This is a genomic window from Streptomyces sp. NBC_01450 (assembly GCF_036227505.1).
Taxonomy (GTDB): domain Bacteria; phylum Actinomycetota; class Actinomycetes; order Streptomycetales; family Streptomycetaceae; genus Streptomyces.
Map to the genome: position 1 here is coordinate 1,207,785 of NZ_CP109480.1, position 225,885 is coordinate 1,433,669.

The following is a 225,885-nucleotide window of genomic DNA, read 5'->3' on the forward strand; positions in this document are numbered from 1 at the left end:
GGAGCCCTTTCGGCGGGCGGGGCGGGAGGTGCTTCATGCGGAGGCCGTGGATCGTGGGGGTGCTGTTGGCCGGGCTGCTGCTCGGCGCGTGCGGGGATCCCGCGTCGGGCCCGGAGCAGTCGCCGCCGGATCCCGCGGTGCCCACGGCCGCTCGGTCACCGGCCACGACCACCCGCCAGCGCCCCGCCACCTCTCCCACGGCTTCCACGTCGGCGAACACACCGGCGAAGGCGGCGCCCACCGTTCTCTACCTCGGGGACTCGCTCGCCATGGAGAGCCAGAAGGTGCTCGGGCAGTCGCTGCGGGAGAAGGTGAACGCCCGCTACACGAGCGCCCCGTACTCCGGCACCACCCTCTGCGACTACCTGGAGGGGACCGGGGAGCGATCCCTCGTACCGCCCGTGGACAAGGCGGCGGCGCTGGTGCGCTCGCTGCGGCCGGACTTCGTGGTGCTCCAGTTCTGGGGCAACTCCTGGGGCTACACGCCCTGCATGGACGGCATCACGTACGACGAGCAACCGGCCACGTACTTCAAGCGGTACGAGGCGGACATGAAGCGGCTGACCGAGCAGATCGCGGACGCGGGCGGCGCGCGACGGCCCCGGATCGTCTGGGTGACGCAGGGTCCGGACCCGATCACCCCCGACCGGGTCCGGACCGTGAACGCGCTCTACCAGGCACGGGCCGCGGCCTCCCACGACCTGCTCGCCGACGCCGGGAGGACGGTGAGTCCGGCGACGGCCCGCTACACGTGGGCGCGGTATCTGCCGTGCACCGCCTACGAGCGCGAGCATCCGTCGTACTGCACGGAGCCGGACCGCGACCGCACCGCCCTCCACCGCGACGACGACTATCTGCACTTCTGCCTGGCGCCGACCACGTCCACCCCGAAGCCCTGCCCGGTCCGCTCCCCCGGCATCGTGCGCATCACCCGAGAGATCACACGGGTGATAGCGGACCGCGTCGGCTGACGGGCCCCAGGACGGGGACGGCCGGGGAGAGTAGTTCCGGTCCTGGGAGCCCGTACGAGCGGACGCTCAGCCCATGTGGACCGGAGCGGCGCCCTCGGAGTGCTGCTGCTTGCCCGCGTCGATGGCGAACGCGGTGACCAGCAGACCGGCCAGGAACATGACCGCCGCGGCGACGAAGGCCATCGTGTAGCCGTGGGTCAGCGCGTCCCCCGCCTTCGCCACCAGGGCGAAGTCCTTGGTGGCCAGGCCCCGGTAGAGGGAACCGGCCGCCTCGGGCAGCTTGTCGTCGGCCGCGGAGGTCGAGATCGTCGACAGGACGGCGAGGCCGAGCGCGCCGCCGATCTGCTGGGCGGTGTTGAGCAGTGCGGAGGCGACACCGGTGTCCTGGTGGGAGACACCGCTGACCGCCCCGAGCGTCATCGGGACGAAGCTCATGCCCAGGCCCAGGGCGGTCACGAACATCGCCGGCATCAGATGCGCGGCATAGGAGGAGCCCGGCTCCAGGGTGGCGAACCAGAACATGCCCACGGCCGCGACCAGCAGGCCCGGTCCGGCGATCAGGCGCGGCGCGAGACGCGCGACCAGCTTGGAGCTGATGCCCGCGGCCGTCGCCATGCCGAAGCTGAACGGCAGGTAGGCGAAGCCGGTCCTGACGGGGCTGTAGCCGAGGATCAGCTGCATGTAGAGGGTCAGGAAGTAGAACGTGGCGAACATGCCCGCGCCGATGAACAGCATGGTGGCGTAACTGCCCGACCGGGTGCGGTCCTTGAAGAGGCGCAGCGGCATCATCGGGTCGGCGGTGCGGGCCTGCAGGAACAGGAAGGCGACCAGCAGTACGGCCGCGGCGACGAAGGAGACGAGGGTGAGGCCACCCGTCCAGCCGTGCTCACCGCCCCGGGTGATGCCGTAGACCAGGGCGATCAGACCGCCGGTGCCGGTGATCGCGCCGGGGACGTCCAGGCGGCCGGGGTGGCGCTCCGCCTCGACCAGGGTGCGGGTGCCCGCCAGGACGGCCAGGCCGATGGGGATGTTCACGAAGAACACCCAGCGCCAGTCCAGGACGTCGGTGAGCGCGCCGCCGAGCAGCAGGCCGACGGTGGCGCCGACGCCGCCCATCGCCGCGTACACGCCCATCGCCGTGTTGCGCGACCGGCCGGCCGGGAACGTCGTGGTGATCAGCGCCAGGGCGCTGGGCGCGGCGAGCGCGGCGCCGACGCCCTGCAGGATGCGCGCGCCGATCAACAGCCCCTCGTTCGGGGCCAGTCCGCCCAGCAGGGACGCGAGCGTGAAGACGGCGATGCCCACCTGGAACATCTTCCGCCGCCTGAACAGGTCACCCGCCTTCCCGCCGAGCAGGAGCAGGCCGCCGAAGGCCAGCGCGTAGGAGTTGACGACCCACGCGAGGTTCGCGTCGGACATGCCCAGGTCGGTCTGGATGGCGGGCAGGGCGATATTGGTGATCGTGGCGTCCAGGACGACCATCAGCTGGGCCGCGGCGATCACGAAAAGAGCCAGGCCCAGATGCCGGCCTCCGGACGAGGAGCCGGACGTATCCGGCCCCGCGGGGGCAACAGCGGTCACGCTCTCAGCAGACATGAATCAAGTACTCCAGGGAGTGGGCAGGAAACATTGCCCCCGACCACGGAACAGGCATGAAATACCGGTGCCGCAATCGGGGAAAAGAAAGAGTGAACGGAGTCTGATGAAACGGAACACTCGCTGTGCAATCCGAGGCCAGGGTGCCGAAACGGCACGCGATCCGAACTCGGGACGAGGTTCAACCGTAGCATTCTTTCGGCACCACTCCGGGCGCGTTCAATCCCTTTGAATGTTGTCGATCTCGCACTTGACGAACAACCCCGAAGTGTGGGCACGGAAAGGCCCACAAAGACCGTGCCCACACTTTTCTGGAATAAGCAAATGGGAATTCGATGTCGGGCGCACGATTCACCGTGCGCCGGGGGTCAGTCCGTGAGGTCGACCCGCACCGTCGTCAGACCGGCGCCCATCGCCCGCACCGCGGCGCTGTTGAACCACGGCAGGCTCTTCAGCCGCGCGCGGGCGTCGTCCTCGGGCATCACATGGGCGGTCCCGGTGTACCAGCGGCCCCGGACGCGGACCCGGACCCGCGGGTCCGCCTGGATGTTGCGCACGTACTGTGAGCGCTCGCCGTACTCGCTGACGAACCAGAACACCCGCCCTACGAGACGTCCGCCGACGGGGGTGCGCCGCGGCAGCCCCGATGTGCGTCCCGTGGTCTCCAGCAGAGTCTGGATCGGCAGCCGCTTCAGGAGCGGATTGCCGATCCGCCGCTGGAACGACGTGACGACGCGGTATTTCCGTTCGGGGTTGCGGGACATGCGAGGGTCCTCCAGTTCGATGCCGGGCTCCATTGTGCGGGGCCCGGCCACCGATTCAAGACTGCCCTCGGAGTTCCGTTTCGACCAGACGGTTGAGGTGGCGGTGGGCGTCCTCGGTGCTCAGCGGGGGTGCCTGCCGCAGCCGTCGCAGGGTGAGACGTCCGGATACGTCCGCGATCCCCCCTAGACGAGTCATTCCGAATGCTGACGGTGTGTCTGGGAACGCAGACAGGGCGTCCAAGATTCGTTGTGTGACGAACAACCTAGACGCCCTGCTGACCGCACTGTACGTGAAGATCGACGACGAGATCGGAGGTAGCCGATGGCTTGGCCGACCGCCGCAGCTGACGGATTCTGAGCTGGTCACCCTTGCCGTCGCCCAGGCGCTGCTGGGCTTCACCTCGGAGTCGCGCTGGCTGCGGTTCGTGGACTCCCGACTGGGAGCGATGTTCCCGTACGTGCCCAGGCAGCCGGGCTGGAACAAGCGGCTGCGGGCAGCGTTGCCACTGGTCAAGAGGGCAATACGACTGCTGGCCGTCGATACGGACTTCTGGTTCGACAACCACTGGATCATCGACTCCACACCGGTGGAGTGCGGCCGCTCGCGTCCGACGGTGAAGCGGTCGGACATGGCCGGCTGGGCCGGATACGGGTACTGCGCCTCGCACTCCCGGTTCTTCTGGGGCCTGCGCCTGTTCCTGGTATGCACCCCGACCGGGATGCCCATCCTGTGGGCACTGGCGAACCCGAAACTGGATGAGCGGGAGGTGCTGTCGGCGATGCTGGACCGCGAACCGCACCTGTCCACGGACCGGCCGAGCCTGCTGGTGATCGCAGACAAAGGCTTCGCCTCCAAGGAGTTCGAGGCCGATCTGGCCTTCCGGGGCGCGGAGTTGCTGCGTCCTTCTTTCAAGCGCGAGAAGAAGCGCAGGGGCGAGAGCCTCCTGAAGTCGGTGCGACAGCTGATCGAGTCGGTCAACGACACCCTCAAAGGCCAGCTCGACCTGGAACGGCACGGTGGACGGACCTTCGAAGGTGTCGCCGTCCGCGTCGCCCAACGCATCCTCGCGATGGCCGCCGCGATCTGGCACAACCACAAGACCGGCCAGCCCGTCATACGATCCTTGATCGCTTATGACCACTGACCACATCGGAATGACTCGTCTAGTTGGGGTCGACCTCCAGGGTCCACTCCCCCGTCGTCACGTCGTGCGTGACCAGCCGCTCGGGCCACGGTGCGGCGGGCAGGTCGTAGGTCACCAGGAGCGCGGGTGCCTGCTCGGGTTCCTCGAAGCCCTCCGGCCCTGGCGTTGCACCGGTATGTGTCAGGCACGGCGCGGGAACCGAAGGGCCGGGGTTCGAGTGGTGGAGATGGTCGAACCCCGGCCCGGCCACTCGGAAGTGAGCCGCGGGCGGGATCGCTCAGTAGCGGTCGAGAATCAGCTGGGTCTTGAGGATGTCGCCGTGGTAAAGCCAGCCGTGCCCGTCGGCGACGGCCACAGCGTCGGCGTGGAGTTGCGCGGCGTCGGCATAGTTGTCGGTCTTGAACGACAACTCGACGACGTACTCGGTGCCGGTCCCGGTGGAGTCCTTCACGGGCAGCACCTCCACGCTGGCGTCGTCCGACGACTCCCACGCCCCCGACCAGACCTGCGAGGTCACCGGGCCGTGGGCACGGGAGACCTTCAGGGTGTCCGAACCCCAGTTATTGGAGAGCCAGTCGTCGAGCTTGCCGGGGATCTCGTTGACCAGCCAGGTACGGCCGGTGCTGCTGGACGGCATCGAGGTGCCGGAGTAGCCACTGGCGCTGTGGCTCTTTTCATTGCTGAAGCTCAAGGTCTGCTTGGCGTAACCCCAGTCCACCTCGGCGTCGTAGTTGGTGTCGCTGCTGTCAAAACCCTCCGCGTTCGCCTCGTCCAGGGCGGCGTCGATGTCGCCGTCGACCACGGGGAAGCGCTTCTTGTAGGTCTCCTCGAAGTCCGAGCCGGACTTGTGACGGAGTCGGACGTCCCAGCCCTGGGCGTTGAGGTCCAGCGCGTTGGTGTCGTAGTACTCGTAGGAGCGTGCCTTGGCGGAGCCCGTGATCCCGAAGGCCGCTTTCACGGCCGAGGTTGGTGTGTGCGATGCGTCGAGCGCCGCACTCGTGAGATCGATCTTCACCTCGTACGTCGGTACGGCGTTGGCGTCGGCGAACGCCGGCGTCACGGGGGCGAGGACGGCGAGGGAGACGGTGAGTGACGCGACGAGGCCGACCGCGGGTGCGGTGAGCGAGCGACGAGCCGAAGATGTGATGGCCATGCCAGGAACGTCCCGCTGACCGGTGATCAGCACGTAGTCGCCGGGCGTGGTGCGCATGAAGCCGAGATGTCGGGCAGGCCGCAGGAGCGCGCGAGATCGGCGGCGGCAAGTTCTCCTGCCTGGCGACCCTGATCGAGCTCGCGTCCCGACGGCTGGGCGTCCCGACTGCTGGGCGGCTGGGCGGCTGGGCGGCTGGGCGGCTGGGCGATCACATGCGCGCCGAGCTCGTCATCAAAGGGCCGGCATCCGGCAAGTTTGACGCACAGTCCACCAGCGACGTCCGGCGTAGGACAACGACCGGGAGATCCGCGAGACGTTCCGGGCCGACGAGCGCGCCGAGACCGTACGCCCGTTACAGGGCGGGACCGTCGGCCACGGCACGGTCTATGGGGCTTCCACCGGGCCGGACGGGTCCCAGCCGGGGGTCAGCTCCTCCCGGTGGATGTCCTCGCCGTGGACCTGTTCGCCGCAGGTCTCGCAGACCGTGTGGGTGACGAGTTCGTGGTCCCGGTGACGGATCCGGCTGGGCGGCGTGGTGACGACCCAGCGGTCGCCCCAGCCGATGAGTTCGCGGGTGATGCCTCCCAGATCGCGCCCTGCCTCCGTCAGGTAGTAGCCGCTGTAGCGTGCGTCGTCCGGCAGCGGGCGCCGTTCGAGGATGCCGCTCTCCACCAGCGCCTTGAGGCGCGCCGCCAGGCGGTCCGTGGGGGCGCCGGTGTTCCTGGCGATCTGCCGGAACCGGTGGTTTCCGAGCATGACCTCGCGGATCGCCGGCAGGGCCCATCGGTCGCCGACGATCTGCAGGGCGGCGGCGAGCGAGCAGGGGCGTCCGGCCATGTCCTGGGGATCGATGCGCGTGGTCACAGCCCCCAGTATCACCTCGACAGGGTTTGATTTCCAAATCACCCTGTGCTTGGCTTGCGCCATGCCTACCATGCTTGGGTTTTCAAAGCACACTCGGACCACCACCGCGGTCATCCTGGTGGCCGTCTTCATGACCAACCTGGATCTGTTGATCGTCAACGTGGCGCTTCCGGCCATGGGAGAGGACTTCTCCGGGGGCGGCAGGGGCACGACCCTCGGTTCGCTGTCCTGGGTCCTCAACGCCTACACGATCACCTTCGCCGCGCTGCTGGTGGTGGCCGGGCGCGTCGGTGACCGCATAGGCCAGCGGCCGGTGTTCCTCACCGGGATCGCCGTCTTCACCCTCGCGTCGCTGGGGTGTGCCCTGGCCCCGAACCTGGGAACCCTCGTCGTGGCCCGGGTGGTGCAGGCCGTCGGGGCGTCCGCCCAGATTCCGACGTCCCTGGCACTGCTGCTGGCGACGGTGCCGGCCGAACGCCGTACCCAGGCCACCCGGAGCTGGGCTGCCGTCGGCGGACTCGCCGCGGCCGCCGGGCCCGTCGCCGGCGGCCTCCTGACCGAGGTGGACTGGAGGTGGGTCTTCGCCGTCAACCTGCCCATCGGCATCGCGGCGCTCGTCGCCGGCCGATCGGTCCTGCCGAAGCTGACCGCCCGGGAGGCCGGACCGCTGCCCGACCTCCTCGGCACCCTGCTGGTCGTCTTCTCGGTCGCGGCGCTGTCCGGGGCGCTGGTACAGGCACCCGACTGGGGCTGGACGAGCGGCGGGACCGTACTGCTCCTGGCCGTTACCGTGATCAGCGGCGCCGCGTTCGTCCTCAGGTCCCTGCGGCACCCCCGCCCGCTGTTCGAGCTGGACCTGCTGCGGCTGCCGCGCTTCGGAGCGGCGAACGCGGGCAGTCTCGTGTTCGGCGTCGCCTTCGCGATCATGCTGCTGTCGAACGTGCTGTGGTGCCAGGAGGTCTGGCACTGGAGCGCGCTGCGCACCGGTCTCGCCCTGGCTCCCGGTCCCGCCCTCGTGCCGGTCGTCACCCTGCTGACCGCCCGCGCCGCGCAGCGCTTCGGGCACGGACCGCTGGTCGCCGCGGGCGGGTTGCTCTTCACCGGTGGCATGGTCTGGTTCGCGTGCTTCGCGTCCGTCACGCCGGACTATCCGCGTGACCTGCTGCCCAACCAACTGTTGACCGGTGCGGGTGTCGGTCTGGCCCTGGGCACTCTGGTGGCCGCCGGAGTGCACGCCGTGCCGGGGCACCGCGCGGCGACCGGGTCGGCACTGGTCAACTCCGTCCGCCAGATCTCGACCACGGTCGGCGTCGCCGTCCTGGTCGCGGTGGTCGGCTCCCACGTCGGTGCCGCCTCACTGCACGACTTCCGGATCGTCTGGTGCGTGGCCGCCGTACTGAGCCTGGCGACGTCGGCGTTCGGTGTGCACCTCAGCCGTGGGGGCCGCTCGGGCCAGACGGCGTCCACCGCGTCGAAGGAGCCCGAGGCGGATGCGCAAGCTCTGGCGGACGCGTCCTGACCGACCACTTTCCCTATGTTCGGCGGCAGTTGGGGCCATGCTGGCGTTGGTCGTGACGGTCACGCGGACGTGGTCGTTGCTGCCGCCGGCGGACGTGGGGGTGAAGTCGGGCTTGCTCGTTGTCAGTCGACGGAGATCTCGGTGAGGTCGATGGAGATCAGGACCGGTTCCTTGAGAGCGCGTCCGTCTTCCTGGGTGGGCACGATGTACCGGTGGGTGGGGAAGACCAGTCCCGACGCCGTGATGTGCTGTTCGGCGAAGTGCGCGGCGCTGGGGCGGCCGAGTACGTCGGGTGCGTAGTCGTGGCGTCGCAGGAGGCCGTCGGCGTCGTAGGAGAAGACCTGTTCCGTGTTGTGCGTGGCGATGTCCTCGGGGAAGGTGGCGTGGAGCCGTCGCCAGGTCGTACCCCCCTCCTGCCAGGGCTCCACCTCCTCCAGTACGACGCCGGAGCGGGTGAGCAGGTAGGGGGCCGTGAGGTAGTTCCACATCGCGTAGCCCGCGAAGTAGAGCGCGTGCAACTCGTCCCAGGGAGTGTCCGGGCCGTGGTCGGCGAAGGACTCGCGCGGAGCGGTGCGTTCGGCGACGACCTCGCCGTCCCGCTTCTCGATCGCGACACGGTCGGGGGTGAACACCCCGCGCAACTCCGGGCCGGTGAAACCCTCGTAGACCAGATTCTGTCGCTGTACGTCGACGGTCATGTCGGCCTCGGCGAAGATTCCCTCCTGGCCGCGCATGGGCCACAGCAGCCCGCCCAGGGAGCCCTTGGCGCGGATGGTCCGAGCCTCTTGCCAGCGGGGGAGGCCGCCGTGGGCCTCGAGAACGAGATTCAGCAGGTCGCTCATGGGGCGCCGTCCATTCGTGGGGAGTTGTGTTACGGGAGTTCCGTTACGGGAGTTCTGTTACTGAGGGTCGGCCTGTCGGCTTGCTGCTGACAGGCCGACCAGGCCGACAGGCTTACTGGCGCCAGGCCGCGACGAGGTTCTGCACCGGGTCGCCGCCTTCGCGCGCGAGGTAGAGGGCGCGGGAACTGACCCAGAGAACGGTCGGGCCGACACGGTCCGGGTAGCGGTCGAGCAGCGCCTGGAAGAACGCCTCCGGGGTGTCGTGCGTGGCCAGCGCGGCCTCGGCGTCGTCGAGGTACCGGCGGGTCTCGGCGAAGAGGCGCGCGGCGTCGTCGTCGAGGCTCTTGTTCTGGTGGCTCGCCACGATGTGGCGCGGTGTCAGCGCGGCGACGGTGTCGATGGCCTTGCGCCAAGGGCCGAAGTCGCCGTCGGCGGACTCGGCGAGGTAGACGTGGACGCCGTTGTAAATGACGTCGCCGGCCACCACGAGGTCGAGGTCCGGCACATGCACTACCGCGCTGTCGTCGCTGTCCGCGTGCCCCACGTCCACGATGTTGAGGTCGTGTCCTTCGAGGGTGAGACGGTTGCCGGGCGCCGCGACGGCCGTGACGGGCGACGGGGGGATCTGGCCCGGCCACAGGACGTCCCAGAGGACCTCCCTGGCGTACACGTTGTTGTGCATCTGCGCGATGGAGCCCGCGGTGGCGACCACCTGGGCGCCGAAGCGTTCGGCGAGCACCCCGGCGGTGAACCAGTGGTCACCGTGCCCATGGGTGACCACGATGTGCGTCAGCCGCTTTCCGCTCACCTCGACCCAGTCACCGACCGCTTGTGCCTGGTCGAGGGTGAGCGGCGGGTCGACGAGCACGGCGTCCCGCGTGCCGTGGATCAGGGTGACCGCGATGGGCTGGAAGTTGCGGGGCTCTCCGTTGGGTAGCGGTCCGGGACCGGCCATGGGCAGCGGGTCCGCGACGAACACGTCGTAACCGAGGGCGGAGTTGGTGTTGGTGTTGGTGTTGGTGTTGGTGTTGGTGTTGGTGGACATGGTGTCTCCTGTCGAACAGTGCATGTGATCTGGTGGCTGGGGTAGTCGGCGGGCTGTTCACGCGCGGTCGAGGAACCTCTTGACGTCGCCGGCGAACTCTTCGTGGTGCTGGAAGAGGAAGCCGTGCGCCGCGTCCGGGTAGATCTTGATCTCCGCGTCGGGGATGAGGCCGGCCAGCAGGTGGGAGTAGCGGGGGAGGATCATCGGGTCGCTGTCGCCGTTGGCGATGAACACCGGGGCCTCGATCGCGGTCACCCGCTCCAGGAGCGAGAAGTTGGGGATGCCCCAGGTGGAGACCGCGTCGTACTGGGCCTGGCGCGTCTGCCAGGTGGTGGGTGCGTCGAACTCGGCGCGGGAGAACATCCGTCCGAAGGCCTTCTCGCCGGCCGACCGGCTCTCGGGCGACTGGGTGTAGAAGACGTCGAGCACCTTCGCCGGAACGACTTCCGGTTCGCCCACCGAGTCGATGACCCACTTCGCCCATCCGTGCATGCCGGGCGCGCCCTGGGGTGCTGCCGAGGCGAGCACAAGACGCCGTACCAGGGCGGGCCGGATCAGCGCGATCTCCTGGGCCACGAAGGAGCCGAGGGAGAAGCCGAGGATGTCGGCCTGCGCCAGGTCCAGGGCGTCGAGGAAGGCGATGGCGTCGAGAGCCATCTGCGCGACCGTGCTGGGCGTGATGCCGCTGGATCCGCCGACGCCGGTGTTGTCGAAGGCGATGACGCGCCGGCCCTCGGCCAGGGCGTCTATCAGCGCCGGATCCCAGTAGTCGAGGTTGCCCCGGAAGTGCATGAGCAGCACCAGCGGCACCCCACCCTCGCCGACCTCGCGATACGCGTACTCGATGCCATTGCCGGCGGACACCGTCTTGACGGGTGCGTGTGCGTAGAGCTGAGTCATCGGACTCTCCCTTCAGGGTCGGCCGCGCAGGGGCCGGGATGGATACTCCGGCGCACAGAAACCGCTGGTCGGCCGCTGAGCGTCATCGGTGTTCGGCGATCGATGTATAGCGATCGCTTTACTTCGACGGCGCTGAAGCTACTCCCTCCCTCGACAGATGTAAAGCGATCGCTATACTTGGGAGAATGGAGACTCAGACAACGACCACCGGGGCCGCCCGCGGCGGCGGACGCGGCGCGCGGGAGCGCATCCTGCGGGCGGCGGGAGAGCTCTTCTATGCGCGCGGCATCCACGCCACCGGCGTGGCGGCGCTGATCGAGGCCGCGCATGTGTCGCCGCGGACCTTCTATGTGCACTTCCCGACCAAGAACGCGTTGGTGGAGGAGTATCTGCGCCGGTTCGAGACGGAGACGCCGCTCCTCGCCGAAACGGAGCTGGAGCGCGGCGATCTGACGCCGGTTCAGCGGCTGTCGGCGATCTTCGCTCCGATCGACGGGGGCCCGGCCTCGGTCATCCGTGGCTGTCCGTTCCACAACGCCGTCGTCGAGGGGGCCGGGGAACTGCCCGAGATCGCCCACCTCGCGCAGCGGCACAAGCAGGACTTCCGCGACCGTCTGGTGGCCACCGCCGCCGAGGCAGGAGCAGCCGACCCGGAGACCTTGGGCCGGCAACTGGCCGTGCTCTTCGAGGGCGCCAACGCGCTCGCGGCCTCCAGCAACGACGCGCAGGCCTTCACGGACGCCCGGCAAGCGGCCGAGACGCTGCTGGACGTGGCGTTGAAGAGCACGCCCTGACCGGGACGTGCGGCCGGCGTCGCCGTGGCGGTGGGTTCGGTCACGAGTGATCGGCGCGGTCCAAACGTTCGCCCTGTTCACGACCCCGCGGAGACGGTCGTCGACGGCGTGCTTGTTCTGCCGGATGACGTAGCGGCGGATTGTGCCGCATCAGTGGGGGGTGTCGTTCGTCTCGGAGAAGAACTGTAGGTGGTCGTTGCGCACCGCTCGGCTTTGAGCCCCGGGGAGCCGTGACTTAATTCCCCACCTCTCTGGGACATCGGGGACATCAGACCGCGCCACGCCCCTGTGCGGCCTTCCGTGCTGCTGTGGCCCAAGTACTCCAGTTGCAGACCGGTGCCATCGATCACATGGGGAGAGAGAGCAGGCGGACCTCTCCAGCGGGCCAATTCGCGCCGTCGCGCAGTGGCGTCCACATGGTCCGCAGCGGCATGATCACGGGTCCCCCGGGTTGTTCGACATGGACGTCCTGCTCAAGCGTTCGCCACCCGAGTCGCTGGTACAGCGGAACGAGGGGCGGTCGGCAGAAGAGAAGCCCGTGCTGTGGCCCCATCGTTCGGGCGTGGTCCACGGCCGCCGATACAACCAACCGTGCCAGTCCGCGGCCCCGCAGGTCAGGCGCAACAGCCACCCCGCCGACGCCCACCACCTGTGTGCCGACCTCTCCGATCGATATGGGTAGCCGCAGCAGGCCCGCGTGCGCGACGAGGCGGCCCTTCCACCTGATACCGAAATGTTCTTCCTTGGGCAGCCAGGTCAATCCGGCGTCTGCGACGCCGAAGGGATCGGCGCTGTCGCCGATGATCTCGATCTGCTCGGTCTTCGTATACTCCGCGAGTCGCACCACGGGCGGTGCGGGAGGGAGACGGTCTGTCATCTCGCCATGATCCTGCGCGCGTCGGATCCTGGGCAACTGAAGCACTCGGGGTGGCACCGGGGCAGCGCCGACGACCGGCCCAGCCACCGCAAACGAACGCACCCACCACCCGGCCCCGGACTCGCTGACACCACCGACACCACCGACACCACCGACACCACCGACACCACTGACACCACTGACCTTCAACTCGCACGTCGACTTGCCGAAACGAGCGGTGGGCAGGGCGTGTGAGGAGCGGCTCAGCGCCGTTTCCGCCCACCACGGCGGCCGGTCCCTGACGGGTTGTGGGAGACAGTCGCGCCGCTGATGCCGCACGCCGAGGTCCTCGACCGGCTGGGAGCCGTCGGCGCGATCGCCTGGTCCGCCGCCCTGGTCGACTCCGCCTCGGTACGGGTGAAAGGAGGGTGAGCTCGTCGGACCTGATCCGGTCGACCGGGGCGAACCCTGCTCCAAGCTCCACGTAGAGGGCGTCGGCCGGATCGAGCATCTCGGCCTCGGAGGCGGGCGGCCGGGTGACCGGGCGACACGGAGAGTGCCGCGGTGCTCGTGGCTCCCGTGGCGAGGACCGGCCGCCGTCCTGGGTGGTGGATGTCGGACATGGACCGACCGTCCTGCCCGCTGTTCGTTCCGGTCCCCGGTGCTCGCCCACCACGTCCCCGACGTCCCTCACCCACCCCGTAACGAGTGGATTTCCGTCCGGAGGACAACGGACCGGCTCGCCTGATCCCCCGCCCGGGGCGAGGAGTGCGGGCCGGCCGTCGTGCCGCTGGTCCGCTACTCGCCCGAGTAGGCCTTCTCCAGGGCGCCGATGTCCAACTTGGTCATCTGGAGCATCGCCCGGGTCGTCCGAGCCGCCTTCTCGGGGTCCGGGTCGCTGATCAGGTCGATGAGCCTGCCCGGGACGACCTGCCAGGACAGGCCGTACTTGTCCTTGACCCAGCCACAGGCGCCCGCCTCGCCGCCGTCCGCGATGAACTTGTTCCAGTAGTGGTCCACCTCCTCCTGGTCGTCGCAGTGGATCTGGAACGAGATGGCCTCGTCGAACGTGAACTGCGGGCCGCCGTTCAGCGCGACGAACTTCTGTCCGTTGGCCACGAACTCGGCGGCCAGCACGGAACCGGCGGTGCCGGGGCCGGATTCGGTGTAGCGGCCGATCCTGCCGAGCCGGGAGTTCTTGAAGAACGAGACGTAGTAGTGCGCGGCCTCCTCGGCCTGACCGTCGAACCACAGACACGTGGTGAATCCGTCGGCGGGCATACGTACCTCCTGCAGTGGGAAAGTTCCGTCACCTCTGTCGACCGATCGTCGTCCGGAAACTCATCGCTCGCCCGCCGAATCCCTCCGCCGCGTGGCGGTAGCGGCTGATCGCGTCGTTCCCCGCATCCTCCGGACGGCGCTCCAGCATGCGCGTACATGACTTCCTCCGCCTCAGACGCCGCTCGCGTCGAGCCGTTCCGTATCGACTTCCCACAGAGCGACCTCGACGACCTGCACCAACGGCTCGATCGCACCCGCTGGCCCGACGAACTGCCGGGGGTCGGCTGGGCCTACGGCGTCCCGCGGGAGTACCTGCGCTCCAGGGCACCCGGCCGCAGACCCTCGCCTACGCGCTGACGGACTCGCCCGTCGGACAACTCGCCTGGATCGCCGAGAAGTTCCAGGCGTGGACGGATGCGAAGGACCGCCCCGAGGAAGCCGTCGACCGGGACCTGATGCTGACCAAGGGCGCTCCACCCGAGCCGTCGACCGCGCCAACCGCGCTGGCCGTCTTCCCGCACGAGCCCCTCGTCCCACTGCGGCACATCGCGGACCGTACGAACAACATCGTGCGGTGGACGGAATTCGACCGGGGCGGACACTTCGCCGCGGCGGAGGAACCTGAACTGCTGGTCGAGGATGTGCGGTCCTTCTTCCGGGACCTGCGCGCCGACGCGTGAGCACAACCCCGTATCCCCTCTGCCCGTAGCGAATCTGCCGCGGGCCGAGAAAGCTGATCCGGGAGGGCCTTCGGTCCGAGAGTGGGGATCGCGGCGACGACAGCCGCGCCACGACGAGGAGGACCGATGACTTCACTCATCACCGGCCGGTACCCGGCCCACGCACCGCGCGCCGAGGAGGGTGACACCCCCGCGACCCGCTTCGACGACCATCTGGCCGCACAACTGCTCGCACAGCGGATCGTCCTCCTCGGCACCCAGGTCGACGAGGTGTCCGCGAACCGGGTCTGCGCCCAATTGCTCGTACTGTCGGCGGAGGACCCGCGCACCGACATCAGCCTGTACATCAACAGTCCCGGCGGATCGGTGACCGCGGGCCTCGCGATCTACGACACGATGCGGCTGATCCCGAACGACGTCTCGACGCTCGCCATGGGATTCGCCGCGAGCATGGGGCAGTTCCTGCTCAGCGTCGGCGCGCACGGCAAGCGTTACGCACTGCCCAACGCGCGGATCATGATGCACCAGCCGTCGGCGGGCATCGGCGGCACCACCGCCGACATCGAGATCCAGGCGCAGAACCTGGAGTTCACGAAGAAGGCCATCGAGCGGATCACCGCGGAGCACACCGGCCAGAGCGAGGAGACGATCTCCCGGGACGGTGACCGCGACCGCTGGTTCACGGCCGAACAGGCCAAGGAGTACGGCATGGTGGACCGGGTCGTGGAGTCGCTCGACGACGTCCGCCCGGCCGCGTCACGGCGACGGATGGGGCTCTGACATGGGTACGTACACGATTCCGAACGTCGTCGAGCGGACCCCGCAGGGCGAGCGGTCGTACGACGTCTTCAGCCGGCTGCTGTCCGAGCGGATCATCTTTCTCGGCACCGAGATCGACGACGGGGTCGCCAACGTCGTCATCGCGCAACTCCTCCATCTGGAGTCGTCGAACCCGGAGAGCGAGATCGCGATCTACATCAACTCGCCCGGTGGGTCGTTCACTTCACTCATGGCGATCTACGACACGATGACGTTCGTGCAGGCACCGATCTCGACGTTCTGCGTCGGCCAGGCGGCCTCCACGGCGGCGGTGCTGCTGGCCGGCGGTGATCCCGGGCGCCGGTTCGTGCTGGAGCACGCGCGTGTACTGCTCGGCCAGCCCGCGAGCGGCGGCCGACAGGGGACGGTCTCCGACCTGGCCCTCCAGGCCAAGGAGATGCTCCGTATCCGCGCCCAGGTCGAGGACGTCCTCTCCCGACACACGCACCACGACCCGGCGAGCCTGCGCGCGGACATGGACCGCGACAAGGTGTTCACGGCGCAGGAGGCCGTGGCGTACGGGCTCGCGGACGAGGTCCTGAGCCGGCGGCTCGCGACGGTCTGAGACCGGACCACCGCGAGCCGGTCGTCCCGGTCAGGCGGCGAGGCACATGCCGTCGTGGTGCGAGGCCGACGGGGTGCGGCGGCGGGCGGGCCGCATCTGGGCGAGTCGGGTCAGTTCGTCCTGGGCCAGTGAGAGCAGATCGGTGAGCCCGAGGCCCAGGGCGCGCGCGGCGGCCGCGAGGACTTCGGACGAGGCCTCCTTGCGGCCGCGCTCAAGCTCCGAGAGATACGGCATCGAGATCCGTGCCGCGTCGGCCACGTCCTTGAGTGTCCGTTCCTGCGCGAGCCGCTCGCGCCGCAGGACGTCACCCATCAGGTCGCGCCACAGCGGCTCCCTGCTCCCGGGCTCCGGTGGCACCTGCCGGGGCGCGAGGGCCGGGCGGGGCCGCTGGGGCGCGTCGGCCGCGGGACGGGTCGCCGGTGCGGTGGCCGGAGCCGGTGCGGTCGCCGGGCGGAGGGGAATGACGCGGGCTGCGTTCGGCGCTTGGTTGCTCACCCCTTCAGCCTAGAAGCGCTGAGCTGCGAGGGAAGGGATCGGCTCGGCATTCCGCTCTGGGGGGAATCGAGCCGTGCCGACGAAGGCGGGTCCGCACCACGTCGGCCGGTGCCCCACGGCCCGGCCCGCCCGTTACTGCCCGACCCGCCCGTCGATCCGCTCGCGCAGGAAGTCCGCGTGGCCGTTGTGCCGGGCGTACTCCTCGATCATGTGGACCAGCACCTCCCGCAGCGCGATGGGCTCGTCGTCGTGGGTGCCGGTGATGTCGAGGTCGCGGGCCTCGTCCACGAACCGCTCGGCGAAGGCCACCTCGGAGCGCCAGGTGTCCCAGGCGTCCGCCACCACCTCCGGGTCGGGCACCGCACCGTTGAAGTCGCCGTTCGGGTCGCCTTCGCAGCGGTAGTGCCGGGACACGTCCTGTCCGTCAAGCACCTTGCGGAACCAGGCCTGTTCGACCCCCGCCAGGTGGCGCACCAGCCCGAGCAGCGACATGTTCGACGGCTCGACGGAACGCCGGGCCATCGCCTCGGCATCCAGACCCGCGCACTTCATCTCCAACGTCAGCCGCTGGTCGCGCAGATACCCGACAAGCGTGTCCCGCTCCCCCACGAACCCCCCGTCGGAGCGCGGATCGTCGTCCGGGTGCACGAACATGTCCCACCACCCGAAAGTCCGCTCGGACGGGCTGTTACCGGACTGGGGAAGCGTGGTGTCGGTCATGCCTCCGAGCATCGGCGCCCCGGTCGGGATCCGCCACCGGTTTTCCGGCGCGAGGAGGTGAGGGCGGTCCCACCCCATGGGTGCCAGAAGTCGTGAACACTTACTCGTGTAAGTGTTCACGACTTCCGAGCAGGGTGTCCCCGACGGCGGATTCGCCAACAGCACCCCGGTGTACAGGGCGGCCCCACCAGCCTTTCAGCGAGCGCCCGACGAGCCCTTCAGCGCAGCCACTGGTCCTTCTCCGCGGGCCGGTACAGCGTCACGGCCCGCGTCAGCTTGTCGAGCACGAGCCTCGGTGCCGCGACCCGGTTCACTTCGCCGTCGTACGAGAACCGCGGGTCCCCGCACAGCACTTCGAGCCGCAGACCGCGCACCTGCGCCGTGGTGAGGACCCGGCTGTTGTGCAGGGTGCCGGTCAGGACGGCGAGCAGCAGCCGGGTCCTGGCCAGTGGGGTGCCGGCGTCGACGGCACGGACGTCGAGCAGTCCGTCGTCGAGTTGGGTGCGGTAGGTGGGCGCGAACCCGGCGGGGTGGTAGATGCCGTTGCCCGCGAAGAGGAGCCACAGGTGCTTGGGGCGGCCGTTGACCGAGATGTGCACGGGGCTGCCCTTGGCGAGGACCCTGACCAGTCCGACCACCAGCGCGGGCCATTTCCCGATCCGTTGTTCCAGTTTTTCCCGGGCCCCGACCAGGTCCGAGTAGACGCCGAGGCTGAAGGTGTTGAGGAACACCTGCTCCGCTCCGCCGGGGGCCCGGGCCCGCCCGAGGTCCGCGACGACCGCGTCGCCCGCCTGCACGGCTCGTGCGACGTCCTCGAGGGTCTGGTTGCCGAGGTCCACGGCGAAGTGGTTGAAGGTGCCGCCGGGGAAGACCGCGAGCGGCAGACCGAGCCGGGCGGCGATCTCCGTCGCGGCGTTGATCGTGCCGTCGCCGCCGCAGGCGCCGAGGGCGCCGCCCTCGGCCTTGGCCCGCCGGGCGGCCTGTTCCAGGAGTTCCACCAGGTCCTGGCCCTCCTGTGGCACCGTGATCTCGGCCTTGGGCAGCGCGGCACGCAGATAGGCGCTCGCGTCGGGGGTGTCGGCGCTCCACGAGAGACCCGAGGACGGGTTGACCACGATGTGCAGTCCGGCGCCCCCGGGCAGAGCGGGAGCGGGCCGCCGTGGGGGTGCCGCCGCGGCCGCCGCCTCCGGTTTGACCGGCCACCAGCGGGCGGTCAGCGCGGCGGCGCCGACGCCGATCGCGACGCCCACGGCCACGTCACCCGGCCGGCGAGCCCCCGAGCGCGTGCGGGCCACGGTCAGGGCCGCGGCGCCGGGAACCGCGAACAGGCCGTACCGGGGCGCTTCGAGCAGGACTCCCGCGGCGAACGCGGCGGCCGACGCGACACGGCCGGCCGCGTCGAGCGGCTGCGCCTTGCGTGCCGCCGGGCGTGCCAGTACGCGGGTCACGGCCGAGGCGATACCGACGGTGCCGATGCCGCGCAGCGCCGCCCGGCGCGCGGTCCGGTTCCCGGACGCGCCGAGGGCCGCGGCCGCGCCGGCCCACAGGAGTCCGCCCGCCACGGTCCGTCGCCAACCGGAGGGCCCGGCCGGTCCCGAGGCCGCCCCGCCCGGCCGCCACGGCGTGCCGCCGCTTGTTCGTCGCCCCGTCCCGCGCCTTCTCATCAGAGGCCCACCCTCGCGTCTCGACAACAGAGCTCCTGGTCGGCAAGGTTGTGCCGCCTCTGTCCCTGTTCCCCGACTTCGCGCATTCATGGACGTCCGGCCGGGACGGGGCTCAGGTGGTCTTGGGCAGCTTCACCACGGTCACGAAGAAGTCGTCGATCTGGCGGACCGCCGCGATGAACTGGTCGAGATCGACGGGCTTGGTGACATAGGCGTTCGCGTGCAGTTTGTAGCTGCGCAGGATGTCCTCCTCGGCGGAGGAGGTGGTGAGGACGACGACGGGGATGTGCGCCAGTTCCTCGTCGGACTTGATCCGCTCCAGTACCTGGCGCCCGTCGTACTTGGGCAGGTTGAGGTCGAGCAGGATCAGGTCGGGGCGCGGAGCCCCGGGGTGAGCACCACGACAGCCGCGTCGGGCGCGGCGTCACGCACCAGCCGGACCGCGCTCAGTCCGTGGGTGTCGGGCAGATGCAGGTCCAGCAGAACGCACACGGCGTAGCGCGCGGCATCGAGGAACACCCGTGCCTCGGCGAGGGACTTGCACCAGGTGACCTCCATCGGCAGTCCGGTGTCGGCCAGCACCTCCCGCACCAGCAGTGCGTCTCCGGCGTCGTCCTCGACCAGCAGCAGTGCCGCGGTGGCGTCCAGGCCCCAGCGGGGATCCGAGGTCCCCTGCCGGGGCACCGCGCCGAGTTCACCTGTCCGCGGCAGGCGATCCGCCACGCTCGCCCCCCTTGGATGACCCACGCCGACCGTGGTCCGCTGTGAGCCTACTGGTACGTGACTCCGGGTCAACGGCGCAGGGTGAGCTGGGCCTTGACGCATTTTCCGACCGGTACCCGTCCGACGGTCACCTGCGTGGCGAGCGCGTGCACGATCTCCAGGCCGTGCCGCCCCACGCGTTCGGGATCCCGCGGGTAGCGCCGGGGGAGGGTGGCGCTGCTGTCGTACACGATGACGGTGACGGAGGTGTCGGTTCCCTCCAGTTCGAGGATGTACGGTCCGTGGCTGTGCCGGTCCGCGTTGGTGACCAGCTCGCTCACGACCACCAGGAGGTCGCCGGTGGCCCGTTCGCCGATCTCGGCACACCACTCCGAACGGAGCTGTTCGAGGAACAGCTCGGCGAAGTGGCGTGCTTCGGCGATGCACCCCGGCTCGCCGGTGTAGTGCGCCGCCCGCCGAAGCGGTTCCACGGGCACGTCGAAGCCAGTCGGTATCACCGCTCCGTCCAAGCGCTCGATCATGTGGTTCTCTCTCGGATGCCGGTACGTCGGGACCTTCCGCGTCCGGACGCTGCTGCACAAGTGCTCGTACCCCGTGAAGTGCTCCACAGTCACCCCGATGTTCCCTCGCCCCGGTGGCTTCCGCACATGATTCCCACACACGAGCGGTGTCATTCCGACGCGGCCGGGCAGGGCCACCACGCGAGACACGACCGGTCACCGAATTCCCGGTGCGAGCAAGGGGCGCGGACGGATGGATGGACAGGACCCCGAAGTACGGGACGACATATCGCCCCGGGGACGGGACAACGCCCTGCTCCAGGCGGCCGATCAGCTCACGGCCGCGGCCGAGATCCTGGTCGCCGTGTCGGCCCGTACGGCGGTCGCGGTCGACAGCAGACTCTCGCCGCCGCTGCTGCGCGCCCTGACCCTGGTGGGCACGGATCCCGGTCTGACGCTCGCGGCACTCGCCGAGCGGGCGCAGGTCAGCCGCTCCCGGGCGAGCCGGGTGTGCGACACGCTAGAAGAAGCCGGGCTGCTGGCCCGCTCGCCGCGCACCGAGGACCGCAGGGGCGTCGGCCTGAGTCTGACCGGCCGCGGCCGCTGTGCCCTCGACCGGGCGCGGGCACAGCGCACCGCGTGGATCAGGGATGCCTTGCTGCGCATGCCGGAGTCCGATCTGAGCGGACTGCTGGCCGCGCTGCGGTCGCTCGGCCCGTCGCTGGCCCACGGGCGTCCTGAGCACTCCCCGGAGACGCCTTGGCCGCCCGCACGGTTCACCTGACGTGCCCTCAGACCGCATCCGCCTCCAGCGCCTCCTCCACACCACGGAAGACCGGCAGCACGCCAGAGACGCCGGTGATGCCCAGCACCCGCTCCACGAACGGGGAGAGAGCGGCGAGCCGCAGCCGCGGGCCGAGCGTCCCATGGGCCCGCAGGACGACGTTGATCGTGGTCGAGTCGAGGAAGGTCACCCCGGCCAGATCGAGGACGACGGAGCCCTGGCAGGCCCGGCTCGCCGCGGCGAGGGCCTCGTCGAGCTCGGCCGCGTTGTCGAGATCCACCTCGCCGCGGACCGCGATCACGGTCGACCGACCTGTCTCGCTCGTGGACAGTGACATGGCCGCCTGACCTGAACTCCGGCCTGAATGCACAGCGATCCCTCGAAATGTCGTCGAATCCGCGGAGAGTGGGGTAGCCGCATGGGGACGGTGCGCCACAACGCCGCGATGGAGCGGTGTCAGGCCCTACCGTAGCCGACCGTTGTCATTTGACAACAATTGCTGTCAGGCAACAATCTGGTGTCCCTGCGATCCCAAGTTCGGCGACCCGTGGGCCGGTTGTCGCAGTGATGGGTCGCATCGAAGGGACGCAGATGGAGCTAATCGGTACCGGTCGCACGCCCGGGCGCCCGGCCGGACCGGCCGGAGCGCTCCTCGAGCTGGTCCAGCGCCGTCGCCCGGAACGCTTCGAGGCCTTCGGTGAGCCGGGCGACGTCCGCCGAGGACATCTGCTCCAGCACGGCCCGCACCTCGCGCGCGCGGTGGTCCCGGAGTTCGCCCAGCACCTGCTCCCCGAGCGGGCTGAGGCCGACCTCGACCTCGCGCCGGCTCGTCGAGCTCGGCACTCTGCGGATCAGGCCGACTGCCTCCATCCGGTCACACAGACGGCTGACCGAGGAGGGACGCGAGGCCAGGGCGTCGCCGAGCGAGCGAAGATTCATGGACCCGCCCTGCTCGATCACGATCAGGGCCCGTAGCTGAGAGGGCGGCACCGGTCCGGACGGCGCGGACTCCTGCCCTCGACCCCACAGGAGTTCGAGAAGCTCCGAGACGGCGTCGAGCGTTTGCGCGGCTTCGTCTCGGGAGACGGGTGGACGGATCGAGCGAGGCACCGATCCACCTTGTCATCTCCTGAAGGCCATGGCCAGCCGCGCCGGTCCACCGGAGCCCCGAGAACAGACCACCGCGACCACGCGGACCCACTCGCACGAGAACCGCACGAGAAAGCCATCACGACCGTGACCTCTGTGAACGACGTCGACAGAGCCCTGCGCGCGGCCCCGCCGCATGCGCTGCTCGACACCCTGCGCCCCCTCCTGACGGATGTCTGGGGGGCGATCGACGCCGACCTGCTGCTGGCGGACTACGGGCTGACCGTGCTCCAGCCGGTCGAGGAGCCCGGCGACCCCGCGCGCGCCGTCTCCCTGCACAACAGCCCCGAGGGCCGGGCCTTCGGCAGTCAGGAGCCGCACGAGGAACACCCCCGAAACGCCGGGCGGACCCGTCTCCATCTGCCGGTCACCGCCCGGGGCGAGCGCCTGGGCATCCTCACGGTCCTGCTGCCCCCGGAGCCCGTGGACCCCGCGGTGACCGACGAACTGGTGCAGGTCGCCGACCTGCTGGGCCACGCGATCGTCGTGGCCGAACGCGACACCGACGTCTACCGGCAGGCGCGGCGGATCGGCCGGCTGACGCTGGCCGCTGAAATGCAGTGGGAACTGCTCCCGGGCCGGGCCTGCGCCCGCGCGGAGTTCGCCGTGGGCGCCCAGCTGGAGCCCGCTTACGCGGTGCGCGGGGACAACTTCGACTGGTCCTCGGACGCGCACCGGCTCACCCTGTCGATCATCAACGGGATGGGGGACGGTATCCACGCGTCCTTGCTGACCCACCTGGCCGTCGGTGCCCTGCGCAACGCCCGCCGCGCCGGTCTCCCGGTCGCCGACCAGGCCAGACTCGCCGACCAGGCCCTCTACGCCCAGCACCACGGCGACCAGCACGTGTCGGCGCTGCTGCTCTCGTTCGACCTCGCCACCGGCAGCGCGCTCGCGGTGGACGCGGGCTCCCCCCGGATGTGGCGCCGACGGGGTACGGCCGTGGAGCGGATCGAGCTGGAGGCGCAGCTGCCGCTCGGCATGTTCGAGGAGTCCGACTACGTGCCGCAGGAGTTCGGCGTCCTGCCCGGCGACCGGCTGCTGGTGGTGAGCGACGGTGTGTACGACGCGCTCTCCCCGCTCGGAGAGGTCTTCGGGGAGCGGGCACTGGCCCGTGCCGTGTCGGCCACCGCCCTGCTGCCCGCGGCCGACGTACCGCGCGCCGTCCTCGACGAGCTGGCCCGCCACCGCGTCACCGAGCCGCTGGACGACGCGCTGATCGTCTGTCTGGACTGGTCCGGCAGACCGGCCGGCACGTCGTCCGACTGATCCCGCGCCCGAGCCCAGCCGCCGCGATGGCGGACACGGTGCATCCTCCGGCCCGCTCGGGGCACCCGGACCGGGCGGAATCCGGTCGACGGCGGCCGGGGCCCGAAGTCCCGGAGGTGGACGGTGGACTGGTGGATGTGGCTGGTCGTCGTGGTCGCGGCCCTGGTGCTGCTGGGCGTGGCGGCGGTCTGGGTGCAGACGAGCAGACGGTCGGGGACCGTCATCGCCGTGCGGCGCGGGGACCGGTTCGGGAAGCGGGAGGTGTGATGAGCGAGTTGATGTCCGCACGCGATCTCGGTGGACGACCGGTGGTCACCCTGGGCGGTGAGGCGGTGGCGCGGGTCAAGGACACCGTCTTCGACGGGCCCGCGGGACGGGTCACCGGCTTCACCCTCAACGGCCGGGGGCTGCTCGCGGGCCCGCTGAAGCAGAGCCTGCCGTGGAGCGCGGTGCACTCGCTCGGCCGCGACGCCGTCATGATCCTCGGCCGGGAGGTCCTCGCCGAACCGGTCGCGGTGGTCGCTCGGGACGAGGCTGCGCACGGCCGGGTACTGGGCGCCAGGGTCCTGACGGACATGGGCACGGAGGTCGGCACCGTCCTGGACCTCGTCGTCGAGGCCGGTATCAGCGGGCGCGTGGTGGGGTTCCGGATCGCCGCCCGTCAGACGCTGGAGTCCGGTTCCAAGCGCCGCCGCCGCAAGGTGTACGTGCCCCGGGGCGAGACGCTCGCCGTGTCGGGACAGGCTCTCGTCATCCCCGCGGTCGCGACCCGCTTCGTCGCCGACGACTTGGCCGGTTTCGCGGCACAGGCCGAGGCGTTCCGCCTCCGGGACACCGCGGACCGGACGGAACCCACACCGTGACGCAGGACACCGCCCTTCCCCCGGGGCCTGTGGAAGTCCTGGGGTCGCCTCAGTACCCAGGAGCCGTCGAGGCCGCCTCCGGGGTGCCGTAGGACGAGGAGGTGTCCGACGTCGTGGCATCGGTCGTCGTGCCGGGGGACGCGAGGCCGTCGTACGGCCCTGGCTCCGATGCCCTCGTGGGCGGTTCGGAGGAGGGGGAATCCGGATCCGACGACGAAGAGGCGGACGGATACGGCGCATCGGATGACGACGAGTAAGAAGAAGAGGACGACGAGGACCGGGGCTTCCGCGACGGCGACTTCGGTGACGCCGACGACATGCTCACCCCGGGGGACGGCTTCGCCGGAAGGTACGTCTTCTCGTCCCGGCCGCCGTCGGTGTCGCCCCGGTGGCGGCCGACCCATTCGTCGCGGTGGGGGTCGTAGATGACGAAGACGTCGACGGTGGTCTTGGGGGGCACGACGACCACCACGTTCTGCGACCGGTACGAGGGCCAGGTGTCACCCGTCCGCCTGGGCACGGTCCGCTGCGCGACCGCCGGCGTCAACGGGTTCCCGCAGGCACAGCGCACGCGCGGTACCCCGTGGCCGTCGACGAGGACCGCCGTGCCCGTCTGGAGCACCGCCTGGTAGCCGGTGGCCGCGCCGTCGCGGTAGCCGTGGTTGGTGACGCGGGTGTCCATCCGCAGCTGTACGGGGGTGAGCGAGCGCAGGTAGGCCGGGACCTCGGTGGGCTGGACGTCCGCCACGGAGGCGAACGCCTTGTTCTTCGCCGGCTCCGCCTGGAGCGCCTTGATCTGCTTCTCCACATCGCAGCTCGCGGTGTTGCGGGTGCCGCCGTAGAGGCCGGGCGCGGAACCCGACACACCGCGCGTGACATTGGCGGACTCCGGCATGTCCGCCGCGGGTGTCACCGGCGCGGTGGAATCGGACTTCGCCGTCGACTCCGTGAACGGGTCGGGACCCGACTTGTTCGCGGCCTGCAGGAACACCTCGCCGCCCGATCCCGTGCCGGACGTGCCGCCCGAGCGGCTGAGGACGACACCGATCACCACCCCCGCCACCACGACCCCCGTGATCAGCGCGATCCTCGGCGCCGACTTCCACCAGGGGTGGTCCGGACCGCTGCCGTGACCGGACGGGCCGCCGGGACCGCCGCCTCCCGAACCGCCGCCTCCCGGGCCGTCGCCGCTCGGCGGAGCGCCCGGCGGTGACGCGAGCGGGCGGCCGATCCCCTGGGTCGGAGCGTGGTCGGAGGCCCCCGGCCGGGGGGAGCCCGACAGCGGGCCCGAAGGGGGGCCGGTGGGCCGGTCGGAGGACGGCGGGTCGACGCTCACGAGCTCTTCTTCCGGGCGTAGGGATCTCGCGGCATTTCACGCGCTCTGTACCGTTTAATTTCGCAACGAGCCCATTGTGTGCTCCGGTCGGGTGCCCCCCGCAAGCTGACGCGGTCGATGACGCGGTCGGCCCTCCCGACGCGCGGTGGACCCCGGCGCTGCTTAGCGTGGCAGCGTGATCCCGCAGACACCGTCCGGCCAGGTCGTCGCCACTCCGGGCGAGCGGACGGCCGCCCGCCACGGATGGGGCCAGGCCCTGCTGGCGGTGGTGGCCGGGGTGCTCACCATGCTGGCGGCCGCGGCCCTCGGGCTGTGGGGGGCCGGTGCCACGGGTCTGCCCGACCACGCCTACCCACGGGTCGTCACGGCCTCCGTCGTGACCGCGGTCGGCGGCACCATCGAGCTCGCGGGTGACGTGGGCGTGATCGCCGACACCCGGGCGGGGCTGACGGTGATCCCCCTGTCGGTCACGCTCGCCGGGGCCCTGGTGATCGCCGCCGGCTTCCTGCGGCCGCTGCGGCACCGGGCCGTCGCCGGCGCACCCGAGTTGGCCGGCTGGGCCGTCAGGATCGCGGTGCTGTGGCTGCTGGCCCTCCTCGGACTCGCGCTCTGCTCCCGCCAGAAGTTCAAGATCTCCCTGGGTACCGGGACGATCAGCGACATCGGCGACCTCATCGGGGTCTCGCCCGAGGTGGGCTTCAAGACCGATGTGCCCGTGACGCTGCTCTACGGGGTGCTGTGGCTCGCGGGTGTCCTCGTCCTCGCCCTGCTCGTGTCGCGCGCGGCCCCGCTCCCGGCCCGGCTGCTGCGCTTCCAGGAGTCGGTGCGTCCGGCCGCGTACGCCATGGTGGCGCTGCTGCTCGCGTGTGTCGCCGTGGGGGTGGTCATCGCGCTGGTGACGGCCGCGACACGTGGGCATGTCCCCGAGACCTTCGCGGTGATCTTCCTCGGGCTGCCCAACCTCGCCTGGCTCGCCTTCACGATCGGGTTGGGCGCCACCTGGACGGGGCGGGTGGACGGACCCTTCGGGCTGCCCATGCCGCACGTCCTCGACCAGGTGCTGCGCACCCCGGACGTCTCCGCGGTCAATCTGCGCTCCCTCGGCCACTACGACGGCAGGGTGTGGTGGCTGCTGGTCGTCGACGCGCTGCTGCTCCTGGGCGCCGCGTTTCTGATGGCCGCCCGCTCACCGGCCCGGATGCGGGCCTGGCGGCACGCCGTGCGGATGGCGCTCGCGCTGGCGCTGACGGTGCTCATGATCTGTCTCGTCGGCAGGATCTCGGCGCACTACGGCCTGTCGCTCATCGGCATCGGTGATGCCGGCGGCGGCCTCGCGGGCGAACTCTTCCTCAAGCCGAAGTTCTGGAGCGCGCTCGGGCTCGCCGTCCTGTGGGGCCTGGTGGCCGGGTTCCTCGGCGCCCTGCTGGCGAAGAGAGTGCACCGAAAGGGCGAGGTCGTGCAGGACACCGTCGGCTAGGACCTGTCCCGCGCCGTCAGCGGTCACCCGGCTCGTCCGTCACCCCGGGGACGAGACGCGTCGGTTCATGGTCGTCGGGTGCCCGTACGACACCGGTGCGGGCCCGGCCCGGAACACCCCCGTTCCGTTTCGGGGCCACCGCCGGTTCGTCCGCGACCGCGTACGTGCTCAGCCGCCTCCCGTCGGTGTACGCCCAGCGCTCGTGTTCGGCGTCGTACAGCCACAGGGACTCGCCGTCGACGATCACCCCCATCCGCTGCCCGCGCGTGATGCCGCGGAAGGACGCTCCGTCCAGCCGCCCGGCCGCGAGGTCCTCGACCGCGCTCCGATAGCGGGTGAGCGCCTGTTCCACGAGGGCGAGGAGCGGGCGCGGGTCGGCGGTTCGGGTGAGGGAGCCGCCCTCCGCGGACGGCGGCTGCGGTACGGCGACCAGCAGCCGGCCGTCCACCCAGGCCGCCCAGCCGTTGGCGCAGACGACCCGGCCCCAGTCACCGAGCCGCTCGACGAGTTGCACCGGGAGCAGCGCGTCGAGCGGCACGGTGGGCCGGGAGGGGTCCGGTGTCTCCCAGGCGGGCAGGCCGTCCGGCGGAACGACGTGCGTCGGACGGAAGTCGTCGATCGTCGCCGGGTCGGGAGTCGTCATCGCACCTACTTCCGCATGACCTCGGGTTCGTGCCGCCGCAGCAGCCGGGCCACCACGCACCCGAACACGATCGACAGCACGACCAGCATGCCCACGTTGACCAGCCACACGCCGGCCTCGTGCCGGAACAGCGGGTCGGAGGTGAGCGTCCCCGGTTCGATCCGGCCCAGGCCGATGGTCCCCGACATCGCGCCCAGAGCCCAGCGGGCGGGGACGAGCCAGGCCAGTTGCTCCATGCCGGGCACCCCGTGCAGCTTCAACAGCGCACCGCTGAACACCACCTGGACGATGGCGAGCAGCACCAGAAGCGGCATGGTGACCTCCTCCTTGGCCACCGCGGCGGAGACGACGAGGCCGAGCATCATCGCGGAGAAGGCGAGCAGGGCCACCACGAGCGTGATCTCCAGCAGTGGCGGCATGAGGACCCCTTCGCCGCGGGGCGCGTTGAGGTCGACGCCCAACAGGGCGACGAGGCAGAGCACGACGGCCTGGAGCACGGTGATGGCGCCGAGGACCACGATCTTCGACATCAGGTACGCCGATCGGGACAGGCCCACCGCGCGCTCCCGCTGGTGGATGACTCGTTCCTTCACCAGTTCGCGCACGGCGTTGGCCGCGCCCGTCAGAACTCCGCCGATGCACAGGATGAGCAGTACGTTCATCGCCGTCTCCGCCGTCAGTTCACCGCCGGCCACCGCACGGGCCATCACCCCCATCACGCACGGCAGCCCGACCATGACGACGAGGAAGGTCCGGTCGGCGCTGAGCACGGCCGCGTACCGGCGCACCAGGGTGCCGAGTTGCGCGGCCCAGCTCTGGGCCTTGGGCGGCGGGCCGACGGCGGCGGCCGGACCGGCCCGTGGCAGCTGCGGCCGTGCGACGGAGCCGGCGCTGTCGATGTACCGGCCCTGGAGCGGCGAGCCGCGGTACTCCCCCGCCCAGTCCCGGTCCTGGTCCCGCTCGAAGGCTTCGAAGGCCTCGGGCCACTGCTGGTAGCCGAAGAAGGCGAGGGCGTCGTCAGGAGGTCCGAAGTAGGCGACCTTGCCGCCGGGCGCGAGCACCAGGAGCCGGTCGCAGATGTCGAGGCTGAGCACGCTGTGGGTGACCACGATGACCGTACGCCCGTCGTCCGCGAGGCCGCGCAGCATGTGCATCACCGAGCGGTCCATGCCGGGGTCGAGACCGGAGGTGGGTTCGTCCAGGAACAGCAGCGACGGCTTGGTCAGCAGTTCCAGGGCGACGCTGACCCGCTTGCGCTGACCGCCGGACAGACTGTGGATGGACTGGCCGACGCGCTGCTCCAGGCCCAGCTCCTGGATGACCTCGTCGACCCGCGCCTGGCGCTCCGCCTTGGCGGTGTCCTGCGGGAAGCGCAGTTCGGCGGCGTACGCGAGGGCCCGCCGCACCGTCAACTGGGCGTGCAGGATGTCGTCCTGCGGCACGAGGCCGATGCGCTGGCGCAGCTCGGCGTAGTCGCGGTAGAGGTCGCGGCCGTCGTACAGGACGGCTCCGCGGTCGGCGGGCCGCTGCCCGGTGAGGGCGTTGAGGAGCGTGGACTTTCCGGCGCCGCTGGGGCCCACGACGGCCAGCAGACACTTTTCGCCGACGGGAAATGACACCTGGTCGAGGAGGATCTTGCGGCCGCGGTCGACGGCGACGGTCAGTTCCTGGACGTCGAGGGAGACCTCGCCGGTGTCGACGTACTCCTGCAACTCGTCGCCGACGAGGCGGAACGCGGAGTGGCCGACACCGACGATGTCACCGGGGGTGACCGGGGCGCGGGTGACGGGCTGCCCGTTGAGGAACGTGCCGTTGTGGCTGCCGAGGTCGAGGATCTCGTACGTCCCGTCCGGCTGTGCCAGCAGTTCGGCGTGCCGCCGGGAGACGACCAGGTCGTCGATGACCAGGTCGTTGTCCCCGCCGCGGCCGATGCGGACGGTGCGGGCGGGCAGTGGCCGTACGGTGGTCGGCCGTGGAAAGGTGCCGCTGACCGATGGCCGAAAGGCGCCCGGCGGCCGCTGCGGGGTCTTGTCGGCGAAGACCGCCCGGGGACCGTCGGAGGGGCTGCCGAAGTGGATGACGCTGCCCGGTCCGACGCCCCATTCGCGGACCCGCCTGCCATCGGCGTACGTGCCGTTCGTGCTGTTCTCGTCCTGGATCGTCCAGTGGTCCGCCTCGGGCCGCAGCACCGCGTGGTGCCACGAGACCCGCACGTCGTCGATGACGATCTCGCTCGACGGGTCACGCCCGACGTGATAGTCGCGGCTCGGACTCAGCACCGTGGAGCCCGTCTCGGTTTCGAGGACGAGTTCGGGCGCCGTCGGCGCGACCGACCGCTCTCCCATGCCCAGAATTCTAGCTATTCGCCCACATATGCGCCTGGTCGGCGGCTCACGTCGGCCGGCCCGGCAACGAGTGGGGCCGCTCCCACCGGCCGACCTGGCCCCGCTGATCGGGGGGGGGGACCCCTGAACCTGTCGGGCGGCGGTCAGGCCGCGGAGCTGCCGAGCGCGGCGGCGGTCCGCTGCATGCGCAGCGCGTCCACGGATTCGGCGAGGAGTTCGTACTCGGTGGTGTCGTCGCTGGTGGCGATCCGGACGAGCTTTCCCGCGGCCAGTTCCTCGGCGACCAGCTCCTGCTGGAGGGCGTCACCGCACCAGGCGCGCAGGACGCTCGGCACGTCGGGGACGGTGTCCGCCACCGGCGCGATCGAGTTCGGCGGGAAGGTCGGATCTTCGGGCTGCGGATCGAGCCGCGAGGCCATCCAGGAGGCACGGTCCCGCATCCACCACAGAGCCAGCGCCAGGGTGGGCGCGCGATAGGTCCCCAGTGGGACACCGACGCGTCTGCCTCCGCATATTCCGTATGCGGTCACATGGCACAGGAATTCGTCGTGCACGATCGCTCCCCCATTGCAACGCTCTCCGCCGGCCCGGCCTCACTTTCCCTGCGGCTCGTTCACTGCGTGCGGCTCGTTCGTGGTGCATGGTGGTGCTGCGCGCGTCGTGCGTGGTCGTGCTGCGCGCGGGCTTGGCTGAATCGCCCTGTCACTCGAGTATCGCCACTCCTGACACTCTGTCACCACGCCATTCCAGCCAGTCTCCTGGCATATTCACGGCCGGGTTTGGCCGAAAGGCGACTCGCTGCCCTTACCTGGGAGGTAATCGACGCCCTCGAGCGTCGGCGGGCATGGTTGCGGTATCGGATCCCAGCGGGGCACCACGGCTGGGAATCCGCTCTCTGACCAGCGACTACCCTACTTTCCACGGAGGTTGATCCACCATGTCCGCAGCCGGCAGCCGTTACGAGAACGCCGTCGCCCGCTACTTCGAGGCCTGGAACGCCACTGCCCGGGATGCGCTCGACAAGGCGGTCGCCGCCGCCTGGAGCGAGGACGGCAGCTACACCGACCCGCTGGCCGAGGTCCGCGGGCACGACGGGATCACCGCGGTGATCGCGGCGGTGCACGAGCAGTTCCCGGGGTTCTCCTTCCGGCTCGCCGGGCCGGTCGACGGGCATCACGACATCGCCCGCTTCGGCTGGGAACTGGTCGACGAGGCCGACGGCACGGCGCCCGTCGCCGGATTCGACGTGATCACCCTGGACGGCGAGGACCGGATCCGCAGCGTCCACGGATTCCTGGACCGCGTGCCGGGCCAGTGAGGCTCCAGCCGTAGCCATCGAGGGCGGGGGCGCAGGGCGGGTCGGCCTCGGGGCGGGCCTTCGCCGACTCCTGGTCCGGCCCCTTGGGCGCGCCGGGCCGGACTCGGGTCGACCGCCTCTGGGAGCTCAGCGAGCGGCTCAACGCCTGACCGACCGGGCCGCACGGCCCGGTCGGCTTCTCCTACGGCCTGGTCGGCGGGACTCAGGCCTTGATGATCGCGTCGATCCGCGCCAGCTCCTCCGCGGTGAAGTCCAGGGCGCGGGTGGCCGCGACGCTGTCCTCCAGCTGCTGGGGGCTGCTCGCGCCGATGAGCGCGGAGGTCACCCGGCCGCCGCGCAGTACCCAGGCGAGCGCCAGCTGCGCCAGGGACTGGCCGCGGGACTTGGCGATCTCGTCGAGGGCGCGCAGCTGCCGTACCAGGTCCTCGGTGACCGTGTCGGCGCTCAGGAAGGGGCTGTCGCTCGCGGCGCGCGAGCCCTCCGGGATGCCGTCGAGGTAGCGGCTGGTGAGCAGGCCCTGCTCCAGCGGGGAGTAGGCGATGGAGCCGACCTGCAGCTCGTCCAGCGTGTCCAGGAGCCCCTCGTCCTCGGGGCGGCGGTCGAGCATCGAGTAGCGCGGCTGGTGGATCAGCAGCGGGGTGCCCAGCTCGGCCAGGATACGGGCGGCTTCGCGGGTCTGCTCCGCGGAGTAGTTGGAGACACCGACGTAGAGCGCCTTGCCCTGCTGGACCGCCGAGTGCAGGGCGCCCATCGTCTCCTCCAGGGGAGTCTCCGGGTCGGGGCGGTGCGAGTAGAAGATGTCCACGTAGTCCAGGCCCATCCGGGCCAGGCTCTGGTCGAGCGAGGACAGCAGGTACTTGCGGGAGCCCCATTCGCCGTACGGGCCCGGCCACATCAGGTAGCCAGCCTTGGTGGAGATGACCAGCTCGTCGCGGTAGGGCGCGAAGTCCGCCTTCAGGGCGTCACCGAGGGCCGACTCGGCGGCGCCGGGCGGCGGACCGTAGTTGTTGGCCAGGTCGAAGTGGGTGACACCGAGGTCGAAGGCGCGGCGCAGGATCGCGCGCTGGGTCTCCACCGGCCGGTCGGGGCCGAAGTTGTGCCACAGGCCGAGCGACAGCGCGGGCAGCTGCAGTCCGCTGCGTCCGGTGCGCCGGTAGGGCATGTCCGCGTAACGGTCGGTGTGTGCGGTGTACAACGCTTGCTCCTGAAAGGCCGGGAAAACAGGTCTCCACTCTCGCTCGGGCACGGCGCAGAGGTCCAACGGGAGAATCGGATGGGACTGAGCGACGGCGCTTCTCAATCGGCGACTACTGTTGTGCCCCATGGAACTGCGCCACCTTCAGCACTTCGTCGCGGTCGCCGAGGACCAGCATTTCACCCGGGCGGCGGAACGGCTCATGGTGTCGCAGTCGGGGCTGTCGTCCTCCATTCGCGCCCTGGAGCGGGAGCTTCAGGCACCACTGTTCGTGCGCACCACCCGTCGGGTCACGCTCACGGAGGCCGGTCGCGCCCTGCTCGGCGAGGCGGAGCGGATCCTCGCCCAGGTGCGCTCGGCGCAGGACGCCGTGGCCGCCGTACAGGGCGTGCTGCGCGGCACGCTCTCCCTGGGTACCGAGCAGTGCATCGCGGGCGTGGACGTGGCCAAGCTCCTCGCCGCGTTCCGGCGGCGCCATCCCGACGTCGAGATCCGGCTGCGGCAGGCGGGTTCCGAGGCGCTGGCCGAGGAGGTCGCCGCGGGCCGTCTCGACCTGGCCTTCGCCGTCAGGACGCGGGCGGACGGCGACCAGCTGCGGTCGGTCCCGCTGACCAGCGAACCGATGACCGTGCTCTGCCATCCGACGCACCACCTCGCGTCCGCCGCCGTGGTCACGCCCGAGGAGCTGGGCGGCGAGGCGTTCGTCGACTTCCATCCCGACTGGGGGCCGCGCCGCACGACGGACGCGGCCTTCGCGGCGGCCGACGTACGGCGCACCGTGGCCCTGGAGGTCAGCGACGTGCACAGCCTGCTGGAGCTGGTCCACGAGGGCCTCGGCATCGCCGTCGTCCCCCGCCATTTCGGCCACAAGCGCGAGGCCGGCGGTCTCACCGCCCTCCCCTTCAAGGGCGCCTGTGAAGCCTCGTACGAGACCGTCGCGATGCTGCCGCCGCCGGACGCCACCAGTCCGGCGGCGCGGGCGCTGATGGTGCTTCTCGACACCCCGCAAGAGGGGGCCTGACACCACCCCCGGACGGGTTCCAGCACTCCTGACCCGGCCCGCTCTCCGGCCGCAGACTCGTGGACGTCCACGACGGGCGACTGCGAGGCTGGAGTACGGAGATGGCGGATCACACACGGCGGACGGTCCTGCGCGGGGCGGCGGTCGCGGCGGCGGGAGGGCTCGTCGGCTCGATGGGGGGCCGCGCGGCGGCGGCAGCGGAACCGGTGTCGGCACAGGGCGGGCATCGGTTCCCGTTCCTGGAGGGGGCGTTCAAGCCCGTCACCGAGGAGCTGACGGCGTTCGACCTCCCGGTCACCGGACGCGTCCCGCGCGAGCTGAACGGTCGTTTTCTGCGCAACGGCCCCAACGTCCTGGGTCTGGAGGACCCGCGCGCCCACCACTGGATGCTCGGCGAAGGCATGGTGCACGGAGTGCGGCTCCGGGACGGCCGCGCCGAGTGGTACCGCAACCGCTGGGTCCGCTCGGCCTCCGTGGCCGGGAAGCTCGGCGAGCCGTACCCCGGGCCCGTCCCGCCGGACGACTTCCCGTGCAACACCCATGTGATCGGGTACAAGGGACGGATCCTGGCCCTCCAGGAGAGCGGCCCGCTGCCGTACGAACTCGACCACGAGCTGAACACGGTGGGCACGTACGACTTCCGAGGGACCCTCGAAGGAGCCTTCACGGCCCACACCAAGTTCGACGCGGCGGCCGGCGAGCTGCACGCGATCGCCTACTACCCCACCTGGGACCATGTCCGGCACCAGGTGATCGACCACACGGGCCGGGTCGTGCGGTCCACGCGGATCCCGGTGGCGGACGCGCCGATGATGCACGACTTCGCGCTCACCGAGAAGTACGTCGTGATCTTCGATCTGCCCATCACCTTCGACCCCGAGGGAGCCGAGCGGGGCGACATCGTGCCGTACGTCTGGAACGAGAGGCACCCGACGCGGGTCGGTCTGCTGCCGCGCGCGGGCGGCGAGGTCCGCTGGTTCGAGGTGGATCCGGTCTACTACTCGCACACCCTGAACGCGTACGACGAGGGCTCGTCGGTGGTCGTCGACATGACGACCTACCCCGCGCCCTTCCATGTCGCGGGCCGCGGCTCCGACGGACCGTACGGCGCCGGCACCGCCTCGCTCGAACGCTGGACGATCGACGTGGCGCACGGCCGCGTACGCACCAGGACCCTCGACGACCGCCCGCAGGAGTTTCCGCGCGTCCACGAGGCGTTGGTCTCCAGGCGGCACCGTTACGCCTACACGGCGGCCGCCGCCGACATGACCCTGGCGTACCTGACGCCCGACGGGAACCCGCCCGACCGGGCCTTCGCCAACGCGCTGATCAAGCACGACCTGCTCCGCGGCACCACGCAGGTCCACCGGCTGCCGCGGGACGCCGCCGCGGGGGAGGCCGTCTTCGTCCCCTGCGAGGGCGCACGGGCCGAGGACGACGGCTACGCGGTCGCCTATGTGCACAACCCCGACCGCGGGGCCGCCGATCTGGTGATCCTGGCGGCCCAGGACTTCACGGGCGAGCCGGTCGCCCGGGTCCATCTCCCGGGGCGGGTGCCGCTCGGCTTCCACGGGAGTTGGATTCCGGACGCGTGAGGGACCGCGATGCGCGATGGTGGACGCATGCTTGCAAAGGACATCCTCATCGACGCGTACAGCCGCATCCAGGAAGAGGTCCATGCCGCCGTCGAGGGCCTGCCGCCGGACGTTCTCAACGCCCTCCCCCACTCTCGGCTTCGCTCGAGCGGGGGGACCCCCATCTCGGACGACGCCAACTCCGTCTCATGGCTGGTCTGGCACCTCACCCGCGTCCAGGACGACCATGTCGCGGACGCCGCCGGGCTCGAGCAGGTCTGGCTCTCGCAGGACTGGGAGAAGCGCTTCGGGCTCGATCTGCCGCGCCAGGACACGGGGTACGGGCACAGCTCGGCGAAGGTCGCCAAGGTACGGGTCGACTCCGCCGACCTGCTGACCGGGTACTACGACGCCGTGCACGAACAGACGCTGGAGTTCGTGCGCGGACTGACCGCCAAGGACTTCGAGCGGGTCGTGGACGAGCGCTGGGATCCCCCGGTCACCCTCGGCGTACGGCTGGTCAGCGTCCTGTCCGACGATCTGCAGCACGTCGGACAGGCCGCCTATGTACGGGGGCTGGTTCAGAGGGCGTAGCCGGGCAGGACGACGTCCTCGATGAGGGCCTTCCGCTCGTCGAACGGGATGAACGCGCTCTTCACGGCGTTCACCGTGACCGTGCGCAGGTCCTCCACCGTCCAGCCCGCCTCCTCGACCAGCAGCGCCATCTCGCGCGTCATCGTCGTGCCCGACACCAGACGGTTGTCGGTGTTGAGGGTGACGCGGAAGCCGAGGTCGCGCAGGGCGGTGATGGGGTGCTCGGCGATGGAGGTCGCCGCGCCCGTCTGGAGGTTGGAGGTCGGGCACATCTCCAGGGCGATACGGCGGTCGCGCACCCAGCCCGCGAGGCGGCCGAGCTTGCCGTCGACGATGTCCTCGGTGATACGGACGCCGTGGCCGATGCGCTGGGCGCCACAGACCTGGAGGGCCTGGTGGATGCTGGGCAGGCCGTGGGCCTCACCGGCGTGGATGGTGAACGGGACGCTCTCGCCGCGCAGGTGCTCGAAGGCGGCGAGGTGGTCGGCGGGCGGGAAGCCGTCCTCGGCCCCAGCGATGTCGAAGCCGACGACGCCGGCGTCCCGGAACGCCACCGCGAGGTCGGCGATCTCCCGGGTGCGGTCGAACATGCGCATCCCGCACAGCAGGGTGCCGACACGGACCGGGGTGCCCGCGGCCGCCGCCTTGGCCATACCGGCCGCCAGACCCTCCTGCACGGTCTCGACGACCTCGGGCAGGGTCAGCCCGCCGTTCACCATCAGCTCGGGCGCGTACCGGACCTCGCCGTAGACGACGCCGTCCTCGGCCAGGTCGAGCACGTACTCCTCGGCCGTGCGCAGCAGGCCCTCGCGGCTCTGCATCACGGCGAGGGTGTGCTCGAAGGTGGCTATGTAGCGCACCAGGTCACCGGAGTTGGCGGCCTCGTAGTACCAGGCGGCCAGCGCGTCCGGGTCGGTGGTGGGCAGCGTGTGGCCGACCGTCTCGGCGAGCTCCACCAGGGTGGCGGGGCGCAGGCCGCCGTCGAGGTGGTCGTGCAGCACGGCCTTGGGGAGGCGGCGAATGGTGTCGATGTCGATGCGGGGCGCGGTCATGCGTGTCGTTCCTCGGCAGGTTCTGAGCGGCTTGGTGGATGAGTCAGGCGGTGGCGGGCTGGAGCAGGTCCCAGCGGTTCCCGTACAGGTCCTGGAAGACGACGACCGAGCCGTACGGTTCGTGGCGCGGCTCCTCCAGGAAGGTCACGCCCGCCTCGCGCATGCGGGCGTGGTCGCGGGCGAAGTCGTCGGTGTGCAGGAAGAAGCCCACGCGCCCGCCGGTCTGGTCGCCCACCCGCCCGCGCTGTGCCTCGTCCTTGGCCCGGGCCAGCAGCAGTCCGCTGCCGCCGCCCTCCGTGCCCGGCTCGACGACGACCCAGCGCGAGCCGTCGGGCCGCGGCTGGTCCTCGACGAGCCGGAACCCGAGGGCTTCGGTGTAGAAGCGGATCGCCTCGTCGTAGTCGTCGACGACGAGGGTGACCAGCGCGATGCGTCGCATCGGGACCCCTTAGGTAGTTATACGTAACACGTTAGGGTACGGCATCCCATCGGATGCTCCCGTCCTGACACCCGGACGCCGGGTCGCAGGGCGCGGCGAGGTGCGGGACGCTGGGCACGCCGGCCGGGACCCCACGGGCAGGGTCCGCGCCGGGATCGGACCGCACCCGGTCGGCGTTCGTCTTTCACGTCCACAGCTTTCACGTCCGCAGCGGGAACGATCTCCGCCCGGCAATCGTCTACATTTCTGTAGACCGTCTACAGAAATGTAGTCATCGCGGACGCGGTCTTCCGTCGCGCCCGCACGCCCATGAGGGAAGGGGCCTTCGTCGATGTCCGCAGCCCTGCGCACCGCGCTGACGTACGTGGCCGATGTCCCCCGGGACCTGTCGTGAAGCGCGCGGACGTGACCGACCTCGCGGGATCGACCGCGGTCGGCAGCCTGGTGGCCTTCGTGCTGCTGACGCTGATCGTGACCGGTCAGGACGGCGCCCCGCTCTTCGGTGACCAGGACCTCAACGCCTGGTCGGCGCACCACCGCCCGCCCGTCGCGCTCGCCCTGGCCCGCGGGCTGACCTACACGGGCACGGGCGTCCTGCCGTATGCGATGGCCGCGCTGGCGGGCGTCGTCCTCGGTCGCACCGCGCGGCAGCGGACGCTCTTCGCCCTGGGCTGCGTCGGCTGTCTCGCCGCCGCCCAGGCCGTTCGGTACGGCGTGATGTCCCTGGTCGCCCGCCCCCGCCCCGCGACGCTGGAGTGGGCCACGCGAGCTTCCGGCTGGTCCTTCCCGTCGGGCCACACCACCACGTCCGCCATCGCCGGCGGACTGCTCGTCCTCGCGGTGCTCGCGCGGGCGCCACGCGGCGGCCGGGCCCTCGCGGCGCTCCTCGCGTGCTGGGCCGTCCTGGTCGGACTCACCAGGGTCTACCTGGGCGTTCACTGGTTCTCCGACGTGCTCGGCGGCTGGCTGTTCGCCCTGTGCTGGCTGAGCCTCGGCGTCTACACCCTCGCCCGCATCGCCCCGCGGACGTTGTCCTCCCTACAGCCCGCCGCGGAAGGTGGCCGCAGGGCGCGTCGTGCGGACCGTGCTGAAGCGAGCCGCCCACGCATGACATCGTGAAGATCGACTCGGGTCGGCCCCCGCCGCCCCCCTACCAAGCGCTGCCCCCCCCTGGCGAGCGCTGCCCCACAGGAGTTGAGTGCGATGTCCGAGCTGCCGAAGCCGACCGGAGCCCCCGCCCATCAGAACGTGACCTTCCCCAGCGCCGGGACCACGGCCCACGGCTATCTGGCGCTGCCGCCGTCCGGCCAGGGACCCGGGGTGATCGTCATCCAGGAGTGGTGGGGTCTGACCGACCACATCGCGCAGGTGGCGGACCGACTGGCCGCCGAGGGCTTCGTGGCCCTCGCGCCCGACCTGTACGGCGGCAATGTCGCCCATGACAGCGGCGAGGCCTTCCGGATGATGAAGGAACTGCCGGTGTCGCGCGGCGTCGAGCTGCTCTCCGGTGCGGTCGACCATCTGCTCGGGCTGCCCGAGGTCACCTCGGACACGGTGGGCGCGGTCGGCTTCTGCATGGGCGGCGGCTTCGTCCTCTACCTGGCCGCGGCCGACCCCCGGGTCAGCGCGGCGGTGCCGTTCTACGGCGTGATCCAGGGTGAACTGCCCGACTTCTCCCACCTGAAGGCGCAGATCCAGGGTCACTACGGCGAACTCGACACGAGCATCCCGAAGGAGAACCTGGAGCAGCTGAGCAAGGCGATCCAGCAGCAGGCCGGCATCGCCGCGGACTTCCGTCTCTACCCTGCCGGCCACGCCTTCTTCAACGACGGCCGACCGGAGACGTACCACCCCGAGTCGGCCGCGCGGGCATGGGAGAGCACGGTGGGCTTCCTGCACGAGCGGCTGGGCTGAGCACGTCGCCCGGGGCGGCCCGACGAGGACCGCCCCGGGTGACGGACCCCTACGGTCACTCGCCCGGCTGATGGAGGGCGTCGAGGCGGGCCATCTCGTCGTCGGCGAGCCGCAGCGCGCCCGCGGCGACGTTCTCGACGAGATGGTCCGGGCTGCCGGTGCCGGGGATGGCCAGCACATGCGGACCCTGCCGCAGGGTCCACGCGAGCCGTACCTGCGCGGGCGTCACGCCGTGCGCACGCGCCACGGCGAGCACCTCGTCGCCGTCGGCGCCGCTCGGCCCCTGCGCGCCGCCCTTGCCCGCGATCGCGAAGAACGGCACGAACGCGACGCCCGTTTCCCCGCACCTGCGCAGCAGTTCGTCGGTCTCCGCGCTCGGGGAGTCGAGCCCGTACTGGTTCTGCACGCTCACCACCGGTGCGATGGCCTGCGCCTCCGCGAGGTGCCGGGGTGTGACGCTGGAGATGCCGAGGTGCCGCACCAGCCCCGCCTCGCGCAGCTCGGCCAGTGCGCCGAAGTGCTCGGCGATCGAGTCCTGCCCCGTCCGCCGCAGGTACACGAGGTCGAGGTGGTCGCGGCCCAACTGCCGCAGGTTCTCCTCGACATGGGCGCGGAGCTGGTCCGGCCGGGCCGGGGTGCCCCACTCCCCCCCGTAGTCGCGGAACGGCCCGACCTTGGAGGCGATGACCAGGTCGTCCGCGTACGGGGCCAGCGCGCTGTTGATCAGCTCGTTCGCGGAGCGCAGCGACGAGAAGTAGAACGCGGCGGTGTCGATGTGGTTGACACCCAGTTCGATCGCGCGGCGTAGCACGGCGATCGACCGGTCCCGGCCGCTCGGAGTGCCGAGGTGGAAGGCCGCGCTGCCCGTCAGCCGCATCGCGCCGAAGCCGATGCGGCGGACGGGGAGATCTCCGAGTGTCCAGGTGCCCGCGGCTGCCGCGGTGATCGTTTCCGAGGTCATCGCGGCAGTTTCGCACACCTTTTCCGGGCCCGGGCGGCTGCTGTCGGCAGCCGATCAGCAGTAGAGGTTGCCGCCGGCCGAGGTCCCGAGGATCTGCACGAACCGCTGATAGGCGTCCACCCTGCTCTGCACCTGCGCCGGGTTCTTGCCGTCGCATTCCAGGGAGCCGTTGATGCTGCGGATGGTCTGGCCGAATCCCGCACCGTTGACCATGGCGTTGTGGCCCGTCATGCTGCCGGGCCCCGTCTGGGTGTTCCAGTACCAGAGGCCGGTCTTCCAGGCCACGGCGGCGTCGTTCTGCACCAGGTAGGGGTTGTTGAGGAGGTCGATGCCGAGCGCGTCACCCGCGGCCTTGTAGTTGAAGTTCCAGCTGAGCTGGATCGGGCCGCGGCCGTAGTAGGCCGACTGTCCGGCCGGGCAGCCGTAGGGCTGGCTCCAGTCGCAGTAGTGGGGGTAGTTGGCGGTGTTCTGCTCCACCACGTAGACCAGGCCGCCGGTCTCGTGGCTGACGTTGGCGAGGAAGGCCGCGGCCTCCTGCTTCTTCACGGTGTCGCTGCCGGTGTTGGCGAAGGCCGGATAGGCGCTCATCGCCGCCCGCAGACCGCTGTAGGTGTAGAAGGAACTCCGGTTCGGGAACATCTGGTTGAACTGCGCCTCGCTCACCACGAAGCCGTCGGAGGGAGGCGTGGAACCTCCGTCGCAGGCGTAGGGGTCCCAGTACCAGGTGCTGATGGTGGGGTCGTAGCCCGGGTTGTCGTGCTCGGCGATGTAGGTCTTCCCGTCGGTGTAGCGGACGACGTCACCGGTGACGTACGACCTCCCGGCCACCCAGTTCGGATAGCTCGAACAGGCGGCGGCGGAGGCCCCGGAGGCCGGTAGCAGCACCGGGGTGGCGGACGCGAGGGCGAGGGCGGTGAGGACTGCGGAGATACGGCGCCTCGACACAGGTCAACTCCTTTGCGGGACACGGCCGCTCCCGGACAAGGGCAGCGCGGGGCGGAGCCTTGTGCGCACGTGCCGGCGGAGCCGGCCACGGCGTCGGGGGCGGCCGTGGTGGGGGGTGTGGAGCCACACTCAACCGCTTTGGTATGTACCAGTCAAGGGTGTAGACCAGTCAGATCTGACAACGTTGGCAGAGAGCGCCGCGGACGTGCCGAACGCCCGTCAGGCGTTGGACGAAGGCCACCAGGCCGGGCGGGCGAGCATGGCGGTGCCCTGGCAGATCCGCGACGAACCGCCAGGGCACCGTAGGGCAGGACACGCCCTAGCCGAGCGGCTTCTCCAGCACCGCCTTGCGGTGGCTGAACGTCTCGATGGAGTAGCGGCCGTGGTAGCTGCCCATGCCGCTCTCGCCGACCCCGCCGAACGGCAGGTCGGAGACGGTCAGATGGGCGAGCGGCAGGCCGAAGCCGAGGCCTCCGGAGGACGTCTCCCCGGCGAACCGCTCCCGGGTGGCGTCCGACTCGGTGAAGACGTACAGCGCCAGCGGCTTGTCGCGGTCGTTGATGAAGTCGACGGCCTCGTCCAGCCCCGCCACCGTGACGATCGGCAGGATCGGCCCGAAGATCTCCTCCTGCATCACGGGCGCCTTGGGGTCGACGTCGGCGAGGACGGTGGGCGCCAGGTACTTGGCGGCCCGGTCGCCGGTGCCGCCGATGACGGCGCGGCCGGAGTCGAGCAGCGAGCTGAGCCGGTCGAAGTGCCGCTCGTTGACGATCCGCCCGTACTCGCCCGACCGCTGCGGATCGGCACCGAACAGGGCCTCGACGGCGCGGGCGAGCTCGGGCTCCAGCGCGCGGGCGGTCTCCGGGTCGGTGAGGACGTAGTCCGGAGCGACGCAGGTCTGCCCGGCGTTGAGGAACTTGCCGCGGGCGAGCCGATCGGCGACGACGGACAGGTCGGCGTCACGGTCGACGAACGCCGGGGACTTGCCGCCCAGTTCGAGGGCGACGGGGGTGAGGTGCTCGGCGGCGGCCCGCATCACGATCCGGCCGACCGCGCCGTTGCCGGTGTAGAAGATGTGGTCGAAACGCTCCGCGAGCAGCGCGGTGGTCTCCGGGACGGCGCCCTCGACGACGGCGACCGCGTCGGTGTCGAGGTAGCGCGGCAGCAGCCGGGCGATGGCCGCGGAGGTGGCGGGGGCGAGCTCGCTGGGCTTGACGACCACGGTGTTGCCCGCGGCCAGCGCGCCGAGCATCGGCGTCAGCAGAAGCTGCACCGGATAGTTCCAGGGGGCGATGACCAGGACGACGCCCAGCGGGTCGAATCGCGTCCAGGCCGTGGCGTCGGCGCCGAGGTGCGCGGGGACCGGGGCGGACTCGGGGCGCAGCCACTCCTCGAGATGGTCGAGGGTGTGGTCGATCTCGCGCACGGTGAAGTCGATCTCGGTGCGGAAGGCCTCGGTGGAACTCTTGCCGAGGTCCGCGTGGAGGGCTTCCGCGAGCTCGGCGCCGTGCGTGATGAGCAGCTCGCGCAGTCGGCGCAGTTGGGTGGTGCGCCACGCGAGGGGCTTGGTGCGGCCGGAGCGGAAGGTGGTGCGCAGCCGGGCCACGAGGTCGGCGGGCTGCTCTGGGGTGCGGTCGTTCACGGTGCCTCGCTGATCGGTGCGGACCTGGCGGCCCGCGGGCGGTCGTCTTGAGCCGGCAGGCTCGGTGTAAACACCAACCTTTCATGTAGCCAAATAAATTCCCGATACACGGAGAACACGTACCGTGCTCACCTCGTCACGCGAAGGCGTCAGAGGGCGGGCTCCGCGGGAGCTGCGTCGAGCGTGTCCACCAGGCGCTCCAGCAGGCCCCGCAGCAGCTCGTCCTCGCCGTCGCTCAGGACCGGGCACCGCGCGCGGACCTCGCGGTCGAGGCGGCGCCAGTACGTCTGGCCGCGGGGGGTGAGATGGGCGAGGATGCGCCGCCGGTCCAGGGGGTCGACGCGGCGGTGGACGAGGTTCTGGTCGACGAGCTGGTCCACGAGCTTGGTGAGCGTCGCGGGCGGCAGGAAGGCGGCTTCGGCGACCGCGGTCATGTGATGACCCTCACCGTCGGAGAGCAGGACGAGCACCCGCCAGGCGTCGAGCGAGCAGCCGTCCTCGTCCAGGACGGCCTCGAGGCGGCGCGCGGCCAGCCGTTCGGCCCGCGTCAAGAGCCGCATCAGGTCTTGAGGCTGACGCGCGGATCGGCTGGCCATCCTGCTCCTTGGTCATGGCGTGCGTACATCGTATGAGACGGACTGGAGTTCACCGCGGGGACCCGAAATCATGACGCCATGTTCGGGAGCGCTCCCCCTCCGCTCGACTGGTTCACGGCCGACGACTCCGTGCTCGGTGTGGCGCTCGTCTTCCCGCTCCAGGGGTCGGCGGGCATCTTCGGGCCCACCTGCGAGCTGTGCGCGCGGCTGGCCACGGAGGAGGTCAATCGCGCGGGCGGCGTCCTGGGCAAGGAACTGCGGCTGCTGCCCGTCGACGGCGGCGCCCCGCCGGGCGTCGTCGCCGACCACGTCGAGGCCCTGGTGGACCTGGGAGTCGTGCAGGGTGTCACGGGCTGGCACATCTCCTCGGTGCGGCAGGCGCTGGCGCCGAGGATCGCGCACCGGGTGCCGTACGTCTACACCGCGCTGTACGAGGGCGGCGAGCACACCGCGGGAGTGTTCCTCACCAGCGAGACACCGCGCGATCAACTCCGGCCCGCGATGGGACTGCTGGCGCACGAGCGCGGGGTGCGGCGCTGGTTCGTCGTCGGCAACGACTACATATGGCCGCGCCGTACGGCCCGTGCGGCGCTCGGGTACGCCCGCGAGTCCGGGGCCTCCGTCTGCGGGCAGTCCTATCTGCCGCTCGGCACCCACGACTTCGACGGCGTGCTGCGGCGCATCGAGCGGTCGGAGGCGGACGGCGTCCTGATGCTGTTGGTGGGCAGTGACGCGGTGCGCTTCAACCGGGCGTTCGCCGCGGCCGGACTGGATGAACGGTGTCTGCGGCTGAGCACGCTCATGGACGAGAACATGCTGATGGCCAGCGGTCCGAGCACCACCTCGGACCTCTTCAGCACGGCGGGCTTCTTCGCCTCGCTCGCGAATCAGGACACCCTCGACTTCCACGGCCGGTACGCCGGGAGGTACGGCGTCGAGGCACCGGCGCTCGGAAGCCTCGGCGAATCCTGTTACGAGGGTGTCCTGTTGCTCGCCGCGCTCATCGCCCGGGCCGGTTCGCTCGACGTGTCGGCGATCGGAGCGGCGGCCGACACCGTGTCGTACGAGGGGCCGCGCGGACTGCTCCACCTGCGCGGCAGCCATGTACGACAGCGGATCTATCTGGCGCGGGCCGAGGGCGTCGACTTCGACGTGGTGGCCGAACTCGATCTTCACGGATCCCGCCCTTGACATGTCCGCACCCGCACCAAGATACTTCCTACAGGAAGTAATGAGAATGCTCGGGCGATCTGTGAATTCATACATCGAATTCAGCCCCGGGCATTTTTTGTTGCCCGGAGAGAGCGGGAAGATACAGCCGGGAAAGTCTGGTGAAACGCCTTGGAAACAGGGCGACTTGAGGCTGTGACCGCACTTCAGGAACCAGTCGGCACACCATCAGCGGAAAGCTGGAGACTCGCACGCCATCACCGCCCCTGAAGGGCTGTCTCTCTCTTTTCGGCTGTCCCCTCATGGGACTTAGGGGGTTCTTTTGTCCAGCGTTTCCAGGCTTCCCAGGGTTTCCCCGGTTTCCAGCGCTTCCCGGGTTTCCAGCACCTCCAGGCGTCGGTTCATGGCCGGCACCGCGGCGCTCGCCGCGGTCGTCGCGCTCTCCGCGTGCGGCGCGAAGACCGACGCCGGCGGTGCGTCCGACAAGGCGGCGCAGGCCGACACCAGCGGTGACACGGTCAAGGTCGGACTCCTCAACTCGCTCTCCGGCACCATGGCGATCAGCGAGGTGACCGTGCGCGATTCGCTGAAGCTGGCGATCGACGAGATCAACGCCTCCGGCGGAGTGCTCGGCAAGAAGATCAAGCCGATCAGCGAGGACGGCGCCTCCGACTGGCCGACCTTCGCCGAGAAGGCGAGCAAGCTCATCAAGGAGGACCGGGTCGCGGCCACGTTCGGCTGCTGGACATCGGCGAGCCGCAAGGCCGTCAAGCCGGTCTTCGAGAAGAACAAGTCGCTGCTGTTCTACCCCGTGCAGTACGAGGGCCTGGAGGAGTCCCCCTACATCTTCTACACCGGCGCGACCACCAACCAGCAGATCGTCCCCGCGCTCGACTACCTCAAGTCGCAGGGCAGGAAGAAGATCTACCTCGTCGGCAGCGACTACGTCTTCCCGCGCACCGCCAACAAGGAGATCAAGGCGTACGCGAAGGCCAACGGCATGACCGTGCTCGGCGAGGACTACGCGCCGCTGGGCTCGACGGAGTTCAGCACGATCGCCAACAAGGTGAAGGCGTCGAAGGCGGACGCGGTCTTCAACACCCTCAACGGCGACTCGAACGTGGCCTTCTTCAAGGAGTACAAGTCCGCGGGGCTGACCGCCGCCAGCATGCCGGTGGTCTCGGTGTCGATCGCCGAGGAGGAGGTCAAGTCGATCGGATCGCAGTACCTGGCGGGCCAGTTGACGGCCTGGAACTACTACCAGACGACCCCCGGCGCGGCGAACGGCAAGTTCGTGAAGGCGTACAAGGCCGAGTACGGCCAGGACAAGCCGACCAGTGACCCGATGGAGGCCGCGTACACCTCGGTCTACCTGTGGAAGGCGATGGTCGAGAAGGCGAAGTCCTTCGACCCGGAGAAGGTCAAGGCGGCCTCCGACGGCATCACCTTCGAGGCACCCGAGGGCAAGGTCACGGTCGACGGCGCCAGCCAGCACATCTACAAGACCGCCCGCATCGGCAAGGTCGGCACCGACGGGCTGATCCAGGAAGTGTGGAACTCGGGCAAGCCGATCAAGCCGGACCCGTTCCTCAAGGGCTACTCCTGGGCCTCCGGCCTCTCCTGACCGCCCGTCGCACGGGGGCCTCGGCCACCACGGACCTCGTCCATGACGAGAGGCCCCCGTGTGTCCCGTGTCCCGTCTCCCCGGAGCCGCCCCATGACCGTGATCCTCGGGCAGATGTTCACCGGTGTCAGCATCGGTGCCGTCCTGCTGCTCATCGCGCTCGGCCTGTCGCTCACCTTCGGCCAGATGAACGTCATCAACATGGCCCACGGCGAGTTCATCATGGCCGGCGCCTACACCACGTACGTCCTCCAGAAGTCCATCACCGGCGCGGGCCTCTCACTGATCGTCGCGCTGCCCGTCGCCTTCCTCGTCTCGGGCGCCCTGGGCGCACTGCTCGAATGGCTGCTCATCCGCCGGCTCTATCTGCGTCCCCTGGACACCCTGCTGGTCACCTGGGGTGTCTCGCTGATGCTCCAGCAGCTCGCCCGGGACATCTTCGGCGCGCCCAATGTGCAGACCCGCGCGCCGGACGTCCTGACCGGGAACATCACCGTCATCGGCGGTGATGATCCGCTCACCTTCGCGAGCAGCCGTCTGTTCATCCTGGGGCTGGCGATCGCGGCGGTGGTCGCACTGTCGCTCACGCTGCGGCTGACCCCGCTGGGGCGGCGTATCCGCGCCGTCGTGCAGAACCGGGACCTCGCCGAGGTGTCCGGCATCTCCACCGGCCGCGTCGACCGCACCGCGTTCTTCATCGGTTCGGGCCTCGCCGGGATCGCCGGGGTCGCGCTGACACTCGTCGGTCCGATCGGGCCCACGATGGGCACCAACGTCATCATCGACGCCTTCCTCGTGATCGTGGTGGGCGGCATCGGACAGCTCAAGGGCAGCGTCATCGTCGCCTTCGTGCTGGGAGTGCTGCAGTCCGTGCTGGAGTACTCGACCACGGTCAGCGTCGCGAAGGTGCTGGTCCTCGTGGCCATCGTCGCGTTCCTGCAGTGGCGGCCCCAGGGCCTGTACACGGTGCGGACGAGGAGTCTCGTATGACGACCACCACTCCTGCGGCTCCGCCGGTGCGGCAACTCCCGGCAACGAACGGCCGGTTGACCGCCCTACGCCCCGCGGCCGGTTTCGCCGCGGCCGCCGTCGTGCTGTTCGCCGTGGCCCCGCTCGCGCTCTCCGACTTCCGCCTCGGGCTGCTCGCCAAGTACCTGTGCACCGCGATCGTCGCGGTCGGCATCTGCCTGGCCTGGGGGCGCGGCGGACTGCTGACGCTCGGGCAGGGCGTGTTCTTCGGGCTCGGCGGCTACGCCATGGCGATGCATCTGAAGATCGCGGACGCCGGCCCCGGCCAGGTCCCCGACTTCATGCAGCTGTACGGCACCGCGACCGAACTCCCGTGGTGGTGGCGGCCGTTCGCCAACCCGGTCTTCGCGCTCGCCGCGACCGTCGTGCTGCCGATGGCCGTCGCGGCGATCCTCGGCTCGTTCATCTTCCGCCGCCGGGTCAAGGGCGCGTACTTCGCGATCCTCAGCCAGGCCCTCGCCGCGGCCTTCGCGATCTGGCTGGTCGGCCAGCAGGCCACCACCGGCGGCACCAACGGACTCACCGACATCCAGGGCTTCTTCGGCTACGACCTCGACGACCCGGTCAACCAGCGGATGGTGTACTTCGTCATCGCGGCCGTCCTGCTGCTCCTGATCGCCCTGGTCCGCCAGCTCATCCACAGCCGGTACGGCGAACTCCTGGTCGCCGTACGGGACTCGGAGGAGCGGGTGCGCTTCCTCGGGTACGACCCGGCGAACGTGAAGCTCGTCGCGTACGTCGTCGCGGCGGGCACGGCCGGACTCGCGGGCGCGCTGTTCGTGCCCGCGGTGGGCATCATCTCCCCCGCGCTGATCGGAATCGTGCCGTCCATCGAACTCGTCATCGGCGCCGCGGTCGGCGGCCGGGCGAGCCTGGTGGGCGCGGTGCTCGGCGCGATCGCGGTCGCCTGGGCCAGGACCGCGCTGTCCGAGGAGTTCCCCGCGGCCTGGACCTACTTCCAGGGACTGCTGTTCATCGTGGCCCTGGCCTTCCTGCCGGGCGGCCTCGCCTCACTGGTGGGGATCGTCCGGCGGCGCAGGGCGAGCGGGGCGTCGGAGGGAGAAGCGGCATGACGGATCCGACGACCACCGAGCCCGGGCCGGGGACCAGGCTCCGCAGCCTGGAGATACGGGGACTGCGCGTGTCCTTCGACGGTTTCACAGCCGTCGACGGAGTGGACCTCGACGTCGGCCCCGGCGATCTGCGCTTCCTCATCGGACCGAACGGCGCGGGCAAGACGACCCTGGTCGACGCCGTCACCGGCCTCGTGAAGGCGGAGGGGTCGGTGCGCTTCGCAGGCGAGGACCTCCTCGGCCGCAGTGTGCACCGGATCGCCCGCTCGGGAATCGGCCGCACCTTCCAGACGGCCACCGTCTTCGAGGAGTTGACGGTCCTGCAGAACCTGGACATCGCGGCGGGCGCGGGCCGCGGCATGCTCACCATGCTGCGGCGCCGCAAGGGTGTGCCGCAGGCCGTCGCGCGCGCCCTGGAGACGGTGGGCCTGACGGACGTCACCGACAGCCTCGCCGGGACCCTCGCGCACGGCCGGAAACAGTGGCTGGAGATCGGCATGCTGCTCGTCCAGGACGTCCGGCTGCTGCTGCTCGACGAGCCCGTGGCCGGCATGAGCCACGACGAACGGCAGGCCACCGGCGAGCTGTTGCGGCGCATCAGCCAGGAGCGGACGGTGGTCGTCATCGAGCACGACATGGACTTCATGCGCTCCTTCGCGCGCAGCGTCAGCGTGCTGCACGCGGGCAGGGTGCTCAGCGAGGGGACGGTGGCCGAGGTACAGGCGGATCCCAAGGTGCAGGAGGTCTACCTCGGGCACGCGGCCACCGGGGACGCCACGACGAGGATGCCCGAACCGACCGCCGTACAGGAGGCCTGACGTGATGCTGGAGATCGACGACGTACGCGTCGGCTACCACCGCGGTACCGTCCTGCACGGCGTCCGCGTCGAGGTCCCGCGCGACGGAGTGGCGGCCGTGCTCGGACACAACGGCGCGGGCAAGAGCACCCTGCTGCGCGCCGCCGTCGGACTGCTCACCCCGCAGAGCGGCCACGTCCGTCTCGACGGCGAGGACATCACCCGCCGCAAGCCGCACGAGCGGGTGGCGCGCGGCATGGCGTACGTCCCCCAGGGCCAGCAGGCCTTCCCGCACCTCACGACCGCCGAGAACCTCCAGCTGGTCGCGGACGGGCGCAGGCGCGGCAAGGCGGCGATCGCCGAGGCGCTGGACCTGTTCCCGGCGCTGCGGACCCTGTCGAACCGTCGGGCCGGGCTGCTCTCGGGCGGCCAGCGGCAGCAGCTTTCCCTCGCCCGCGCCCTGGTGACGGACCCCCGGATCCTCCTCCTCGACGAACCCACGGAGGGCATCCAGCCGTCCGTCGTCGCCGAGATCGAGGAGACGATCCTCGCCCTGGCCGCCCGTGGCGGGCTGTCGGTCCTGCTGGTCGAGCAGCACGTCGGCTTCGCAATGCGGGCGGCGCAGCGGTACTACGTCCTGGAGGCGGGCCGGGTCACCTCGTCCGGCGAGGGCGGGCAGGAGGCCGAGCGGTCGGTACGGGAGGCGCTCAGCGTGTGAGCGCGGGCGTCTCCCGGCTCGTACGGGCGCGCGGCTCAGCCGGGCCCGCGCGGTGCTCGGCTTCACAGGAGTGCCGCGCGGGCCCGTTCGAGGTAGGCGCGCTCCGGTGCGCTGTCGGTCAGCGCGATGGCCGCCTCGTACGCCCGTACGGCCTCGGCGCTCCTGCCGAGGCGGCGCAGCAGATCCGCTCGTACGGCGTGGAAGGCGTGGTAGCCGTCCAGGTCGACCGCGTCGACGAGGGCGAGCGCCTGCTCCGCGCCGTCGACCTCGGCGACGGCGACGGCCCGGTTGAGGGCGACCACCGGGCTCGGGGCGAGCGCGGCCAGCTGGTCGTAGAGCTGGAGGATCTGGCCCCAGTCCGTGGCGGCCGCGGTCGGGGCGTCGCTGTGCACGGCGTTGACCGCGGCCTGGATCTGGTAGGGGCCCGGCCGGTCGCGGCGCAGACAGCGGCGCACGAGGGTCTGTCCCTCGGTGATGAGATCGCGGTCCCACCGGGAGCGGTCCTGGTCGGGGAGGAGGACCAGGTCGCCGTCCGGTGTGGTGCGGGCCGGCCGGCGCGACTCGACGAGGAGCATCAGCGCGAGCAGGCCGAGCGCCTCGGGCTCGTCCGGCATCAGCTCGACGAGGAGTCGCCCGAGCCGGACGGCCTCCGCGCACAGGTCCGCCCGGCCGCCGTACCCCTCGTTGAAGATGAGGTAGACGACCGCGAGCACTCCCTTGACGCGGTCCGGGAGGTCCGCGTCGCGCGGGATGCGGTACGGGATGCGGGCGTCGCGGATCTTGGCCTTGGCCCGGACAAGCCGCTGGGCCATCGTGGGCTCGGGGACGAGGAAGGCGCGGGCGATCTGTGGGGTGGTGAGGCCGCCGAGCAGGCGCAGGGTGAGCGCGACCTGAGCCTGCGTGGCGAGCGCGGGATGACAGCAGGTGAAGATCAGGCGGAGCCGGTCGTCGCGCACGGGGCCCTCCTCGGCCGGTTCGTCCCGCGCGTAGAGCCGGTCGGCCTCGGCGTGCCGGGCCTCGCGCGTGGACTCGCGACGCAACCGGTCGACGGCGCGGTTGCGTGCGGTGGTGATGATCCACCCGGCCGGGCTCGGTGGGATGCCCGACTCCGGCCACTTCACCAGAGCGGTGGTGAAGGCGTCCTGGACCGCTTCCTCGGCGAGGTCGATGTCGCCGAGGAAGCGGACGAGGACGGCGACCGCGCGGCCGTATTCGGCGCGGAACACGGCCTCGATGTCGGCGTTCGGGGTCATCCGTCCTCGGCTTCGCCCATGAAGGGCCGCACCTCGATGGGGAGCGTGGTCGCCACCGTCGCCTTGCGGCCCCATTCCAGCGCCGCGTCGAGGTCGGGAGCCTTGATCAGGCAGATCCCGCCCAGGTACTCCTTGCTCTCGGTGTACGGGCCGTCGGTGACGAGCACGTCGCCGTCCTTGGCGCGTACCACGGTGGCCGTCTCCGGTCCGTGCAGTCCCCCGGCGAACACCCACGCCCCGGCCTCGCGCAGCTCCGCGTGGAAGACGTCGAGATTGTGCATGATCTCCTTCAGGATCTCGGGCGCGGGCGGCTCGCCGGACGGCTGCATGACGCTCAGCAGGTAGTACTTCATGATGTGTGCTCCTCGGCCGTGTCGTTCTCGGCTCGTTCTCGGGCGGTCTTGCACTGACTACACGAACGGGAGACGGCCGGATCGACACACGACACGACGACGGCGGGAGATTTCTTCGATGACCACCGCACCGCATCCCCTCGTCACCGCGGCCGGACGGCTGGCGGCCGAGGTGCTGGCCCCGCGGGCGGAGCGCGTGGACCAGGAGGGCGTGCCGACCGACAGCATCGAGGCGGTCAAACGGTCGGGGCTGCTCGGGGTGAACGCGCCGGCGTCCTACGGCGGGTCGGCCGCGCCCGCCGCGGTGGTCCGGGAGACCTCCGAGATCCTGGCCGGGGCGTGCTGTTCCACCTGGTTCGTGCAGACCCAGCACCACACTCCGGTCATGACTCTGACGAAGGGCGAACTCGCTGCGCGGGAACGGTTGTTGGGCCCACTGGCGCGGGGTGAGCTGCTGTCCGGGGTCGCGTACGCGCAGCTTCGGGCCTACCCGCGGATCCCCGTCCGGGTCACCCGCGCGCGTGGCGGCTGGCGCTTCGACGGGACGGTCCCCTGGTACACGGGCTGGGGACTGAACGACGTGATGCTGCTCGCCGGGGTGACGGACGCGGACGAGGCGCTGTTCGCGTTCACCGAGGCGCGTGAGCAGCCCGGACTGCGCCCTTCGCCGCCGATGCGGCTGGCGGCGCTCACCGCCTCGCGCACGGTGTCCCTGGAGCTGGACGGGCTGTGGCTCCCGGACGAGGCCGTGGCCCTGCGCACGCCGTACGAGTCCTGGGCGGTCACCGATCGCCCCAAGAACACCAACGCCTCACCGGCCGTCTTCGGGGTCACCGCGTCGGCGCTCGACCTGTTGGAGGGCGATCCCGCGGGGAAGGAGACCGGGCAGGTGCTCCGCGCCCGCCTCGACGAGGTCAGGCGACAGGCGTACGAGCTCGCCGACCACCCGGTGCCCACCGAGCGGATCGAGGAGCGGCTGGCGGTCAAGACGCGGGCGTACGACCTCATGCGCGCCGCGACGACCGCGGCGGTCGTGGCCGGTGGCGGGCGCGCGATGGCCCTGGGCAGCCCGGCGCAGCGGCTGGCACGCGAGGGGATGTTCCTGCTGGTGCAGGGGCAGACCGCCCAGGTGCGCGCCGCTCACCTCGGTGCGCTCGGATCGCTCAGCTCGTGAAGGGCACCTGCGCGGCGGGGGCGGGCGTCGGTGCGAACGGGTGCCGCCACAGTCCCCGCGCGGCCAGGCGCGGCAGGACGCCCTCGCCGAACCAGTACGCCTCCTCCAGGTGCGGGTAGCCGGAGAGGACGAACTCGTCGATGCCGAGGGCGTGGTACTCCTTGATCCGCTCGGCGACCTCGTCGTGGCTGCCGACCAGGGCGGTGCCCGCGCCGCCGCGGACGAGGCCGATACCGGCCCACAGGTTGGGGTGGATCTCCAGATCCTCGCGGTTGCCGCCGTGGAGGGCGAGCATGCGCTGCTGGCCCTCCGACTCGCTGCGGGCAAGGCCTGCCTGGACGGACTTCACGGTGTCCGGGTCGAAGCCGTCCAGGAGCTTGTGGGCCTCGGCCCAGGCCTGCTCGGCGGTGTCGCGCGTGATGACGTGCAGCCGGATGCCGAAGCGGACGGTGCGTCCTTCCTTCGCCGCCAGCCGGCGTACCCAGGCGATCTTCTCGGCGACCTGGGCGGGCGGTTCGCCCCAGGTGAGATAGACGTCGACGTGGCGGGCGGCGATCTCGCCCGCGATGGGTGAGGAGCCGCCGAAATAGACCTCGGGGACCGGGTCGGGGACCCGGGCCAGCCTGGCGTCCTCGACCTGGAGGTGCTCACCGGACAGGTCGACGGTCTTGCCGTCCCACAAGTCCCGCACGATCTGGAGGAATTCGCCCGTACGGCGGTAGCGCGCGTCCTTGTCGAGGAAGTCGCCGTAGGCACGCTGCTCGTGGCTCTCGCCCCCCGTGACCACGTTGAGGAGCAGCCGGCCACCGGTCTTCCGCTGGAAGGTGGCCGCCATCTGCGCGGCGAGCGTGGGTGAGACGAAGCCGGGACGGAAGGCGACCAGGAACTTCAGCCGTTCGGTGTGCTGGCTGACCATCGCGGTGGTCAGCCAGGCGTCCTCGCACCAGGCGCCGGTGGGCGTGAGCACGCCGACGAAGCCCAGGTCCTCGGCGGCGCGGGCGATCTGGCTCAGATAGGCGACCGTCGGCGGCCGGTCCCGGCCGGAGGCGGTGGCGGGGGTGCCGTGACCGCCGCCGACGACATGGCGGCTGTCGCCGTTGGTGGGCAGGAACCAGTGGAAGGTGAGGGACACGGCGGCGTTCTCCGATCGCGGGGGGGCGGATGAGCGAGTGGGGTTACAGCAGGCCGTGGCGGGGTGGCTTGATACCCCCCAGTACGTATCGGCCGATGTGCTGGATCTTCCAGCGGGCCGGGTCGTGCAGGGTGTGGGTGCGGGCGTCGCGCCAATGCCGGTGCAGATTGAGGGCGTTCAGGGCCGAACGGGTGCCGGACAGCTCGAAGAGGGCGCCCGCCACCTCCACGGCGGTGGCGGAGGTGTGCACCTTCGCGGCGGCCACCGCGATGGACGCCTCGGCCGCCGAGTCCTCGGTCAGCTCGTCGCGGGCCACGTCGACCGTGCGTGCCGCGACGCCCAGCAGCGCCTCGGACGCCCTTACCTGGACGGCGAGTTCACCGAAGCGCTGGATGAGGAGCGGGTCCTCGGCCGCCGTGTCGAAGCCGCTCTCGAACCAGGGCCTGCTCTTGGTGCGGACGAACTCGGCGGCCTCGGCCAGTGCGCCCGCGGCGACCCCGGCGTCGATGGCGGCGTGCAGCAACTGGGCCACCGCCCCATGGAGTTGAGGGCCTTGGAAGGTGAGGTGGTGCGGGACGACACGGTCGGCGGACACGCGTACGGCGTCGAGTCGGACGGTGCCGCCGGCCGTCGTACGCTGGCCCATACCGTCCCAGTCGTCGACGACCGTGACCCCGTGGGCGTCGCGGGGGACGTAGGCGACGTGCAGGTTGTCGTCGACGGCGCGGGCGAGGACGGGGATCCAGTCGGCGAAGAGGGCGCCGGTGGAGTAGTGCTTGACGCCGGTGAGGACGTACGAGCCGTCGGGCCCGGGGTCGAGGCGGGTGCGGATGTCCTGGATGTGTCGGGTGCCCGCCTCCGACTGGGCGTTGCCGAAGCGGCGCCCGGCCAGTACCTCGCCGAAGAAGAAGGCCTGCTGCTCCGGGGTGCCCTGGCGGCGCAGCACGTTCACGTACACGAAGTGGTTCTGCGGGATCTGGGCGATGCTGGCGTCGGCCGTGGCCAGCAGCCGGAAGATCTCCGCGAGGGTTTCCTGCCGTACGTCCGCCCCGCCGTGCTCGGCCGGCACGGTGACGGCGAGCAGCCCGGAGGCGGAGAGCCGATCCAACTCTGCCCGTGGGAGGCGCCGTTCGGAGTCCCGTGCCGAGGCGCCGACGCGGAACTCCTCGGCGAGCGCGGCGGCGACGGCCAGGGCCTCGACGTCGTCGGCGATCACTTTGGCGGACACGGTGTCAGCCCGCCGCGGCCAGCAGGGGCGTACGGCCGAGGGCCGCCGAGAACTGGTCGACCACCTGTGTAAGAGCCTCGGCCGTGGCCGGGGCGACGGTGATGCCGCCGTCCTCGCCCGTGGTGATGTCCTTGTCGAGGGTGAACCAGCCCTGGACGATGTGCGCGGCGCCCATGGAGTTGAGGACCGGGCGCAGGGCGTAGTCGAGGGCGAGGACATGCGCGGTGCTGCCGCCGGTGACGAGCGGCAGCACGGTCTTCCCGGTGAGGGCGTACTGCGGGAGCAGGTCGAGCAGGGCCTTGAGGACGCCGGAGTAGGCGGCCTTGTAGACGGGGGTGGCGATGACCACGCCCTCGGAGCGGGCGAAGAGTTCGGTCGCCTCGACGATGGCGGGGTGCTTGAAGTCGGCGCCGAGCAGGGCCTCGGCGGGGATCGTGCGGACGTCGAGCGGGATCACCTCGTGTCCCTGCGCGGCCAGCCGGGTGTCCAGATGACGCAGGAGCTTCGCGGTGCGGGAGGAGACGGACGGACTGCCGGAGACGGAAAGGACGGTGGCCATGGGGTCCTCTTTCGGGAGCGGGAGCGAGAGCGGAGGTCGGGAGGATTCAGGCGTGTACGGACTCGGGCTCGGACTCGGCCCCGGTGTCCGGCGCTCGTGCTTCCCGCTCACCCAGCCCCCCGTCGGTACGTCGCTCGATCTTGTTGGTGACCTGGCCACCACTGACATGAGGAACCCAGTAGGCGAATTTCACGTGTTCCACGGGATCCATGGGATCCACGGGTTTCACGGGCGCTGCGGACATGCGGAACTCCTGTTGCGAATTTCGGGTACGCCGAATTCACGTGGCGCGTTCAGGGCGGCGCGCGGGATCGCGGAATTCAGGCGGTGCTGTGAGAACGCCGCACACGGCTGTCCGACGACAGCGCTGGGGCCAAGGGGGTGCGGCGGATCCGGGGACTCAGGCCGCGGTGCAACAGGAGGCACTGGAGACGCGCGCGAGATCGACGTGGCGTCGCCGCGTGAGGTCCAGTCGCATCATCATGCCGTCGATCGTGGCAGCCGGCCGTGAGGGCAGTCAAGGAAAACCCGACCGGTCTCGTATCGCGGACCACCGAATTTCACGAACGTGTGACAGGGAAACCCTTGAACGGGCCGTGAAATAGGCCGCATTCTGCTGCCGTGCGGACAGAGCAACTGGAATACATCGCGGCGGTCACCCGGCTCGGCTCGCTGCGCCACGCCGCCGAGGAACTCCACGTCTCCCAACCGGCGTTGAGCGAGACCGTACGAAACCTGGAGCGCGAACTCGGTGTCGATCTGCTGGAGCGCAAGCGGTCCGGCGCACGGATGAGCGCCGAGGGACGGGAGCTGCTGCCCCACATCATCAATGTGCTGGACGCGGTGGACCGGCTGCGCGGCGCGGCCGGGGAGCAGCACCGCATCAGCCGGATGGTCCGCGTCGGCACGGTGAACGCGGCGACGGTGCCGCTGCTCATCCCGACGGTCCGGGAGTTCCGCGCGGCGCATCCGCTGACGCAGGTGGAGGTGGTCGGCGCCCAGCAGACGGAGATCCACCGGGCCCTGTCGGAAGGCGGCTTCGACCTGGGCCTGGTGAACCATCTCGACGGCGACGACCTGCCCGCCGACTTCGAGACCACCGAACTGCTGCGCGGCCGCCCCGTGTTGTGCCTGCGTCCGGACAGCCCGCTGGCCTCACTGGACGCGGTGTCGGCGACCGACCTGCTGGACGGACGCGAGCCGCTGATCGCCATGCGGTCCGGGTACGTCATGCACCGCTATCTCCACCGGCTCCTGGAGGGCCGCGGCCCGGTCCTCTCGTACACGACCGACGGCGCCGAGATGGGCAAGCTCATGGTCGCCGAGGGGCTGGGAGCGACGGTCCTGCCCGATTTCAGTGTCATCGGGGATCCCCTCGAGCGGTGCGGCGCGATCACCCACCGGCCGCTCACGGACGACACGACACGGGTCCTGCTGATGCTGCGGCGCCGCCGGGCGGACTCGGTGCCTCGTGCCGCTCACGACCTGCACGAGGCGTTCGTGCGCAGGGCGGCGGAGCTCGGCGGCCGCCTGTCGGATCGGCCCTGACCGGGATCGTTCAGTCCTCGTCGCCGACCGGCACCACCACGAGGAACGCGTCCGACTTCAGGTCCATCACCACCGTCGCGGGCTGACCCTCGGTGCGGCGCCGGGCCGCGTACTCCTCCGCCGTCCAGGATCCGCGCGGACCTCCCGCGGGAAACCGCTCCAACACCTTCGTGCCCATCACGGCAGACACCTCCAGCTGACCTCGGACTCTCCTGTTGTCCCGCCTGCCCGCGATTCACCCGGACATGTCCGTAAGGACTCCGCCAGGCGCATCCGACCGCCGTGTTCGCGTGGAAGAGACGAGGGAGGGAACTCGGCAAGGGGGTGGCCCGGCGAACGACGGAGGAACCCATGAGCGACGACGATCCCCGCCCCGGCCCGCGCTGTCTGGTCACCGGTGCCACCGGCTACATCGGCGGCCGGCTGGTCCCCGAGTTGCTGGGGGCGGGGCACCGGGTGCGGTGTCTCGCCCGCTCCCCCGCCAAACTGCGCGACTACCCGTGGGTGGGCGACGCGGAGGTGGTGCGCGGCGACGTCACGGACGCCGGTTCGGTCGCCGAAGCCCTGCGCGGTGTCGATGTCGCGTACTACCTCGTGCACGCCCTGGGCACGGGCCATGCCTTCGAGGAGACCGACCGGAAGGCGGCCGGGATCTTCGGCGAACAGGCCCGCGCGGCCGGGGTCCGCAGGATCGTCTACCTGGGCGGCCTGACCCCGGCGGGTGTCCCCCAAGAACGCCTGTCGCCGCACCTCAGGTCGCGCGCCGAGGTCGGCGACATCCTGCTGAAGTCGGGCGTGCCGACCACGGTCCTGCGTGCGGCCGTGATCATCGGCTCCGGCTCGGCCTCCTTCGAGATGCTCCGCTACCTCACCGAACGCCTCCCGGTCATGATCACGCCCAGCTGGGTGCGCACCCGGATCCAGCCGATCGGCGTACGGGACGTGCTGCGCACCCTGGTCGGCAGCGCGCGGATGCCCGCCGAGGTCAACCGCACCTTCGACATCGGCGGTCCCGAGATCCTGACCTATCTGGAGATGATGCAGCGGTACGCCGCCGTGGCCGAGCTGCCGCGCAGGCTGATCCTGCCCGTGCCGGTGCTGACCCCCGGGCTCTCCAGCCACTGGGTCGGACTGGTCACCCCGGTGCCCGCGTCCATCGCCCGCCCGCTCACCGAATCGCTGCGCCACGAGGTCGTCTGCCACGAACACGACATCGTCCGGTACGTCCCCGATCCCCCGGGACGTCCGTTCGGATTCGACGAGGCGGTGTCGCTGGCCCTGCAACGGGTACGGGACGCCCAGGTCACCACCCGGTGGTCGTCGGCCTCCGTGCCCGGCGCGCCCAGTGATCCCCTCCCCACCGACCCCGACTGGGCGGGCGGCAGCCTCTACACCGATCGACGCGAACTGGCCGTGGACGCGCCGCCCGGGGCGCTGTGGCGGGTGATCGAGGGCATCGGCGGTGAGAACGGCTGGTACTCCTTCCCGTCGGCCTGGGCCCTCCGCGGCCGGCTGGACCGGCTGGTGGGCGGTGTCGGACTGCGGCGCGGACGGCGCGACGCCGCCCGGCTGCGCGTGGGCGACTCGCTCGACTTCTGGCGCGTCGAGGACATCGAGCCAGGTCATCTGCTGCGGCTGCGCGCCGAAATGCGGCTACCGGGCCTCGCCTGGCTGGAGATGTACGCCGAGGCCGGCGCCGGGGGCCGGTCCCGCTACCGGCAACGGGCCCTGTTCCATCCGCACGGCCTGCTGGGACAGGCCTACTGGTGGAGCATCTCGCCCTTCCACGCCCTCGTGTTCGGCGGCATGGCCCGCAACATCGCCAAGGCGGCGGCCAAGGCCGACGTACCGGCGAAGGCACGGCAGCCCGCCGTGCCGTCCCGCTGAGTCCCGCGCCCCTCGCCGATGCCCGCATCCGCCGGGGACCTCCGGCCCGAAGCAGTCATGGCGGCACTCGTCGCCGCCCTGTCACAACACCGTGTCCCCCTGTCCCGGAGTCACACCATGAACGTCTCGGTCGTCCTGTTCACCTCGGACCTGCGCCTGCACGACCATCCAGCGCTGCGCGCGGCACTGGACGGCTCGGCCGCGCTCGTACCCCTGTTCGTACGCGACGACGCCGTCGCCGTCGCGGGCTTCACGGCACCCAACCGGATGGCGTTCCTCGCGGACTGTCTGGCGGACCTGGACTCCGGACTGCGGGCGCGCGGCGGCCGTCTCGTGGTGCGCTCCGGCGATGTCGTCGCACAGGTGTGCAAGGTGGTCGCCGAGGCGGAAGCCGACGAGGTACACATGGCCGCGGGGGTCAGTGGCTACGCCCGCCGCCGCGAGGAGCGGCTGCGCGCGGCCCTGGAGGGCGAGGGGTGCCGGCTGCACGTTCACGACACCGTGATCACCGCGCTCGCGCCCGGCGCCGTCACTCCGTCCACCTCGGACCACTTCGCCGTGTTCACACCGTACTTCCGGCACTGGTCGCGGGAGCCGCTGCGGGACCCCGTCGCCGCCCCCCGGGCGATCCGGGTGCCGGACGGCGTCGGCTCGGAGGGAACCCCCTCCCGCACGGGCCTGTCCGGGCTGTCGGAAGGGCTGGCGCGCGGCGGCGAGTCGGAAGGCAGGAAGCGGCTCACGGCCTGGTTGCGCTCGGACATCGCCTCGTACGAGGACGGTCACGACGACCTGTCGGGCGACGCCACCTCCCGGCTCTCACCCCATTTGCACTTCGGCACCCTCTCCCCGGTCGAACTCGTCCACCGGGCGCGCGCGGCGGGCGGCCCGGGCGCCGAGGCGTTCGTACGGCAACTGGCCTGGCGTGACTTCCACCACCAGGTGCTCGCCGCGCGGCCGGACGCGGCCGTCGCCGACTACCGCACCAAGCGCGACCGTTGGCGCTCGGGAAGGACGGCGCACGAGGACGTCAAGGCGTGGAAGAAGGGACGCACCGGCTATCCGGTCGTCGACGCGGCGATGCGCCAACTGCGGTACGAGGGCTGGATGCACAACCGGGCTCGGCTGCTGGCCGCGAGCTTCCTCACCAAGACGCTGTACGTGGACTGGCGGGTGGGGGCCCGGCACTTCCTGGACCTGCTGGTGGACGGCGATGTCGCGAACAACCAGCTCAACTGGCAGTGGATGGCCGGAACGGGCACGGACTCGCGGCCGGGCCGCGTCCTCAATCCGGTGAAGCAGGCCAAACGGTACGACCCGGACGGGGAGTACGTCCGTCGCTGGCTGCCGGAGCTGGCGGGGCTCGCGGGCGGCGCCGTGCACGAACCCTGGAAACTCCAGGGCCTGGAGCGCGCCGCATACGACTACCCGGACCCCATCGTCGAACTCTCCGATGGTCTCGCCCGGTTCAGGGCCGCTCGCGATCGCGGCTGAACGACATGACTACCTCGCGGCATCACCGCTGAGCAGCTTCACCGCTGAGAGGTTTCACGGCTGAGAGGTTTCACAGCTCAGCCGTTCACGGCTGCGCGGGCCGGAGGAATCTCCAGGCACAGGCTTTACTGTCCCTAAAGATTCCTCCGGCCCGCGCAGCCGTATAGGTGGTCGTCCGAAACACCCGTACCGGATCCACGCACCGGATCCACCGAGCGGCCCGCCGGAGCGCCAGACTCCGGGACGCCGCCCCGCCAGGAGGCTCAATGCGTATTGCACGAACCGCAGGAACCGTCTTCGTGGCAGGTGCGTTGGTCATGACTCTCGCCGCGCTCGCGTACCCCAGCATGCTCGGACTGCAGACCACGGCCGCTGATCAGGGCCGCGTCATCGAAAACACCTCGACGGGCCCGGTGACCGAGGCCGACCGCGACTTCGTCGTCAAGGTGCGGGCGGCCGGCCTGTGGGAGTACCCCGTGGGGATGCTGGGTCTGCAGAAGGGCACCACCCCGGCGGTCAGGACCGCCGGTGACCACCTGGTCAAGGGCCATGCCGCGCTGGACGACACCGACCGCAAGGTCGCCGCCACACTCGGCATCACCATCCCCAACAAGCCGTCTCCTCAGCAGCAGGGCTTCGTGTCGACGCTGAGCGGAGAAACCGGCAAGCAGTTCGACACCGACTTCGCCAACATCCTGCGGATGACCCACGGTTCGATCTTCAACACCGTCGCCAAGATCCGGTCCACCACCAAGAACTCGCTGGTCCGCCAGCTGGCCGACCAGGCCAACGTCACGGTGCTTGACCACATCACGGTGATGGAGAAGACCGGGCTGGTCAACTTCGACCAGACGCTGTTCCAGCAGACCAGCCCGCCGAAGCTGCCCGCCTCCGATCTCACGCCGCCCGCGCCCGCGCCGGGTGAGCCGACCGCCGTGCTCACCCCGCCCGCCGGCAGCTCCCCGTCGCCCACCGGGACGGTCGGCTGAGCCGCACCCCGGCCCACCGGCGCCCGGACGGTCAGCTCCGGGCGACCGGGCTGGGCGGGCCGTACAGGCTCGAGAGGGTTCCGAGGGCATCCCGTAGCCCGGGCGGGCGGAGCATCCCCCGCGCCGGGCGGCCCGCCCAGCCCGGTCCGCCGAGCAGCACGGCGGGATGACCACGGGCCCCCTTGACGCCCCACTGGGTGCCCGCGACATGCCGGGCCAGGGGCAGGTCCGCCGTCGAACGCGTCTGGGCCCACAGCAGGACGGCCGACGGGCCGAGCCGTCGTACGGCCGCGGTCAACGCCTCAGTGGGGACCGCGGCGCCGAACATCCGGGTCGGCACGCCGAGTTCGACAAGACCCGCGTGCAGCGCCTCCAGCGCCAGGCTGTGCTGTTCCCCCGGGACGCATGCCAGCACCACCGGTCCCGCTCCGGCGGCCGGAGCTCCCGCGGGGCCGACCGGCTCGGCGGCACGGTGCAGGGCGCGTGAGATGTGCCAGGACAGCAGGTGTTCCACCTCCACGTAACGGTCGCCGGAGGACTCCCACTTGCGTCCGACCGCGTGCAGAGTCGGCACCATCACCTCGTCCCAGGCGAGGACCACGCCGTGGCGCGCCACGAGCGAGGCCAGTTGGTCGCCCACGGCGGGCGCGTCGAGGCGCACCGCGGCGCGCGCGAGGCCCCTGCACTCATGACGGACGTCACCGAGCGGCAGCGCACCGGCCGCCTGCGAACGGTGCCCACCGGGCTGATCGCCTCCCCCGGCCCGCTCGGGCCCGGGCCGAATCCGCCCTTCACCCTCCCGGACGGTCCGGGCCGCCTCGGCGGGCGGCACCCCGGCCGAGGTCAGGCGGCACATCTCCTCGAGCATCGCCACGTCCCGCGGCGTCCAGCGGCGGTGCCGCCCGGCGGAACGGACCGCGGGCCCCAAGCCGTACCTCCGGTCCCAGGAACGCAGGGTCGTGGGCGACACCCCGAGGCGGCGGGCCAGCGAACCCGTCGTGACGCCCGCCTCGACGGACCGCGCGGCCGTCTCCCGCCGCTGTGCCGGTTGGTTCTCGCCCATACGGCGACCATACGACGCACAAACGATGCGAGTTGTCGCCATATGCCTCGGTTCACACGATGGGGATCACCGGGCGCGTCACGGGAGGCGCCCGGCGACCGGGAGCCCGCCCGAACCGAGGAGCCGTGGCCATGATCCTGGATTCCATCACCGAGCAGTGCGTCGACGGGCGGCTGAAGACGCTTTCCGACGCGGATCTGGCCCAGGGCCTCGTGGACGGCGACGAGGAGTGTCTGACCGCCGCCTACCGCCGCTGGGGAACGCTGGTGCACACACTGGCCGGACGTTCGCTGGGCGACTCCCGGGAGGCCGAGGACATCACCCAGCAGGTGTTCCTGGCCGCCTGGCAGGGCCGACAGGGTTATCGACCCGAGCGCGGCGCGTTCTGCGGCTGGCTCGTCGGCATCACCCGCCGCAAGATCGCCGACGCTCTCTCCGCCCGGACCCGCCGCACCGATCTGCTCGCCGCCGCCGGAGCCCTCCTCGGCCCGCTCGACGACACCTACGGCCGCCCCGAGACCGTACTCGACCGTGTCCTCCTGCGCGGCGAGCTCGCCAGACTCCCCGCGTCCCAGCGCCGGGTGCTGCACCTCGCCTTCTACGAGGGCCTGACCCAGACCCAGATCGCCCAGCGCACCGGCTGGCCGCTGGGCACCGTCAAGAGCCACTCCCGGCGGGGCCTGCACCAGTTGCGCCGCTGCCTGCGCACGGAGGCCGTCGGGTGAACGTCCGGTCCCGATACGGAGAAAGGCCACCCCTACACATAAAGAAGAAATAAGAGCACAATAAAAACAAGCGGCGCCAACCGTACACCGCACACCACACACCACACACCAGAAGCGGTCAGGCCTGCAGAGAACGAAGGAGACGACTCATGGCCAACGTCTCGCACCCCAGAGGTGACATCACGACCCACCCCGACGCATCCGAAATGCGGGAGCGGTACGACCGCATGCTCGGTGGCCGCGATGTGGCGCTCGTCGACGGACCGGTGTTCCTGCTCGGTCTGTACTGCGCCGTGTCCCCGTGGATACTCCACTACACGACGAACCAGCCCGCCCTGGCGACGCACAACCTCATCATGGGCATCGCCATCGGCCTGCTGGCCCTCGGATTCACCAGGGCCCCCGAGAGAATGTACGGCCTGAGCTGGGCCATCTGCGCGATGGGCGCGTGGATGATCATCTCGCCGTGGGTGGTCGGAACCAGCCCCGACACCGGCGTCGTGCTCAACAACATCATCATCGGCGCGCTGGCCGTGGTGCTGGGGGCGCTGTGCGCGGTCACGACGACGAGAGGCACTCCTCGGGCGTAGGCCCGGCGGACATCCTTCGGTGCTGTTCCCGGCGGACACTCCCGGGAACAGCGCCGGAGGCCCACACCCGGGCTCAGCACCGCACGTCGATGCCCGCGCTGAGCCCAGGCCCACGAAAGGAAACGAACACCCCCCCAGGCCGGCCCGCCCACGCGGACCGGCCTCACGACGCCCGCCGAGATGGTTCAGATACCCGCGCCGAGCGACCAGCGCGGGGTGCTGCCGGCGAGGCGGCACGCGAGGAAGTACAGCGGGATCGGCGGCGTGTACGGCGAGTCGCCCTCGGGCCGGTGGAGCAGACGGGGGCGGGCCGACCGTGAGCGCAGCAGGGCCCGCGTCCAGGACGGGTCGGCCAGCCGGGCGCCCACCGCGTAGCTGGTGGAGGTCGGCCAGGTGACGCCTATGTGGGATCCGGAGGGGACGATCCACCACCACCGCTCCTCGTCGGCGAAGACACAGCCGACGCGGGGCAGACAGTCCATGATCCGTTCCCCGTGTTCCGGGGAGGTGCCCACGGCGTCGTACCCCAGGCCTGCGGAGAACTCGGGGGGTATCGCCAGTCGTGCCGGGGACTCGTGCGGCGGCGCGGTGGGGAGGTATATGCGCAGGCCGAAGACGGCGGGGTACGGGCGCGGATCGACGGCGGCGGTGTGGTCGCGGCCGCCGAGAGCGGAGAGGTCGTCGCCGCCGAGGGCGGAGAGGTGTTCTCGGCCGTCGAAGGCGGCAAGGTGGTCGCTCGGGTCGTCCGCGGCGTGGTGGTCGCGCAGGTCAGGAATGTGCTGTCGTTCCATCAGATGAAGGTCCTTCGGCCGAGTGGGGGATGGGCCGGGCGATGGTCACGGTCGCCGGCGAGCCGGTCGACACGATGTCTCCTCCCTTCGACGGCAGTACGGCCCAGACGATGTGTCCGGAGCCGTCGGCGGTGTCTTTGACGCCCCAGTCGCTGCTCAGGGCACCGACCAGCAGGAGCCCACGTCCACCCGGGTCGTCGGGCCCCGGCCGGCGCTGGGCCGGAAGACTCCAGCCGCGGCTCTGGTCCTCGACCTCGATGTGGAGCCGCTCTTCGACGATGTGGACTCTGCACACGATCCACTCGCTCGCCGTGTGCGTCAGCGCGTTGGTGACGAGCTCGGAGGTCACCAGGATCGCGTTGTCGCAGGCCTCGGGGTCGACGCCCCACTCGGTGAGCGACTCACGCACGCGTCTTCGTGCCACACCCACCGAGGCGGGCGCCGCGGGCAGGGCGAACACACCTGCCCGACGGGGATACACGTCTCCTGCTAATCGGCCCAATGGTTGGGGGAGGGAGGGCGGGGTCATCGCCGTTCGCCTTTCGTCTGCCTTCGCACCACACGCGGTGCCAATGCCGTCCCCCGTGACCCTGCACCGTCGCGAGCTGTGTACAACTCGCCGCACACGGCGTCACGTCGCAGCCCCGTCTCCCCCAACTGGGCCGCACGATCACTCCCTTCACCGGGCCAGGGACGATAGGACCACTGTGGCAGCAGCCAACAACACCTCGCAACCGACAAGTTGAAAATTGCAATGTGCCAGGTGCATGCTTCCCCCGTCGACGGATGATCGTGACAGACTGCGACCTCGTAGCCCGCTGTGAGGGGGTAAGGCGTGTCCACGGAGACCGACTGGGGCGGCGCGCCTTCCGTCCTGCGGATGATTCTCGGCAAGCAGCTCGAGGAGCTGCGCACCCAGGCCGGGCTCACGTACGAGCAGGCGGGTGAGGCGATCGGCGTCAGCCACTCCACCATCCGCCGGATGGAGGCTGCCAAGGTGGCCCGGCTGCGGCTCGCCGACGCCGAGAAGCTCCTGCAGACGTACGGCGTGACGGACCAGCAGGAGATCGACACCTTCCTGAAGTCGGTCCGTGAGGCCAACAAGCGCGGCTGGTGGCACACGTACCGTGATGTCCTGCCGGACTGGTTCGCCGCGTATCTGAGCCTGGAGCAGGCGGCGCTGCAGATCCGCGCGTACGAGGCGGAGTTCGTGCACGGGCTGCTGCAGACGGAGGCGTACGCGCGCGCCCTGCTCGGCGCGGGCAATCCGCACGCCTCGGCCGAGGCGACCGAGCGGCGGGTCGCGCTGCGCATGCGCCGTCAGGAGCTGCTGTCCCGGCCCGCTCCGCCGCGCGTCTGGGTGGTGATGGACGAGACCGTGCTGAGGTGGCCGGTCGGCGGGCCCGAGGTGATGCGCGCACAGATCGACCATCTGATCGCGGTCAACTCGCTCCCCCATGTGACCCTGCAGATCATGCCGTTCAGGAACGGCCCGCATCCGGCCATGCGGGCCGGCGCGTTCCATCTCTTCCGGTTCAGGGCACCCGAGTTGCCGGACATCGTCTATCTGAACGGTCTGGTGGGAGCCGTCTACCTCGACAAGGACGACGACGTCGTGGTGTACCGCGAAGCTCTGGACCGGCTGGGCGCACAGTCGGCGCCCGCCAGGAAGACCGAGGATCTTCTCGGCGCGATTCGCAAGGAGCTGTGAGTGCACCACCACATACGTAACGGCATGCCGTCCCGGGAGCTGGGCACGCAGGGCTGGTCCAAGCCGTGGAGCGACGACGCGGGCGGCGCCTGTGTCGAGGCGAAGAAACTGAGCGACGGGCGGATCGCGCTGCGTCAGTCCACCGATCCCGAAGGGCCCGCCCTGGTTTTCACGCCCCGTGAAATGACGAGCTTTCTCGCGGGCGTCAAGGCGGGGGAGGCCGACTTCCTCCTCTGACAACCTTGTCCGAGTTCTGTGCCTGTTCTTGTGCCCTGACGAACACCAGCTGTGTACCGACGACTTGATGGGAGGGGCGGCGTTGCCCGACAACGGATGGCCTGCCGACCGTATCGACACCGAGAGCGCACATTCCGCGCGTATCTACGACTACATCCTGGGCGGTAAGGACTACTACCCCGCCGACAAGGAGGCGGGCGACGCGATGGCGCGGGAGTGGCCCGCCCTCCCGATCCACATGAAGGCCAACCGCGACTGGATGAACCGCGCGGTGGCCTATCTGGCCAAGGAGGCGGGGGTACGCCAGTTCCTGGACATCGGCACCGGCATCCCCACCTCCCCCAACCTCCACGAGATCGCCCAGTCGGTGGCCCCCGACTCCCGGGTCGTCTACGTGGACAACGACCCCATCGTGCTCACCCTCTCGCAGGGCTTACTGTCGAGCACCCCTGAGGGCAAGACCGCGTACGTCGAGGCGGACATGCTCGACCCGGCGACGATCCTGGGCGCGCCGGAACTGCGCGACACCCTCGACCTCACCCAGCCGGTCGCCCTCACGGTGATCGCGATCGTCCACTTCGTCCTGGACGAGGCCGACGCGGTCGGCATCGTCCGGCGCCTGCTGGAACCCCTTCCCTCGGGCAGCTACCTGGCGATGTCCATCGGCACCGCCGAGTTCGCTCCTCAGGAGGTGGCCCGCGTCGCCCGTGAGTACGCGGCCCGCAACATGCCCATGCGGCTGCGCACCCACACGGAGGCCGAGGAGTTCTTCGAGGGTCTCGAACTCGTCGAGCCCGGCATCGTCCAGGTCCACAAGTGGCACCCGGACGGCACGGAGACGGGGATCCGCGACGAGGACATCGCGATGTACGGGGCGGTGGCCCGCAAGCCGTAGCCCGTCCGCTCCACGCCACCCGTGCCGCCGGCCCCGCTCGAAAGGGGCCCGGCGGCACGGGTGTCCCTGCGGGACGGGGCCCGGCGGACGGACGTTCTCGCCGGCCGAACGCTAGGCCCTGTCGTCCGCCGTGGAGTCCAGCAGGGCCGCGCACTCGACCGCGAGGCCTGCCATGCCGTACGTCCGGGCCACACGCAGCGCCTCCCGCAGCAGCCCGGAGGCGTGGGCGGCGGCGCCGGGGCGGCCGGACCTGCGCAGCGCGCGGGCCTGGGCGAGCCGGAGGCGGGCCAGCTGGGGTTGGGAGGAGCGGACCGGTTCGGTCGCGGTGCGGAAGTGGGCGAGGGCGGTGTCCGGCTCTCCCGCGGCCAGGGCCAGCAGTCCGCGGGCCCGGGCGGTCGGTCCGATCAGCACGGTGGGCCAGCCCGCGAGGGCGATCTGCTCCCCGTCATGGGCTTCCAGCCGCTCACGCAGTACCGGCAGTACTTGGCGCAGCTCGGACTCGAATCCGCCCCGGGCGTCGAGCGCGGCACTCACCTCGGCGAGCAGCACCAGTGTGGGCACCGCCCATCCGGACGGCGGGAACCGGCTGAAGTCGGCGGTGTCGTGCGCGAACCCGACGAGCCGGTCCGCCCCTTCGGCGTACTGGCCCGTCTCGCACAGCGCGAGCGCGAGCCCGGCCCGCCAGACGGGGAAGTAGCCGTGCTGTTCGACGGTGTCGGCCAGCCCGGAGGCGAACAGGTCCGCCATCCGGCCCTGTTCGCGCAGCAGCCAGTAGGCCTGGCCGAGGCGGGTCTGGTGCAGGTTGTCGGCGGGGACGGCCAGATCGGCGGGTAATCGCTCGACGAACGTCAGCGCGTCACCGAAGATCCAGCCCGCGGCCTTGTCGAACCGGCCGTGCCACAGATCGAGCAGGGCGTCCAGGGTGTGCTGCTGCCAGGTGGTCAGCACGCCGCGGGTGTCAGCGGCGTGCTTGCGGTACTGGTTCGCCGTGGCCAGCGCGCTGTACACCTTGCCGGTCCGCAGCTGGTCGATGGCGACGGCCATGAGCGCCTCGCCGCGGAAGTAGGCCGAGCCGTGCCGGGCCGCGGCGTCCCGCAGGCGTTCGGCGAGCGTCAGGGACTCGGCGGTGGACATGAAGTCGTACAGTCCCCACCGGCATTCGGTGAGCACCTCGCAGGCCACCTCGTCGTCCTTGCCGTCCGCGGCCAGCCTGCGCAGTGTGCTGCGGGCCAGCCGTGCGCCCTGCTCCGGGCCCGCCTGGCCGGCGGCGGTGTCCTGGCTGACCGCCATGGACAGCTTCTTCGCCAGGTGCGCGTTGAGCCTGAGGCGCAGTCCGGCGGCCTCGGCGCTCCCGTCGTCGCCCAGCGCGGCCAGGCTCTCCCTGATCAGCTGGAGCAGTTCGTGGTCGACCTGCCCGGGGTCCGACCAGCGGCGGGCCATCCTGACGACGGCCTCCGCCTGGGCCGTGGGATCCCCCTCGGCGCTCGCGTGCGCCGCCCGGTAGAGCCGGTCCGCCTCGCGCATGTCCCCGGTGGTGTGGTTGAGGTCGCCTCGCCGCAGCAGCCGGTCGAACTCGTCCCGTTGCCGGGCGGCGGCCGAACCTCCCCTGCCCGCACCGGACTTCACCAGTTTGGCCGCCCGCTCCCCCGGGCCCGGGCCGATCGTCTTCGAGATCCGCTCGGTGGACGGATCGGGAACCAGCGCGAGCAGCGCGCCCTTCGCTTCGAGCCGTTCGTCACACAACTGCGCGAGCTCATGCGTGACACGGCGCTGGCCGGTCTCGATCCTGCTCAGAAAGCTGCGGCTGCAGTGCACCTCTTCGGCCAGCTCGCTCAGTGACTTCCCGGCCGCCGTCCGACGTCGGCGCAACTCCGCGCCGAACGCGTTGTCTTCGATCGCCATCCTCCCAACGGTCCGCTCCCCGCCCCTTGTTGCCAGAAAGCGTTGGCAACAGCCGACCGCTCCACGTTCCCGCGGAAACCCACCACTCTGTCTGTGAGCGAGCTTACAGCGAGCAAGGGCGCGGGCACCGGCAGACAGGAGCACTGGTCATGGGTTCGGACGAGGCCAAGGTGGTGGCGGCCGTCGACTTCGGCACGCACGGCACCGGCTTCGCCTGGACGGTGAGGACCCCGCTCAACGACGATCCGCGGACCAGACGGGTCCAGTTCTTCACGCGGTTCCCCGGCCGGCAGCTGGAGCGTCCGAAGAACCTCACGGCGATCCTGGTGACGGACGGCGGGGACACGGTCGCCTGGGGCCACGAGGCGCGCGCTCGGTGGGCCGAGGCCCTGGCGAAGGGGGAGTCCGAAGGGCTCGGCTACGCCTATGCCTTCAAGGCGGCGCTGAAGAGCGGCGGTTCGATGGCGGACCTGCCGGTCACGGGCGGCTTCGTCGACCGCGCCGACCGAGGTCTGATCCGGCGACTGGTCACCGCCTACCTCAAGGAGATCCGCGAACTGGCGACGGCGGAGATCAAGAGGATGACGTACACGGAACGAGAGGTCCGTTGGTGCATCACCGTTCCCGCGATCTGGGACGACGAGGACAAGGCGGTGCTGCGACGACTGGCCGTGGACGCGGGGTTCCCCGCCGATCCGGAGCGGCTGTTGCTGGCCATCGAGCCGGAGGCGGCGGCCCTGTACTGCCATCTGCGGATGCCCGACGCCGCCTCTGGTCCGCTTGAGCGGGCCCGACTGCCCCTGCACCTCGACGGTTTCCGTTCCGTGGTGGTCGACTGCGGCGGCGGCACGGTCGACATCACGGCGTACGAGTCGCACGGCGACGCCGGTCCGTCGATCGCGCTGCGTGAGATCGGCCTCGCCACCGGTGGGTGGCTGGGATCGGAATACGTCAACCGGGCCTTCCTCGACAAGACGCTCGCCGACCGCTTCGGCCCGGGGGTCCTGAAGCGCATCGAGCGGGATCACCCCGGCGAGCTGCTCAAGCTGTCCGGGCAGTGGGAGCAGGCCAAGGCGACGGTGGAACTGGACCGGGACGCGGATTCGGTCACCCATGTGCTGGACCCGGTGCGGATCGAGGTTCCGGCCTCCCTGTGGGATCTCCTCGACGAGCCGGTGCGGGCGCGGCTGACACGGGACGCCGGCCTGCCGCGGCAGATCGTCCTGTCTCCCGACGAGGTGGAGGGGCTGTTCGACGAGAGGGTGGACGGCATCCTGGACAAGGTCGAGGAGCAGCTCGCGACCATCGGCCGGACCTGCGGCACGGACGCGGATCCGGAGACCCTGGTGCTGGTCGGGGGATTCGCCCGTTCCCCGTGGCTGCGCGAGCGGATGCGGGCCCGCTTCGGCGAGCGGCATCGCATCCTCGTCCCGCCGGACCCGGCCCTCGCGGTCCTGGAGGGCGCCGTCCACTTCGCCTACCGCCCGGACGTGTTCGTCTCCCGGCAGGCCAAGTACACGTACGGCTTCGAGACGGCCAAGCCGTTCGAGGAGGGGGTGGACTCCACGATGCGCATGTACCGCGACGACGAGGGTGACCTTCTGTGCGTCGGCCGTTTCGGTGTCGCGGTCCGGCGCATGGACAGCGTGCGGGTGAACGACGCCCATCCTTTCCAGATCGTGCCGGTCCGCGAGGACCAGGACGAGCTCGACGTCCGCCTGTACCGCTCCGCGAAGGCCGATCCCCGGTATGTCGACGAGGACGGGTGCGAGGAGATCGGCCGGCTGACCGTCGACCTGTCCGGCACCGTCGGCAGGCCACTGCGGGAGCGTCCGATCATGCTGCTGTTCTACTTCGGCGCCGCCGAACTGCGGGTCGAGGTGTTCGATCCCGCCACCGAGGAGACCAGCCGGGTCTCCGTCGACTTCGACCGCGTATAGCCATGGCCCGCCCCGAAGGAGGAGACATGTTGTTCAACCGCGACAAGGGCAAGCGGCCACACGAAGTGCGCATCAGGCTGGACGGCTTGGACACCCTGGAGTCGCGGATCCGGAAGCTGGAGGCCGCCGCGGACGACCAGCGGGCCGCGCTCGCCTCGCTCGGCCCGCTCAGTGACCGGCTGGTCGAGTTGAGGATGCGCCAAGAACGTGCGGAGGAACGGGTTCAGATGCTGGAGACGGCCGTCGCGGACACCCGCCGTGTGCTCGACGAGCAGAGCGAGGTACTGGACCTGGTGCGGGTCACCCAGGTGGCGGAACGGGCCGATCTCACCCGTGAGGACTTTCTCGTCCACTACGAACTCGCCCAGCGGCTGCGGGCGTTGTACACCCAGCGGATACCCGACCTGATCCAGCCGCGGCTGACGGCGGAGCGGCCCCGTGACGTCGTACGGCGCCAGGCGCAGCTGATCAGCGGGCTGTGTCTGGTGCTGTTCGGCCCCGACGAAGAGGGCGGGCTCGGGGAACCCGACCTCGCCGGACTGGCCCGCATCGCCACCGACGCCGGGGTGGTGGGCCTCGACGCGCGCCACCAGCGGTTGCTGGAGCGGGTCGGCACGGAGGCCGCCCATCTGTTCCGGGCCATGACCGGTAGCGGCTATGTCAGCCACTTCGACTTCGCGGTGGAGCCCGGCACCCCGGCGGATCCGAAGGAGCACGCTCTCTGGCCTTCGTGCGCGGCCGGGCGACCCGTCGCCTTCGTGGTGTGTCCGGGATACCGCGCGGCGGACCGCCGGCTGCTGGAGACCTTCGTCTACACCGAGGCCGAGGCCTGACACCGGGGGCGTTGGTTCGATGTGCTGTCCGGCCCTCGGGTCGGGGTCGGACAGAAGGATTTCGGTCCGGGGCGCGCGGGGGGCGCTCCGGCCCGGAAAGCCACAGGGCCCGAGGGGGGACCGGGTTGGGGGACCCGGGGGAAGGGGAGCGGAGCCGACGCCATCGGCTCCGCTCCCCCTCCGATGCGTGCGTTGCGGCCGCCGAAAATCGCTGGCCGGGGCGTTCTGGGTCGTTCAGACTCTCGCCGTGACGAGAACTGTGAGTGCGTGGGTGACCTCGGGTGATGAGTTCCTCGGGAGCGCTGGGCCGTACGGCGTGGACGTTCCCTGGTGGTCCGAAGTGGGGCCCGTCGTGGGGTGGTTGGAGGAGCTGCTCGGGGTACCCGTGCTGGTGCTGCGCCTGCTGGACGTGGAAGGAGGTTCCGGCGGGCGGGACGGCCATGTGACGTATCACGTCGAGGCGTTGGAACGTCCGGCGAACGGTCTGCTGGATCAACACCCTGCCAAACCACGGGTGTTGGACGGTGTCGAGACGCTCAGGTCGCCTTGGGCCCGGGCGGACGGGCTGCGCGAGCTGCTCGACTGGGCGGCCGGGGAGCTGGCGTCGGCGGGGCGGCCGGTGAGCGGTCCGGTCGAACAGCGGCGTACCTGGAATCTGGCCGGGCTCTTTCGTCTGCCCACCGCGCGCGGCCCGGTCTGGCTCAAGGCGACACCGCGCTTCGCGGCGGACGAGGCCGCCGTCATCACCGCGTTCGCGGAGATCGACCCGGGGCTCGTTCCCACGCTCCTCGGCGTGGGTGAGCGGCGCGTCCTGATGGAGCACATACCCGGTGAGGACTGCTGGGAGGCTTCACCGGAGACGGTCGGTGCGGCGGTGGAGCGGTTCGTCGGCGCGCAGGCCGTGGTGGCTTCCGGGGGTTCCGGCGGGTTCGGGGACGGTGTGGTGGCGGGGGTACGGGATGGGCGCGCGCCGGTTCTTGAGGCGGCGGTTCGTGATCTGCTTGACGGGCCCCTCGCCGAGGAGTTGACCGAGCGGGAGGTGCGGGGAGCTCGGGAGTTGGCCGGGCGGTGGGAGCTTCTCTCGGAGTGCGGGCTGCCCGACACGCTGGTGCACGGTGACTTCCACCCCGGGAACTGGCGCAGCGACGGCGGGGCGCCTGTCGTGGTGGACTTCGCCGACGCCCATTGGGGCAATCCGGTGCTCGACGGGCTGCGTGTCCAGGGCTTCCTTCCCGAGTCGGGCCGTGCGGCGGCCGCCCGGGACTGGGTGGAGGCCTGGAAGTCGCGGGTGCCCGGCAGTGACCCGGCTCGGGCGCTCGATGTCGCCGGGCCACTGGCCCATCTCACGTATGCCGTCCGGTATCAGGAGTTCCTGGACGGGATCGAGCCGTCGGAGCGGGTCTACCACCGGGGGGATCCGGCGGACGAGGTGCGGGCGGCGTTGCGTTGCGCGGGGATCGGGGGGTGACGGGCGCCGACGCGGTCGTGGGTGGGTCGGGGCCGTGTCGGTACGTCGAGCCCGTCGCCGCCGGATCAGGCGTTGCCCTGTAGGGAGCCGCTGCCAGATCCGAACCTAAGCGACGGGCTTGCGACGTACCGCCACGGCCCCTTCCGTGCGTCGTCGGGTGCGGCAAGTGGGGCGTTCACCTTCCGGCGGGCTCCGGGTCCGGGGTCGCGGGGGTCAGGTACTCCTCCCTGATCTCCTTCGGGCCGAAGGGCCATACCTTTTCCAGCTTCGCCCAGACGACGAAGGCGACGCAGCCCAGGGCCACCCAGGCCAGGGACCATTCGATGGGGTGGCGGCCCGGGGAGTTCTTGTCGGCGTAGCCGTAGATGGTGAGCCAGCCGATGAGGGCGAGGAGGCTGGGAATCGGGTAGAGCCACATCTTGTAGGGGCGGTTGAGGGTCGGCTGGCGCTTGCGCAGGACGGAGAGGGCGACGATCTGCGCGAGCGCCTGGACGATCACCATGACGGTGGTGAGGAGTTGGATCAGGGTGGCCAGGTCGGTGTGGCGCCCGATGAGGAAGCCGATGGCCGTGATGACGCCCATGGTCGCCAGGCCCAGCATCGGGAAGCGGTGCTTGGGGTGCAGCTTGGCGTACGGGCGGAAGAAGACGCGGTCGCGGGCGGCGTCGTAGGGAACGCGTGAGCCTCCGAGGAGTCCGGTGAAGACCGAGGCGAACGCGGTGATGAGGATGAGGACCGTGACTGTGTCGGCCGCACCCTTGCCCCAGGTTTTTTCGAGGACGGCCGAGGCCACGGAGGTCGAGGCGATGTCGGTCGGGTCGGTCATGCGGTGCCAGTCGATGACGCCGAGGGTGCCGATCTGGAGGAGGAGGTAGATCGCCATGATGCCGAGGATGGAGAAGATGATGGAGCGGGGCAGGGTGCGGCCCGGATCCTTGATCTCGGCGCCCATGTACGCGGTGGTGTTGTAGCCCAGGTAGTCGTAGATGCCGATGGTCAGGCCCGCGGCGAAACCGACCCAGAAGTGGCCGCTGCTCAGCTCGAAGGCGTGTGCCGGATAGGTGAAGGCCAGGTGGGAGCTGAAGTCGGTGGCCGCGGCGACGATCACCAGAAGGACCGAGGTGATCATGACCGCCCACATGACCGCCGTGATGCGGGCAATGTGTTCGATTCCGCGCCACAGGAGCAGCACCACGAGGGCGACGACGGCCAGGCCGATGAGGTCGCCCGTCGTCTTGCCCATGTCGGGAGCCAGGTAGCCGAGGTACTGGACGAAGCCGACCACGCCGGTGGACATGATCAGGGGGATGAAGAGCATGGCCGTCCAGACGAACAGGAACGGCATGAGGCGTCCGCTGCGGTACTGGAAGGCCTGGCGGAGGTAGACGTAACTGCCGCCGGAGCCGGGCATCGACGCACCCAGTTCGGCCCAGATCAGGCCGTCCGCGAGGGCCAGGATCGCGCCCGCGACGAAGCCGATGATCGCCTGCGGGCCGCCGAACGCGGCGACCATCAGCGGGATCGTCACGAACGGGCCGATGCCGCACATCTGGCTCATGTTGATGGCGGTGGCCTGGAACAGGCCGACGCGACGGACGAAACCGCCGGTGGGTGGCGGACTACCGGACATGGGGTCTCCTGATCTCGGGACGCGGGGAGGTGGGCTCCCCTCGGCTCGCCCGGCGAGGCTGACTGGGCGATAAAGTTAAGGAGACTTACTAGATGCGTCAAGAGGGTGTCACGCATGCGTGAGAATGGTGCGATGTCCGCCAGCGACGCCATAGCGCAGCCTGAACAGCCCTGGAACCGGCAGCGGCTGCGCAGCACCAACGAGCGGCTGCTGCTCGACCGGCTGCGCACGGGCGGTGCCGCCTCACGGGCTCAGCTCGCGCGGGAGACGGGGCTGTCGAAGCCGACGGTCTCCAGCGCGCTCGCGGCGCTGGAGCAGGCGGGACTGGTGCGTGAGGCGGGCACCCACGCGCCCGAGCGCGGCCGGGTGGCCGTGCTCTACGCCCCGGACCCCGCGGCCGGGTACGCGCTCGGGATCGACATCGGACGCGGCTGGCTGCGGGTGGCGGTCGCCGATCTGGACGGTGGCGTGGTCGCGCGCGCCGATGTGCGCAATCGGGCGCGCAGCTCCGGCGCCATGGCCGACCTCGTCGTCTCCACGGCCCGTCAGGTCGTCGCCAACTCCGGCCTGGGAGCGCACGAGGTGGCGCATGCGGTGGTGGGCACACCGGGTGTGTACGACGAGGAGCGGCGCAGGGTGCGGTACGCGATGCATCTGCCCGGGTGGGGCCGCGCGGGGCTGTTCGACCGGATGCGTGAGGAGCTGGGCATCCCGCTGGAGGTCCACAACGACGCCAACCTCGCGGCGCTCGGGGAGTACACGTACGGCGTCGGCGCGGGCAGCCGGCTGTTCACGTACATCCTGATCGGCACCGGTCTCGGCATGGGCGTGGTCAGCGAGGGACGGCTGTTCACGGGGGCGCGCGGCGGGGCCGGGGAGATCGGGTTCCTGCCGTGGCCGGGGCGGCAGAAGCCGGAGACACTGGAGGACGCGGTGTCGGGTGTGGCCGTCGTGGAGGCCGCGCGGCAGTTCGGCATGACCGGCCAGCTCACGGCCAAGGCCGTGTTCGACGCGGCGCGCGCGGGGGACTCCGCCGCGGTGCGGGCGGTACGGCTGGAGGGTGAGCGGATCGCCTACACCGTGGCCGCGGCCGCCGCGGTGCTCGATCCCGATCTGGTGGTGCTCGGTGGCGGCGTGGGCCACAGCATCGACCTGCTGCTGCGGCCCGTGCGCGAGACCCTGCGTACGCTCACTCCGCTGCGTCCGAGGATCGTGCCCAGCCGGCTGGGTGAGGACGCGGTGCTGCTGGGCGCCGTGGCGACGGCCCTCGGGACCGCCAGGGACGTGGTGTTCGAGCGACGTTCGGCGTCCTGAGCGGGGCGCTCGCCTTCGGTGATTGACACGGATTGCTCGGGCACCTAGCTTGTGCGCCAGTTAGTAAAGTTTCCTAACTTGTAGCTTCGTGCTCCTACTCGCCTCGCTCCCGCCTGGCAGTGCCGGCACGCGATCCCGTAGCGCGGATGTTCCCCACCCCCAAGGAGACCACCGTGTTCCACCGTCCTGCCCCAAGACGGCGTTCCGCCACGGCCGCCGTCGCCCTGTGCCTCCTGTGCACCCTCTCCACCAGCGCGTGGGCCGGGTCTCGGAGCGCCGGATCAGACACGGCCGCACACACGCCGGTCACTCCGGTGCCCTCCACCGCAGGCAGCGCCACCGCGCTGTCCGGGTACGCGATCCAGTCGACGGACAAGGTCACGGACGCGGCGGCCGACGTGTCGAGTCCGGGCTATCCGGCGAGCGGCTGGTACTCGGCGGGCTCCCGCTCCACCGTCCTCGCGGCGCTGCTCGCGGACGGCAAGTACGCCGACCCGTTCTACTCGACCAACCAGCAGAAGATCCCGAAGGCCGACTTCCAGGTCCCCTGGTGGTACCGCTCGGACTTCACGGTCACGGACACCGCCCAGCGCAGCTACCTGGACTTCAGCGGGGTGATCTCGGCCGCCGACGTCTACGTCAACGGCAAGCGGGTCGCCACCGCCGCCGATGTCACGGGCGCCTACACACGGCACGAACTCGACATCACCTCGCTGGTGCGGTCGGGCACGAACACGGTGGCCTTCCGCATCCGGCCCAACGTGCCCACCAAGAACCTGACCATGGGCTGGCTGGACTGGCTCCAGCCTCCGCCCGACCAGAACATGGGCATCGTGCGTGACGTTCTCGTCCGCCGGGGCGGTCCGGTCGCGCTGCGCGACGCGCACGTCGTCACCCAGCTCGCCGTTCCCTCGCTCGCCTCCGCGGACCTGATGGTCAAGGCTGAGGCTCGCAACGAGACGGGCGCTCCCGTCACGGCGACGGTGTCGGGCAGCATCGGCCCGGACGCCTCCTTCAGCAAGACCGTTTCCCTCTCCGCGCACGAGACGAAGACCGTCACCTTCTCCCCCACCGACACCCCTCGCCTGCATCTGAGCGCGCCGAAGGTGTGGTGGCCCGCGGGCATGGGCGGGCAGCCGCTCTACGGCCTCGACCTGACCGCCTCCGTCGCCGGCGCCGCCTCGGACACCGCGCACGAGCACTTCGGCATCCGCGAGGTGAAGGCGCCCCTCAACTCCGACGGCGCCCGGCAGTACAGCGTCAACGGCCGCAAGCTGCTCATCAAGGGCGGCGGCTGGTCCCCCGACGAGTTCCTGCGCTGGGACCGGACGTATGTCGAGGACCGGCTGAAGTACGCGCTCGACCTCGGCCTCAACACCATCCGCCTCGAAGGGCACATCGAGCCGGACGAGTTCTTCGACCTCGCCGACCGGTACGGCATCCTCACGCTGCCCGGCTGGGAGTGCTGCGACAAGTGGGAGGGGAACGTCAACGGCAGCGAGGCCGGGGAGAAGTGGACCGCGGCCGACTATCCCGTCGCCAAGGCGTCGATGGCCGCCGAGGCGGCCCGGCTGCGCGACCACCCCAGCGTCATCTCCTTCCTCATCGGCAGCGACTTCGCGCCGGACGCGAAGATCGAGAAGAACTACCTCGACGCGCTGCGGGCCGCCGACTGGCCCAACCCCGTGGTCGCCGCCGCCTCCGACAAGTCCTCGCCGGTCAGCGGCAGTTCGGGCATGAAGATGACCGGCCCCTACGACTGGATCCCGCCGAACTACTGGTACGCCAAGCGCGAGGGCGGCGCCACCGGCTTCAACTCCGAGACCAGCGCGGGCCCCGACATCCCCACCCTCGACACCCTGCGCCGCATGATGTCCCCCGCCGAGCTGGACACCCTGTGGAAGAGCCCGGCCACCAAGCAGTACCACCGCTCACCGTCGTCGACCTTCGGCACGCTCAAGCTGTACGACAACGCGCTCGCTGGACGCTACGGAGCGCCGAGCGGCCTCACCGACTACGTGCGCAAGGCACAGCTCGCCCAGTACGAGAACGTGCGCGCGCAGTACGAGGCGTACGGGCGCAACGCCACCGACGCCGACAAGCCCGCGACCGGGGTCGTCTACTGGATGTTCAACAGCGGATGGACGTCGCTGCACTGGCAGTTGATGGACCGTTACCTGGATCAGGGGGGCGCCTACTTCGGTGCCAGGAAGGCGAACGAGCCGCTGCACATCCAGTACTCCTACGACACCCGCTCGGTCGTCGTCGTGAACAACCGGCACGCCTCCGCGTCCGGACTCACGGCCCGGGTCACGCTCTTCAACACCGACGGCACCCAGAAGTACGACAGGACGGCGACCGGGGTGGGCGTGGACGGGGACGGCGCCCACAGCACTCCCCTCACCGTGCCGTCCTCCGTGACCGGCCTGTCGACGACATACCTGGCACGCCTCGTCCTCACCGACGCCGAGGGAAAGGAGGTCAGCCGCAACGTCTACTGGCTGTCCACCGAGCCCGACACCCTCGACTGGGCCAAGACCGACTGGTACTACACGCCGACGACGAGTTACGCGGACCTCAAGGGGCTCAACTCCATGGCACAGGTGCCGGTTTCGGCGACGGCTTCGACCTCGGTCGGCGTGCACGGCGCGTCCACGACGACGGTCACGGTGCGGAACACCGGGACCGGGAAGACTCCGTCGCTGCTGACCGACGTGCACCTCGTGGACTCGGCCGGCAGGCCCGTCCTGCCCGTTCAGTGGTCCGACAACCAGGTCAGCCTGTGGCCCGGCGAGTCCACGACGCTCACCGCCACCTACCGGACGGCCGACCTGCACGGTTCCGCGCCCAGGGTGCGCGTCTCGGGATGGAACACACCGGAGACGACCGTCCCCGCGGCCGGCACCCGATCCACCCGACACGGAGGGTGACAGCGACTCGCGCAATTAATGCCTTATGACCCGAATAGTCATATCCAAAGGGTATGTCGCTGCCGTTTCCGTCACGGAGAGTCGAATAGCGTGACGGGCGTCGCGTCGGCCGAACACCGGCGCACGTCCGACCCTTCGACTACCTGCAAGGAGTGAGCGTGAAAGCTCGTTTTGGCGTGAGCCGAGGAAAGGCGCTTGCGGTCACCGCGCTGGCCGCGTTCCTCGCCTCGACCGTCCCGGGATCGGTGCCCGCTCTCGCTGATGGAGACCGAGTGCACTCGGAGCACTGGGGCGTGATCACCCGCACCACGGTCGGCTCCCCCGTCGCCGCTCTCAGGGCCGGCCCCTACGGCTCCGCCGGCGTGCTGGACTCCTCCGGCAGGCCGCCCTATGGAAAGGGCAGCCTCGGTATCGAGGTCGCGGACAGGTCCACCTCACTGACCACTGCCAGCGAGAGGGTGGACTTCGGCAACGAGGTCGACTTCCTCGGCGATCCGGTGCTGGGCCTGAACAAGGTCGGGTTCCACGTCTTCCAGACCAACGCGAACATCGGCTACGGCGGCACGAAGAACATGCCGAACGTCAGGTTCGAGATCAATCCGAACCTGAGCACGCACCCCGGCGACAACTACTCCGCGCTGGTGTGGGTACCGGACGCCGCTCCGGTGACGAACCGCTGGAGCGGCTACATCGATGCCGCCACGAGCGGCTACTGGTACCTCACGGGCGGCGAGACCTCCTGCAACGGCCCTGTCGCCCACTGCTCCCTCGCGCAGGTGAAGGCCTCGCTCAACGACGGCGGCGCGGTGCCGACCATCTACTCCGCCGCCGTGGGCAAGGGCCGCGACCACATGTGGATCGGCGCCGTGGACGGTCTGCGGATCAATCAGTACATCTACGACTTCGAGCCCGGCGGCGTCAAGACGCGTCACGCCGCCTGACTCGGCCTGCGCTCCGAACTCCGCCGCACGACGGGCGGGCCCGCTTCCGGGCCCGCCCTCTCGCGTGTTCGGGCTCAGCTCACGTCGAGCGCCGTGTCGTCCAGGACGAACGACGTCTGCAGGGTGGAGCCCTCGGTACCGGTGAACTTGACGGTGACCGTCTGCCCGGCGTAGCTGGACAGGTCGAAGCTGCGCAGCGTGTAGCCCGACGCGGCGTTCAGGTTCGAGTACGTGGCGAGCGTCGACAACACCGTGCCGCTGCTGTTCAGCACCTGGGCCTTGAGGGTGTCGTACGCCGTGCTGGTGGTCGTCTCGGCCGTGTCCACGTGAAGGTAGAAGTTCAGGGTGGCCGCGCAGCCGGACGGGATGGTGACCGCCTGGGAGAGCGTGTCCGTGTTGGCCGAACCGTAGCCGTTCAGCCAGGCCTTGTAGGAGCCGGTACGGGCCGCCTCGCTGGAGCTGTTGGTGATGACACCGCTGGTCGCGGTCCAGGACGTGTTGCCGGACTCGAAGCCCGGGTTGGCGAGCAGCTGGGCGGCCGTGCAGGTGCCGCCGCCGCCTCCACCGCCGCCGCCGCTGCTGCTGCCGCCCGCGAGCCACTCGGTGGCGTTCAGGGCGAGGGCGGCGTTCGTGGCGCCGGTGTCGTTCCAGCCGTCGTACAGCGTGTTGCCGGACTGGCCGGTGCCGTCGTCGATCGGGGAGCTGTCACCCCAGAACGCCACCCGGCCGCTGCCGAAGGTGCTGGTGGCGAAGAAGGCGCCGGTGTTGCCCGAGTAACCGGAGCGGTAGACCAGGCCCTTGACGGCGGAGTTGTCGGCCGGCTTGAGGGTGGCCGTCGTGCCGTCGGCGATCAGGCTCTTGGTGACGGTGCCGAACGAGCCGTGCAGGACCGCGTCGGTGCTGTCACTGATGGCCGCCGGGTAGCCGGAGCTGACGTCGAGCGTGTCGATGGAGAAGCCGAACGGGTCGGTGGAGTCGACGCTGTTGTTGGTCATCAGGTCGTTGAGGATCTCGACGGCGTCCTCACCGTCGCTGTTGCGGTCGGCGCCGGTGTGGTCCGAGACCATGAACAGCCCGCCGCCGTTCTTCACGAACGTCATGATCGCGGTCTTCTCCGCGGTCGTGAAGAGCGTGTTGGGCTCGGGCAGCACCAGCGTGTCGAAGTTCGACAGGTCGGTGGCCGTCGAGCCGCCGTAGGCCAGGCTGGAGCCCGAAGGCAGCGTCTTGAGGCTGTAGTCGCCCGTCTTCTGCAGGGCCACGCCCCAGGAGGACAGGGCGCCCGTCCAGTCGGTCTCCGCCGACGGGGAGGAGTCCTGGCCCAGCGGGTCGGGCTGACTGGTGGAGATGATCCAGTCGGCGTTGCCCGCGGTCTCCGCGTGGGCGTTGTCGAACAGGATGCGGTGCGGGGTCGCCGCGGCGGCCGGCGCGGCCGCGGACGCCTGGACCGCCACCCCCGCGACGAGCAGCCCGAACACAGCCGTGGCCGTGGTGAATCTGTGGCGGGATCTTCCGAATCCGAGCATCCGACGAACCTCCATGAGGGGTGGGGAGAGGCGGTGCGGGCGCCAAGTCTGCGCGCGTAGAACGGTGGTTGGCCGTCTACCACGCGACAGATTCTTGAACGGTACATGGCAGGAACCCGACTGAACAGGAGCCCGCCGGGTCGGACGGAGGACGGCCGGAAAGCAGAGCGGACTGTCTTGGCCCACAGGGGGAACACACCTAACTGCGGGGGTTCAGACAAAAAGGGGCGGAGATGGAGATCTCAGGCATCATCAGTGCCATTCTCATCGGCACCATCATCGGCGTACTGGGTCGGCTCGTGATCCCGGGGCGCCAGCGCATCGGCATCCTGTGGACGATCCTCGTCGGCATCGCGGCCGCGTTCATCGGCTCGGGGATCGCCGCCGCGTTCGGCGTGGCCGACACGAAGGGGGTCGACTGGATCGAGTGGATCATTCAGATCGGACTCGCGGCGGTGGGCGTCGCGGCGCTCGACCGGGCGAAGGTGCGCCGCTGACGGGGCCGACCGCCGGTCCCTGTCACCACCTCTGCCCGGATGGCGTGCGGTGTCACCCGTACACGTACGGCGTTGTCGTGGTCAGGGGTTCGAAGCCGAGGCGGGCGAGGACCGGGCGGCTCTGGCTGGTGGCGTCGACCTGGACGTAGCGGTAGCCGCGCTCGGCGGCGACGCGGGCGCGATGGGCGACCAGCGCGCGATAGATGCCCCGGCGGCGCCAGGAGTCGATGGTGCCGCCGCCCCAGAGGCCGGCGAAGCGGGTGCCCGGCACCATCTCCATGCGGGCGGCGCTGACCGGGACGTCGCCGGCGAGGGCCACCACCGCGACCACGTTGTCCTCGTCGCCGGTGAGCTGGGCGAGGAGTTGGTGGCGCATCCGGGTGCTGTCCGTGCCGAAGGCCTGTTCGTGGACGTCCGCGACGAGGTCGACGCCCGCGCGGTCGGTGACGGGCAGCAGCCGTACGCCCTCGGGCGGCTGGGCGTCGAGCGCGAGGTCGCCCAGCTCGGCGATCATCAGGGTCTCCTCGGGCTGGGCGACGAACCCGGCGGCGCGCAGCCGCTTTCCCAGTCCCTCGGGCTTGTCGTGCCCGTACAGCTTCCACTCGAACTCGCGGCCGAGTTCGCCGAAGTAGCGCATCTGCTCGGCGATCGCGGCGTCGGCTGTCGATTCGTCAAGGTCCGACCAGATCACCCCGTTCCAGCCGTGTTCGGTGCCGACCTGGCGTACCACCTTGCCGAAGCGCTCGACCCGGGCTCCTGGGCTGTCGGGGCGCGCGTCCTCCCGCATGTCCCGGTCGAACAGGGCCAGTACCGCAACGTGATCCATGGGGTCACTCCAGCACCCCGACGCGCATAGGGCAACAACATCGCACCGGGGCAGAGTCGGTCAGGCCGCTCCACCCCGGTGCTTCGTCCCAGGTCAGGTGCGGTTCAGTTGCGGGTCCACTGCTGGTTGGATCCGCCGTTGCACGACCAGAGGTCGATCAGGGTTCCGTTGGCCGTCGCGGCGCCCGACGCGTCCAGGCACAGGCCCGAGACGTTGTTGGTGACGGTTCCGTTGGAGTTGAAGGTCCACTTCTGGTTGGTGCCGCCGTTGCAGTCCCACAGAACGACCTTGGTGCCGTTGGCGGTACCGCTGTTGTAGGCGTCGAGGCACTTGTTGCCGTAGACGACGAGTTCACTGCGCGAGGTGTAGGTGAACGTCTGGTTCTGGCCACCGCCGCAGTCCCACAGTTCGGCCTGGCTGTTGTTGGTGATGGTGTTCTTGAAGAAGTCCAGGCACCGCCCGGATCCGGTGCCGACGACCGCCGTCCCGTTGGTGCCCGGGACGGCGCGCACGGCCACGGCGTCGATGTCGGGTGCGGTGCCCAAGGCTCCGAAGGTCAGCGTGTTGGAGCCCTTCGCCAGGGACGCGAGGACGGACACGGTCCGGTAGGTGGTCGCCGAGCCGGTGGGCGGGAAGGCCAGCGTCTGCGCGTACTGGCCGCCCACCTGGAGGGTCGCCTTACGGTCCGCCGTACCGCCGTTGGCATACGTGATGTCGATCAGCTTGGTGCCCGCGGCGGACGCCGTGACCGCGGTGAAGGTCGGGGTCGTCGCGGAGGTGGTGTCCTCGTACGTCGTCCCGGACGCCTCGGTGCCGGAGACGGTGAGCAGCACGCCCTCACCCGCGGGGACGCTGGTGGTGTAACTCGTCGCGAACGAACCGGCGTTGGACGCCGACCAGACGTTGCGCACGGCGGCGGACGCCGTGGTCAGACCCATGTCCTGCCAACGGGCGGTGATGTTCGCCGCGGCGGACGTACGGTTCAGCAGCAGGACCGCTCGCTTCCCGGTACCGGCCAGGACCTTGCTGTAGACCTGCAGACCGGTGCTGTCCTCGGCGACCTTGACGCCCTGGAGGCCGCGCGGATCCTGGTCGATCGCGATGACCTCGGAGTTGGTGAGGATCGAGGCGGTCGTCGAGCTCATGGTGGCCAGGTTGTTGCCCGCGAGCAGGGGGGCGCCGGAGATCGCCCACAGGCCCATGTGGGTGCGGTTCTGGGCGGCGCTCAGACCGTTCATGCCGACCGTCATCATGTCCGGGTCGTTGTAGTAACCGGTGTGCTGGGCGGCGGGGTGCAGCGACTTGTCGAAGTTGGCCAGGATGTTGGACATCGTCGGGTTGTCCGGGTAGTAGACGATGTCGGTGCTGGTGCGCCACATCGCGCCCGTGCCGGCGGCCCAGTTCCAGGGGTTGCCCGTGCCCCACTCGCACAGCGACAGGACGAGCGGGCGGCCGGTGACGGCGGTCGCGGCGGTGTTGGCGTCCCGGATCGCCTTGTACGTCGTCTCCTGGTCGAGTCCCTCGGCGTCACCACCGCACCAGTCGATCTTCAGGAAGTCGAAGCCCCAGTTCTGGAAGGTCTCCAGGTCCTGCTGATTGTGCCCTTCCATGCCGGTGTTGGGGGCGGCAGGTGTACCCGAGGGGGTCGGGTAGTAGTAGCCGCAGCCGTTCTTGCCCGCGTCGGTGTAGATACCGGCCTTGAGGCCCTTGCTGTGGATGTAGTCGACGATGGCCTTCATCCCGCCGGGCCACTTGGCGGTGTCGACGGTGATGTTGCCGCTGCTGTCGCGGGTGCCCAGCCACCAGCCCTCGTCGATGTTGACGTACTTGTAGCCCGCGGCGGCCATGCCGGACGAGACGAGGGCGTCGGCCTGGGCCTTGATGGTGTCGTAGTCGATGACGCTGGCGAAGGTGTTCCAGGACGCCCAGCCCATCGGGGCCGGGGCGACCCCGATCTGGTTGGTGCTGACGGCGGCCGGCTCGGCGGTGAGCGGAGTGGCGGAGCGTCCGACTCCGACTAATCCGGCGACGGCCAGGCCCAGGACGGCGCCATGAACGGCTGCGCGCTTCAGGAGGCCCCTGAGGCGCGCGGTGTGCGAATGGGGGGACATACGGCTCTCCCTTGAGCGGTTTGTTCGCAGACTCGAACAAAAGTCAACGAGACTCGCCATATGGGAGCCGCCCTTTCGCGGACACGTCAAGTACCCCGGCAGCAGGATCCGTTCACGTTCGGCCACGCCGTCGGTGAACGCGTCCCGTACCCGAGAGGCCGCCGGTCGCATCGCCGCACGCACGCGATACCTTCGGTGTGAACCGGCTCAACCCCGCCGGGAAAGATCTCAAGCATCGGGATGGACATGCGCGAGGACGCGATCGTCGAGGTAGCGGCCGGAATTCATCTGGTGCACGGCAGCAACACCAACTGGGTGATCCTGGCCGAGGGGGACGCCGTCACCCTGATCGACACCGGATACCCGGGCGACCGCCCGGACGTCCTCGCCTCCCTCGACGCGCTCGGCCACTCCCCCGAGGCCATCAGCGCCGTACTCATCACCCACGCGCACAACGACCATCTCGGGTCGGCCGAGTACCTCAGCAGCACCTACGGCGTCCCGGTCCATCTGCACGAGGAGGAGGTGCCGCACGCGCGCCGCGAGTTCCTCCAGCAGGTGAGCGTGGGCGAGGTGATGCGTCAGGTGTGGCGTCCCGGCGTACTGCCCTGGGCGGTGCACGCGATCCGGTCCGGCGGCACGGCGGACGTCCGGATGATCCGGCCCGAGCCGTTCCCCGGCAAGGGAGCGCTCGATCTTCCCGGTGGTCCGGTGCCGGTGCACACCCCCGGGCACACCGACGGGCACTGCGTCTACCACCTGCCGGACGCCGGCATCGTGATCTCCGGCGACGCCCTGGTCAGCGGTCACCCCACCTCGCGGATACGGGGACCGCAGCTGCTGCCCGACATGTTCCACGCCGAGCGCGCGAACGCCATCGCGTCGCTGAAGCTCATCGAGACGCTCTCGGCGGACGTCCTGCTGCCGGGGCACGGCCCGATGCACCGCGGATCCGTGAGCGAGGCGGCCCAGCGCGCCCAGGCGCTCGCCGGCTGACGACGGCGGGAGCCGGCCGGCGCACGACAGTCAGCTGTCGGCCGGCCGGAGGAGCCCCGGCTGAACGGTGTCTGGACAAGTCCGCAGCGCGCCCCGGTTGCGGGCCAGGGTTGGCGGCCCGTTCGGGGCCCAGCAGGCCCTGCTCCTCGTAGTAACGCAACAGGCGGGTGGGGACACCGGTGCGGCGCGACAGCTCACCGATCCTCATGACTGCGCTCTCCGGGGCTTGGTCGCATGTCGCTCGCATCGCCTGCCAAGGGCACCGCCCCGCCCGCCTCCGGGCTGCCGCTCTCGGGGCTGCCTTTCAGCGGGTTTCCCGGGTGTGGGCGCCGTAGCGGAGTCCGTCGACGAGCAGGGCGATCATGCGCCGGGTGTGGCCGTCGCCGTCTTCCTGGGCGGGCAGGGTCAGGTTGCGTGTGGCGACCAGCAGGTCTTCGGGGTCGACGTCGGAGCGGATCTCGCCGGCTTTCGCCGCGGTGTCGAGGAGCGTGCCGAGGACAGGCATGAAGCGCTGCTCGAAGTAGGAGGGCAGGCTGTCGTAGGCCGGGTCCCCCGAGTGCAGGGCGGCGCTGAGACCGCGTTTCGTGGCGATGAAGCCCGCGAAGCGCTGGAGCCACTCGGCGAGTGCCTCGGCCGGCTCGTGCCGCGCCGCCAGGGTGGGTGCGGCGTCGGCGCAGGCGTCGACCTCGTGGCGGAAGACCGCGGCGATGAGGTCCGAGCGTTGCGGGAAGTGACGGTAGAGGGTGCCCGCGCCCACGCCCGCCTTGGCGGTGATCTGACGCACGGGCGCGTCCACCCCGGAGTCGGCGAAGACTTCCGCGGCCGCCGTGAGCAGGGCGTCGGTACTGCGTTGCGCGTCGGCGCGCAGGCGCTTGCGGGGCTGCCCTTCAGCCGCTCCGGCGTCGGCTTCCCGAGTCGTTTCCTCGCTCACGATGCTTCCCCTTGCCAACCGGAACACTGGTCCGCATCGTTCAGGTTGAACGCCGTTCCGTTTGCGCCAGAGTAGCGCGCCACGGCAGGCCCCGGCCAACCCGCGGGCGCCACCACCTGCACCTAGCCGAGTTCGAGCGTGGTGACCCCGTAGACGCGCTCGCCGCTGAACGGCCTCACCGGGCCGGTGTACATCCGGGCCGTTTCGAAGGAGGGGGTGAGGCCGAACTCCTCGGCGAGGGCGATGCCCGGCGCGTTCGTCTCGGGGATGTCGATGGCGACCTCACCCCTCGGAGTGTCGGCGGCCAGTGCGAGCAGGAGGGCGCGGGCGTCCTCGACGGTGTCGGCGAACAGCGGGCCGACGCGAGGGCGGTCGAGGGCGGGTCGGATCACCGCGTAGCCGGTGAGGTGGCCGTCGACGACGCGGACGAAGGTGCGGTGTCCTGGACCGGTGAGCCACCTCTCCAGGAAGCGGGGGCGGTCGGCCGGGCAGCAGGCGCTGTCGTACGCCGCGATGGACGCGAAGTCGGCCGCTTCGGCGGGCCGCACTCCCGGTGGCGTCCGCTCCGTCGGCACGGTTCCGGTGAACCGGACGGTGCGGTGGGCGAGTTCGAAGCCGGACCTGCGGTAGTTGTCCTGCTGCGCGACCACGCCGTCCAGTCCGACGGTCCGGCCGCCGGCGTGGGCGAGGGCCGTCCTCCAGGTGGCGAGGCCGTGACCGTGGCCGCGCAGATCCGGTCGTACGAGATAGAAACCGAGGAAGGCGTAGTCGGCGCCGTACGTCACGACCGAGACGGCCGAGACCGGCTGCCCGTCGATCCTGCCGATGAAGAAGCCCTCGGGATCCTGGGCGAAGAAGCTCGGGGCATCGGACAGCCCCGGATTCCATCCCTCGTCCCCCGCCCAGCCGCTGACCACCGACCAGTCGTCGAGCGAGGCCCGGGCGACGACGAGGTCCGCGGGACCTGGAGAAGTCATGTGTGCGCTCCATTCGCTTGCGGCGGGGTGCGCGGCGGTCGCCCGCGCCCGCAGCATCCTTCCCGATCTCCACGGGGATTTCAGCGTCCGTCACTCGTCCGGGGCGCCGGGGCGGCCAAAGCGAGCCGCCTCAGGCGGACGTCAAACGGCCTTCCTCACACAGCAGTTGGTGGCACCCGGCATAGGCTCGTCGTCCATGAGTGTCGATCACGTGACCCTGCGCCCGGTGGCCGAGGGCGACCTGCCCGTCCTGGAGCGGTTCCTGACGGAACCCGAGACGGCCACACCCTTCCAGTGGTTCGGCTGGCGGGACCCGGACCGCTGGCAACGCAAGTGGGCCGAGAACCGCATGCTCGGCGACGACGCGGGCTATCTGATGGTCGTGCGTGGTGAGGAGCGGCTCGGCTTCGTCGGGTGGCGGAAGATCCGGCCCACCCCGAGCACGTACTACTGGAACATGGGCATCGGCCTGCTGCCGGAGGCGCGCGGGAAGGGCTGGGGCACGCAGGCCCACCGGGAGCTGGTCCGGTACCTGTTCGCGCACACGACCGTGGTGCGGATCGAGGCGGACACCGAGGCGGAGAACATCGCCGAGCAACGCGCCCTGGAGAAGACCGGGTTCACCCGCGAGGGCGTGCTGCGCAGCGTGGGGTTCCGGGACGGCCGCTGGCGCGACGGCGTGCGCTACAGCATTCTGCGCGACGATCTCCCCGACATGCGCTGACGCGCCCGCCCGGAAGCCGCTCGGCGAAGCCACTCGAACGGTGCCCCACCGGCCGTGAGCCCGGTGGGGCCTTCCGCGTCAGCGGACCGCCGTGGGCCGGAACCGCCGGTACAGCACGGCCCCGCCCAGAAGCAGGGCGGCGCTCGCGGCGATCGCCGGCATCGTCTGGTCGGCGCCCGTGTGGGCGAGGGAGGCCACGGCCCGCGGCGGGGCGTGGTAAGGCGTCCCCTGCGGCGCGTGCGCCTTCGGCGGGGTGTTGGGCCTCGGGGCGGGCCGCACCGGCCCGGGGTACTCGCCGGAGGTGTTCGTGGACGTGTTCCCCACGGACGCGTTGCCGAGGCCGACCCCGGTCACGGAGTTGCCGCTGACGTTCACCGGGAGGTGCACCGGGAGCTGCAGGCCGTTGCCCGAGAGCACGCCCGGAGAATCCTTTCCGCTCCCGACCGCGACAGCTCCGCCGTGCGTGACGGCACCGCCGTGGGCCGCCCCACCGGCACCTTCGCCACCCCTGCCGCGGACGCTCCCGCCGGCGCCGGGGCGCCCGGCCTCGCTCACGTTGGCGCAGCCGTTGCCCGCGGCGGGGTTCAGGAGCCCGGCCACGTTCACGGTGTTCCCGCACACGTTCACGGGGACATGCACCGGGAGCTGGAGGGTGTTGCCCGAGATCAGCCCGGGCGAACCCGCCGTGCCACCGTCCGCCGTGGCGTCGGCGTGCGCCGGCATCGTCACGGCCAGCGCGCCCGAGGCGGCGGCCGCGGCGATCAAACCATTTCGGGTAACCCGTTTCATAGGTTCCCTGCCTTCCAGACATAGACGCGGGCACTCACCCGCACCGCGTAAAACGCGGGAGAACCATCAGACGTTATGGCTGATCGGGCTTTCACCCCATCGAGGGTCACGTTTATCGAACTGCCGGATGGTCCCACCGCGTACCGGACGGACCCGCCGTCGAACCACCGAGCGCTCCTCGCGCGATGCGCAGCGTAAGGGGTGTCGCCCTGGACCGCTCGTCCAGAGGCGCGCTCCCGGGCACCCGCTTATCGTGATCGAGGAGCTATCCCCTGGCGCCCGGTACGACGCCGGGCGTCCCTGGAGGCACCCATGCTGTCCGCGCACCAACGCTGGGCGTACGCCGGAGCCGGCGTCCTGACACTGGCCATGCTGGCGGCGAGCCTGCCCTCGGCGGTGGCAACGGCCGCCGAGGGCCCCGACCTGTCCCGGTTCTACCACCAGCAGGTCAAGTGGGGTGCCTGCAAGGGCGAGGGAATGCCCGCGGATCTGCAGTGCGGGCAGGTGACCGTCCCGCTGGACTACGCGCACCCGAAGGCCGGGACGCTCGACCTCGCGCTGGCCCGCTATCGCGCCACCGGCGCGTCGAGGGGATCCGTGCTGCTGAACTTCGGCGGCCCCGGCGTCCCGGGGGTCCCGCAACTCGCCTCCACGAGCGGCAAGGACTTCATGCCGCTCACCAACGGCTACGACGTGGTGACCTTCGACCCGCGCGGTGTCGGCCGGTCCTCGCCGGTCAGCTGCGGCGGCGGTGCGGCCCAGGCTTCCGAGACGACGGGCCCCGCCACCGGCGACCGCAGCCCGGAGGCACTCCTCAAGCAGGTGCGCAAGGACGCCGACGAGTGCGCCAAGCACTCCAGCCCCGTACTGGCCCACATCGGCACGGTCAACGCCTCTCGGGACCTGGACGTGATGCGCCAGGCGCTCGGCGACAAGAAGCTCAACTACCTGGGATTCTCGTACGGAACGCGCCTGGGCGCGGTGTACGCGAGCCAGTTCCCCGACAAGACGGGCCGCATGGTGCTCGACGGCGTGGACACCCTCACCGAGCCGCTGTCCGAGGCGGGCATAGTGAGCGCCGAGGGGCAGCAGACCGCTCTGGAGGACTTCCTCACCTGGTGCACCAAGGACGAGGCGTGCCCGTTCGGGCGTGATCCGCGCGATGCCCGGCAGCAGGTCGCCCGGCTCGTCGCTTCGCTGGACAAGAACCCGGTGCCGACGAGCTTCGGACAGACGTTCTCCGGCCAGGACCTGGTGGCGACCATGGGGCTGGAGCTCTTCGACCGCCAGGGGTGGCCGAAGCTCGAACGGTCCCTCGCCTCGCTCGTCCAGGACGGCGACCCGAGCGGGCTGTTGCAGGCCATCGGGGGCGTCGCCCTGCCCCACTCCACGTACAGCGGGCTGGTCGACCCCGCGAACGTCCCCCCGGACAACCTCGAGACCGCACTGGTGGCGATCAACTGCGCGGACGACCCCGACCGGCCCAGCGCCGAACAGCTCACCAAGGAGATCGACGAACTGAAGGCCGCCTACCAGGAGGCGTCGCCGATCTTCGGTCCGCTCCGTCTCAACCAGCTGCTCATGTGCTACGGCCGCCCCAAGGGCACCGACTACATCCGCGAGAAGGTACGCGATGTCCACACGCCGAAGATGCTCCTCGTCGGCACCCGCGGGGACCCCGCGACCCCGTACCGCTGGACCGAGGAGACCGCCGAGCGGCTCGGCCCCTCGGCCGTCGTGCTCGACAACAGGGGCGAGGGCCACACCGGGTACGCCTCCTCCAAGTGCGTGCGCGAGAAGGTCACCGACTTCCTGCTGTACGGCTCACTGCCGGACAACGGCAGCTCCTGCGGCCCGGAGGACCCGACGGCCCCGTGAGCGAACCCTCGCGACCGCGTGTCACAGAACGGACGCGGGCGGGCTCCTCCGACAAGTCGGATACAACCCGAAGCGCACCTGGGCCGTCACACTGAGCAGGCGTCGCTCCGAGGGCGCCGCACCTCTCGCGACCAGCGTGGGTGACCACCACGCGTGAGCACCGTTCGTGACACCGTTCGTGACCGAAACAGGGGGAACCCGCCGATGCGCATCCGACCCGTCCTCGCCCTCCCGGCCGTCGCCGTGGCACTCCTGCTCGCCGTGCCGCAGAGCGGCTCGGCCGCCGCGCGGCCCGCCAGGTGCACCGAGAAGGCCGTCACCATCCACGCCCACCGCTCCGCCGACCCCACCCTGCTGCACCTCGGCGTCACCAACCACTCCGGCCGGGCGTGCACCGTCGATCGCATCCCGACCGTCGTCTTCGGGGACCTCGACGGCGCCGCCCTGCCGGTTCCCGCCGGGCAGAGCGGGCTGTACCGGCTCGAGGCGGGCCGGACCGCGTACGCGGCCCTGCGGACGATCGCCGACCCGGCGGACCCGGAGGCCCGTCGGGTGGAGTCGATCGGCGTCTCGGCGGACCCCTCGCGCTTCGGCCGTACGTTCACCGCGCGCGAGCTGGGCGTCGGCCGCGTCGTCCTGGTGTGGGAGCCGGTGACCTCGTGGTGGAAGTCCTCGCAGGCGGCCGCCGACCGGGCGCTCAGGTAAGGAGCACCTCCGGGGCGTACAGGTCCAGCCACAGCGCCAGGTCCAGGGTGCGTTCCAGGCCCCGCCGCGACGCCTGCGTGATCTGCGGGGTGTCGCGGTGGGCGGCGCGCTGGACCCGCTCCCGGTCGACGAGGTGGAAGACCGGGTGCGCGGGCCGGGCCAGCAGGTCCTTGGCGTGTTCCTGGAGGGCGATCGCGTACTTGGGGTCCTGGGTGGACGGATAAGGGCTCTTGACCCTGTCGTACACGGACTTCGGGATCAGGTCGGCGGTCGCCTCCCGCAGCAGGCTCTTCTCCCGACCGTCGAAGGACTTGAGGGACCAGGGCGCGTTGTAGACGTACTCGACGAGCCGGTGGTCGCAGAACGGCACCCGCACCTCCAGGCCGACGGCCATGCTCGTACGGTCCTTGCGGTCGAGCAGGACGCGGACGAAGCGGGTCAGGTGGAGGTGGCAGATGCGCCGCATCCGGTACTCGAAGTCGCTCTCGCCGTCGAGCCGCCGGATGCCGGCGCCGGCCGTACGGTAGCCGTCGGCGACGTACGACTCCAGGTCCAGTGCCTCGGTGAGGTCCGGGCGCAGCACGTCGGCGTCGTCGCCGAAGTCCCGGCTGAACCTGACGAGCCAGGGGAAGGTCTCGGCGCTGCGGGCCTCCTCGTCGAAGAACTGCTGGTAGCCGCCGAAGACCTCGTCCGCCGACTCCCCGGAGAGCGCGACCGTGGAGTGCTCGCGGATGGCCTGGAAGAGCAGGTAGAGGGAGGAGTCCATGTCCCCGAAGCCCATGGGGAGGTCGCGGGCCCTGATCACCTTCGCGCGGACGTCGAGGTCGGCCAGGGCGAGCGCGTCGAGGACGATGTCCTGGTGGTCGGTGGCCGAGGCGCGGGCCACGTCGTGCACGAAGGGGGTGTCGGGGGTGCCTCGCAGCTCGTCGGCGACGAAGTGGTCGGTCTGGCCGACGAAGTCGACGGCGAAGCTGCGGACCTTCTCGCCGTGCTCGCCGAGCTGCCGGGCGGCCAGCGCGGTCATGGCGGAGGAGTCGAGGCCGCCGGAGAGCAGGGTGCAGCGCGGCACGTCGGCGACGAGCTGGCGGCGCACGATGTCCTCGAGGAGCGAGCGGACGGTGGCGATGGTGGTGTCGCGGTCGTCGGCGTGCGGCCGGGTCTCCAGCTGCCAGTAGACGTGGCGGCGCAGACCGGAGCGGTCGACGGTGACGACGGTGCCGGGCTCCACCTCACGCATGCCGTCCCAGATCGCGTGTCCGGGTGTCTTGACGAAGGTGAACAGCTCGCGCAGTCCGTCGAGGCGGACCCGGGCCGGGGCCAGCGGGTTGGCGAGGATCGCCTTGGGCTCGGAGCCGAAGAGGACGCCGTCGGGGGTCGGGTAGTAGTAGAAGGGCTTGATGCCCATGCGGTCGCGGATCATCACGAGCCTGTCGTGGCGACCGTCCCAGACGGCGAAGGCGTACATGCCGTTGAGCCGCTCGGCGAGGTCCTCGCCCCATTCGAGGTAGCCGCGCAGGACCACCTCGGTGTCGGAGTCGGTCGAGAAGCGGTGACCGCGGTCGGTCAGCTCACGGCGCAGCTCGGTGAAGTTGTAGGCCTCCCCCGAATAGACGAGCGCGACCGTGCCGTCGGGGGTCTCGGCGGTCATGGGCTGGCGCCCGCCGGGCAGGTCGATGATCGCGAGCCGACGGTGCCCGAGGGCCGCGGGGCCCTCGGTCCAGGTGCCGCGGTCGTCGGGGCCCCGGCAGGACATCGTCTCCGTCATCGCATCCAATGTCTCCGCCTCGGCGCGCAGATCGCGGTCGAAGGAGACCCAGCCGGTGATGCCGCACATGTGTTACCTCCCGCGTCCGGTTCGCCGGGAACACCGTGCCGACCTGCTGTTTCATCGGCGTGCGAGTGCTTCCGCAAAACCCGTTGTATTCAGCAGCTATATGACGAGGCTGTGTCGAGCGCGTGGGTGCCGTCAACACGTACGTAACCTGACCGGCCCGGTCACCCCCACGGTTTCGGCCGCGCTTTACGCCTCGCGGACCGACGGATCGGCCCGCCGCCGGGAGGTTGCGAACGGGAATCGGCCACGGGCAAAGTCTTCCTCAACATCCGCCGGGCCGCCTGGTCGGGCGTCCTCGGGGACCCGAGCGGCATGCCTGCTTTCGCCCCTTTCCCGTCCATGGGTTTGACTCGTGGTGTGCGCCGGATGCTCTTGCCGCTGTTCGTCGCCCTGGGTGCGGCCGGGGCACTGGTCCTGGCGTGGGCCGTCTCGCCATGGTGGTGGTGCGCGGCCGCCGCGCTGCTCGCCCTGACCTCGCTCGGCGTGCGGGACCTGACCCAGCGCCGCCGCGCGGTCCTGCGGAACCATCCCCTGCTCGGCCGCCTCCGTCTCCTCCCGCGGCCGGACGGCCGTGATGTGCGCGGCATCGTGTACGAGCGCGCCGAGGGCGTCGAGGCCGAGGAGCCCTTCGGCACCGGGCTGGACGTGTACGGCGACGGGTACGAGTACCTGGAGCCTTCGATGCGCCCGGTCGACGTGCCGGACGAGCCGCCCGTGGTGCGCGTCGGCGGCCCGGACTGCACGCAGCCGTACGACATGGCCCTGCTGAACGTCTCCGCGATGAGCTTCGGGGCACTGTCCCCGCACGCGATCCTGGCGCTCAACAGGGGCGCGGCGCTCGGCGGTTTCGCGCACGACACCGGCGAGGGCGGTCTGTCGGAGTACCACCTGCGGGGCGGCGGCGATCTGATCTGGGAGATCGGTACCGGGTACTTCGGCTGCCGCACCCCCGAAGGGGGCTTCGAGGAACGGGTGTTCGCGGACAAGGCCGCGCTGCCCGAGGTCAAGTGCGTCTCGCTGAAGCTCTCTCAGGGGGCGCAGCCGGGTAGCGGAGGGGTGCTGCCCGGCGCCAAGGTGAGCGCCGAGATCGCTCGGGCCCGCGGCGTCCCGGAGGGCGAGACGGTGGTCTCACCGCCGTACCACCGGGTGTTCTCGACCCCGCGCGAGATGGTGTGCTTCCTCGCCCGGATGCGGGAGCTGGCGGGCGGCAAGCCGACCGGCTTCAAGCTCTGCGTCGGCTCGCGTCGCCAGTTCCTCGCCGTCTGCAAGGCGATGCTCGCCGAGGGTGTCACGCCCGACTTCATCGTGGTCGACGGCGCGGAGGGCGGTACGGGGGCCGCGCCCGCGGAGTTCGCCGCCACCCTCGGTACGCCCCTGACCGAAGGGCTGATCACGGTGCACAACGCGCTGGTCGGCACCGGATTGCGCGACCGTGTGCGGATCGGCGCGAGCGGCAAGGTCGCCACCGGCGCGGACATCGTCAAACGGCTGGCGCAGGGCGCGGACTACACGAACGCGGCCCGCTCGATGATGTTCGCGCTCGGCTGCCTCCAGTCCCTGCGCTGCCACACCAACACCTGCCCGGTCGGGGTCACGACCCAGGACCCGCGCCGGGTACGCGCCCTGGACGTGGCCGACAAGTCCGCGCGCGTGTACCGCTATCAGCGGGCCACGGTCCGCAGCGCGACCCGGATCATGGCCGCCATGGGGGTGCGCGAGCCGGCCGACCTCGGACCCCATCAACTGCTGCGCCGTACGGACCCGACGACCGTACGGTCGTACGCGCGGCTCCATGAGTGGCTGGAGCCCGGGGAACTGCTCACGGAGCCGCCCGCGTCCTGGGAGGCGGACTGGAAGGCGGCGGATCCGGACGCGTTCTGAGGGAGCGGAAGTCCACCGGGTCCTCGATGACGGGGCAGGTCGGCCGGCGGCCCGAGCGACGCCGACAGCCAATTGCTCCAAATGCCTGATAAGCGAATCGGCTCTATCGTGCTGTTATGGAGCACGCACTCAGCCCAGCGACCCTCACCAAGCTGCGCAGGCCGCGGCCCTATCCGGCGGTGTCGGTGCTGACGCCCACGCACCGCCGCGAACCCGACAACGCCCAGGATCCGGTCCGGCTGCGCAATGTCGTGGCCGAGGCCAAGAAACAGATCGAGTCCGATCCGGCGGTCACCCGCGAACGGCGCACCGACCTCGTCCAGCAGCTCGACCAGGCCCTCGCGGAGGTCGACCTGGCGCACGCCGAGGAGGGTCTCGCGATCTTCGCGGCACCCGGTGAACACCAGGTGTGGTCGCTGGCCCGCACGGTGCCCGAGCGCGTGGTGCTCTCGGACACCTTCCTGACCCGCAACCTCGTGGCCGCGCAGGTCTCGGAGCGGCCGTTCTGGGTGCTCGCGGTGTCGGCCGACCGCGTGACGCTGTGGGACGGCGGCGCCGACCGGGTCACCGAGGAGCGCATCGGCGGCTTCCCGCGCACCCGCAGCCTCGAGGACCCGAACGCCGAACGCAAGGAGCGCATCGGAGACCTGCCCAGCACCTTCCGTGACGAGCGGACCAAGCACTTCCTGCGGGATGCCGACACCGCGATGAGCGCCGTCCTGCGCGAGGATCCGCGTCCGCTGTACATCACGGGCGAGACCGCCGCGCTCTCCCTCCTCGACGAGGCAGGCACGGTCACCAAGGACGCCACGCACATCCCGCACGGCGGACTCGCGCACGGGACCCCCGAAGCCGTGTGGCAGGCAATCCGGCCCCTGATCAGCGCGGAGGAGCGCAGGGACACCGACGCGGTGGCCCGAGAGCTCGAATCGGCCCGTGGCCGCAAGGAGTTCGCGGCGGGAGTCGACGAGGTGTGGCAGAACGCCTCCCAGGCCCGGATCCGACTGCTGGCCGTCGAGGAGAACTACCGCGTGACGGTACGCGACGACGGCGGCGACCATCTGATCCCGGCGGAGAGCGGTGACCTGGACGCCCGCGAGGACATCGTCGACGAGATCGTCGAACAGTGCCTGGAGACCGGAGCGGAGGTCCGTTTCGTCCCCGACGGCAGTCTCGGTGACGCGAAAGGCATCGCCGGGGTGCTGCGCTACTGATCTTTCCGGCAGACAATCGCCTCGAGAGCTGTCTGCCGGAGAGGTGAGCGCGTGAGTGAGCTGTTGGGTGTCGCGGTCCTGGGTACGGGCCACATGGGGGCCGACCATGTGCGTCGGATCGACCGGGTGGTGAACGGCGCCCGCATCGCGGCGGTGGCCGATCCCGACACCGGACGCGCCAAGGACGCCGTGGCCGGGATCGACGGCGTCTCGGTGCACACCGAGGTCGCGGCGGCCCTCGACGCGCCCGGCGTACAGGCGGTGTTGATCGCCTCCCCCGGGCCCGCGCACGAGGAGGCGCTGCTCGCGGCCTTCGAGCGCGGCCTTCCGGTGCTGTGCGAGAAGCCGATGGTGCCGGATTCTGCCGGGGCGCTGCGGGTGGTGGACGCGGAGGCACGGCTCGGCCGGCGGCTCGTGCAGGTCGGGTTCATGCGCCGGTACGACGCCGAGTACCAGCGTCTGAAGTCCCTGCTGGACAGCCGGCGGCTGGGCCGTCCGCTGATGCTGCACTGCACGCACCGCAATGTGTCCTCCCCGCCCGGCTTCACCTCGGCGATGCTCGTCAACAGCTCGGTCTCGCACGAGATCGACGTGGCGCGCTGGCTGCTCGACCAGGAACTGACCGCCGTGACCGTGGTGCGCCCTCGGCCGTCCTCGGGCGCCCCCGAAGGTCTTCTCGACCCCCAGTTCGTGCTGTTCGAGACCGCCGACGGCACTCTGGTCGACGTCGAGGTCTTCGTGAACTCCGGCTTCGGCTACCAGGTGCGCTGCGAGGCGGTCTGCGAGTCCGGGAGCGCGCGGATCGGGGACGAGCACACCATGGTGGTGACGACGGCGGGCGGGGCCCGCGAGGAGGTGGCGCAGGACTACCTCGTACGGTTCGCCGACGCCTACGACCGCGAGGTGCAGGCCTGGGTGGACGCCACCCGCGCCGGACGGGTGACCGGACCGAGCGCCTGGGACGGGTACGCGGCCTCGGCCGTCGCCGAGGCCGGGGTCCGGGCCCTGGAGAGCGGCGAGCGGGTGGGCGTCGAACTCGCCCCGCGCCCGGACCTCTACGCGTGATCAGCCGCTGACGCTCGCCCTGCCCGTCTCGATGTGCCCGGTGAACCGGCGCGACCAGCTCGCGTCGCAGTCCACGGTGATCGTGAAGTCGTACCAGCCGTTCTGGTACGCGACGGCGTTGAAGCAGTCCTCGGTCGCACCGTCCGCGGCGACGGTGTACGTCCACGGCCCGTCGCCGCGGTACTGGTTCGAGGTGATCGTGAAATTCACCTGGCCGGCCGCGGAGTTGGTCATCCTGAGGTAGAGGGCGGTCTCGCCGGTGCCGGGGTCGGTGGCGTAACGGGCGCTCACCTCGGCCGACTTGCCCGCCTGGGTCGCGTCGCCCGCGAAGCGGCGCAGGAAGCGGTTGGGGCCGGCCATGGTGAAGTCGTACTTGCCGTCGCCGTACCCCGAGCCGATGTCGAAGTGGTCGCGGGCCGTGCCACCCGCGTCGACGGTGTACTGCCAGGGGGTGGTGTCGCGGTAGGCGTTCGGGTGGATCGAGAAGTGCGCGGCGCTGCCGGCCGGGGCGCCCTTGTTGGCCATCGTGAACCAGGCGAGGATCTTGCCGCCGGCCTCGAACTCCAGGTGGTCCAGGTAGCCGTTCGGCTGGTAGGGCAGGGCGCGGGCGGGCCGGGTGCCGGGCTCCTGGGCGGGCAGGGCGTTGGTGGTGGGCACCGGGTTGGGCAGGGGACGGCAGGTGGCCATGCCGATGACGCTCGTGGCGGGCAGCGGGACCGTCCCGTGGACCGGGGCGGTGAAGTCGAAGACTCCGGTGAGGTCGCCGGTGACCTTGCGGCGCCAGGCGCTGATGTTGGGGCAGGCGGCGGGCTTGCCGAGCGCCGTCGTCCACGTCTCGAGGAAGCGCAGGACCGAGGTGTGGTCGAAGACCTCCGAGGAGACCCAACCACCGTGCGTCCAGGGCGAGATGACGAGCATCGGGACACGGAAGCCGAGACCGTACGGGGTGCCGTCGAGGAACTCGCCCGCCGTGTTCGCGGGCGGGACCGGGGGCGGCACGTGGTCGAAGAAACCGTCGTTCTCGTCGTAGTCGAGGAACAGGACGGTGGAGTCGAAGACGTCCGGGTCGGCGGCGAGCGCCCTGTACACCAGGTCGACGAAGTGGGCGCCGTCGCCGGGCGGGGCATAGGGGTGCTCGGAGAACGCCTGGTTGGCGACCACCCAGGAGACCTGGGGCAGGTTGCCGGCGAGGACGTCCGCCCTGATGGCGGCGGCGATGTCGTCGGGGGTGGAGCCGGTGACCTTCGGCACGGAGGCCATGCCGCGGTCGTGCAGCGGGTCGCCCGCCTTGGCGGAGGCGAACTTCTTGAAGTAGGCGCAGCCGTTGTCGCCGTAGTTGTCCCGCGCGTTCTGGTAGACCTTCCAGGTCACTCCTGCCGTCTGGAGCGCCTCGGCGTAGTTCTGCCAGGTCAGTCCGGACTCGTCGCCGCCGTCGTAGCTGGAGCCGTCGACCTTGCCGCTCCACAGGTAGGAGCGGTTGGGGCCGGTCGCGCTGAGGGTGGAGCAGAAGTAGGCGTCGCAGATCGTGTAGTGGTCGGCGAGCGCGTAGTGGAAGGGGATGTCGGAGCGGTCGAGGTAGCCGAGCGAGCGGACGTTGCCGACGCCCGCGACCCAGTTGTCGAGGCGGCCCTTGTTCCAGGCGGAGTGCTGCGAGGACCAGGAGTGCGGGAGTTCGCCGTTGCACTGCGCGAGGGTCTCGCCGTCCTTGCCGCCCGCGGCGGGCGTGGAGCTGAGCTTCCACGGATACTGCCGTCCGCCGCCGTTCGGCTGGTCGAAGACGGAGTACCCGCCGGACAGGGTGATGCCGCTGCGGTCGTCGAAGCCGCGGACGCCCTTGAGACGGCCGAAGTAGTGGTCGAAGCTGCGGTTCTCCTGCATGAGGACGACGACGTGTCGTACGTCCGAGATGGTGCCGGTCCTCGCGCCGGCGGCCGGAGCCGGACGCGAGCCGACGCCCGGCGTGGCGCTCGCCGCCACGGATGCGCCGAGCCCGACGAGACCTCTTCGCCTGATCGGTGTCATTCGCCCGCCCCCTCGTCACCGGAGCACCCCGGCGGCGGGTTCCGGCGCGGGGCGCGTGCGGATCTCGTGCGGATCTCGTTAGCGGTTCATGATTACGTTATAGACTGTAACAAAAGCATGCTCCTCTATGCTGCATACGTCAAGGAGCAGTCCCCACGGACAGACGAAGAGGGCGATCACATGGCCACGGAGAGCCGGACAGGACCCGGACCGCGCGACCGGTTCCGCGCGCAGGTGCGGGAGGAGGTCAAGGCCGCGGCACTGCGGCAGCTGGCCGACGGCGGTCCGGAGGCACTGTCCCTCAACGCCATCGCCAAGCAGTTGGGCATGACCGGGCCCGCCCTCTACCGCTACTTCGCCAACCGGGACAGTCTGCTGACCGAGCTGGTCATCGACGCCTACGCCGACCTGGCGGCCACCTTGGCCCGCGCGGCCGGCGCCGCCGCGAGCGACGCGACCGCACGCCTGGCCGCGGTCGTACGGGCCTACCGCGACTGGGCGCGGAGCGAACCACACCGTTACCGACTGCTGTTCCGGGCACCCCTGCCGGGATACGACGCCCAGTCCACGCGGCTGGTCGAGGCCTCCCAGCCGGCCATGAACGTCGTACTGAACGTGACGAGCGCCCTGGCGGCCCCGGGCACGGCGGCTCCGGAGGGCTCGGAGGGCCAGTTCGGGGAGTGGCTGAAGCTCCGCGAAGTCGAGGACGTCCCGGTGGCGGTCGCCGCGCGGACCACGATGCTCTGGGCCCATCTGCACGGTCTGGTGAGCCTGGAGATCGAGCAGAACTTCGCCTCGATGGGCGTCGATCCCACGCCTCTCTACGAGGAGGAAGTGCGAGACTTCGCCCGCTCGCTGTGAACCGGGGGGAGCCTGTTCCCGAGCATGAGCAGGTCCCGCACATATGATCGTCGAACACAAGAATGAAGAGGGGTCCCGGCTACCCCTGACCTCCCTCAAGTCACGTACGCTTTCTACGACTTGGGCGCGCGACCCGCGTACCGAATCCGTGCCGGTCAGCCCGTCCGTCTGGACTGCGGCATATGCCAGAAGCACCACCGGATCGTGTGTTGCCAAATCCCTTACAGGGCGTCGCGGGCTGTGCAACAGTCGTAACGGTCCTTCCGCCCAGCCTTGGTCGTACCGTCCCCCCATCGGAGTGCGTCATGCCGTCCCATCTCTCTGCGGACCGCCCAGCCGCCCAGCCGCCCCAACGCGGCACGGTCGACGCGCTCATTTCGCAGACGCGACGGCTGCGCGGCGAGATGGACGCCGTACGGCGGGACGCTCCCCTCGACGGCGCGGACCCCCAGGGACGCTGGCAGCGTGCACTGTGCGATCTGGCGATGCACCAACTCAACGACCTCGACGAGCACTTGGCACAGTTGCGGGACGGACCTCCGCCCGTGCCCCCGGAGCCGGTCACCACGCCCGCCGCACCGGCCGCACCGGCGGTGACCCCGCGCGGCTCGCTGCTCAGCCGGGTGGGCAGCGCCGAGTGGAACCTGCTCACGGACGAGGCCAGTTGGTCCGGAGAGTTGTACGACATCCTGGGCCGCGACCCCGCTGCTCCCCCGCTCACCCTTGACGAACTGCCGTCGCTGGTGCTCGACGAGGACCGGCCGATGCTGACGGCCATGGTCACGGACTGCCTCGTCGACGCGAAGCCCATCGACGGCGAGTTCCGCATCGTGCGCCCCGACGGCGGGGTGCGGACCGTGCACATGATGGGCGAGCCGATACTCGACGCCGACGGCAGCACCGCCGCGATGTGGGCCGTCCTGCGCGACGTCAGCGAACTGCGCCGCAGCCAGCGGACGGTGAGTGAGACCCGTGAGTCGCTGCAGCTGTACCGGCACCACGCGCAGAGCGAGCACCGGCTCGCGGTCCAGTTGCAGGAGGCCGTGCTGCCTCCCTGGCGCGGCTCCCTGCGCTTCCCGCAACGGGGTCCCGAGGCCCTGGACCTCGCCGCCCGCTATCTGCCCTGCTCGACCAGCGCGCTGATCGGCGGCGACTGGTACGACGCGCTGGAACTCTCCGACGGGGCAACGCTGTTGAGCGTCGGTGACCTCACCGGGCAGGGGGTCACCGTCGCCTCGGGCATGGCGATGCTGCTCGGCGCCCTGCGCGGCATGGCCGTCACGGGCGCCCAGCCCGGGCAGCTCATGTCCTGGCTCAACCAGTTGCTCGACGCCTCGGTGCAGCCGGCCCTCGGCAGCGCCGTCTGCTGCCGCTACCGGCCCGAGACCCGCACCCTCACCTGGGCGCAGGCAGGACACCCCGCCCCGCTGCTGTTCCGCGGCGGGACGGGGCGCATGCTGGCAGCCCCCAACGGCGTGCTGCTCGGGGCGACCTCAGGGGCCGTCTACGGGCAGGCCGAAGAGACCCTCGAAGACGGCGACCTGCTGCTCCTGTACACCGATGGACTGGTCACCGGGCAGTACGGAGCACAAGCCGTCCAGCGGCTGATCGACCTGGCCCCGCGCTTGCGCGGAGCCCGCACGGCCCAGGACTGCGTACGGACCGTTGTGGAGGAATTCGGCGAGAGTGAGCGCGAGGACGACGCCTGCGTGCTCATCGCCAGGATCGGCTCGTAGAACCCGACCTGGAACCCCTTCTGTGCACACGGGCAGAAGTTCTGCGCACACGGGCGGGAGTGCTCATGCCTGTGTGGTGGTGCCCCCGCGCTTCGGCCTGAGCGAGCTCTTGGGGAGGGCGAGTTGGATCTCCTCACGCAGTTCGTGGATCTTCGGGTAGCCGGAGTACTCGGCGGTGAGCCGGTACATCTCACGCAGTCGGTCCCAGGTGCGGTGGGAGGAGTTCGCCCCCATCGACACCAGGGCCAGCCGGGCATAGCGGTCCGCCTGCTCGGGATCGTCCGCGATGAAGCACGCCGAGGCCAGCGACAGCCAGTCGAAGATCTGTGACCGCTGCCGTCCGTTCTCCCTCAGGTGCAGCGCCTCCTTGGCGTGGCGCTGTGCCATGGTCGCGGCGGCCGGGTCGTGCTCCGCGAGCGTCCGGTAGGCCAGGGCCTGCATGCCGTGCAGGTCCGCCTCGTCGAACATCTGCATCCAACTCGGCGGTGGCACATCACCCTTGTCGGAGACGAAGAGGTCCTCCGCCTCCCCCAGGGTGCGCCGCATGGCCTGGCCCTTGCCCATCGACGCCTGAGCCCAGGCCTCGATGGTGTAGAGCATGGCCCGGGTGCGCGGCAGCGTCTCGGAACCCGAGCCCGACTTGGCGAGCTTCATCAGGTCCAGGGCGTCATCGGGCCGGCCCAGGTGCACCATCTGACGGGCGGCACGGGAGAGCGCCTCCCCGGCGCGCGGCCGGTCGCCGCCTTCTCTGGCCGCGTGCGCGGCGATGACGAAGTACTTCTGGGCCGTGGGCTCCAGGCCGACGTCGTGCGACATCCAGCCCGCGAGGACGGCGAGATTGGCGGCGACGCCCCACAGGCGCCGCTGCAGATGGTCGGGGTGTCGGTAGGAGAGCATGCCTCCCACTTCGTTGAGCTGGCCCACCACGGCCTTGCGTTGCAACCCGCCGCCGCGGGCCGCGTCCCAGGCCCGGAACACCTCGACCGAGCGCTCCAGTTCCTCGATCTCCTGCGACCCGATGGGGGCGGCCTCGTAGCGGTCGAACCCAGCGGGGTCGGCGTGCAGGGGATTGTCGATGACAGGGGCGTCGGCCGCGAGGGCCGGATCGGTGTGGAGCCAGTCGTGCATAGCACTGCTGAGTGCGGATCCCGCGGCGAGCGCGGCGCCCGCGCCCACCAAGCCGCGTCGGTTGAGCATGAGGTCCATTCCCGTGAATTCGGTGAGGACCGCAGCGGTTCGCTCGGGCGCCCACGGCACTCCGTCGGGATGTTCCACATTCCCGCCGCCCGGCCGTTTCCCCACACGCCCGTGCCGCACCAGACCGAGGTCCTCGATGGTCACGACACGGCCGAGACGCTCGGTGAAAAGGACCGCCAGCACTCGCGGAACCGGATCGCGCGGGATCTCTCCCATGTCGATCCAACGCCGCACCCGTGAGGTGTCGGTCGCCAGCTGAGGGTGACCCATGGCCGCCGCCTGCTTGTTGACCAGCCTCGCGAGTTCGCCCTTGGACCAGCCGGCCAGGCCGAACAGATCCGACAGACGAGTGTTGGGTTGTCCGTTCACGTCAAGCCCCCAGGTTCTCGGCTGAGTTGACAGTAACCCTCTGTCAGTTGCTGAGCGACTATTCGCCAGGGTTCGCCAGGGTGCGCCAGATGGTCTGCCACTGGGCATCCGGTGTCAGGTAGGAATGCGCCACCCCGACCCGGTTGCCGAGGAACATTCCCCCAGGGTGCACCAGGGCCGCCGGGGCGGGTAGCGCAGCAACTTGCAGGCACACGAAGGGATCTGTTTCGCCCATGTACACAGCATCGTCCTCCGTGTCCGCTCCGCCCCGGTCGCTTCACCCCCGCCCGGCGGCGGCGGGCAGTGGCCCCTACCTCGACCCCGCTCGACCGGCGGCCCCCGTGCTCGGCGCCGGCAGGACGCGGCGCGTTCCGGGGCTCGGCACCCAACCGCTCAGCGGGAGACTCGACTTGTCCGGCCCCCAGGGCGCGCAGCTGCGCACGGCGATCGCGTCGGTGCACCGGATCTGTCCGGAGTTCACTCCGGTCCAGGTACTGCGCCGCAGCGGGCGCTCCGTGCTCCTCGTCGGCACGACGGGGCGCAGCACGGCAGTCGCCAAGTGTTTACTGGACCACTCCCCGATCTGGTCGGAGCGGATCAGGCACGAAATAGCGGCATACCGGTCGTTCGTGCGGCATCGGCCGCCGGTCCGGGTGCCCCGGCTGATCGCGGCGGACCCGGACAACTGCACCCTCGTGATCGAGCGGATGCCGGGGCGGGTGGCCGCGCTGCAGCGGCACCCGGCGGAGGCGCCGCCCCGCGCGGACATCCGTGCGGCACTGGGTGCGATCTGCCGGCTGAACGCGTGGCGGCCGCCGGCGGGGACGTTCGACGCCCCGCTGGACTACGCGGAGCGGATCTCCCGTTTCCATGAGCTGGGTCTGCTCACGGACCGGGACATGGGCGACCTGCAGAAGCTGGTGCACGGCATCGCGCACTCGGCGGGCCGACAGGGCATGGGCCAGTTCTGTCACGGGGACGCGTTGCTGTCGAACATCCTGCTCTCACCGGCCGGTCCCGTACTGGTGGACTGGGAGCACGCGGGCTGGTACCTGCCGGGCTACGACCTGGCGACGCTGTGGGCGGTCCTCGGTGACGCTCCCGTGGCGCGCCGTCAGATCAGTCAGCTCGCGCAGTCCGCCGGTCCCGCGGCGCGTGACGCCTTCCTGGTGAACCTGATGCTCGTACTGACCCGGGAGATCCGTACGTACGAGACCGCCGTGCAGCGTTCGATGCACGACTCGACCCCGGCGGCACCGGGACCGGCCCACCCGGGTGCTGCGCCGTCCGACGAGGAACAGCGGCTGCTGCTGCGGCGGCTGCACGACGACTGCCAGATGGCCCGTCGGGCCGTTCGAGCGGCGGTCGGCACTCGTTGACGGGGAGGAAGGCCCGCGGTGCGCCTGAACGGCGGCGCGCTGCGGGCCTTCGTCGTGCGAGGACTTCCGTGCGGCACCGATGTACGGCGAGCGGCTCTTCCCCCGTCGGCATCACTCTCGCGGGCATCTTCACCCGTTCGCGCCAGGGGTCCACTCCACTGACGCCTTGCAGGCCGTCCCGATGCCGCCACGAAATCCCGTTCGTCCCGTCTTGACAAGGGAAATCGCCTGCTCCTGGGCAAGATTGACGGATCGTCGGAGAGCCGATACCACTGACCCACGATCGGCCCCGCACGCTCCACCGCGCTCGACCGTCCCAGGAGGCTGCATTGCGAGGATCTCTCATCGACCCCGAGGCCACTGCCGGGCACAGACGCGCGCGCCGCACCGCGGGCGCCGTCGCCTCGGCGGCTTTGTTGTTGCCGCTGCTCGGCGCGGCCCCCTCGAGCAGCACCGCGCAGGCGTCCTCCGCGGAGCTCCAGCAGGCCTTCGCCGGCGCTGCCGCCGAGTACCACGTGCCGCTGAGCGTCCTGCTCGGCGTCTCCTACCTCCAGTCCCGCTGGGACGCGCACGCGGGCGCGCCGAGTGTCAGCGGCGGCTACGGCCCCATGCATCTCACCGACGCGCGGACGGCCATCGCGAAGGCCCCGCACCACAGCGAGGGCACGGAGGACGCCCGTGGCGACAGCTCGCGCCCGTCCCTGCTGCCCACCACCCAGGTGCCGCAGAACTCCCAACTCCCGGACCGGCTGAAGACGTTGCCGAAGGCGGCCCGGCTCACCGGCCTGCCCGAAGAGCGGCTGCGTACCGAGGCCGCCGCGAACGTGGCGGGCGGGGCCGCGCTCCTCGCCGCCGAGCAGAAGGACCTCGGCGAGCCGCTGAGTGACGACGCGGCCGACTGGTACGGCGCGGTGGCACGCTTCTCCGGCGCGGACGACACCGCGACCGCGGCGACCTACGCCAATGACGTCTACGAGGTGATCCGCCAGGGCGAGGAGCGCACCACGGACGCCGGTCAGCGGGTCGCGCTCACCGCCCGGCCCGGACTGAGCCCCGACACCGCGCAGCTGCGGCGGGCGGGGCTGCGTACCGTCTCCGCCGCGAACACCGAGTGCCCCACGTCCGTGTCCTGCGAGTGGATCCCGGCTCCGTACACCGAGTTCGGCGGCAGTGACTACGGGAACCACGACCTCGGTGACCGGCCCGCGTCGCAGAGCATCAAGTACATCGTCATCCATGACACGGAGGGCACCTGGGACGGCTCTCTGAAGCTGGTCCAGGACCCGGCCTACGTGTCGTGGAACTACACCCTGCGCTCGACCGACGGTCACATCGCCCAGCATGTGAAGGCGAAGGACGTGGCCTGGCACGCGGGGAACTGGTACATCAACGCCAAGTCGATCGGCCTGGAACACGAGGGGTTCCTCGCCTCGCCGGACGCCTGGTACACGGAGGCGATGTACCGCGCCTCGGCGCGGCTCGTGAACTACCTCGCCGACAAGTACCGCGTTCCGCTGGACCGCCAGCACATCCTGGGCCACGAGAACGTGCCCGGTCCGACCACGTCGACCATCCCCGGCATGCACACGGACCCGGGCCCGTACTGGGACTGGCAGCACTACTTCACCCTGCTCGGCCACCCCTTCAAGCCTGCGACGAAGACGAGTGGCGGCCTGGTCACCGTGCTGCCGGACTTCGCGGCGAACCAGCCCCGGTACACGGGCTGTGTCACCAGCGGCGAGGCATGCGCGGCGCACGGCTCCAGCGAGGTGCGGCTCTACTCCCGGCCGGACGAGACCTCGGCCCTGATCAAGGACATCGGGCTGCGTCCCAACGGCAACGACTCGACGATCGACGTGAACGACGTGGGTTCCCGGGTCTCCACCGGACAGCAGTACGCGGTCGCGGACCGTGACGGCGACTGGACGGCGATCTGGTACCTGGGCCAGAAGGCCTGGTTCAAGAACCCGCAGAGCCGGCCGACAGCGGTGAACGCCTCGGGCCAGGTCGTGACCCCCAAGGCGGGCCTCACGCAGATCCCCGTGTACGGGCGCGCCTATCCGGAGTCTGCGGCATACCCGGCGGGCGTCCCCGTCCAGGCCGTCTCACCGCTCCCGTACAAGATCCCGGCGGGCCAGAAGTACGCCGCCGGTGACAAGGTGCCGGGCGAGTACTTCTACGCGCCGACCTTCGACACGGCACCGCACAAGGTCGTGATCGGCAAGGACATGTACTACGAGATCCAGTTCGGCCACCGGGTGGCGTTCGTCCGGGCGGCGGACGTGAACGTGACGCGCTCGCGCACATAGGGGCCGGGAGCTGGAGGCCGGGCCGCTGACAGCGCCCCGGCCTCCCGGCTCGCGTACCCTCGCTACTCCGACCAGTCGAGCTGGTGTTCCGGGACCCCGAAGGTCCAGCCCACCGCCCGGGCCTCGGCCCGTGCCGCGCGGTCGCCCCGCGCGTACCGCAGGACCCGCCCCGGGAACACCACGAACGTCTCGTCGGCGGACCGCAGATCGGCGTACCAACCCGGCTGGTCCAATGCCTCCGAGATCGCCTCGGCGACCTCCGCCGCGCGCGCCGCCGCCACACTGAACTCGATGACCGTCCAGACGTCCGGCTGCCCGGCCCCGACGTTCTGCGGACGGAACCGATAGATCTCCCGGGTTTCTATCCTCAGATCCTTCAGGTGGGTACCGACCTTCAGGCTTTCCACGATGAGTGAACCGTCGGTCATGGGGACTCCTCTTGCTGGCGGGCACGTACGGCCGGGAGACGGGCGCCGGGCCCGTCCGCGCTACACCCAGTCCCGGCGAGCGGCCTGCCAGGCCAGTTGCATACGGGTGGCCGCCCCGGCGAACGTCATCAGTTGCTGGATGTGACGTTGGACCGTACGCCTGCTCAGGCCCATTTGCGAGGCGATCGCCTTGTCCGTGACGCCCGCGACGAGCAGGGAGAGCAGCCGTCGGTCCGTGCTGGAGAGAGAGTCGGCGCCGGACGTCCCGTCGGTGCCGCTGACCGTTCCGGAGTCGTCGACGCGCAGAGGGACGGCGTCGTCCCAGTAGCGTTCGAAGAGTGCGATGAGCGCGGCGAGGAGACTGCTGTCGCGCACGAGGGCCGCGGTGGGTTCCTCGGGGCTGCCGTAAGGACCACCGGGCACGAGGGGGCAGATGGCGATGGCGCGGTCGGACACGGCGAGCCGCAGGGGCAGATGGGGTACCGCGCGGGCGACTTCACCGGCCCGTACGCCCTCGATAACGTTGTCCACGGCTCCCTCGTCGTCGAAGAACGCCTTCTCGTAGAGGGCTCGATAACGCACGCCGCGGGCCAGGGCTTCGAACTCCGCCTGGTTGCTGCCCGACGGCATGGCCACGTACTGGGCCTTGCAGAACCACAGCATCTCGTCGCGGGTGTCCGCCTGGATGCGGAAGAGGTGCTGGCGCAGCGCGTCCGCCCCGGTGATCACCTCGATGAGCTCACCGGCGTCGCGTCGGCGCATGGTGTCCCGGTAGGTCGCCAGCAGGGCGGTGGTCGTGGCGCGAGCCTGGTCGAGGGCGTCGGCGTTGCGTTTGAGCCGGGGCATGAGGGCCACGTCGGGTGGTGTGGCCCGGTAGAGCCGTGGTGACCCGTCGGTGTGGCTGGCCAGTCCCTTGGCCGTGAGCGCCTCGAGGGTCTGTGCGGCCTCCGCGACGGTGGCATCGGATCGGATCGCGAAGTCGCCCGCCGAGGCGTTGCTCATCGTCACCAGGATCCGGTAGGCGGACTCCTCGGCATCGGTGACCCCGGCGGCTTCCAGTGTCACGGTGTTCTCCTTGGTCCCGCCCCGTCCAACAGTTGAACACCGTACTGCATCCGGGTGGACGGGCGGCGGGTGCACGGCCACGTCGCTCTGCCGTGCACCCGCCGTGTGCGCTGTCCGCCGTCGCGGCTACCCCCGTTGCAGGTAGGCGCGTTCCACTGTCTGTCGGACGCTGTTGCCGAGCCGGTCGCGCGCCGTGACACGCAGGGTCACATACGCGTCGCCGTGGCCGGAGGGCCGGGTGACGGTGGCGCGGAACGCGTCGTGCCCGCGGTCCTTCACGGCCGCTCCGCTCCAGTGCCTGCCGCCGTCGTAGGACACCTCCACCCGCAGGGACACTCCGCGCGGGGCGGACTGCCCGTCCTGGGCGCGGACGGCCAGGCCGATGGTGTGTGTGCGCCCGGCTCCCACCGCGTTGTGCGCGTCGACCGGTACGTCGTAGTCGAGTTGCAGCAGGGACAGCGGTGTCGCCGTGGCCGTGGTCGCGGACCGGAAGCCCCAGGAGGTGTCGGTACGCGTCCCGAACGCCCACTCGTCGTCCACGCGCGAGGTCGTCAGGTCCAGCCGGTAGTCGGCCGCGCCCGGGGTCACCTCGAAATCGGTCCAGGCGCTGTCGGCGTCGGCGACCTTCACCCCGTCGCGGTAGAGCGCCGCGGCGGCCGTGTCACCGCCCGACGCGTCGGAGGCCGTGGCGAATCCGCCCACCCCACCGCCACCACCGGCGAGCAGCCGTGACCAGTGGCCCGCCGTGGAGTCGGTGAACTCCGGGATGCGCAGGGCCAGTACGTCTCCGGTCCGTACGGAGGGCGTCGCGATGCCCTTGGGGATCGAGGGACGCACCACGGCCCCCTGCCAGCGCTCTGCCGGCTGTTGGCCTGCCCGGTAGGTGCGGGGCCTGTCCTTCATGCCCACGGCCAGCGGCATGTCGACGTCGAACGTGGTCGTGTGATGCACCAGGTGCTGCCAGGTCGTGTCGTTCGCGCTGACGTACTCGGTGCGGGCGAAGCCCGTCGGCACGTAGCGGGTGTACTGCAGCCAGGCGGTGTCCTGGTAGGGGCGCCAGGCGAACCGCTGCTCACTGGCCCAGGGTGCTCCTCCGTTGTCGGCGTAGGTGGTCCGCAGCACCGCGCTGTTGCGCTCTGAGACCGTGTACACCACGTGCCGAGGTATCTGTTGGGAGGACGTCTGCATGACGTCGTAGAGGTACGGGCTCTTCGCCGTTCCGGTGAATCGGACGGTGGTGGCCGGGTGCTTCTTCAGCCGGTCGAGCAGGGCGGCGCCCACCGCCTTGCCGATGCGGACGGTCGGCACGGCGTTGCGTTCGCCGTCGGGGCTCCAGCGCGTCCAGGCGATGTCGGCGAAGTGGGTCATCACCAGTCCGCGTGCGCCCGCGGCGGCCGCCTGCTGGGCCAACTGCCTTTCGTTCGTGCCCTGTTCGTTGCGGACGATCGCGAGTTTGCCGCGGGCCCCGCTGAAGTCGGGCTTGTCGAACGTGCCCGCGTCCACGGCGGTCAAGGTGGTGCCGGCGTCGAACAGTGGTGAACTCGGCATGTAGTACGGGTTGAGGGCGAGGTCACCGCCCGAGACTTTCGCCTCGATCAGCGGGGCGACCAGCTGCCAGCGCGAGGCGAACTCGAAGGTGCCGTCGGTGACGGCCGCGGTGGGGCTGACGTAGAGCCGCTTGGCGAGGTCGAAGTACATCGTGCCCTGGAGGAGGCTGTGTCCGTCGATCTGCCGGTAGGTCTGGTAGTTGAGGATGCCGCGCTGTTCGGCGGGCCGGGGTGTGCGGATGTCGACCCGGGTGGTCTTGCGGGCGTCCAGGGTGACCGCCATGTCCTTGGTGACCTTCACCTCCGGCAGGACGACCTGGCGCAGCTCCTGGCCGTCGTCGACCGTGTCCAGGCTGGAATAGTCGAGTTGGTAGGTCCCTTCCTCGACTTCGGCGACGGCCGGCTCGGTGCTGACGTAGCCGACGAATCCGTCCGGGCCCCAGATGGTGGGCAGCGCCTGGACGCGCTTGCCGGTGTGGTCGTAGGTGGTGACGGTGAGCTTGTGGACGGGGCCGTGCACCACGATGCTGACCGTGGTGTGGACCTTGACCGCGCCGTCGCTCGTGGCGGCGGTGACATAGCCGTAGTAGTCGCCCCGGCCGGCCAGGGAGGGGTCCACCGTCAGCGGCACGTCCACCGTGGCGCCGGCGGTGATCCGCACCGTGTCGGAGCCGAGTCGCAGCGCACCGGCCGCGAGGTCCCGGCCGCCGCTGGTCGCCAGGTGCGCGGCGAGGGCGAGGGTGACTTCCTTGTCCGAGGTGTTGGTGTAGCGGGCGGTGGTCGTGCGCGGGGCGCTGTCGTCGCCGCCGGTCCCGTAGGGCCCGAGGGCCACACTCCCGGTGGCGGTGACCGGTCCGAGAGCCGCCGCGGCCACGTCGACGCGGCCGCCGCCCTCCTCGGTCACCTGCTGTCCCTCGACGGTGTGCGCCGTGCTGACGAGCGCGTCCTTGAGCTGCTGTCCGCTCCAGGTGGGATGCGCCTGGGCGAGCAGCGCGGCGGCGCCCGTCACATGCGGGGTGGCCATCGACGTACCGGAGGCCGCCACGTAGTACTGGTCCACCGGGTCGCCCATGGTGGTGCCCGCGGCGCGTGCCGCCACGATGCCCACGCCCGGCGCGGTGACGTCGGGCTTGACCGCGCGGTCGCCGTGGCGCGGACCGCGGCTGGAGAACGCTGCGAGTGAGTCGTCCCGGTCCACCGCGCCCACGGTCAGTGCGGCGTCCGCGGCGCCGGGCGATCCGATGGTTTCCTGGCCCTGCTCTCCGCTGTTGCCGGCCGCCACCACGAACAGGGCGCCGCTGGAGCTGCTGAGTTCGTCGACGGCGAGGCTCATGGGGTCGGTGCCGTCGCTCACCTCGTCCGAGCCCAGGCTCATGTTGACGACCTTGGCGCCCTCGGAGGCGGCCCACTCCATGCCGTCGATGACCTGCGACTCGGTTCCGAAGCCGTCGTCACCCAGGACCTTGCCGATCAGCAGGTCGGCGCCCGGGGCCACCCCCTTGCGGAGGCCGCCTGACGCGGCGCCGGTCCCGCCGACCGTGGAGGCGACGTGGGTGCCGTGGCCGAAGACGTCACCGGTGCCGGAGCTGCCGGAGAAGTCCTTCGCCTCGCTGATGCGTCCGGCCAGGTCCGGGTGGGTCTGGTCGACACCGGTGTCGAGGACCGCCACCTTGACGGACCTGCCGTCGTACCCGGCCTTCCAGACCGCCGGGGCGTTGATCTGTGCGGTGCTGCGGTCGAGGGCGGCGTCCACCCGGCCGTCCAGCCAGATCCTGGGCGTGGCGGCCACACGCGCGGCGCTCACCGTGTTCGGGGTGGGGGCGAGTTGTTTCCAGAACCGGCCCAGGTCGCCGTCGGAGATCCGGACCGCCTGCGCGTCGATGCTGTCCAGGCCCCGGGCGGGCGCGTCGTCCTCGGTCAGTGTGGTGAGCCTGCGTACCGCGGAGGCCGGGACGCCGTCCGGTCGGCCGATGATCAGGGGGAGGGCGTCGGTGTGCGCCGTGTCGTACTTCTGCTTGATGAGCGCGCTGACGTTGAACAGCTGCCGGTCCAGGCGCCCGGCGGAGACCAGGTCCTGGGCGTCGGAGGGCATGACCGTGAGGTCGCCGTCCTGCTCCACGGTCCGGAACAGGATGCCGCTTCTGCCGCTGCCGGGCTCGACGGCGGCGATCCGCTTGCCGTCGCTGTCCGTCGTGACGGTGACACGGTCGCCCGTGATCAGCCGTACGGTGGCGCCGGCGCCGGGCGAGGTTCCCGCCGAGGCAGCCGTGGCCGCTGTTGCCGTCGTGGTCGTCCCGGCCGTACTGGGCACACCAGCGGCACCGGCCGCCGTCGGCATGCCGCCGGCGGTCAGCGCCAGGCCGGCCGATATCACCGCCGCGAGGCGGATCCGTCTCATCAGGTCAGCACCTTTCCATGCATGGTTGTGCGCGCGAGGAGATCTTCATGCGGGTGCTGCACAGAATCCGCCGCCGCCGGATGTGATGTCACCGCTTCCCGATGGCGCGGATGGGACATGTCGCAACCGCGCCACCCCGCGGACTCCGCGAACATGGGGCGGGAGCGCGGAAACCGCCTGCCACCATGGGCATAGTCGGCGTGGCGCTGACGTTCGACTGTTCAACAGAGATCATCGCGAACGTTGGAGGAGCCCCGTGCCACTGCCCTCACACCCCTTGCGGAAGCTGGGCTTCCTGACCATCGGGTTGTTCGACGAGGCCGACCCGCGGCGTGGCCACGAGTCGACGCTGGAGATCATCGAGCTCGGTGAGCGGCTGGGATTCGACAGCGCGTGGGTGCGACACCGCCATCTGCAGTACGGGATCTCCTCCCCCGTCGCGGTCCTGGCCGCCGCCTCGCAGCGCACCAGCCGGATCGAGCTGGGGACGGCGGTCATCCCGGTGGGCTGGGAGAACCCGCTGCGGCTGGCCGAGGACCTGGCGACGGTCGACATCCTGTCCGGGGGCCGCCTCAACCCGGGCGTCAGCGTCGGCCCGCCGATGCACTACGACCAGGTCAAGGAGGCTCTGTACCCGGACACCGGCGGCGTCGAGGACTTCAGCTACGCGCGGGTCGAACGGCTGCTGGATTTCGTGCGCGGCGAGCCGGCGACCGACTTCAGCGGCGTCGAGGGCTTCGAGGTGTTCTCCGACCGAGTCCAGCCGCACGCCGCGGGTCTGGGGCGACGCATGTGGTACGGCGGCGGCAGCCTGCGCTCCGCGCAGTGGGCGGGCGAACACGGGATGAACCTGCTGACCAGCAGTGTCGTCAAGGCGGAGGAGTCCGAGGACTTCGCCGAGATCCAGCGGTCGCACATCCGGACCTTCCGCGCCCACCACCCCGACGGCGACCGCGCCCGTGTGTCACAGGGACTCGTCGTCATCCCCACCGACAGCGCCTCACCCGAACAGCGCAAGAAGTACGAGGAGTACGCCCTCAAGCGCACTCCTCGTACCGCGACTCCGCAGGGCCCGGCCCGGATGATGTTCGCGCCCGATCTCGTCGGCACCTCCGACGAGATCGCCGAACGGCTGTACGCGCACGCCGCGTTCCAGGAGGTCGACGAGGTCGCGTTCGCGCTGCCGTTCACCTTCGGGCACGAGGACTACGTGCAGATCCTCACCGACATCGCCACCGGGCTCGGTCCGGCGCTCGGGTGGCAGCCGGCCGTCTGAACGCGGCGCCGGGGCCTCAGCCCTGCTGGAACAGCTCCGGGGGCAGGGGCTTGAGCAGGGCGTACAGATCGTCGGTGATGGGGCGGTCCCAGGCGGCGATGGTCACCAGGACGTTGTCGTCGCGGTCGAACTGCACGCAGGAGATGCGGGTCTCGGAGAGCTTGAGACGGCGCACGATGAGGAGACCGTCACCCTGCATCACCGGGATGTCCTCGGTCCCGGTGACGGTGACCTCCTCGTCGTTCTCCAGCGCCAGCAGCAGCTGGGCCACCTCGAAGGGGATCTCGTCCTCGGCCACCTCGCGGGCCGGGGACCCCTCGGGCAGATTGCCGATGATCATCGCGGGGCCGCGGCCGCCGAACAGGTCATAGCGCAGGAAGACACCCTGGCAGCTGCCGTCGGGGGCGGGCAGCAGACCCGCGCCGAGATTGCCCGGCCAGTCACCCGGGTCCATGGCCAGAACGTCGAAGTCGGGCCCGGCGGGCGTGGCGCTGCGGCGGCGGAGGAAGGACATGCCGCAATGGTACGTGCCCGGACGTGAACCGGGCCCTGGGGGCGTCCCCCGTACGTGGCCACCGGGCCGGTCGTACGGGGGCTGCCGGATCGGTCGTACGGGGCTACCGGGCCGGTTGTTGGCCGAGTGCCGCCGCCAGTCCCGTACGGTCCGTGCCCACCTTCCGGTAGACCGCCGAGAGCAGACGGACGACGGTCGGCTCGTCGGTCCCCAGCTCCTCGGAGACCTCGGTCGTGGTGCGGCCCCGGGCGGTGAGCGCGGCGGCCGCGCGTTCGCGGGCGGTGAGCGTGTCCGTCTCGGTGCTGTGCAGGCGGCGCGGGCGCAGTCCGGCGGCGGCCAGCTCGGCGCGGGCCTCGTCGCCGAGCCCGTCGGCGCCGCACTGCATGGCCGCGTCCAGTCCTCGGTAGAGGTGTTCGGCGGCTTCCCTGGGAGAGCCCGAGCGGCGCAGTTCAGTGCCGAGGGCGACCAGCGCGCAGGCCAGTTCGTAGGCGGCCGGGGAGCGCTCCAGGTGGCTGACGGACTCTTCGAGGAGCTTGACGCGGGTCGAGCCGGAGGAGACGTCGGCCGCGGCCCGCAGGGCCTGTCCGACGGCCGAGGGGGCGCCGAACTGGCGGGCGCGGTGTACCGCTTCGAGTGCCGTGGCGACGGCGCGTTCCGGCGCGTCGTGGCTCTCGGCTCGGGCGAGGTGGAGCTGCCAGGGACACCAGGAGGGGTTGCGGATGCCGCGTGGGTCCAGGCGGCGTCCGGCCGCTTCGAGCTCGGCGGCGGCTTCCTTGGTGAGGCCGCGGGCGAGCAGCAGTTCGCCGTGCACGGTCTGGACGTCGGGGAAGGTGACGGCGGCCGGGAAGGGCGCGCCGAACGCGTGGTCCTCGCCGATCTGGGCGGCCTCGGTGACGCGGCCGCGGGCGAGCAGGATCTCGATGATGACACCGACGGCGTACCAGTGGACGGGGGTGCCGGCGCCGACACGTTCGGCGAGCCTGAGGCCCGCGCGGGCGAAGTCCTCGGCCTCGGCGAGTCGGCCGCGGCGGTAGCGGACGTAGGCGAGGAGGGTGTAGCCGAAGGAGAGGTGGGCGCCGTGCCAGCCCTGGGACTCGAAGTCGGCGATCCCGGCGGCGAACAGTTCCTCGGTGCGGCCCGGGCGGTCGGCGTACATGAAGGTGAGGGCGACCAGGACGGGTACCTCGAAGCCGCGGTCGGCCTCGGCCCAGCGGATCCCTCCGGCGAGGGCGCGTTCCGCGTGGTGGAGCGCGACGTGGGCGGGCTCGCCGCGCAGGGTGGCGTCCCAGGCGCGCAGGCCGATGACATAGCGCTCGGTGAGGTCGCGTCCGGTGAGCCGGTCGGCGAGGCGGGTCAGGCGGCGGGAGCGGGCCGGGGAGTCGGGTTCGTCGGCGCGGAAGGCGTCCCACATGAACTGTTCGGACTGCATGCGCAGCCGCACCCGGGCGTCGCCGGTCACGCGGATCTCACGGGCGAGCGTCTCGGAGGCCTCGGCGAGCCGGTCGCTGTGGGCGAGGACCTGCGAGAGCCGGTAGACGATGTTGTGGCGCAGCTCCGGGTCGGTGATGGGTTCTTCGAGAGCGGCCCGGAGGTGGTTGACGGTGGTCGCCGGTTCGGTGAGCAGGGAGGCGCAGCCCAGTTCGTGGAGGACCGCGGCCCGCTCCTTGAGGGGCGGCGGTTCACGCAGGGCCCGGGCTAGGTAGCGGCGGGCGGCGTCGGGGGCTCCGGCGCGCTGGGTCTCGCGGGCGGCGGCGCGCAGCTGCTGGACGACCCAGTTGTCGCCCTCGGGGTGGGTCTCCATGAGGTGGCGGGCGGCGGCGGAGGGGCCGAGTCCTTCGTCGATGACGCACCAGGCGGCCTGCCCGTGCAGGGCCACGCGGACGCCGCTGGGGATGGCGCGGTAGACGGCGGTGGCGATGAGCGGGTGGACGAACTCCAGGGTGTCGGCGCCGGCGAGGATACGGGCGCCGCGCAGGGCGTCCGCGGCGTCGGCGGCCTCCTCGGAGCCGAGCCCGGCGACGGCGGCGGCCAGGGGCGGCGGGATCTCGGTGCCGAGGACGGCGCAGGCCCAGGCGAAGCGGACGGTGGAGGTGCCGAGGCGTTCGAGGCGGGCGATCAGGCCGCTGCCCTTGACCGCGGCGGCGAGGTCGCGCAGCAGGTGCGCCCCTTCCCCGGTCGGGACCAGTCCACGGTCGCGGACCTTCGCGGTCAGTTCCACCGCTTCGAAGGGGTTGCCCGCGGTGACCGCCCAGCACTCGCGGCAGAACACGTCGTCGGCCCCGGTGCCGAGGTCCTCGCGAACGAGTCCGGCGACGGCGGCGGCGCTGAGCGGTTCGAGGTCGAGGGGGCGCTGGCCCGCACGTCCGGGAAGGCTCCTGAACGCCTCCGCGTGGTCGGGGAGTTCGTCCGGCCGGTAGGCGACGACCAGGAGCAGCGGCAGTTCCTCGGCGCGCGGCGCGAAGGCGGCGAGCCAGCTCAGTGACTCGGGGTCGGCCCAGTGCGCGTCGTCGAGGACGAGCACCATCGGGGCGCGCTGCACCGCGAGGTGGGTGAGCACCCAGTCGAGGCCGTCACGCAGGCCCTGCTGGTCGGGCGCGGCGCCCTCGGACGGGGCGCACAGGCCGAGCGCGGGACCGACGATCGCGTACCAACTCCCCAGCTGGGCGCGGATTTCCGTCTCGGCGGACCCGGCGAACTGCGGTTGCAGGAGCTGGCGGGCGACGTGGAAGGCGACGCCCTGCTCCTGGTCGCCGCCGCGCGCGGACAGGACGGTGCAGCCCTGGGCGGCGGCGCGACGCCGTACCTCGGCGAGGAGCGTGGTCTTGCCGATTCCGGCGCGTCCGGCGAAGGCGAGGAGCGCGCCGCGGGGCCGCCCTGGTGCTTCGGTTCCGTCCTCGCGCAGACCGGTGAGATCGTTCAACGCCTCGTCGGCGGCGGCGAGTTCACCCTCCCGTTCGAAGAGAGTCCTTCTACTGCGTACACCGCGCTGTCCCATGGTCCACCCCCTGGCCACGGCGGTGTGGTCCGCGCGGGGAGCGGATGCGTACCGTGACCTCCAGGGACCTCAGCGTACGCTCGTAGCGCCTTGCGGGGAGCCCTTCCGCCGCTACCGGCTCACACCACCAGAGGCTGTTCGGGACGCTGTTTGGCGAATCCGCCGCCGCCGGGGACACCCTCCTCGAAACCGTGAACACTTAAACGTGTAAGTGTTCACGGTTCCCGGCACACATGGGGTCGGACCGACGTCACTCAGACGTCACTCAACGGATTCGCCAACAGCGTCGGGTCGGCTCAGGTCAGGTCGAACTCTCCCTCGCGGGCGCCCGACACGAACGCGCCCCACTCGGCCGGTGTGAAGATCAAGGAAGGGCTCTCGGGGCGGCCACTGTTGCGCATCGCGATGAAGCCCTCGACAAAAGCGATCTCGACGTCTCCCCGCCCTCGGCTGCTGGACTGCCATTCGGCGTTGCTGAGGTCCAGCTCAGGCTTGTCCCACCCCGCCAGCGGGTGCTGCTCGATGGTGCTCTCGGCCACGTCCGTGCTCCTCCCGGTTCGTCGTCCGCCGCCAGCCTAGCGATCGGTTCCGGCGGCGGACAGGCCACGTGAGGGGGACGGTTTCAGGAGGTGGGCGGCGCGGCCCCGACCAGCCACATCGAGAAGAACTGGGATCCTCCTCCATAGGCGTGTCCCAGCACCCTGCGAGCCCCTTCCACCTGGTGTTCTCCGGCCTGACCGCGCACCTGAAGTGCCGCCTCGGCGAAGCGGATCATGCCGGACGCGCCGATCGGATTGGTGGAGAGGACACCGCCCGACATGTTGACGGGCAGGTCCCCGTCAAGCTCGGTCACACCGGATTCGGTGAGCTTCCAGCCCTCGCCCTCCTCGGCGAAACCGAGGTTCTCCAGCCACATGGGCTCGTACCAGGAGAAGGGCACGTACATCTCCACGGCGTCGATGTCACGGCGCGGGTCCGCGATGCCCGCCTGCTGGTACACATCGGCCGCGCAGTCCTTGCCCGCCTGCGGCGACACACAGTCCTTGCCCGCGAACAGCGTCGGCTCGCTGCGCATGGCGCCGCCGTGCAGCCACGCGGGCGGCCGCGGCGAGCGCGCCGCCCCCGCCCGGTCGGTGAGGATCATCGCGCAGGCGCCGTCCGAGGACGGGCAGGTCTCCGAGTAGCGGATCGGGTCCCACAGCATGGGCGAGGCCTGGACCTTCTCCAGCGTGATGTCGTGCTCGTGGAGATGCGCGTACGGGTTCTTCAGCGCGTTGCGCCGGTCCTTGTACGCGACCAGCGAGCCGACGGTGTCGGGCGCGCCGGTACGCCGCATGTACGCCCGTACGTGCGGCGCGAAGAAGCCGCCCGCCCCGGCCAGCAGCGGCTGCTGGAAGGGGATCGGCAGGGACAGGCCCCACATGGCGTTCGACTCGGACTGCTTCTCGTAGGCCAGGGTCAGGACCGTGCCGTGGACGCGGCCCGCGACGAGGTTGGTGGCGACGAGGGCCGTGGATCCGCCGACGGAGCCCGCCGTGTGCACGCGCAGCATCGGCTTGCCGACCGCGCCGAGCGCGTCGGCGAGGTACAGCTCCGGCATCATGACGCCCTCGAAGAAGTCGGGCGCCTTGCCGATGACGACGGCGTCGATGTCGGCCCAGGTCAGCTCGGCGTCGTCGAGGGCGCGCCGGGCGGCCTCGCGGACGAGTCCCGCGATGGACACGTCCCGTCGGGCCGCCACGTGTTTGGTCTGGCCGATGCCTACGACGGCCACGGGCTCCTTGTTCATCGGGGATCCCCTTCGAGTACGGCCACCAGGTTCTGTTGGAGGCAGGGCCCGGAGGTGGCGTGGGCGAGCGCCCGGTCGGACTCCCCCCGGTGGATGCGGGCGGCGGCCTCGCCGATGCGGATGAGCCCGGCGGCCATGATCGGGTTGGCGGCCAGGGCGCCGCCGGACGGGTTGACGCGCACCTCCTCGCCGAGCCGCAGCGCCTTGCGCAGGACCACCTCCTGGGAGGTGAACGGCGCGTGCAACTCGGCGGTGTCGACGGGGTGTTCGAAGGCTCCGGCCCGCTCGGCGGCGAGGCGGGTCGACGGCGAGTCCGTCAGGTCGCGCACGCCGAGGCTGTGCGCCTCGATGCGGTGGTCGATGCCCCGGATCCAGGCGGGCCGTTCGCACAGCTCGCGGGCCCGCTCTCCGGCCGCGAGGATCACGGCGGCGGCACCGTCGCCGACGGGCGGGCAGTCACCGACACGCAGAGGCTGTACGAGGTATTCGCCCTGGGCCACCGAACCCCGCAGTTGCGCATGGGAGTTGGCGGCGGCCGAGGCACGGCTGCGGGACGCCACACCCGCCAGCGCGGGCTCGTCGGTCTCGCCCGCGTCGATGAGCGCCTGTGCCTGGAGGGCCGCGAGGGCGACGGAGTCGGGCCACAGGGGCGCGAGGTAGTACGGGTCGAGCTGCCGGGTCAGGACGTCCCGTACGGATCCGGGTGACGACTTCCCGTACCCGTACACCAGCGCGGTGTCGGCGTCCCCGGTGAGCAGTTTCGTCCAGGCCTCGTACAGCGCCCAGGCCCCGTCCATCTCCACGTGAGACTCGGAGATCGGCGGCCAGGCACCCACCCCGTCGAGGGCCATGGTGAAGGAGAAGGCGCGGCCCGCGAGGTAGTCGGACGAGCCGGAGCAGGTGAAACCGATGTCGCTGGTCTTCAGCCCGCTCTGGTCGAGGACGGCGTGCAGGACCGGGATGAGCATCTCCACCTCGGAGAGCTCGTCCGTGGTGCGCAGATGGTCGCTCTGCGCGAAGGCGACGACGGCGATGTCCCTGCTGGACGGCATCTACAACAGCTCCTTGTACGAGTCGTACTCGGCGTCCGGTTCGCCGGTGGGCCGGTAGTGGTCGGGATAGCGGCCGCCCTCCGTCCACACCGGCTCCACCCGCAGCCCCATGCGCACCTGGTCGTAGGGGATGCCGCCGATCCGGCCGTGCAGCGCGAGGTCGGCACCGTCGAGGGCGATGTGTCCGTAGACGTAGGGCACTTCGATGTCGAGGTTCCTGGCCTTGATGTTGACGATGCAGTACGTGGTGACCGTGCCGCTCGGGCCCACCTCCACCTGCTCCGAGGTGGCGACACCGCAGGTGGGGCACGCGCCCCTGGGCGGGACGTACACCTTGCGGCAGGACGGGCAGCGCTCGCCGACGGTGCGCCGCGAGGAGAGGCTGTTGATGTAGGCGGACTGGGCGCGGCCGGGCGAGTAGACGTAGTCGAGGCGGGCGGGGGCGACGATGCCGGTCACCATGTCCTCGAACCGTCCGTCGTGGCCGGCCGTCTCCGGCCGGTCTCCGTCGTACGGCTCGAAGCAGGCGATGTCGGTGATGGCGCCGGTGCGCTGCGCCGCCCAGCGGACGCGCACGCGCATGCCGGTGCGTACGGCGTCGGGGCCCGGCGTGTCGAGGGCGTGCAGGAGGGCGGTGTCGGCGCCGTCGAGCTGGACCAGGACCCAGGCGAAGGGGGTGTCGAGGGGTTGGCCCCGACGGGGTTCGTGGTTCCAGGCCCAGGTGGTGACGGTGCCGGTGGGGGCGACCTCGACGAGCTCGCTCAGGTCCTCCGCGGTGACGGGGTCGTACTCGACGGGCGGGACCAGCGTCCGGCCGTCGGCGGTCTTCACACCGAGGACGACGCGCTCACGCAGCCCGGTGAGAAACGCGCTCTGGACGGGGCCGAGCGAGCGGGTGAAGGGGAACTCGACGACGAGGGGGGCTTTGAGGACTTCGGGCATCCCGGATGTCTCCTTAGGGGAGGGGGATCGTGCGCGTCACGGTCGGTCCCGGGGCTGGTCGCGGGGGCGGCCGTGCCCCCTCACGACCCCGGACGTCACGCGCGCCGATAGACAGGTGGGCGTTTCTCGGCGAAGGCCCGGGAGCCCTCCTTGGCGTCGGCGGTGTCGAAGATCGGCCAGCCGCGGGTGAGCTCGGCGGCGAGGCCCTCCGTCTCCGTCATCTCGGCGGTCTCGTACACGGACGCCTTGACCGCCTCGACCGCCAGCGGCCCACAGGCGTTGATCCGTTCGGCGATCTCGAGGGCCTTCTGCCGCGCCGTGCCGTCGGGCACGACGTGTCCGACCAGGCCGATCCCGGCGGCCTCCCGCGCCGAGTACGGGCGCCCCGTGAGAAGCATCTCGAGGGCGTGCGTGCGCGGGATCTGGCGTTGCAGACGGACCGTCGAGCCGCCGATCGGGAACAGCCCGCGCCTGACCTCGAAGAGCCCGAAGGTCGCCGACTCGCCCGCGACCCGGATATCGGTGCCCTGGAGGATCTCGGTACCGCCCGCGACACAGTGGCCCTCGACGGCGGCGATCACCGGTTTGCGGGGGCGGTGGTGGCGCAGCATCGCCTTCCAGTGCAGGTCGGGGTCGGCCTTCAGCCGGTCCCGGTACTGCTGGCCCTCCATGCCCCGCCCCGCCAGCGCCTTGAGGTCCATGCCGGCGCAGAAGGCGTCCCCCGCGCCGGTGAGCACGATCGAGCGGATCGCGTCGTCCTCGTCGGCCTCGATCCAGCCGTCGTGGAGACCGACGAGCATCGGCAGCGAGAGCGCGTTCTTGGCCTCGGGCCTGTTGAGCGTGAGCACCAGTGTGGCGCCTTCGCGCTGCACGGTGAGGTGTTCCGTACCACCCATTGCCGTCCTCCCGTCAGACAGGCTCTCTGGAACGAGAACAGGTTGCAGTAGGCGCGGAACCAGTACAAGAGTTTTCTGACAGACAGTCAGATTTCTTCTGCGCTGACCCTTCCCAGTTGTGGCGGGCTTTGCTCTGATGGCCGTCGAGCCGAGGGGTGGACCCGGACGTGCGACGTCAGGAGGAGCGGTGGAGTACAACCTTGCCGACCTGTTCGAGTCGGTCGTCGACGTGGTTCCGGGCCGCGAGGCGCTCGTGTACATCGACCATCCGGGCACGGGTGCCGAACGCCGTCTGACGTACGCGCAACTCGACGCGGCGGCGAACCGCGTGGCCCATCACCTGATCGACAGCGGCATCCGCCCCGGCGAGCACCTCGGACTGCACCTGTACAACGGCGTCGAGTACCTGCAGACCGTGCTGGGCTGCCTCAAAGCGCGGATCGTGCCGGTCAACGTCAACTACCGGTATGTGGAAGAGGAGTTGGTCTACCTCTACCGGGACGCGGACCTGGTGGCGCTGGTCTTCGACGCCGAGTTCACCGACCGGGTGGCGGCGGCGCTGCCGCGGACCCCGGCGCTGCGGCATCTCCTGCGGGTGGGAAGCGCGGCGACCGACGGGGCCTCCCTGTCCGCCGTGGACTTCGCCGAGGCCGAGGCCGCCGGGTCTCCCGAGCGGGGCTTCCCACCGCGCTCGGCGGACGACCAGTTCATCATCTACACCGGCGGAACCACCGGCATGCCCAAGGGGGTGATGTGGCGCCAGGAGGATCTGTTCTTCGCCGGGCTGGGCGGCGGGGCTCCGACGGGCGAGCCGGTCAAGAAGCCCGAGGAGCTCGCCGAGCGGGTGGCGGCCGGCGGCGAGGGCATCACCTTCTTCCCCACTCCCCCGCTGATGCACGGCACCTCGACGCTGACGGCGTTCATCGGGTTCAACTTCGGCCAACGGGTGGTGATCCACCGCAAGTTCGTGCCCGAGGAGGTCCTGCGGACGGTCGAGAAGGAGAAGGTCACCAGCATGTCGCTGGTCGGCGACGCGATGCTGCGCCCGCTGATCGACGCGTTGAAGGGGTCGATGCGGGGCACGGACTGCTCCTCGATGTTCAGTGTGTCCTCGTCCGGCGCGATCATGTCGGAGACGGTGCGTGAGCAGTTCCTGTCGCTGGTCCCGAACGTGATGCTGCTCAACAACTTCGGCTCCACGGAGTCCGGCTTCAACGGCACCGCGACCGCCGACTCGGGGGCCGGCAAGGGCTTCCGGCTGCGGGTCAACTCCCGTACGCAGGTGGTGGATCCGGCCACATACGATCCGGTCGTCGTCGGCGAGCCCGGCCGGGTCGCGCAGCGCGGCCATGTGCCCCTCGGCTACTACAACGACCCGAGGAAGACCGCCGAGACCTTCTTCCAGAAGGACGGCGAGCGGTGGGTGCTGCTCGGTGACATGGCGACGGTCGACGACGAGGGCATCGTCACCGTCCTCGGGCGCGGCTCCCAGTGCATCAACACCGGTGGCGAGAAGGTCTATCCGGAGGAGGTCGAGCAGGCGCTCAAGTCCCATCCGGACGTGTACGACGCGCTGGTCGCCGGGGTGCCGGACGAGAAGTGGGGCAACCACGTGGCGGCGGTCGTCCAGCTCCGCGAGGGCGCGGGCCGGCCCTCACTGGAGGACATCCAGGCCCACTGCCGAAGCCATCTCGCCGGCTACAAGATCCCCCGCCAGCTCGTCATCACCGACACCATCCAGCGCTCGCCCAGCGGCAAGGCGGACTACCGATGGGCACGGTCGGTGGCGACGGAGGCGGCTCACTGAGCCACCGAACTACACAGTGTCGGCCCGGACGTCCGCGAAGCGGTCCCTCAGTTCGCGTTTGAGGATCTTTCCGCTGGCGTTGCGCGGCAGTTCGGCCACGAAGAGCACCTGCTTGGGCGCCTTGAAGTGGGCGAGGTTCTCCCGTGCGTGCGTGAGGAGCTCGGCTTCGGTGACCTCGGCGCGGGCGACGACGACCGCCGTGACCGCCTCGATCCACCGCTCGTCGGGCAGCCCGATCACGGCGACCTCGGCGACGGCCTCGTGTGTGTAGAGCGCGTCCTCGACCTGGCGTGAGGCGACCAGTACGCCACCGGAGTTGATGACGTCCTTCACCCGGTCGACGACGGTGAAGTAGCCGTCCTCGTCGCACACGGCGAGGTCCCCGGAGTGGAACCAGCCGTCGCGGAAGGCCTCGGCGGTCTCCTCCGGCTTGCCCCAGTAGCCCTCGCACAACTGCGGTGAGCGGTAGACGATCTCGCCCCGCTCACCGTCGGGCACGTCCTTGCCGGCCTCGTCGACGACCCGCGCCTCGACGAACAGCACCGGCCGCCCGCAGGAATCCATCCGCCCCTTGTGCTCGTGCGGGCCGAGGACCATGGCCAGCGGCCCGATCTCGCTCTGTCCGAAGCAGTTGTAGAACGCCAGCTTCGGCAGCCGCTCCCGCAGCCGTTCCAGAACCGGCACCGGCATGATCGACGCCCCGTAGTAGGCCTTGCGCAGTCCGCTCAGGTCACGGGTGGCGAAGTCGGGGCGGTTGGACAGTCCGATCCAGACGGTGGGCGGCGCGAACAGGCTGTCCGCGTGGCCCGCCTCGACCAGGTCGAAGATCTGTTCGACATCGGGTGTGTCGAGGATGACGTTCACGGCGCCGACCGCGAGATAGGGCAGCAGGAACACATGCATCTGCGCCGAGTGGTAGAGCGGCAGCGAGTGCACGGGCAGATCGCCGGCCTGCAGATCGAGGGCGGTGATCGCGCTCAGGTACTCGTGCACCAGCGCACGGTGGGTCAGCATCGCGCCCTTGGGCAGCGCGGTGGTGCCCGAGGTGTAGAGGAGTTGCGTCAGGTCCTCGCCACGGGACTCCGGACCGTCGTACGGCGTGGTCGCGTCAAGTCGCGCGAGCAGCGAGTCGTCGGTGTCGCGCAGGGCGAGAAAGCGGGTTCCCGCGGGGAGGTTCCCCGCCAGGTCCGGGTCGGCCAGGACCAGTCCGCAGCCGGCCTGCTCGACGATGTACGCGAGGTCGCCGCCGGTCAGGTTCTGGTTGACCGGCACATGCACCAGCCCGCCGCGGGCACACGCGAGGAAGCCGATCAGGTACGCGTCCGAGTTGTGGCCGTAGGCACCGACGCGGTCGCCCGGGGCCAGTCCCGAGGAGCGCAGCACCTGGGCCGCGCGGGAGACGGCCTCGTCGAGTTCGGCGTAGGTCCAGGACCGGTCGCGGTAGTGGACCGCGACGCGTTCAGGGGTCCGCCGGGCGCTGCGCCGCAGCACCCCGTCGACCGTGACGCTCCGTCCCGCCGCCACCGTGGGGTTCCGACCCGCCGTCATGACCTGCTCCTTCGTCCGGCTGCTGTGCCGTGATCCTCGTTCCGGCCCGCGAGCGGGGTCAAGCGTCCCGCGCCCTTGGCGCGAAGACGATCAGCCCCGCTGTGGAACGTACTGACACCAGGTCAAACGGCTGTGTCTGTTGTTACGCTCAACCGCACCTTCCCTCAATGATGTCGTGCCGGCCCACTCCCGGTCGTCGATCCCGAACTCGCCGCACTTCAGCGACCGGACACGGCTGTTCTCCACCCCGCCGCGATGTCACACCGCTCGCGTACGGCCCTCCCAGTAGGGGTCCCGCAGCCGCCGCTTGTACAGCTTCCCGTTCGGGTCGCGCGGCATCGACTCGATGAAGTCGACACTCTTGGGGCGCTTGTACCCGGCGAGCAGGTGCTCGCAGTGGCCGAGGATGTCGGCGGCGAGGGCCGGGCCCGGCTCGTGGCCGGGGGCGGGCTCGACGACGGCCTTGACCTCCTCGCCCCAGTCGTCGTGCGGGATGCCGAAGGCGGCCGCGTCGGCGACGGCGGGGTGGGCGAGCAGCGCCGCCTCGATCTCGGCCGGGTAGATGTTGACCCCGCCCGAGATGATCATGTCGATCTTGCGGTCGCGGAGGAAGAGATAGCCGTCCTCGTCGAGACAGCCCAGGTCGCCGACGGTGAAGAAGTCGCCGATGCGGTTCTTCTTCGTCTTGCTCTCGTCCTTGTGGTACGAGAATCCGCCGGTGCTCATCTTCATGTAGACGGTGCCGAGTTCACCGGGCGGCAGCCGGTTGCCGTCGTCGTCGAAGATCGCGAGTTCGCTGATGGGCCAGGCCTTGCCGACCGTGCCGGGCTTCTTCAGCCAGTCCTCGGCGGTCGCGAAGGCGCCGCCGCCCTCGCTGGCCGCGTAGTACTCCTCGACGCTGTGGCCCCACCACTCGATCATCGCCCGTTTCACATGGTCGGGGCACGGGGCGGCGCCGTGGATGGCGTGCCGCATGGAGGAGACGTCGTAGCGCGCCCTCACCTCGTCGGGGAGTGCCAGCAGCCGGTGGAACTGGGTCGGGACCATATGGGTGTGGGTGCAGGCGTGGGCGTCGATGACGCGGAGCATCTCCTGCGGCGTCCACTTGTCCATCAGCACCAGGCGGTGGCCGATGTGCAGGGAGGCGCCCGCGAACTGGAGCACGGCGGTGTGGTAGAGCGGCGAGCAGACCAGGTGCACGTTGTCGTCGTGCGGCCTGATGCCGAAGATGCCGAGGAAGCCGCCGAGGTACGTCTCCTCGGGGAGTTTGCCGGGCAGCGGGCGCCTGATGCCACGGGGGCGGCCCGTGGTGCCCGAGGTGTAGTTCATGACCCAGCCGAGGGTGCGCTCCCCGGGCGCCGACTCGGGCTGTCCGTCGAGGAGTTCGGCGTACGGCCGGAAGCCGGCCACTGTCCCCACCGCGTACCGCCGCGCCGCCGGAAGCTTCGCCTCGTCGGCGGCGTGGCGGGCGGCGTCCGCGAACCGTTCGTGTGCGATGAGCACCTTGGCGCCCGAGTCGGAGACGATCCAGGCGATCTCGGGGCCGACGAGGTGGTGGTTGACCGGCACGAGATAGAGGCCCGCCTGAGAGGCGGCGAGGTAGGCGGCGAAGAACTCGACGCCGTTGGGCAGCACGACGGCGAAGGCGTCGCCGCGTTCGAGTCCGGCGGCGCGCAGACCGTGGACGAGTTGATTGGCCGCGGCGTGCAGCCGGCCCGCGGTCCACTCGTCCCCGTCCGGGGTGACGAGGACCGTCCGTCCGGGGTCGGCGGTGGCCTGGGCCCAGAAGCCGTTGGGTGAGGTGCTCATGATTGTTCGCCCCTTCCCGCGATCCGGTTGACACGGTCGACGGCTCGCTCGAAGCCGCTCGTCAGGTCGTCGAAGACGGCCTGGACACTGCGCTCGCTGTTCATCCGGCCGACGATCTGCCCGACCGGGGTCCCGAGCAGCGGTTCCACCTCGTACTTCTGGATCCGGGAGACCGCCTCGGCCACCAGCAGCCCCTGGAGCGGCATGGGGAGCGTGCCGGGACCGTCCGGGTCGTCCCAGGCGTCGGTCCACTCGGTGCGCAGCTGGCGTGCGGGTTTGCCGGTCAGCGCGCGCGAGCGGACGGTGTCGCCTGACCCGGCGGCGAGCAGCTTGCGGGTGACCGCGGGCGAGTGCATGTCCGCTTCGGTGACGGTCAGCCACAGGGAGCCGAGCCACACGCCCTGGGCGCCCAGGCTGAGGGCGGCGGCCACCTGCTGTCCGCTGCCGATGCCGCCCGCCGCGAGTACGGGCAACGGGTCGACGGCGTCGACGACTTCGGGGGTGAGCACCATCGAGGCGATCTCGCCGGTGTGGCCGCCCGCCTCGTAGCCCTGCGCGACGACGACGTCGATGCCCGCCTCGGCGTGCTTGCGCGCGTGCCGGGCGCTGCCCGCGAGGGCGGCGACGAGCACCCCGCGCTCGTGGGCGCGCTCGACGACATCGGCGGGCGGTGAGCCCAGCGCGTTGGCGAGCAGTTTGATCGGATAGTCGAAGGCGACGTCGAGCTGGGTGCGGGCGACCTGTTCCATCCAGCCGGTGATGCGCCAGCCGGACGCCTCGCCGTCGGCGAGTTCGGGCACGCCGTACTTGGCGAGGGTGTCCTTGACGTACTGCCGGTGCCCCTCGGGGATCATCGCCTCGACGTCGGCCTCCGTCACCCCCTCGACCTTCTTCGCGGGCATCACGACGTCCAGGCCGTACGGTTTGCCGTCGACGTTCGCCTCGATCCAGTCGAGGTCGCGTTTGAGGTCGTCGGGGGCGGTGTAGCGGACCGCGCCGAGCACGCCGAAACCGCCCGCGCGACTGATGGCCGCGGCGACGGCGGGAAACGGCGTGAAGCCGAAAATGGCGTGCTCGACTCCCAGTCTCTTGCTCAGCTCCGTCTGCATGGCCGCAGAATGCCGCAGTCCTCCGGTCGAGGGAAGGCCTTTTCTGATGCTCCGTCAGATTTCTGGCCGGTCCTTCGCCGGAGTTCCGGGCCACACCCCGCGTCCGCGGCATGATCCGCCGGACAGGCCCTAGTCGACCGCGCCCTCCAGCACGGCCATGGCCGCGTTGTGCCCGGGCACTCCGCTCACGCCCCCGCCGCGCACCGCGCCCGCCCCGCACAGCAGGACGTTCGCGTGCCGGGTCTCGACGCCCCAGCGGCCCGTGCCCTCCTGGGCGTACGGGAAGGCGAGGTCGCGGTGGAAGATGTTGCCGCCGGGCAGCCGCAGGTCGCGCTCCAGGTCGAGCGGGGTCTTCGCCTCGATACAGGGACGGCCGTCCGCGTCCGTGGCCAGGCAGTCGGCGAGCGGTTCGGCGAGGTGCGCCTCCAGCTGCGCCAGCGTCGACTTCAGCAGCTCCGCCCGTACGGCGTCGTTGTCCCGCTCGAAGAGCCGGGCGGGCGTGTGCAGGCCGAAGAGGGTGAGGGTCTGGTAGCCCTGTTCGACCAGGTCCTGGCCGAGAATGCTCGAGTCGGTGAGGGAGTGGCAGTAGATCTCGGAGGGCGGCGCGGTGGGCAACTCTCCGGACGCGGCCTGCGCGTGGGCGGTCGCCAACTGCTCGTAGCCCTCGGCGATGTGGAAGGTGCCGGAGAACGCCTCGCGCGGGTCGACCGAGGTGTCGCGCAGCCTCGGCAGCCGCTTGAGCAGCATGTTGACCTTCAGCTGGGCCCCCTCGGCGGGGGTGGGCGGTTCGTCGCCGGTGAGGTGCGCGAGCTCCTGCGGCGAGGCGTTCACCAGGACGTGCCGGGCCGCCACCACGCCCTCGCCGTCCGCGGTCCGGTAGGTGACCTCGGCGGCCCGCCCGTCGGTCTCGATGCGCAGCACCTCGTGGCCGGTGGCGATCACGGCGCCCGCGCCGCGCGCCGCCGCGGCGATCGCGTCGGTGAGGGCGCCCATGCCGCCGACCGGCACGTCCCAGGCGCCGGTGCCGCCGCCGATCACGTGGTACAGGAAGCAGCGGTTCTGCCGCAGGGAGGGATCGTGGGCGTCCGCGAAGGTCCCGATGAGCGCGTCGGTGAGGACGACACCGCGTACGAGGTCGTCGGCGAAGTTCTCCTCCACGGCGACGCCGACCGGCTCCTCGAAGAGGACCCGCCAGGCCTCCTCGTCGTCGATGCGGGCGCGGAGTTCCTCGCGGGTGGGGAGCGGTTCGGTGAGCGTCGGGAAGACCTGCTGGGCGACGCGACCGGTCATCGCGTAGAAGCGCTGCCAGGCCTCGTACTCGCGGTCCGAGCCGGTCAGGCGGGCGAAGGCCTCGCGGGTGCGGCGCTCGCCACCGCCGACGAGGAGGCCGGTGGGACGTCCGTCGCGTTCGACGGGCGTGTACGAGGACACGGTGCGGCCGCGCACGCGGAAGTCGAGGCTCAGATCCCGCACGATCTTCCGGGGCAGCAGGCTGACCAGGTAGGAGTAGCGCGACAGCCGCGCGTCGACCCCGGCGAACGGCCGGGTGGACACGGCGGCGCCGCCGGTGCTCCCCAGGCGCTCGAGCACCAGGACGGACCGGCCGGCCCGGGCCAGGTAGGCGGCTGCGACGAGACCGTTGTGGCCCCCGCCGACGATCACGACGTCGTATCCCTCGTGTGCAGGCATGGTTCTTGGTAGCACGCGATGATCTAGAACGGCCAGAGGTACGCGGCACCCGGCGGGCAACCGGACGGGGTGCGAGCGGGGCGTCCGCTGCGGCGCGGGCCTCCGCCGCGGCGAGGGCGGGGCCGCCCGGGAGCCGTCCGCCGTATGGGCGGTGCCGTCCGTCGGACAGGGCGGGCACAACCCCTGTACGAGGGCCCCTCAGCCTCCCCGTGCCGCCCGCTGCTGGCGTAACGCCGCCACCCTCCGGTACAGCTCCACCGCCTCCTGGCCCCGGCCCAGCTGCTCCAGGCAGTGCGCCTCGTCGTTGCGGCTGGCCAGGGCGTCGAGGTGGTCGGGGCCGAGGACACGTTCGCGGGCGGCGGCGACGCCGCGGTACTCGGTGAGGGCGTCGGACCAGCGGCCCAGCCAGCCGAGGCCGACCGCGACCTCGCGGCGGCTGACGAGGGTGTCCAGGTGGTCGGGGCCGAGGACGCGCTCACGGATCGCCCACACGTCACGGGACTCGGTGAGCGCCTCCTCCCAGCGCCCCATCCGGCCGAGATTGACCCCGAGGCCATGCCGGGCGCGCAGGGTCTCGGGGTGGGCGGGGCCGTGCACCCGGTTGCGATCGTCGATCAGGTCCCGGTACAGCTCCAGAGCCTGCGCGCTGCGGCCGAGCCGGCCGAGACTGATGCCGACCTCGTAGCGCGCGGAGAGGGTGTCCGGGTGGTCGGGGCCGAGAGCCTGCGCCCGCGCCTCGGCCACTTCCCGGTAGGTCTCCAACGCCTCGGGCCAGTGACCCAACTGACCGAGCGCGTAGGCGACTTCGTAGCGCGTCACCAGCGTGTCGGGGTGGTTCGCACCGAGCACCCGGGTCCGCGCGGCAGCGACCTCGCTCGCCATCCGGTACGAGTCCTCCAGTCGGCCCAGCCTGCTCAGGTTGAAGGCGAGGTTGTGGCGGCAGCGCAGGGTGTCGGGATGGTCGGGGCCCATGACCCGCTCCCGGGCGGCGAGCACCGCGGTGTACGCCTGGTGCGCCTCGAAGTGGCGGCCCAACTGGCCTAGCACGTAAGCCATTTCCTGGCGAGCGGCCAGGGTGTCGGGATGGCCGGGGCCGAGCGCCCGCTCCCTGCCCTGCGCGACCCGCACATACTCGCGCAGGGCTTCGGCGGCGCGTCCGGTGCGGCTGAGGGTGAAGCCGACCTCGTAGCGGCTGGCGAGGGTGTCGGGGTGGTCGGGGCCGAGGACGTGCTCGCGCTCGGCGGCGACCGCGCGGTGCACCTCGCCCGCCTCGGTCCACCGGCCGAGCCGCCCAAGACTCAGCCCTGCGTTGTGCCGGCCCGCCAAAGTGGTGAGCGACTCCGGTGAGGGAGTCGGACGTTCGACGCGCTCTCGCGCCTGGGGGACGGACGCGGCCGGGCGTGCGATCCAGTCGCCGGTCAGGCCCGCCGCCGCGTCCGGCGGCGCGCCGCCCAGGCCGGCACCGGTCGCCTTGTGGCCGGTGGTCATACCCCGGGTCCAGGAGGGCAGCCGGGGTTCTCGGGAGGAAGGGGACGAGGGAGCCGGCGCCGACGGTTCCAGCATCCGCCGCTCATGGGCGGGTCGGCCCACCGTGGGGGACACGACCGTCGGCACGTACACCGGAGTCGTACGCCCCGTGCCGATCCGCCGGCCGAGCTCGCGCGCGTCCTGCGGGCGCCGCTCCGGCTCCTTGGCCAGCAGATCCAGGATGATCCGCTCGAAGTACTCGGGGAGCTCGGCGCGATGGTGACGCGGCGGCTCGGGAGGCGTGTCACGGTGCCCGATGAGGATCGCCCACGCGTCGTCGAGGTCGAACGGCGGCGCCCCGGTGGCGATTTCGTAGAGCACACATCCGAAGGAGTACAGGTCACTGCGCTGGTCGACCTGGGCGCCGCTGATCTGCTCCGGCGACATGTAGTGCGGGGTGCCCATCGCGATGCCGGTGCCGGTCAGCCGGGCCGTGAAGCCGATGTCGTGGCCGAGGCGCGCGATGCCGAAGTCGCAGATCTTCACCGTGCCGTCGGCGAGCCGCATGATGTTGGCGGGCTTCAGGTCGCGGTGCACGATGCCCTGTTGATGGGTGTAGGCGAGGGCCCCGGACACCTGGTCGGCGATGTCGACGACATCGGCGACGGGAAGCGGATGCTGCTTGTTGTCCTCCAGGAGCTGGCTGAGGTTGCGGCCCTCCAGCAGCTCCATGACCAGGTACAGCACGCCCTCCGACTCGCCGAAGTCGTGCACCACGGTCACCCCGCGGTGCTGCAGCGCGGCGGCCACCCGGGCCTCGCGCCGGAATCTCTCCCGCAGCACACCGGTGAACGACTGATCGTGGTGCGGGCCGAGCGGCTTGAGGCACTTCACGGCCACCTGCCGCCCCAGCGACTCGTCACGGGCGCGCCACACCTCACCCATGCCTCCCCGCCCGATCAGATCGAGCAGTCGGTACCGGCTCTGGATCAGCCTGGTCTCCGCCATCTCGTGCGATCGCCCCCGTCGCTGCTCGCCGCGCCCTCCCCTGGCTCGTCCAGTATGGCGAGTTATCTGCCGACTTTGTACGGCGCCGGGCGGGAGCCGGGACCGAGCCGCGCGATGGCCCGCAGAATGTGTTTGGGCGGGAGTTGCCAGCGAAGACGTGCGGGAACACAGCGCAGCAAGGTGCCCGTGACGCGCAGGCGCCGGGTCACCGCGGAGGGGGCCGGCGCGGTTCTGCCGTACAGCTTATGGGCGTACGGCGGCAGAGCGGCGTACGCCAGACGCGCCACGCGCCGCCACAGCAGGGCGCGCGCCGGAACGAGCAACGGGTGGATCGGCGGGCGCGCCAGGAAGTCGTCCACGTCCCGCGCCTCGGGTCCGGCGGCGAGTTGTGGCAGCACCTTCTCGAAGTAGGCGGCCAACTCCGCCTGATTCGCCGGTACGTCGGCGGGGTCGAGGCCCACCAGGCGTGCGCTGACCCGGTGTTCGTCGATGTACCGGTCGGCGTGCGCGTCGGTCAGCGGGAAGCCCGAGCGGCGCAGGACGTGCAGATAGGAGTCGATCTCGGCGCAGTGCACCCACAGCAGCAGCTCGGGCTCGTCGATCCGGTACCGCTCCCCCGTGTCCGGGTCGGTGGCCTGGAGCAGGGTGTGGATCTTCCGGACCCGGGCGCCGGCCTTCTCGGCGGCCTCCGTGGTGCCGTACGTCGTCGTGCCGACGAAGTTCGCGGTGCGCATCAGGCGGCCCCAGGCGTCGCGCCGGAAGTCGGAGTTCTGCATGACGCCGCGGACCGCGCGGGGGTGCAGGGCCTGGAGGTAGAGCGCGCGGACCCCGGCGACCCACATCATCGGGTCGCCGTGCATCTGCCAGGTCACCGACGAGGGACCGAACAGCCCCTGCTCACCCGTGCGAAGCGCGTCCACCCCGTCAGGCTAACGCCGGACCCGTGGCATCCCCAGTCCGATCCAGGAGATGATTTCGCGCTGGATCTCGTTGTTCCCGCCGCCGAAGGTGAAGATCACCGCCGAGCGGTAGCCGCGTTCCAGCTCGCCGTGCAGGACGGCGCCCGTGGAGCCCTCCTTGAGGACTCCGGGTGCCGCGACGATCTCCATGAGCCAGGCGTACGCGTCCCGGCGGGCCTCGGAGCCGTACACCTTGACCGCGGAGGCGTCCTGCGGGGTGAGGGTGCCCTCCTGGACGGCGTTCACCATCTGCCAGTTGAGGAGCTTCATCGCGTCGAGTCTGGTGTGGGTCTGGGCGAGCCGGCGGCGTACCCAGGGGAGGTCGGCGACGCGGCGGCCGTCGGCGAGCTTGGTGTCCATGGCCCAGCGCTGGACGTCGTGCAGGGCGCGGATCGCCATGGTGCCGTGTGCGGCGAGGGTGACGCGTTCGTGGTTGAGCTGGTTGGTGATCAGCCGCCAGCCCTTGTTCTCCTCGCCGACCCGGCGCGAGAGGGGGACGCGGATGTTCTCGTAGTAGCTGGCGGTGGTGTCGTGCGAGGCGAGGGTGTTGATGAGGGTGCAGGAGTAGCCGGGGTCGGAGGTCGGCACGAGGAGCATGGTGATGCCCTTGTGCGGTGGGGCGTCCGGGTCGGTGCGGACGGCGAGCCAGACCCAGTCGGCCGTGTCGCCGTTCGTGGTCCAGATCTTCTGCCCGTTGACGACGTAGGTGTCGCCGTCCCGCACGGCCTTGGTCTTGAGCGCGGCCAGGTCCGTGCCCGCGTCGGGCTCGCTGTAGCCGATCGCGAAGTCGATCTCGCCGGAGAGGATCCTCGGAAGGAAGTACTCCTTCTGCTCCGCGGTGCCGAACCGCATGATCGTCGGGCCGACGGTGTTCAGCGCCATCAAGGGCAGCGGTACGCCCGCCTGGGCGGCCTCGTCGAAGAAGATGAACTGCTCCATGGGGGTCAGCCCGCGCCCGCCGTACTCCTCGGGCCAGCCCACCCCGAGCCAGCCGTCCCTGCCGAGCCGCCGGATCGTCTCGCGGTAGAACCGCTTCTGGGCGGCCGGGTCGCCGTACCGGGCGTAGGCGTGATCGGGCACCAACTCGGCGAAGTAGCCACGCAGTTCGGTCCGCAGCCGCTGCTGCTCTGGCGTGTATTCGAGATGCACGGCGCCTCCTGGCTCCCCAAGGCCGGACCTGACGGCGCACACCGTAGAACGTGTTTCAGAAATTGTGAATGCCGATGACACCGGCGCCCCGGCCGAGACCTTCCCGGGGGACACTCACCCGGGGTTCCAGTACCTCGGCGCCGGTCCGTCAACGAGGCCGTACTCGCCTGCGGGGCGGTGTGTCAGGCGCGGCTCAGGGTGGCGAGGAAGTCCGTGCAGGCCTGGGCGCACTCCCGGCAGGCCTTCGCGCTGTCCTGCCCACCGGGGTGCTCGTCGAACACGTCCGCGCTCTCGCGGCAGACGGTACGGCACCACTCGACCTGGACCCGGATGCCGGCCGTGTCCCGGCGGGCCTCCTCCGCCAGCACACGACAGGTCGCGTCGCACACCTCCACACAGAGAAGGCCTTCGCGCCGTACGAGTTCCTGCTCCATCGGGCCGTCCGGATCCACCGCGCTCGCCCGCAGCGCGCAGGCGCGGGCGGCCTCGGCGCAGGCCTGCGCGCAGTCGAAGCGGTCCTCGAGGAATCGGATGCGTTCTTGTCGGGATGTCATGGTCGTCACCGCGGGCGGGTAGCCGCGGGAAGGCCCGCCAAACCCCGCGTCTCAGGGCCCTGCGGCCACTCCTCGGACGAGCGTCCACCCGGTTTGCGCGGACGGCTCCGGGCACCCGGGGACGCATGAGTGCCATGGATCCGCCTGACAGGCCCTAGGCCAGTCCTAGGCCCTGTCGTCCATCGCCTCGGCCGCCTCGCGTGAGATCCGCTCGAACTGGGCACCCATCGCCTCGGAGAGCGCGTGGGCCGCCGAGAGCGGGCGGACCATCACCATCAGGTCGTCGATCCTGCCGTCCTCGTCGAAGTGCAGGAAGTCGCAGCCGTTGAGCTCCTTGTCGCCCACCTTCGCCGTGAAGACGAGCGCGTGGTCACGGCCGTCGGCGCCGGCGATCTCGCGTACGTAGCGGAAGTCGGTGAAGACACGGGAGACGCCGCGCAGGATGGCCGCGGTGATGGCCTTCCCCGGGTACGGCTTGAAGGCGACGGGGCTGGTGAACACCACGTCGTCGGCCAGCATCTCCTCGACCGCGCTGAGGTCGCCCGCCTCTACGGCCTTCCGGAAGGGGTGCATCCGAGCCCCGCCTTTCACTCAACTAATTGATTAGGTTACGAACAGAGTAGTTGGGGTGGTGCTCGACGTCCAGACATTGACATTCCTATGGCTCCGACCGCAGCCCCTATTGGTCACCTATGCCAGAGCCGCATACCGTCGAGGACATCACCGCCCTGACGCTCTGGGTCCAGAACGTCAGGGCGTACGACAGGAACAACGGGCAACAACCCCCCGCACCCCCGGAGAAACGCACCATGTCGAAGATTCTCTTTGTGATCACCGGCGTCGACCACTGGACGCTCGCCGACGGCACCCGCCACCCGAGCGGCTTCTGGGCCGAGGAGGCCGTCGCCCCGTACGAGGCCTTCAAGGCCGCGGGCCACGAGGTCGTCGTCGCCACTCCCGGCGGCGTCGTACCGACCGTGGACAAGGGGAGCCTGGCCCCCGAGCTCAACGGTGGCCAGGAGGGCGCCGACCGGATCGCGCGCGTCCTCGCGTCGATGACCGAGCTCCAGCGGCCGATCAAGCTGGACGAGGTCGAACTGGACGACTACGCGGCCGTCTTCTACCCCGGCGGCCACGGACCGATGGAGGATCTGGCGGTCGACGCGGACTCCGGGCGGCTGCTCACCCTCGCGCTGGAGTCGGGCAAGCCGCTCGGTGTGGTGTGCCACGGCCCGGCCGCGCTGCTCGCCGCGACGAAGGAGGACGGCGGCAACGCCTTCGCGGGTTACCGGGTCTCCGGCTTCACCAACGCCGAGGAGACGCAGGCCGGTCTCGCCGGCCAGGCCAAGTGGCTGCTCCAGGACCGGCTCGTCGAGGCGGGCGTCGACTTCCAGGAGGGCGAGCCCTGGGCCCCCAAGGTGGTCGTCGACCGCAACCTGGTCACCGGCCAGAACCCGGCGTCCTCCGCCCCGCTCGCCGTCGAGCTGCTGAAGAAGCTGGCCTGACCCTCATGGCCACCGACCGGCTCGATGAGGTCCTCGACGCCGCCTACGACTGCCTGACCAGGTACGGCGTACGGCGCACGACGATGGACGACATCGCCTCCGCCATGGGCGTGTCCCGGTCGGCGGTCTACCAGTACGTCCGCGGCAAGGACGACGCCTTCCGTCTGCTCGCCGGGCGTCTGCACGAGCGGGCGCTCGGCCGGGCCCGGGAGGCGGCAGCCGAGTGCGGCGCCCCGCACGCCGAGCGCGTCCGGGGCGTTCTGGCCGCCAAGCTCGACCTGGTGCTCCAGCTGGCCGGCGACTCCCCCCACACGGCCGAACTCCTCGACGAGAAGGCCCGGTTGTTCGGGGACATCTGCCACACGTTCGTCGGGGAGTTGCGGCGCCTGCTGATCAGCCTCTTCGCCGAGGTGGCCACCCCGACCGGTGTCGATCCCGCCGAAGCCGCCGACATCTGTCTGGCCCTGGTCGTCGGCCTGGAGTCGTCCCCCGACGGCCGACAGCTGCTGGCCCCGGCCACCGACGCCCTCCTGACCGGCCTGCTCGGCGGCCGGGTCCGGACGGGCAGCGGCTCCCCGGTGGGACCGTGTGGGACGGCGCGGCCCGAGTCCGGCGGGCGCGCCCGGCGCGCGGACGTCGCGGGAGCTCCATGACGACGGTGGCCGTGTCCGGGTCGGAAGCGGAGATGACCTCCTCGCGGAGCAGGAAGTCGGACGGGCCCCAGGGCCTGTCCGGCGGATCATGCCGCAGACGCGGGGCTTGGCACGCCCTCCCCCAGAGGGGGTACCCCCAGCGGCGTTGTCGTCGGTTGCCGACTCCCCCACTCTCGACTTCTCCCCCAGTGCCTTAAGGGCCTGGGAGGTACCCCCAGAGCGGGGGGACCCCCATCGCGTCGACTCCCTCCTCCGCCTTGCAGCTGCACGCAAAGCCCCGCTCACCTCTACTTATGACGCACCGCCGCTTCCTTCCGACTTGATCCGCCGGACAGGCCCTAACCCCGCACGGGTGCTGTCGTGCCGCGGACCTCGAGCGCCGGGGTGGTGAGGACGAGCTCGCCCGGGCGGGCGGGGTCGGCGATCCGGTCGAGCAGACGCTGCGCGGCACGGCGCCCGACGTCGTGCCCGGCGCTGTCCACGGTGGTGAGCCACAGGTGCCGCAGCCGTGCGAGGTAGGTGTTGTCGTAGCCGACGAGGGAGAGGTCGCGCGGCACCTGGAGGCCGAGTTCCTCGGCGGCCGACAGGGCGCCGACACAGGCGATGTCGTTGAACGCGAAGACGGCGGTGGGCCGTTCGGGGGCGCTGAGCAGCCGGACCGTGGCACGGTAGCCGCCCTCCTCGGTCAGGTCGCCCTGCTCCACGACCGCCTCCGCGGCCAGTCCGTGTTCGCGCATGACCGCCTCGAAGCTGCGGCGTCGCAGTTCGCCGACCATCCCCTGCCCCGCGATGTGCGCGATACGGCGGTGGCCGAGGCCGATGAGATGCTCGGTGGCCAGGCGGGCGCCGCGCTCGTCGTCGTTGGCGACGACGTCGACACCGGGCAGCTCGGGCTCCCGGGCGCCCGCGACCACGGTGGGGATCTGCCCGGCCGCCGCCCGCAGCGCTTCGGCGGCCGGCAGGGTGCCGACGGCGATCAGACCGTCGACCCGCAGGTCCACGAAGGTGCGGGTGAGGTCCTCGCCGAGACGCCGGTTGAGATGGCCGTCGGCGAGCAGCATGTGCAGACCGGAGTCGTGCAGCCGGGAGTTCAGACCGTCCAGCAGCTCCACGAACCAGGGGTTGCGCATGTCGTTGAGGAGCACCCCTACCGTACGGGTGCGCCGCTCGCTGAGGCTGCGCGCCGCCGCGTTGGGCCGGTAGCCGAGCTCCTCGACGGCGGCCAGCACGGCCTGCCGCTTCTCGTCACGGACCTGGTCGGAGCCGCGCAGCACGAGGGAGACCAGAGACTTCGACACTCCGGCCCGTTCGGCGACGTCACGAATCGTCGGTGCTCTCATGGTCTGCGTGGCTCCATTTCTGGACCGTTCCATACGGCGGGTGAGCTTGTCAAAGGGGTTGACACACACTGCAGCAGCCTTCACTGTGAGCCGGGAACTTGTTGGACCGGTCCAAAGAGGGGCAGTCATGGTGCGTTCGCTCGGCGTTGCCGTCGTGGGGTTCGGCTGGATGGGACGGGTGCACACCCAGGCGTACGCCCGCGTGTCCCACCATTTCCCGGAGCTGTCCCTGCGCCCCGAACTGGTCGCCGTCGCGGACGAGGTGCCCGGCAGGGCGGAGGAGGCCGCGGCCCGGTACGGTTTCACGGCCGCCCACCGCGACTGGCGCGAGGTGGCCGCCGATCCCCGGGTCCAGGCGGTGAGCATCGCCGCGCCGAACTTCCTGCACCGCGAGATCGGCCTCGCCATGGCCGAGGCGGGCAAGCACATCTGGATCGAGAAGCCGGTGGGCCTGACCGCCGAGGACGCCCGCGCCGTGTCGGACGCGGTCACCAAGGCCGGGGTCCAGGGCACGGTCGGCTTCAACTACCGCAATGCGCCCGCCGTCGCCGCCGCCCGCGAACTGATCGCCTCCGGCGAGATCGGCACCGTCACGCATGTCCGCATCCGGCTGTTCAGCGACTACGCGGCCCATCCGGAGGGCGCCCTGACCTGGCGCTACGAGCGGGAGCGCGGCGGCAGCGGAGTCCTCGGCGACCTGGCCTCGCACGGCGTCGACCTGGCGCGCTTCCTGCTCGGCGAGATCGAGGCGCTGACCGCCGACACCGCGATCTTCCTGCCCCAGCGGGCCCGCCCGAGCGGCGCCACCGCCGGTCACACCCGCGCGGCGGGCGGCGATCTGGGCCCGGTGGAGAACGAGGACTATGTCAACTGCCTGCTGCGCTTCGCCTCCGGCGCGCGGGGCGTTCTGGAGGCCTGCCGGGTCTCGGTGGGCGAGCAGAACAACTACGGCTTCGAGGTGCACGGCACCAAGGGCGCGGTCTTCTGGGACTTCCGGCGCATGGGCGAACTGGGCGTCAGCAGGGGTACGTCGTACCAGGACCAGCCCGTCAGCACGGTGTACGTCGGCCCCGGACACGGCGAGTACGCGGCCTTCCAGCCGGGCTCCGCGAACAGCATGGGCTACGACGACCTCAAGGTCATCGAGGCGCACAACTTCCTGCGCTCGATCGCCGAGAACACCTCGCATGGCGCGACGCTGGTCGACGCGGTGCACAGCGCGGCCGCGCTGGACGCGATGTCCCGTTCCGCCGAGCGGGGCTCGTGGGTGTCCCTGGCATGACGTGACGGTCGCGGTGGTCGGATCCGTCATCGCGCGTCCATGAAGGACGGCTGCCGCGACTTTCTGTTATCGGCCGCGTTCCACGGCGTCTCCTGTGCGTAGGCATCGCCAGGCACCGAGCGCTAAGGAACCAAGTCAGTGACAGTACAGATCAGTCGCCGGAACATGCTGAAGATCGCCGGTGCGGCCGCGGGCGCCGCCGCTGCCGGCACCGCCGTCGCGGCGGCCCCGGCAGCGGCGGCGGGCGGTGTCTTCGCGCACCCCGGAATGCTGCACACCCGGGCCGATCTGCGCCGTATGGCGGCCGAGGTGAAGGCCGGCGCGGAGCCCTACGCGGCCGGCTTCGCCAGGCTGACGGCCAACCGGCATGCCCAGAGCACCTGGACGGCCAACCCCCAGGCGACCGTCTACCGCGGCTCGGGCACGCCCGAGAACTACGCCACGCTCTACCACGACATCCACGCGGCCTACCAGAACGCCCTGCGCTGGCACATCACCGGCATCACCGCGCACGCCGACACCGCCCGCGACATCCTCAACGCCTGGTCGGCCAAGCTGACCAGGCTCGACGGCAGCGCCGACCGGTTCCTCGCCTCGGGCCTCTACGGCTACCAGTTCGCCAATGCCGCCGAGCTCGTCCGCGGCCACGACGGCTTCGAACTGGCCCGATTCCAGAAGATGATGCTCGACGTCTTCCACCCGCTGAGCGAGGACTTCCTCGCGCACCACAACGGCTCCTACATCACCAACTACTGGGCCAACTGGGACCTGACGAACATCGCCTCGGTCCTCGCCATCGGCATCCTGTGCGACGACCGCGCGAAGGTCGACCGCGCCGTCGAGTACTTCAAGCACGGCGCGGGGATGGGCTCCGTCAAGAACGCCATCCCGGTCGTGTACGCCGACGGCCTCGCCGAATGGGTCGAGGCCGGCCGCGACCAGGGTCATGCCCTGCTGGGCGTCGGCCTGATGGGCACCATCTGCGAGATGGCCTGGAACCAGGGCATCGACCTGTACGGCTATGACGACAGCCGATTCCTCAAGGGCGCCCAGTACGTCGCCAAGTGGAGCCTGGGCGGGGACGTGCCCTACACCTCGTACACCCGTAAGAAGGGCGCACCCGGCATCTGGTCGGGCTCGGAGACCGCGTCCGCGGCGGCGGCCGTCGATCCGGCCATGGCCCGGCCGATCTGGGCCATGATCACCAACCACTACACCGGGCGCCGGGGGCTGGACGCGCCCTACCTCACGAAGATCGCGGCCCGGTTCGCGCCCGAGGGCGGCGGCGGGGACTACGGCCCCAACAGCGGCGGTTTCGACCAACTCGGCTTCGGCACACTGGCGTTCACCCGGCCGCGGGCCACCGCCGTCCAGGCGTCGGCGGCGCCGACCGCCGTCGCGTCCGGTGTGTCGCCCTCAGGCAACGGATCCGCCGGTCCGTCCGTCACGCCCTCCTCCGCGGCGAGCCCCCTGGGTGGGAGCGGCGGCGACCTGGCCGCCACCGGTTCCTCCGGCCTGTCGGCCTGGACCGCCGCCACCGGCGTCGCCGCCCTCGCGGGTGGCTTCCTCCTGCTGCGCCGCCGCGACCGGGCCCGCCGCGACGCCGGGGAGTGACGGGCGGGTGAGCGCCCGCGCGTCGGTCGCGGCGTTCATGTGCGAAGCAGCAGCTGGAACTCGAAGGCGTATCGCGAGGATCGGTAGATGTGGGTGCCGTACTCGACCGCGCGGCCGGTGTCGGCGTAGGCCGTGCGCTGCATGGTGAGCAGGGCGGCGCCCGCCGGTTCGTCCAGCCGCTCGGCCTCCTCCGGCGAGGCGGCGCGGGCGCCCACGGTCTGGCGGGCGCTGTGCAGGCTGATCCCGGCGGCACGCATCATGCGGTACAGGCCGGTCGACTCCAGGCGGGCGGTGTCGACGTCCAGCAGCCCTTCGGGGATGTAGTTGCACAGGGCCGCCACGGGCCGACCGTGGGTGAGGCGCAGCCGCTCCACACGGTGTACCGCGCCGCCCTCGGCGATGCCCAGGGCGGCCGCGACGTCGGCGGACGCCGGTTCGAGGGCGTTGTGCAGCACCTGGGTCGTGGGGCGCTGTCCGGCGTTCTCCAGGTCGTCGTAGAGGCTGCTGAGCTCCAGTGGGCGTTTGACCTGGCTGTGCACCACCTGGGTACCCACGCCCCGGCGGCGGACCAGGAACCCCTTGTCGACCAGGGTCTGGATGCCCTGACGGACGGTGGGGCGGGACAGGCCGAGGCGTCCCGCGAGCTCGACCTCGTTGCCCAGCAGGCTGCCCGGGCTCAGCGCACCACGCTGGATGGCGCTCTCCAGCTGTTGCGCGAGCTGGTAGTAGAGCGGGACGGGGCTGTTGCGGTCCAGCGTGAAGTCGAGGCCCACGGGCGCAGCGGCGGTCGCCGCTCGTGGGAATCGGGCGGTCCGGCGGACGGGAACCCTTGCCATCGCATCGTCCTGACGGTCGGTCCTGAGGACGGCCGGTGCGGGGACGGAGGAGATCTGTCGCCGCACCGGCCGCCACTGCGAGTCAGGAGTGGCTGGGGAAGCCGAGGTTGATGCCCGCGTCGGACGGGTCGGGCCAACGGGTGGTGATCACCTTGCCCTGGGTGTAGAAGGCGATGCCGTCGTTGCCGTAGATGTGCAGGTCGCCGAAGAGGGAGTCCTTCCAGCCACCGAAGGAGTGGTAGCCGACGGGCACCGGGATCGGCACGTTGATGCCGACCATGCCCGCCTGGACCTCCAGCTGGAAGCGGCGGGCCGCGCCGCCGTCCCGGGTGAAGATCGCGGTGCCGTTGCCCCAGCGGGAGCTGTTGATCAGCTTGATGGCCTCCTCGTAGGTGTCGGCGCGCACGACGCACAGCACCGGGCCGAAGATCTCGTCCTTGTACGCGTCCGCCGTCACCGGGACCTTGTCGAGCAGCGAGACACCGATGAAGAAGCCGTCCTCGTGGCCTTCGACGGAGTAGCCGGTGCCGTCGACGACGACCTCGGCGCCCTGGGCCGCCGCACCGGCGACGTACGACGCCACCTTGTCGCGGTGCTCGCGCGTGATCAGCGGGCCCATCTCGGAGGCCGGGTCGTTGCCGGGGCCGATGCGCAGGGCCTTCGCCCGCTCGGCGATCTTGCCGACCAGTTCGTCGCCGGTGTCGCCGACCGCGACCACGACCGAGACCGCCATGCAGCGCTCGCCGGCCGAGCCGTAGGCGGCGTTGATCGCCTGGTCGGCGGCGAAGTCCAGGTCGGCGTCGGGCAGGACGAGCATGTGGTTCTTGGCACCGCCGAGGGCCTGTACGCGCTTGTCGTGCTCGACACCCTTGAGCTGGATGTACTTGGCGATGGGCGTGGAGCCGACGAAGGAGACCGCGACGACGTCCGGGTGCTCCAGGAGGCGGTCGACGGCGACCTTGTCGCCCTGCACGATGTTCAGCACGCCGTCCGGCAGTCCGGCCTCGGAGGCCAGCTCGGCCAGCCGGAAGGAGGCCGAGGGGTCCTTCTCGCTCGGCTTGAGCACGAAGGTGTTGCCGCAGGCGATGGCCAGCGGGAACATCCACATCGGCACCATGGCCGGGAAGTTGAACGGCGTGATGCCGGCGACGACGCCCAGCGGCTGCCGGATCGAGGCCACGTCGACCCGGGTCGAGACCTGCGTGGACAGCTCGCCCTTGAGCTTGTCGGCGATGCCGCAGGCCAGTTCGACGATCTCCATGCCGCGGGCGACCTCGCCGAGCGCGTCCGAGTGCACCTTGCCGTGCTCGGCTGTGATCAGTTCGGCGATCTCGTCGCGGTGCGCGTCGAGCAGTTCGCGGTACTTGAAGAGGATCGCCGTGCGCTTGGCGAGCGAGACGCTGCCCCAGCTCTCGTACGCCGACTTGGCGTTGGCGACGGCGGCGTCCACCTCGTCGACCGAGGCGAAGCCGACCTGCTTCTCCTGGGCGCCGGTGGCCGGGTTGTAGACGGAACCGAAGCGTCCGGACACGGACTCGACGGGCTTGCCGCCGATCCAGTGCGTGATGGTCTTCATGGTGCGGGGGCCTTTCGCTGGCGGGGGGAAGAAGTCGGGGTCAGAGGTGGCGACGGCGGGCGGCGGCGTGGCCGTCGTACCGCTCACGGGCGGCCGACGCGGCGTCGCGGGAGGCGACTTCCGCGACGGGCACGTCCCACCAGGCCTCGGCGGGCGGTGCGGTGGGCGTCGGGTCGGTCTCGACGTAGACGCAGGTCGGCCGGTCCGAGGCGCGCGCGGCGGCCAGGCCGTCGCGCAGTTCCCGTACGGTCTTGGCGCGGATGACGTCCATGCCGAGGCTGGCGGCGTTGGCGGCGAGGTCCACCGGGAGCGGGGCTCCGGAGAACGTGCCGTCGGCGGCGCGGTAGCGGTAGGCGGTGCCGAAGCGCTCGGCTCCGACCTCCTCGGACAGGCCGCCGATGGAGGCGTAACCGTGGTTCTGGATCAGGACCAGGTTGACGGGCAGGCCCTCCTGGACGGCGGTGACGATCTCGGTGGGCATCATCAGATAGGTGCCGTCGCCGACCAGCGACCAGACGGGCGTGCCGGGGGCGGCCTGCTGGACTCCGATACCGGCGGGGATCTCGTAGCCCATGCAGGAGTAGCCGTACTCCAGGTGGTACTGGCGCGGGCCGCGCGCCCGCCACAGCTTGTGCAGATCACCGGGGAGCGAGCCGGCCGCGTTGATGACCACGTCGTCGTCGCCGACGACGGCGTCCAGGGCGCCGAGGACCTGCGTCTGGGTGGGCACCGCGGAGTCCTCCGCCCGGTAGGCGGCCTCGACGACCTCCTCCCAACGCGCCTTGCCCGCGCGGTACTCGGCCTCGTACCCCGCGTCGACCCGGTGGCCCGACAGTCCCTCCGCCAGTGCCTCGAGCCCGGTCCGCGCGTCCGCGACCAGCGGCCGGGCGGCGAGCTTGTGGGCGTCGAAGGCGGTGATGTTGAGGTTGACGAAGCGCACGCCCGGCCGCTGGAACAGCGTGTTCGAGGCGGTGGTGAAGTCCGTGTAGCGGGTACCGACCCCGATGATCAGGTCGGCGGTGCGGGCGATCTCGTCGCTGACCGCGGTGCCGGTGTGGCCGATGCCGCCGAGGTCGGCGGGGTGGTCGTGGCGCAGCGAGCCCTTGCCCGCCTGGGTTGAGGCGACCGGGATGCCGGTGGCGTCGACGAGGGCCTTGAGCGCCGCCTCGGCCTCGCTGTGGTGCACTCCCCCGCCGGCGACGATCAGGGGGCGCTCGGCGGCGCGGATCGCCCGTACGGCTTCGGCGAGTTCGAACGGATCGGCGGCGGGACGGCGTACGTGCCAGACGCGCTCGGCGAAGAACTCCTCCGGCCAGTCGTAGGCCTCCGCCTGCACGTCCTGCGGCAGGGCGAGGGTGACGGCGCCGGTGTCGGCCGGGTCGGCCAGCACCCTCATCGCGTTCAGCGCGGCCGGGATCAGCATCTCCGGGCGGGTGATCCGGTCGAAGTAGCGGGAGACCGGGCGCAGTGTGTCGTTGACGGAGACATCCGCCTCGACGGGGTGTTCCAGCTGCTGGAGCAGGGGGTCGGCGGAGCGCGTCGCGAAGTAGTCGCCGGGCAGCAGCAGTACGGGCAGGCGGTTGATCGTCGCGAGGGCGGCGCCGGTGACGAGGTTGGTGGCGCCGGGGCCGATGGACGTGGTCACGGCCTGGGCGGAGAGGCGGTTGAGCTGCCGGGCGTAGCCGACCGCCGCGTGCACCATGGACTGTTCGTTGCGGCCCTGGTGGAAGGGCATGGTGTCCTCGCCGGCCTCCAGGAGGGCCTGGCCGATGCCCGCCACATTGCCGTGGCCGAAGATGCCCCAGGTGCCGGCGATCAGCCGGTGGCGTACGCCGTCGCGCTCGCTGTACTGCGCGGACAGGAAGCGCACCAGCGCCTGGGCTGTCGTCAGGCGACGGGTGGTGGTGCTCATCAGGACCTCTCGGGGGCGGTGTAGAGGGGCAGGCGGGGGTCGACCGGCCGCTCCGGCCAGGTGTCGCGGATCCAGGCGTGGTCGGGGTGGTCGCAGATCAGCCAGGCGCGGTCGGTGCCGGGGCCCGCCATGACGTTGAGGTAGTACATGTCGTGGCCGGGCACGGCCATGGACGGCCCGTGCCAGCCGTCGGGGATGAGGACGACGTCGCCGTCGCGCACCTCGGCCAGCACATCGGTGTTGGCGCCGTGGCCCGAGGGCGAGACGCGCTGGTAGCCGAGGCCGGGCGTGCCCTCGTGCGGGGCGAACTCGAAGTAGTAGATCTCCTCGAGTTCGGACTCCTCGCCGGGCCGGTGTTCGTCGTGCTTGTGCGGCGGGAAGGAGGACCAGTTGCCGCCGGGGGTGATCACCTCGACGGCGATCAGCTTGTCGCACTCGAAGACGCCTGCCGCGCCGAAGTTGTTGACCTGGCGGGAGCAGGTGCCGGTGCCGCGCAGTTCGACCGGCACGGAGGAGGCGGGCCCGTAGCGGGCGGGCAGTCGGCGGGTGCAGCGGGCGCCGGTGAGCGCGAACCGGCCGCCGTCGCGCGAGGCGATCGAGACCTGGGCGTCGCGGGGCACGTACGCGAAGTCGCTCACCCCGCTGAAGACGCTCTCGCGCCCGGTGAGCCGGAACGTGTCACCGCCGACGGCGACGGTGCAACCGCCCGCGAGCGGGACCACGATCCACTCGCTGTCGCCGGTGTCGAAGGCGTGCCAGCCACCGGCGGGCAGTTCGAGCACCCGCAGGCTGGAGTGGCCCCAACCGGCCGACTCGGGGGTGACGTCCACGGCGTAGGCGTCGGCGGCGGCCTTGCCCGCGGGCAGATGGTGCGTGGTGGTCATCGGAAGTGGCTCCTCTACGGGAATCAGAGCGGGCCTTCGAGAGGCGGCGAGTCGGCGGGGCGAGTCAGAGCAGGCCGACCGCGGTGTCCACCGCGGTCTCCACGCTGCCCTCGGCGGGGTAGAGCAGCGAGCGGCCGACGACCATGCCCTGGACGGTGGGCAGCCGCAGGGCTTTGCGCCATTTCTCGTACGCGCCCTCCTGGTCGCCACCGACCTCGCCGCCGAGCAGTACGGCGGGCAGGGTGGAGGCCTCCAGCACCTCGGCCATGTCGTCGGGGTCGTCGGTGACCGGGAGCTTGAGCCAGGTGTAGGCCGAGGTGCCGCCGAGGCCGGAGGCGATGGCGATGGACCGGGTGACGGCCTCGGCGCTCAGGTCGTTGCGGACCTTGCCGTCCACCCGGCGGGATATGAACGGCTCGACGAACAACGGCAGTCGGCGGGCGGCCATGTCGTCGATGGCGCGCGCGGTGGTCTCCAGGGTCTCGAGGGAGCCCGGGTCGTCGTAGTCGATGCGCACCAGCAGCTTTCCGGCGTCGAAGCGGAGCCGCTCGATGTCCTCGGCGCGATGGCCGGTGAAGCGGTCGTCCATCTCGAAGGAGGCGCCGGACAGCCCGCCGCGGTTCATGGAGCCCATCACGACCTTGTTCTCCAGAACGCCCAGGAGCAGCAGGTCCTCCAGGATGTCGGCGGTGGCGAGCACCCCGTCCACCCCGGGCCGGGACAGCGCGACGCAGAGGCGTTCGAGGAGGTCGGCGCGGTTGGCCATGGCCAGGCGGTGCTCGCCGACGCCGAGGGCGCCACGCGCCGGGTGGTCCGCGGCCACGACCATCAGACGGCCGCTGTCGCCGATCAGCGGGCGGCGGACCCGGCGGGCGGCCGCTTCGGCGATGGCCTCCGGGTGCCGGGCGCGCACCGTGGCGAGGTCGGGGATGCTGATGCTCAAGACAGGCTCCTGTTCAGGGGGTGGCGTCGGTCAGCCGCGCGCGAGGAGGTCCTCGACCTCGGACTCGGTGGGCATCGCGGAGGAGCAGGCGAGACGGGAGGCGACGAGCGCGCCGGCCGCGTTGGCGTACCGGATGGTCTTCTCCAGCTCCCAGCCGGACAGCAGCCCGTGGCAGAGCGAGCCGCCGAACGCGTCTCCGGCGCCGAGGCCGTTGACGACCTCCACCGGGACCGGCGGGACCTCGGCGACGGTGCCGTCGCGGTGGACGGCCAGGACTCCCTTGGGGCCCTGTTTGACGACGGCGAGTTCCACGCCGGCCGCGAGCAGGGCTTCGGCGCAGGCTCGGGGTTCGCGTACGCCGGTGGCGATCTCGCACTCGTCGAGGTTGCCGACGGCGACGGTGGCGTGCCGCAGCGCCTCGGCGTAGTACGGGCGTGCCTCGTCCGGGTCCGTCCAGAACATGGGCCGCCAGTCGAGGTCGAAGACGGTGGTGCCGGACTTGGCGCGCGTCTTCAGCGCGGCGAGCGTGGCCGAGCGGCTGGGCTCCTCGCTCAGGCCGGTGCCGGTGATCCAGAAGATGCGGGACGCGCGGATCGCGAAGAAGTCCAGCTCGTCGGTCCGGATCTCCAGGTCGGGCGCCTTGGGCCGCCGGTAGAAGTAGAGCGGGAAGTCGTCCGGCGGGAAGATCTCGCAGAACGTGATCGGCGTGGGGTAGGCGTCGACGGGGGTGACCCAGCGGTCGTCGACGCCGAACTCCTTGAGCGCCTGGTGGAGATAGGCGCCGAAGGGGTCCTGTCCGGTGCGGGTGATCACCGCGGTGGACCGGCCCAGGCGTGCGGCGGCCACCGCGACGTTGGCCGCCGAACCGCCGAGGAACTTTCCGAAGGACTCGACCTGCGCGAGCGGCACACCCGTCTGCAGGGGATACAGATCGACGCCGATGCGTCCCATGGTGATGACGTCGAGGGACGCGGCGTCGAAGGGTTCAGCGGACTCAGGCATGCGTGTCGCTCCTGATGCGTGGGATGCGGGCGACGGGGCGCCCGGTGCCTCTTAGGTGTAGGACCCACGACCACCCCCTGTCAAGACTTTGTACTGACATTCGGACCTGCTCAGGAAATGATGTCTTAACAAAGTCTTGACAGGGGGGTGCGCCAGGGACTTGTATCCCGTCCCAACGAAGCAGCCGCGTCACCGCACATGACCCGGACGACACGTCCGGGTCCCGTACGGGCCCAGCGCCCCGGCGCCGTCCCGTTCCCTTTCCCCTGTCGCACAGTGAGGTGCTGGAAAGATGGACCGCACGTTTCACCCCCGTACCCGCAGAATCGCCCCCCTCGTCGCGACCGCGGCAGTATCCATGCTGCTGATAGCCGGCTGTTCCAGCGGCTCCGGCGGAAAGAAGGCGGAGGAGAGCGGGGCGGCGGTGTCGGCCGGCAAGGCCAGCACTCCCCGCATGACCATCGCGCTGGTCACCCACCAGGCACCCGGCGACACGTTCTGGGACATCGTCCGCAAGGGCGCCGAGGCCGCGGCCGCCAAGGACAACGTCAAGCTGGTCTACTCCGCCGACCCGGTCGCGGGCAATCAGGCCAACCTGGTCCAGAACGCCGTCGACCAGAAGGTCGACGGCATCGCGATCACCCTCGCCAAGCCGGACGCCATGAAGGACGTCGTGAGCAAGGCGACCGCGGCCAAGATCCCCGTGGTCGGCCTCAACTCGGGTGTCAGCGACTGGAAGAAGCTGGGCCTGATGGAGTTCTTCGGGCAGGACGAGACGGTGGCGGGTGAGGCGCTCGGCAAGAGGCTGAACTCGGAAGGCGCGAAGACGGCCGTCTGTGTGATCCAGGAGCAGGGCAACATCGGACTCACCCAGCGCTGCGACGGCGTGAAGAAGACCTTCAGCGGTAAGACGGAGACCCTGTACGTCAACGGCACCGACATGCCGTCCGTGAAGTCGACGATCATCGCCAAGCTCAAGCAGGACAGCGCGATCGACTACGTCGTCGCCCTCGGCGCCCCGTACGCCCTGACCGCGGTGCAGTCGGTGGACGAAGCCGGCAGCAAGGCGAAGGTCGCCACGTTCGACCTCAACAAGCAACTGACCAGCGCCATCAGCAAGGGCACGATCCAGTTCGCGGTCGACCAGCAGCCCTACCTGCAGGGCTACTTGGCCGTCGACTCGCTGTGGCTCTACAAGACGAACGGCAACTACAGCGGCGGTGGCGAGCAGCCGATCCTGACGGGTCCGGCCTTCGTCGACAAGTCCAACGTCGACGCCGTCGCGCAGTTCGCCGCGAAGGGTACCCGGTGATGAGCATGGCCCAGCAGGCTGAGCCGGCGGTGACCACACCGCCGGCCTCCGGCCCCAAGGAGACCGACGGCCGGACCGCGCAGCGCTCTGTGACGCTGCGGCTGCTCGCCCGGCCCGAGGTGGGCGTCTTCCTCGGCGCCGTGGCCGTGTTCGTCTTCTTCCTGATCGCGGCGCCCTCGGTGCGCTCCGGCAGCTCGATGGCGACCGTGCTCTACCAGTCGTCGACCATCGGGATCATGGCGCTGCCCGTGGCCCTGCTGATGATCGGCGGCGAGTTCGACCTCTCGGCCGGCGTCGCGGTGATCACCTCGGCGCTCACCGCGAGCATGATCAGCTACCAACTGACCATGAACGTCTGGGTGGGCGTGATCGTCGCGCTCATCGTCTCGCTGGCGGTCGGCGCGTTCAACGGCTGGATGATGGTCAAGACCGGGCTACCGAGCTTCCTGGTCACGCTCGGCACCTTCCTGATCCTGCAAGGCGTCAACCTCGCCGTGACCAAGCTGGTCACCGGCAACGTCGCGACCGACGACATCAGCACCATGGACGGCTTCGACCAGGCGAAGAAGATCTTCGCGTCCTCGTTCGACGTCGGCGGCGTCGAGGTGAAGATCACCATCGTGTGGTGGCTGGTATTCGCCGCCATCGCCACCTGGGTCCTGCTGCGCACCAAGTACGGCAACTGGATCTTCGCCGTCGGCGGCAACCCGGACAGCGCCCGCGCGGTCGGCGTACCGGTCACCTTCACCAAGATCACGCTGTTCATGCTCGTCGGCTTCGGCGCCTGGTTCATCGGCATGCACCAGCTGTTCTCCTTCAACACCGTGCAGTCCGGCGAGGGCGTCGGCCAGGAGCTGATCTACATCGCCGCGGCCGTGATCGGCGGCTGTCTGCTCACCGGGGGCTACGGCTCCGCGATCGGCCCGGTCTTCGGCGCCTTCATGTTCGGCATGGTCAACCAGGGCATCGTCTACGCGGGCTGGAACCCCGACTGGTTCAAGGCCTTCCTCGGCGTGATGCTGCTCGGCGCCACGCTCATCAATCTGTGGGTCCGCCGCGCGGCGACCCGGAGGTGAAGCGACCCATGACAACCAACGGATCCGGACCCGCCGGCGCCATCCTCCCGGACGCCCCGCCCCAGGACGGCACCGCCCCGATCGTCGAACTGCGCGCCGCGGGCAAGGCCTACGGCAACATCCGCGCCCTGCACGGAGTCTCCCTCGCCGTCCACCCCGGCCAGGTGACCTGCGTCCTCGGCGACAACGGCGCCGGCAAGTCCACCCTCATCAAAATCATCTCCGGCCTGCACCAGCACACCGAGGGCGAGTTCCTCGTCGACGGCGCCCCGGTACGCTTCTCCACCCCCCGCGAAGCCCTCGACAAGGGCATCGCCACCGTCTACCAGGACCTCGCCACCGTCCCGCTCATGCCGGTGTGGCGCAACTTCTTCCTCGGCTCCGAGATGACCAAGGGCCCCTGGCCCATCCAGCGTCTCGACATCGACCGCATGAAGAAGACCGCCGACGAGGAACTGCGCAACATGGGCATCGTCCTCGACGACCTCGACCAGCCCATCGGCACCCTCTCCGGCGGCCAGCGCCAGTCCGTGGCCATCGCCCGCGCCGTCTACTTCGGCGCCCGCGTCCTCATCCTCGACGAACCCACCGCCGCCCTCGGCGTCAAGCAGTCCGGCGTCGTCCTCAAGTACATCGCCGCCGCCCGCGACCGCGGCCTCGGCGTCATCTTCATCACCCACAACCCCCACCACGCCTACATGGTCGGCGACCACTTCAGCGTGCTGCGCCTGGGCACCCTCGAACTCAGCGCCGCCCGCAGCGAGGTCAGCCTGGAAGAACTCACCAACCACATGGCCGGCGGCGCCGAACTCGCCGCGCTCAAGCACGAACTCGCCCAGGTCCGCGGCGTCGACGTCGACGAACTCCCCGAAGCGGAGGACCTCAAAGCACCCGTGACGGCCTCCCCCGAAGGGACCTCCTGACATGACCGCTCCCCTGGACCGGATCCGGGTCGGTTCCGCGCCGGACTCCTGGGGCGTCTGGTTCCCCGACGACCCCCAGCAGGTGCCCTGGGAACGCTTCCTGGACGAGGTGTCCGAGGCGGGCTACTCCTGGATCGAACTCGGCCCCTACGGCTATCTGCCGACCGACCCGGCCCGGCTCACCGCCGAGATCGACAAGCGCGACCTGAAGGTGTCGGCCGGTACGGTCTTCACCGGGCTGCACCGCGGCCCGTCCGTCTGGGACTCCACCTGGGAACACGTCAGCGAGGTCGCCGCGCTCACCCAGGCGATGGGCGCGCGGCATCTGGTGGTCATCCCCTCCTTCTGGCGGGACGACAAGACCGCCGAGATCATCGAGCCGCCGGAGCTGACCGCCGAGCAGTGGGCCCACCTGACCAAGGGCATGGAACGGCTGGGCCACGAGGTCAAGGAAGCGTACGGCCTCGACATCGTCGTCCACCCGCACGCGGACACGCACATCGACACCGAGGACCACGTCGAACGCTTCCTCGACTCCACCGACTCCGACCTCGTCAACCTGTGCCTGGACACCGGGCATTACGCCTACTGCGGCGGCGACAGCGTCAAGCTCATCGAGACGTACGGCGAGCGCATCGGCTATCTGCACCTCAAGCAGGTCGACCCGGCGATCCTCGCCGACGTCGTCAAGAACGAGGTGCCGTTCGGACCCGCCGTCCAGCGCGGTGTGATGTGCGAACCCCCGTCCGGCGTGCCGGAGTTGGAGCCGGTACTGGTGGCCGCCCAGCGTCTCGGGGTGGAGCTGTTCGCCATCGTCGAGCAGGACATGTACCCCTGCGAGCCGGACAAGCCGCTCCCGATCGCCGTACGCACCCGCAAGTTCCTGCGCTCCTGCGGCGCCTGACCCGTCCGGCACCCCCGCCCGCATCCGCCGGCACCCGGATGTCCGCTCCGTGAGGCGGCCTCGTCAGCCCGACGAGGCCGCCTCAGGCGCGTAGCCGAGAATTCCCTTGGTCTCCAGATAGTCGTGGAAGCCGAACTCGCCCCACTCCCGCCCGTTCCCGCTCTTCTTGTACCCGCCGAACGGACAGCCGAAGTCGAACGCGTCGTTGATCGCGACCCATCCCGCCCGGATGCGACGCGCCACGGCACGCGCCTTCTCCAGGTCCGCGCCCGCCACATAGCCGGCGAGGCCGTACTCCGTGTCGTTCGCGATCTCGACGGCGTGGTCGACGCTGTCGTAGCCGAGGATCGTCACCACCGGCCCGAAGATCTCCTCACGGGCGACGGTCATGTCGTTCGTGACGCGGGCGAAGACGGTGGGCTTCACGTAGTAGCCCTTCTCCAGCCCGTTCGGGCGTCCCGTGCCACCGGCCACCAGGGTGGCGCCCTCGTCGATGCCCTTCTGGATCAGCGCCTGGATCCTCTCGAACTGGGCCCCCGAGACCACCGGACCCATCGCGAAGTCGCCGTGGGGGTCGCCCACGGTGATCCCCGACGCGGTCTCCCGGGCGATGGCGATGGCTTCGTCCATCCGGGCGGCGGGGACGAGCAGGCGCGAGGGCGCGCTGCACGTCTGCCCGGAATTGCCCATCATGTTGGTCACGCCCTTGCCGACGTTCTCGGCGAAGGCCTCGTCGTCGAGGACGATGTTGGGGCTCTTGCCGCCCAGTTCCTGGGTCACCCTCTTGACCGTGGGCGCCGCGTTCCGCGCGATGTCGATACCCGCACGCGTCGAACCGGTGAAGGAGATCATGTCGACGTCCGCGTGGCCCGCGAGCGGCACCCCCACGCCGGGGCCGTCGCCCTGCACGAGGTTGAACACACCGGCCGGGACACCCGCGGCATCCAGGATCTCGGCGAAGATCTGCCCGGTGAAGGGGGACTTCTCCGAGGGCTTGAGCACCATGGTGCAGCCCGTCGCCAGCGCCGGGAACACCTTCACCGCTATCTGGTTCATGGGCCAGTTCCACGGTGTGATCAGACCGCAGACACCGATCGGCTCCTTCACGACCAGCGTGGCGCCGCGCCGCTCCTCGAACACGAAGTCCTTCAGCACCGCGATCACCGTGGTCAGATGCCCGGCTCCGAGGCCCACTTGGAAGCCGCCCGCGAGCGCGGCCGGCGCGCCCATTTCCTCGGTCAGCGCCGCGGCGAGGTCACCGGCCCGCTTCTGGTACACGTCGAGGACGTTCTGGAGCACCTCGACCCGCTCCTTGCCCGTGGTCGTGGACCAGTCGGGGAAGGCCCGCCGGGCCGCCGCGACCGCCCGGTCGACGTCGGCCGCCGAACCGAGGGCCACCTTGCCGCAGACCTCCTCGGTCGCGGGATTCACGACCTCGAAGGTCCCCGCCCCGGCCGGATCGGTCCACCGGCCGCCGATGTAGAACTTCGCATACTCCCGCATGATCACTGCGTCCCTTCCGCGTACCAGGTCCGGAACTCGTCGTAGCTCGGCATCTCTTCCGAATTCGCCTTGGGATCGACCGCGACGTGCACGACTCCCGGCCTGCCACTGGCGTAGGCGCGCTTGATGGCGGGGGCGATGTCCTCGTCGCGTTCGACGTACTCGCCGTGGCAGCCGAATCCTTCGGCGACCTTGTCCAGGCGCGTGCTCTTGCTCCAGTGCACGCCCGTCTCCAGCGACCCCTGGCCGAAGGTGCGCTTGTAGACGCCCACTTCGAGGCCCCAGGCGTAGTCGACGCCGACGACGCAGACGAGCGGCAGGTTCAGGCGTGCGGCCGTTTCCAGTTCGGCGATGTGGAACTGGAACGACGAGTCCCCGGTGATCAGCATCAGGGGCCGCTCGCCGCCCTCCGCCACCGAGGCGCCGATCGCGTACGGAAGTCCCGTCCCCAGGTGGCCGAAGTTCTGGTTCCACATCACGTCATGGGGCTTGGCCTGCGAATACGTCCAGCCGAAGATGGTCGTGGCGCCGCCGTCGCGGACCATGATGCCGTCCTTCGGGAACACCTTGGTCGCCTCGACGATCAGTCGTGCGGGATGAACGGGCGACATGCCGGAAGGGGCCGTCTCCGCGAGTTCCGCCAGTTGGGCCGCGTCCTGCTTGATCCAGCCCGCGAGCTCGGGGGAAGGCGTGCGCGGTGTGTCCTCGATCGCGTCGACGAGCTGCGGGACGACCGCCCGCAGGTCACCCACGAGCGGGACGTCGACCGAACGGTTCACGCCGACGGCCTGGGGATCCTGCTCGACGAGGATCCACCTGCGGTTCGCCTCGTTCGCGACCCAGTGCCGCCCGCGTCCGTAGTGGACCGGCTCGCCGAGTTCGGTCCCGATGGCCAGACACAGGTCGGACCTCACCACCGCGTCGATCGCCGCCGCCGAGAAGCCGTAGGGGAACGTACGGTCCTCGAGCCCCGCGATGTACGAAGTACCGCCCGACGTCTGGATGACGGGGCAGGCCATCGCCTCGGCGAGCGCCCTGACCGACTCCCCCGCACGGGAGGTGTGAACTCCGTGCCCCACGAGGAGAATCGGCTGCTTCGCCGCGCGGATGAACGCGACGGCCTCGGCGACCTTGTCCGGACCGGCGGTCTGGCCGACCAGGCGATAGGCCTCGGGCGGCAACGCCGGGGGTACGTCGAGGTCTTCCTGGATCACATGGGAGGGGTATTCGATGTAGACCGGGCCCGGTGTCCCCGACAGTGCCTTGCGCAGGCCCTCGCGGATGACCTCGTCGGTCTGGTCGGCGTACTCGATGCTGGCGCAATACTTGACCGAGGGTTCGAACAGGGCGGCCTGCTTGACGAACTGGATGCGTCCGCGGCGCACCCGTTGCTCCGTGATCCGTGCGCGCTGACCGCCGAGGAAGACGACCGGTGAGTTCTCGACCTTGGCGCACATCATGGCTCCGGCCAGGTTGGCGACCCCCGGGCCCAGCGTGCCGACGCACACCGCGGCCTTTCCGGTCATGCGCGAGACCGCCTCCGCCATGAAACCGGCGGACTCCTCATGGTGCGGGGCGACCACGTTCCACCCGCGTTCCTCCGCGAGGTGGAACATGTGGACGAAGTTCGGGTCGGGTATGCCGAAGAGGGTGTTGATGCCCTCGGCCTCGAAGAGTTCGAGAATGCGTGCGAAGACTTTTGTCACCGTGTTACCCCTTCACTGTGCCTGGCCATCGCGAAGCTGTTGCGGATGTGATCGACATGGGCCGAGGGGACGACCGGCAGGATCCAGGGGTCTTTCGTGTCGCGGATGGCGGCGAGCTCCTCGCCGACCTGCTCGATCGACCACGAGGGCCGGTACACGCCCGGGGTCTCGCCCACGAAGGCCCGCGCCACCCGGCCGGCGATCGACACCAGCATCTCCCCGGTGATCGAGCAGGACTCGTGGGCCAGCCAGCCGACGACCGGAGCCGTCAGCTCCGGTCCCATCGGCGGATAGGCCGAGGTGTCGATGCCCTCGGCCATCCTCGTCACGGCGCCGGGGACGACGACGTTGCACTTCACGCCCTCGGCGGCGCCCTCCAGGGCGACCACGTTGGACAGCCCGATCATCCCGGCCTTGGCCATGGCGTAGCCCGCGACGCGGTGGTTGCCGTACAGGCCGCCGATCGACGAGGTCAGTACCACGCGGCCGTAACCCGCCTCGCGCATCAGCGGGAACGCGGGCCGTACGACATGGAAGGCGCCCCGCAGATGGACGTCCAGGACGGCGTCGAAGTCCTCGTACGTCATCTCGGTCAGCGGCGCCGGACGGACGATGCCGGCGTTGTGGACGAGGACGTCGATCCGGCCGTAGTGGTCGAGCGCCGACTCGACGATCGCCCGGCCGCCCTCGGCCGTCGCCACGGACTCGGTGCACGCGACGGCCTCACCACCGGCCGCCGTGATCTCCCGGACCACCTCGTCCGCGGGACCGGTGTCGCCGCCGTCCCCGGTCAGGCTCCCGCCGGGGTCGTTGACGACGACCTTCGCTCCCTTCGAGCCGAGCAGCAGGGCGTAGGCGCGCCCCAGCCCCCGGCCGGCGCCGGTGATCACGGCTACGCGGTCGTCGAATCTGAGGTCGGGCATGAGGTGTTCCTCTCGCGGGGCACGCGGTGCGGGACGGGGCTCGTCAGTCGTTCAGGACGAGGCCGCGCAACTCGCCCGTGTCGCGCCATGCCTGGAGCAGGTCCTCCAGGGCGTAGAAGCCGGGCCAGTAGGGCTCGCCGAGGTGCGAGCGGATCTGCCGCTCGCCCTCGTTGTTGTAGTAGCCGGGCGTGCATTCCCGTCGGAAGTCGGTGTTGTCGACCGCGGTCTCCCGGACGGTCGCGCACCACTGGTCCTGCGCTTCCTCGGTGGGCTCCACGGTCGAGGCGCCGCGCGCCAGGGTCTCCTTGATGATGTAGGCGATGTGCTGGGCCTGTTGCTCGAACATCGCCGTCGTGCTGGCGGTCACGCCGCCCTGGAGGAAGCCGGTGAAGAACTGGTTGGGGAAGCCGTGGCTCATGACGCCGTGCAAGGTGCGGTAGCCCTTGGCCCAGTGGTCGTAGAGCGACAGCCCGGCGCGCCCGGTGAACGGCCCGATACCGAGGCGGCGGTCGAGGTCGGTGGTGATCTCGAAGCCGCTGGCGAAGATGATGCAGTCCACCTCGTGCTCGACGCCGTGGGCGACGATGCCCTTCTCGGTGATGCGTTCGACGCCCTTGGTGTCCGACACGTCGACGAGGGTGACGTTCGGGCGGTTGAAGGTGGGCAGGTACTCGTCGTTGAAGCAGGGCCGCTTGCACAGGAAGCGGTAGTAGGGCTTCAGCGCCTCGGCCGTCCTCTCGTCCTCGACGACGGCGTCGACGCGCTCGCGGAGCCGCTGCATCGCCCGGTAGTCCTGAAGCTCCCTCAACTCCATGAACTTCTCCGGGTCCGCCAGCGCGGCCCAGCCGTCGGTGGCGTCCAGATGCGCGGCCAGATTGCGGCTGACCTCGGTCCAGCCGTCGCAGACGAGGTCCGGCTGGCCCGGCGCGAAGGCCTCGAACGCCGCGGTGTGGAAGTTGCGTTGCCGCTCCTTCTGCCAGCCCGGCTCCAGGGTCTTCACCCATTCCGGGTCGGTCGGTACGTTGCCGCGCTCGTCGATGTACGAGGGCGTGCGCTGGAACACGTAGAGGTGCCGGGCGGAGCGGGCGAGGTGCGGGACCACCTGGATGCCGCTGGCTCCCGTGCCGATGACGGCGACCCGCTTGTCGGAGAGCTTGTCGAGCCCGCCGCTCATGTCGCCGCCGGTGTAGGCGTAGTCCCAGCGGGCCGTGTGGAAGGTGTGTCCTCGGAAGTCCGTGATGCCGGGGATTCCGGGGAGCTTCGGCCGGTTGAACGGGCCTTGGCACATGATGACGAAACGGGCGCGGATGTCGTCGCCCCGGTTGGTGCCGATCCGCCAGCGCAGACTCGACTCGTCCCACTCCATCGAGCGGATCAGGGTGCTGAAGATCGCGTGGTCGTAGAGCCCGAAGTGCTTCCCGATGCGCTGACAGTGCTCGAAGACCTCGTCCCCGAAGGAGTACTTCTGCTTCGGGATGTAGCCGACCTCTTCGAGCATCGGCAGATAGCAGTAGCAGTCCGTGTCGCACTGGATGCCCGGGTAGCGGTTCCAGTACCAGGCGCCGCCGAAGTCACCGCCGAGCTCGATGATCCGGAAGCCCGTGACGCCGGCCTGCTTGACCCGCGCCGCGGTGATCAGGCCCGAGAGTCCGCCGCCGAGGATCGCCACGTCGATGTCCTGCGAGACCGGGGGCCGGGGCACGACGGGCGTGTACGGGTCGGCCTCGTAGTACTCCTCGAACTCGCCCTCGGCTTCCAGGTACTGCTTCTGTCCCTCGCCGCGCAGGCGCTTGTCGCGCTCCAGCAGGTACTTCGCCCTGAGGGCCGCGTGGTCTGTCTCAGGCGTCTGGGTCGGTGCGCATTTCGGCATGCGGAGTCCTCGGCTCGGGCGGTCACTCGGGTCGTTCGTCCCCGGGGCATACGGGGGCGGGATTCAGGCGAGGTCGCGGGGCTCGCCGGTACCCATGTAGGTGGCCAGGTTGTGGTGCAGGTTCACGATGCTGCGCTCGCGGTACGGGTTGGGCTTCGGGCCCGAGAAGCCGCGGGCCTTCATGCCCTTCTGGACGGCGGCCATGTTGGTGAAGTCCTGCGGCAGGACCGTGCGCCAGTCCGGGTCGTCCTCCGGCGTGTACACCCACTCGGTCACCGGCTCCTCGCCGGGCGGGTACAGCTCGTAGACGGCGACCTCGAAGACGCACTTGTCGGGGTCGTAGCCATGCGGCCGGGCGCTGTAGCAGAGCATGTTGTTCAGCGCGTGCCCGATCTGGAAGTTCGGGAAGATCTGCCAGGCGGTGCCGCTCTTCGCGACGTGCGCGGGTTCCACGGTCGGCCAGTTCACACCGCGCTCGGCGTCGGTGCGCCGGGCCGTGTCCAGCCAGTGCCTGAGCACGTCGGCGGCCGTGGCGTCCTCCGGCACCTCCTCGACCAGCCGGTTCGCCGCGTCGACCAGGGTCTGGGTGGTGTTGGTGTTCGCGTTCGCCCAGGTGAAGTTCTGCAGCTCGGCCGTGGACTCGCGGGGGTCGGTGCCTCCGCCGATCCGCAGCTTCGCCTGGTTCTCGTCCAGGCCCTTGGGCGCGTCGTAGCCGATGTTGCTGTGCTTGCCCTGCGCCCTGGACCACCCGAGGAAACTGCCGAACTTCATGAACTCCGGGTGGGTGTACGGAACATGGTAGGTCTCCATGAACGCCTCGAGGGCGGTCTTCCAGTTGCAGTCGAAGACGAGCCAGCGACGCCACCGGTAGCGCATGTTCTCCAGCTGGAACGGGTCGAGCAGTCCTGCGGCGGGCTCCAGGTAGTCCCGCAGGGGCTCGCACTCCGGGTTCATGTTGATCCAGATCCAGCCGCCCCAGGTGTCGACCTCGACGTCGCTCAGGCCGGTGTTCCCCGCGGACAGCCCGCACGGCCAGTCCTCCCGTTCGGGCACATGGGTGCACCGGCCGTCCAGGTTGTACCGCCACCCGTGGAACCCGCAGACGAACTGCCTGCCGCGGCCACGGGCGTCCCGCTTGCCCGGCGGGGTGTCGAGGAGGCGGCGCCCCCGGTGCGAGCAGACGTTGTGGTAGGCGCGGAGTGTGTCCGGTGCCGTGCGTACGACGATGATCGAGTCGTCGAGGATCTCGTAGGTGAGGTAGTCACCGACGTCGGGGAGTTCCTCGACCCGCCCGACCTGTTGCCACACCTTGCTCCACAGCTTGTCCCGCTCGGCCCGGGCGTACTCCTGCGAGATGTACGCCTCCACGCCGATCGTCAGCGGCTGGGACAGGGCTTCGTTCTCGACGGTTTCGCTCATGACATTCTCCAGCCCGTGTCAGCGCGTTATGGCGGCTCGGAAGGACTCGTCCTTGAGGAAGAGGGAGGTGTTGTCGGCGGCCAGGTGGGTCCATTTGAGGTTGAGGCCGCCGTCCACCAGCAGGGTCTGACCGGTGATGTACGTCGACAGGTCGGACAGCAGGAAGAGGATGGCCCCCGCCTGTTCCTCGGGGCGGCCGCGTCGCCCCATGGCGATGGCGCGGCGGTCCCGCTCGGCGTCCTCGTCGACGTACGTCCCCGAGGCCGGGGTCTCGGTCACACCAGGCGCGATGGCGTTCACCCGGATGCCGTCCCCGGCCAGTTCGACGGCCATCGTGCGGGTGGCCGCCACCAGCGCGGCCTTGGCCGTGCCGTAACCGATGTGCAGGGGGGCCGAGTTCATGCCGCTGATGGAGGAGATCGAGACGATCGACCCCGGTCGGCCCTGTGACGTGAGCTCGGCGGCGACCGCCTGGCTCATGAAGAACATCGTCTCGAGATTCTGGGTGAACAGCGCGCGCCAGTCCGCCCGGGTCACCCGCGTCGAGGGCATCCAGGTCGAGGGGGCGGCGCCACCGGCGACGTTCACGAGGCCGTGCAGGTCGCCGGCGGTCCGGCCGACCTCCTTCATCACGAGCGCGATGCCCTCGTCGGTGGAGGCGTCGGCCGCGACCGGCACGACCGCGAGGCCCTCCGCCGCCAGCGGCGCGACATGCTTCTCGAGGTTCTCCGGGGAGCGGCTCACCGCGATGACGGTCGCCCCGGCTCGGGCGACCATGCGCGTCACCGAGGTGCCGATGCCCCCGCCCGCCGCGCCGCTGACGATGACGACGCGTCCGTCGAGGCCCAGGAAGTCCTGCGTCATCGTGCGGTTCCTCCTGTCTCGCGCAGGGCGAGCACGCTGCCGTCGGCGTCGGCGGAGACGTAGAGCGTGCCGTCCGCTCCGGCGGCGATGCCGGCGAAGGGGCCCTGGGGCCCGGAGAACGGCGGCAGTCCCCGCAGCGGCTTGGGGGTCACGCCGGGCGGGGCGCCCACCGGCAGGTCACGGGCGAGGGTGCGGCGGGCCTTGCTCTCGAGATCGACGCCGATCACCGCCTTGGCACCGGCGTCGACGACGTAGAGCCGTCCGCCGCGCACCAGGATCCCCTGGGGTCTCTCCAGGCCGTCCACCACCGTGTCCACGCCGGCACCGGTGATCGCGACGATCCGTCCGGCGCCCGACTCGGAGACGAGGCAACTGCCGTCGGGTCCGAACGCCACACCGAGCGGCTGGTTCAGGCCGGACGCCAGTTCCTCGACCTGGCCGGACCGGATGGACAGCACACGGCCGGTGCCGAACTCCGCTGTCACCACGGCCCCGTTGGGAGCGACCACCACGCCGTAGAGCTGGTCGAGGTCCTGGGCCAGTACCTCGCTCTCCCTGTGCGCGGGCGAGTAGCGCGCGACCTGGCCGCCCGAGGTGGTGACGACGAACTCGCCCCCGCCGACGGAGGTCACCCCGCGGACGAACCCCGGATAGCCGGGGGTGAAGAGCATTCCGAGTGTCCGCGGCTCGCCGCCGGGGCGCAGGGCGTAGAAGAAGGTCCCGTCGGCGACGTAGAGCGTGCCGTCGTCTCCCACGGTCAGATCCAGCGGCCAGTTGAGGCCGCCCGGCAGCGTCGTCCGGGTCTCTCCGCCGCTCAGGATCTCCGTGATCTCGCCGGTGAAGTTCGAGACGAACAGCCGGTCGCCCACGAAGGTGCAGTTGTCGAGACCGGGATCGAGGGCGGCCAGAACGGTGCGCTCGCCACTGCGGGGATCGATGCGCAGCACCTCGCCGCTCGCCACCTGGGTGGAGACGATGTAGCCCTCGGAGTCGAACTTCACGGAGTCGGGGACGCCCAGGTCGCCCACGACCCGTTCGGGCTCGCCGCCGTCCGGATGGATCCGCCAGATGTCGTTGGTGCCCATCACCGGGTAGTAGAGGAGGCCGTCGAGGCCGACCTCCATGGCGTTGGGCATCGCCACGTTCTCGAGCATCACGCGGGGTGCGCCGCCGTTCGGATCGAGCTCCAACAGCCGCCCGCCGACGCGGCATTCGCCGATGAACAGGCGGCCCTGGTGCACCGTGATGCCGTTCGCGCTGGGAAGGTCGTCGCGCAGGACACGCGTACGGCCGTCGGCGCCGCGCACGCTCACCCGGCCGTCCATGACCTCGGTGGCGTAGAGGTCGCCCTGCGGGCCGAAGGCCACGTCGTCCGGCGCGATGATGTCGCCGCCCTTGGCGCTGATGGTCTCCAGGCTGCCCGTCCCGACGTCGATCGCGCTGATCTGACTGCCAGTCACCTGCGCCACGTAGACGCGGCCGTCCGGACCGGTGCGCAGACCGTTGGCGCCGAACAGACGGCTGGGCGGGGTGAGTCGTTCCAGACTCCACCCCTCGGCGAGGCTGGTCGATGTGGCGCTGGTATAGCGCGCCCCTGGCAGCAACATGGGGACTCCCGGAAACCTCGTCGTTGAGGTGAATGAGCTTCTCGATTGAGAGAATCTCACTCTCATTTCAATCTAGCGTTTGTTAGGGGTGCGGGCAATGGAACGTCACAGGTACCGACCGGCCAGCCGTCGACGGTGGGCGGCCGGTGAGCCGAACAGCGAGCGGTTGAGTGTGGCGCGCTTGAAATAGAGATGGATTCCGCTCTCCCACGTGTAGCCCATGCCGCCGTGCAGTTGCATCGCGTCGCCGACGACGTCGACCGCGGCGGCGCAGACGTACGACTTCGCCATCGAGGCCGCGACTCCCGCCTCGACGCGCTCCTCAGCGCGCTCCTCGCCGCTCAGGCGTACGGCCTCGGACACCAGGTGCCGGGAGACCGAGAGCCGCACCAGCATGTCCGCGCAGGTGTGTTTCACGGCCTGGAAGGATCCGACCGGCCGCCCGAACTGCTCACGGCCACGGGTGTGTGCGACCGTCGCTTCCAGCATGGCCTCGGCGAGACCGAGGCTGTCGCAGGCCGTCGCGACGGCCGCGCGGTCGAGCAACCGGGCGACGGCGCCCCTCGGGTCGCCGTCGAAGCGCAGTACGCACCCCTCGTCCAGGGCCACCGCTTCGGCACGCACCAGAGCGAACCGGCGGGTGGCGTCCAGGACCGGCTGCCCGGTCACCGTCAGTCCCTTGGCCCCCGGGGCGAGGAGGACGACGACCGGTGTGCCGGCCGGGTCGAGCGCCAGAAGCAGCAGTCGGTCGGCCTCGGCGGCGTCGGGCACGAAGCCCGCGTGACCGCTCAGCCGCGGTCCTGCCCGGGAATCCTCGATCCGGAAGGGCACATCCCTGTCGTCGAAGGTGCCGGCGACCAGGTTGTCGTCGGTGGCGTCCACCAGGGCGGCGGTCAGGGCCTCCGTCCCGTTCGCCGTCCGGCGCAGCAACGCGTCCCGTTCGGCGGTGGGTTGGAGCGCGATCAGTGTCCCGGCGGCCAGCACGGTCACCCCGAAGTACCCGGTGCGGGCGGCCGCCCGGCCGAGCTCCTCCAGTACCACCGCCGTCTCCGCGAAGGTCACGCCCGCGCCGTCCAGCCCCTCGGGGACCTCCAGACCGAGCCACCCGGCCTCGGCCAGCCGCCGCCGGGGCACCCCTTCGGACGCCCGCCCTTTCGCGAGCAACTCGCGGACGACCGCGCGCAGTTCGTCACGCACGTCGGTCTCCGGCGCGGCGGCCATCAGTTGCCCACCGGCTCTCGGGGCAGTCCGAGACCGCGCTCGCCGATGATGGTGCGCTGGATCTCGCTCGTCCCGCCCGGGATGGTCCACTCCCACGAGCCGAGGAAGTCGAGCAGCCAGGCGCCGGACTCCCAGCCGCTGGAGGCGGGCTTCTCCAGCACCGTGTGCCCGGCCGGTCCCGCGATCTCGACGCCGAAGTCCATCGTGCGCTGGAGCAGTTCGCTGTAGTAGAGCTTGACGACGGAGGCGTCGGCCGGGCCCACGGTGCCGACGGCGTGCCGCTCCACCAGATCCCGGCACAGCGCCCGCAGACCGGTGATCTCGGTCTCCAGAGCCGCCAACCAGTCGGCCACGCATGGGTCGTCGAGGGGCCGGCGCCCGTGCGGACCGGTCCTTTCGCACGCCTCCACCAGCCACCGGAACCCGGCGTTGCCCAAGCGCTCGGCCAGTTCCAGCATCGTCGTACCGCGTTCGGCGCCCAGCGTCCGCTGTGCGACGCGCCACCCGTCGTTCACGGGCCCGACCAGGTTGGCCGCGGGCACGAAGACGTCATCGAGGAAGATCTCGCAGAAGTGGGCGCCGCCGGTGGCCTGGCGGATCGGCCGTACGTCGATGCCCGGGCTGCGCATGTCCAGCAGGAAGTACGAGATGCCGTGCCGCTTCGGGGCGTGCGGGTCGGTCCGCGCGAGCAGCAGGCACCAGTCGGCGTGCAGCGCGCCGCTCGCCCACAGCTTCTGGCCGTTCACGAGGTAGCCCTCGCCCTGCTCGCGGGCGGTCGTGCGCAGGGCGGCGAGATCGGACCCGGCCTCGGGCTCGGAGAAGCCCTGGACCCAGATCTCACCGTCCAGGATCGCCGGGAGGTGGCGTCTGCGCTGCGCGTCGCTGCCCGCGACGAGCAGCGTGGAGGCGGCGTGGTGGATCGCGACGAAGGCCAGGACCAGTCGGGGTGCGTCCCGCGCGGCCAACTCCTGGTGGATCACGACCTGGTGGGCGACCGGCATCCCGCCGCCCCACTCCCGCGGCCAGTGCGGGACGGCCAGACCGGCCCCCCGCAGCCGCTGGAACCACTCCCTCTGGAACCGGACGAACTCCGCCTCCGGCACGCCGGTCTGGTGCCGCCGCCACTGCGCCGGCACATGTTCTCGACACCACTCCCGCACGGCGACACGAAACTCACCGAGGTCGTCCGGCCAGGTCAACCGGTGCGCCATGGTCACCGCCCCTTCCGGAGCACCGCGAGCAGCCGCTGGTCGTACGTCACCATGTCGGCCGCCCGTGTGGGTCGTCGACGTCGTCGAACAGCCCGGTCAGGCCCCGCCGGTCCACCAGCCGGGCCAGTTGGTCACGGGTTGCGGACAGACCGAGCGGCAGTCGGCGTACCGGCTGGCTGTACCGCGACAGCCAGGACAGGAACGCCTCGTCGCAGAACCCGGTGGCCCCCTGCAGTTGATGGGCGACGCGGAACACGGTCTGGGCCGCCTCCAGCGCCGCCAGTCGCAGTGCGAGCGCGTCGGCGAGCGCGTCGGCGGGGCTGTCCCGCAGGCTCCACAGCGCGTACCTGGCCAGCATCTCGACGCCGGCACGATCGACTTCGGCGTCGGTGAGCTGGAACTGGACCGCCTGGAAGGCCGACAACGGCCGGCCGAACTGGGTGCGGACGACCACGTGCGCGCGGGTGAGGTCGATCGCCCGGTCGAGCATCCCGAGCAGCGTCCAGCACGGCAGGACCAGTCCGAGCGCGGCGTCCGCCGCCCCGTCGCCGTCGATCCGCGTCAGGTCGAGGTCGGCGACGAAGGCCGAGTGGCGGGGCGGTGAGCTCCCCGGCAGGGCGAGGGCATGGCTGCGCTCGCCGTCCAGTGTCACGGCCACCCAGCGCAGGTCGAGGTCGGCCACCGCACCGGCGGGGGCGGTGTCGGCGACGACGAGCAGTGCGTCGGCGTCGAGGCCGACGGGCCGGGAGAGGCGCTCGGCCACCGGGTAGGCCAGGGCCCAGTGGCCGGCGGCCCTGCAGACCACGGCCGCCGCCTCCAACTCGTCGGCGCCGGCCCGTACGTCCAGCTCCCAGGCACCGAGCTCGGCCAGGACCGGCGCCACGAGCTTCTCGCGACGGCCCGGTTCCTCCTCGGCCTGCTGTACGAGCCGGTCGCCACCGGCCGCCTCCAGGGCCCGCAGCACCTGGCGGCCGTACTCGGTCGCCTCCCTGCTCAGGTCGATGTTCACGAGGCCGCCAGCAGGGCCCGGGCCAGCAGGATGCGCTGCATCTCGATACTTCCCGACGCGACGGTGGACGCCTGCGCGTACCGCCAGTGGTCCTGCGCCGCGCGCCGGAAGCGGCGCCCGTCCGCGTCGGCGAGCCGACCGTGCCCGACGATCTCCATGAGCACCTCGGCGCTGTCCTGGTCGAGTGTGGTGACCGCGATCCGGTAGGCGGCGGTGTCGGCCGGACTGACCCTTCCTTCGAGTTGGAGCGACAGCACGCGGTACGCCAGCAGCCGGGCCCGCCGGCAGTGCACCAGCGTCCCCGCCCATCGACCCCTCAACTCCCCCGGCAGGGTGTCCCATTGGTCACCGAGGGCCGACGGGGCGGACTGTAGGAGGCGCTCACAGCGTGCGTACCGGGCGATGCCCACCCGCTCGAACGCGAGCACTTCCCGTACGACCTTCCAGCCGTCGTCCACGGTGCCCAGGACGTCGGCCGGGCCGACCCGGACCTCGTCGAGGAAGACCTCGTTGAGGTGGTGCGGGCCGATCATGGACCGGATGGGCCGGACCTCGATGCCCGCCCGCTCCATCGGCACGAGGAAGATCGTCAGCCCCTGCTGCTTCCTGGCCCCCCGCGAGGTGCGGGTGAGCAGGAAGCACCACTGGGCCATGGTGGCGTAGGAGGTCCAGATCTTCTGGCCGGAGACCTGCCAGCCGTCCCCGTCCGGGCGGGCCGCCGTACGCAGGGACGCCAGGTCGGATCCGGCGTCCGGCTCGCTGAAGCCCTGGCACCAGATCACCTCACCGCGGGCGATCGGGGGCAGGTGTCGGCGCTGCTGTTCGGGGGTGCCGTGCCGCATGATCGCGGGCCCCACCCAGTTGACGCCCATGTACTGCGCTCCCCGGGGTTCGTGGTGCGCCCACATCTCCTCGCGGACGACGGTCTGCTCCCACACCGAGGCGCCCCGGCCGCCGAACTCCTCGGGCCAGGCCAGGCACAGCAGTCCCCGGTCGGCCAGCAGCCGGCAGAAGCGCTGGGCGACCTCCAGATCGGCCGGGTCCTCGGTGAACGCACCCAAGAAGTCGGCCGGGACGTGCTCGCGCACCATGCCGCGCAGCTGCGCCCGCAGCGCGGTGGCGCTCTCCCCCATCCTGAAGTCCATGACGCCCACGGTATTTCAATCCTTGTAATGATTGCTAGCCTTGAGAACGAACAAGACGGCAGCCTCCCGGCCGGTTGACGCTGTCACGTCACCGTGCAAGCATCATCCGCACATATTGAGAATGTCATTCTCCATCACGAGATTGATATATGCATCCGTGTCTGAGGCGGCCGAGGTGAGGGCGAGTTCTGCGATGTTTTCGGCGCTCCTGATCGAGAAGGGCGAGACGGGTCAGACGGTCTCGCTCACACAGCTGGACGAGGCGGATCTGCCCGACGGCGACGTCGGCATCGAGGTGGAGTATTCGACGCTGAACTACAAGGACGCTCTCGCCATCACCGGCGCCTCACCCGTGGTCCGCAGCTTCCCGATGGTGCCCGGCATCGACCTCGCGGGCGTCGTCACCGACAGCGCGCACGCGGACTGGCACAAGGGCGACCGCGTCGTACTCAACGGCTGGGGCGTCGGTGAGAGCCATTGGGGCGGCCTCGCGCAGCGCGCCCGCCTCAAGGGGGACTGGCTCGTGCCCCTGCCCACCGCGTTCACCGCCCGGCAGGCGATGGCCATCGGCACGGCGGGCTACACGGCGAGCCTGTGCGTGGGCGCCCTGCTGGAGCACGGGGTGCGCCCGGATCAGGGCGAGGTCCTGGTGACGGGGGCGACGGGCGGCGTCGGCGGCGTCGCGATCGCGCTCCTGACGAAGGCCGGCTTCACGGTGGCCGCCGCGACCGGCAAGGCGTCGGAGGCCGAGTACCTCCAACAGCTCGGCGCCGTCACCGTGTTGGACCGCGCCGAATTCTCGGAGCCCGGCCGGCCGCTGCAGAAGGAGCGCTGGGCGGGTGTCGTCGACTCCGTCGGCAGCCACACCCTGGCCAACGCCTGTGCCCAGACGCGCTACGGCGGCACGGTCGCCGCCTGCGGCCTGGCCCAGGGCATGGATTTCCCGGCGTCGGTCGCCCCGTTCATCCTGCGCGGGGTGTCCCTGCTCGGGATCGACAGCGTGCGGGCACCGCGCACCTCGCGGACGACCGCCTGGGACCGGCTCTCGCGCGACCTGGACGTGGACGCGCTCGACGCGATCGCCCAGGAGATCGGCCTGAGCGACGCGATCGCCACGGCGGGCCGGCTCATGGACGGCGAGGTGCGCGGCCGCGTCGTCGTCGACGTCGATCGATAGACCGTTCAGCCATTGAGCCGTTGAGCCGTTGAGCCGTCAAACCGGGAGCATCGGGAGCAGGCGTGAGCAAGAAGTCCACCGAAGCAGAGATCACCGAACTCGACCTCTCCGACGTCGACCACCGCGTGGGCAAACCGGTCGGCGGCGGCCAGTTGTGGGATCCGTGCAGCACCTCCGACATCCGCCGCTGGGTGATGGCGATGGACTATCCCAATCCGCTCCACTGGGACGAGGAGTTCGCCCGCGACTCCAGGTTCGGCGGCCTCGTGGCACCGCAGTCCATCGCGGTCGGCCTGGACTACGGGCACGGCGCCCAGCCCGCCTGCGTGGGACACATCCCCGGCAGCCACCTGATCTTCGGCGGCGAGGAATGGTGGTTCTACGGCTGCCCCGTACGAGCCGGGGACAAGCTCTTCCAGGAGCGGCGCTTCCACGACTACAAGGTGGTGGAGACGAAGTTCGCCGGACCCACGATGTTCTCGCGCGGCGACACCACCCACACCAACCAGCACGGCACGCTGGTGGCGCGCGAGCGCTCCACCGCGATCCGCTATCTCGCCCTCGAAGCGGAGAAGCGCGGCATGTACCAGGACCAGAGCCTGGTCGTGAAGCGCTGGAGCGACACCGAACTGAACGAGGTCGAGAAGCTGCGCCACGAGTGGCTCCTGTCGAACCGGCTGGGCGTGTCACCGCGCTTCGATGAGGTGCGCGTCGGCGACAAGCTGCCCCGGCGGGTGATCGGTCCGCACAGCATCGCCAGCTTCACCACCGAGTACCGCGCCTTCCTCTTCAACATCTGGGGCACGTTCCACTGGGTGGCACCGCCCGGCGTCAAGGACCCCTGGATCAACCAGGACCCCGGGTGGGTGGACGGCTTCGGCTTCGACGAGGAAGGCGCCAGGATCGACCCGCGCAAGCGCGACGGGCTCTATGTCGGACCCTCACGCGGCCACATCGACAGCGACAAGGCGAGCGAGATCGGCATGGGGCGCGCCTACGGCTACGGCGCCACGCTGGGCGCCTGGTGCACCGACTACCTCTCCTACTGGGCCGGGCACGACGGCATGGTGCGCCATTCCAGGGCGAACTTCCGCGGCCCCGCCTTCGAGGGTGACGTGACCTATTTCGACGCGGAGGTCGTCGGCAAGGAGACGGAATCGACGTGGGGTGTACCGCTCGTCCAGGTGAAGCTGCGCCTCACCGACCAGAACGGCGGCCTGCTGGTGGACTGCACGGCCGAGGTCGAGCTGCCGTACTAGCGCGACGAGGGAGATGCGACGAGGAAGATATGGGGCGGTGAGCGATGGGCACTGAGACGAACGCCGAATCCGTACGGACCCTTTCGATCGTGTCGGGGCCGCCGTTGAGCGCCGAACCGGGGCTCGGGCCGCTCACGTTGCCCGGCTTCCTGCGTGAGGTGACGGCACTGCACGGCGAGCGCGAGGCGCTGGTGATGCGTACGGCGGAGGGCACCACCCGCTGGACGTACACCGAACTCTGGGAGCGCGCCGTCGAGGTGGCGCGCTCCCTGCGGGCCTGCGGCGTGGGCAAGGACAGCCGTGTGGGCGTCCTGATGACCAACCGGGCCGAGTGGATCGCGGCGGTGTTCGGCACCTCGCTGGCGGGCGGGGTGGCCGTCACGCTCAGCACGTTCTCGACACCGCCGGAGCTCGATCACCTGCTCCAAGTGTCCTGTGTTTCCGTGTTGTTGTTCGAGCGACGAGTGCTGAAGAGGGATCTCGTCGCCGTTCTCACCGAGTTGGAGCCGGAGATCGGCAAGGCCGCGCCCGGCACACTGCGGTCGGCGAAGTTCCCGTTCCTGCGGCGGCTCGCCATGGTCGGGGACGCCCTGCCGGACGAGACGATCGACACCTGGGAAGCCTTCCTGGCGCGCGGGCACGAGGAGTCGCGTGAGCTGGTCGAGGCGACGGCCGCGGCGGTGCGGCCGAGCGACGCGGCCGTGCTCTTCTTCTCCTCGGGCTCGACGAGCAGGCCGAAGGGGATCCTGAGCGCGCATCGCGGTGTCGCCATCCAGCTGTGGCGCTTCCGGCGTATGTACGGATTCGCGCCGAAGGACGACATCCGCTGCTGGACGGCCAACGGCTTCTTCTGGTCGGGGAACTTCGCCATGGGCCTCGGCACGACCTTCGCCAGTGGTGGGTCCCTGGTGCTGCAGTCGGCCTTCGCCGCCGCCGAGGCGCTCGAACTCATACAGGCGGAGCGGGTGAACTTCCCCCTCGCCTGGCCGCACCAGTGGGCCCAGCTCGAAAGCGCGGCCAACTGGAGCCGGGCGGATCTGAGCAGCGTACGGTTCGCGGATTCCGGGACCCTGATCGCCCAGCACCCCACGGTGTCGGGGCGGTGGCACGAACCGGGAAGCGCCTACGGCAACACGGAGACCTTCACGATCACGACGTGCTTCCCGGCCGGCACCCCGCCGGAAGTGACCGCCGGCAGCAGTGGAGAGCCGCTGCCGGGCGTGGTGGTCAAGATCATCGATCCGCTCACGGGCCTTGTCGTCGAGCGTGGCGAGCGCGGCGAGATATGCGTCAAGAGCCCCACTCTGATGCTGGGTTACCTCGGTACACCGCTCGACGAGACGCTCGACGCCGAAGGCTTCTTCCCCACCGGCGACGGCGGATACCTCGACGGGGCCGGCCGGCTCTTCTGGGAGGGCCGGCTCACCGACATCATCAAGACGGGCGGCGCGAACGTCTCACCGCTCGAGGTGGACGAGGCGCTGTCCGGCTGTCCCGGCGTCAAGGTCGCCCGCACCGTCGGCGTCGCGCACGAGACACTCGGCGAGGTCGTCACCGCGTGCGTCGTCCCCCAGGAGGGCGCGAGCCTCGACCCCGTGGAGATCCGCGCGTACCTGCGGGATCGTCTGGCGAGCTACAAGGTGCCGCGCCATGTGCTCTTCTTCCGCGACGAGGAGATCACGCTCACGGGCAGCGCGAAGATCAAGTCCAGCGATCTCCGCGAGCTGGCCGCGACGCGGCTGCGCACCTAGCCGTACGGCGCCGGCCTTTCCTGTCAGAAGCCTCGCCGCTGGACGGTGTGGGCCGCCCGCGCCAGCTCTTCCCGGAAGTCGGGGTGGGCGATGGCGATCAGACGCCGGGTGCGCTCGGCCAGGGTCTGGCCCCTGAGCTCGGCCGCGCCGAATTCGGTGACGATCACATCCACGTCGCTGCGGGCGGTGGTGACCGGTCCCGACAGTTCGGCGGTGATCCTGCTGACGGTGCCGCCCTTGGCGGTGGCGGGCAGCGCGATGATGGCGTGCCCTCCGGGGGAGCGGGCGCCGGCGCGAACGAAGTCCACCTGGCCGCCGGTGCCGCCGAGATAGGCCGAGCCGCTCTGTTCGGCGTTCACCTGACCGGTCAGATCGACCTCCATGGCCGAGTTGATGGTCACCAGTCGGTCCAACTGGGCGAGCACGGCGGCGTCGTGGGTGTACGAGGTGGGGCACATGCGGATCCGCGGATTGCGGTGGGCGAATTCATAGAGGCGTTTGGTGCCGATCAGGGCGCCGTTGACCGAAACCCCGCGGTCGATGCGTTTGCGCGCGTTGGTGACGACCCCCGCCTCCACCAACTCGACCAGACCGTCGCCCAGCATGCCGGAGTGCACACCGAGGTCCTTGCGGTCGCGCAGCAGCCGAAGGAGGGCGTCCGGGACGGCGCCGACCCCGGTCTGGATGACCGAGCCGTCCTCGACATAGGCGGCGGCGTGTCGCGCCATGGCCGCCTCCGTCGCGCCGATTCTCCCCGGTGGCACCTCCACCGGCAGGCGGGAGACATGCACGGCGACGTCGATCTCCGCCGCGGACAGCAGTTCCCCATGGGTGAAGGGCACCTGCTCGTTCACCTCCGCCACGACGACGCGCGCCTTCGCGACCGCGGCCCGCACATGGTCGCTGATGAGGCCGAAGCTGTGGTCTCCGTTCGCGTCGGCCGGGCTGACCTGCACGAAGGCAATATCGCAGCCGATGATCCCTGCCTCGATCAGCGGGGCGACCTGGCTGGCATGACAGGGGATCACGCTGAGCCGGTGCTCCTTGGTCAGGGAGCGCAACGCGCCGATCGCCCCCATGCCGGCCAGCGAGAACCCGCTCACCGCCGCCGGGGTGAAACGTCCGGAGAAGCTGGTCGCTATGAAGGCCGAGAGGCCTCCGATGCCGGGGCTCTGTTCGATCAACGCGTCGACCAGCATGGTCGGTTCGCCGCAGGCCTGGCCCATGACGATGCGGTCACCGGGGCGCAGGAACGCGCCGAGGTCCAGGTCACCGGCGTCGGGAACAACCTTCACGCGCGTCCCCCCGATGCCAGCAGGGCCTGTGCGCGGGCGAGGTGAGGCCGGTCGAGCATGGCGCCCCGGTGGCCGATGGCGCCGACACCGGGACGGGCGGCGAAGAGATCGACGATCTCCTGGGCCGCGGCCAGTTCCTGTTCGGTGGGGGTGAAGGCCGCGTTGATCACATCGACCTGGGCGGGGTGAATGGCGAGCATGCCCCGGTAGCCGTCCCGGCGCACCTTCTCGGCCCGCTCGCGCAGTCCCTCGACATCACGGAAGTCGCCCTGGATGGTCTCGATGGCGGCCACCCCGGCGGCGGCCGCCCCGAGGAGACACAGGCTTCTGGCCAACTCGTAGGTGAATCCGTAGCTTCCGTCGGGGTCGCGGTTCTCAGTGGCGCCCACGGAGACGGCGAGGTCCTCCGCCCCCCAGGTCATGGCGACCATCCTGGGCGCGCCCCGGTAGGTGCCGGTGGTGAACATGCCCTCGGCCGTCTCGGTCACCAGGGCGATCACCTTCGTCGAGCCCCGCTCCCTCCCGGCGGACACCTCCAATGCGGAGAGATAGTGGTCCAGAAGCTCCACATCCGCACGGCCGCGCGCCTTGGGAAGCATGATGCCGCCGGGCCCCGCGGGGATCACCGCCGCCAGGTCCGCCAACGCGTGAGGGCCGTCCAGGGGATTGATCCGCACCCACAGCCGGTCTCTCTCCTCGGGCGACCGGTCCGCGAGGAAGGAGGAGATCGTCTCCCGGGACTTGGGCTTCGTCTCCTCGGCCACCGCGTCCTCCAGATCGAGGAGCACGATGTCGGCCGGACCGGCGGCCGCTTTCTCCATCTTCCGTTCGCTGTCGCCGGGGGCGAACAGCCAGGAGCGTGCGCTGAAGGGTTCTCCGGTACTGGTCACTGCTTCTGCGACTCCCTCGCTCAGGTGTCTTTCCCGTCGCCCGCCCTGCCGAGGCCGGCCATGATCTCCTCGGTGTGGGCGCCGAGCCTGGGGGCGGGACCGGCGACACGGCCGGGAGTGCGCGAGAACCAGGCCGGCATGCCGGGAAAACGGACGGGGCCGTTCGGACTGTCCACCGTCTCGAAGAACCCCACTTCGTTCAGATGCGCGTTGTCGAACAGCTCGTCGAGGGTGCGTACCGGCGCGGCGGGAATGTCGAGGGACCTGAGCAGGCCGAGCCAGTCCTCGGTCGTACGCTCCAGAAAGGTCTTCCCCAGCAGGGCGTAGACGGTGTCGATCTGGCGGGCGCGCTGTTCAAGGGTGGCGAAGTGCTCCCCGGCCCACGACGGCTTCACCGCGTCGACGAAGGCCGACCACTGCTTGTCGTTGTAGACCAGCGCGGAGATGTGGCCGTCCTTGGTCCGGTAGGGCTTCCGGTCGGGTGTCACCGCGCGGGGGTACGCCGCGGAGCCCAAGGGAGGGCTGAACATCGCGCCGTTGGCGTGCTCGACCAGCATGAACGCGGCCATGGTCTCGAACATGCCGACTTCCACCTCTTGGCCCTCACCGGTCCGCTCACGGTGGAACAGCGCCATCATGGTGGCGTACAGGGCGGTCATCCCGGCCACTTTGTCCGCCATGATGGTGCCGACGTAGCTGGCCCGACCGGTCAACCGCTCCTGCGCGTACGGCAGACCGCACTCGGCCTGGATGGTGTCGTCGTAGGCGGTGAGATCCGCGTCCGGGCCGCGGCGGCCGTAGCCGTAGCAGTTGGTGTAGATCACCGACGGATTCACGGCGGCCACTTCTTCGTAGCCGAATCCGAGCCTGGCGATCGCCTTCGCACGCATCGAATGGATGAACACGTCCCCATTGCCGATGAGTTCGCGCAGGGCGTCCTTGCCGTCGCCGGAACGCAGGTCCAGCACCACGCTGCGCTTCCCGCGGTTCACATTGACGAAGACGCCCGCCATGCCCGGTTCCGGTCCGACCGATATATAGCGGGTGTTGTCGCCGTCGGGGGGCTCGACCTTGATCACGTCCGCCCCCATGTCGGCCATGATCTGGGTGCAGTAGGGGCCCATCACCATCGCCGTCAGATCGACCACACGCACGCCCGACAGCGGGCCGGTGTGTTTCGTCCGCCTGAGCCGCGGCGCGCCTGCTCTCACGTATCGACCACTCCTCTGTCAGCGGAGGCGGACCAGGCTTCCGGTCCGAGCCTATAGGATGAATCCTTACAAGGATAGTGATAATAAGAGGGCATGAGTCGTACCGATGCCGGTGGCACACCGCAGTACGCACATCAGGGTTCCCGGGGTCTGACGTCCGGTCGGGGCAAGGCCGTCCCGGAGAACATCGCCGAGGTACTGGACGCCTCGCTCTCCGCGCGCCCGCACGCGACGGCGATCGAGGCCGCCTCCGGCGCCTGGTCGTACGCCGAACTCGACGACCGGGCCCGACGGGCGGCCGGCGCCCTGTGGTCGCTCGGCGTACGCCCGGGCGACCGCGTCGCCGCCTGTCTTCCCAACGACCTAGACATCGTCGCGGCCTTCCACGGATCGCAGCGGATCGGAGCCGTCTGGGCGGGAATCGGTGAAGCGCTCACGGCAGGCGAGCAGGGGGAGTTGTACGAGCTGTGCGAGCCGACGGTCGTCCTGGCCGGACCGCGCTGCCGGCTGAGCTCGCCGGGCCGCGTCGACCCCGATCGATGGTCCGGGCTCGTGGCGAGCGCCGAACCGGCTCCCCGGGTCGAGCCGGCCGTCGACGCCCCGGCCGGGATCGCGTTCACCAGCGGAACGTCGGGACGCCCCAAGGCGGTTGTACACAGCCAGCGCAACCTGCTGCTGCCCGGCGCGGCCCTGGTCGCCGGCCGCGGCTGGGGTCCCGAGCTGCGCAAGGGCGACAGTTTCCCGCTGACGATCCTCAACCTCATGGTGCTGTCCACCCTGCTCACCGCGCAGGCGGGCGGATGCTCCGTGGTCATGGACCGGCGTGATGTCGACGGGGTCGCCGACTGGATCTCCGCTCGGCGCGTCACGGTGTGGAACGGCGCCCCCGCCCAGCTCCACGACCTCGCCGCGCGCCCGCACCTCGACCTCGGCCCGCTCCAGGAGGTGTGGAGCGGGGGCGGTGACACCCCGGACGTGTTGCGCCGGGCGTTCACCGAGGCACACGGGCTGGTCCCCCGCGTCACCTACGGCCTGACGGAGGCACCGACCGTCGTGTCCATCGACCCCCCGGGCCACGAGTGGCGCCCGGGCACGAGCGGACGGGTGCTGCCGCACTACGACGTCGCGGCGTACGACGACGAGGGGCGACGCCTGCCGGCCGGGGAGCTCGGCGAGTTGCGACTGAGCGGGGCCACCGTCGGGCCGTGGGCCGGCACGTGGCGGCCGATGCTCGGGTTCTGGGAGCGCGGCGGTCTCCGGCCGCCGGAACCCGGCCCGGTCCCCACCGGTGATGTCGGCACCGTCGACGGCGAGGGTTGGCTGACGGTGCTGGACCGCAAGAAGCTCGTCATCGTCCGGGGCGGGGCGAACGTCTACCCGCTGGAGGTGGAACGGGTCATCGCGACGCACCCGGACGTCGCCGGGGTCGCCGTGTGCGCGGTGCCGGACGACCGGCTCGGGCAGCGGGTGGCCGCGGTGGTCCAGAGCGCCGGTCCCCCGCTCGACGCCGAGGCGCTCTCCGCGCACTGCCGGCGGGAGCTGTCTCCGTACAAGGTTCCGGAGATCTGGTCCCAGGTCGACGCCCTGCCGTTGAACGCGATGGGCAAGGTGCAACGCACCCTGCTGCCGGGGCTCGTGGACTCGCGACGGCGCCCCGGAACGGCCTGAAGTACCCCCTCGTATCACTGCTAGCCTTGCAATCATGGAACGTACAGGGTCCGAGCACACCAAGATCGGGCAGATGCGCATGGCGGAGCTGGTGGCCGCCGCACTGCGCGACCGGATCCTCGCGGGCGGCATCGGCGACGGCTCCACGCTCCCCAAACAGGACGAGCTCGTCGCGGAGTTCGGTGTCAGCTATCCCTCGGTGCGGGAGGCGCTGCGGATCCTCGAGACCGAGGGCTTCATCACCGTGCGCCGCGGCAACCGCGGCGGCGCCACGGTGCACGCTCCCGACATCGGGACCGCCGGCTACGCCCTCGGCCTGACGCTCCAGGCGATGCAGGTCGGGGTTCCCGACCTCGGCGCCGCCCTCGCCACCCTCGAACCGCTGTGCGCGGCTCACTGCGCGCAGCAGGCGGACCGCGAGCGCGTGGTGGTGCCGCGTCTGCGGGAGCTGCTCGCCGCGAGCGAGAGCTGCATCGACGACGGCGCGGCGTTCACCCGGGCCTCGCGCGAGTTCCACGACGCCGTCGTCGGGTTCGACCCCAACGCGACCCTGCGCGTCGTCGTGAAGAGCCTCACGTCGCTCTGGTCGGTCCAGGAGGAGGCCTGGGCGGATCTGCAGGTCTCGCGGGGCGACTACCCCTCGCGCGCCGACCGCGCCCTCGCGCAGCGGGCGCACGAACGCCTCGTGACGAGCATCGAGCGGGGCGACGCCGACGAGGCCGCGCGGATCGCCGAGGAGCACCTCACGGCGACCCAGCGCTGGGTGTGCCGCACGCTCAAGAACCGGGTCATCGACGCCGCGTCCGCCCGCAGCCGCATGCGGTTCCGCCGCGGCTGACGCCGGGTGACGAGGGATTGGTAAAGTAGCAATCCTTGTAAGGATGGAGGGCCCGGCTTAGGATGCCTGCCGGACCGGTCCGCGATCACCGCCGCAGCCGCCCCCGACACGCCCTGCCGTCGAAGGGAGACCCGCGTGGCGCAGGACCCCAAAGTCGCCGCACGGATGTTCGGCCTCGACGGCCGGGTGGCGGTCGTGACCGGCGCCTCGTCGGGGCTCGGAGCGTCGGTGGCTCACGCGCTCGCCTCGCTCGGCGCCCGGGTCGCCGTGGTGGCCCGCCGTCACGACCGGCTGGCCGAGCTCGCCGAGGGGATCGACGGCCTCGCTGTCCCCTGCGACCTGTCCGACCTCGACCGGGTCGGCTCGGTGGTGCCCACGGTCGTCGAGCGACTGGGACCGCCGGAGATCCTCGTCAACGCCGCCGGGAACATGTTCACGACCGAACGCGCCGAGTCCGAGCCGCTCGACGCCGTCCGCCGGACGATGGACCTCAACCTGCTGGCCCCGCTGCTGCTCGCACAGGCCGTCTTCCCCCACATGCGTGCTCTCGGCCGGGGCGCGATCGTCAATGTCTCGTCCATCAGCGGCCGGGTCGGCATCCCCGGCATTCCGCAGGCCTCGTACGCGGCGAGCAAGGCGGGCCTGTCCGGCCTGACCGCCGAGCTCGCCGTGCAGTGGGCGCGGCATTCGATCCGGGTGAACACGGTGGCCCCCGGCTTCTTCCGCAGCGAGATCACCAGCCCGCTCTACGAGGGTGAGCGCGCCGCCGAGTATCTGCGCCGCAACACCCCGCTGCCCAAGGAGGGGACCGCCGACGACATCGTCGGAGCGGTCCTGTGGCTCGTCGGCGACGCCGGAAGCTATGTCACCGGGCAGACGGTGGTCGTCGACGGCGGCTGGACCGCCCGCTGACAGCACCTCCTGCCGCCTCAGGGGCAACGGCTACGCTGAGGTCATGCCGTCCACACGTCGCACAGCGCGCCAGACCGACCTGCTGGAAAGGCTGGTCGCCCTGCTGGCGGCGGAGGGTTTCGCCTCGTTCACGCTCGACGAGCTGACCGAGCGGCTGCGCTGCTCGAAGACGACGTTGTACCAACTGGCAGGCAGCAAGCAGGAGTTGGTCCGCGAGGCGGTGAAGCACTACTTCCGGAGTGCGGCCGAGGTCATCGAGAAGCAGGTGACGGACACCTCCGCGCCCGCGGAGCGTGTGGTGGTCTACCTGAATGCCGTCGCCGAGCAGTTGAGGCCGCTGTCCCGGCGATTCCTCGACGACATGGCCGGATTCGAACCGGCCCGCGAGGTGTACGAGGCCAACACCCGCCTGGCCGCGGGCCGGATCAGACAGCTGATCGCGGACGGCGTCGCCGCCGGCGCGTTCCGTGACGTCCACGCCGCGTTCGTGGGCGAGGTCGTCGCCGCCACCATGCAGGAGATCCAGCGCGGCGAGGTGTCCGCGCGCACGGGGCTGACCGACGCGGAGGCGTACGCCGAGTTGGCCTCGCTCATCGTGCACGCGGTGTCGACCTGACCGCGGGGGTGCCGGCCGCGGGGGTGCCGGCCGGGGGGCCGACGCCCCAGTCACGCAACACCGACTCGGTGTCCGCGCCCGGCGCGCCCGGGGCCGAGGGCCGCCGGTTGGGCGTGCGCGAGAAGCGCGGGGCCGGTGCGGCCTGAAGGATGCCGTCGACCTCGACGAGGGTGCTCCGGGCCACCACGTGCGGGTGCTCTCCCGCCTCCACGAACGTCAGTACGGGCGTGACGCACGCGTCCGTGCCGGCGAAGTGCGCGGCCCACTCGTCGCGCGTACGGGAGGCGAACCGCTGGGCGAACCGGGCCCGCAGCGCGGGCCAGCCGCCGCGGTCGCCCTGGGTGGGCAGCCGGGCCCCGGTGATGCCCAGCCCCTCCAGCAGCGCCGCGAAGAACTGCGGTTCCAGTGCGGCGACGGCCACGTATTTGCCGTCGCCGCACTCGTAGGTGTCGTAGAAGGGTGCGGCCCCGTCGAGGAGGTTCGTGCTCCGCTCGTCCGACCACTCGCCCATGCCGCGCAGCGCGTACGTCATCTGGCCCAACAGGGCGGTCCCGTCGACCATGGCGGAGTCCACGACCTGCCCGGCCCCGGAGCGTGCGCGCTCCCAGAGTGCGGCCAGGACACCGATGACCAGGAGCATGGAACCGCCCCCGAAATCTCCCACCAGATTGAGCGGCGGGGGCGGCGGATCACCGGCGCGGCCCATCGCGTGGAGCAGCCCGGTGAGACCGATGTAGTTCAGGTCGTGCCCGGGATCCTGGGCGAGCGGGCCCTCCTGACCCCAACCGGTGACGCGTGCGTAGACGAGCCCCGGATTCTCCCTGCCGCAGTCTTCGGGGCCGACGCCGAGGCGCTCGGCGACGCCTGGCCTGAGGCCCTCGATCAGCACATCGGCCCGGGCGGCCAGCGCCCGTACCAACGCACGCCCCTCGGACTGCTTGAGGTCGGCGAAGACCGACCGGCGGCCGCGCCGCACGATGTCGGTCGCGTCGTCCGGGCCGAGCCGCAGCGCCCGGCCGGAGGGCCGCTCGACGCGCACCACGTCGGCGCCGAGATCGGCCAGCACCATGCCCGCGTGCGGAGCCGGCCCGAGTCCCGCGAGCTCGAGGACGCGTAGACCGACGAGGGGGCCGGCGGATCCATCGCTGGACTGCATGGCATCACGGTACCAAAAACGATACTGTTGTATCGCTCGCCGTATCAATAATTTCCGGAGCGACCGAGGAAATCCCATGCCAGCTACCCGCACGCTTCCCACCCCGGAAGCCGTCGACCTGATCGGCCTGACTCGTGAGCTCGCCGAGAAGGAGCTCGCGCCTCGCGTCGCCGAGGCGGAAGCCGAGGAGAAGTTCCCTCGCGAGGTCTTCCGCACGCTCGGCCGGGCGGGCCTGCTGAGCCTGCCCTACCCCGAGGAGTACGGCGGCGGGGACCAGCCCTACGAGGTCTACCTGCAGGTACTCGAAGAGATCGCCGCCGTGTGGGCCAGCGTCGGCGTAGGCGTCTCCGTGCACGCGCTGTCCTGCTTCGCCCTCGCCGCCTTCGGCACCGAGGAGCAGCGGAAGGAATGGCTGCCCGACATGCTCAGCGGCGAGCTGCTCGGCGCCTACTGCCTGTCCGAGGCCCACGCCGGTTCCGACCCCGCCGCGATGCGCACCCGGGCCGTCAGGGACGGCGACGACTACGTCCTGAACGGCGCCAAGGCGTGGACCACGCACGGCGGGTACGCGGACTTCTATACGATCATGGCGCGCACGTCCGACGCCGGCTCGGGCGCGATCTCCTGCTTCCTCGTCCCGGCCGACACTCCCGGCCTGATAGCCGATCCGCCCGAGCACAAGATGGGTCTGACCGGGTCGGCCACCGCGACCATCCGTCTGGAGGACGTGCGCGTCCCGGCGCACCGCCGCATCGGCGAGGAGGGCCACGGACTCAAGATCGCCTTCGCCGGGCTGGACTGCGGACGCCTGGGCATCGCGGCCGTGGCCACGGGCCTGGCCCAGGGAGCGCTGGACCACGCGCTGCGCTACTCGCGCGAGCGGGAGACCTTCGGCCGCCCCATCATCGAACACCAGGGGCTGGCTTTCGTCCTCGCGGACATGGCCGCGGCGGTCCAGGCCTCCCGCGCCACCACGCTCGCCGCCGCCCGGCTGAAGGACCAGGGGCTCCCGTTCGCCTGCGAAGCGTCGATCGCCAAGCTGATCGCCACGGACAACGCCATGAAGGTCACCACGGACGCCGTCCAGGTCCTGGGCGGTGCCGGCTACACCCGCGACTTCCCGGTCGAGCGCTACATGCGGGAGGCCAAGGTCATGCAGATCTTCGAGGGCACCAACCAGATCCAGCGCCTGATCATCGGCCGCGCGCTGCGGGAGAGCGACCGGGGCACCCTCAGGGTGCAGAACTAGTGCCGCGGACTAGGGGTGCGGGAGCCCGTGAAGCCGGGCGCGTAGGGCGCGGGCCATGTGGTCCGCGTCTTCCGCTGTCACCCGCTCCGGCTCCGGGCGGTCCAGGAGCCCGAAGACGCCCGGCCCGCGGTGTGCGGCGGCCAGGTCCGCCATGCGCGGCACGATGTGGAAGTGCACATGCGCGAAGCCCTCGGACTCGGCGAACTGGACGACGTAGGTCTTGAGGCAGCCGGTCAGCCCGCGCAGGGCCCTGGAGAGCCTGACCTGCCACACCCCCAGGGCCCCGGCCTCGGCGTCGGTGAGGTCGTGGACGGCCGTGACGTGCCGTCGCGGCAGCAGCACCAGCCAGCCGGGCACCGCGGTGTTGAAGCTGTGGGCCACCCGCCAGTACTCATCGGACACGACGCGTTCGCGGGGCGGAAGTTCGCCGAACCGTGCTTCCTGGCCGCATGCGTAGCAGGGGGGAGTCGTCATGCCCCCGGATCGTAGAACGGACCTCGACCGCGGCACCAACGGTGACACTTCACGGTACAGATCACTGTACGGATCATGTACAGAGAGGATGCCGTCATGGCTGTCATGCGCGCGGTGCGTCTGCACTTCCCGACCCACGAGCTGCGGATCGAGGAGGTCGACAGGCCCGCCCCCGGTGCGGGAGAGGTCCTGGTCAAGGTGGAAGCGGCCGGGGTGTGCCTGTCCGACGTCCACCTGATCTCCGGAAAACTCGGCGGCACACCCGCGCGGTTGCGGGGCGACACGGTGACCCTGGGCCACGAGGTGGCCGGCACCGTCGCCGAGCCGGGTCCGGACGCGGGCGGCTGGGCGGTCGGCGACCGGGTCGTCCTCCAGGCCGGCGAGTACCGCGACGGCAGGGGCTGGACCCGCGGTGTCGACTACGACGGAGGCTGGGCCGAGTTCGCGCTCGCCCGGGCCGACACGCTGGTCGCGCTCCCGGACTCGATCCCCTTCGAGCAGGGAGCGGTCATCCCGGACGCGGTCTCCACCCCGTGGGGCGCCATCACCGACACCGCCCGCGTCCGCCCCGGCCAGGCGGTCGGGGTGTGGGGCATCGGCGGTCTGGGCGCGCACGGGGTTCAGCTGCTGCGCATGGTGGGCGCCTGCCCGATCATCGCCGTCGACCCCTCCCCCGCCGCCCGCGACCGCGCCCTGGCCTTCGGCGCCGACCTCGCCCTCGACCCGGCCGACCCCGCTCTGGCCGAGAAGGTCGCCGCCGCCACCCGCGGGGCGGGCATCGAGGCAGCCTTCGACTTCGCCGGCGTCACCCCGGTGCGCGAGCAGGCCCTGTCGGTGCTGGGCAACGGCGGCAAGCTGGTCCTCGTAGGGCTGAGCGGAAAGCCGATCACCATCGCGGACAGCACCACCTTCAGCGCCCGCGAGCTGCGGCTCCTGGGCCACTACGGCTCCGGCGAGAACGCGGTGTCGCAACTCATCCGCCTCACCGAGAACGGACGGCTGGACTTCTCCCGCTCCATCTCGGACGTACTGCCGCTGGAGCAGGCGGCCGAAGCCGTCGAACGGCTGGAGCACAAGAAGGGCGATCCGATCCGCCTGGTGCTGCGTCCCTGAGACACCCGCCCCCGGGACGAGGGCGACGACACCGGCAAGCGCGTCGTCGCCCTCATCGCGGGCAGCGCCATGACGGCACCGCCGGACCACGAAAACGCCGGTCTCAGAAGTTGATCATGTGTCCGGCGAGGCCGTGCACGGCTTCCTTCACCGCTTCACCCAGGGTCGGGTGGGCGTGGACGTTGCGGGCGACCTCGTGCACGGTCAGGTCCCACTGCTGTGCCAGCGTCAGCTCCGGCAGCAGCTCCGTCACGTCCGGACCGATCAGATGGCCGCCGAGGAGCTCGCCGTACTTGGCGTCGCTGATCAGCTTCACGAAGCCGACCGTGTCACCCAGGCCGTGCGACTTGCCGTTGGCCGTGAAGGGGAACTTGGCGACCTTGACGTCGTAGCCCCGCTCCTTCGCCTGTGCCTCGGTGTAGCCGAAGCTGGCGATCTGCGGCTGGCAGTACGTGGCGCGCGGGATCATCACGTAGTCCAGCTCCATGGTCTCCGCGTCCGCGATCGTCTCGGCCGCGATGATCCCCATGGCCTCGGCGTTGTGCGCGAGCATCAGCTTCGCGGTCACATCCCCGATCGCGTAGATGTGGGGTACGGACGTACGGCAGCGGCCGTCGACATCGATCGCGCCGCGCTCGGTGACCCGTACGCCCGTGGCCTCCAGACCGTACCCGGTGACGTTCGGCGCGAAGCCGATCGCCTGGAGGACCTTGTCGGCCTCCAGGACCTTCTGCGCACCGTCCTTGCCCGTGACCGTCACGCCCACCTGCGGCCCCGACTCGTCGATCGACTCGACACGGGTCGAGGTGAGCACATCGATGCCCAACTTCCGGTACTGCTTGGCGAGTTCGGCGGAGACGTCCGCGTCCTCCAGCGGGGCGACCCGGTCCAGGAACTCGACGACCGTGACCTTCACACCGTAGTTGTGCAGGACGTACGCGAACTCGATGCCGATGGCTCCGGCGCCCGCGATCACGATGGACCGTGGCAGGTCCTCCGTGAGGATCTGCTCCTCGAAGGTGACGACGCGGTCGCTGCGCCGGGTGCCGGGCAGCAACTTGGGGGTGGCACCGGTGGCGATGATGCAGTCATCAAACGCGACCGTCTTCGTGGTGCCGTCGGCGAGGGCGACCTGGAGTGTGTGGGCGTCGAGGAAGGTGCCTCGGCCGTCGATCTCGGTGATCGCGTTCTTCTTCATCAGGAAGTGGACGCCCTTGACGCGGCCGTCCGCGACCCGCCGGCTGCGCCGGTACGCCTCGCCGTAGTCGAAGGAGACCTCTCCGTCGACCTTGATGCCGAAGGTCTTCGCCTCCCGCGTGAAGATGTGTGCCAGCTCGGCATTCCGCAGCAGCGCCTTCGTGGGGATGCAGCCGACGTTCAGACAGACACCACCCCAGTACCTCTCCTCCACGACCGCGACCCGCTTGCCGAGTTGGGCGGCGCGGATGGCGGCGACGTAGCCGCCCGGTCCTGCTCCGAGTACGACTACGTCGAAGCGCTCGTCCATGGGTGGATCCTTCCGGTGAAGCCCGGCTCAGCGCCGGTCCGACATCCCTCTGCACCATCTGACCCTGTGACCTTATGTCGTGAGTTCCTGCGACCGACAGCCGACAACCCCTGACCTGCGGCCCACGCGGATCAGGCGCGCAGTGCCGCCACGACGCTCTTCGTGTCCGTGATGACATGTGCGTAGGTCGGGCCGTGCAACTCATGGGCGGTCCGCACGAATTCGCGTGAGAACGCCGCGGTGGCGTCGGTCACCGGCGACACATGGAATCCGAGTTCCATCGCGTACTTGGACGTGGTCTCGATGCGGGTGTTCGCGAGCTGCGGCCACCACGTCCGAGGGCTCGGGCCGCAGGAGCGGATACCAGTCCCCTTCAGTGGGTCGTGCTCCTGCGCGGGCGGCCGGTCAGACGGGGAACAGCAGACAGCTGCTGGTGGTGTGCGCCAGCAGCCGGTCCCTCGAGTCGAAGAGCTCGGCCTGCGCGAGGGCGGTACGGCGTCCGCTGTTGAGGACGGTGCCCACGGCACGGACCTTGCCGGTGTCCACGGTGACCGGGCGCAGGAACTTCACGTTCAGGTCGAGAGAGGTATACCCCATGCCCTGCGGCAGGACCGACTGCACCGCGCAGCCCGCCGCCGAATCGAGCAGGGTCGCGTAGACGCCGCCGTGGACGCTTCCGATGGGGTTGTAGTGCTCCTCGCCCGGTTCGAGGGCGAAGACGACCCGGCCGTGCTCGACCTCTTCGAGCGTCATCCCGAGGGTCGCCGCGATCGGCGCGGCAGGGAGTCGTCCGGCCTGCACCTCGCGGAGGAAGTCGAGACCGCTGTACTGCCCGACGGCGGCGGCGGAGACGGTGGGGTCCTCCCAGTCGTATGTGCGTGACCTGCCCATGTCGCTCCCTCGATGATCTGGATGTGAAATTCGAAGCTAGCCAGTACGAGATCTGGATGTCAATGTCGAAGCCAGCTTACGATGGCGTACATGACGTGGCTCGAGACAAGCACTGAGAACTGCACGGTCCAGCGGACTCTCGACCTGGTGGGCGAGAAGTGGTCGCTGCTGGTCCTGCGGGACGCCATGAACGGCGTACGACGCTTCGACGACTTCCGCCGGCATGTCGGACTGTCCGAGAGCGTGCTCGCGGACCGGCTGCGCAAGCTCGTCACGGCCGGGATCCTGGACACCGTCCCCTACAGCGAGCCCGGCAGCCGCACCCGCCAGGAGTACCGGCTCACCCGTAAGGGCTGGGAGCTGTGGCCCGCGATGATCGCCCTCAAGCAGTGGGGGGACCGCCATGCGGCGGATCCCGAGGGACCGCCCCTGGAGGTCATGCACGCCGACTGCGGCGCGCCGGTCGAGACCGTGGTCGTCTGCTCCGCGGGACACGGCGCTCTCGTCCCGCCGCAGGCACGCACCCGCCCGGGCCCGTCGGCGAAGGCTTCGAATCCGACCGCGCGATAGACCGGTGGGGTGGGGGCGCGCGTGCGGGATCGAGACCCCGGCCGCGCCGAAGCCACCGCCGTGACCGGTGCGGGCTCGGGCATCGGCCGCGGGCCGACCGTCCGGCGCGCGCCGCAGCGCACGACCGTCCGTGTCCGACACCCACGAGAACGGCCTCGACGAGACGGTGGAACGGATCCCGCTCCGTCTATCCGCGCGCGGCCCCGGCGCCGACGACGGACAGGCCTGCGCCGGGCGTCAGCAGTCGGGGGTCGACGGCCGGTAACGCTGCTCGAAGGGCTGGGAGGAGTGCGTGCCAGACCCGGCGACGGGGTGATGCCGCGTTCGACGGGGGGCGAAGCGGTCGTCGTTCATGCCGACGCCTCGGCCCTCGCGGGGCGCGCGCTCGAGGTGAAGCGCAGGTTGTCGTCCTCGACGGGGCCGCCGCGCAGCAGCTTCACGTCGGAGTGGTAGTTCATCGACATGAGCCAGGGATGGGCCAGTCCTTGACGCGGCAGCTCATGGAGGGACCGCTTGACGTATCCGGCGCCGAAGTCGAGCAACGGACGGGTGGGCATGGCCGGGTCGGGGAGCTGGGGGCAGCAGATGTCCGTGCCGGTGGCGTCCATGTGTCCGAGCAGACGGGTGAAGTGCTCGCACAGCAGGCCGATCTTGAGCGTCCACGACGAGTTGGTGTAGCCGATCGCGAAGGCGAAGTTCGGCACGCCGCTCAGCATCATGCCCTTGAACGCCACCTTGTCGGCGGCGTCGACGGGCTCGCCGTCCACCGAGAGCGTCATCCCGCCGAACAGCTGCAGGTTCAGGCCGGTGGCGGTGACGATGATGTCGGCGTCGAGCTCACGACCGGACTCGAGCCGGATGCCGGTCTCGGTGAACGTCGTGATCCGGTCGGTGACGACCGAGGCCGTTCCCTTCCTGAGTGCCTTGAACAGGTCCGCGTCGGGGACCGTGCACAGCCGCTGGTCCCAGGGGTCGTAGGGCGGGTTGAAGTGTTCGTCCACTGGATAACCGGTCGGCAGTTGCCTGACGTTCACGGCCCGGATGAGACGCCGTACGACCCGTGGGTGGCGTTGCGAGGTCCGCCAGACGAGGCGCTGCAGGGCGATGTTCTTGCGCCGGGTGAGCCGGTGGGCGAGGTCGGCCGGCAACACCTTGCGCAGCGTGTTCGCGATCACGTCCCGCGACGCCACCGGGAGGATGTACGTGGGCGAACGCTGGAGCATGGTGACGTGGCCGGCCGTGTCGGCCAGCGCCGGGATCAGCGTGACGGCGGTCGCACCGCTGCCGATCACCACGACCTTCTTGCCCGCGTGGTCCAGGTCCTCGGGCCAGTGCTGAGGGTGCACGATCTGTCCGGCGAACCGCTCCCGGCCCTCGAAGCGGGGGGTGAACCCTTCGTCGTAGCGGTAGTAGCCACCGGCGCAGAACAGCCAGTTCGCGGTCATCGACAGTCTCTCGCCGGTGTCGGCGCGCTCGATCTCCACCGTCCAGCGGGCCTCGGCGGTGGACCAGGCCGCGCCGCGCACCTTGTGGTGGTAGCGGATGTGCTGTTCGATGCCGCTCTCCCCCGCGGTCTCCCGCAGGTAGTCGAGGATCAGATCGGCGGTGGCGATCGACTTGTCGTTGCGCCAGGGCTTGAACGCGTAGCCGAAGGTGTGCAGGTCGGAGTCCGACCGGATGCCCGGGTAGCGGAAGAGCGCCCAGGTGCCGCCCGAGACACCGCGGGCCTCCAGGACCGCATAGCTGCTGCCGGGCCGCTCGCTCTGCAGGTAGTGGGCAGCGCCGATGCCGGAGATGCCGGCGCCGATGATCAGCACGTCGAGGTGCTCGCTCTGACGGATCATGTGCGGGGACTCCGTTGATGAGGCGTCGCTGGGTGATGCCTCGATGATGACCTCACATACCAGCCAGTACGGTGTGGCAGTTCGCACCTTCACCGGAAAAGTCCAGTGCGTTGTGCACCACTGCGACTAGCGTACGGACATGAGTCGGCAGCGCCCGTCCGAACGAATATGCGATTTGCTTCGGCAGGGGGGCTGCAGGAGTGGCTCGACGAGATCGACGAGGCCACCTTGGCGGCGGTGAGCATGCGAGCCATCGCGCAGGACCCCGCCCTGCGTGCCGCCACGCGGCGGATCAACCGCGCCCATCTGGCGTATGGGGCGTCGGAAACCGTGCGCGACCCCGGCGCACCCGTACCCGCGTACATCGGCCCGGACAGTCTCAGCCACGCCCGCGACCTGGTGCGCCGCGGGCTCGACGAATCGGCCCTGGACTCCTACCGCGTCGGCCAGAACGCCGCCTGGCGGCGCTGGATGCAGACCGCCTTCACACTGACCTCCGATCCCGACGAACTGCGCGAGCTGCTCGATGTGTCGGCGCGGTCCGTCTCGGCCTTCCTCGACGCCACGATCGCCCACATCGCCGCACGCATGGCCACCGAGCGCGAGGAGCTGACCCATGGCACCCACGCGGAACGTCGCGAGACCGTCATCCTCCTCGTCGAAGGCGCGCCCATCAGCCGGCAACGGGCGGAAGCGCGCCTCGGCTACGCGCTCGACCGGACGCACACCACCGCCGTCGTGTGGAGCGAGGAACCGGACCCCGAACCGGGCCACCTCGAGCGTGCCACCGAGGCTCTGGCGCAGACGGCCGGGGTGCAGCAACCGCTCACCGTGATCGTCGGTGCGGCCACCCTGTGGGTATGGCTGCCTGGACCCGCCGCGCCGGACACCGGCCCGCTGAGTCAGCTCCTCGACCCGCTGCCGGGCGTCCGGATCGCCGTGGGGCCGTCCGCCCGGGGCGTGGAAGGCTTCCGGCGCAGCCATCTCGACGCGCTGACCACTCAGCGCATGCTCGCCAGACTCCGTTCACCGCGTCGCGTCGCCGGCTTCGACGACGTCCAACTCAGCAGCCTGATCAGCCAGGACGTGGAACAGGCCGACGACTTCATCAAGACGATCCTCGGCGACCTCGCCACGGCGAGCCCGGAACTGAGGCACGCCGTCCTCACGTACATCCAGGCCCAGTGCAACACGACCCGCGCCGCCGGCCGGCTCTACACCCACCGCAACACCCTGCTCCGGCAGCTCGACCGCGCCGGCCGACTGCTCCCGAGGCCCCTCGAGGACAACACCGTCACGGTCGCGGTCGCCCTCGATCTGCTCCAGTGGCGTGGCAGCGACTGAGCACCGCGGTGTGCGCTGTCGTGCGTCCGCATCGGCACTGCTCGCGCTCCGCGGCGTACTGCGTTCTCAGCAGCGCAGCGGGGCCACCATCTCCGACCCTACGGCGCCGCAGTCCACCGACGACGGCACCGATCCGGCCCAGCCGTCGGCACTAACCGGTTGCGGTGGTGGCGACGGCCAGGACGAGCGCCGCGCTCGACGCGCAGCCGATCCGGCCGTCGTGCACGGCCCGTACGGCCTCGTCCAGGGACACATGACGCACCTGGAGATCCGCTTCCCCGGACTCCAGCGCCGACTCTCCCGGGGTGAGTCCCTCCGCACTCCACAGGTGGACGCGTGCCGGGGTCAGTCCCGGCATCGGATGGACGGCACCCCTCGGAGTCCAGCGGCCGCCCCGGTAGCCGGTCTCCTCGGCCAGTTCACGCCGGGCGGCCGCACCACTGTCCTGATCGTCCGGGTCGACGTTGCCGCCGGGCAGCTGCCACATGGGTCCGGTGAGGTAGTGGTACTGCTCGATCATCAGGAGCCGCCCGTCGACCAGCGCCACGACCCGTACGAGATCCGGTACGCGTACCCAGTCGTAGTGGCCGGGCCGCCCGTCGGGCAGGGTGATCTCGTCCCGGTACGCCACCAGGCGGGGTGTCGCGTACATCCGCTCCTCGCGGTGTCTTCGCCATGGTCCTCGGGTTTCCATGCCCCCAGTTCTGCCCAGGTGCCACGACGGCATGCGGGAGGCGGGCCGGGGCGAGCACGGAGGGGGCCGCCGGTGTCGAAGCGGTGCGCCTCGGCACCGGTCAGTGCCCGGGCCGCACGGACGGGCCGTACGACCGCTTCAGCTCTCGAAGCGGTATCCCATGCCGGGTTCGGTGATGAGGTAGCGGGGGTGGGCGGGGTCCGTCTCCAGTTTGCGGCGGAGTTGGGCCATGTAGACCCGCAGGTAGTTGGTCTTGTTGGTCTGGGAGGTGCCCCATACCTCCGCCAGCAGGTGCCTTTGTGTGATGAGCCGGCCGGGGTTGGTGACCAGGATCTCCAGCAGATGCCACTCGGTCGGTGTGAGGCGTACGTCGTGCCCGGCGCGGGTGGCCTTCTTGGCGAGCAGGTCGATGGTGAAGCCGTCCGTCGTGACGAGCGTCGTCTCGGCGGCCGGCGTGGCGTCGTCCGTGCGGCGGACGGCGGCGCGCAGCCGGGCGAGGAGTTCGTCCATGCTGAACGGTTTGGTGATGTAGTCGTCGGCGCCCGCGTCGAGGGCCGCGACCTTCTCGTCGGAGGCCCGGCGGGCGGACAGGACGAGGATCGGTACGCGGGTCCAGCCGCGCAGGGCCTTGATGACGTCCGTGCCGTCCATGTCGGGCAGGCCCAGGTCGAGCAGGACCACGTCGGGCTGCCGGGCGGCGGCCAGCCGCAGCGCGGTGGTGCCGTCGGGGGCGGGGTCGACTCCGTACGTGCGGGCCTGCAGGTTGATCACGAGGGCCCGGACGAGCTGAGGGTCGTCCTCCACCACCAGTACCCGGGTCATCGGTGTGCGCCTTTCCTGTCGTACGGAGGGCCGGAACCCGTGGAAGCGGCCTCATGGAGACGGGAGTTGACGGACCCGGGTCTTTCCCTGTCCGCCGACTCCCGTGTGGTGCGCCTAAATCCATCAGCTCTTCGCCACGAGTTCCTTGAGGACGATGTTGAGTTGGAGGACGTTGACGCGGGGCTCGCCGATGAAGCCGAGGGTGCGGCCGTCGGTGTGCTCGTCGACCAGCTTCTGCACCTGGGCGACGGGCAGGCCGTTCTTCTCCGCGACCCGGTGCACCTGGATGTCCGCATAGTCCGGGGAGATGTCCGGGTCCAGGCCCGAGCCGGAGGAGGTGACCGCGTCGGCGGGCACGTCGGAGGGCCTGACCGTGTAGCCGTTCACCGAGTTGTCCTTGATGACGGCCTTCTTGGCTGCGGTCACCCAGTCGATCAGGTCCTTGTTGTCACCGGAGCGGTTGGTGGCACCGGACAGGATCAGCTTGTACTGCGTGTTGACGCTGTTGGTGCCCAGCCCGTTGGCGGGGCGGCCCTGGAACCACTTCAGGTCCGCGTCCGGGGTCTCCTGGCCCTTCTTCAGCGGCAGGTTGTAGGACTGGCCGATCAGCGAGGAGCCCACGACCTTGCCGTCCGCCGTGATCTCCGAGCCGTTCGCCCGGTCAGAGAACAGGCCCTGGGCGACCCCGGTGATGGCGAGCGGGTAGAGAACGCCCGTCACCACGGTGAGCACGAGGAGGGCTCGCAGGCCCGCCCAGAGCAACCGGGCAGTGTTCGTAACCGAGTTGTTCATAGCCGATCAGCACGCTTTCAGAAAGTTACAGCCCGGGGATGAGGGAGATGAGCAGGTCGATGATCTTGATGCCGATGAAGGGGGCGATCAGGCCGCCGATGCCGTAGATCCCGAGGTTGCGCCGCAGCATCTTGTCGGCGCTCACCGGCCGGTACTGCACACCCCGCAGAGCCAGCGGCACCAGCGCGATGATGATCAGCGCGTTGAAGATGACCGCGGACAGGATCGCCGAGTCGGGCGAGGACAGGTGCATGATGTTCAGCTTGTCCAGGCCCGGGTAGACCGCCGCGAACAGCGCCGGGATGATCGCGAAGTACTTCGCGACGTCGTTGGCGATGGAGAACGTCGTCAGCGCGCCCCGGGTGATGAGGAGCTGCTTGCCGATCTCGACGATCTCGATGAGCTTGGTCGGGTTCGAGTCGAGGTCGACCATGTTGCCGGCCTCCTTGGCGGCCGACGTACCCGTGTTCATCGCCACGCCCACGTCCGCCTGCGCCAGCGCGGGGGCGTCGTTGGTGCCGTCACCGGTCATCGCGACGAGCTTGCCGCCCGCCTGCTCCCGCTTGATCAGCGCCATCTTGTCCTCGGGAGTCGCCTCCGCGAGGAAGTCGTCGACACCCGCCTCGTCCGCGATCGCCTTGGCCGTCAGCGGGTTGTCACCCGTGATCATGATGGTCTTGATACCCATCCGCCGCAGCTCGTCGAACCGCTCACGCATGCCTTCCTTGACGACATCCTTCAGGTGGATGACCCCGAGGATGCGTGCCCCGCCGGTGTCCTCGACGGCCACCAGCAGCGGGGTCCCGCCGGCCTCCGAGATGCGGTTGGCGAGCGTGTCGGCGTCCTTGGAGACGGTGCCGCCCTGTTCCTTGACCCAGGTGATGACCGAACCGGCCGCGCCCTTGCGGATCTTGCGCCCGTCGACGTCCACACCCGACATACGGGTCTGGGCGGTGAAGGCGATCCACTCGGCCCCCGCGAGTTCGCCCTGGTGCCGCTCGCGCAGCCCGTACTTCTCCTTCGCCAGGACCACGATGGAACGGCCCTCGGGCGTCTCATCGGCCAGCGACGACAGCTGGGCCGCGTCGGCCACCTCGGCCTCGGTCGTCCCGGTCACCGGCACGAACTCCGAAGCCTGACGGTTGCCGAGAGTGATGGTGCCGGTCTTGTCGAGCAACAGGGTCGAGACGTCACCGGCGGCCTCGACCGCACGGCCGGACATGGCCAGGACGTTGCGCTGGACCAGCCGGTCCATGCCCGCGATACCGATCGCCGAGAGCAGCGCACCGATCGTCGTCGGGATCAGACAGACCAGCAGGGCCACCAGTACGACCATCGTCAGGTGCGTGCCCGCGTAGTCGGCGAACGGCGGCAGCGTGGCGACCGCGAGGAGGAAGACGATCGTCAGCGACGCGAGCAGGATGTTCAGCGCGATCTCGTTCGGCGTCTTCTGCCGGGCCGCGCCCTCGACCAGAGCGATCATCCGGTCGATGAAGGTCTCACCGGGCTTCGTCGTGATCTTGATGACGATCCGGTCGGAGAGCACCTTCGTGCCGCCCGTGACCGCGGACCGGTCACCGCCCGACTCCCGGATGACCGGGGCCGATTCACCGGTGATGGCCGACTCGTCGACGGAGGCCACACCCTCGACGACGTCACCGTCGCCGGGGATGATGTCGCCCGCCTCGCACACGACCAGGTCGCCGACGCGCAGCTCGGTGCCGGGGACCTGCTCTTCGGTGGAGCCGGTCAGCCGCCGGGCGACGGTGTCGGTCTTCGCCTTCCTGAGCGTGTCCGCCTGCGCCTTGCCGCGGCCCTCGGCCACCGCCTCCGCCAGGTTGGCGAAGATCACGGTCAGCCACAGCCAGGCGCTGATCGCCCAGCCGAACCAGTCACCCGGATCCTTGAAGGAGAAGACCGTCGTCAGGACCGAGCCGACCAGCACCACGAACATGACAGGCGACTTGACCATCACCCGCGGGTCGAGCTTGCGGAAGGCGTCCGGCAGCGACTTCAACAGCTGCTTCGGGTCGAACAGACCCGCGCCGACACGGCTTTCGTCAGTCTTGTGGCCGGTCGGCACATCACTGTGCGGCGCCCGGGTCGGAGTGGCTGTGGACATCGAGTCCTCTTCTGAAGGCGAATCTGTGCGAGTGGTCATGACGCCAGCCCCTCGGCCAGCGGACCCAGCGCGAGCGCCGGGAAGTAGGTCAGACCGGTGATGATCAGGATGGCCCCCACCAACAGGCCGGTGAACAGCGGCTTCTCGGTGCGCAGGGTGCCCGCGGTGGCCGGGACCGGCTTCTGCTCGGCGAGCGAACCGGCCAGCGCCAGCACGAACACCATGGGCAGGAACCGGCCGAGCAGCATCGCGATGCCGATCGTGCTGTTGAACCACTGCGTGTCGGCGTTCAGACCCGCGAAGGCCGAGCCGTTGTTGTTGGCGCCGGAGGAGTAGGCGTACAGGATCTCCGAGAAGCCGTGCGCCCCGCCGTTGGTCATGGAATGGCCCGGAGTCGGCAGGGCCATCGCCGCGGCGGTGAAGACGAGCACCAGCGCCGGGGTGATGAGGATGTAGCAGGCCGCGAACTTGATCTCGCGGGTGCCGATCTTCTTGCCCAGGTACTCGGGGGTGCGGCCGACCATCAGACCGGCGATGAACACCGCGATGATCGCCATGATCAGCATGCCGTAGAGACCGGAACCGGTACCACCGGGCGCGATCTCACCCAGCTGCATGCCCAGGATGGTGATACCGCCGCCAAGACCCGTGAACGAGGAGTGGAAGGAGTCCACCGCACCCGTCGAGGTCAGGGTGGTCGACACCGCGAAGATCGACGAGGCGCCGACACCGAAGCGGTCCTCCTTGCCCTCCATCGCGCCGCCGGCGATCTGGAACGCCGGACCGTGGTGGGCGAACTCGGTCCACATCATCAGGGCGATGAAGCCGAGCCAGATCGTGGCCATCGTCGCGAGAATCGCGTAGCCCTGCTTGAGGCTGCCGACCATGCGGCCGAAGGTGCGGGTCAGCGCGAACGGGATCACCAGCAGCAGGAAGATCTCGAAGAGGTTCGAGAACGGGGTGGGGTTCTCGAAGGGGTGCGCGGAGTTGGCGTTGAAGTAGCCGCCACCGTTGGTGCCGATCTCCTTGATGGCCTCCTGCGAGGCGACGGCGCCGCCGTTCCACTGCTGCGAGCCGCCCATGAACTGGCCCACGGAGTGGATCCCGGCAAAGTTCTGGATCGCGCCACAGGCGACCAGGATGATCGCGGCGACGACGGAGAGCGGCAGCAGGATACGGATCGTGCCGCGCACCAGGTCCGCCCAGAAGTTGCCGAGCTCACCGGTGCGGGAGCGCGAGAAGCCGCGTACGAGCGCGACAGCGACGGCGATGCCGACCGCGGCCGAGACGAAGTTCTGCACCGCCAGGCCGCCGGTCTGCACGACATGGCCCATGGCCTGCTCGCCGTAATACGACTGCCAGTTGGTGTTCGACACGAACGACGCGGCCGTGTTGAACGCCTGGTCCGGGTCGATCGCCGCAAAACCCAGCGAACCGGGCAGATGACCCTGCAGACGCTGCAGCAGATAGAGGAAGAGGACACCGACCGCGGAGAAGGCCAGGACACCGCGCAGGTACGCGGGCCAGCGCATCTCCGTGTTCGGGTTGGCGCCGATGCCCTTGTAGATCCACTTCTCGACGCGCAGGTGCTTGTCGGAGGAGTAGACCTTGGCCATGTAGTCGCCGAGAGGGACATAGGCGAGGGCCAGCGCCGCTATGAGCGCGAGCAGCTGGAGCACGCCGGCAAGAACGGGACTCATATCGAGGCTCAGAACCTCTCCGGGAAGATCAGGGCGAGGACGAGATAGCCCAGCAGAGCGACGGCCACGACCAGGCCGACGATGTTCTCGACGGTCACAGCTTCGTCACCCCCTTGGCGACGAGGGCCACCAGCGCGAACACCGCGATCGTGGTGACGACGAAGGCCAGATCGGCCATCGCGAACTCCTAGATGAGGTTCAGAAATGAAGCGGACGGTTAGAGGTAACCGCCTCGATGGCCGGATCTGGCCGCCGTTGACACCTCCCATACGGCGGCCCGTCCGCCTTTGACGGAACCCTTACGGGCGGCTGCTCCCCGTGCGGCGACCGGTCTCGTCGTCCACCGCCCGGCTGAGTACGCCGATGGCCCGCACCGGCGAGATGCGGGCCATCGGGGCGTCGGAGCAGGGCGTCAGAAGACGCGGAACCGCAGCCGGCAGATCACCGCGTCCGTGTCACGGCGCACCGCGTGGGCGACGACCGCACCCCGCTGGTTCTGCAGCAGCCGCTGCCACAGCCGGTCCGGCTCGACCTCGGGGATCAGCACGGTGACGCGGGTGCCGGGCTCCGCCGCGGCGGTCTCCCCCACGTACTCGGCGATCGGGCGCCCCAGGGTGCGGCGCTCGGAGGTGAGCTGGACGAGCGGCACTCCGGGGTCCCACTGGGCCCAGTCGCGGGCCAGCGCGTGCGTGTGGGCGCGGTCCTCGGCGTCGGGGTGGCACACGGTGACGGCGCGCACCTCGTCGCCGAGGGAGGCGGCGGCGTTCAGGGCCTCCACGGTGAGCCGGGACAGGTTCGACACCGGGACGATCACCAGGGAACGGTCGCGGTGCGGCGGCTCGGGGATCCGCCCGAGGCCCAGCCGCTCACCGATGCGCGCGTACGCCCGGTGCACCGTCTCGAAGGCGGCCACCAGCAGCGGCACGGCGATCACTATCAGCCAGGCGCCGTCCTCGAACTTGGTCGCTGTGACCACGACCGCCGAGACGCCCGTGAGCACGGCGCCGAAACCGTTCAGCAGAGCCTTGCCGCGCCACCCCCTCCCCCGCTCACCACGCCAGTGCCGGACCATCCCGACCTGCGCGATCGTGAAGCCGATGAAGACGCCGATGGCGAAGAGCGGCACCAGGGTGTTGATGTCACCGCCGGAGAACACGATCAGGGCCGCCGACACCAGGGCCAGCGTGAGCACACCGTGACGGTGGACCTGCCGGTCGGCCTTCAGGGCGAAGACGTGCGGGAGGTAGTTGTCGCGGGCCAGCAGCTTCAGCAGTACGGGCAGGCCGCCGAAGGACGTGTTCGCGGAGAGCGCCAGCAGGATCATCGTGGCGAACTGGATGACGTAGAAGGCCCAGTTGTGGCCGAGCGAGGCGTCCGCGAGCTGGGCGAGGACCGTGACGCCCTCCACCGGCTGGAGGTGGAAGCGCGAGATCAGCACCGACAGGCCGATCAGCATCACACCGAGGACGGCCCCGAGGGCCACCTCCGCGCGCTGGGCGCGGCGCACGCGCGGGACGCGGAAGGACGGCACGGCGTTGGCCAGCGCCTCCACACCGGTGAGCGCGCTGCAGCCGGAGGCGAAGGCCTTCAGCAGGAGCAGCGCGCCGACGGTGGTGGCGTTGTCGGCGAGGACGGAGGCATGCCCGGCCGCTGCCGCGGTGCTGACGGGCGCGGACCGGAAGAGACCGACGGCGATCAGCACCAGGATCGACACGACGAAGACCGCCGTCGGCACGATGAACGCGCGTGCCGACTCCACGATGCCGCGCAGGTTCACGCCCGTGATCAGCGCCAGCACGACGAGACATATCCACAGCCGGTCGCCGTACAGCTCGGGGAACGCCGAGGTCAGGGCGGCCACCCCGGCGGTGACGGCGACCGCCACATTGAGCACGTAGTCCAGGACCAGCGAGGCCGCCGCCACCAGACTCGTACGGGCGCCCAGGTGGGTCCTGGCCACGGCGTACGACCCGCCACCGTCCGGGAACGCGGCGATCACCTGCCGGTACGAGGCGACGAGCACCGCCAGCAGCCCGGCGATGGCCAGCGTCACCGGCAGCGTGAAGCCGAGGCCGTGCGCACCCGCCGCGGCCAGCACCAGGACGATGGCCTCGGGGCCGTACGCCACCGAGGCCATCGCGTCGAGCGACAGGGCGGCCAGACCCGTGAGGGCGGTGAGGCGGTGGCGCTCGCCGGTATCCGGCGGCTCCTCGTCGGCGGGGGTCGCCCCCGGCTCGATGGTCAGGACAGACATGGAATACGGGCTCCTTACGCGGTGGCCCGCGCACGCGGGGAGGCGATGCGCGGGTGCGCCCAGGTTCTGTCCGTCCCCGACTGCCTTCGACCCTTCCTTGCGCCTTCTTCGCGTCGATGCCCCGGACCTTGACGGGATCTTGACGACCCTGTGCCCCACACGACGCCCGCGCGACTCCCGCGCCACTCCCGCACGGCCGCGCACAGTGCCCCCCGCGGGTGACTACCGCCCGGCCGTGTCGAGGGCCGCGCCCGTCTGGTCGGCGAGGGTGACCGCCACCAGGCGGGCCTGGAGCGGCGGTACGGGGCCCGGGCCGGGGGTGAGCATGAAGCGGCCCAGGTAGTGGCCGTTGCCGTAGGTGCGCAGTTCGATCTCGCCGGCCGGCCAGCCGCCGCCGTCGACGTCCCAGCGCCGGTGCCCGACCGAGACGTTTCCGTCCTGCTCGAGCCGGGGCGGCCGCCCCAGCAGGGTGCCGTACTCGTAGCGGCAGCCGCGCAGGCCGAGGAGTTCGGTCAGCTCGCCGCGGACGTGGTCGACCACGGTGTCGGAGGACTTGGCGGACTGGGCGAGCTCGGCGGTCTCGTGGATACGGGCGAGATAGTCCGCGTCCGTCACCGTGATGACCTCCAGGCGGCGCGCTCGGGCCGCGAGCTGGGACACGATCACGCCGACGACGAGCAGCAGCACCGCCGTCTCGATGTCGGCCGAGGCACGGATGTCGAACGTCTCGTACGGGCGGGTGAGGAAGAAGTCGAACCAGACCGCCGCCGACAGCGCCGCGAGCGCTCCCGCCGTACGGCTGCCGAGGGCGGCGACCGCGACCACCACCACGACCAGGATCAGCGCCGCGTTCGTACGCGACAGATCCGTACGGAAGGGCACGAGGACGAGCGCCACCAGGAAGGGGCCCACCAGGCCCGCCACCAGGGCGAGCCGGTCCCGGAGCGAATAGCCGGTCATCACGCCGTCACCTCCTGCGATTGCCACGGCGACCTCGGGCCCGAGCCCTCGTAGGCCGCTTGCTCGACTCATACGCGCCCCTGCTCATACGCCGCCTCCTACGCTCTGCGTATCACCGGGAAGATCCGCTCGCTCGGCGAAGGGCAGCGACAGCACCATGGTCAGGCCCCGCGAGAGGGCCGGGCCCAGGCCGAGTCCGGTGGTGTTGTCGGTGTCGCCGAGGCGTTGGAAGGGTTCGAAGAGGCGCTCGCGGTCCGCGTGCGCGCTTGCGGTCAGCAGCGCCTTGCGCCGGGCCGGGGTGTGGCGGGCCGTGTTGCCGACGAGGGTGGCGATCACCCGCTCCAGCAACGGCGGGTCGGCCAGCGCGGCCGGGAGGAGTCCGTGCCGAAGGTCTCGCGCGTGCGTTCCACCAGCGCCGGGATCGTGGCGCCGCCCCGCACGATGGTGCCGGCGAGCGAGTCTCCGCCTCCGCGGTGGCGCGGGCCGAGCGCCGCGACAGGCGCAGGGAACGGTCGACGACGCCGGCTACCGCCGTGAAGACCGCCAGGGCCAGCAGGGCGTTGGGATCGTCGAGCGTGAACTGCCCGACGGGCAGGATCCGCACCTCACTCATCTCGGTCGGTACTCATCTCGGTCGGTCCGTCATTCATCGCAGCCGACGCGCTCCGCTCGCTGAAGATCAGCTCTCCGACGGGAAGGATTGCTTTCCCCCACCGAATCCCTTCCGCGAGTCGTTCGGTACGACCCTTGACGCATCCTTGGCGCCGGCCACATGGACGTTGACACCGCCTTGACGGGTCCTGGCCCGGCAGGTCTCCCTCTCATGGCCGAGGAGACAAAGACGGCATGCGTGGCGTTGGGACAGTCCTGGCTCTCGTGGTGCGCGGGCACCCAGGGACTGTTCGTCATGCACACGGTGGGGCACCCCCACCAGTCGGGGAAACCACCCCTTCGGCCGTCGAGGCCGCACCACGGGCCGGGCTGCCGGGGAGAGCCGTCGAGACTTGGCCACCTCGCCACTCCACCTTCAACCGCTCGCGCCTCCCGAACCTCTCGACATGCCCGCCCACGAGTTCCTGGAGCCGCCGCAGGTTCTCCCCGTCGGCGGCCTCCACCCGCACCGCCAGCGCCCCCGGGTGGGCCCGCAGCGCACACCGCCCCCAGGGCAGAACGACGGTCCCCTCGGTCTCGGACCACTCGACCTCGGCCCGGGCGGCCGCCGCCCGCATCTCCCGGAGCGCCGCCGCGTCGCCGTCGCCGTGGTGTCCGCGCGGCCGATGGCCCAGGTGGCGGCCCTTGTTGTCAAAGTGCTTGCAGAGCTGGACGAGATACCGGCTCGGACGCTCGGTCTCGACGCGGGCTTCGGCGGTGAGCATGACGTTCCTTTCGCTGTGCGCAGAGCGAGGCGCCCGCCCCGCGAAGGCTCAGATCCGGGTACGGGCGACGAGCCAGGCCCGTAGTCGATCGCCCCGATCCCGGGGACTCTCCTTCCAGTTTTATCGATACACTCTGTCGCTGTCAATGCAATCTGTCTCGACATCGTCGGGTCGTACACTGAGCGGGTGCCGAAGCTGTGGAACGAGACGATCGACGCACACCGGACCGCGGTGCGCGCCGCGGTCATGGACACCACCGCGGCGCTGGTCGCCGAGCACGGGCCCGCGTCGGTGACGATGTCGCAGATCGCCAAGGAGTCCGGCATCGGCCGGGCGACGCTGTACAAGTACTTCCCGGACGTCGAGACGATCCTGCTCGCCTGGCACACACGGCAGATCGGCGAACACCTCGACCAACTGGCCGAAGTCCGGGACCGGGCCGACGAACCCGTCGAGCGGCTCGAGGCCGTACTCGAGGCGTTCGCCCTGATCTCCCACGCCTCACGCGGGCACCGCGACACCGAAGTCGCGGCGTTCCTGCACAAAGACCGGCACGTCAACGAGGCGCAGCAGCAACTCCACGGCATGATCAGGGACTTGGTGGCCGAAGGCGTACGCACGGGCGACCTCCGGGACGACATCGCCCCCGGCGAGCTCGCGAACTACTGCCTCCACGCACTCACCGCAGCCGGGACCCTGTCCTCCAAGGCGGCGGTCCGGCGGCTCGTCGACGTCACCCTGACCGGCCTGCGGCCCCCATCACCAGGGACCGACTAGGACCTGTCCGGCCGATCACGGTGGAGGGAAGCAGCGGCGTCTCGTCGATACCGGTGAGCGGGGTGTGGTGCGTGCAGCTGCAAGGCGGAGGAGGGAGGCGACGCGGAGCGTCGCTGACCGACGACAACGCCGCAGATGTGCGTGCCACACCCCGCGTCTCCGCCGTGATCGGCCGGACAGGTCCTAGCCGCCGGTCATCCAATCGTTCAGTTCACATGCCCGGTAGACTCGCCATATGCGCACGAAGGGCGCCAAGCGGCCACCCGCCGGACCGCGCGCCGAGGCAAAGCGACGGGCCATCCTCAAGACGGCCCGCGAGTTGGTTCTGCCCCGCTCGGTGACACCCTCGTCAGCGCCGTCGCCTGCGAAGTCCCACAGGGCAGACTCGACGTCCCCGACATCGACGACCGACTCACCGACCGTCTGATCACCGGCGGGGTCGACATGTTCCTGGGCCGCTACGCCCCATGTCACACCGAGCCGTAAGGGGAACCGCCTTGTCCGATCCCAGCGCGTACGAGATCCACCCCGGCGTCCCATCGGTGGAGGACTACCGCCGACTCCGCACCCACGCCGGCCTCAGCGACAAGTCCGCCGAGGGTGCGGCGGTGGGGCTGGCTCACACCTGGTACGGGGTGGTGGTCGTCCACGGTGGCGATCCGGTCGGCATGGGCCGGATCATCGGCGACGGAGGGTGTTTCTTCCAGATCGTCGACATCTGCGTCCTGCCCGAGCACCAGGGCCGCGGGCTCGGCCGCCGGATCATGCAGGCCCTCAACGACGAGCTGGAACTCCGCGCACCGGACCGCTCGTACGTCTCCCTCATCGCCGACGGCGACGCCCACCATCTCTACCGGAAGTTCGGGTTCACCGACAGGGCACCCAAATCCATCGGGATGGCCCGCTTCATCCGTGCCGAGTGAAGGGCCGTACCCCGGGGGCCAAGGCCGTGAAAGAGCCCGTGTCCCCGTCCAGGGCTCATCGCTGCGGCTCGGGGAAGACCACCCGGAGTCTTTGGACCCTTCCGTTCCGGCGGAACATGAGCCAGGCGAGGGTGGGCGGGCACGGGTTGGTGGCACCGGTGGGGTTGGTGACGTCCATTTCCCAGATGGTGATGTCGCGACTGGCCACCACATGTCGCACGTACTGGCGTACCCCCGAATCCAGGGTCTGTCGCATGACCGGGACGGGATGGATGCGCTCTCCCCGCCGGTTGAGCCTGCCGACCAGTTCGCTCTCGGCCGGCCACAACTCGGATATCTCCCGGGGCAGGGTGCCGCGCTCGGATGCCTGCAGAGTCGCCACGGCCTCCTGTCTGCTCTCCTTGGTGAGAGCTGAGGCGTCGTCGTGCGCCTGCGTGGCGGTCGACAGGAGCACCTGGGCCATTTTCCCTCTGGCCTGGTTGAGCCGACTTCGTACCGTGCCGACCGGCACCTCGCAAGCGGCGGCGATCTCCTGGTAGGAGGTGACACCGCTGAAGTGCCGCAGCATCAGCACCAGCCGTAACTGCTGCGGCAGTTCCTCCACCGCGTCCCAGATCCAGTCACGCATCGCGTGCTGCTCGATGAGCCGCTCCGGGTGCGACGGCTCGTGGTCACGAAGCTGCAGGTACTCGAGGCCGTCAAGTCCGGGTGTCTCCCGTGTGGCACGCAAGCGCATGCGGGCGGCGTTGCGCACGACCGCTCGTAGCCACGCTCCCACGGCCGCGGGATCTCGTACGTCGCCGATGCGCCGCAGCGCGGTCAGCGCGGCGTCCTGCATCGCGTCTTCCGCGTCGGGGCCGTAGCCGAGCAGGCTCATCGCCACCGCGCGCATGGGCGCCTGATGGCGAGCCAGCAGCAGCCCGAGGGCTCCGGTCTCGCCGGACTGCGCCCTGCGTGTGAGTTCCTCATCCGTGGGTGGGTCGAGGGGCACCATGTCTGAGCGCCTCCGTGGCGATGTGTCACGAACCATGCTCTGCCGGGAGATGGAGTCCCTCTTCTCCCACTCGGCGACGCGTGCAGGGTAGACCTGGCGCATCAGGTCGAGGGGCATTTCCCGAGGAAGATACGCCGGGGCGGGTCCTCGGGGCAGCCATCGCCTTTCCGTCGTCGCTCGGTGGCTGAGGCACTTCAGGGCCGGTGGACGGGCTCCGGTAGCCAGCTTCCGTGGAAGCCGGCCGGGACGGGGTAGGGCAGTTCCACCACCGCTTGGACGGAGAGCTCCGCGGCATCGAGGACCAGCAGTTCCCCCGCCGCTCCGTCGTCGTTCGAGATGAGCGACAGGAGCCAGCCCTCGTCCTCGCCGGTGCCGTCCGCCGCCGGAACGAAGACCGCCTCGCCGGCGTAGCGACTGCCGGGAGTCTCATGGGCGTGACTGGTACGGCGCGTGAGGTCGTGTTTGGCGATGCCGTCACCGGAGACGGTGTACAGGTAGCGGTTCGGGCGCCCGGTGAGGGTCTCGTTGTGCGTGGGGAACTCGGACTCGCGGTCGTCCAGTTGGGACTCGAAGGCGCGTCCGGCAGCCGGGTCCAGGGTCCAGCGGTACAGGACGGCGGGGGCCTGGGAATGGCCCGGTTCCCGCACACCGATCGGGCCGTTCGGACCGCTCGGGCCGCTCGGGCCTGTGGGTCCGCCGATGTCCGACCAGGTGTGCTGGAAGCCGGCGTGGTCGTAGCGCACCGCGTCCAGCACGATGCGCCCCTGCGCGTCCTCGTAGGCGTTGCCCACATGAAAGACATAGCAGGGATCGACGTCGTACCACCGCACATCGGTGCTGCCGGGCGTGCGGGACATGACCCCGAGCCGCGCGCCGTACGCCTCGTCCCACCGGTACGGCATACCGCCGCGGCCGGCCAGGGCGGGGTCGAAGACGACGGGCAGGTCCATCCAGACGATGTGGTGCTCGGTGAGGGCGAAGTCGTGCATCATCGTCGGGCCCGGCACGTCGATGGGCCGGCTGTCGAGCAGCACTCCCTCCGCGGTGACCCGGTGGTAGGTGAGGTAGGGCGGGGCGAACCCGGTCCCGAACAGGTGCAGTTCGCCGGTGACCGGGTCCTCCTTGGGGTGGGCGGTCATCGCGGTGGTCAGCCGTCCGCCGAAGTCGTACGGTCCGACGGTCTCCAGCGACGGAGTGACCCAGTAGGGAAGGCCGACCTCGCACAGGGCCAGCACGGTGTCGGCGTGGCGGATCACATGGGTGTTGGCGGGCGTCGCGGCCAGGTCGATGGTGAAGTCCGCGCGGACGAACGGATGCCCCTCCAGTTCCCGGGTGCGGACCCACCGGTTGCGGTACCACTCGGCGCGTCCGTCGCGCAGCCGGATGCCGTGGAGCATGCCGGGGCCGGTGAACCAGTGCCCTTTGTCCTCGCCGGGCAGCGGGTTGGGGCCGTTGCGCAGATAGCGGCCGTCCAGCTCGGGCGGCAGGGTGCCCCGCACGGTGAGATCGGCCGCGCTGTGCTCCTCGGGGACCGGGGCGAAGCGTCCCCGGAGATACAGGGGGACAGTTGTCTCGTCAGTCATGCTGCTTTCCTTGTCGAGCCCCCTGCGGATCCCGCGACGAACGGGTGCGGGATCCGCAAGGGTCGGTCGCGGGATCCGCGGGAGGGGCGGCGATCATCCTGGTGCTTCGGCCGCGGTGGGCACGGCACGCAGCGGCCTGCGGGGGTTCCTCACGCGGTCGCGCCTGAGGCGGCCTTCTTGATGAGTGCGGCGACCTCGGCGGGCTTGGACACGTAGACGGCGTGACTGCCGCCGGTCTCGCTCACCGTCGCGCCGGCCCGTTCGGCCATGGTGCGCTGGGCCGGGGGCGGGATCATGCGGTCGTCGGTGGCGACCAGGTAGAAGCTCGGCCTGGTGCGCCAGGCGGGCCGGGCGACCGTTCCCCCCAACGCGTCCAGCCCCCAGGGCACTTGGGAGTCGGCGAGGAACTGGGCCTCGTCGGCGGGCAGGTCCCCTGCGAAGGAAGCGGCGAACTTCTCCCGGTCCAGGAAGAGGAACCCTTCGTTGGGGGGCAGGATCGGCGGAACGGGAGCGCCGGGTGGAGGGTCGGCGATGAGGGTGTTCACGGACTCATCCTTGTCGAGCGCGAACGCCGCGACGTACACGAGTGCGGACACCTTCTCGTGGTTGCCCGCCTCGGAGATCACCGCGCCGCCGTAGGAGTGTCCGACCAGTACGGTCGGGCCGTCCTGCGCGTCGAGTACCCGTTCGGTCGTGGCGACGTCGCCTTCGAGCGAGAGTGTGGGGTTCTGGACGACGCTCACGGCGTAGCCGTCCGCGCGCAGCAGCTCATAAACCCCCCTCCAGCCCGATCCGTCGACGAATCCGCCGTGGACGAGAACGACGTTCCTTGCTTCCGGGATGGTGCTCACGATGCGTCAGCTCCTTCGTGCGGTGAGTTCTTGGTCGTGCGAGGTTGCGGAAGTCATACGAGGTTGCGGAGGCCGTGCGAGGTTGCGGAGGCCGTGCGAGGTTGCGGAGGCCGTGCGAAGGGGACGGCCGGTGGCGGCCTATCGGGGCATGGCCGTCACCGGCGCCTGGGCCAGCAGTCGCGCCTGGGCCCGGGCGGGATAGACCTTCGTGAAGACGGCGGGGCCGACGAGGCCGGCGACATGGGCGGCGATGCCCACCCCGGCCGGGGCGTCCACCGCGCCGCAGACCGCCAGACTCACGCCGATGAAGGTGAAACCGGTGCCCCAGGCACTGGTGATGTGGTTGTTGACCCGGATGAACTCCGGCATGTCCCAGTACTCGCGGGGTGTCTGGCACTTGGCGATACCCAGCGTGAAGGGGCGACGGATCGCCAGGGTCCCCCAGGCGGTGGCGGCCAGCCAGCCGAAAGAGAGGACGTCGGTGTGATCCGCCAGCGCCGAATCCGGCCTGGTGACGGCGACGGCGCCGACCACCACGAAGTACGCGACGGTGCTGATCTCCAGGATCAGGGCATCGAGGCCGACGCCACGACGGCGGTCCTGCAACAGCAGCAGCAGCCCCGAGACGAGGCCCCCTACCGCACCCCAGCGCCAGTCGAAGGACGAGACGACGCCGGAGACGATCCAGGGGACGAATCCGCGTAGATAACCCATTGAACGGTCCTTGATGAATGAAGTGGACGGCCGCGGAGAAGTGGTGTTCCGCGGCCGCTCGGTGACCCGACGCCGACTAGATGCACGGCGGGCGCCGAAGTTCGAACATCGGAGTGTGGCGCTCATCACAGATGCACTGTCGTCGGGTCTCACACGCGCCTTGCGCTGCCGCGAGCGGCCGTGCGTGCACGGAAGGACAGAAGCCGAGGCGAGGTTGATCCCCGGGAGTGGACACCGGGCTTCGTGCGGCGAGTGACAGCACCGTTAATGCGAGCAGTCGCGGTTCGAACTCGACCGGTGCGAGGTGGCCGAGGACGCAGTGCCGTCGACAGGCGTCGCGGCGCTCGGGCACAGGTCGGCACGACGCCGCCATCGATCCGTACGTCGCTCCCTCACGATGCCGGGCGCCTGGATCGAGTCAGGGGGAAGGTCCCGCCGGGCCCAGGAGAGGGTCGTCAGTCGGCGCGGACGATCATGTCCACCAGGGTCTTGGCCGCGGCCCGCAGCCGGGACGGGTCCTGGTACACGCTTTCCATGACGACGTTGCCGCGCGTCATGGTGACCAGGACCCGCGCCGCCTCGACCGGCGGTACCGCCAGCCGATCAACGGCATCGTCCTGGGAGAGCCGGTCGGCGAGGACGCGTTCCAGGCCGTCCAGCATGCCGCGCAGCGCGCCTCGGATGGGTTCCGTCCCGGCCCGGGTGTCGGTGGCCGTCTTGGTCGTCAGGCAGCCGCGGGCGGGGGTGCCCGCGGTCATGGACTCGATGGTGAAGTCGAAGAAGTCCAGCAGCGCCTGCCTCGGGTCGGGGTGGGCGAGCCGGGCGACGGCGTCGGCGACGAAGGCGACCTCGTAGTCCTTGAAGACGCGCAGGAACAGCGCCTCCTTGTCGTGGTACGCGTTGTAGAGCGAACCACGCTGAACACCGGTCGCGGTCGCCAGGTCCGCCATCGACGTGGCGCCGTAGCCCTGATGCCAGAAGACGTCCAGGACCTGCTCAAGCGCCTGCTTTTCATCGAACTGACGTCGCCCTGCCATGCGTTCCAGGCTACCCATCTTTGACGTAGTCGTCAAAGTTTGCGACGCTGTCAAACATGACACGTCTGTCAAAGATGGCAGCTCTGCGGCCTCCCGACTCCCGGAGCCGCCTCGCTCGCAGAAACCGGAACTTTCGCATGACCACCTCCTCCGTACGACAGGTCGCGCCCTGGCGCGCCATCTCCGCCGGGGCTTCCGCAACCTTCGTCGGCATCGGCCTGGCCCGCTTCGTGTACACCCCGCTGCTGCCCGAACTCATCAGCAACCACTGGTTCTCCGAGACGGCGGGCTCGTACCTCGGCGCCGCCAACCTCGCGGGATACCTGATAGGCGCGCTCGCCGACCGCCGGGTCGCTCGCCGACTGGGAGACCCCTGGGCGTTGCGCTGGTCGATGGCCCTCGCGACCGTGTCCATCCTGGCCTGCTGCGTCCCGGTGTCGGTGACGTGGTTCTTCCTCTGGCGCCTCATCTCGGGCCTGGCCGGGGGCGTCATCATGGTCCGGGTGGCGGGTGCGGTCCTGCCGTATCTGCCGGACCGCCGCCGCGGTGTGGCCGGCGGTGCCGTCTTCCTCGGACTGGGTCTCGGCATCGCGGCGACAGGCACCCTGCTCCCGCTCCTGCTCGGCAGTGGACTGCGGGCGACCTGGATCGGGCTCGCGGTCCTGTGCGCCGTCCTCACGGCCTTCAGCTGGAAGGGCTGGCCGACGCCCGTTCGGACGGACTCCCCCGCCCCGCGGGCGGCACGTCCTCAGACCCCGGCGCACAAGGACTCCGGCTCCCTCAAGCTGAACCTGGCCCTGGGTGAGTACGCCCTGCTCTGCGTCAGCCTCGTGCCGACCATGGAGTTCCTCGTGGACTTCGTCTCCCGCGGCCTCGGACAGGGCTCGGGGCGGGGCTCCCTCGTCTGGATCGTCTACGGCGTCGGGGCGATCCTCGGCCCCACCGTGTACGGATACCTCGCGGACCGGATGGGCTTCGCGGTCGCGCTGCGCCTCACCTCCGCCGTCCAGGTCGTCGCGCTCACAGCGCTCTGTACCGTGCACGGTCTGCTGCCGGTCGCACTGCTCAGCATGGTCATCGGATCCTTCCCGCCCGGAATCGTCCCCGTCTTCCTCGGGCGTGTGCACCAGCTCGTGCCCCGCCCCGAGGCCCAGGCACCCGCCTGGGGCAAGGCCACCATCGTCTCGGCCCTCTTCCTCGCCCTCGCCTCCTACGGCTTCTCCTACCTCTTCGGCCAGAGCGGTGGTGACCACCGTCTGCTGTTCACGATCGGCATCTGTGCCGTGGTCGGCGGCCTCCTCTTCGACGCGGCGAGCCACCTGGTCAGGTCCGGCCCGGCCCGGGAATCGGGACCGTCCGTGGAGGCACGCGACGCAGGACACGCCGTCAAGCTGCTCAAGCTGTAGCGCCGGGTTCTATGCCGACCGGCGGGGAGCCGAATCGGCGCGCGCATGGGCCGTCGGCAGCCGTGCGGAGCAGAACCTGCCCTTCGCCGTACCGCACCAGTCGCTGCGCCCGCTGGCTGCGCCCGCTGCTGCCGAGTACGTCTCCCGGAGCCGCGAGTGCGGCCAACCGCACCTGCCACCGTCGAGCGCCGCGGGTCACTCCTTGGTCGAGCCGGGGCCACCACCAAGCGGCTGTTCTACATCGACTGGCCGCTGCTGGACCGGCACCGGGAAACCCTCGCGCCCCGCATCGACCGCTGGTTCGACCTGCGGGATTCCCGCAATCCGGCCTCACTGGACGGTTCTACCCTGCGCCGCACCGCCGCCGAGCTGTCCCCTCGCCCCTTCCGCACCCGCCCCACCTTCAACTCCACGTCATGGGGCGGCCGTTGGGCCCAGCGCACCCTCGGCATGAACCCCGGCGCCCGCAACACCGCCCTCGGCTGAGAACTCATCGCCACCGAGTCAGGCGTACTGATCGGCGACAGCTCCGAGGCCGAGGTGGAGATTCCCTTCCAGGTGCTGGTCGGCCTGCATCGCGGTGAAAGGGGTGCGCGAGGTGGCCGACGAGGCACGAGCCGGATCCCCGCTTCGGCGTCCCGGCGGCCTTCAAAGCGCGGACCAACCAGGCTGATGGCTGATGGCTCATGACGGCCGGCCGCGCCTTCGGCATGCCTATGCCACCGCATGTCCATGAGCGAGCCAGTCGGTGTAGTGCACGCTGCCGATGCGCGCCCCGCTGGGGGCAGTGATCGCATCGTCGGGAACAGCGGCGAACAGACCCGCTGATTCGTCGACCACGACCCTGCGGCCGTCTTCGTGCGCCCGCAGGGTGAGACGGCCGAGTTCGTCCAGCGGGAAGACATCGGGACCAGCGATGCTGACGGTGCTGTTGATGGGCGTACCGGTCGCGACGTCGGCAAGCGTGTCGACAACCTCCCCCACCGCGATCGGCTGCATCCGAGTCGTGGGCAGACGCACGATGTCTCCCTCACTGGTCCACGACATGATTTTCTCGACGAACTCCATGAACTGGGTGGCGCGAACGATGGAGTACGGGATCGGGCCGACCTCGACGAGGTGCTCCTGAAGGATCTTCGCCGCGTAGTAATCGACTTCCGAAATCCGGTCGATCCCGACGATCGACAACAGGACGACATGCCGAACGCCTTCCTTTTCAGCAGCTCGCAGGAGATTGCCCGAGGTGCTGCGGAAGAACGGTGACGCGGCCGCGTCGAAGGTCGGGGCGTCAATCGTGATCACCACGACATCGACCGACGACAACGCGTCCTGCAGTCCCTCCCCTGTCACGAGATCCAGACCTGTGGATCTGCCGTGCGCCGTCGCCTGGTGCCCCTCCGATCTGAGCTTTTCCACGAGCCGTGACCCGACGAACCCGGTGCCGCCCACAACAGCGATCTTCATGGCCGTATCTCCTCGCGATCGTGCAAGCCGACATGAAATGCCGGTGGCGCTCACCGCACCCGTGGGTTCGCCGTACGCGCTCCGTACCCGGCAACCCAGCCACATGCCCGGCAACACACATACCGGAAAAGTTGGCCTGGCCCTGTCCACTCGGCCGCGGGCGGGGACCGACGCTCCTGCCCGGATTTGACTGGTCACCCTGGCGGAAGGAACCGCGGAGCGACCGGACCGTCTTCCAGCGTACTTCGGGTGCTCGCGGCGGCTGACCTGAGACGCGCTGTGCCGGGAAGGGCTGCTGTCGAGAGCTGGGATGGAACGCCTCATCCATCCCTGCCCGGACGGCCCGGTGCCTCCTCCGGCGCGTGCGGCTGCGGTGCCGCCGAGCGCGGGCGCGCGCTTCGCGTCCACGGCGAGTGGGTCGGTCGCGTTCAGCTGCCGCGTTTCCCGGCGCTCGGGACGCCGCGCGTCAACCTCCACCTCCCACGCCTCCAGCGCGGCAGCGAGCACCTGACCAGCAGGGTCCTCGCGCTGGAGTACCGGCGAAGACCCAGATCCCACTCCGGGAAGTCGTGGCGCGTCACCCGGCCTCGCCACACCGACGACTGTCACATGGCGCACCTGACACGCGGTCTCTGGTGGGGTCGGGTGGTGCCGCTCCCCGATCAGTCCAAGGTGCGCATGACGGCGGTGATGGCCGATTCGAGGAACTTCCGTCCGGCTTGCGCTCCTCCCATGACGCGCAGCCCTTGGATGAAGGTGGTGAAAAGGCGCGCCAGTTCAGCCGGATCCTTGTCCGCCGTGAGTTCGCCGCGCACCTTGGCCCGTTCCAGTGCTGCGGCGATGGTTGATTCGACAAGCCGGAGCGTGGTCGGGATCGGTCCGCCCGCGTCACGGGGCGCGCTCCCCTCCGTGGCGGCTTTGACCAGCATGCAGCCCCGTTCGGGGTCGCAGAGATCGGCTTCGGCCATGGCGGTCAGGGCAGCTCGCAAAGCGGGGCGCACTTCGTCGGCGGACTCCAGATGTGCGACCAGCTCGGCGGCATTGCGTGAGGTGTAGCGCGCCAGGGCGCGGGCGTACAGCTCTTCTTTGGATCCGAACGCCGCGTACAGGCTTCCGCTGCCGATGCCGAGTGCCGACGTCAGGTCCGACAGGGATGTGGCGCCGTAGCCCTGCCGCCAGAAGACTTCCATCGCCTGGTCGACGGCTCGGTCGACATCGAACGCTCGGGGACGCGCCATGCCGGGGAAGGTACTCGTTTTGGATCGAACAATCAACTACTGGTCCGGAGGTGACCGGCGGACGGGCAGCACCCGGGTGAGGACCGGCCTCGCGGTGTGAGGGTGATTACAGCTCTCTTTGTTGAATGTTTAATCCAGAACTATTACCTTCGCTTCCAGTAGCGGTGAACCGCACCGCTACCCGCTGGCCCCACCGGCCCCGCGCCGCTGAACAGAAGGTACGAAAAACCATGTCCCACCTGCTCCACATCGACTCGAGCGCACGCAACGCCGGCTCCCTCACCCGCCAGCTGTCCGCGCAGTACGCGGCTGCCTGGAAGAGCGCGAATCCGGAGGGAACGGTCACCTACCGCGATGTGTCGCTGCAGGCTCCCGCCTTCGTCAGCGAGGACTGGATCACCGGCGTCTTCGCTCCCCCCGAGTACCACACCGCCGACTCCGCCACCGCTGTCTCAGCCGCCGAAGAGCTGATCCGCGAGGTCGAAGCCGCAGACGTTCTGCTGCTGGGCGTGCCCGTCTACAACTTCAATGTCCCGGCAGCCTTCAAGGCCTGGATCGATCAGATCTTCATGGCAGGGCGCACCTTCGCCTACGGCTCCGAGGGCCCCCAAGGCCTGCTGGCCGGCAAGAAGGCCATCGTGATCCGTGCCTCCGGCAGCGACTTCGACGACCCCGCCTTCGCCGCGATGGACTTCCACGCTCCCTACCTGCGCAGCGCGCTCGCCTTCGTCGGCATCACCGACGTGGAGTTCATCTCGGTCAACGGGATGGCCTCTCCTCAGCTCGAGGCGGCCCTCGAGAAGGGCACGCAGGCAATCGAGGCCTCCCTCGCGGCCTGACCGCCGGTGAGTCCGGCTCGGTCGATCCTCGCGGAATGCCGAGCGTCCTCGCACTAAGTCCTGGCCACCATTTGGGCGCCGGAACGGGAAGCGATTCCGCGTGGTCGACGGACCGCAACTCCGACGTCCAACGCACCGCGCGGGATCGTCCCGTAGAGCCTGGCCCGACGGGCCGCTGCGCGACACGGACGTGTGTGTCGCGCAGCGCGTGAGCTGGGCACGCCGATCGCGGGCATCCCCCGGGCCGCGCTGCACCGCGTACTGCGCGCGGCGCTGCCGCCCGAGTGGCACGCGGTGCTCAACTCGCCGCCCGGGGTGCGGCATACGGACGCCCTTGCCGCGATGCACCGCCGCTTCGGCGACTGGCACGATCCGATCCCCGCGCTGCTGGACGCCACCCGGCCCGACGCCGTCCTGCACCACGACATCCATGAGTTGACGACCTCCCTGCCCACCTTGACCGCGGGCCGGATCGCCCTGCTCGGCGATGCCGCCCACGTCATGACGCCGAACCTCGGTCAGGGGCCTGCCAGGCACTGGAGGACGCGGCCGTGCCGGCCACCGCACTGGCCACCGAGCCCACCGTCGAAGCGGCGACGGCCCGTTACGACACCGAGCGCCGCCCGCGCAGCCAGTCCGTCGCGCGCGCCTCCCGTCAGGCCGGCCGGATGGGCCAACAACTCATCCACCCCCTGGCCATCGCCCTGCGCAACACCGCTCTCCGGCTGGCCCCCTCCCGCACGACCGTCTACGCCATCCTGCGACATGCCGACTGGACGCCGCCGGAGCTGGGCTGACGGCACCTGACCCGATCCGCGGCCAGTCAAAGGGCCCTCATCGAGCGCCGTCTCGCGTTGGCCTGCGGCCACTCTGACCGTCCGCGCCGCTCCCGAAGTCGGCCGGCTGTCCAGCGGACCCGACCCGTGATTGAGCACGCAGCCAAGTGACGCCGAGAGCGGGGCTGGAAATGTTCATGGCGCGTCAACAACATGGCCGCGTCGCGCACCAGGGCGTGGAGGCACGGATCCAGGCGAGCCGGCGGTACGCACGTCGAACGCCACCGCGTCCGGCTGGACGCCCATCACCGGCTCGCCCGTCGCGCCGCTGCCGTCGACGCCTTCTTCGACCTCGCGGACACGATCATCACGGTCCGTGGCCCGGCTGAACAGCCTCGGCGCAAGCCGCTCCGCTCGATCTCCCTCACACCGTGCCCAGGGCGGCTTGCTTCTCCTGGTTGCCTGTCAGGAAGTCGGTGATCCGGCGGTTCGTCTGTGCGGGTGTGGCGGTGGGCATGGCGAAGTGGGTGAGCTCGGCCAGGATCTCGATCCGGGCGTCCGGTACGGCCTTGCGGGCGCGGGCTGCGACTCTCGCGGTGTCGTGGGCGCCGCTACGGCCTGCGAGAAGGACCAGCAGCGGAACACTGAGCCCCGTGGGATCCGGGCGGCGGCCGACGACCAGTTTCCGATGCGCGAAGCCCGAGACCGCCAGGGCATAGAGCCGCTTCCAGCCCGGGTCGGTGTCCGTCCCAGCCGTCTCGCGGTCCACGTAGGCGCGGGCGCGGGCTTCCGTCGGGCGCAGCAGTACCGGCAGCGAGCGCAGCAGGAAACCCGGGCGGAAGCCGGCGAAGCACTGGGTCGGGTCGAGCAGTACCAGCCGGTCGACCCGCGGTGCGGCGTGCAGGGCGTAGGTCAGGGCGATCCAGGCGCCGTAGGAGTGGCCCACGAGGTGCGCGCGGGGCACGGCGAGGCCGTCGAGCAGCGCATCCAGCCAGCCCATCAGGTCGGTGGTGGTGCGCAGCGGGCGCCCGTCCGGGATGCTGTGCCCGGCATCGCCGAGGATGTCGACGGCCAGCACCCGGTGATGCGTGCCAAGTGCCGGGGCATTGGCGAACCAGACCGCGCCGGTGGAGCCGCCGCCGTGCAGGAGCAGGAGCGGGGTGCCTTCGGCGGGGCCGTAGGCGTGGACGCGGGTGGTGCCGTACGGGGTGGGAACGTCGATCTCGGTGACACCGGTGGGCCAGCGGGCGAGCAGCGCGTCGTAGGCGGCGAAGAACGCTTGGGATGAGGACACGGTGAACCCTTCAGGCGTCGTCTCGTTGACCAACTATCTCGCTCGGCGAGATAGTAGCCCAGTGAGTGATGCCATCGACCCCGCGATGCGGCTGGTCCATCTCCTGCGTGCAGTGACCGTGGAACTCGACCTCCGCGGTGCCGAATTCGCCGCGCGAAACGGTCTGCACCCGACCGATCTGCGGGCTCTCATCTGCCTGCTTGATGCCGGACGAGCCGGTACCGACGTCACCCCGGGACGGCTCGGTACGGCGCTACGGCTCAATTCGGCGGGCACCACTGCCCTGCTCGACCGACTGGAGCGCCGGGGACTCGTCCGTCGCGGACGAGATGAGAGCGACCGACGACGCGTCGTGCTGACGGTGGAACAGAAAGCTGTGGAGCTGGGCTGGTCCTTTTTCGGCCCACTCATCGCCAACCTGGTCGAGGCGGCCGAGGGCTTCACCCCAGGCGAACTGGACATCGTTCAGCGTTACCTGGCCGCCGCCCTTGGGGCAGTCGCTCCCAGCGACAACGGGGCGACGCCCGCGGCCACCGCCGGCATGCCGTCAACACCACAGCCGTTCCCGCAGCGGTTCGGCCAGCCATGACGGCGACACAGGAGCAGTCCCTGGAACGCACCCCCCCGGTGCCTTCCGGCGACTTGAGGCACAGTTTGGCTCACTGGCGGGCAAGCAGCTTCAGACTCAATTCCTCCCGCTGGAACTCGTGTCCAACCGTCGCCGCGCTGTGCGATGTGCACAATCGCGACGACGCCGCTCCGTCGGCATGCGCGTCAAGGCGTCCGAGCCTGGAAGGGCCTACCGAGCCGCTGCCGACTCTCCCCTGACGGCACCGTACCCAAAGCGTGCCCTTGGAATTCCCAACAGAATGTGCAACTTGCCTTGGAATACTGCCGTCTGATGAGACGTTAGCCTGCACATAAGAAGGGGTGAGCAGCTGCCGTGGATCGTGTCGGATGAGCTGTGGGCGCGGATCGAGCCGTTGCTTCCGGTCGTCCCGCGCCGCGTGGATCACCCGGGCCTCGCTGTCGGCCGGCATCACGAGTGCCCGCGCGAGATCCGGCAGGTAGTGCAGGGCGTGCGGTTGGTCGGGCTTGCCCGGCCAGAACATGCGCCTCCCGGCGACCGCCCGCGCGAACAGGGTGTTCCCGGGGACCGAGATCAGCCCCCCGGGGGCCGGGGCTGTAGTAGTCGGCACCCCGGCCGCCGCAGCGGAGTCTTGCCGCCCGGCAAAGACCCCTTCACTGCATGGGGCTGCCCACCATGAACACCCCGTCCGACCGGCCCGGAGACGGCCGGATACAGTGCGCCCGACGGCAGCCCGGTTGCTTAAGGAGGGGAAGCGTGACCGACACCAGCGAAACCCGATCCGCCGACAGTGCAGCCCACGAGACCCAGCGGAGCCGGCTGCAGCGCCTGATGCGCTACCTCCCCCTGATCGCCCCCGTCCTGCTGTGGACCGTGCCCTGCTGGCTGCTGCTGCACGCCGGCCAGCACTGGCCGCTCCCTGTCGCTCTGGCCGGCACCGCCCTGTTCGCCCTCGGCCTGATCGGCATGCCGCTCGCGATGGTGCGCGGTCACGGCCGACGGCAGCAGGACTGGGCGGCGATCGTCGGGGACACCTTGCTGGGCACCATCTGGGTCCTGTTCACCTGGTCCGTTCTGCTCGGCATCCTGCTGCGGCTCGCCCTGACCGTGAGTGGCGTCGGCGACAGCCAGGACCGGGCCCGGATCGTCACCTGGGCGGTCCTCGGCGCAGCCGCCGTGCTGCTCGCCTGGGGCTACGCCGAGGCCCGCCGGGTACCACGGGTACGCCGCCTCGACGTGCAACTTCCACGCCTGGGGGCCGGGTTGGACGGCACGCGCGTCGTCCTCATCACCGACACCCACTACGGTCCACTCGACCGCGCCCGCTGGTCGGCGCGGGTCTGCGAGACGGTGAACACTCTGCAGGCCGACCTGGTCTGCCACACCGGAGACATCGCGGACGGCACGGCCGAACGCCGCCGCGCCCAAGCCGCCCCACTCGGCACCGTGCAGGCCACCCGGGCCCGGGTCTACGTCACCGGCAACCACGAGTACTACAGCGAGGCCCAGGGCTGGGTCGACCTGATGGACGAGCTGGGCTGGGAACCGCTGCGCAACCGCCATCTGCTGCTCGAACGCGGCGGCGACACCCTCGTCGTCGCCGGCGTGGACGACGTCACCGCCGAATCCTCCGGCCTGGCCGGCCACCGCGCCCATCTCGCCGGAGCCCTTGCCGGCGCCAACCCCGACCACCCCGTCCTGCTCCTGGCCCACCAGCCCAAGTTCGTCGACCGGGCGGCAGCCGACGGCGTCGACCTCCAACTCTCCGGCCACACCCACGGCGGCCAGATCTGGCCCTTCCACCACCTGGTCCGCATCGACCAGCCCGCCCTCGCCGGCCTCAGCCGCCACGGCGCCCGCACCCTCCTCTACACCAGCCGCGGCACCGGCTTCTGGGGCCCGCCGTTCCGCGTCTTCGCCCCCAGCGAGATCACCCTGCTCGTACTCCGCTCCCCGCAGCGGCCCCCCTCGCCGTAGCGCTGGGCGGGCCGGCAGTTCCGCCTGGAGATGCTGCCCCTCGGCAGCCTCGCTCCGCTCACCTGATGATCGCCACCGCGGTTGAGGCGACGGAACTGCCGACGTCCCGAAGAACGCTCGACAGGACTCACCCCGCGCAAAGCGGCGAAGGACGCCTCACTGCCCAGCCGTTCCGGGTTGTCCCCCACCGTGATCAGCAAAGCGACGGCCGTGTCCGGACCGATCCCCACCACGTCGAGCAGCTGCGGGGCATGACATTTGACGAGCCCGGCCAGACGAGCGTCCACATCCCGGATCTGCTCGGAGAGCTGGCCGATCCGGTGAGCCGGCAGCCCCAGCGTGACGCGAGTGGCCTGCAGCACCCCCTCTTCACTGGAACTGCGTGCCGGCGCCATACCCCGGCAGCTCGAAGCCCCCGGGAAGTAGCCCAGCACCAGCAAGATCGATCTCAGCGGAGCGCGAGCGGGCGCAGTAGGTGGCACCCCCCATTTTTTTCCGGCTCCGACCGCTGCGTGGCACCGCGGGCGGCCACCCAGGCCGAGCGACCGCATCGGTCAAGATCCGGACCATTTCCGGGCCGGCGATCCCGCCAAAGTCTCGACGGGCGCTTTTTGCGCTGGTCAGCGATGCGTTACCTCTGTACCACCAGCAGACCAAGAAGTCCGTGTACTGGGCGCGGATCCGGTATTTGGGTTCTGCCATGGAGACCCGGGGGGACTCCGCCGCGCTCGTCCGAGGTACAGATGTGACGACATCTCCGGCAACCGTCCGGCTGAACCGCGGCCGCCCGCCGGACCGAGCGACAACCTACGGTGGCGCACCCTGCGCCAAGGGAGGCAGTACATGATCGACGTCGTCTTCGGAGTTGACGTTGGCACCTCCAGCACCAAGGGCGTGGTGGTCGACACTGCCGGCCGCATCCTGGGTGAGGCCGTACGCAGTCACGTCGTCGACCGTCCCAGGCCGGGGCACGTCGAGATGGACGCACATGTGTGGTGGGACGAGTTCGTCTCGCTCGCGGCCGAGTTGCTCGATCGCGACGACGTCACCGTCCGCGCTGTCGGAGTCAGCGGCATGGGCCCGTGCACCCTTCTGGTCGATGACGCGGGAGAGCCGGTGCGTCCGGCGGTGCTGTACGGGGTGGACACCCGCGCCGAGGAACAGATCGCCCGGCTGAACCGAGAGTTGGGGTCGGACACCGTCTTCCGCAGGTGCGGTTCGGCGCTGTCGTCCCAGGCCGTCGGGCCGAAACTCGCCTGGATCAGCGAGCGGGAGCCCGGGGTGTGGGCACGCGCCCGCCGCCTCCTCATGCCTGCCTCGTGGCTCGCCCACCGGCTGACCGGCGCCTACGTGCTGGACCTGCATTCCGCCAGCCAGTGCACCCCGCTGTTCGACATCCACGAGCAGCGCTGGATCCCCGAGTGGGCCGAGCACATCGCACCCGGCATCGAACTCCCCCCGCTGCGCTGGCCGGGCGAGGAGGCCGGCCGGGTGAGCACGCCCGTCGCTGGCGTCCCGGCCGGGACGCCGGTCATCGTGGGGACGATCGACGCCTGGAGCGAGGCCATCAGCGTCGGCGGCCACGGCGTCGGTGACCTGATGCTGATGTACGGCACCACGATGTTCCTGGTGAACACCGTCGACCGGCTCGTGACCAGCCCGTCGATGTGGTCCACGGTCGGCGCCCTGCCCGGCACCCGTTGCCTGGCCGGCGGTATGGCCACCTCCGGAGCCGTCACCGACTGGCTCGGGCACCTCTTCGGCGACGTCGACCTCGGCGTGCTCTTCGACGAGGCGGCCGCCTCGCCCCCGGGTGCGAACGGCCTGGTGATGCTGCCGTACTTCGCCGGGGAACGGACACCCGTGATGGACCCCGACGCCCGGGGCGTGATCGCGGGCCTGACGCTGGGTCACACCCGGGCCGACCTGATGCGGGCGGCGCTGGAGGCCACCGCCTACGGTGTCCGGCACAACGTCGAGACGATGCTCGCGGCCGGCGCCGACATCCGGCGGATCGTGGCGGTCGGCGGCGGCACCCGGGGCGGACTGTGGCCTCAGATCGTCAGCGATGTCACCGGTCTCGAACAGATCGTCGCCCGCACGACCATCGGTGCCGGCTACGGTGCCGCCTTCCTCGCCGCCGGGCTGATCGGCCGACCGGACATCGCGGCCTGGAATCCGGCGGAATCGGTGGTCCGGCCCGATCCCGCCACCGCGGGTGTCTACGACCGCCGGTTCACCCAGTACCGGGTCCTGTACGAGAGCACCACCGCGGTCACCCACGCCCTGGCCCACGACCAGAACACCGGCCGTGAAGTAGATACCCCGTGACGTCGCCCTACGCCCTGCCCGCCCCGTTCCGTGTCCGGTCCTGAAGCCGGACGACGAGTACCACACGCCGAACCACCGCTGAGCGCCGTACTCCTCGAACCGCTCCACCTCTGTGAACCCCGGCTTCACCGCGAGGCGCACCGAGGGGTCGTTGACGGTCTAGGTGTATTGATCACGAGCGTTGTTGGCACTCGCCGGTGCTTGATCATGGCGAAGACCTCCGGTGTGGTGGGAGCTGTCTAGGAACTCACCGCACGGAGGTCTTCGTGTCTCACCGTAACGCCCGGCTGACCGTCTTCGGGAGGAACATGTAGCCGAGCTCGGCCTCCCCGGCTCCCGGAACCTCTCCCCGCAACTAGGGCCGACACACCGCTCCCTCAACCGCATTCGTGCTGCTCAGAGGCGCGCAGACCATGTATCACCAGCAGACGAAGCACCTCCTGGTGTCCTGCTCGGCGAAGCGGCTGGGCTTCTTCCAGTCGCAGAAAAGGGGTGCCCGACCAGGTCAGATGTCCGGCAGGCACCCCTCTTGGTCAGTGCCGGGCACGGCTGCGCCGTGGTGTCGGGGGCATGCGGCCTCCGGCACGACGGCCGTGTCCTCGGCGCGGACCGGCGCGTTCACCGACGCGCGGCGGCCGGTCCGCGCTGGCGTGCGAGGTCTAGAACTCCTCGACGAAGTAGGGCTCGACGGTCATCCAGCCGTTGCCCGAGGCGCCATTCAGCCGGCCCGAGGAATTCTGGGCGAGGGTGTACCAGGACTCCACGTAGTCGGGATCGTCGGTGAACCAGCTGTCGGGGATCGCGCTCAGGACCGCGTTCACCAACGGGATATAGGTGCCTTGGTCCGTCACGGTGAGCAGCGCCGTGGTGATCGCCTGTGCCAGCGCACGGTAGTTGGTGCCGTCGTCGTCCTCCATCATGACGACGTCGGCCAGGTTGTACTTGTAGTTCGACCAGTTGACCAGGATCTGGTTCGGGTAGTAGACGGTGCCGTCGTAGTCCAGATAGGGCATGTCCACCGAGTCGACGCGCGCCGCGCCGTCCTGGCCGAAGCCGGTCACCAGCGAGAACATCTCGGCGGATCCCTTGAACCAGGGCTCCTGGTCGTCGTTCACCTCGACGGCCGTGACCTTGGTCGCCCACCACCCCGCCGCGGCGGCGTCGGCGCTGTTGGCTGCCTTCGACGGGAGGGAGGTCAGCCCCTTGTCGGCGAAGGCCTTCTGCAGCACTTTCAGGCCGGCCCGGTGAGCCTTGGTGACGTCGATGTCCAGGACGTACAGCGGGCGGTCGGGGACCCGTGCGGTGTCGACGGCGTGGGCGTGGCCCTGGCTGTCGTAGGCCGTGATGCTCTTGGCGTCGTCGGCGGTCGCGGCGACGGCGATCCAGGGGGCGACATCGGCGTTCAGGTGCGACCGCATGGACGGCGCGCCCAGCCGGACCCGCAGCAGCGACCCGGTCGACGCGGGCAGGCCCTTCAGGCCCGCGATGCGACGGTCCGCGGCAGAGACGGAAGCGAACAGGTTCTTGCCCTCCGGAGCGGCGGTCCGGCCCGCCAGCGCCTGGAGGTCCACGTCCTCGGTGCCGAGCGCGGCCGCACGGACCTGCTCGCGCCACTGCGGGTCGCGCAGCGAGGCGGACAGCGCCCGCGCGATCTCCCGCTCGGTCGACCGCACCGGAGACTGCCCGAACGGCGTGGCCCGGCCCCCCGCGTCCCGCACCGGCGCGGCGATCGCGGGCTGGACGGTGCCGCCGATGACCGCGGACAGCATCACGCCGATGAGGACGCTGCGTCTCTTGCTTGATCTGCTCACCATGCTCCTTGTGTTGTTGGTCGCCGCCGCGCCCACGGTGAACGGGCGGCCGTCCTGGGGGTGATGGGCCCGGATGGCCTCGGGCACCTGAGGGGTCGCAGCCACGCGCCTGGTCCCGCCCCCGCCGGGCGTTCACCAGGGCGTCAGCCTTGACCTATGCATGACAATGAAGGAAACGTGGGATGAACGGGCATCCGTGCATGATCGGGGCCACTCCGAGGCCGGGCCGCCTCGCCGCACACACCTCGCCTCGACGGGAGCCGGGGGGCCCGGAGTCTCCGCCGGGAAGCGCGGCTACCGGAGACCGTCGGCGGTCGGCCGCCCGCGAGAACTGCTCAGCGAACCGAGCATGATCTTCTCGGTGCCGGCCAGATACGCCTCCGCCGCGCGCCGCGCCCCCTCGCCGTCCCGGTCGACCACGGCCCGTACCACCGGCGCGAGCCGGTCCGTCGCCCGCGCCGCGTCCTCGAACGGCGCCCGCAGCGAGGCCCGTACCGGAAGGTAGGCGTTGAACAGCGTGTTCGTGAGGAGCACATAGACCCGGTTCCCCGTGGCCCGCGCCAGTTCGCGATGCACTTCCACGTCGGCGAGCTGGACGGCGTCGGCGTTCGGGCCGTCCGCGACCTGACGCAGCAGGTGTTCCAGCCGCCGGGCCTGTCGTTCCGTGCGCCGGTCGGCCGCGCGGCCGGCGATCAGAGTGCCGATCTGCCGCCGCACCTCGAAGACCTCCCGCAGCCACGTGGGGTCCTGTGCGGCCAGCATCGGAAGCAGGTCGGCGCCGCCGACCCGCAGGTAATCCAGGATGCGCGTGCCGATGCCGTGCCGGGTGCTCAGCAGTCCCGCCTGCTCCAACCGGGTCAGCGCGTGCTTCAAGGTCGTACGGGTGACCCCGTACCCGGCGGCCAGCTCCCTCTCGGGGGGCAGCAGGGATCCGGGTTCGTGGGTGCCGCTCAGGATGTCGTCACGCAGCCGTGCTTCAAGCAGGTCGACCACGGTTCGGCGCGGAATGCTTTCGACGGCCACGGAGGATCTCCCAGGCTTCGGTCAATGGTTCAGCGGCTCACTGGTCTAGTGGCCCACTGGTTCAGCGACTTCTTGGTCTAGTGGCTCAGCCACTGCTCCAGTGAAGCAGCCCCCCGACCGCCACGTCAATTACCCGATGGAGCAGAGCAGTTGGGCACGGTCCGCGTGGAGAGAACCAGCGCGCGGACGAGCAGTGTGGGCCTGGGCCTCCTCTGGAGCCGGTCCGTCGGCGGCGCGCCCGTGCGTCGCCCCGTGGGGCGCAGGGCCCTCCGACAGGTCGCACCCCGCGGTTCGGGGAGATGCGTCAAGGACACCGGGTGGACCGGCTGTTGAGAGATCGCCTCTCATGGTGAGCATGGGATGTGCAGGTCCTGCAAGCAGCTTCGACCGTTTCGGCGGCTGCCCGTACCGCGGAGGTTCCGGCTGGCGCTCGCGGGTCGCGCCCAACGACAAGCAGGTCGGCGGCCCCACCTCACCAGCTCAGCCGCCGAGGATGCCGTTGGGCAGGATCGAGTTCGGGGAACCGATCAGAGCACTGCCGACTGCCCGCACATGCGAGACGAGCCGACGCCGAACAACCGCTCGCGGTCAAGATCCGGACCGTTCCCGGGCCAACGAACCGCTCCGAGTGCGGGAAGTCGCCATTTGCACTGGTCAGCAACGTGTAGCCCGTGTACCACCAGCAGACGAAGAACCTCCTGGTGAGCTACTCGCCGAAGAAGTCGGGCTTCTTCGAGACGCAGAAAAAGGTCGCCTGAACAGGGCAGATGCCCATCGGGCGCCCTTCATGGCGCGCAACTGAGCGGCTGGGCGGCGGCAGCCCCGCCTCACAAACGAACGGCCGCCGCTGTCCTTGTGCCCCCCTCAGGATCAATATGCCGTTGTCTGGGACTGTAGACAGTCCTTCAGGAAGGCGTACTTGGCGTCGCTGTCGGCCGCCGGGAGGGTGGTGAAGTGGTCGCCGAGTTCCATGGAGAGCGGCTTCGTCGTGCGCAGGGCGGGCCAGGCGGGCAGGGAGCGGCCGTTGGGGTTGCCGGTGGCTACGAAGTTCGCGACGTACGAGGACGTGGCGGTGTTGCGGAACTGGGTGCCCCACAGGAAGGTGGAGACACGTTCCTCGTCGCGCGCGTAGTTGTTGTCCTGCGCGACCGCCTCCGTGTCGGTGCCCGCCGGGTAGAGCGCCAGGAACTCCGCCGCCCGGTCGCCGAAGGTGGTCTCCGCTTTGGCTGCCAGGTTGGCACCGTCGTAGACCGGCTGTGAGGCCCACATGGCGGAGTTGCGACCACCGTAGATCCACACGAACACCGGGCAGCGCCTACTGGAACCGGCTGCGCCCGTCCAGATGTTGAGGTTCAGGCAGTCCTCGCTCAGCGGTGGCACCTTGTCGGCTGCGATGCCGGTGACCGGCTGAGGGCAGGCGGCACCCCAGGTGTCGGCCGCGCGTACGCCCTTCCAGTACAGCGCGGGCTGCGACGCGCGCCAGCGGTTCGCGCCCGCGGTCGAGGCCGCGTAAGGGATGCCCTTTTACACGGTGATCCCGTCCAGGGCGGCCGGGACACCGGTCACCAGACCGGACCGCGTACGCACCGGATGATCGGCGGTGGCGCGGGAGGCGGCCGACGCGGGCCCGGCCGTCAGGCCGCCCAGCAGCGTGGCACCGGCCGCGGTGCCGACGGCGCTCCCGAGGAAACCGCGGCGGCCGAACTCCTCGGTGTCGTGGTCAGGGTGCGGGACGTCTCGCAAGCTCACAGGGGCTCCTGTCAGGATGGAGGAACGGAGGCTCCAGATGCACGCCTCGGCGTCCATCCCGCCCGCGGTTGAGTCGTCTCACGCTGTGGTCGTTTCAAGAACTGCGACAAGCGGTGTCAGCCACACTCACAGCTTCCGCCGCGCACCCTGAAGTTGCACCACGTAGGGTTGACAGCGTCTGAGCACCCTTTCTTCCTGCTCGGCGATGCACGACCACCGTCTCTGCTCCCCAGCTCCCTCAACCTCGCCCGCGGGTCGTGAAGTTCGACTTGCGCAAGTCGGGCCCGGGCCGGCTTCGTCCGCGGCACCTGCCGCGTGGGCGTCCAGCGGGACGCCCTCTGTGATGAGCGGATCGGTGACACGGTCAGGCGGTGCGGGTCGCCGAACAGATCCGTACCACCGCCGCCACCCCACCCCTGCGCGTGCTCCACGAGGCCCCGGTCGTGGTCGCCCGCATCGAATGACACCGTCCTCGCCCGCGTGCAGGCGGAGTTGAACGCTCTCACCGGCCTATACATGAGGGCGGCTTCACCCTTCCCCGCCACCTGTGTCGTCACCATGACGAACGACTCCGCCAAATACATGGCGGATAACATGAGTTACGACCGGATCACCTACGAGGCCATGAACTCCCGGTACGCCCGGGGCGCGGCCGCGAAGGTCGCTGAACGGATCTCCGAGCTGCTGCGCTCGCTGTGAACCGGGCACCGCTCGCGACGTGGGCTCAGCGCCGGCTGAAGGTGATGCAGTCGGGTTTCGGCACGGGTACGGACGCGCCGGTGTCCGTCAGTTGTCCCGACCATGGGTCGACGCTGAAGAGGTTCACCGTGTTGCTCGCCTGGTTCGCGACGAACAGCCATCTCCCGCCGGGGTGAAGGGAGAAGCTCTGACCTGGCGGGGCTCCCCGGGAGCGCGCGAAGGGCGTACTTTCCCGGGTGATTGATCGACAAGTCACCGAGTAGGCCCGCGTTCGCAGCTCGGGTCGGGAAGGCACGCCCGTGCTCAGCGTAGTGAACGCCGACGGCTCGACCGAGTCCGGCTTCCTGATCGACGAGATCGTCCGCGAGGACGCCCGTCGGATGCTCGCCGCCGCACTGGAGGCCGAAGTCAACCAGTACATAGCCGAGTTGGCCGCCGAGAGGGACGAGGTCGGGCGGCGCATGGTGGTCCGTAACGGTCACCACCGGCCTCGCACCGTGACCACCGCCGCGGGTCCTGTCGAGGTCACGGCCCCGCGCGTGAACGACAAGCGGGTGGACGCGGCCACCGGCGGGCGGATGAGGCTCTCCTCGAAGATCCTGCCGCCGTGGTGCTGCAAGTCGCCCAAGGTGAGTGAGGTGCTGCCGCTGCTCTACCTGCACGGGCCGCCCTCGGGGGATTTCGTGCCCGCGCTGGAGCAGTTCCTCGGCTCGGCGGCGGGGCTGTTGGAACGGTCACCTCGTCGAAGGGCCCGAGGTCGCTGCAGCATGACACCGGTCCGCTGCGCACCGTTAACGAGTAGGAGTCCCAGAACCGGCCTGGAACTATGGCGGCTATGAAGCGCGTCGTGATCCTGGGCCGTGGCGGTTCAGGGAAGTCAGCCCTCGCGGCCCGCCTGGGCGCAATCACCGGGCTTCCCGTCATCGAGCTGGACAGGCACTTCTGGCGACCCGGCCTTGAAGCGACACCTCCCGATCGGTGGGCCGCCGTCCAACGTGAACTCGTCCGAGACGAGGCTTGGATCATGGATGGCGACCTCGGGCCCTACGACGTCCCCGACGTCCGACTCCAAGCGGCGGACACCGTCATCCTGCTGGACTTCTCGTTCTGGCGCTGCGCCTGGCGAGCGATTCGACGCTCTCGGGAACGCGCCGACTTCTGGCGGTGGGTATGGGCCTACCGACGCCGGAGCCGACCGCTCCTCCTCGCGGCGATCACGACCCACGCCGGTGATGCGAACCTGCACGTAATT

At 70.5% G+C, this 225,885-nt stretch carries 202 protein-coding genes and 7 pseudogenes; 87 read left to right on the top strand and 122 right to left on the bottom strand.

The features are described from left to right. Positions 1-35 precede the first annotated feature (35 nt). Positions 36-971 carry an SGNH/GDSL hydrolase family protein gene (locus tag OG568_RS05380; RefSeq protein ID WP_329530525.1) on the top strand — a complete coding sequence of 312 codons (936 nt, stop codon included), beginning with the start codon at positions 36-38 and terminating at the stop codon, positions 969-971. Positions 972-1,037: 66 nt separating this feature from the next. On the opposite strand, the gene OG568_RS05385 is transcribed toward OG568_RS05380, so the two are convergent. After that, complete coding sequence (locus tag OG568_RS05385; protein WP_329530526.1) at positions 1,038-2,567, bottom strand: DHA2 family efflux MFS transporter permease subunit; 1,530 nt, start codon at positions 2,565-2,567, stop codon at positions 1,038-1,040. 368 nt (positions 2,568-2,935) lie between these two features. Beyond that, positions 2,936-3,331, bottom strand: coding sequence for a nitroreductase/quinone reductase family protein (locus tag OG568_RS05390; protein WP_329530527.1), 396 nt, complete (start codon positions 3,329-3,331; stop codon positions 2,936-2,938). Between the two features lie 251 nt (positions 3,332-3,582). Between OG568_RS05390 and OG568_RS05395 the strand changes: the two genes are divergently transcribed. Further along, the gene (locus OG568_RS05395) at positions 3,583-4,476 is read left to right on the top strand and encodes an IS982 family transposase (protein WP_329530528.1); all 894 of its coding nucleotides are present in this window, start codon (positions 3,583-3,585) and stop codon (positions 4,474-4,476) included. Between the two features lie 277 nt (positions 4,477-4,753). On the opposite strand, the gene OG568_RS05400 is transcribed toward OG568_RS05395, so the two are convergent. Together OG568_RS05400 and OG568_RS05405 are read right to left on the bottom strand one after the other, a co-directional pair. Then, entirely contained in the window at positions 4,754-5,686 is a 933-nt protein-coding gene (locus tag OG568_RS05400) for a hypothetical protein (protein ID WP_266589241.1), read from the bottom strand. Positions 5,687-6,013: 327 nt separating this feature from the next. Continuing rightward, the gene (locus OG568_RS05405) at positions 6,014-6,493 is read right to left on the bottom strand and encodes a winged helix-turn-helix transcriptional regulator (protein WP_329530529.1); all 480 of its coding nucleotides are present in this window, start codon (positions 6,491-6,493) and stop codon (positions 6,014-6,016) included. 70 nt (positions 6,494-6,563) lie between these two features. Between OG568_RS05405 and OG568_RS05410 the strand changes: the two genes are divergently transcribed. Continuing rightward, positions 6,564-8,012, top strand: a complete 1,449-nt coding sequence (locus tag OG568_RS05410; RefSeq protein WP_329530530.1) for an MFS transporter — start codon at positions 6,564-6,566, stop codon at positions 8,010-8,012. A 122-nt stretch (positions 8,013-8,134) separates the two neighbouring features. Here the strand turns inward: OG568_RS05410 and OG568_RS05415 are convergent, their stop codons facing one another. From OG568_RS05415 to OG568_RS05425, 3 genes are all read right to left on the bottom strand, one after another. Next, positions 8,135-8,854, bottom strand: a complete 720-nt coding sequence (locus tag OG568_RS05415; protein WP_329530531.1) for a hypothetical protein — start codon at positions 8,852-8,854, stop codon at positions 8,135-8,137. 112 nt (positions 8,855-8,966) lie between these two features. Continuing rightward, positions 8,967-9,899: an MBL fold metallo-hydrolase gene (locus OG568_RS05420; RefSeq protein WP_329530532.1), complete on the bottom strand. Its 933-nt coding sequence runs from the start codon at positions 9,897-9,899 to the stop codon at positions 8,967-8,969. Between the two features lie 57 nt (positions 9,900-9,956). After that, positions 9,957-10,799, bottom strand: a complete 843-nt coding sequence (locus tag OG568_RS05425; protein WP_329530533.1) for an alpha/beta fold hydrolase — start codon at positions 10,797-10,799, stop codon at positions 9,957-9,959. A 185-nt stretch (positions 10,800-10,984) separates the two neighbouring features. On the opposite strand from OG568_RS05425, the gene OG568_RS05430 reads away from it, so the two are divergent. Further along, positions 10,985-11,593, top strand: coding sequence for a TetR/AcrR family transcriptional regulator (locus OG568_RS05430; protein ID WP_329530534.1), 609 nt, complete (start codon positions 10,985-10,987; stop codon positions 11,591-11,593). A 346-nt stretch (positions 11,594-11,939) separates the two neighbouring features. On the opposite strand, the gene OG568_RS05435 is transcribed toward OG568_RS05430, so the two are convergent. Beyond that, positions 11,940-12,470 (bottom strand): GNAT family N-acetyltransferase, encoded by a 531-nt coding sequence (locus tag OG568_RS05435; protein ID WP_329530535.1) that lies wholly within the window; start codon positions 12,468-12,470, stop codon positions 11,940-11,942. Positions 12,471-12,755: 285 nt separating this feature from the next. Between OG568_RS05435 and OG568_RS61275 the strand changes: the two genes are divergently transcribed. Next, positions 12,756-12,881, top strand: a complete 126-nt coding sequence (locus OG568_RS61275) for a hypothetical protein (RefSeq protein ID WP_443077553.1) — start codon at positions 12,756-12,758, stop codon at positions 12,879-12,881. Positions 12,882-13,247: 366 nt separating this feature from the next. Here OG568_RS61275 and OG568_RS05445 read toward each other — a convergent pair whose 3' ends face one another. Continuing rightward, entirely contained in the window at positions 13,248-13,730 is a 483-nt protein-coding gene (locus OG568_RS05445) for a VOC family protein (RefSeq protein WP_266589231.1), read from the bottom strand. A gap of 156 nt (positions 13,731-13,886) precedes the next feature. Between OG568_RS05445 and OG568_RS05450 the strand changes: the two genes are divergently transcribed. The 4 genes and pseudogenes from OG568_RS05450 to OG568_RS05465 all read left to right on the top strand — a co-directional run bounded on the left by OG568_RS05450 (position 13,887) and on the right by OG568_RS05465 (position 15,794). Next, on the top strand, positions 13,887-14,087 hold the full coding sequence (locus tag OG568_RS05450; RefSeq protein WP_329536266.1) for an epoxide hydrolase N-terminal domain-containing protein: 201 nt from the start codon (positions 13,887-13,889) through the stop codon (positions 14,085-14,087). Then, a pseudogene (locus tag OG568_RS05455) lies at positions 14,024-14,410 on the top strand (alpha/beta fold hydrolase); the annotation flags it as partial. The gene OG568_RS05450 and the pseudogene OG568_RS05455, both read left to right, overlap by 64 nt. 126 nt (positions 14,411-14,536) lie before the next feature. Continuing rightward, positions 14,537-15,190: an ATP-dependent Clp protease proteolytic subunit gene (locus tag OG568_RS05460; protein ID WP_266425078.1), complete on the top strand. Its 654-nt coding sequence runs from the start codon at positions 14,537-14,539 to the stop codon at positions 15,188-15,190. A gap of 1 nt (position 15,191) precedes the next feature. Beyond that, positions 15,192-15,794, top strand: a complete 603-nt coding sequence (locus tag OG568_RS05465; RefSeq protein WP_329530536.1) for a ClpP family protease — start codon at positions 15,192-15,194, stop codon at positions 15,792-15,794. Between the two features lie 30 nt (positions 15,795-15,824). Here OG568_RS05465 and OG568_RS05470 read toward each other — a convergent pair whose 3' ends face one another. The 6 genes and pseudogenes from OG568_RS05470 to OG568_RS05495 all read right to left on the bottom strand — a co-directional run bounded on the left by OG568_RS05470 (position 15,825) and on the right by OG568_RS05495 (position 19,917). Beyond that, the gene (locus OG568_RS05470; RefSeq protein WP_329530537.1) at positions 15,825-16,289 is read right to left on the bottom strand and encodes a helix-turn-helix domain-containing protein; all 465 of its coding nucleotides are present in this window, start codon (positions 16,287-16,289) and stop codon (positions 15,825-15,827) included. Positions 16,290-16,421: 132 nt separating this feature from the next. Beyond that, positions 16,422-16,943 carry a DinB family protein gene (locus OG568_RS05475; protein ID WP_329536267.1) on the bottom strand — a complete coding sequence of 174 codons (522 nt, stop codon included), beginning with the start codon at positions 16,941-16,943 and terminating at the stop codon, positions 16,422-16,424. A gap of 284 nt (positions 16,944-17,227) precedes the next feature. Then, a complete protein-coding gene (locus OG568_RS05480) occupies positions 17,228-18,571 on the bottom strand; it encodes a diacylglycerol/lipid kinase family protein (protein WP_329530538.1) in 1,344 nt (447 codons plus the stop codon). A gap of 214 nt (positions 18,572-18,785) precedes the next feature. Continuing rightward, positions 18,786-19,076 (bottom strand): annotated as a pseudogene (locus OG568_RS05485) (response regulator); the annotation flags it as partial. After that, a pseudogene (locus OG568_RS05490) lies at positions 19,064-19,357 on the bottom strand (response regulator); the annotation flags it as partial. The pseudogenes OG568_RS05485 and OG568_RS05490, both read right to left, overlap by 13 nt. A 107-nt stretch (positions 19,358-19,464) precedes the next feature. Beyond that, positions 19,465-19,917 carry an ATP-binding protein gene (locus OG568_RS05495; RefSeq protein ID WP_266589217.1) on the bottom strand — a complete coding sequence of 151 codons (453 nt, stop codon included), beginning with the start codon at positions 19,915-19,917 and terminating at the stop codon, positions 19,465-19,467. Positions 19,918-20,149: 232 nt separating this feature from the next. Here OG568_RS05495 and OG568_RS05500 point away from each other — a divergent pair, with 232 nt between their 5' ends. Next, positions 20,150-20,680 (top strand): MarR family winged helix-turn-helix transcriptional regulator, encoded by a 531-nt coding sequence (locus OG568_RS05500; protein ID WP_329530539.1) that lies wholly within the window; start codon positions 20,150-20,152, stop codon positions 20,678-20,680. 7 nt (positions 20,681-20,687) lie between these two features. Here OG568_RS05500 and OG568_RS05505 read toward each other — a convergent pair whose 3' ends face one another. Continuing rightward, positions 20,688-21,017: an STAS domain-containing protein gene (locus tag OG568_RS05505; protein ID WP_329530540.1), complete on the bottom strand. Its 330-nt coding sequence runs from the start codon at positions 21,015-21,017 to the stop codon at positions 20,688-20,690. A 260-nt stretch (positions 21,018-21,277) separates the two neighbouring features. Then, positions 21,278-21,790 carry a MarR family winged helix-turn-helix transcriptional regulator gene (locus OG568_RS05510; RefSeq protein ID WP_266425108.1) on the bottom strand — a complete coding sequence of 171 codons (513 nt, stop codon included), beginning with the start codon at positions 21,788-21,790 and terminating at the stop codon, positions 21,278-21,280. A gap of 126 nt (positions 21,791-21,916) precedes the next feature. Here OG568_RS05510 and OG568_RS05515 point away from each other — a divergent pair, with 126 nt between their 5' ends. The 3 genes from OG568_RS05515 to OG568_RS05525 all read left to right on the top strand — a co-directional run bounded on the left by OG568_RS05515 (position 21,917) and on the right by OG568_RS05525 (position 23,961). Next, a complete protein-coding gene (locus OG568_RS05515) occupies positions 21,917-23,098 on the top strand; it encodes a PP2C family protein-serine/threonine phosphatase (protein ID WP_443077556.1) in 1,182 nt (393 codons plus the stop codon). A gap of 123 nt (positions 23,099-23,221) precedes the next feature. Next, the gene (locus OG568_RS05520) at positions 23,222-23,365 is read left to right on the top strand and encodes a hypothetical protein (protein WP_329530542.1); all 144 of its coding nucleotides are present in this window, start codon (positions 23,222-23,224) and stop codon (positions 23,363-23,365) included. Next, complete coding sequence (locus OG568_RS05525; protein WP_329530543.1) at positions 23,365-23,961, top strand: PRC-barrel domain-containing protein; 597 nt, start codon at positions 23,365-23,367, stop codon at positions 23,959-23,961. The genes OG568_RS05520 and OG568_RS05525 overlap by 1 nt, the downstream gene beginning before the upstream one ends. Positions 23,962-24,010: 49 nt before the next feature. Here the strand turns inward: OG568_RS05525 and OG568_RS05530 are convergent, their stop codons facing one another. Continuing rightward, entirely contained in the window at positions 24,011-25,297 is a 1,287-nt protein-coding gene (locus OG568_RS05530) for a DUF6777 domain-containing protein (RefSeq protein ID WP_329530544.1), read from the bottom strand. A gap of 175 nt (positions 25,298-25,472) precedes the next feature. On the opposite strand from OG568_RS05530, the gene OG568_RS05535 reads away from it, so the two are divergent. Further along, a complete protein-coding gene (locus OG568_RS05535; RefSeq protein ID WP_329530545.1) occupies positions 25,473-26,774 on the top strand; it encodes a streptophobe family protein in 1,302 nt (433 codons plus the stop codon). 16 nt (positions 26,775-26,790) lie between these two features. Here OG568_RS05535 and OG568_RS05540 read toward each other — a convergent pair whose 3' ends face one another. From OG568_RS05540 to OG568_RS05550, 3 genes are all read right to left on the bottom strand, one after another. Then, the gene (locus OG568_RS05540) at positions 26,791-27,417 is read right to left on the bottom strand and encodes a hypothetical protein (RefSeq protein WP_329530546.1); all 627 of its coding nucleotides are present in this window, start codon (positions 27,415-27,417) and stop codon (positions 26,791-26,793) included. A 5-nt stretch (positions 27,418-27,422) separates the two neighbouring features. Continuing rightward, on the bottom strand, positions 27,423-29,762 hold the full coding sequence (locus OG568_RS05545; protein WP_329530547.1) for an FHA domain-containing protein: 2,340 nt from the start codon (positions 29,760-29,762) through the stop codon (positions 27,423-27,425). Between the two features lie 143 nt (positions 29,763-29,905). Continuing rightward, entirely contained in the window at positions 29,906-30,316 is a 411-nt protein-coding gene (locus OG568_RS05550) for a hypothetical protein (protein WP_266589205.1), read from the bottom strand. A gap of 383 nt (positions 30,317-30,699) precedes the next feature. Here OG568_RS05550 and OG568_RS05555 point away from each other — a divergent pair, with 383 nt between their 5' ends. Continuing rightward, on the top strand, positions 30,700-31,080 hold the full coding sequence (locus OG568_RS05555) for a nuclear transport factor 2 family protein (protein WP_329530548.1): 381 nt from the start codon (positions 30,700-30,702) through the stop codon (positions 31,078-31,080). Between the two features lie 202 nt (positions 31,081-31,282). On the opposite strand, the gene mgrA is transcribed toward OG568_RS05555, so the two are convergent. Next, entirely contained in the window at positions 31,283-32,275 is a 993-nt protein-coding gene (mgrA, locus tag OG568_RS05560; protein WP_266589201.1) for an L-glyceraldehyde 3-phosphate reductase, read from the bottom strand. Between the two features lie 127 nt (positions 32,276-32,402). On the opposite strand from mgrA, the gene OG568_RS05565 reads away from it, so the two are divergent. The 3 genes from OG568_RS05565 (at position 32,403) to OG568_RS05575 (ending at position 35,464) form a co-directional block, all read left to right on the top strand. Beyond that, on the top strand, positions 32,403-33,296 hold the full coding sequence (locus OG568_RS05565; protein ID WP_266589199.1) for a LysR family transcriptional regulator: 894 nt from the start codon (positions 32,403-32,405) through the stop codon (positions 33,294-33,296). A gap of 101 nt (positions 33,297-33,397) precedes the next feature. Further along, the gene (locus OG568_RS05570) at positions 33,398-34,891 is read left to right on the top strand and encodes a carotenoid oxygenase family protein (RefSeq protein WP_329530549.1); all 1,494 of its coding nucleotides are present in this window, start codon (positions 33,398-33,400) and stop codon (positions 34,889-34,891) included. A gap of 27 nt (positions 34,892-34,918) precedes the next feature. Then, positions 34,919-35,464, top strand: a complete 546-nt coding sequence (locus OG568_RS05575) for a mycothiol transferase (protein ID WP_329530550.1) — start codon at positions 34,919-34,921, stop codon at positions 35,462-35,464. On the opposite strand, the gene OG568_RS05580 is transcribed toward OG568_RS05575, so the two are convergent. Together OG568_RS05580 and OG568_RS05585 are read right to left on the bottom strand one after the other, a co-directional pair. Continuing rightward, on the bottom strand, positions 35,452-36,516 hold the full coding sequence (locus OG568_RS05580; protein WP_266589193.1) for an adenosine deaminase: 1,065 nt from the start codon (positions 36,514-36,516) through the stop codon (positions 35,452-35,454). The genes OG568_RS05575 and OG568_RS05580 overlap by 13 nt on opposite strands. Before the next feature lie 43 nt (positions 36,517-36,559). Beyond that, on the bottom strand, positions 36,560-36,955 hold the full coding sequence (locus tag OG568_RS05585; RefSeq protein ID WP_054233807.1) for a VOC family protein: 396 nt from the start codon (positions 36,953-36,955) through the stop codon (positions 36,560-36,562). Positions 36,956-37,345: 390 nt separating this feature from the next. Between OG568_RS05585 and OG568_RS05590 the strand changes: the two genes are divergently transcribed. Together OG568_RS05590 and OG568_RS05595 are read left to right on the top strand one after the other, a co-directional pair. Continuing rightward, complete coding sequence (locus tag OG568_RS05590; RefSeq protein ID WP_329530551.1) at positions 37,346-38,074, top strand: phosphatase PAP2 family protein; 729 nt, start codon at positions 37,346-37,348, stop codon at positions 38,072-38,074. Positions 38,075-38,158: 84 nt separating this feature from the next. Further along, a complete protein-coding gene (locus OG568_RS05595; RefSeq protein WP_329530552.1) occupies positions 38,159-38,869 on the top strand; it encodes a dienelactone hydrolase family protein in 711 nt (236 codons plus the stop codon). A 55-nt stretch (positions 38,870-38,924) separates the two neighbouring features. On the opposite strand, the gene OG568_RS05600 is transcribed toward OG568_RS05595, so the two are convergent. The 4 genes from OG568_RS05600 to OG568_RS05615 form a co-directional block, all read right to left on the bottom strand. Beyond that, positions 38,925-39,830, bottom strand: a complete 906-nt coding sequence (locus tag OG568_RS05600) for an aldo/keto reductase (protein WP_329530553.1) — start codon at positions 39,828-39,830, stop codon at positions 38,925-38,927. Between the two features lie 54 nt (positions 39,831-39,884). Beyond that, entirely contained in the window at positions 39,885-40,775 is an 891-nt protein-coding gene (locus OG568_RS05605) for a glycoside hydrolase family 19 protein (RefSeq protein WP_266589185.1), read from the bottom strand. Between the two features lie 319 nt (positions 40,776-41,094). Beyond that, on the bottom strand, positions 41,095-42,417 hold the full coding sequence (locus OG568_RS05610) for an aldehyde dehydrogenase family protein (protein ID WP_329530554.1): 1,323 nt from the start codon (positions 42,415-42,417) through the stop codon (positions 41,095-41,097). 149 nt (positions 42,418-42,566) lie between these two features. Next, complete coding sequence (locus OG568_RS05615) at positions 42,567-43,013, bottom strand: MarR family winged helix-turn-helix transcriptional regulator (protein ID WP_266632930.1); 447 nt, start codon at positions 43,011-43,013, stop codon at positions 42,567-42,569. A gap of 78 nt (positions 43,014-43,091) precedes the next feature. On the opposite strand from OG568_RS05615, the gene OG568_RS05620 reads away from it, so the two are divergent. The 6 genes from OG568_RS05620 to urtE all read left to right on the top strand — a co-directional run bounded on the left by OG568_RS05620 (position 43,092) and on the right by urtE (position 49,424). Then, positions 43,092-44,204, top strand: coding sequence for a substrate-binding domain-containing protein (locus OG568_RS05620; RefSeq protein ID WP_329530555.1), 1,113 nt, complete (start codon positions 43,092-43,094; stop codon positions 44,202-44,204). Positions 44,205-44,586: 382 nt separating this feature from the next. After that, entirely contained in the window at positions 44,587-45,807 is a 1,221-nt protein-coding gene (gene urtA, locus OG568_RS05625) for an urea ABC transporter substrate-binding protein (RefSeq protein WP_329530556.1), read from the top strand. A gap of 93 nt (positions 45,808-45,900) precedes the next feature. After that, positions 45,901-46,797 carry an urea ABC transporter permease subunit UrtB gene (gene urtB / locus OG568_RS05630; protein ID WP_266425181.1) on the top strand — a complete coding sequence of 299 codons (897 nt, stop codon included), beginning with the start codon at positions 45,901-45,903 and terminating at the stop codon, positions 46,795-46,797. After that, the gene (urtC, locus tag OG568_RS05635; protein ID WP_329530557.1) at positions 46,794-47,909 is read left to right on the top strand and encodes an urea ABC transporter permease subunit UrtC; all 1,116 of its coding nucleotides are present in this window, start codon (positions 46,794-46,796) and stop codon (positions 47,907-47,909) included. Before urtB ends, urtC begins: the two co-directional genes overlap by 4 nt. Then, positions 47,906-48,727 carry an urea ABC transporter ATP-binding protein UrtD gene (gene urtD, locus OG568_RS05640; protein WP_329530558.1) on the top strand — a complete coding sequence of 274 codons (822 nt, stop codon included), beginning with the start codon at positions 47,906-47,908 and terminating at the stop codon, positions 48,725-48,727. The genes urtC and urtD overlap by 4 nt, the downstream gene beginning before the upstream one ends. A gap of 4 nt (positions 48,728-48,731) precedes the next feature. Then, positions 48,732-49,424, top strand: coding sequence for an urea ABC transporter ATP-binding subunit UrtE (gene urtE / locus OG568_RS05645; protein ID WP_329536268.1), 693 nt, complete (start codon positions 48,732-48,734; stop codon positions 49,422-49,424). Positions 49,425-49,486: 62 nt separating this feature from the next. Here urtE and OG568_RS05650 read toward each other — a convergent pair whose 3' ends face one another. Together OG568_RS05650 and OG568_RS05655 are read right to left on the bottom strand one after the other, a co-directional pair. Continuing rightward, positions 49,487-50,677, bottom strand: coding sequence for an RNA polymerase sigma factor (locus tag OG568_RS05650; protein WP_329530559.1), 1,191 nt, complete (start codon positions 50,675-50,677; stop codon positions 49,487-49,489). Next, positions 50,674-51,030: a YciI family protein gene (locus OG568_RS05655; protein WP_266589165.1), complete on the bottom strand. Its 357-nt coding sequence runs from the start codon at positions 51,028-51,030 to the stop codon at positions 50,674-50,676. Before OG568_RS05655 ends, OG568_RS05650 begins: the two co-directional genes overlap by 4 nt. Positions 51,031-51,148: 118 nt before the next feature. Between OG568_RS05655 and OG568_RS05660 the strand changes: the two genes are divergently transcribed. Continuing rightward, entirely contained in the window at positions 51,149-52,204 is a 1,056-nt protein-coding gene (locus OG568_RS05660; protein ID WP_329530560.1) for an acyl-CoA dehydrogenase family protein, read from the top strand. On the opposite strand, the gene OG568_RS05665 is transcribed toward OG568_RS05660, so the two are convergent. From OG568_RS05665 to OG568_RS61280, 5 genes are all read right to left on the bottom strand, one after another. Continuing rightward, positions 52,194-53,336: an LLM class flavin-dependent oxidoreductase gene (locus tag OG568_RS05665; protein ID WP_329530561.1), complete on the bottom strand. Its 1,143-nt coding sequence runs from the start codon at positions 53,334-53,336 to the stop codon at positions 52,194-52,196. The genes OG568_RS05660 and OG568_RS05665 overlap by 11 nt on opposite strands. 43 nt (positions 53,337-53,379) lie before the next feature. Next, a complete protein-coding gene (locus OG568_RS05670) occupies positions 53,380-54,564 on the bottom strand; it encodes an SfnB family sulfur acquisition oxidoreductase (protein ID WP_329530562.1) in 1,185 nt (394 codons plus the stop codon). 4 nt (positions 54,565-54,568) lie between these two features. Further along, positions 54,569-55,123 (bottom strand): NADPH-dependent FMN reductase, encoded by a 555-nt coding sequence (gene ssuE, locus OG568_RS05675; protein ID WP_329530563.1) that lies wholly within the window; start codon positions 55,121-55,123, stop codon positions 54,569-54,571. A gap of 46 nt (positions 55,124-55,169) precedes the next feature. Next, positions 55,170-55,367, bottom strand: coding sequence for a hypothetical protein (locus OG568_RS05680; RefSeq protein WP_329536659.1), 198 nt, complete (start codon positions 55,365-55,367; stop codon positions 55,170-55,172). 156 nt (positions 55,368-55,523) lie between these two features. Further along, on the bottom strand, positions 55,524-55,607 hold the full coding sequence (locus OG568_RS61280; RefSeq protein WP_351305882.1) for a putative leader peptide: 84 nt from the start codon (positions 55,605-55,607) through the stop codon (positions 55,524-55,526). 137 nt (positions 55,608-55,744) lie between these two features. Here OG568_RS61280 and OG568_RS05685 point away from each other — a divergent pair, with 137 nt between their 5' ends. Further along, the gene (locus OG568_RS05685) at positions 55,745-56,671 is read left to right on the top strand and encodes a LysR family transcriptional regulator (protein ID WP_329530564.1); all 927 of its coding nucleotides are present in this window, start codon (positions 55,745-55,747) and stop codon (positions 56,669-56,671) included. Positions 56,672-56,681: 10 nt separating this feature from the next. Here the strand turns inward: OG568_RS05685 and OG568_RS05690 are convergent, their stop codons facing one another. Further along, positions 56,682-56,852 (bottom strand): hypothetical protein, encoded by a 171-nt coding sequence (locus OG568_RS05690; RefSeq protein ID WP_159055310.1) that lies wholly within the window; start codon positions 56,850-56,852, stop codon positions 56,682-56,684. A gap of 170 nt (positions 56,853-57,022) precedes the next feature. Here OG568_RS05690 and OG568_RS05695 point away from each other — a divergent pair, with 170 nt between their 5' ends. The 3 genes from OG568_RS05695 to OG568_RS05705 all read left to right on the top strand — a co-directional run bounded on the left by OG568_RS05695 (position 57,023) and on the right by OG568_RS05705 (position 61,038). After that, positions 57,023-58,558 (top strand): SDR family oxidoreductase, encoded by a 1,536-nt coding sequence (locus OG568_RS05695; protein WP_329530565.1) that lies wholly within the window; start codon positions 57,023-57,025, stop codon positions 58,556-58,558. A gap of 117 nt (positions 58,559-58,675) precedes the next feature. Beyond that, the gene (locus OG568_RS05700) at positions 58,676-60,049 is read left to right on the top strand and encodes a cryptochrome/photolyase family protein (protein WP_329530566.1); all 1,374 of its coding nucleotides are present in this window, start codon (positions 58,676-58,678) and stop codon (positions 60,047-60,049) included. A 266-nt stretch (positions 60,050-60,315) separates the two neighbouring features. Beyond that, entirely contained in the window at positions 60,316-61,038 is a 723-nt protein-coding gene (locus OG568_RS05705) for a DUF4142 domain-containing protein (protein ID WP_329530567.1), read from the top strand. A 31-nt stretch (positions 61,039-61,069) separates the two neighbouring features. Here the strand turns inward: OG568_RS05705 and OG568_RS05710 are convergent, their stop codons facing one another. After that, the gene (locus OG568_RS05710; protein ID WP_329530568.1) at positions 61,070-62,101 is read right to left on the bottom strand and encodes a MerR family transcriptional regulator; all 1,032 of its coding nucleotides are present in this window, start codon (positions 62,099-62,101) and stop codon (positions 61,070-61,072) included. Positions 62,102-62,232: 131 nt separating this feature from the next. Here OG568_RS05710 and OG568_RS05715 point away from each other — a divergent pair, with 131 nt between their 5' ends. Together OG568_RS05715 and OG568_RS05720 are read left to right on the top strand one after the other, a co-directional pair. Then, positions 62,233-62,826, top strand: a complete 594-nt coding sequence (locus OG568_RS05715) for a sigma-70 family RNA polymerase sigma factor (RefSeq protein WP_329530569.1) — start codon at positions 62,233-62,235, stop codon at positions 62,824-62,826. Positions 62,827-62,975: 149 nt separating this feature from the next. Continuing rightward, entirely contained in the window at positions 62,976-63,416 is a 441-nt protein-coding gene (locus OG568_RS05720) for an SPW repeat protein (protein ID WP_329530570.1), read from the top strand. Positions 63,417-63,601: 185 nt separating this feature from the next. Here OG568_RS05720 and OG568_RS05725 read toward each other — a convergent pair whose 3' ends face one another. Next, positions 63,602-64,207 carry a hypothetical protein gene (locus OG568_RS05725; protein ID WP_329530571.1) on the bottom strand — a complete coding sequence of 202 codons (606 nt, stop codon included), beginning with the start codon at positions 64,205-64,207 and terminating at the stop codon, positions 63,602-63,604. Further along, positions 64,185-64,688, bottom strand: a complete 504-nt coding sequence (locus OG568_RS05730; protein ID WP_329530572.1) for an ATP-binding protein — start codon at positions 64,686-64,688, stop codon at positions 64,185-64,187. The genes OG568_RS05725 and OG568_RS05730 overlap by 23 nt, the downstream gene beginning before the upstream one ends. Before the next feature lie 354 nt (positions 64,689-65,042). Between OG568_RS05730 and OG568_RS05735 the strand changes: the two genes are divergently transcribed. The 3 genes from OG568_RS05735 (at position 65,043) to OG568_RS05745 (ending at position 67,050) form a co-directional block, all read left to right on the top strand. Beyond that, complete coding sequence (locus tag OG568_RS05735) at positions 65,043-65,918, top strand: helix-turn-helix domain-containing protein (RefSeq protein WP_266425236.1); 876 nt, start codon at positions 65,043-65,045, stop codon at positions 65,916-65,918. Positions 65,919-65,942: 24 nt separating this feature from the next. Continuing rightward, positions 65,943-66,155, top strand: a complete 213-nt coding sequence (locus OG568_RS05740; RefSeq protein WP_266591662.1) for a DUF397 domain-containing protein — start codon at positions 65,943-65,945, stop codon at positions 66,153-66,155. A gap of 82 nt (positions 66,156-66,237) precedes the next feature. Beyond that, complete coding sequence (locus OG568_RS05745) at positions 66,238-67,050, top strand: SAM-dependent methyltransferase (protein WP_266425238.1); 813 nt, start codon at positions 66,238-66,240, stop codon at positions 67,048-67,050. Positions 67,051-67,161: 111 nt separating this feature from the next. Here the strand turns inward: OG568_RS05745 and OG568_RS05750 are convergent, their stop codons facing one another. Then, the gene (locus tag OG568_RS05750; RefSeq protein ID WP_329530573.1) at positions 67,162-68,952 is read right to left on the bottom strand and encodes a helix-turn-helix transcriptional regulator; all 1,791 of its coding nucleotides are present in this window, start codon (positions 68,950-68,952) and stop codon (positions 67,162-67,164) included. A gap of 149 nt (positions 68,953-69,101) precedes the next feature. On the opposite strand from OG568_RS05750, the gene OG568_RS05755 reads away from it, so the two are divergent. From OG568_RS05755 to OG568_RS05765, 3 genes are all read left to right on the top strand, one after another. Then, on the top strand, positions 69,102-70,892 hold the full coding sequence (locus OG568_RS05755; protein WP_329530574.1) for an Hsp70 family protein: 1,791 nt from the start codon (positions 69,102-69,104) through the stop codon (positions 70,890-70,892). A gap of 26 nt (positions 70,893-70,918) precedes the next feature. Beyond that, positions 70,919-71,725: a hypothetical protein gene (locus OG568_RS05760; protein ID WP_329530575.1), complete on the top strand. Its 807-nt coding sequence runs from the start codon at positions 70,919-70,921 to the stop codon at positions 71,723-71,725. 352 nt (positions 71,726-72,077) lie between these two features. Further along, complete coding sequence (locus OG568_RS05765) at positions 72,078-73,193, top strand: aminoglycoside phosphotransferase family protein (RefSeq protein ID WP_329530576.1); 1,116 nt, start codon at positions 72,078-72,080, stop codon at positions 73,191-73,193. A gap of 175 nt (positions 73,194-73,368) precedes the next feature. Here the strand turns inward: OG568_RS05765 and OG568_RS05770 are convergent, their stop codons facing one another. Then, entirely contained in the window at positions 73,369-74,823 is a 1,455-nt protein-coding gene (locus OG568_RS05770; protein WP_329530577.1) for an APC family permease, read from the bottom strand. Positions 74,824-74,955: 132 nt separating this feature from the next. Here OG568_RS05770 and OG568_RS05775 point away from each other — a divergent pair, with 132 nt between their 5' ends. The 3 genes from OG568_RS05775 (at position 74,956) to OG568_RS05785 (ending at position 80,008) form a co-directional block, all read left to right on the top strand. Then, positions 74,956-76,137 carry an ROK family transcriptional regulator gene (locus OG568_RS05775; RefSeq protein ID WP_329530578.1) on the top strand — a complete coding sequence of 394 codons (1,182 nt, stop codon included), beginning with the start codon at positions 74,956-74,958 and terminating at the stop codon, positions 76,135-76,137. Between the two features lie 146 nt (positions 76,138-76,283). After that, positions 76,284-79,067: a glycoside hydrolase family 2 protein gene (locus OG568_RS05780; RefSeq protein WP_443077558.1), complete on the top strand. Its 2,784-nt coding sequence runs from the start codon at positions 76,284-76,286 to the stop codon at positions 79,065-79,067. 158 nt (positions 79,068-79,225) lie between these two features. Further along, a complete protein-coding gene (locus tag OG568_RS05785; protein WP_329530579.1) occupies positions 79,226-80,008 on the top strand; it encodes a hypothetical protein in 783 nt (260 codons plus the stop codon). A gap of 74 nt (positions 80,009-80,082) precedes the next feature. On the opposite strand, the gene OG568_RS05790 is transcribed toward OG568_RS05785, so the two are convergent. Further along, on the bottom strand, positions 80,083-81,531 hold the full coding sequence (locus OG568_RS05790) for a hydrolase (protein WP_329530580.1): 1,449 nt from the start codon (positions 81,529-81,531) through the stop codon (positions 80,083-80,085). A gap of 233 nt (positions 81,532-81,764) precedes the next feature. Between OG568_RS05790 and OG568_RS05795 the strand changes: the two genes are divergently transcribed. Continuing rightward, positions 81,765-82,028 carry a GlsB/YeaQ/YmgE family stress response membrane protein gene (locus OG568_RS05795; RefSeq protein ID WP_266425259.1) on the top strand — a complete coding sequence of 88 codons (264 nt, stop codon included), beginning with the start codon at positions 81,765-81,767 and terminating at the stop codon, positions 82,026-82,028. A gap of 52 nt (positions 82,029-82,080) precedes the next feature. On the opposite strand, the gene OG568_RS05800 is transcribed toward OG568_RS05795, so the two are convergent. After that, positions 82,081-82,854, bottom strand: coding sequence for a GNAT family N-acetyltransferase (locus OG568_RS05800; RefSeq protein ID WP_329530581.1), 774 nt, complete (start codon positions 82,852-82,854; stop codon positions 82,081-82,083). Positions 82,855-82,958: 104 nt separating this feature from the next. Next, positions 82,959-84,965, bottom strand: a complete 2,007-nt coding sequence (locus OG568_RS05805) for an RICIN domain-containing protein (RefSeq protein ID WP_329530582.1) — start codon at positions 84,963-84,965, stop codon at positions 82,959-82,961. 246 nt (positions 84,966-85,211) lie between these two features. Between OG568_RS05805 and OG568_RS05810 the strand changes: the two genes are divergently transcribed. Then, on the top strand, positions 85,212-85,961 hold the full coding sequence (locus OG568_RS05810; protein ID WP_329536270.1) for an MBL fold metallo-hydrolase: 750 nt from the start codon (positions 85,212-85,214) through the stop codon (positions 85,959-85,961). Positions 85,962-86,069: 108 nt separating this feature from the next. Here OG568_RS05810 and OG568_RS05815 read toward each other — a convergent pair. The 3 genes and pseudogenes from OG568_RS05815 to OG568_RS05825 form a co-directional block, all read right to left on the bottom strand. Then, positions 86,070-86,169: pseudogene (locus tag OG568_RS05815) on the bottom strand (MerR family DNA-binding transcriptional regulator); the annotation flags it as partial. Positions 86,170-86,265: 96 nt separating this feature from the next. After that, the gene (locus tag OG568_RS05820) at positions 86,266-86,892 is read right to left on the bottom strand and encodes a TetR/AcrR family transcriptional regulator (RefSeq protein ID WP_329530583.1); all 627 of its coding nucleotides are present in this window, start codon (positions 86,890-86,892) and stop codon (positions 86,266-86,268) included. Positions 86,893-87,014: 122 nt separating this feature from the next. After that, positions 87,015-87,869 carry a GNAT family N-acetyltransferase gene (locus OG568_RS05825; protein ID WP_266425289.1) on the bottom strand — a complete coding sequence of 285 codons (855 nt, stop codon included), beginning with the start codon at positions 87,867-87,869 and terminating at the stop codon, positions 87,015-87,017. 196 nt (positions 87,870-88,065) lie between these two features. On the opposite strand from OG568_RS05825, the gene OG568_RS05830 reads away from it, so the two are divergent. Beyond that, complete coding sequence (locus OG568_RS05830) at positions 88,066-88,593, top strand: GNAT family N-acetyltransferase (RefSeq protein WP_329530584.1); 528 nt, start codon at positions 88,066-88,068, stop codon at positions 88,591-88,593. Between the two features lie 78 nt (positions 88,594-88,671). Here OG568_RS05830 and OG568_RS05835 read toward each other — a convergent pair whose 3' ends face one another. Further along, entirely contained in the window at positions 88,672-89,382 is a 711-nt protein-coding gene (locus tag OG568_RS05835; RefSeq protein ID WP_329530585.1) for a chaplin, read from the bottom strand. Positions 89,383-89,694: 312 nt separating this feature from the next. Here OG568_RS05835 and OG568_RS05840 point away from each other — a divergent pair, with 312 nt between their 5' ends. Together OG568_RS05840 and OG568_RS05845 are read left to right on the top strand one after the other, a co-directional pair. Next, positions 89,695-91,260 carry an alpha/beta fold hydrolase gene (locus OG568_RS05840; protein WP_329530586.1) on the top strand — a complete coding sequence of 522 codons (1,566 nt, stop codon included), beginning with the start codon at positions 89,695-89,697 and terminating at the stop codon, positions 91,258-91,260. 204 nt (positions 91,261-91,464) lie between these two features. Further along, on the top strand, positions 91,465-91,965 hold the full coding sequence (locus tag OG568_RS05845; protein WP_329530587.1) for a DUF4232 domain-containing protein: 501 nt from the start codon (positions 91,465-91,467) through the stop codon (positions 91,963-91,965). Here the strand turns inward: OG568_RS05845 and asnB are convergent. After that, entirely contained in the window at positions 91,958-93,799 is a 1,842-nt protein-coding gene (gene asnB, locus OG568_RS05850; protein WP_329530588.1) for an asparagine synthase (glutamine-hydrolyzing), read from the bottom strand. The two genes, OG568_RS05845 and asnB, sit on opposite strands and share 8 nt — an antisense overlap. 366 nt (positions 93,800-94,165) lie before the next feature. On the opposite strand from asnB, the gene OG568_RS05855 reads away from it, so the two are divergent. The 3 genes from OG568_RS05855 (at position 94,166) to OG568_RS05865 (ending at position 97,959) form a co-directional block, all read left to right on the top strand. Continuing rightward, positions 94,166-95,680 carry an FMN-binding glutamate synthase family protein gene (locus OG568_RS05855; protein ID WP_329530589.1) on the top strand — a complete coding sequence of 505 codons (1,515 nt, stop codon included), beginning with the start codon at positions 94,166-94,168 and terminating at the stop codon, positions 95,678-95,680. A gap of 116 nt (positions 95,681-95,796) precedes the next feature. After that, positions 95,797-96,894 carry a baeRF3 domain-containing protein gene (locus tag OG568_RS05860; RefSeq protein WP_266425305.1) on the top strand — a complete coding sequence of 366 codons (1,098 nt, stop codon included), beginning with the start codon at positions 95,797-95,799 and terminating at the stop codon, positions 96,892-96,894. A 51-nt stretch (positions 96,895-96,945) separates the two neighbouring features. Beyond that, positions 96,946-97,959 carry a Gfo/Idh/MocA family protein gene (locus tag OG568_RS05865; RefSeq protein ID WP_329530590.1) on the top strand — a complete coding sequence of 338 codons (1,014 nt, stop codon included), beginning with the start codon at positions 96,946-96,948 and terminating at the stop codon, positions 97,957-97,959. Here OG568_RS05865 and OG568_RS05870 read toward each other — a convergent pair whose 3' ends face one another. Next, complete coding sequence (locus OG568_RS05870; protein ID WP_329530591.1) at positions 97,960-99,981, bottom strand: phosphocholine-specific phospholipase C; 2,022 nt, start codon at positions 99,979-99,981, stop codon at positions 97,960-97,962. It abuts the gene before it with no gap. A 180-nt stretch (positions 99,982-100,161) separates the two neighbouring features. Between OG568_RS05870 and OG568_RS05875 the strand changes: the two genes are divergently transcribed. Together OG568_RS05875 and OG568_RS05880 are read left to right on the top strand one after the other, a co-directional pair. Continuing rightward, the gene (locus OG568_RS05875; protein ID WP_329530592.1) at positions 100,162-100,842 is read left to right on the top strand and encodes a TetR/AcrR family transcriptional regulator; all 681 of its coding nucleotides are present in this window, start codon (positions 100,162-100,164) and stop codon (positions 100,840-100,842) included. 305 nt (positions 100,843-101,147) lie between these two features. Next, complete coding sequence (locus OG568_RS05880) at positions 101,148-102,578, top strand: PP2C family protein-serine/threonine phosphatase (RefSeq protein WP_329530593.1); 1,431 nt, start codon at positions 101,148-101,150, stop codon at positions 102,576-102,578. Between the two features lie 63 nt (positions 102,579-102,641). Here OG568_RS05880 and OG568_RS05885 read toward each other — a convergent pair whose 3' ends face one another. Further along, positions 102,642-104,144, bottom strand: a complete 1,503-nt coding sequence (locus OG568_RS05885; protein ID WP_329360865.1) for a DNA-binding protein NsdB — start codon at positions 104,142-104,144, stop codon at positions 102,642-102,644. Between the two features lie 233 nt (positions 104,145-104,377). Here OG568_RS05885 and OG568_RS05890 point away from each other — a divergent pair, with 233 nt between their 5' ends. Both OG568_RS05890 and OG568_RS05895 read left to right on the top strand, forming a co-directional pair. After that, positions 104,378-105,523, top strand: coding sequence for an aminoglycoside phosphotransferase family protein (locus tag OG568_RS05890; protein WP_329530594.1), 1,146 nt, complete (start codon positions 104,378-104,380; stop codon positions 105,521-105,523). Positions 105,524-105,852: 329 nt separating this feature from the next. After that, positions 105,853-107,832 (top strand): N-acetylmuramoyl-L-alanine amidase, encoded by a 1,980-nt coding sequence (locus OG568_RS05895; protein WP_329530595.1) that lies wholly within the window; start codon positions 105,853-105,855, stop codon positions 107,830-107,832. A 62-nt stretch (positions 107,833-107,894) separates the two neighbouring features. Here OG568_RS05895 and OG568_RS05900 read toward each other — a convergent pair whose 3' ends face one another. From OG568_RS05900 to OG568_RS05910, 3 genes are all read right to left on the bottom strand, one after another. After that, positions 107,895-108,260 carry a hypothetical protein gene (locus OG568_RS05900; protein WP_266589082.1) on the bottom strand — a complete coding sequence of 122 codons (366 nt, stop codon included), beginning with the start codon at positions 108,258-108,260 and terminating at the stop codon, positions 107,895-107,897. A 60-nt stretch (positions 108,261-108,320) separates the two neighbouring features. After that, on the bottom strand, positions 108,321-109,325 hold the full coding sequence (locus OG568_RS05905) for a helix-turn-helix domain-containing protein (RefSeq protein WP_329530596.1): 1,005 nt from the start codon (positions 109,323-109,325) through the stop codon (positions 108,321-108,323). A gap of 126 nt (positions 109,326-109,451) precedes the next feature. Next, the gene (locus OG568_RS05910) at positions 109,452-113,270 is read right to left on the bottom strand and encodes a S8 family peptidase (protein ID WP_329530597.1); all 3,819 of its coding nucleotides are present in this window, start codon (positions 113,268-113,270) and stop codon (positions 109,452-109,454) included. Positions 113,271-113,526: 256 nt separating this feature from the next. Between OG568_RS05910 and OG568_RS05915 the strand changes: the two genes are divergently transcribed. Further along, positions 113,527-114,546 carry an LLM class flavin-dependent oxidoreductase gene (locus OG568_RS05915; RefSeq protein WP_329530598.1) on the top strand — a complete coding sequence of 340 codons (1,020 nt, stop codon included), beginning with the start codon at positions 113,527-113,529 and terminating at the stop codon, positions 114,544-114,546. Between the two features lie 16 nt (positions 114,547-114,562). On the opposite strand, the gene OG568_RS05920 is transcribed toward OG568_RS05915, so the two are convergent. The 7 genes from OG568_RS05920 to OG568_RS05950 form a co-directional block, all read right to left on the bottom strand. Then, entirely contained in the window at positions 114,563-115,060 is a 498-nt protein-coding gene (locus OG568_RS05920; protein ID WP_060898022.1) for a hypothetical protein, read from the bottom strand. A gap of 103 nt (positions 115,061-115,163) precedes the next feature. Beyond that, the gene (locus OG568_RS05925) at positions 115,164-118,055 is read right to left on the bottom strand and encodes a helix-turn-helix transcriptional regulator (RefSeq protein ID WP_329530599.1); all 2,892 of its coding nucleotides are present in this window, start codon (positions 118,053-118,055) and stop codon (positions 115,164-115,166) included. A 296-nt stretch (positions 118,056-118,351) separates the two neighbouring features. After that, positions 118,352-118,594, bottom strand: coding sequence for a DUF397 domain-containing protein (locus OG568_RS05930; RefSeq protein ID WP_266425348.1), 243 nt, complete (start codon positions 118,592-118,594; stop codon positions 118,352-118,354). Positions 118,595-118,677: 83 nt separating this feature from the next. Next, positions 118,678-119,844, bottom strand: a complete 1,167-nt coding sequence (locus OG568_RS05935; protein WP_329530600.1) for a thiolase domain-containing protein — start codon at positions 119,842-119,844, stop codon at positions 118,678-118,680. Further along, on the bottom strand, positions 119,841-120,896 hold the full coding sequence (locus OG568_RS05940; protein WP_266693917.1) for a thiolase domain-containing protein: 1,056 nt from the start codon (positions 120,894-120,896) through the stop codon (positions 119,841-119,843). Before OG568_RS05940 ends, OG568_RS05935 begins: the two co-directional genes overlap by 4 nt. Next, the gene (locus tag OG568_RS05945) at positions 120,897-121,838 is read right to left on the bottom strand and encodes a Zn-ribbon domain-containing OB-fold protein (RefSeq protein WP_329530601.1); all 942 of its coding nucleotides are present in this window, start codon (positions 121,836-121,838) and stop codon (positions 120,897-120,899) included. Positions 121,839-121,933: 95 nt separating this feature from the next. Then, positions 121,934-122,734 (bottom strand): crotonase/enoyl-CoA hydratase family protein, encoded by an 801-nt coding sequence (locus OG568_RS05950; RefSeq protein ID WP_266425359.1) that lies wholly within the window; start codon positions 122,732-122,734, stop codon positions 121,934-121,936. 187 nt (positions 122,735-122,921) lie between these two features. Between OG568_RS05950 and OG568_RS05955 the strand changes: the two genes are divergently transcribed. Further along, positions 122,922-124,541, top strand: coding sequence for an acyl-CoA synthetase (locus OG568_RS05955; RefSeq protein WP_329530602.1), 1,620 nt, complete (start codon positions 122,922-122,924; stop codon positions 124,539-124,541). 9 nt (positions 124,542-124,550) lie between these two features. Here OG568_RS05955 and OG568_RS05960 read toward each other — a convergent pair whose 3' ends face one another. The 9 genes from OG568_RS05960 to OG568_RS06000 form a co-directional block, all read right to left on the bottom strand. Beyond that, a complete protein-coding gene (locus OG568_RS05960) occupies positions 124,551-126,089 on the bottom strand; it encodes a fatty acyl-CoA synthetase (RefSeq protein ID WP_329530603.1) in 1,539 nt (512 codons plus the stop codon). A gap of 258 nt (positions 126,090-126,347) precedes the next feature. Next, positions 126,348-127,898: an acyl-CoA synthetase gene (locus OG568_RS05965; protein WP_329530604.1), complete on the bottom strand. Its 1,551-nt coding sequence runs from the start codon at positions 127,896-127,898 to the stop codon at positions 126,348-126,350. Beyond that, a complete protein-coding gene (locus tag OG568_RS05970) occupies positions 127,895-129,007 on the bottom strand; it encodes an NAD(P)H-dependent flavin oxidoreductase (protein ID WP_329530605.1) in 1,113 nt (370 codons plus the stop codon). Before OG568_RS05970 ends, OG568_RS05965 begins: the two co-directional genes overlap by 4 nt. Positions 129,008-129,136: 129 nt before the next feature. After that, a complete protein-coding gene (locus tag OG568_RS05975) occupies positions 129,137-130,696 on the bottom strand; it encodes a phytoene desaturase family protein (RefSeq protein WP_329530606.1) in 1,560 nt (519 codons plus the stop codon). Positions 130,697-130,894: 198 nt separating this feature from the next. Then, entirely contained in the window at positions 130,895-133,171 is a 2,277-nt protein-coding gene (locus OG568_RS05980; protein ID WP_329530607.1) for a serine/threonine-protein kinase, read from the bottom strand. 62 nt (positions 133,172-133,233) lie between these two features. After that, positions 133,234-134,031: an oxygenase MpaB family protein gene (locus OG568_RS05985; RefSeq protein ID WP_443077848.1), complete on the bottom strand. Its 798-nt coding sequence runs from the start codon at positions 134,029-134,031 to the stop codon at positions 133,234-133,236. A 69-nt stretch (positions 134,032-134,100) separates the two neighbouring features. Next, entirely contained in the window at positions 134,101-135,279 is a 1,179-nt protein-coding gene (locus OG568_RS05990; protein ID WP_266425381.1) for an acyl-CoA dehydrogenase family protein, read from the bottom strand. Positions 135,280-135,461: 182 nt separating this feature from the next. After that, positions 135,462-135,833, bottom strand: a complete 372-nt coding sequence (locus OG568_RS05995) for a four-helix bundle copper-binding protein (RefSeq protein ID WP_329530609.1) — start codon at positions 135,831-135,833, stop codon at positions 135,462-135,464. Between the two features lie 165 nt (positions 135,834-135,998). Continuing rightward, positions 135,999-136,406, bottom strand: coding sequence for a nuclear transport factor 2 family protein (locus OG568_RS06000; RefSeq protein WP_329530610.1), 408 nt, complete (start codon positions 136,404-136,406; stop codon positions 135,999-136,001). Positions 136,407-136,642: 236 nt separating this feature from the next. On the opposite strand from OG568_RS06000, the gene OG568_RS06005 reads away from it, so the two are divergent. Both OG568_RS06005 and OG568_RS06010 read left to right on the top strand, forming a co-directional pair. After that, positions 136,643-137,338: a type 1 glutamine amidotransferase domain-containing protein gene (locus OG568_RS06005; RefSeq protein ID WP_329536271.1), complete on the top strand. Its 696-nt coding sequence runs from the start codon at positions 136,643-136,645 to the stop codon at positions 137,336-137,338. A 5-nt stretch (positions 137,339-137,343) separates the two neighbouring features. Next, positions 137,344-137,991 (top strand): TetR/AcrR family transcriptional regulator, encoded by a 648-nt coding sequence (locus tag OG568_RS06010; protein ID WP_329530611.1) that lies wholly within the window; start codon positions 137,344-137,346, stop codon positions 137,989-137,991. 338 nt (positions 137,992-138,329) lie between these two features. On the opposite strand, the gene OG568_RS06015 is transcribed toward OG568_RS06010, so the two are convergent. Further along, complete coding sequence (locus tag OG568_RS06015) at positions 138,330-139,331, bottom strand: LacI family DNA-binding transcriptional regulator (RefSeq protein ID WP_329530612.1); 1,002 nt, start codon at positions 139,329-139,331, stop codon at positions 138,330-138,332. A 127-nt stretch (positions 139,332-139,458) separates the two neighbouring features. On the opposite strand from OG568_RS06015, the gene OG568_RS06020 reads away from it, so the two are divergent. Further along, positions 139,459-140,613, top strand: a complete 1,155-nt coding sequence (locus tag OG568_RS06020; RefSeq protein WP_329530613.1) for a Gfo/Idh/MocA family protein — start codon at positions 139,459-139,461, stop codon at positions 140,611-140,613. A gap of 165 nt (positions 140,614-140,778) precedes the next feature. After that, positions 140,779-142,227, top strand: coding sequence for an alginate lyase family protein (locus OG568_RS06025; RefSeq protein WP_329536272.1), 1,449 nt, complete (start codon positions 140,779-140,781; stop codon positions 142,225-142,227). Positions 142,228-142,262: 35 nt separating this feature from the next. Here OG568_RS06025 and OG568_RS06030 read toward each other — a convergent pair whose 3' ends face one another. From OG568_RS06030 to iolC, 6 genes are all read right to left on the bottom strand, one after another. Further along, the gene (locus OG568_RS06030) at positions 142,263-143,063 is read right to left on the bottom strand and encodes a GntR family transcriptional regulator (protein WP_329530614.1); all 801 of its coding nucleotides are present in this window, start codon (positions 143,061-143,063) and stop codon (positions 142,263-142,265) included. An 82-nt stretch (positions 143,064-143,145) separates the two neighbouring features. Next, positions 143,146-144,639, bottom strand: coding sequence for a CoA-acylating methylmalonate-semialdehyde dehydrogenase (locus OG568_RS06035; protein ID WP_329530615.1), 1,494 nt, complete (start codon positions 144,637-144,639; stop codon positions 143,146-143,148). Positions 144,640-144,679: 40 nt separating this feature from the next. Next, entirely contained in the window at positions 144,680-146,551 is a 1,872-nt protein-coding gene (gene iolD, locus OG568_RS06040) for a 3D-(3,5/4)-trihydroxycyclohexane-1,2-dione acylhydrolase (decyclizing) (RefSeq protein WP_329530616.1), read from the bottom strand. After that, positions 146,551-147,435 (bottom strand): 5-deoxy-glucuronate isomerase, encoded by an 885-nt coding sequence (gene iolB, locus OG568_RS06045; protein WP_266589045.1) that lies wholly within the window; start codon positions 147,433-147,435, stop codon positions 146,551-146,553. Before iolB ends, iolD begins: the two co-directional genes overlap by 1 nt. A gap of 64 nt (positions 147,436-147,499) precedes the next feature. Then, entirely contained in the window at positions 147,500-148,378 is an 879-nt protein-coding gene (locus OG568_RS06050; protein ID WP_266589043.1) for a Cgl0159 family (beta/alpha)8-fold protein, read from the bottom strand. 30 nt (positions 148,379-148,408) lie between these two features. Next, entirely contained in the window at positions 148,409-149,380 is a 972-nt protein-coding gene (iolC, locus tag OG568_RS06055; protein WP_266589041.1) for a 5-dehydro-2-deoxygluconokinase, read from the bottom strand. Positions 149,381-149,672: 292 nt separating this feature from the next. Between iolC and OG568_RS06060 the strand changes: the two genes are divergently transcribed. From OG568_RS06060 to OG568_RS06075, 4 genes are read left to right on the top strand one after another with little or no spacing between them, the layout of a single operon-like run. Next, positions 149,673-150,692, top strand: a complete 1,020-nt coding sequence (locus OG568_RS06060) for a sugar ABC transporter substrate-binding protein (RefSeq protein WP_329530617.1) — start codon at positions 149,673-149,675, stop codon at positions 150,690-150,692. Then, positions 150,692-151,768, top strand: a complete 1,077-nt coding sequence (locus OG568_RS06065) for an ABC transporter permease (protein WP_266589037.1) — start codon at positions 150,692-150,694, stop codon at positions 151,766-151,768. Before OG568_RS06060 ends, OG568_RS06065 begins: the two co-directional genes overlap by 1 nt. 8 nt (positions 151,769-151,776) lie before the next feature. Next, complete coding sequence (locus tag OG568_RS06070) at positions 151,777-152,691, top strand: ATP-binding cassette domain-containing protein (RefSeq protein ID WP_329530618.1); 915 nt, start codon at positions 151,777-151,779, stop codon at positions 152,689-152,691. A gap of 1 nt (position 152,692) precedes the next feature. Then, positions 152,693-153,595, top strand: a complete 903-nt coding sequence (locus tag OG568_RS06075; protein WP_266425418.1) for a sugar phosphate isomerase/epimerase family protein — start codon at positions 152,693-152,695, stop codon at positions 153,593-153,595. Positions 153,596-153,658: 63 nt separating this feature from the next. Here OG568_RS06075 and OG568_RS06080 read toward each other — a convergent pair whose 3' ends face one another. The 11 genes from OG568_RS06080 to OG568_RS06130 form a co-directional block, all read right to left on the bottom strand. Further along, complete coding sequence (locus OG568_RS06080; protein ID WP_329530619.1) at positions 153,659-155,098, bottom strand: aldehyde dehydrogenase family protein; 1,440 nt, start codon at positions 155,096-155,098, stop codon at positions 153,659-153,661. Between the two features lie 2 nt (positions 155,099-155,100). After that, on the bottom strand, positions 155,101-156,804 hold the full coding sequence (locus tag OG568_RS06085) for a thiamine pyrophosphate-binding protein (protein WP_329530620.1): 1,704 nt from the start codon (positions 156,802-156,804) through the stop codon (positions 155,101-155,103). Further along, a complete protein-coding gene (locus OG568_RS06090; protein ID WP_329530621.1) occupies positions 156,801-157,727 on the bottom strand; it encodes an SDR family NAD(P)-dependent oxidoreductase in 927 nt (308 codons plus the stop codon). The genes OG568_RS06085 and OG568_RS06090 overlap by 4 nt, the downstream gene beginning before the upstream one ends. A gap of 43 nt (positions 157,728-157,770) precedes the next feature. Further along, positions 157,771-159,597: a flavin-containing monooxygenase gene (locus OG568_RS06095; protein WP_329530622.1), complete on the bottom strand. Its 1,827-nt coding sequence runs from the start codon at positions 159,595-159,597 to the stop codon at positions 157,771-157,773. Positions 159,598-159,660: 63 nt separating this feature from the next. Next, positions 159,661-161,016 (bottom strand): aromatic ring-hydroxylating oxygenase subunit alpha, encoded by a 1,356-nt coding sequence (locus OG568_RS06100; protein WP_329530623.1) that lies wholly within the window; start codon positions 161,014-161,016, stop codon positions 159,661-159,663. A gap of 18 nt (positions 161,017-161,034) precedes the next feature. Beyond that, positions 161,035-161,880 (bottom strand): SDR family NAD(P)-dependent oxidoreductase, encoded by an 846-nt coding sequence (locus tag OG568_RS06105; protein ID WP_329530624.1) that lies wholly within the window; start codon positions 161,878-161,880, stop codon positions 161,035-161,037. Then, a complete protein-coding gene (locus OG568_RS06110) occupies positions 161,877-163,487 on the bottom strand; it encodes an SMP-30/gluconolactonase/LRE family protein (protein ID WP_329530625.1) in 1,611 nt (536 codons plus the stop codon). The genes OG568_RS06105 and OG568_RS06110 overlap by 4 nt, the downstream gene beginning before the upstream one ends. 105 nt (positions 163,488-163,592) lie before the next feature. Beyond that, on the bottom strand, positions 163,593-164,708 hold the full coding sequence (locus OG568_RS06115) for an acyl-CoA dehydrogenase family protein (RefSeq protein ID WP_329530626.1): 1,116 nt from the start codon (positions 164,706-164,708) through the stop codon (positions 163,593-163,595). Then, the gene (locus OG568_RS06120; protein ID WP_329530627.1) at positions 164,708-165,919 is read right to left on the bottom strand and encodes an acyl-CoA dehydrogenase family protein; all 1,212 of its coding nucleotides are present in this window, start codon (positions 165,917-165,919) and stop codon (positions 164,708-164,710) included. The genes OG568_RS06115 and OG568_RS06120 overlap by 1 nt, the downstream gene beginning before the upstream one ends. Before the next feature lie 46 nt (positions 165,920-165,965). Further along, a complete protein-coding gene (locus tag OG568_RS06125) occupies positions 165,966-166,928 on the bottom strand; it encodes an acyl-CoA dehydrogenase family protein (protein ID WP_329530628.1) in 963 nt (320 codons plus the stop codon). Next, positions 166,925-168,073, bottom strand: coding sequence for an acyl-CoA dehydrogenase family protein (locus OG568_RS06130; protein WP_329530629.1), 1,149 nt, complete (start codon positions 168,071-168,073; stop codon positions 166,925-166,927). The genes OG568_RS06125 and OG568_RS06130 overlap by 4 nt, the downstream gene beginning before the upstream one ends. Before the next feature lie 193 nt (positions 168,074-168,266). Between OG568_RS06130 and acuI the strand changes: the two genes are divergently transcribed. The 3 genes from acuI to OG568_RS06145 all read left to right on the top strand — a co-directional run bounded on the left by acuI (position 168,267) and on the right by OG568_RS06145 (position 172,260). Next, complete coding sequence (acuI, locus tag OG568_RS06135; RefSeq protein WP_329530630.1) at positions 168,267-169,250, top strand: acrylyl-CoA reductase (NADPH); 984 nt, start codon at positions 168,267-168,269, stop codon at positions 169,248-169,250. 62 nt (positions 169,251-169,312) lie between these two features. Next, complete coding sequence (locus OG568_RS06140) at positions 169,313-170,509, top strand: FAS1-like dehydratase domain-containing protein (RefSeq protein WP_329530631.1); 1,197 nt, start codon at positions 169,313-169,315, stop codon at positions 170,507-170,509. A gap of 44 nt (positions 170,510-170,553) precedes the next feature. After that, positions 170,554-172,260 (top strand): class I adenylate-forming enzyme family protein, encoded by a 1,707-nt coding sequence (locus OG568_RS06145; RefSeq protein ID WP_329530632.1) that lies wholly within the window; start codon positions 170,554-170,556, stop codon positions 172,258-172,260. Positions 172,261-172,283: 23 nt separating this feature from the next. On the opposite strand, the gene OG568_RS06150 is transcribed toward OG568_RS06145, so the two are convergent. Genes OG568_RS06150 through OG568_RS06160 form a run of 3 tightly spaced genes read right to left on the bottom strand, consistent with a single transcriptional unit; the run spans position 172,284 to position 175,656 of the window. Beyond that, complete coding sequence (locus tag OG568_RS06150) at positions 172,284-173,555, bottom strand: acetyl-CoA hydrolase/transferase family protein (protein WP_329530633.1); 1,272 nt, start codon at positions 173,553-173,555, stop codon at positions 172,284-172,286. Continuing rightward, positions 173,552-174,445 carry an HpcH/HpaI aldolase/citrate lyase family protein gene (locus OG568_RS06155; protein ID WP_329530634.1) on the bottom strand — a complete coding sequence of 298 codons (894 nt, stop codon included), beginning with the start codon at positions 174,443-174,445 and terminating at the stop codon, positions 173,552-173,554. The genes OG568_RS06150 and OG568_RS06155 overlap by 4 nt, the downstream gene beginning before the upstream one ends. A gap of 20 nt (positions 174,446-174,465) precedes the next feature. Beyond that, positions 174,466-175,656, bottom strand: a complete 1,191-nt coding sequence (locus OG568_RS06160; RefSeq protein ID WP_329530635.1) for a CaiB/BaiF CoA transferase family protein — start codon at positions 175,654-175,656, stop codon at positions 174,466-174,468. Positions 175,657-175,749: 93 nt separating this feature from the next. On the opposite strand from OG568_RS06160, the gene OG568_RS06165 reads away from it, so the two are divergent. The 4 genes from OG568_RS06165 (at position 175,750) to OG568_RS06180 (ending at position 179,690) form a co-directional block, all read left to right on the top strand. Continuing rightward, positions 175,750-177,324: a class I adenylate-forming enzyme family protein gene (locus tag OG568_RS06165; protein WP_329530636.1), complete on the top strand. Its 1,575-nt coding sequence runs from the start codon at positions 175,750-175,752 to the stop codon at positions 177,322-177,324. Between the two features lie 34 nt (positions 177,325-177,358). After that, positions 177,359-178,162 (top strand): FadR/GntR family transcriptional regulator, encoded by an 804-nt coding sequence (locus OG568_RS06170; protein ID WP_329530637.1) that lies wholly within the window; start codon positions 177,359-177,361, stop codon positions 178,160-178,162. Between the two features lie 135 nt (positions 178,163-178,297). Beyond that, positions 178,298-179,074 carry an SDR family NAD(P)-dependent oxidoreductase gene (locus OG568_RS06175; protein WP_329360953.1) on the top strand — a complete coding sequence of 259 codons (777 nt, stop codon included), beginning with the start codon at positions 178,298-178,300 and terminating at the stop codon, positions 179,072-179,074. Between the two features lie 43 nt (positions 179,075-179,117). Continuing rightward, a complete protein-coding gene (locus tag OG568_RS06180; protein WP_329530638.1) occupies positions 179,118-179,690 on the top strand; it encodes a TetR/AcrR family transcriptional regulator in 573 nt (190 codons plus the stop codon). On the opposite strand, the gene OG568_RS06185 is transcribed toward OG568_RS06180, so the two are convergent. After that, a complete protein-coding gene (locus OG568_RS06185) occupies positions 179,665-180,846 on the bottom strand; it encodes a CaiB/BaiF CoA transferase family protein (RefSeq protein WP_329530639.1) in 1,182 nt (393 codons plus the stop codon). The two genes, OG568_RS06180 and OG568_RS06185, sit on opposite strands and share 26 nt — an antisense overlap. Positions 180,847-180,922: 76 nt before the next feature. On the opposite strand from OG568_RS06185, the gene OG568_RS06190 reads away from it, so the two are divergent. Beyond that, positions 180,923-182,095, top strand: a complete 1,173-nt coding sequence (locus OG568_RS06190) for an acyl-CoA dehydrogenase family protein (RefSeq protein WP_266425431.1) — start codon at positions 180,923-180,925, stop codon at positions 182,093-182,095. Positions 182,096-182,104: 9 nt separating this feature from the next. On the opposite strand, the gene OG568_RS06195 is transcribed toward OG568_RS06190, so the two are convergent. Beyond that, entirely contained in the window at positions 182,105-182,569 is a 465-nt protein-coding gene (locus OG568_RS06195) for an HIT family protein (protein WP_329530640.1), read from the bottom strand. 96 nt (positions 182,570-182,665) lie between these two features. On the opposite strand from OG568_RS06195, the gene OG568_RS06200 reads away from it, so the two are divergent. Next, on the top strand, positions 182,666-183,682 hold the full coding sequence (locus tag OG568_RS06200; RefSeq protein WP_329530641.1) for a zinc-binding dehydrogenase: 1,017 nt from the start codon (positions 182,666-182,668) through the stop codon (positions 183,680-183,682). 103 nt (positions 183,683-183,785) lie between these two features. Here OG568_RS06200 and lpdA read toward each other — a convergent pair whose 3' ends face one another. From lpdA to OG568_RS06215, 3 genes are all read right to left on the bottom strand, one after another. After that, positions 183,786-185,189, bottom strand: a complete 1,404-nt coding sequence (gene lpdA / locus OG568_RS06205; protein WP_329530642.1) for a dihydrolipoyl dehydrogenase — start codon at positions 185,187-185,189, stop codon at positions 183,786-183,788. A gap of 131 nt (positions 185,190-185,320) precedes the next feature. Next, positions 185,321-185,470 (bottom strand): hypothetical protein, encoded by a 150-nt coding sequence (locus OG568_RS06210; protein WP_329530643.1) that lies wholly within the window; start codon positions 185,468-185,470, stop codon positions 185,321-185,323. A 124-nt stretch (positions 185,471-185,594) separates the two neighbouring features. After that, the gene (locus OG568_RS06215) at positions 185,595-186,080 is read right to left on the bottom strand and encodes a PaaI family thioesterase (RefSeq protein WP_266589022.1); all 486 of its coding nucleotides are present in this window, start codon (positions 186,078-186,080) and stop codon (positions 185,595-185,597) included. Positions 186,081-186,170: 90 nt separating this feature from the next. Between OG568_RS06215 and OG568_RS06220 the strand changes: the two genes are divergently transcribed. Next, positions 186,171-186,650 carry a winged helix-turn-helix transcriptional regulator gene (locus OG568_RS06220; protein WP_329530644.1) on the top strand — a complete coding sequence of 160 codons (480 nt, stop codon included), beginning with the start codon at positions 186,171-186,173 and terminating at the stop codon, positions 186,648-186,650. Between the two features lie 130 nt (positions 186,651-186,780). Next, positions 186,781-186,915 carry a hypothetical protein gene (locus OG568_RS06225; RefSeq protein WP_329530645.1) on the top strand — a complete coding sequence of 45 codons (135 nt, stop codon included), beginning with the start codon at positions 186,781-186,783 and terminating at the stop codon, positions 186,913-186,915. Positions 186,916-187,000: 85 nt separating this feature from the next. On the opposite strand, the gene OG568_RS06230 is transcribed toward OG568_RS06225, so the two are convergent. After that, positions 187,001-188,494, bottom strand: coding sequence for a flavin-containing monooxygenase (locus OG568_RS06230; protein WP_329530646.1), 1,494 nt, complete (start codon positions 188,492-188,494; stop codon positions 187,001-187,003). Positions 188,495-188,662: 168 nt separating this feature from the next. On the opposite strand from OG568_RS06230, the gene OG568_RS06235 reads away from it, so the two are divergent. After that, the gene (locus OG568_RS06235) at positions 188,663-189,838 is read left to right on the top strand and encodes a PucR family transcriptional regulator (protein ID WP_329530647.1); all 1,176 of its coding nucleotides are present in this window, start codon (positions 188,663-188,665) and stop codon (positions 189,836-189,838) included. A gap of 151 nt (positions 189,839-189,989) precedes the next feature. Here OG568_RS06235 and OG568_RS06240 read toward each other — a convergent pair whose 3' ends face one another. The 10 genes from OG568_RS06240 to OG568_RS06285 form a co-directional block, all read right to left on the bottom strand. Beyond that, the gene (locus OG568_RS06240; RefSeq protein ID WP_329530648.1) at positions 189,990-190,490 is read right to left on the bottom strand and encodes an NUDIX hydrolase; all 501 of its coding nucleotides are present in this window, start codon (positions 190,488-190,490) and stop codon (positions 189,990-189,992) included. A 180-nt stretch (positions 190,491-190,670) separates the two neighbouring features. Next, complete coding sequence (locus OG568_RS06245) at positions 190,671-191,354, bottom strand: response regulator (RefSeq protein WP_329530649.1); 684 nt, start codon at positions 191,352-191,354, stop codon at positions 190,671-190,673. Positions 191,355-191,477: 123 nt separating this feature from the next. Then, on the bottom strand, positions 191,478-192,146 hold the full coding sequence (locus OG568_RS06250; protein ID WP_329530650.1) for a potassium-transporting ATPase subunit C: 669 nt from the start codon (positions 192,144-192,146) through the stop codon (positions 191,478-191,480). A gap of 25 nt (positions 192,147-192,171) precedes the next feature. Next, positions 192,172-194,268: a potassium-transporting ATPase subunit KdpB gene (gene kdpB / locus OG568_RS06255; protein WP_329530651.1), complete on the bottom strand. Its 2,097-nt coding sequence runs from the start codon at positions 194,266-194,268 to the stop codon at positions 192,172-192,174. Positions 194,269-194,303: 35 nt separating this feature from the next. Next, positions 194,304-195,968: a potassium-transporting ATPase subunit KdpA gene (kdpA, locus tag OG568_RS06260; RefSeq protein ID WP_266693872.1), complete on the bottom strand. Its 1,665-nt coding sequence runs from the start codon at positions 195,966-195,968 to the stop codon at positions 194,304-194,306. 8 nt (positions 195,969-195,976) lie between these two features. Next, positions 195,977-196,066 (bottom strand): K(+)-transporting ATPase subunit F, encoded by a 90-nt coding sequence (kdpF, locus tag OG568_RS06265; RefSeq protein WP_067057375.1) that lies wholly within the window; start codon positions 196,064-196,066, stop codon positions 195,977-195,979. Positions 196,067-196,380: 314 nt separating this feature from the next. Then, entirely contained in the window at positions 196,381-198,222 is a 1,842-nt protein-coding gene (locus OG568_RS06270) for an APC family permease (protein ID WP_329530652.1), read from the bottom strand. Between the two features lie 222 nt (positions 198,223-198,444). Continuing rightward, positions 198,445-199,182 carry a DUF4118 domain-containing protein gene (locus tag OG568_RS06275; RefSeq protein ID WP_329530653.1) on the bottom strand — a complete coding sequence of 246 codons (738 nt, stop codon included), beginning with the start codon at positions 199,180-199,182 and terminating at the stop codon, positions 198,445-198,447. 84 nt (positions 199,183-199,266) lie between these two features. Beyond that, positions 199,267-199,518, bottom strand: coding sequence for a hypothetical protein (locus OG568_RS61285; RefSeq protein ID WP_443077560.1), 252 nt, complete (start codon positions 199,516-199,518; stop codon positions 199,267-199,269). Positions 199,519-200,087: 569 nt separating this feature from the next. Further along, positions 200,088-200,558 (bottom strand): DUF2218 domain-containing protein, encoded by a 471-nt coding sequence (locus OG568_RS06285; RefSeq protein WP_329530654.1) that lies wholly within the window; start codon positions 200,556-200,558, stop codon positions 200,088-200,090. A 186-nt stretch (positions 200,559-200,744) separates the two neighbouring features. On the opposite strand from OG568_RS06285, the gene OG568_RS06290 reads away from it, so the two are divergent. Both OG568_RS06290 and OG568_RS06295 read left to right on the top strand, forming a co-directional pair. After that, complete coding sequence (locus tag OG568_RS06290; protein WP_329530655.1) at positions 200,745-201,335, top strand: TetR/AcrR family transcriptional regulator; 591 nt, start codon at positions 200,745-200,747, stop codon at positions 201,333-201,335. Positions 201,336-201,802: 467 nt separating this feature from the next. After that, positions 201,803-202,258 (top strand): GNAT family N-acetyltransferase, encoded by a 456-nt coding sequence (locus OG568_RS06295; protein WP_329530656.1) that lies wholly within the window; start codon positions 201,803-201,805, stop codon positions 202,256-202,258. A 55-nt stretch (positions 202,259-202,313) separates the two neighbouring features. Here OG568_RS06295 and OG568_RS06300 read toward each other — a convergent pair whose 3' ends face one another. The 5 genes from OG568_RS06300 to OG568_RS06320 form a co-directional block, all read right to left on the bottom strand. After that, complete coding sequence (locus OG568_RS06300) at positions 202,314-203,252, bottom strand: RNA polymerase sigma factor (protein WP_329530657.1); 939 nt, start codon at positions 203,250-203,252, stop codon at positions 202,314-202,316. A gap of 194 nt (positions 203,253-203,446) precedes the next feature. Continuing rightward, complete coding sequence (locus tag OG568_RS06305) at positions 203,447-204,835, bottom strand: carotenoid oxygenase family protein (RefSeq protein ID WP_329530658.1); 1,389 nt, start codon at positions 204,833-204,835, stop codon at positions 203,447-203,449. A gap of 149 nt (positions 204,836-204,984) precedes the next feature. Further along, positions 204,985-205,686 carry an alpha/beta fold hydrolase gene (locus tag OG568_RS06310; protein ID WP_443077561.1) on the bottom strand — a complete coding sequence of 234 codons (702 nt, stop codon included), beginning with the start codon at positions 205,684-205,686 and terminating at the stop codon, positions 204,985-204,987. A 138-nt stretch (positions 205,687-205,824) separates the two neighbouring features. Further along, on the bottom strand, positions 205,825-206,400 hold the full coding sequence (locus tag OG568_RS06315) for a hypothetical protein (RefSeq protein ID WP_329530659.1): 576 nt from the start codon (positions 206,398-206,400) through the stop codon (positions 205,825-205,827). A 455-nt stretch (positions 206,401-206,855) separates the two neighbouring features. Next, positions 206,856-207,437, bottom strand: a complete 582-nt coding sequence (locus OG568_RS06320; RefSeq protein ID WP_329360976.1) for a TetR/AcrR family transcriptional regulator — start codon at positions 207,435-207,437, stop codon at positions 206,856-206,858. A gap of 137 nt (positions 207,438-207,574) precedes the next feature. Between OG568_RS06320 and OG568_RS06325 the strand changes: the two genes are divergently transcribed. Beyond that, positions 207,575-208,843, top strand: coding sequence for a YbfB/YjiJ family MFS transporter (locus OG568_RS06325; protein ID WP_329530660.1), 1,269 nt, complete (start codon positions 207,575-207,577; stop codon positions 208,841-208,843). Between the two features lie 156 nt (positions 208,844-208,999). Continuing rightward, positions 209,000-209,329, top strand: coding sequence for a hypothetical protein (locus tag OG568_RS06330; RefSeq protein WP_443077562.1), 330 nt, complete (start codon positions 209,000-209,002; stop codon positions 209,327-209,329). A 228-nt stretch (positions 209,330-209,557) separates the two neighbouring features. Here OG568_RS06330 and OG568_RS06335 read toward each other — a convergent pair whose 3' ends face one another. Further along, on the bottom strand, positions 209,558-210,307 hold the full coding sequence (locus OG568_RS06335; protein WP_266588996.1) for an SDR family oxidoreductase: 750 nt from the start codon (positions 210,305-210,307) through the stop codon (positions 209,558-209,560). Positions 210,308-210,969: 662 nt separating this feature from the next. After that, entirely contained in the window at positions 210,970-211,545 is a 576-nt protein-coding gene (locus tag OG568_RS06340; RefSeq protein ID WP_266425520.1) for a TetR/AcrR family transcriptional regulator, read from the bottom strand. A 230-nt stretch (positions 211,546-211,775) separates the two neighbouring features. On the opposite strand from OG568_RS06340, the gene OG568_RS06345 reads away from it, so the two are divergent. Further along, the gene (locus tag OG568_RS06345) at positions 211,776-212,384 is read left to right on the top strand and encodes an FMN-dependent NADH-azoreductase (RefSeq protein ID WP_329530661.1); all 609 of its coding nucleotides are present in this window, start codon (positions 211,776-211,778) and stop codon (positions 212,382-212,384) included. A 282-nt stretch (positions 212,385-212,666) separates the two neighbouring features. Beyond that, positions 212,667-213,181 (top strand): annotated as a pseudogene (locus OG568_RS06350) (FAD-dependent monooxygenase); the annotation flags it as partial. 403 nt (positions 213,182-213,584) lie between these two features. On the opposite strand, the gene OG568_RS06355 reads toward OG568_RS06350, so the two are convergent. Further along, a complete protein-coding gene (locus OG568_RS06355; RefSeq protein WP_329530662.1) occupies positions 213,585-214,454 on the bottom strand; it encodes an alpha/beta fold hydrolase in 870 nt (289 codons plus the stop codon). An 85-nt stretch (positions 214,455-214,539) separates the two neighbouring features. Here OG568_RS06355 and OG568_RS06360 point away from each other — a divergent pair, with 85 nt between their 5' ends. Continuing rightward, positions 214,540-215,043 carry a MarR family winged helix-turn-helix transcriptional regulator gene (locus OG568_RS06360; RefSeq protein ID WP_329536274.1) on the top strand — a complete coding sequence of 168 codons (504 nt, stop codon included), beginning with the start codon at positions 214,540-214,542 and terminating at the stop codon, positions 215,041-215,043. 756 nt (positions 215,044-215,799) lie between these two features. Beyond that, entirely contained in the window at positions 215,800-217,020 is a 1,221-nt protein-coding gene (locus OG568_RS06365) for a metallophosphoesterase (protein ID WP_329530663.1), read from the top strand. On the opposite strand, the gene OG568_RS06370 is transcribed toward OG568_RS06365, so the two are convergent. After that, the gene (locus OG568_RS06370) at positions 216,912-217,571 is read right to left on the bottom strand and encodes a transposase (RefSeq protein WP_329530664.1); all 660 of its coding nucleotides are present in this window, start codon (positions 217,569-217,571) and stop codon (positions 216,912-216,914) included. The genes OG568_RS06365 and OG568_RS06370 overlap by 109 nt on opposite strands. 292 nt (positions 217,572-217,863) lie before the next feature. Here OG568_RS06370 and OG568_RS06375 point away from each other — a divergent pair, with 292 nt between their 5' ends. Then, positions 217,864-219,351, top strand: a complete 1,488-nt coding sequence (locus OG568_RS06375) for an FGGY-family carbohydrate kinase (protein ID WP_329530665.1) — start codon at positions 217,864-217,866, stop codon at positions 219,349-219,351. 60 nt (positions 219,352-219,411) lie between these two features. Here OG568_RS06375 and OG568_RS06380 read toward each other — a convergent pair. From OG568_RS06380 to OG568_RS06400, 5 genes and pseudogenes are all read right to left on the bottom strand, one after another. After that, a pseudogene (locus OG568_RS06380) lies at positions 219,412-219,510 on the bottom strand (GNAT family N-acetyltransferase); the annotation flags it as partial. Positions 219,511-220,010: 500 nt separating this feature from the next. Further along, positions 220,011-221,267, bottom strand: coding sequence for a DUF3103 family protein (locus OG568_RS06385; protein WP_329530666.1), 1,257 nt, complete (start codon positions 221,265-221,267; stop codon positions 220,011-220,013). A 189-nt stretch (positions 221,268-221,456) separates the two neighbouring features. Continuing rightward, on the bottom strand, positions 221,457-222,185 hold the full coding sequence (locus OG568_RS06390) for a FadR/GntR family transcriptional regulator (protein ID WP_329530667.1): 729 nt from the start codon (positions 222,183-222,185) through the stop codon (positions 221,457-221,459). Positions 222,186-223,055: 870 nt separating this feature from the next. Continuing rightward, a complete protein-coding gene (locus tag OG568_RS06395; RefSeq protein ID WP_329536275.1) occupies positions 223,056-223,703 on the bottom strand; it encodes a carboxylesterase family protein in 648 nt (215 codons plus the stop codon). A gap of 6 nt (positions 223,704-223,709) precedes the next feature. Then, the gene (locus OG568_RS06400) at positions 223,710-223,934 is read right to left on the bottom strand and encodes a hypothetical protein (RefSeq protein ID WP_329530668.1); all 225 of its coding nucleotides are present in this window, start codon (positions 223,932-223,934) and stop codon (positions 223,710-223,712) included. 558 nt (positions 223,935-224,492) lie between these two features. Between OG568_RS06400 and OG568_RS06405 the strand changes: the two genes are divergently transcribed. Next, entirely contained in the window at positions 224,493-224,633 is a 141-nt protein-coding gene (locus tag OG568_RS06405) for a hypothetical protein (protein WP_329530669.1), read from the top strand. Between the two features lie 25 nt (positions 224,634-224,658). Here the strand turns inward: OG568_RS06405 and OG568_RS06410 are convergent, their stop codons facing one another. Further along, a complete protein-coding gene (locus OG568_RS06410) occupies positions 224,659-224,928 on the bottom strand; it encodes a beta-propeller fold lactonase family protein (RefSeq protein WP_329530670.1) in 270 nt (89 codons plus the stop codon). 4 nt (positions 224,929-224,932) lie between these two features. Here OG568_RS06410 and OG568_RS06415 point away from each other — a divergent pair. After that, positions 224,933-225,358 (top strand): annotated as a pseudogene (locus OG568_RS06415) (transposase); the annotation flags it as partial. Between the last annotated feature and the right edge of the window lie 527 nt (positions 225,359-225,885).

Excerpts from the sequence above, each read along its gene's own strand:
- OG568_RS06340 (WP_266425520.1), bottom strand. The coding sequence starts at position 211,545 with ATGGCGCGTCCCCGAGCGTTCGATGTCGACCGAGCCGTCGACCAGGCG.
- OG568_RS06285 (WP_329530654.1), bottom strand. The coding sequence starts at position 200,558 with ATGCTCACCGCCGAAGCCCGCGTCGAGACCGAGCGTCCGAGCCGGTAT.
- OG568_RS05825 (WP_266425289.1), bottom strand. The coding sequence starts at position 87,869 with ATGACTTCTCCAGGTCCCGCGGACCTCGTCGTCGCCCGGGCCTCGCTC.
- OG568_RS06110 (WP_329530625.1), bottom strand. The coding sequence starts at position 163,487 with ATGTTGCTGCCAGGGGCGCGCTATACCAGCGCCACATCGACCAGCCTC.
- OG568_RS06145 (WP_329530632.1), top strand. The coding sequence starts at position 170,554 with ATGGGCACTGAGACGAACGCCGAATCCGTACGGACCCTTTCGATCGTG.
- OG568_RS06360 (WP_329536274.1), top strand. The coding sequence starts at position 214,540 with ATGCGGCTGGTCCATCTCCTGCGTGCAGTGACCGTGGAACTCGACCTC.
- OG568_RS06320 (WP_329360976.1), bottom strand. The coding sequence starts at position 207,437 with ATGGCAGGGCGACGTCAGTTCGATGAAAAGCAGGCGCTTGAGCAGGTC.
- OG568_RS06315 (WP_329530659.1), bottom strand. The coding sequence starts at position 206,400 with ATGGGTTATCTACGCGGATTCGTCCCCTGGATCGTCTCCGGCGTCGTC.
- OG568_RS05680 (WP_329536659.1), bottom strand. The coding sequence starts at position 55,367 with ATGTCCGCAGCGCCCGTGAAACCCGTGGATCCCATGGATCCCGTGGAA.
- OG568_RS05805 (WP_329530582.1), bottom strand. The coding sequence starts at position 84,965 with ATGTCCCCCCATTCGCACACCGCGCGCCTCAGGGGCCTCCTGAAGCGC.
- OG568_RS05615 (WP_266632930.1), bottom strand. The coding sequence starts at position 43,013 with ATGGCCAGCCGATCCGCGCGTCAGCCTCAAGACCTGATGCGGCTCTTG.
- OG568_RS05845 (WP_329530587.1), top strand. The coding sequence starts at position 91,465 with ATGCGCATCCGACCCGTCCTCGCCCTCCCGGCCGTCGCCGTGGCACTC.
- OG568_RS05970 (WP_329530605.1), bottom strand. The coding sequence starts at position 129,007 with ATGCAGACGGAGCTGAGCAAGAGACTGGGAGTCGAGCACGCCATTTTC.
- OG568_RS06095 (WP_329530622.1), bottom strand. The coding sequence starts at position 159,597 with ATGCCGAAATGCGCACCGACCCAGACGCCTGAGACAGACCACGCGGCC.
- OG568_RS05715 (WP_329530569.1), top strand. The coding sequence starts at position 62,233 with ATGATCCTGGATTCCATCACCGAGCAGTGCGTCGACGGGCGGCTGAAG.
- OG568_RS05705 (WP_329530567.1), top strand. The coding sequence starts at position 60,316 with ATGCGTATTGCACGAACCGCAGGAACCGTCTTCGTGGCAGGTGCGTTG.
- OG568_RS06080 (WP_329530619.1), bottom strand. The coding sequence starts at position 155,098 with ATGCGGGAGTATGCGAAGTTCTACATCGGCGGCCGGTGGACCGATCCG.
- OG568_RS06065 (WP_266589037.1), top strand. The coding sequence starts at position 150,692 with ATGAGCATGGCCCAGCAGGCTGAGCCGGCGGTGACCACACCGCCGGCC.
- OG568_RS06305 (WP_329530658.1), bottom strand. The coding sequence starts at position 204,835 with ATGACTGACGAGACAACTGTCCCCCTGTATCTCCGGGGACGCTTCGCC.
- OG568_RS05780 (WP_443077558.1), top strand. The coding sequence starts at position 76,284 with ATGTTCCCCACCCCCAAGGAGACCACCGTGTTCCACCGTCCTGCCCCA.
- OG568_RS05950 (WP_266425359.1), bottom strand. The coding sequence starts at position 122,734 with ATGGGTGGTACGGAACACCTCACCGTGCAGCGCGAAGGCGCCACACTG.
- OG568_RS05650 (WP_329530559.1), bottom strand. The coding sequence starts at position 50,677 with ATGACCCCGAACGCCGACATCGAGGCCGTGTTCCGCGCCGAATACGGC.
- OG568_RS06035 (WP_329530615.1), bottom strand. The coding sequence starts at position 144,639 with ATGAAGACCATCACGCACTGGATCGGCGGCAAGCCCGTCGAGTCCGTG.
- lpdA (WP_329530642.1), bottom strand. The coding sequence starts at position 185,189 with ATGGACGAGCGCTTCGACGTAGTCGTACTCGGAGCAGGACCGGGCGGC.
- OG568_RS05770 (WP_329530577.1), bottom strand. The coding sequence starts at position 74,823 with ATGTCCGGTAGTCCGCCACCCACCGGCGGTTTCGTCCGTCGCGTCGGC.
- OG568_RS05875 (WP_329530592.1), top strand. The coding sequence starts at position 100,162 with ATGGCCACGGAGAGCCGGACAGGACCCGGACCGCGCGACCGGTTCCGC.
- OG568_RS06015 (WP_329530612.1), bottom strand. The coding sequence starts at position 139,331 with ATGAGAGCACCGACGATTCGTGACGTCGCCGAACGGGCCGGAGTGTCG.
- OG568_RS05580 (WP_266589193.1), bottom strand. The coding sequence starts at position 36,516 with ATGACCGCGCCCCGCATCGACATCGACACCATTCGCCGCCTCCCCAAG.
- OG568_RS06295 (WP_329530656.1), top strand. The coding sequence starts at position 201,803 with ATGTCACACCGAGCCGTAAGGGGAACCGCCTTGTCCGATCCCAGCGCG.
- OG568_RS06185 (WP_329530639.1), bottom strand. The coding sequence starts at position 180,846 with ATGCAGTCCAGCGATGGATCCGCCGGCCCCCTCGTCGGTCTACGCGTC.
- OG568_RS05795 (WP_266425259.1), top strand. The coding sequence starts at position 81,765 with ATGGAGATCTCAGGCATCATCAGTGCCATTCTCATCGGCACCATCATC.
- OG568_RS05420 (WP_329530532.1), bottom strand. The coding sequence starts at position 9,899 with ATGTCCACCAACACCAACACCAACACCAACACCAACACCAACACCAAC.
- OG568_RS05575 (WP_329530550.1), top strand. The coding sequence starts at position 34,919 with ATGCTTGCAAAGGACATCCTCATCGACGCGTACAGCCGCATCCAGGAA.
- OG568_RS05790 (WP_329530580.1), bottom strand. The coding sequence starts at position 81,531 with ATGCTCGGATTCGGAAGATCCCGCCACAGATTCACCACGGCCACGGCT.
- OG568_RS05655 (WP_266589165.1), bottom strand. The coding sequence starts at position 51,030 with ATGAAGTACTACCTGCTGAGCGTCATGCAGCCGTCCGGCGAGCCGCCC.
- OG568_RS06115 (WP_329530626.1), bottom strand. The coding sequence starts at position 164,708 with ATGGCCGCCGCGCCGGAGACCGACGTGCGTGACGAACTGCGCGCGGTC.
- OG568_RS06210 (WP_329530643.1), bottom strand. The coding sequence starts at position 185,470 with ATGGAACTCGGATTCCATGTGTCGCCGGTGACCGACGCCACCGCGGCG.
- OG568_RS06105 (WP_329530624.1), bottom strand. The coding sequence starts at position 161,880 with ATGACGCAGGACTTCCTGGGCCTCGACGGACGCGTCGTCATCGTCAGC.
- OG568_RS05830 (WP_329530584.1), top strand. The coding sequence starts at position 88,066 with ATGAGTGTCGATCACGTGACCCTGCGCCCGGTGGCCGAGGGCGACCTG.
- OG568_RS05600 (WP_329530553.1), bottom strand. The coding sequence starts at position 39,830 with ATGACCTCGGAAACGATCACCGCGGCAGCCGCGGGCACCTGGACACTC.
- OG568_RS06375 (WP_329530665.1), top strand. The coding sequence starts at position 217,864 with ATGATCGACGTCGTCTTCGGAGTTGACGTTGGCACCTCCAGCACCAAG.
- iolB (WP_266589045.1), bottom strand. The coding sequence starts at position 147,435 with ATGACCACCACGCACCATCTGCCCGCGGGCAAGGCCGCCGCCGACGCC.
- OG568_RS05475 (WP_329536267.1), bottom strand. The coding sequence starts at position 16,943 with ATGTTCGTGCACCCGGACGACGATCCGCGCTCCGACGGGGGGTTCGTG.
- OG568_RS06100 (WP_329530623.1), bottom strand. The coding sequence starts at position 161,016 with ATGAGCGAAACCGTCGAGAACGAAGCCCTGTCCCAGCCGCTGACGATC.
- iolC (WP_266589041.1), bottom strand. The coding sequence starts at position 149,380 with ATGCCTGAGTCCGCTGAACCCTTCGACGCCGCGTCCCTCGACGTCATC.
- OG568_RS05525 (WP_329530543.1), top strand. The coding sequence starts at position 23,365 with ATGAGCGAGTTGATGTCCGCACGCGATCTCGGTGGACGACCGGTGGTC.
- OG568_RS05495 (WP_266589217.1), bottom strand. The coding sequence starts at position 19,917 with ATGATCGAGCGCTTGGACGGAGCGGTGATACCGACTGGCTTCGACGTG.
- OG568_RS05975 (WP_329530606.1), bottom strand. The coding sequence starts at position 130,696 with ATGCCTGCACACGAGGGATACGACGTCGTGATCGTCGGCGGGGGCCAC.
- OG568_RS05750 (WP_329530573.1), bottom strand. The coding sequence starts at position 68,952 with ATGGCGATCGAAGACAACGCGTTCGGCGCGGAGTTGCGCCGACGTCGG.
- OG568_RS05660 (WP_329530560.1), top strand. The coding sequence starts at position 51,149 with ATGACCACCGCACCGCATCCCCTCGTCACCGCGGCCGGACGGCTGGCG.
- OG568_RS05860 (WP_266425305.1), top strand. The coding sequence starts at position 95,797 with ATGGAGCACGCACTCAGCCCAGCGACCCTCACCAAGCTGCGCAGGCCG.
- OG568_RS05465 (WP_329530536.1), top strand. The coding sequence starts at position 15,192 with ATGGGTACGTACACGATTCCGAACGTCGTCGAGCGGACCCCGCAGGGC.
- OG568_RS05935 (WP_329530600.1), bottom strand. The coding sequence starts at position 119,844 with ATGAACAAGGAGCCCGTGGCCGTCGTAGGCATCGGCCAGACCAAACAC.
- OG568_RS05500 (WP_329530539.1), top strand. The coding sequence starts at position 20,150 with ATGGATGGACAGGACCCCGAAGTACGGGACGACATATCGCCCCGGGGA.
- OG568_RS06240 (WP_329530648.1), bottom strand. The coding sequence starts at position 190,490 with ATGTACGCGACACCCCGCCTGGTGGCGTACCGGGACGAGATCACCCTG.
- OG568_RS05870 (WP_329530591.1), bottom strand. The coding sequence starts at position 99,981 with ATGACACCGATCAGGCGAAGAGGTCTCGTCGGGCTCGGCGCATCCGTG.
- OG568_RS05545 (WP_329530547.1), bottom strand. The coding sequence starts at position 29,762 with ATGGGAGAGCGGTCGGTCGCGCCGACGGCGCCCGAACTCGTCCTCGAA.
- OG568_RS05565 (WP_266589199.1), top strand. The coding sequence starts at position 32,403 with ATGGAACTGCGCCACCTTCAGCACTTCGTCGCGGTCGCCGAGGACCAG.
- OG568_RS05585 (WP_054233807.1), bottom strand. The coding sequence starts at position 36,955 with ATGCGACGCATCGCGCTGGTCACCCTCGTCGTCGACGACTACGACGAG.
- OG568_RS06060 (WP_329530617.1), top strand. The coding sequence starts at position 149,673 with ATGGACCGCACGTTTCACCCCCGTACCCGCAGAATCGCCCCCCTCGTC.
- OG568_RS05450 (WP_329536266.1), top strand. The coding sequence starts at position 13,887 with ATGACTTCCTCCGCCTCAGACGCCGCTCGCGTCGAGCCGTTCCGTATC.
- OG568_RS06130 (WP_329530629.1), bottom strand. The coding sequence starts at position 168,073 with ATGGACTTCAGGATGGGGGAGAGCGCCACCGCGCTGCGGGCGCAGCTG.
- OG568_RS05710 (WP_329530568.1), bottom strand. The coding sequence starts at position 62,101 with ATGGGCGAGAACCAACCGGCACAGCGGCGGGAGACGGCCGCGCGGTCC.
- OG568_RS05760 (WP_329530575.1), top strand. The coding sequence starts at position 70,919 with ATGTTGTTCAACCGCGACAAGGGCAAGCGGCCACACGAAGTGCGCATC.
- kdpA (WP_266693872.1), bottom strand. The coding sequence starts at position 195,968 with ATGAGTCCCGTTCTTGCCGGCGTGCTCCAGCTGCTCGCGCTCATAGCG.
- OG568_RS05410 (WP_329530530.1), top strand. The coding sequence starts at position 6,564 with ATGCTTGGGTTTTCAAAGCACACTCGGACCACCACCGCGGTCATCCTG.
- OG568_RS06070 (WP_329530618.1), top strand. The coding sequence starts at position 151,777 with ATGACAACCAACGGATCCGGACCCGCCGGCGCCATCCTCCCGGACGCC.
- OG568_RS05400 (WP_266589241.1), bottom strand. The coding sequence starts at position 5,686 with ATGCGCACCACGCCCGGCGACTACGTGCTGATCACCGGTCAGCGGGAC.
- OG568_RS05945 (WP_329530601.1), bottom strand. The coding sequence starts at position 121,838 with ATGCCCGAAGTCCTCAAAGCCCCCCTCGTCGTCGAGTTCCCCTTCACC.
- OG568_RS06245 (WP_329530649.1), bottom strand. The coding sequence starts at position 191,354 with ATGACCCGGGTACTGGTGGTGGAGGACGACCCTCAGCTCGTCCGGGCC.
- OG568_RS06165 (WP_329530636.1), top strand. The coding sequence starts at position 175,750 with ATGAGTCGTACCGATGCCGGTGGCACACCGCAGTACGCACATCAGGGT.
- OG568_RS06220 (WP_329530644.1), top strand. The coding sequence starts at position 186,171 with ATGACGTGGCTCGAGACAAGCACTGAGAACTGCACGGTCCAGCGGACT.
- OG568_RS06180 (WP_329530638.1), top strand. The coding sequence starts at position 179,118 with ATGCCGTCCACACGTCGCACAGCGCGCCAGACCGACCTGCTGGAAAGG.
- OG568_RS05925 (WP_329530599.1), bottom strand. The coding sequence starts at position 118,055 with ATGGGACAGCGCGGTGTACGCAGTAGAAGGACTCTCTTCGAACGGGAG.
- OG568_RS06250 (WP_329530650.1), bottom strand. The coding sequence starts at position 192,146 with ATGAACAACTCGGTTACGAACACTGCCCGGTTGCTCTGGGCGGGCCTG.
- OG568_RS05920 (WP_060898022.1), bottom strand. The coding sequence starts at position 115,060 with ATGTCCTTCCTCCGCCGCCGCAGCGCCACGCCCGCCGGGCCCGACTTC.
- OG568_RS05620 (WP_329530555.1), top strand. The coding sequence starts at position 43,092 with ATGTTCGGGAGCGCTCCCCCTCCGCTCGACTGGTTCACGGCCGACGAC.
- OG568_RS06025 (WP_329536272.1), top strand. The coding sequence starts at position 140,779 with ATGCTGAAGATCGCCGGTGCGGCCGCGGGCGCCGCCGCTGCCGGCACC.
- OG568_RS05855 (WP_329530589.1), top strand. The coding sequence starts at position 94,166 with ATGCTCTTGCCGCTGTTCGTCGCCCTGGGTGCGGCCGGGGCACTGGTC.
- OG568_RS05720 (WP_329530570.1), top strand. The coding sequence starts at position 62,976 with ATGGCCAACGTCTCGCACCCCAGAGGTGACATCACGACCCACCCCGAC.
- OG568_RS06325 (WP_329530660.1), top strand. The coding sequence starts at position 207,575 with ATGACCACCTCCTCCGTACGACAGGTCGCGCCCTGGCGCGCCATCTCC.
- OG568_RS05725 (WP_329530571.1), bottom strand. The coding sequence starts at position 64,207 with ATGGAACGACAGCACATTCCTGACCTGCGCGACCACCACGCCGCGGAC.
- OG568_RS05960 (WP_329530603.1), bottom strand. The coding sequence starts at position 126,089 with ATGACGGCGGGTCGGAACCCCACGGTGGCGGCGGGACGGAGCGTCACG.
- OG568_RS05800 (WP_329530581.1), bottom strand. The coding sequence starts at position 82,854 with ATGGATCACGTTGCGGTACTGGCCCTGTTCGACCGGGACATGCGGGAG.
- OG568_RS05445 (WP_266589231.1), bottom strand. The coding sequence starts at position 13,730 with ATGCCCGCCGACGGATTCACCACGTGTCTGTGGTTCGACGGTCAGGCC.
- OG568_RS06170 (WP_329530637.1), top strand. The coding sequence starts at position 177,359 with ATGGAACGTACAGGGTCCGAGCACACCAAGATCGGGCAGATGCGCATG.
- OG568_RS05390 (WP_329530527.1), bottom strand. The coding sequence starts at position 3,331 with ATGTCCCGCAACCCCGAACGGAAATACCGCGTCGTCACGTCGTTCCAG.
- OG568_RS05985 (WP_443077848.1), bottom strand. The coding sequence starts at position 134,031 with ATGCACGGCGACCCGATGATGTGGGTCGCCGGGGTCCGCGCGCTCTAC.
- OG568_RS05505 (WP_329530540.1), bottom strand. The coding sequence starts at position 21,017 with ATGTCACTGTCCACGAGCGAGACAGGTCGGTCGACCGTGATCGCGGTC.
- OG568_RS06345 (WP_329530661.1), top strand. The coding sequence starts at position 211,776 with ATGTCCCACCTGCTCCACATCGACTCGAGCGCACGCAACGCCGGCTCC.
- kdpB (WP_329530651.1), bottom strand. The coding sequence starts at position 194,268 with ATGTCCACAGCCACTCCGACCCGGGCGCCGCACAGTGATGTGCCGACC.
- OG568_RS06335 (WP_266588996.1), bottom strand. The coding sequence starts at position 210,307 with ATGAAGATCGCTGTTGTGGGCGGCACCGGGTTCGTCGGGTCACGGCTC.
- OG568_RS06275 (WP_329530653.1), bottom strand. The coding sequence starts at position 199,182 with ATGACCGGCTATTCGCTCCGGGACCGGCTCGCCCTGGTGGCGGGCCTG.
- OG568_RS06370 (WP_329530664.1), bottom strand. The coding sequence starts at position 217,571 with ATGCGGTCGCTCGGCCTGGGTGGCCGCCCGCGGTGCCACGCAGCGGTC.
- urtB (WP_266425181.1), top strand. The coding sequence starts at position 45,901 with ATGACCGTGATCCTCGGGCAGATGTTCACCGGTGTCAGCATCGGTGCC.
- OG568_RS06215 (WP_266589022.1), bottom strand. The coding sequence starts at position 186,080 with ATGGGCAGGTCACGCACATACGACTGGGAGGACCCCACCGTCTCCGCC.
- OG568_RS05835 (WP_329530585.1), bottom strand. The coding sequence starts at position 89,382 with ATGAAACGGGTTACCCGAAATGGTTTGATCGCCGCGGCCGCCGCCTCG.
- OG568_RS05555 (WP_329530548.1), top strand. The coding sequence starts at position 30,700 with ATGTCCGCAGCCGGCAGCCGTTACGAGAACGCCGTCGCCCGCTACTTC.
- OG568_RS05540 (WP_329530546.1), bottom strand. The coding sequence starts at position 27,417 with ATGACGACTCCCGACCCGGCGACGATCGACGACTTCCGTCCGACGCAC.
- OG568_RS06120 (WP_329530627.1), bottom strand. The coding sequence starts at position 165,919 with ATGGCGCACCGGTTGACCTGGCCGGACGACCTCGGTGAGTTTCGTGTC.
- OG568_RS61280 (WP_351305882.1), bottom strand. The coding sequence starts at position 55,607 with ATGATGATGCGACTGGACCTCACGCGGCGACGCCACGTCGATCTCGCG.
- OG568_RS05910 (WP_329530597.1), bottom strand. The coding sequence starts at position 113,270 with ATGAGACGGATCCGCCTCGCGGCGGTGATATCGGCCGGCCTGGCGCTG.
- OG568_RS06020 (WP_329530613.1), top strand. The coding sequence starts at position 139,459 with ATGGTGCGTTCGCTCGGCGTTGCCGTCGTGGGGTTCGGCTGGATGGGA.
- OG568_RS06195 (WP_329530640.1), bottom strand. The coding sequence starts at position 182,569 with ATGACGACTCCCCCCTGCTACGCATGCGGCCAGGAAGCACGGTTCGGC.
- OG568_RS05740 (WP_266591662.1), top strand. The coding sequence starts at position 65,943 with ATGCCGTCCCGGGAGCTGGGCACGCAGGGCTGGTCCAAGCCGTGGAGC.
- OG568_RS05900 (WP_266589082.1), bottom strand. The coding sequence starts at position 108,260 with ATGACCGACGGTTCACTCATCGTGGAAAGCCTGAAGGTCGGTACCCAC.
- acuI (WP_329530630.1), top strand. The coding sequence starts at position 168,267 with ATGTTTTCGGCGCTCCTGATCGAGAAGGGCGAGACGGGTCAGACGGTC.
- OG568_RS05385 (WP_329530526.1), bottom strand. The coding sequence starts at position 2,567 with ATGTCTGCTGAGAGCGTGACCGCTGTTGCCCCCGCGGGGCCGGATACG.
- OG568_RS05890 (WP_329530594.1), top strand. The coding sequence starts at position 104,378 with ATGTACACAGCATCGTCCTCCGTGTCCGCTCCGCCCCGGTCGCTTCAC.
- OG568_RS05840 (WP_329530586.1), top strand. The coding sequence starts at position 89,695 with ATGCTGTCCGCGCACCAACGCTGGGCGTACGCCGGAGCCGGCGTCCTG.
- OG568_RS05940 (WP_266693917.1), bottom strand. The coding sequence starts at position 120,896 with ATGCCGTCCAGCAGGGACATCGCCGTCGTCGCCTTCGCGCAGAGCGAC.
- OG568_RS05980 (WP_329530607.1), bottom strand. The coding sequence starts at position 133,171 with ATGGCGGAGACCAGGCTGATCCAGAGCCGGTACCGACTGCTCGATCTG.
- urtD (WP_329530558.1), top strand. The coding sequence starts at position 47,906 with ATGACGGATCCGACGACCACCGAGCCCGGGCCGGGGACCAGGCTCCGC.
- OG568_RS06090 (WP_329530621.1), bottom strand. The coding sequence starts at position 157,727 with ATGCCCGACCTCAGATTCGACGACCGCGTAGCCGTGATCACCGGCGCC.
- OG568_RS05435 (WP_329530535.1), bottom strand. The coding sequence starts at position 12,470 with ATGACAGACCGTCTCCCTCCCGCACCGCCCGTGGTGCGACTCGCGGAG.
- OG568_RS06005 (WP_329536271.1), top strand. The coding sequence starts at position 136,643 with ATGTCGAAGATTCTCTTTGTGATCACCGGCGTCGACCACTGGACGCTC.
- OG568_RS05775 (WP_329530578.1), top strand. The coding sequence starts at position 74,956 with ATGTCCGCCAGCGACGCCATAGCGCAGCCTGAACAGCCCTGGAACCGG.
- urtE (WP_329536268.1), top strand. The coding sequence starts at position 48,732 with ATGCTGGAGATCGACGACGTACGCGTCGGCTACCACCGCGGTACCGTC.
- OG568_RS05880 (WP_329530593.1), top strand. The coding sequence starts at position 101,148 with ATGCCGTCCCATCTCTCTGCGGACCGCCCAGCCGCCCAGCCGCCCCAA.
- OG568_RS06270 (WP_329530652.1), bottom strand. The coding sequence starts at position 198,222 with ATGTCTGTCCTGACCATCGAGCCGGGGGCGACCCCCGCCGACGAGGAG.
- OG568_RS05380 (WP_329530525.1), top strand. The coding sequence starts at position 36 with ATGCGGAGGCCGTGGATCGTGGGGGTGCTGTTGGCCGGGCTGCTGCTC.
- OG568_RS05965 (WP_329530604.1), bottom strand. The coding sequence starts at position 127,898 with ATGAGCACCTCACCCAACGGCTTCTGGGCCCAGGCCACCGCCGACCCC.
- OG568_RS06190 (WP_266425431.1), top strand. The coding sequence starts at position 180,923 with ATGCCAGCTACCCGCACGCTTCCCACCCCGGAAGCCGTCGACCTGATC.
- asnB (WP_329530588.1), bottom strand. The coding sequence starts at position 93,799 with ATGTGCGGCATCACCGGCTGGGTCTCCTTCGACCGCGATCTGCGCGCC.
- OG568_RS06030 (WP_329530614.1), bottom strand. The coding sequence starts at position 143,063 with ATGGCAAGGGTTCCCGTCCGCCGGACCGCCCGATTCCCACGAGCGGCG.
- OG568_RS05425 (WP_329530533.1), bottom strand. The coding sequence starts at position 10,799 with ATGACTCAGCTCTACGCACACGCACCCGTCAAGACGGTGTCCGCCGGC.
- OG568_RS06010 (WP_329530611.1), top strand. The coding sequence starts at position 137,344 with ATGGCCACCGACCGGCTCGATGAGGTCCTCGACGCCGCCTACGACTGC.
- OG568_RS05595 (WP_329530552.1), top strand. The coding sequence starts at position 38,159 with ATGTCCGAGCTGCCGAAGCCGACCGGAGCCCCCGCCCATCAGAACGTG.
- OG568_RS06230 (WP_329530646.1), bottom strand. The coding sequence starts at position 188,494 with ATGATCCGTCAGAGCGAGCACCTCGACGTGCTGATCATCGGCGCCGGC.
- iolD (WP_329530616.1), bottom strand. The coding sequence starts at position 146,551 with ATGAGCACCACCACCCGTCGCCTGACGACAGCCCAGGCGCTGGTGCGC.
- OG568_RS06235 (WP_329530647.1), top strand. The coding sequence starts at position 188,663 with ATGCGATTTGCTTCGGCAGGGGGGCTGCAGGAGTGGCTCGACGAGATC.
- OG568_RS06075 (WP_266425418.1), top strand. The coding sequence starts at position 152,693 with ATGACCGCTCCCCTGGACCGGATCCGGGTCGGTTCCGCGCCGGACTCC.
- OG568_RS06200 (WP_329530641.1), top strand. The coding sequence starts at position 182,666 with ATGGCTGTCATGCGCGCGGTGCGTCTGCACTTCCCGACCCACGAGCTG.
- OG568_RS05810 (WP_329536270.1), top strand. The coding sequence starts at position 85,212 with ATGCGCGAGGACGCGATCGTCGAGGTAGCGGCCGGAATTCATCTGGTG.
- OG568_RS05570 (WP_329530549.1), top strand. The coding sequence starts at position 33,398 with ATGGCGGATCACACACGGCGGACGGTCCTGCGCGGGGCGGCGGTCGCG.
- OG568_RS05995 (WP_329530609.1), bottom strand. The coding sequence starts at position 135,833 with ATGACATCCCGACAAGAACGCATCCGATTCCTCGAGGACCGCTTCGAC.
- OG568_RS05755 (WP_329530574.1), top strand. The coding sequence starts at position 69,102 with ATGGGTTCGGACGAGGCCAAGGTGGTGGCGGCCGTCGACTTCGGCACG.
- ssuE (WP_329530563.1), bottom strand. The coding sequence starts at position 55,123 with ATGGCCACCGTCCTTTCCGTCTCCGGCAGTCCGTCCGTCTCCTCCCGC.
- OG568_RS05460 (WP_266425078.1), top strand. The coding sequence starts at position 14,537 with ATGACTTCACTCATCACCGGCCGGTACCCGGCCCACGCACCGCGCGCC.
- OG568_RS05700 (WP_329530566.1), top strand. The coding sequence starts at position 58,676 with ATGAACGTCTCGGTCGTCCTGTTCACCTCGGACCTGCGCCTGCACGAC.
- OG568_RS05695 (WP_329530565.1), top strand. The coding sequence starts at position 57,023 with ATGAGCGACGACGATCCCCGCCCCGGCCCGCGCTGTCTGGTCACCGGT.
- OG568_RS05430 (WP_329530534.1), top strand. The coding sequence starts at position 10,985 with ATGGAGACTCAGACAACGACCACCGGGGCCGCCCGCGGCGGCGGACGC.
- OG568_RS06405 (WP_329530669.1), top strand. The coding sequence starts at position 224,493 with ATGACGAACGACTCCGCCAAATACATGGCGGATAACATGAGTTACGAC.
- urtC (WP_329530557.1), top strand. The coding sequence starts at position 46,794 with ATGACGACCACCACTCCTGCGGCTCCGCCGGTGCGGCAACTCCCGGCA.
- OG568_RS05415 (WP_329530531.1), bottom strand. The coding sequence starts at position 8,854 with ATGAGCGACCTGCTGAATCTCGTTCTCGAGGCCCACGGCGGCCTCCCC.
- urtA (WP_329530556.1), top strand. The coding sequence starts at position 44,587 with ATGGCCGGCACCGCGGCGCTCGCCGCGGTCGTCGCGCTCTCCGCGTGC.
- OG568_RS06000 (WP_329530610.1), bottom strand. The coding sequence starts at position 136,406 with ATGCACCCCTTCCGGAAGGCCGTAGAGGCGGGCGACCTCAGCGCGGTC.
- OG568_RS06300 (WP_329530657.1), bottom strand. The coding sequence starts at position 203,252 with ATGGTGCCCCTCGACCCACCCACGGATGAGGAACTCACACGCAGGGCG.